The sequence below is a fragment of the Oceanobacillus alkalisoli genome (assembly GCF_022213125.1).
GTDB classification, from domain to species: Bacteria; Bacillota; Bacilli; order Bacillales; family Amphibacillaceae; genus Oceanobacillus; species Oceanobacillus alkalisoli.
Genome location: NZ_JAKNRA010000001.1, coordinates 1 through 230,686, shown reverse-complemented (window position 1 = coordinate 230,686; position 230,686 = coordinate 1). Strand labels below are relative to the sequence as shown.

The following is a 230,686-nucleotide window of genomic DNA, read 5'->3' as shown; positions in this document are numbered from 1 at the left end:
GCCGGTTGTCGGTATGTATACAGACAAACGTCCGATGCCTTATGCCCTGCCGATTGGTTTATTGTCGAGCATGTTCGGAATGCTTGGTCTTGCCTTTGCACCGAACCTTCCAACGATTTTAATCAGTGTTGTTTTAATCGGATTAGGTTCTGCAGTTTTCCACCCGGAAGGTTCACGTGTTGCCTATCTTGCAGCAGGGAATAAGCGGGGACTTGCACAATCGATTTATCAAGTGGGCGGAAACAGTGGACAAGCACTTGCGCCTATTATTACTGCCCTTGTTCTTGTGCCGATGGGGCAATTTGGTGCAATTTGGTTTGTACTTGTTGCGTTTATCGCCTCCATGTTTCTTGTCTACATTGCAAGATGGTATGCGGGACAAGTGGAAGTCATAAAGAAAGTGACAGAAAAAGAAAAGAAATCCGCCGCGGAGCCAAAACAAAAGCAAAAACTTCCAAAAGTTATCCGTAATGCTGTGTTATTACTCGTGTTTGTCGTATTCATCCGTTCCTTGTATCATAGTGCGATTTCAAACTACTATGCTTTTTATGCGATTCAAAATTATGGCGTGTCGATCGCAGAATCACAAACCTTCATTTTTGTTTTTCTCCTAACTGGAGCGATTGGTACGTTCGTCGGAGGTCCGCTTGCTGACCGTTTTGGAAAAAAGATTGTTATTATGGGATCTTTACTCGTTCCCGTACCCTTAACAATCTTACTTCCATATGTCGGACCGCTCGTAGCACTTATTTTAATTGGGGTAATTGGAACGCTTATTTTATCCAGCTTTTCAGTGGCTGTAGTATACGGTCAAGAAATGATACCCGGAAAAGTCGGTACAATGTCCGGTTTAATCGTAGGTCTTGCATTTGGTATGGGAGCAGTCGGTTCCGTGTTTTTCGGAAGTTTAATTGACTGGATCGGTTTAAATCCTACAATGATTATCGTATCTTTCTTACCATTACTCGGTTTACTGACGATCAAGCTGCCATCTGATGAAAAGTTAAGACAAATCAACCGAGATTTTGGGAATACAGGATATGTCTCTGAGTAATCTATTAAAAATGCGTTATGTACTTCTGCTATTTTTATTGTTTCTTGTCACGTTCTTTTTCTTATTTTTTCGCTATGGCGGAGAGGTGCTTGTAGTGGAGGATGATTTGGAAGAAGTTGATGAGGCCGTATCGGTCTTACTAATGGGAAGTGTAGGCGACAGGGCTCTAGGTGCAATTGAACTTTATGAAAATGGAAAAGTTGATCAAATAGTAATGGTTCGGTCTCATCTTGCTGGGCATGAATTGTTAGAAGAAAATAACATTTCTATCCCAGGGGATGCGGAATTAAGCAAGAAGGTTTTAACTGATTCTGGTGTCCCAGAAGATAAAATAACGATCATTCCAGGAGATGCAGAGAGTACAAAAGACGAAGCGCTCGCTATTAGAAAGTATTTGCAAAATCATCCGGAAATTGATCAGTTGATTCTTACGACATCCAAATTTCATTCCTATCGTTCCAAGCTGATTTTTAATAAGGCACTGAAAGACGAAAATATCACCATCTATGCTGCCCCAACACCATATGATCCATACGAAGCGACCGGGTGGTATAGAGACCGGGAAGATATTTGGCGCGTCGCAACAGAATACATGAAACTAGCACACTATTTCTTTATGGAACAATTTCAAATGAATTGAAGCGGGACACGGGGGCAGAGCTCCAGTCCCGCTTTTTTTATTCAGCAATATAATAGATTAATTATAATTACTTTACATCATTCAACAAGACTCGGTATAATCGGATAGTGCGTAAAATATCTAAAAATAATCTATTCAACAAAGTTTCTTAATATTAAATCTTGTTGAAAGGATGATGTAACTGGTTCATTCCAACTTGTTTATATTATCACAAAACAAGCGAATGGACATACTAGAAATAGCTAAACCATACATAAGAAAGGAGAAACAAACATGACAGATAAACAACAAAAAAATAAAGAATCTTATGTTGAGGTAATTGGAGATACCGTTTATGGAAAACATCTGATCGCAACGATTAGTCTTAGCATTGTCTTGAGCCTGATTGGCTTTTTTATCGGAAAACAACTATTTCCGCATATTGCACCAGAACAAATGGTGAAGTCCTATTCCTTGCTTTTAGGAATTGCGGGAAGTTTAATCGCGCTATTACTCAACACTTTATTATTTAAACCAAAGCGCACCCTGAATGAAACGCCGAATACAAGTGCTGAGCTAAGTGCTGTATATGCAAAACTGCAGATTGATATCGAGGAGGAACGGGAAGCGATTATGAATGATCCCGTGACAGCAGCTGAAATGAAAAATCAAGGAATTTATGACATGTTTATGGATGAAGAGAGGGAAGAGCGTTAATGAATGTTTTACTACTTGCGATCCTCCTGGCAATTGTTGCGGGAGTAATTTTTACTTTAATAGGTCTTATTTCAGGTTCTGACGAAACGGCTGTTATGGTGCCGGCAACGTTGATTGTCGTGTTACTTGGTGCACCGCCTGAAGCGGTTTTTGCCTTCTTTATGTCGGCGGTGCTCGCGAAGCACTTGACCCATGCGATTCCGACAGCCTTAATGGGGGTCCCGGGGGATACGACGGCGGCTCCAATGCTTGAGCATGCGAACTTTATGCGCCGGATAGGTTTACCGCATATTGCCCTTAGAAAAATGATTTCAGGCGGGATTATTGGGGCATTCATTGCCCTTCCAATCGCATTATTGTTCGCCGTTTTCTTAAGTCAGTTCGGAACATTTTTCCAAGATAATGCCGGGATTATATTTACGTTAGCCGCCGTATTGATCGGTTATGTTTCAAAAGGACGTTGGGTCAGTATTTTGCTCATTGTTCCTCTAGCATTAATTATCCAAGGCTTCAATTTAGTCAGCACGACGATATTGGGGAATGGCTTGTCCATCAGTTTCTTTCTAGGACTCGCGATTGGACCGATGTTAACGGATATTTTACTCGCAACTTCAAGCAGCGCAAGACCACTAATTGAACGGAAAGAAAAAAATGAATATAAGCTTGCGCCAGAAAAGAAATCTTGGTCAGGATATTTCCCCAACCCATTTAAAGTATTGACGAAAAAGCAAACGGCCGCAGTTGGAGGAGCATCATTTATATCATCTCTAACGTTTGCACTTAGTCCAGTAGGGATGACGTCGCTAATGGGAGAGATTGTCGGGTCAAGAATAAAAGGACAGTATAAAAAATCTACGACGAGTCTTGCTACAATGAACGCGGTAACGGAATCGACTTATGTTGCTGAAACGCTTATCCCGCTTATTGCGTTCGGTATTCCGCTGAGCCCGGTTGCAATCGGACCAGCTCAAGCGTTATTTAATGCACCACCAGTATACACGACAGAACCGGTACATAATCTGCATACGATGCTTACGCCGATGGATTTCTTTATTTACGGTTTAATCGGGTTGGTTGTTGCATCTTTGATCGCATATCCGTTTTCGATGAATTATGCGCGAAAAGCAACTGTATTCGTGCTGAAGCGAATTAACCAGGAAGCAATTATTGCGATGTTTATTGGAATCGTATGTTTGCTTGCATTTTATGAAGGCGGATTAGTTGGGATAGTTGTCACCTTTGCCATGGCAATGGTCGGCGGGATGCTAAATCGTTTCCTTGGAGTAGGAGTCGGTGTCCAGTTCATGGTATTCTACGGATCCAGTTGGATTATTTCTACATTACTAGGGTTGTAATATTGGGGGGCAGAAGGTTTGTCCCACATCACTGGGAAAAACCCTCTGACCCCAATGTCCCCCCCATTGAAGGAAATGATTGGCAAGTGTACAATGGAGTCATCTTAAGGCAGGGAGTTTTGGAGAGATGAAGGGACTTGCGCAGTGGGGTTTGAGCTTATCGATTGTTTTATATGGTGTGTTGCATTTTTATACGTATTTTCATCCGCATGCGTTTTTACTTCAATTATTATCCATCAGTGGGACTGGCATCGTAATTTGTGGTGCAATCCTACTTTCCGTTAAAAATCTAAAAATGCCGCTCGGTCTTTTGCTGTTTGGCATCTTCATTTTAATTTACTCTGACATACCTCTACTCGAAGGAATTCTCCATGGACTCCGCCAAATGCGTAATATGATTGGCTTATTAATCCTTGTCCCCCTGATCAGCTGGGTCCTACGCGAAGAACCCTATATGGAAGCAATCGTTTCCTATGGAAATAAACTGCTTAATACGAGCAGGAGATTTTACCTTGGGGCCATTTCGTTTACACAAGTGATCGCATATTTTCTTTTGTTTGGCTCCATCCAGATGGTTTATCACTTTATTGATGAAATTCTAGCGGATAAACGCGGAGAAGCTTGGGAAAATTTCAAAGGGACCGCATTATTACGAGGGTTTGCTTTATCAACCTTATGGGTTGTCAGCATCCCGAGTTTTGTTTTTGTCGTGGAAATTATGGATGCTTCTCTTTATCTATCGATTTTACAAGGATTTGGAATGGCGGTAGTCGGAGTTGGTATTGCGCTCGTATTCTCTCATTTTGAAGAAAAGAAATTTGGTGTTAATTTAACCGCAGGAGTCCGTAGTGAATTTGAAGAAGTATTGGGGGCAAATCCGCAAGACCGTTTAGTCCAGCGTGACTTTAAAGAGTTTATAATACTTTTTGTGTCTCTATTTGGCACGATTTTCATTTTACAGGGCTTTTGGGACATTGAACTGCTCGTCTTGATTCCGCTCGTTGTTATCGCGTGGATCATTTCTTATTTCTTATATAAAAGAAGACCCCATAAACTCCTGCAAAATTTAAAAACTCATATACGTAAAGATGTAGCAAGAGAGTCATACCAGCTTTGCATGATGCTCGGTGCCGGGATGATGATTTATGCGCTCAATCAGACTTCATTCGCTAGTATTGTCGTAGATGGAATCTATGGTTTGCAGACAGCACTGCCGTTTTTAAACATCCTTTATTTCCTGCCATTTATTATTATCATTCTTGGATTCTTTGGTCTTGGGCCGCTTACGGTGATGGTTCTTGTCGGCGGAATTTTAGGGAGCCTCCAATTACCTTATCCGCCAGAAATTATTGTGCTCGCCGTCACGTCTGGAAGTGCGATTTCCATTTTGCTCTCTCCGTTAATTATGCCTGTGATTACGCTAAGTGGTGCGAATGGTTTGAGTGGTTTCAAAAATGGAATCGTTTTTAATTGGAAATATGCACTTGTGCTTTATGTTGTCGTGCAGATTTATGTGCAACTAATGGTGGTATGGTAAAAGGCCGCGGGTGAGACGCGGCTTGCCATAATTTTACTCCATTGACAAAACAAATCCTCTCCAATATAATGATGAAAAATCTGATTATTTATGAAAATACATAATACTACGGAACCTTTCTAGAAATCTTCCATAAAAGTGGTGCCTCCATATGAAAAAAAGGATAAGATTACGGACAAAGATCCTCCTGTTGTCTTCTTTACTCGTCTGTTGCTCTGTTTTTGTAAGCGGAATCACGATGCTTTATAGTATTTCCGCTTCTTTTGAAGAGGAGATTGGAGAAAGGGCAATTGCAATTGCCCGAACAGTTGGTCAGCTCGATGAAATTCGTTCAACAGTCGGGAAGGAAGGTGGAGAAGAAACAATCCAACCGATTGCAGAACGGATCCGGTTATCTACAAATGTCGATTATATTGTCATTTTAGATATGAATAAAAAGCGCTACTCCCACCCCTCTGAATCTTTCATTGGCCAAGTATTTGAAGGCGGAGATGAGAGAGCGGCGTTTTCGGAGCTTGAATACATTTCAAAAGCAGAAGGAGATTTAGGCTTTGCCATTCGTGCGTTCGTTCCGATTATGGATGAAGAAGGAATAACGCAAGTAGGTGTTGCGGTTGTTGGAATTCTAGCACCGAATTTAAAAACATTATTAAAACAATATCATCGTAATCTTTTTTTCTCCCTCCTTGGTGGACTGTTGATTGGTTTAGTCGGTGCTTGGTTTTTAGCAAATAACGTTAAAAAACAAACTTATCGTTTGGAACCCTATGAAATTGCCCGGCTATTTGAAGAACGCTCAACCATTATGCAAACCCTCGATATCGGTATTATTGCAACCGATGACAGAGGGAAGATAAGCTTTATGAATCACTTGGCTGAGGAGTATACAGATGCAACGGATGATACCGCAACCTTGGAACAAGTCTTTAATAAAAATTGGTTGTCTTTTCAACGCGTAGAAGAAATGCATCTCACAAACAAACCGATCAATTTAGGAGGTACGATGTATCTTCTCTCGGTTTATCCAATCTTTGTAAAGGATGACCATGTCGGTTCATTACTGACCTTGCAAAATCGTTCGGTCGCCCATCAATTAGGTGAAGAATTGACTGGAGTAAAGGAGCTTGTTGGAGCACTGCGAGCCCAAAATCACGAGCATATGAACAAACTTCATAGTATCGGCGGTTTAATTCAATTAGGTAAGATTGATAAGGCGTTAAAACTGATTGTGCAAGAAACATCCGATGAAGAAAATCTTGTTTCTTTTATTCGGAATCATATTAAAGACTATGCCGTTTCTGGTCTAATATTAGGAAAGCGTTCCCGAGCGAAAGAACTTGGAGTTACATTCGATATCGAATTACAAAGTTTTCTGGAAGCTACCGTACAGGGGCTTAGTACCGGTGATATTATTACGATTGTTGGTAATTTGATTGATAATGCATTTGAGGCGTGTGACGCTAGAGATAAGAAAAAAGTAACTTGTCTCATTCAAGGGAATGAATCGTATTTTTATTTCTCTGTAACAGATACAGGAATCGGGATGACGGAAGATGAGTTGGGTTTTATATTCGATCAGGGGTATAGTTCAAAGGCAAAGGAGGGAAGGGGCATCGGACTCACTTTAGTTAAAGATATTGTAGACCTTAAGAAAGGTACCATCACCATTACTTCAGAAAAATATGAGGGCACGACAGCTGAAGTGGTGATCAAGGTATAGATTGGAGGGGTTTAATGATTAATGTAGTAATCGTTGAAGATGACCCGATGGTAATGGAGGTTAATAAAGGTTTCTTAGAAGAAATAGCTTCATTTTCATTAATTGGCAGTGCTGTGAAGGGGAAGGATGCAATAGAGCTAATTGAGAATCTGAGACCGGATCTCGTGTTGCTTGATGTTTATTTGCCAGATATAACTGGAATCGAAGTATTATATAATTTGCGAGAAAAACAGTTACCAGTCGATGTCATCATGATCACTGCTGCTAAGGATACGAATACCGTCCAAAAAATCTTTCGTTACGGGGCTATTGATTATTTAGTGAAGCCTTTTCATTTTGAACGCTTTCAGCAAGCCTTAACAAATTATGCGAAAATGTGGAAGAAGTTTTCGCATTATCAGGAAGTAACACAAGCGGATATTGATATGTGGTCGACACAAAAAGAAATCGAAAAAGATATATTACCAAAAGGATTAAGTGAGGTTACATTAAAACAAGTCATGTTAGCCGTTTCAGAACAAATTGAACCGGTAACAGCAGAGCAATTAGCAGTAAATCTCGGGATGGCACGTGTGACTGTTCGCCGTTACTTGGATTATCTCGAAAAGTCCAAGCAAATTAATATGCAAGTAGAATACGGGAAAGTAGGTCGACCAAGTAATTATTACTTTGCTTAAAGCGTTTGAAGCCCTTAAAGGGGCATTTTTTTATGTGCAAAACGATACTGAATCCAACTAGTTCCGACCAAAAAGACCAAAAAGAACAATATGTTTTTATTATTGCTCAGAATTTGTAAGCGCTTTATAATTTAAAACAACTTACTAATCGAAATATTGTAAAAAGGTGGAGGTGGAGATATATTAACCCAGTTGACTCATACTTCCCAATTCCTCCTCTTACTCGTTCTACTATTTATGCTTTCCGCCTGTGAAAAAAATGCCTATCCGGAAGATCATGAACAGTTGAGTGAGGAAGAACGGATTGTAATTCGTTTCTCTCATGTCGTTGGTGAAGATACGCCAAAAGGACTTGCTGCTAGAAAGTTTGCTGAACTTGTCAAGGAGCGGACAAATGGTTATGTCGAGATACAGGTTTTTCCAAATAGTTTCCTCTATAAGGACGGGGAAGAAATTTCTGCACTTCTGAATGGAGATGTCCAGATGATTGCCCCCTCAACATCGAAAGTAACTTCGCTTGTCCCGGAATGGCAAGTATTCGACTTGCCTTTTGCTTTTGAATCGTTTGAAGAAGTCCAGGAATATGTGAAGGGGCCGGCTGGCGAAGTTTTATTTAAGAAACTGGAGCAGGAAGGGATGTTTCCTTTGGCATTCTGGGATAACGGATTTAAACAGATGACGAATAATCATAGCCCATTGCATATGCCAGCAGACTTTTCGGGTTTGAATTTCCGAATTATGGCGAGTGACTTATTGTCTGAGCAATTTGAATTACTTGATGCAGATTCCCAAGTGGAAACATTTGACCAAGTATTTCCTGTATTGGACAAGGAGCAGCTCAATGCACAAGAAAATACATTTTCCAATATAGTCAACAAAAATATCCATTCCGTACAAGATTATATGACGATCAGTAATCATGGTTACTTAGGGTATCTTGTGCTGATTAATAATGAATTTTGGAAAAACCTGCCGGATGATATTCAAATAATTATGCTGGACACGCTTCGTGAAGTTACCGAATGGAATATGAAATTTGCTTCAGAAATCAATGAGGAAAATTATGAAGAATTACAAGCCTGCCGTTGTTTGGAAATTCATGAATTGACAGACACAGAAAAGAAACAATGGGAAGATGCTTTTATACCTTTATATGAAAGATTTGAAGAGAGGTATGGAGCTTCATATATAGAATATCTTCCAAAATATCAATAAAAAGAGGGAGGAAATTAGGATGTGGAAAAAGAATAAGTGGCTGTTTGTTTTAATATTCGGGATGTTTTTATTCATGCTTGCAGCTTGTGGAGATGAGGACAATGAAGCTTCCAGCGAGGAGGTAGATACCGAATCAGCTGGCGGTGATGATTATCCTTCTACGGTAACAATTGGGACAGCTTCCCAAGGAGGGACATATTATATTTGGGGTGGCGGTCTAGCGAATCTTTTAGAGGAACATCTGGATATTACGTCTAATGTTGAAGTGACTGGGGGGCCAGTACACAATATTCAACTATTGGATTCCGAAGATATTCAAGTTGGTATGGTAACAGAGGGCCCACTTTATGAAGGGGTGACTGGAGAGGGAGACTGGGCGGATAAAACGTACGAAGAAACCCGAGTTATATTCCCGATGTATCACACACCCTTCCATTGGTGGTCAACGGCAAATTCTGGGGTAACAAGCGTGACGGAACATGAAGGAGAGCGGGTCGGTGTTGGTCCATCTGGAGGGACACCCGGCACATATAATCCGTTAATCTATGAAGCACTCGGTATTGAAACAGGCGACCAAGTACAGGCTGGAGCTAGTGATATGGCTTCGCAAATGATGGATGGGCAGCTGGATCATATAGGATTTTCTGCTGGTATTCCAATTGCCTCTGTAACAGAAATTGAAGCACAGACAGACATTAATATTTATGGAATTGATGGGGAAGAACGTGAGACGGTAAAGGAAGCATTGCCATATTTTGTTGACTTTATCATTCCGGAAGACACCTATAATTCCCTTGATTCGGACCTTGAAACAATTGCCCAATATAACTTTGGTGTTGTCCATATGGATGCGAATGAAGAGTTCGTTTATGACTTTGTAAAAGCGTATCATGAAAATATTGAAGATATGATTACAACACATGCCTCCGCTGAAGAAGCAAGAGATCCTGAAGCAATCTTAATCAATGAAACTTATCCGATGCACCCAGGTGCAATCCGCTACTACGAAGAAGTCGGAATTGATTTGCCTGATGCGGTTTATCCTCCGGAGTGGGATGAGGAATAAAATGCAAGACTCCTAGTATCAACTGGGGGTCTCGCTATTTTAAATTAGAGGAGGAGGAAAATGGAGAAAAAAGAAAACAACGGAATCACAGCAAAGCTTGAAAATGATCCGAATATCATAGAAGATGGCAAAATTGATACGACCGTTGATGAAGAAGCACTTGAAACGTCTTCTAATATGCGGAATTTAACTGGCTGGACCCGTTATGTCTTCATGGTAATCGCAATCGCCGGAGCACTTTTCCATCTCTATATTTTAAATCTTAACCCAATCGATCCATGGGTTTTTCGCAGCACTCACTTAGTATTTGGGACAATCCTGGGAATCATGCTTTATCCGGGCTGGCGGACGAAATCGAATAAAATCCCGATTATTGACTGGATCTTAATCATCGCTTCGATTTACATCGGTTATTATATTTATGCGAATCTTGACCAGCTTGTATTCCGCTTTGGAGTTACACCAACAACCTTAGATTTCTACGTCGCATTAATCGGATTATTGCTCGTCATTGAATTTACACGAAGGACTAGCGGGTGGACATTACCAATTCTCGCGTTTGTATTTATTGCCTATGTTTTCATGGGACCCTATTTACCAGGGATTTTAAATCATAATGGATATTCGCTTGAACGATTCGTCACATATGTATATGGCTTGGATGGTGTGTTCGGAGTTACAACAGACGTATCATCTAAGTATATCATTCTGTTTATTATATTTGGCGCCTTTCTACAGATGTCTGGTGTCGGGCAATATTTTATGAACGTGGCATTTTCACTTGCAGGGAATATGCGCGGTGGACCAGCGAAAGTTGCTGTTATTTCCTCTGCATTAATGGGAATGATTAACGGAACTTCGGCAGGAAACGTTGTAGCGACAGGTTCTCTAACGATTCCATTGATGAAGAAGACAGGTTATCCATCGAGATTTGCTGCTGCAACGGAAGCGACTGCCTCTTCAGGTGGACAAATATTACCTCCGATTATGGGGGCTGGAGCGTTCTTGATGGCTGAAATAACAGGGATTAAGTACTCTGAAATTATTATCGCCGCAACGATACCGGCTGTTTTATATTTCATCTCTGTTTATTTTATGGTTGATTTTCAAGCATTGAAATCAAATTTGAAAGGAATACCGCGCAAACTGCTGCCAGATCGGAAACAAATATTAAAACAAGCATATTTATTTATCCCAGTTCTCCTTTTAATCGTATTGCTCGTGATGGGGAGATCGGTTATTATGGCAGGGACGATAGGAATTATTGCAAGTTTTGTAATAAGCTTGTTTAATAAGAAAACGCGTATGGGATTAAAAGATATTCTGCTCGCTTTAGAGCTTGGGATGAAAAACGCCTTGCAGCTGATTGCGATTGTTGCCTGTGCTGGGATCATTGTTGGCGTAATTGCTCTTACAGGTGTCGGTCAGCGGTTTAGTTCATTATTATTATCCATAGCGGATAATAATATGTTACTGGCATTAGTGTTTGCTATGGCGATTGCAATCATATTAGGGATGGGGATGCCAACTACAGCAGCTTATGCAGTTGCAGCTTCTGCAGTCGCTCCAGGATTAATCAATATGGGATTAGATCCCTTAATGGCACATTTATTTGTATTCTATTTTGCCGTTATATCTGCTATTACCCCTCCAGTTGCTTTAGCGGCATTTGCAGCTGCGGGAATAGCTGGGACAGATCCGATGAAAACGGGAGTCAAGGCCTTTCAGCTTGGTTTAGCTGCGTTTATCGTTCCATTTATGTTCTTCTTCAGTCCAGAATTAATCTTAGAAGGAGGATCAGCAGCTTCTACTGTTTTAGCTATATTTACTGCTGTTATCGGCGTGTACATTTTAGCATCGGCAGTTCAAGGGTGGTTCTTTAGAAAGACTGCAAGTTGGTATAGTCGCGTCATCCTATTAGCTGCATCTCTTTTATTTATGATTTCGGGGCTGTTTACAGACTTAATTGGATTAGCATTGATTATAGGAATAATTTTGATTCAAAAGTATATCAATAAGAATACGAATGCAAACAATCGTCAACAAGCCGCCGGATAGTTTCAATAAATTCAAAAACGAGTCAATCAGGTATTTAATCAGATTGACTCGTTTTTGAAAGGTAGCTATACTTCTAAATTTCTCCATTTCGTCACATTTTCACGCAAATACAGTCCCAAATCATACTTTCATGTGATATAATGAGCATGTGATTGAATGTGAAATAATGAACAATTGAAACGTTGATCATTTTATCTTTACTAAAAATAAGTAATGATAAACACCAATTCAGGAGGTTGATGAAAATGGCAACTGAAACTAAGGAAAAGCTTCAATTTACCGGTGGAAAGTGGGAAACTGAAATCGATGTGCGCGACTTTATTGTGAACAACTTTACCCCCTACGCAGAAGATGATAGTTTCTTAACAGGACCAACAAAGTCAACAGTTGAGTTATGGAATCATGTGATGGAATTAACAAGTAAAGAACGAAAAAATGGTGGAGTATACGATATGGATACGAAAGTTGTCTCCACGATAACGTCACATGGTCCTGGATATTTGGATCAATCAAAAGAAAAGATAATCGGTGTCCAAACCGATGCTCCGTTCAAGCGGTCTCTTCAGCCTTTTGGAGGAATCCGAATGGCGGTTGACGCAGCCAATGCTTATGGATTCGAGGTGGATAAGGAAGTACAGCATATCTTCACAGCGTATCGCAAAACCCATAATCAAGGAGTATTTGATGCCTACACTCCTGAAATCCGTGCAGCAAGAAGAGCTGGTATTATTACAGGACTTCCAGATGCATACGGACGCGGACGAATTATCGGCGACTACCGCCGGGTTGCATTGTACGGGGTCGATCGTTTAATCGAGGATAAGCAGGAGCAGCTTCGTACAGTTGGTGCAAACGGCATGATGAGTGAAGAAGTTATCAGAGACCGGGAAGAGATTAATGAGCAAATCCGTGCATTACATGAATTAAAACAGCTTGCTGAAAGCTATGGTTTTGACATTTCGGAGCCGGCAACTAATGCCGAAGAAGCTTTCCAATGGTTATATTTCGGTTATCTTGCAGCAATTAAAGAACAAAACGGTGCTGCTATGAGTTTAGGTAGGGTTTCTACATTCCTGGATATTTATATCAATCGTGATTTGGAAAATGGAATTCTGACAGAGGAAGAAGCACAAGAGTTAGTCGACCATTTCGTTATGAAACTGCGAATTGTTAAATTCTCAAGAACCCCGGATTATAATGAATTGTTCAGTGGGGATCCGACATGGGTGACGGAATCCATCGGCGGGATTGCCAATGATGGAAGACCACTCGTTACAAAAAGTTCTTTCCGTTTCTTGCATACGTTAGATAATCTTGGACCAGCACCAGAGCCGAACTTAACTGTCCTTTGGTCTGAGCAATTACCGGAAAACTTCAAGAAATATTGTGCGAAGATGTCAATCAAATCAAGTGCAATCCAATATGAGAACGACGATATTATGCGTCCAATTTATGGCGATGATTATGGAATTGCCTGCTGTGTATCTGCAATGGCAATCGGGAAACAAATGCAATTCTTCGGTGCCCGGGCTAACTTAGCGAAAGCACTCCTTTATGCGGTTAACGGCGGGAAGGATGAAGTATCCGAAGTGCAAGTTGCTCCGGCGTATGCTCCAATCGAAGCGGAGTATTTGGATTATGATGAAGTCATGGAAAAATATGATGATATGATGGAATGGCTTGCGAAGATTTATGTAAATACACTAAATATGATTCATTTCATGCATGATAAATACAGCTATGAACGGATTGAAATGGCATTACATGATAAAGAAGTTTTACGGACGATGGCTTGCGGGATTGCAGGTTTATCCGTTGCAGCCGACTCTTTAAGTGCAATTAAGCATGCAAAGGTGAAAACAATCCGTAATGAAGCAGGACTTGTTGTCGATTATGAAATTGAAGGAGATTTCCCGAAATACGGAAATAACGACGACCGTGTTGATGATATTGCGGTTTATCTTGTGAAAACATTTATGGAAAAAATCAAGCACTACAAAACATACCGGGATGCGGTGCCAACCCAATCCGTACTGACGATTACATCTAATGTCGTATACGGGAAGAAAACTGGTAATACACCAGATGGCAGAAAAGCAGGAGAAGCCTTTGCGCCGGGTGCGAACCCAATGCATGGCAGAGATAAGAATGGTGCACTAGCATCACTGCTTTCCGTTGCGAAGTTACCTTATGAAGATTCACTTGATGGCATTAGTAATACATTTTCTATCGTACCGAAATCATTAGGTAAAGATGAAGATGCACGTGTCATGAACCTTGTCGCAATGCTGGATGGGTATGCGAATAAGGGAGGCCACCACTTGAATGTGAACGTATTTGACAGAGAAACATTGCTCGATGCGATGGATCATCCAGAGCAATATCCGCAGCTCACCATCCGTGTATCCGGTTATGCGGTTAACTTTATTAAGCTGACAAGAGAACAGCAAATTGAAGTAATTAACCGAACATTTCATGAGAGCAGATAAAGTGAAACTTCAATCTGTGGGGGTTTTTCTTTATCCTTCACGGATTGTTAGTTGAACGAATCGGGGTGAAACCGTTCGTTATCTCACCTAAACTTTCTTGGATGACCTGAAGTTTTGAGGTGGGAGTTTTACGGACGGTTACACCGAGATAAAGGTAAAAAGTAGAGAAGCGAAATTAAAGGGAGGTAGTAATATGCAAGGAAGAATTCATTCAGTCGAAACGTTTGGAACGGTAGATGGGCCAGGACTGCGTTATATCATATTTACACAAGGCTGTCCGCTCCGTTGTCAGTTCTGTCACAATCCGGATACATGGAAAATGAGTGACGGAAAAATGATGACGGTCCAGGAATTAGTGGACGATATTCTCGACTATCTCCCTTTTTTCCAAGCTTCAGGAGGGGGAGTCACGGTAAGCGGCGGCGAACCCTTGTTACAATGCAAATTTTTGATTCATTTATTTAAGGAACTAAAGAAATATGGAATTCATACAACGATTGATACGTCTGGCGGCTTATTCAGTTCTTCTCCACATTATTTAGAAACATTGGATGAATTACTTGAGTTAACGGATCTTGTTTTACTCGATTTGAAACAAATCAATGCGGAAAAACATAAAACATTGACCGGTTTATCGAATGAACATATTTTAGCCTTTGCGAATCATTTGAAGGAAAAAGAAGTTCCTGTCTGGGTGAGGCATGTGCTTGTACCGGAACGAAGCGACTTTGATGAAGATTTACATGCACTAAGAAGCTTCATCGATACATTGCCGAATGTGGAAAAAATTGAAGTGTTGCCTTATCATAAGCTTGGAGTTTATAAGTATGAAGCACTTGGAACGGATTATCCGTTAGAGGGGATTGAGCCTCCGACGGAAGATCGCGTAAGAAATGCGGAAATGATACTAGGTTGTTAGTGAAATAGGTCATTTAAAGCTTAGGCTTTGATTGACCTATTTTTTGCTTTTTTCATTTTGACGTACGGTTCAAAACCATTTAAGATGGGGGTGTGCGGAAATATTCGGAAAAGTAGGATGAATAATGAAACGAAAAACACCTTGGGTTCAAGTAGGTAAAAAAATATTATTTACGAAGCGAGCGATTGCGTTTATAACTGCGACATTGCTGTTTCTTGCACTGCTTTATTTTATCCCTGCTCATGTAGATTGGAACGCTCGTGTTGCAATTTCTGTCATGGCTTATGGACTCGTACTTTGGGCGATGGAACCAATCCCTCTTGGCATGACCTCTGTTCTTACACTTGTATTGTTGCTCTTTTTAAATGGGACTACAATTGATACAGCTTTAAGCGGATTTGCATCTTCCGCGGTCTTTTTAATCATTTCGGGAATGATGATTGCAAAAGCGGTCAATGCGACACCGTTAATGGAACGGGTCACCTATGCGATTCTTGCAAAATGGGGGAAGTCAGCAAAAGGGATTTTTACCGGGATGTTTTTACTCATGCAGCTGCAGGCTTTCTTTATTCCGGCTACTGCGGTAAGAGCACAGCTCATAACGCCGGTGGTTATTTCCATATTGCAAGTAGTAGGTGCAGGTAGGGGAAGTAACTTCAGTAAGCTGATGCTGATCGGGACTGCTTTTGCGGGAAATATAAGTGGTACAGCGATTTTAACGGCTGCAATCGGAAATATCCTTACGATTGAAATTTTACAATCCTATCTTGGCACGTCTTTGTCTTATCTTAATTGGTTCATCTATGCTTTACCGATTTGGATGCTCTTGATTATTACCATTCCAATCATTGTCTGGTTCTGCTATCCACCAGAGGAATATTCATTTTGTGATTTGCAAAAGGAAATGAAAGAGAAGCAGAAAGATTTGGGGAGGTTTTCCAATAAGGAAATTAAATGTCTGCTCATCCTGACGCTTACCGTAATTCTATGGATGACCCAGCCAATTCATGGATATCATCCAACCATCCCTGCACTCTTTGCGGTTGTACTCCTGGCATTCCCAAGAATTGGCGTTGTCAAATGGAACAAAATAGTCGACGTGAACTTTGATTTGGTGCTGCTCATTGGTGCGACGTTATCTTTAGGGTTTGTATTGATTGAAACAGGGGCAATCGATTTACTGGCAGGATTATTTACTGCTGATATTGTACAGCAAGCTTTCAGCAATCCATGGATAGCCATTTGTTTAGTCGTTATTTTATCGCAAATTTACCATCTCGGGGTAACGAATGTTTCAACAGCTGTAGTTACACTCACTCCTGTTCTCATCGGTTTATCGGTGCAAGTAGGCATTGATCCAGTTGTCATATCTTTTGCCTCATCCGTTACGATGTTGTTCGGTTATATATTAGTTGTGGAAACCATGCCGAACGTTGTGATTCATGGCACAGGATTAATAAAACAGCGTGATTTTTATTTGCCGGGAATCATTGCAACCGTTGTAACGACGATTATTACACTGCTTGTCGCGTTTACGTGGTGGCGTTGGCTTGGATTCTGGCCATAATAATAAGATATGAAATTTAACCTTAAATAACTTCTTTTTTTAGTTGACATTGGATATTGGATACAATATACTTTTACTTAATGAATTATCTAAATATTTACAAATGATAATGAAAAACGGATGATTTCCTGAAGTAGAAGGGGGAAGCAAGCTTGGAGAAATTAAGTGGAAGACTAGCAACCTATATTATTTCTACAACGTATGAAGACCTGCCTGAAGAAGTTATCCAGTTTACAAAACGATGTATTCTCGATTATTTTGGATCCGCTTTCTCAGGCGTTGATACGAAGCCAGTGCAAATGATTGATGAAATGGTGAGGGAACTAGGCGGAGAGAACCAAGCAACATTAGTAACCGGCGGGAAATCATCGGTCACGAATGCTGCTTTCGTGAATGGTGCTGCGAGCCATGTTTCCGAGCTCGATGACGTGCATAAGGGGTCGATTCTTCACGCAGCGACAGTTGTTATTCCAGCGGCACTTGCAATCGGAGAATGGAAAAGGTTATCAGGAAAACAGTTGATTACAGCAGTCGTCGTCGGTTATGAAGTAGCATTTCGAATTGGAGAAGTCGTTAGTCCGTCTCACTATTATTACTGGCATAATACAGCGACTTGCGGAACATTTGGTGCTACCGCCGCTGCAACGAAATTATTGGATTTGGACGAAGATGCAATCGTACACGCTTTAGGCAGTGCTGGTACCCAAGCGGCTGGATTATGGGAGTTTATTGAAGACGGTGCGATGTCGAAACAACTTCATCCCGGGAAGGCAGCGATGAACGGTGTCATCAGTGCCTTGCTTGCTGAAAAAGGCTTTACTGGCGCAAATGAAATTCTGGAGGGAAGACGAGGATTCTTCGAGGCGATGAGTAAAGATTATAAGATTCCTAAACTTACAGACGGACTTGGTAAGACATTTAAAATAATGGAAAACTCCTTCAAAATCCATGCATCTTGTCGTCACACCCACCACGCGATGGATCTTGCGATTGAGTTGGTGAAGGAAAATGGATTTATTCATCCAGACACGATTGAAAAGATAACCGTGAAAACATATCAAGTAGCGATAAATATTACGGATAATCATCAACCGGATACGATTTATGCAGGGAAATTCAGCTTGCAGTTTTGTACAGCGCTTGCCTTGTTGAAAGGGCAAGGTGGGCTCGATCAATTTACGGAAGAAGCTCTTTGGGATGAAGAAATCCGTTCTTTAATGGAAAAAGTGGAGCTCCTTACAGAACCGGAAATTGATCAGGCATATCCTGATCAATGGGGCGCCATAATTGAAATAAAATTGACAACAGGAGAAGTTTGGACGAAAAAGACAGATTTCCCAAAAGGAGATCCGGAAAACCCGGTAACAACTGAGGATTTGCAGGAGAAATTTATGAAACTAGCAAAGAACGTGACCGAAGTGAATCCAGCAGATTTTGCCGAACAGGTTTTACAACTGGAAAAACTAAATCAGCTTCCAGAATTATTGGAAGCATTTGCTGGAACGAAGATAAAATAGAATCGGGGATGGACGTGTTGGTGAATTTAGAGAATGGGATGAAGCTAGACAGAATCACGACAAAGTTAGAGCAGTTATCGGAAACAGAATTAGATCATGCCGAGAAGTTTCTTGACGCTTTATTTACAAAGGAAGAAAAGCCTTTTAATCATTACTTAGGAAAGTTTTTAGAAATTAATCAAGAAGCTGATTTATTTACAATGAAGCTCGGCAAACAGACAGAGAACACGTACGGAGTAGCTCAAGGAGGGGCAGTTTTCAGCCTTGCGGATATCGCAATCGGCTTTTATCTGATCAAACAGTTACCTGAAGAGATTAACGTTTTTACATTGGAATTGAAAATGAATTTTATTAAAGCCGGAACAGGTGCTTATTTACGTGCGGTACCGTCGATTCTTCATCTCGGGAATACGACATCTGTTACCGAGTGTGAGATATTTAATGATAAGGAGGAGCTCGTTGCGAAAGCATTTGGAACATTTTATTTGAAGCGACCAACGATTTAAAAGAGGGAAGTGGGATTTTGCGGATTATTCAATATAACGATATCGTGGAACAGGTGAGCATACTGTGCCAAGAAGCAAATGTGGAGCTTGGCGAGGATGTAATGAATGCCTTCCAGCAAGCACTTCGAACAGAGAAATCGGAAACCGGGCGAGTTGTGATTGAGCAGCTTATGGAAAATGCCGAAGTTGCTGTAAAGGAATATATGCCGATGTGTCAAGATACAGGAACGGCCGTGTTTATTGTGGAAATGGGCCAGGAATGCCTTATTGCAGGCGGTACTTTAACAGATGCGATAAATGAAGGAGTTCGAGAAGGATATGAGGCGGGTCATTTACGTCATTCGATCGTGAAAGATCCGCTCGGCAGGAAGAATACAGGAGATAATACTCCGGCAATTGTCCATATTGAATATGTTGCAGGAGACTCACTCACACTACATATGACAGCTAAAGGCGGTGGTGCTGAGAATATGAGTGATTTGAAAATGCTGAAACCGTCTGACGGATTAGAAGGAATCAAGCAATATATTCTCGATGTCGTGAAAGTCGCTGGGCCAAACGCCTGTCCACCACTCGTCGTCGGTATCGGAATTGGCGGGAACTTTGAACGCTGCGCTTATTTAGCAAAGAAATCATTGTTCCGTCCGATTGGAGAAAGGCACAGGGAAGCAGAAGTGGCAGACTTGGAAGAGGACTTAATGGCTGAAATTAATCGTCTTGGAATCGGACCCCAAGGGATGGGTGGTTCGACCACGGCCCTTGATGTGAAGATTGAAGTGGAAGCTTGTCATATCGCCTCCCTTCCAGTAGCGGTCAATCTTAATTGTCATGCGAGCAGACATAAACAGGTAGTATTATAGAGAAAGCGGGGGGATTGTTTTTGGCAAAAAATATCACATTGCCACTGGAAAGAGAGACAATTAAAGATTTGCGGGCAGGCGACCGCGTCCATTTATCCGGAACAGTTTATACGGCAAGGGATGCAGCCCATAAGCGGATGTTTGAAACGATCGAACAAGGTGGCGATTTACCGATTGATATCCAGGGGCAGGTCATTTATTATGTCGGCCCAACCCCAGCAAAACCTGGACAAGTCATTGGTTCAGCGGGCCCGACGACAAGTGGTCGTATGGATAAATATACGCCGAAGCTTCTTGAGATGGGCTTAAAGGGAATGATCGGGAAGGGATATCGTAATGAAGAAGTAAAGCAGGCAATTATTGAACAGGAGGCTGTTTATTTTGCCGCGGTTGGTGGCTCAGCTGCACTTATTTCAAAGGCGATAAAAGAAGTTGAAGTGATTGCTTATGCAGATCTCGCGACGGAAGCAATTCGGAAAATGACGATTGAACATTTTCCTGCGATTGTCATTCATGATATTTATGGCGGGGATCAGTATGAAGCAGGTGTGAAACAATTCAAGGAATAGGTTAGTAGCTGATGTTACTTCATTGGCTGCTAGATTTTCCATATAAGTTCTTATCCAGTTAATGGATAGCGTTTACAACAAAGGGGTGAGAGAATGAACGCTCAAGAAAAAGGAACAGTGGCAATGATGACGACACCAGAAAAGCTTGAATTTCAGGAATATCCGATTCCAAAGCCAGGTCCTGGGGCGGTTGTTGTGAAGGTGCTTCGGTCGAATGTATGTGGTTCTGAATTGCATATATGGAAAGGACTTCATCCGACGAAAAGGCAAGGTGTACTGGGGCATGAAATGATTGGAGCATTACATGATGTTGGTGAAGGGGTGACAACTGATTTTGCAGGGAATCCAATCGAGAAAGGGGACCGAATCGTTTCAGCATACTATTTAACTTGCAGGAAATGTACACCATGTCTAGAAGGGCATTTTCATTTATGTGAACATGCATATGATTTTTGGAATTTGGAGCCGGAAGTTGCACCACATTTCCACGGGACATTTGCAACCCATTATTATATCCATCCAAACCAATATTTTTATAAGGTACCGGATAATGTTCCCGACATAGCTGCAGCAAGTGCCAATTGTGCTTTATCACAAGTATACTTTGGACTTGATAAAGTAAATGTGACGTATAACCAGACAATTGTCATTCAAGGAGCGGGGGGACTTGGGTTAAATGCAATGGCTGTTGCTAAAGAAAAAGGAGCTACGGTTATTGCGATGGATCATGTGGAAAGTCGGTTACAACAGGCAAAACAATTCGGAGCAGATCATGTATTGAATTTAAGTGAACATAAAACAATGGAAGAAAGACAGGAAAAGGTTTTAGCGCTGACAAACGGAAACGGGGCGCATGTCGGATTGGAAGTTGCCGGTGTTCCCGCAGCTTTTGCAGAAGGAATTCACTATATCCGGTCAGGCGGAAAATATATCACAATTGGTAACATTACACCTGGAAAAACCGTTGCATTCGATCCAGGATTACTGACGAGAAAGTCGATTCAAATCATTCCGGTTGTCCGCTATAACCCATGGTATCTGCATAAGTCATTGGAATTTCTCTCTAAAAATATTGAGAAATACCCATTCGAGAAAATGTTGGATGCGGAGTTCGAACTTAAGGATATTACGTCTGCACTGGATAAATCAGCTGCTAGGGAAGTGACACGAGCTTCTATCGTTATGGTGTGAACATCCTTTTCAAAAAGGGTTTGCAAATAAAAATGAATTAATGGAGGTTGAGAAGATGAGTAACACGAAATTGTATGTACTTGACACTGGCACGATGAAGATGGATAAGAATTATATGGTAGCAATGCATAACCCAGCAAGTGTGGATCAGCCGAACGTGCCAGCAGAATTTGTAGAATTTCCAGTTTATGCCGTATTGATTGACCATCCAGAAGGCAAAATTTTATTTGACACAGGCTGTAACCCGGAAGGTATGGGGGAAGAGGGCAGATGGCCAGAAGGTGTTCAAAAAATGTTCCCGTCCTTTCAGGATGAATCGTGTTATTTGATCAACCGTTTGGAACAACTCGGTGTCGGTCCAAAGGATATTAAATATGTTGTTGCTTCCCATCTTCATTTAGACCATGCCGGCTGTTTGGAAATGTTCACGGAAGCAACGATTATCGTTCATGATACCGAACTTGCGAATACGATGAAGCAGTATGCCATGACGAAAGATATGGGCGCCTATATTTGGGCTGATGTGAATAAATGGATAGAAAATGATCTTAACTGGAAAACGGTCATGCCTCATGAAGATGAGCTGGAACTGGCAGATGGCGTGAAAATCCTTAATTTTGGTCCAGGGCATGCATGGGGGTTAATCGGCCTGCATGTAGAATTACCGGGTACAGGAGGAATTATTTTAGCATCTGACGCTGTCTATTCAGCTGAGAACTATGGTCCACCTGCAAAGATTCCTGGCATCATTTATGACTCCATCGGATATTTAAATGCCGTTGAGAAAATCAAAAAGTATGCAGAGCGCACGAACTCCCAAGTATGGTTTGGACACGACTCAGCTCAGTTCAGGGAATTTATTAAATCGACGGAAGGATTCTATGAGTAAATTGATAAAGGAGAATAGCCTCATTATCTTAATGAATGAGGCTATATTGCTTTCATAGATTAAAATGAAGGAGTGAAACATACATGCTTCAAACAGAAACATTACATGCCGGCTCTTATATCGGAGGTGAAGAAATAAAATATAATCATCGTAATCTAAAAGTACTGAATCCGTATAATCAGGAAGTGATAGGGAAAATATCTCCTGCGTTAGTGGATGATGTGGAAAAAGCGATTTTAAATGCGGACAAAGTTTTCCATGAAACGATGAAGCACATGCCCGCTTACGAGCGGTCGGAAATCTTGCGGAAAACAGCAGATCTTCTTGAAAAAAGGGCTCAAAAATTTGCTGAAATGCTTTCGCTTGAAGCAGGGAAACCGATTCAGGAAAGCAGGGGAGAAGTGACACGGGCGGTACAAGTTCTCCGGTTTGCATCAGAGGGGGCAAAATCAATCTATGGTGAACAGATTTCTCTTGATAGCGCAATCGGCGGAGAGAACCAAATGGGGGTTACAAAAAGAATCCCTCTAGGTGTCATTGCGGCGATTACTCCATTTAACTTTCCTTTGAACCTTGTCTTGCATAAGGTAGCACCAGCAATTGCCACAGGAAATACAGTTGTTTTAAAGCCCGCGGAAAAAACGCCATTTTCATCAGTTCTGCTTTATCAATTATTAGAAGAGGCAGGCTTGCCAAAGGGGGCATTAAATATCCTGATGGGACCAGGGCAGGAGTTAGTCGAACCACTCGTCACGCATCCCAAAGTAAGAAAAGTAACATTCACTGGGAGCGGAAAAGTCGGCTGGATGATTAAGGAAATGGCACCAAGAAAGAGAGTGACCCTTGAACTCGGTTCGAATGCACCTAATATTATTTTTGCGGATGCGGATGTGGAACAGGCCACGCAAGCAATAGCGATGGGAGGATATACATTTGCTGGGCAGGCTTGTGTTTCCGCACAACGGGTCTATGTGGAAAGAAGTATCCATGATGCATTCGTGAAGAGGTTAGTTACAGAGCTTCAGAAATTGAAAACTGGTAATCCGCTTGATGAGGGAACATCCTTTGGTCCAATGATTACTGAAGATGCGGCAATTCGTGCCGAGTCCTGGATAAACGAGGCTGTGGGACAAGGAGCGAAGGTTGCTATAGGTGGGAAAAGAGATGGGGCAGTAGTGGAACCAACAGTCATTACGGATGTCGACCCGGATATGAAAGTAGTCTGTGCGGAAGTGTTTGCTCCAATCGTAAGTATTTTGCCTTTTGAAACAGAAGAGGAAGTGATTGCTTCTGCGAATGATTCGGAATTCGGTTTACATGCGGGAGTATTTACAAAAGATATTTATCGTGCCTTTCGGGTAGCGGATGCCATTGACACAGGTGGAGTTTGGATAAATGAAGTGTCCGTCCGCCGCTATGATCACATTCCTTACGGCGGTGTGAAAAATAGTGGGATCGGTAAGGAAGGAATCAAGTATGCGATTGATGATATGACGGCAATTAAATTTATAGGGATAAACTTAAAGAGTTAGAGAGGGGATATAAAAATGGAAGTTAAATCAGCCGTACTAAGAGAATCAGCGGCAACAACACCATATGCGGACAGTCAACCAATTAAAATTGAAACATTGAAATTAGGCGCACCGCAACTTGGTGAAGTGTTAGTCGAAATAAAAGCTGCAAGTCTCTGCCATTCCGACTTATCCGTGGTTGATGGAAGCAGGCCCCGACCATTGCCGATGGCGCTCGGCCATGAAGCTGCTGGAGTTGTGAAAGAGGTTGGTGAAGGGGTGACAGACTTGGAGCCTGGAGACCATGTGGTCTGTGTATTTGTCCCAAGTTGTGGTCACTGTGTACCTTGCATGGAAGGTCGACCTGCTCTATGCGAACCTGGTGCAAAGTCCAATGGGGATGGTACATTAATCGGAGGAGGAATCCGGCTTCATCACGGGGAAGAGACGGTTCATCATCATGTTGGTGTATCAGCTTTTTCTGAGCATATCGTTCTTTCACAGAACTCTCTTGTTAAAGTGAATAAAGATATTCCGTTTGAAAAATTAGCTTTATTCGGTTGTGCAGTTATTACAGGAGTCGGTGCGGTTATCAATACAGCCCATATTAAACTAGGGAGTACGGTCGGAGTTGTTGGCCTTGGCGGTATTGGATTAAGTGCTTTATTAGGTGCTGTTGCAGCTGGAGCGAGCCGTGTCGTTGCGATCGATATAAATGACAAAAAGTTAGAAAAAGCAAAAGAACTTGGAGCTACAGATGTTTTCAATTCGAAATCTAATCAAGTTATAGATGAAATTAAATCGGCAACCGGTGGCGGATTGGATTATGTTTTTGAAACGGCTGGGGCCGTTCCAGCTTTAGATGTTGCCTATGCAATTACAAGGAGAGGTGGCACAACAGTTACAACGGGTCTGCCGCATCCGGAGCATGAGTTTTCATTTCCATATGTCACCTTGACTGCGGAAGAGAAAACATTAAAAGGCTCTTATGTCGGCAGTTGTGTACCGAAGCGGGATATTCCTAATTTTATCGAGCTATTTAAACAGGGTCGCTTACCGGTCGATAAACTGCATGCAAAAACAATCGCGCTAGAAGAAATCAACGTAGGCTTTGATTTATTAGCCTCAGGAGACTATTCCAGAATAATTGTAAAGTTTTAATGAGAATATGGGACAGATGCTCTGACCGAGGCTGCTGAAAAACATATTTTGGAAATTATTTTTCCCACTTTGATAACCAAAATCGAGTGAAAACAGGTATTTATTCCCCACTTTCATAGGTTATTTTACATGAAATTTGGGAATCGGTTTCCATTCGCTTGAAATTAGTGTACTTTTTCAGCAGCCTCGCTCTGACCCTCTGTCCCAAAAATCTATTTCACATGTATTTCAATTTCGAGGGTGTTCATTTGGTCGATGAGTAGTTCTTCGTAGTCTTGTTGTAGCTGGTAGCTTTGTTCCTGTTCGGTTTGTTCAGGTTTTTCAGTTTGGATTGCTTGCAATAAGTCATTTACGACCCGGTCACGCAATAAAGAACTGCGCATATAGTCTTGAATGTTGCGGTTGAGTTTCGTTTCACCGTATTCTTGGATCATTGCCTGAACGGTATCAATTTCCGCTTTGGAATCTTTAAACTGGCTGACAGCTGCATCGAGTTTTTCCATCGGGACATCGTAATGTTTCTCTTCTGCAAGGAGGCGAATGGCATATATTTCTATCATGTTCTGTAATTGGACATTAATATTTTCCAGATAAGCTGCTTGTTCACCCCAGAACAAGTCCCGCTCCGCTGCTGTATCAGCGGCTAAACCCTCCCAGTCACGATACCGGTTCGCCTCTACTTCAATCTGTTCCATAAAGGTGTAGAATGCTAAATCCTCTGTATCAAAAGTTTTCCCTTCAATTGTAGCGACTGACTCGACCTCATTGGATTGAATATCGTTATCTGGTTGTTCTACTGCACTTGTCAATTCCTTGGCACAGGCGCCTAAAACGATGAGCATAAGCAGTCCAAGAACGAGCGGCCATTTTACTCTCATCATCCTTCACTCACATTAAACGTTATCGTTTCTTCATAAACTTTACCATCCAACTCTGTTTCGGTTTCCATAATCCATTCCCCACCCATCGGTAAATCAACATTCGCAGTATAACTGCCATCTCCATTATCGGTGAAGTTTGCTTCAATAACGCCATGGTCCATTTTTGCCATCTCCAAGCTTCCCGCGATGGTCATACCAGATACGGCCTCTCCATTATCCTCTACCATAATAATAATTTCTGTTTCCCCGTCTGTTACATAGTGAGGAGAATTATCGACTGAGAAATCAATGTCACTTCCACCACAAGCTGCAAGGAAGCATAATCCGGTTATGATGATCCATAATATTTTTTTCATTATGTTGCATCCTTTAAATGATGTTCCATAAATTCATCCATCGTGTACTTAGTAATCTTGCCATCATCCATATAAGCGACATGGGTACATACCTTTTTTATTTCTTCAAAATGATGGGATGCCATGAAGATTGTTTTGTTTTCCAGTCCTTTTATAATATTTAAAATCTTGTTCCGGCCAACTGGATCGAGTCCGCTCGTCGGTTCATCCAAAATGATGATGTCACTGTCAAAATAGAGAATAATTGCTAAGCCGAGACGTTGCAGCATCCCTTTTGAATACTCGCGGCTATATTTATCATGGTCACCCCATAAGGAGACAAGCTTCAATTTCTCTTCTATTCTTGCTTCATCAATCTTTTTACTGCTGACCGCTGCGAAAAATTCCATGTTCTCTTTTCCTGTCAGATTCGGATAAAGTTGAAATTTCTCAGGTAAATAGGAGACAAACTTTTTCCAATCTCCTTTTTTATTCGATTTCCCATGCAAGTAGCTGGAGCCTTCTTGATATGTTTGTAAACCGAGCATCGTGCGGATGAGGGTAGATTTTCCGGCACCATTTCTCCCGACAAGGGCACAGCGTTCATTCTTTTCAACGGTCAGATTTACTTTCTATAAAACTTCCTTATTAAAGCAACGTTGATTTAAGTTTTGAATCTTAATCATGGCGATCACCAATCCTTCTGCTAAATAGGGCGAACAAGAAAAATAATCCGGGCCAGATGAGTAAATTCATCAGTAATAACAACCATGGGCTCATCATGACGAAATCACGGACGAGGTGAGAAAGATTGATTAGACTGAACAATCCTAGCTCGACCTCCAGTAAGAATCGCAACGTATGCAGCGGGTCAAGAAAGTAAAACCAGGCAAACAATGTAACGTTATGATAGTCAACAGCTGGCAGGACATATAAAAATACAAGGCCCAAAAGGAAGATTAAGAAAAACCAAATTAAGATGTTGGCACTAACGAGTTGCATTTTTGACCGGGCAATAGAGCCAAGGAAAATCCCAATTTGATTAAAAATTAGAAGTAAAATACCTAGGACAAGAATGAATACGAGAAAACTATAAAACTCAAAACCAACGAATACCTTCATAAATATTGCCAGAATCAGATAAGCAATAAAGAAAGTTGAAATAATCACAAGCTGAATGGCAATCGTCTTATTCCAAAGAAAGCTGAAATAAGATTCTTTCTTTGTGAGTAAGATCATATTTGTTTTAAGTTCCTTTTCCTGATAAATCGAAAAGGATGCGAGAAACAAGGCAAATAGAGGGATTAAATAAATATTCATATCATAAATGGATAAAAGCAGCGCTTGAAAACCTAATTCACTTGGAAAAAAGCGGGCTTCTGATATGAGAAATAAAGATGTTAACATCATAATCCCGATTCCGAGGCATAATCCTTTCCCTCGTCGTTTATTTGATAGAAGGTCTTTAACCTCCTGTCATCTTTATTATGCCAAGAGATGCTTCACTCTAGAGTGATATAAATCACTTGAATATCTGATATTTCGTGGCAATTGACTTAGGTTATGACAGATTTGGAAAGTTCCATACAAATGATGAATTGAGACACTTGCAGGAAGCCTTATATGCCTCTGACCCCAATGTCCCGCTTGAAATTAGGCGTGATAATGTTCATAATTATGTGATATAGTGCTACTAAAGGGGTGGTGTTCATGGTAAATGTCCGAGAAGATAAATTTTGTCCGTGTGGAAGTGGAAAAGCATATAAAGTTTGCCACGGGGCAGCAAAATCTAATGTCATTCAAATGGATACGAGCCGTTATGAAAATGAATTGGAACGGCTAGAAGCCGATCTTTTAAGCTTTGCCTGGTTAGAATATGAAAATGAATTGTCTGATTTAGCTGCTTTTGAAGCGCGCAAATATAATATTGATGATGAAGAAGCTATTGAAGTCATTATGTATGGCCTTTTAGAATGGGCGATTCTTTATCAGCAATACTGGAATGGACATACTCTATTTGAAGAATTTTATCGGAGAGTGAGATATAGTATCAAATATGAGAATGTCAGGAAGATATTTGAAAGCTGGAAAGCAATCATCCCGTCCGTCTATGAAGTTATAGATGTTGCGGAGACATCTGTCACACTTAAAGACCGGAGAAGCAAGGAAATACATACGCTAATGAATACGGAACAAGACATTGATATCGATGAAGTATTTATCGGAATATTGTTCCCCTCCATCCATCACTATAGTTATATGCTCATTCTCACACCAGTCGTTAATTCGGAAATGTTATACGATCCTAAACATGAAATCTACCAAATGAATGATAAAGCCTTCATCGAAAATTATCCAGACATATTAGTGAAGTCGAGAATAGATGTACAATTGAATGAGGTTTTTAATATTGAGTGGGCAGACCCGCTTTATGGAGATGTTATTAAAATTGCGGCCGAGCGTATGAAGATGAATGGTGCAGTTTCCGATCACTTTTTTGATATGGCAATCGTAATTTGGAAATTATACACAGAAGCGGCACAACCGAAGATTAAAAAACCAGAGGGATTTGCTGCTGCAATTGAATTCATTGTATATAATGCGAATTATGACGAAGATTTGCCAAAAGCTGAACTTGCAAGAGAATATGGGGTAGCGGTATCAACCGTTACCAATAATATAAATAAAATGATGCCTGTCCTCGTAAAAGAACTGACCAAAATTCAAGACGAATTGAACGAAATTATCTAACACTGGAACATTGGGGTCAGAGCATTTGTCCCAAATAAGAATGGGACATTGGCTCTGACCCCAATGTCCCATTCATTTATCCCGGTGTTAGCGTTTGTAAAAACCGACTGATTGAAGTTTCATTTTATCTAGGCTTTCCTACGTTTTTCATTCTCAGAAATAATATATGCACAGGCTGCATCACCTGTAATATTGACTGCTGTACGCAGCATATCTAGTAAGCGGTCGATTCCGATGATAAGCGCGATGCCTTCAACCGGGAGCCCGATTTGGGAAAGGACCATCGCAAGCATAATAAGCCCAACACCAGGAACCCCAGCCGTACCAATACTTGCAAGTGTTGCAGTAAGAATTATCATAATCATTTCCGCAAACCCAAGATTAATCGCATACACTTGAGCAATGAAAACTGCAGCTGTTGCTTGCATAATAGCTGTTCCGTCCATATTGATTGTAGCGCCAAGCGGCTGAACAAAACTACTAATACTCTTACTTACTCCAAGATTTTCCTGAGCAGATTTCATAGAAATCGGTAATGTCGCATTGGAGCTTGATGTACTAAAAGCGACAGACATTGCCGGGAAAAAACCTTTATAGAACGTCCAAGGATTGGCTTTTCCGAGCACCCAAATGGCGAGACTATATACAATGGCACCATGAACAAATAAGCCCAAAATAACAGTCCCCATATAAGCCCCCATTGATCCGATTGCGTCAAGACCTCCGCCACCAATAGCTGAGGCTATGAGAGCAAATGCACCATACGGAGCAGCTTTCATGACAAGATTAACAAGAAACATAAGAATATCATTCGCCTGTACGAATAACCGTTGAATCCCTTGTGTTTTATCTTTGAGGAAGGCAAGAGCAATCCCAATGAAAATAGCAAATGCAATTATTTGCAGCATATCCCCAGCAGACATAGAGGATACTGGGTTTGTAGGAATAATATTAATGATTGTCTCCATTATAGGTGGAGCCTCAGCTGCTTCATATTCTGCCATATTAACATCAAAGACACCTTCTGTACCCGGCTTGATCATAAAGGAGAGAGCCAAACTGATGCATAAAGCAATCGCCGTCGTAATAAGAAAAAAGCTAATCGTCTGAATTCCGATTCTACCTAACTTTGCAGGCTCACTAAGACCAGCGGTACCAAGGACAATCGAAACAAATACAATTGGGATAACGAGCATCATAATCAGATTAATGAACAATTGACCAACAGGAGTTAACAAATACATATCAAGTGGGGAGAAAACGCTCTCAGGAATGAACGTTAAAATAATACCTGCAATCACACCGAGAACAAGGGCGATTAAAATCTTTTTCGTCAGACTCATTTATCCGCCTCCTATCTTCTGTTGGCATAGGTTATATTTAACCTCTTTATAGACTATGCTTGAAATACATTAAGTAGAACAGAAAAAACTGGTGAATCAGGGTTGATCCTGTTCACCAGTTTGCTTATACTTTGTTCTTATTTATTGTGTATCTCCGCTAGCAGATTAGGTATGGCAGGTTTTATAAAATCTTTAGGTTCCATTTTTTCTAATGAATTTCGCATTCTTGGTGAAGCATATATTGTAAGTAAATAATGTTTAAACGGGTTAATCAAGGAAATCCCCTGATTAACCCGTTTTTTCATCTTATACTTAACCCAACTTTCTCATCCCTAACAGCAGAACGCTTTCATTCAGCGTAAGTATCCGAAACCGAAACTCTCTACTGGAGGTCCGCAGTCCAGACACCTCTCGCACCTGCTGAGCGGCCGGCAAACCTCCTCGCGCTGAGCACTAAGGGGTCTCGCCAGGCCTATCCTCCAACAGGAGTCTCGAGGTGTCTGGACTGCTACCAGGAAAGGTCAAATTTAGATCACTGTTTATTATTCCAAAGATATAATTTTATCGTGAATTGGCACTGGAATAAATGCTATTAATAATAATCATCTCTACCAGTTCAGTTGCCTGGTGGACGGTGACTCCTGCGGGAACAGTACGAGCCTGGAGACCCCACAGGGCGGCAGCCCGAGGAGCTCTAGTAGTGCCCTAGGATGCGCATCCGTCCACCGGGAAACTGAACGACGATTAGAGAGTATTTCAGGAGATATGTGCAAATTATTTACGCTGAATGAAAGCGATGAGTAGTTCACTAAAAAGTAACATGTATCATAGTTGATAATACAAACTGTTCGATATTATCTACTATAAGGCTTATAATGAAAAATAAGAAAACGGAAAAGAACGGCAACTTGAAAACAGTACCCGATTAATTGGAAGGGAGAGATTTCATGGCGCATATTACCGATAAATTTGGCAGACCACTTCAAGATTTACGTATTTCCGTTACAGACCGCTGTAATTTCCGGTGTACATACTGTATGCCAAGGGAAATATTTGGACCGGATTATGCTTTTTTACCAAAGGATCATTTACTTAGTAATGATGAAATTACGAGGCTTGCAACTGCGTTTGTCGAGCTAGGAGTGAATAAAATCAGGCTGACCGGTGGTGAACCGCTCCTAAGAAGGGATCTCCCACAGCTGATTGAACAATTAAGTGGAATTGATGGACTCGAGGATATTGCGTTAACGACGAACGCTTCCCTGCTTCCGAATAAAGCGGAAGCAATTAAAGATGCAGGTTTGAAACGAATTAATGTAAGCCTGGATGCCCTTGATAATGAAACGTTCCAAACAATCAATGATAGTGGAGTAAGTACCGAACGAGTGCTTAAAGGAATCGATAAAGCGCTAGAAGTTGGTTTACATGTGAAAGTGAACATGGTTGTTAAAAAAGGCATGAATGAACAGGAAATTATTCCGATGGCGAAGTTTTTGAAAGAAAAAGGAGTTACGCTGCGATTTATTGAGTTCATGGATGTAGGTACGACGAATGGCTGGGATTTCAGTAAAGTTGTAACGAAAAAAGAAATTCTTAATAAGCTTACGCAGCATTTTGAAGTCGAACAAGTCAATCCGGATTACCTCGGGGAAGTGGCACAGCGTTATCGCTACAAAGGAACAAATAAAGAAGTCGGTTTTATTACTTCCGTATCCGAGTCATTCTGTTCAACTTGTACAAGGGCTCGGATTGCGGCGGATGGAAAACTTTATACATGTTTATTTGCTTCCAGTGGTTATGACTTGAAGGAGCTTGTCCGTTCCGAACCAGATAACGGAAAGATTAAAGAAACAATTGCGTCAATCTGGGGCAAACGAACAGATCGTTATTCGGATGAACGAACAGAACAAACGGCAAAAAACAAGAAAAAAATCGAGATGTCTTATATCGGTGGTTAAAATGGATTTCCAGAAAAGAAAGGAAATGTAGCGATGAATGAACGATATTCACGACAAGCTTTATTTAAACCGATTGGAGAATCCGGGCAAGAAAAAATCAATCAAAAACATGTTCTCATTATTGGTTGCGGGGCCCTAGGAACAGCGAATGCGGCTAATCTTGTCCGTTCCGGTATTGGTAAGCTGACAATCATCGACCGCGATTACGTGGAGCTAAGTAACCTCCAGCGCCAACAACTCTTTACGGAAAAAGATGCTGAAAATCAAATTCCAAAGGTGATGGCAGCCAAAGAAAAATTGGAAGCGATTAATCCGGAAGTGGAAATTGCTTCCCATATTCTCGATATAACTGGAGAGGAGATTGCGCCGCTTCTTCAAAATGTGGATCTTGTCATTGATGCGACCGATAACTTTGACATTCGTTTCATCATGAATGATTTAATCCATAAATATAAGCTTCCATGGATATTCGGCTCTGTCGTTGGCAGTACGGGAATGAGCTATACGATTTTACCTGGTGAGACTCCATGTCTAGCCTGTATTTTAAATACGACAACAATGACAGGTGCGACATGCGATTCAGTTGGAATCATCGCTCCGGCCGTGCAAATGGTTGTTGCCCACCAATCAGCTGAAGCATTAAAGCTGCTCGTAGAAGATGAAAAGGCTTTGAGAACTGGGCTTGTCATGTTTGATCTCTGGTCCAATCAGTATCAGACGATTAAGGTGGACCGGGCAAAAAAAGCGGATTGTCCTACGTGCGGCGCAACTCCGGCATACCCAGCGTTAAGTTATGATGAAAGAACAAAAACAGAAGTGCTCTGTGGAAGAAACACTGTACAAATCAGGGCGAAGCGTGACGTTATTTTACCGGTTCTTGCAAGCAAGCTTACAAGACTTGGACAAGTCAATGTGAATGAATTTCTGCTTTCGCTGCAATATGAAGATTTACGGGTTGTTATTTTCAAAGATGGCCGGACCTTCATTCATGGGACCGATTCCATTGAACAAGCAAGGAGAATTTATTATCAGCTTGTTGGTTAGGAGGTTGAGTTATGGTAGAAATACGGACACCTATTGAGGTGAATGATGCAATAGAGCGAGTCATGAAATACGCGGTAAAAGGGGAGAAGACTTTCATTCCATTAGAAGAAAGCCACGGTTTTTTTCTAGCAGAAGATTTGATTAGTGATCATGCTGTCCCTCCTTTTGACCGGACACGCTACGACGGATTTGCCATTCGGTCGGAAGCTACTGAAAATGGCGATAGTAGGTTAGAGGTAGTTGGCCAAATAGGTGCGGGAAGTGTATTTGAAGGGACTGTAAAGGAAAATGAAGCAGTTCGGATTATGACTGGAGCAGAGATTCCGGCAGGTTGTGATGCTGTCATTATGCTGGAACATGTTAAAGAAACGAGTCAAGGTGAAAAGAGATTTATCGAGTTTACCAGAAAACTAACTTCATTTGAAAATATTACAAAAACAGGCGAAGACACGCAAAAAGGCGAAGTGCTGGTACAGAAGGGAACATACATAAATCCAGGGATTATGGCATTGCTGGCAACCTTTGGTTACAGACAAGTTCCTATTGTGAAGCGACCAAGAGTTGGAATTATATCGACTGGCAGTGAGCTTTTACCTGTGGATGCAGCACTCGAACCAGGCAAAATAAGAGACAGTAACTCCTATATGTTAATCGGTCAAATTGAACGGGCAGGTGGTATTCCTGTTTCCCTTGGTCAATTCGCCGATGATTTGGATATTTGTTATGACCAAGTTGTTGCTGCTTTAGATGAAGTGGATATTTTACTCACAACAGGTGGTGTGTCTGTCGGTGATTATGATTATATCCCAGCTATTTTAGAGAGATTAAATGCAAATGTATTATTTAATAAAATTAAAATGCGCCCGGGTTCTGTTACAACAGTTGCAGAAGTAGACGGCAAACTATTTTTTGGTTTATCGGGCAATCCCTCATCTTGTTATGTTGGCTTTGAATTGTACACTAGACCTGCAATCCGCAACCATTTACATACGAAGAATCCTTATTTAAAAAAGCTGACTGCCCAGCTTGGTACTGACTTTACTGCACCTAATCCATTTCACCGATTCGTCCGGGGAAAACTTATCTATGAAAGCGGAAATGTTATTGCTGTTCCAGTTGGTCTTGATAAGCCGAACATTGTCACATCTTTAGCAGAAGCAAATGTACTTATCGTGCTTCCTGGAAATAAAGAGGGATATGAAGCCGGAGAGCAAGTAATGGCTGTTCTACTTGCGGATCAGTCTGGAATCGCTTGGAACGACTGGTTGCGAAAAGAGTAATGAGGAGGCACAGCATGACGGAAAAAATGTTTGAAATCGTGAAAGATCCGATTGATACCGACGATGTAATTCAGAAGGTAACACGCAGAGAAGCAGGAGCGATTACGACTTTTCTTGGAATCGCACGGGAATGGACACGGGGAAGAAAAACAATCTATCTTGAATATGATGCTTACATACCAATGGCCGAAAAGAAACTTGCTGAAATAGGAGATGAAGTAAAAGAAAAATGGCCCGAAACGGAAGTCGCAGTCACTCACCGAATGGGACGTCTCGATATATCAGAAACTGCTGTATGTATCGCCGTCTCCTCCCCGCATCGTAAGGCCGCTTATGAAGCGAATGAATATGTCATTGAGCGAATCAAGCAGATTGTCCCGATTTGGAAAAAAGAACATTGGGAAGACGGTGAGACATGGATTGGTAATCAATTGGGGACCCAAGTTTATCCAGATGGCTCACCTGAGGAGGAATAAATAAAGAGATTTCTAAATGTTTAATGAAAGTGTGGAAGGGAAATTCAATATCGGATGTTCAAATACGATGAAAAGGAGCGGACAAAACATGGCAGAAAGTATAAAAGTACTTAATCCAGCTACAGGTGAATTAGTGGAAGAGGTAACAGTGGATACAGAAGAAGAAATTCAAGCAAAACTGGAAAAAGTTGCAGATGGGTTCGCGAAATGGAAGAAAGTTAACGCACATGAGCGAGCACGTTTGCTTCGAAAATGGTCTGAAAAGGTACTGGAGCAGAAGGAAGAAATTGCTCGAGTGATGACGCTCGAAAGTGGGAAACCACTATCTGAGTCCCTCGGAGAAGTTGAATATGCTACAAGCTATATTGATTGGTTTGCAGAAGAAGCAAAACGGATTTACGGAAGAACTGTTCCAGCAAATACCGAGTCCAAACGGATTCTCGTTACCCGCCAGCCAATCGGAGTAGTCGCAGCAATTACACCATGGAACTTCCCGGCAGCCATGATGACAAGGAAAGCTGCACCGGCTCTTGCGGCAGGTTGTACATTCATCGTAAAACCGGCAAGTGAAACTCCACTTACGACGATGAAGTTGATTGACCTGGCATATGAAGCAGGAATTCCAAAAGATGTAGTTCAATATGTCAATGGTTCTGGAAGAACGGTTGGTGAGATTTTTACAAATAGTTCCTTGGTGAAGAAAATTACATTCACCGGTTCGACTCCAGTTGGAAAGCAATTGATCAAGCAAAGTGCGGATTCGGTAAAACACGTATCAATGGAACTCGGTGGACATGCTCCGCTCATCGTTACGAAAGATGCCGACCTTGATATCGCAGTACAGCAAACTATTCTCTCTAAGTTCCGTAATGCTGGACAAACTTGCATTTGTGCAAATCGGGTGCTCGTTGCAAAGGAGATTGCTGACGAATTCGCTGACAGGCTTGTAAAAGAAGTGGAGAAATTAAAAGTCGGAAATGGACTGGAAGAAGGTACGCAAATCGGCCCGGTCATCAACGGGGACGGCTTTAAAAAAGTTGTCGGCCAGATTGATGACGCTGTTCGAAAAGGTGCTGAAGTACTAGCAGGTAATAAATTCGATAAAGATGATGATAAAGGCTATTACTTCATCTATCCTACCGTTCTGAAACAAGTGACTGGTGAAATGGATATCATGCAGGAGGAAACTTTTGGCCCAGTGCTTCCGATTACGGTGTTTGATACGGTCGAAGAAGCGGTTGCTATTGCGAACGACACACCATTCGGTTTAGCGGCTTATTTCTTTACAAATGATTACCGGACAGGCACGTATTTGCATGAGCATCTCACCTTTGGTGTCATCGGTTGGAATGATGGTGCCCCGTCTGCTGCACATGCCCCGTTCGGTGGGTTGAAGGAAAGCGGAATCGGTAAAGAGGGTGGACTTGAAGGTATTGAACCATATTTAGAAACGAAATATTTATCCATCGGTGGATTGGAATAAATACCAAAAAAGGGTGAGCAACCCCACCCCTTTCTATTGTAAATCTTCCCTCCAATATGCACACAGACATTCGGGAATCCTGTTGCATATTCTGGAAGGGAAGGAGGGATAGCATGAGAGAAAGGTTAAACTGGTTGCTCGCAGCGATTGTTTCGGGATTTGCGTTAATCGGTTTAGGATATCTTATTCCAGAAGAATATTCCACACTGGGAACTGTCCTCTTCATTGCGGGGACAATTGCCGTTGTTATTTTTGCACCAACGATCATCATAAAAACGTTATCCGGGCTGTTAAAAGGACATGCAAACCGGTAAACTGGAATCAGGTTATTAAATCTAGTAAAGAGGACGTTCGGGGAATTCTCCTGAACGTCCTTTTTTGTAGTATAATAAATTGTATCAGTCTATAAATAAGGAGTGTTTACGTGAATAAAAAAGATATTGCCAGTTTCCGCAGGCAATTAAAGCCGGAAAATGATCTATTGAAAATAAATGAAGTGTTTAACGTATATATTATGAAAGAATCAAGTGAAATCTATCATCAGGAGAACACCCCGTTTGAAATGCTGGAGAGGGAACAACAGGAATTGTTCATGAATAATTTTAAAAAAGTGCTTGCCGGCCAATTAGATCGGAAACTGTTTGAATTGAAATTTGTTCATGAAGCAGAAAACAGCACCCAATTACTTCTTCATCAAGGGGTATTGACCGAACATAGTGAAACATGGAGAAACCGCATGGTGCAAATTGTTGAGAAAATGCTCGAAGTGAAGCAGTATGACGAAGATATTATCGTCACTTTCACGAAAGGTGAATATATGAAGACGGTAAAGCCGATTAGTGAAGAGACCGAAGAGAGTGAACGGGATAAAGTCTATTCTCATTTCTTTATTATGTGTACAATCAATACGACCCAAGATCCCAGGAAAGAATTGGCATTCGATTATGTGGAAAAAGAATTCAAATACAATATCGAAGTCGATCCGATTATTGATTTGAATGCCCCGATAGGCGGGTTCTTGTTCCCGACCTTTACCGATGGTGTATCTGATGTGAACCGTGTTCTTTATTCAACTGGGAAATCAAAAGAACTAGATTTCTCATTTATTGAAGATGTTCTGAATGCAGAAGAAATCATGACTGCTGAAGAAGATAAGATTGTATTTGAAGAAATTGTTAAAGATGTGGCTGGTGAACAGTTTACGACCGCTACCCTCGCAAATGTCTATGATGAGATCCAGCAGGTGATTGAAGAGACGGATCCGGATGATACACCGAAGCTCGATTACCGGGATATGGAAGCTGTTTTAAGTAGCAGCGGGATAAAGGATGTGCAGCCGGAAGCTGTGGAAGGAGCCTTTAAAAAAGTAATCAATGATGAGAAATTTGAACTGAAGGCAAACAATGTTGTTCCAAATTATAACTCCAAGTCGATTAAAATCAAAACGAAAGCTGCTGATTTAAAAGTTAGTCCAAGTGAATTGCGTTATATACGCCAAATGCGGCTCGACGGAAAACTTTGTCTCGTTATCGAACTGGAAGAAAACACGGTAATTGAAGGCTTTGAAATTATTGAAGAAGATTTGGGAGTACGGGATCCGGAAAAAGAACCGGATGAATCAACGGTATGATAGTTAAAATTAAAAAAGGTTGAGTTTCCTATTTCAGGAAACTCAACCTTTTTGTTAGCTAGAAAATACTGTAGATAACTAAAATTGCTAGGCTAGCCACGTCGGCTCTGCGCCCAGCAACTAGTAGATCTTTTGGTGGGGCGAGCAGTGACTTCACACTCCTCCAATCGATAAAGAAGACTTAGCCGTTCGGTCTTTGTGAGGCTTAGTCGCACTTATACCCTTGTGGTGAAAGTCAACATCGGCTCATAACGAAAGGAGGGCCGTTTAAATTCGGGCTAAAGCCCAACTCACGTCTACCCCTTAAGGGGCATGTTTCCTTTATCTCTCTTCCGGTAAAAAGGAGGTTCGATTAAGTTCGCCTCTTCCTGGGGCAACATCGAACTACCTCCCATCCTGGGAGGCACAGTTTGTACGTTGCTGAACGGGCGCTTCCGCCTTTGTTCTCATACTTCTTTATTCAACGCTTTATACAAAGCAAATATCATTAAAATCATAATGAAGGAGAAGGGCAGTGCCGCGATGATGATTGTATTTTGCAAGGCGCTGAGACCTCCTACATAAAGAAGAATGATTGCTACCGCAGATTGCGCAATTCCCCAGGTGACTTTAACGGTATTAGGCGGAGTAAGTGAGCCTTTCGTTGTCTGCATACCAAGGACAAATGTTGCCGAATCCGCTGATGTAATAAAGAACGATGCAATTAAAACAATCGCTATAATAGAAAGAAGCGTCGACATCGGAAGCTGGTCGAACATATTGAATAATACGAGTTCCGTTGCAAAGCCAGACAAGTCGAAACCACTATCTTGGATATTTCCAGCTGTTGTCCCGAATGCTGCGTACCAGATGGCGATAAACAAGGTCGGGACAATCATGACCCCTAAAATGAATTCCCTAATGGTACGCCCACGGGAGACTCTTGCGATAAACATACCGACAAATGGTGCCCAGGATACCCACCATGCCCAGTAAAATATGGTCCAGCCGTCAAGCCAAGCACGGTTGTCAGAAGCAAGGGGTGCGGTTGTAAAGCTCATCCCAATCAAGTTTTGCATATACAATCCAATTGTTTCCGTGAACATATTCATAATGAGAACAGTCGGTCCAATTGCGATAACAATTATTAAAAGAATAACAGCTAAAACAATATTCGTATTGGATAAATATTTAATCCCTCGGCTTAATCCAGACCAAGCGGATATCATGAATAGAGCTGTTACAACAATTACAATTAATAATTGTGAAATAAATCCTACTTCAATTCCAAATAAATGTGATAACCCGCCATTAATTTGTACTGCACCAAATCCAAGAGAAGTTGCGACACCAAATACGGTTGCAAATACAGACAGTACATCTACAAATGTCCCGAATGGGCCATCCATCTTATCGCCAAAGAGCGGCTTCAATGTTGAGGAGATCAAACCGGGCTGACCTTTTCTGAATTGGAAAAAGGCAAGCGACAAAGCAACGACGCCATACATTGCCCAAACATGAATTCCCCAGTGGAAGTAAGAATAAACAAGTGCATCTTTAAAAGCTGCACCTGATCCGACTTCTGCATTGGGAGCATCCACAATATAGTGAAATAGTGGCTCTGCGGACCCATAGAAGACAAGCCCGATTCCCATACCAGCGGAAAAAAGCATGCCAATCCACGTAACGGTGGAAAAGTCAGGCCTATCATGGTCTCGGCCAAGACGAATTTTGCCAAACCGGCTAAATGCAATTAATATTGCTACAATGACGAGGGCTGACATGAGCAACATATAATACCAACCGAATGTTGTAGAAACAAAAGCTTGAACCCGGCTAGTTAAATCTTCAAATTCTGTTGGGAACACAGCTCCCAAAATAACCATAATAACGACAATTGCCAGTGCTATGTAAAACACTTTTGAAACTTTCTTCATATTTCCTCCCTTAAGATATAAAATAAAATACATGCGTTCTATTATACCCATAATAAAATAAAATGAAACCCGAATCAGGTAATTCTTACATAAATGATGGAGCGTGCAGAGAAGAGAAACTTCGGCTGTCGAACATGGAATAGTAATTAACACTTGAATAGATAGTAAAAGTTTCGCTAAATGAAATGGATTTCTTTATAGAAAAGTAAAAAATAGGAGGATTTTAAATTTGTTGTCTGATTTCCGACATGATTCGACGAAATTCTTTGGGAAAATTGAATAACTTTTGCGGGAATCGATTTTTCTCGACAAAAAAACAGAGGAAAAACCAAAAATTGCTTTTTGACGAATTGTTTTTTATTTATTATCTTTGGGGTGAGAGATTGGTTGAGGGGTACTCCCACCCCCAATATAAATCATCATGGAGAGGATCTATTATTTACGAATGCTCCTTCCCCTACAAAAACGATAGACCTCCTCCATGAATACTCATGCTAGTCCCCTCTATATTGGCTTACTTTTCCCTCGACCATCCCAATTAGATTTTCGGCCTTATATTAACGATAATGATTCCGAGTGCAACGAGGGCAAGAGCAAATAGGATTGCCGGCGTAAGGCTTTCTCCAGGAACTAAAATCGTTGATAAAATAGAGCCTGACACAGGGACAATGAACTTATACATTGTAATTTCTCCTGCAGGGTTATATTTTAGTAAGGAGTACCAGAGCGCAAAAGCAACAGAAGAAAGCAAGGCGGAGTAAATAAATAATCCCCAGCCGAAAGGAGTGAAAACCATTGCGTTCTCCCCGAGCTGTGGAAAACCGATGAGTAATAATACGATTGCTCCTAGAGTGAACTGCCACCCTGTTATTGCAAATGGATGAATTCCTTTAGCGAGTTCTTTTGCCATAATCGTGGCAACAGCACTTGTTACACCAGATAAAATCATATAACCTTCGCCAGTAAACGTGAACTGGAATGAAAAGCCTTGTCCCCAGTTGGCGACGATAATGCCTCCAAATCCTGCTAGAAGTCCAATTGCTTTTTGGGTTGTCATCTTATCATTTACATAAAAGTAATGCGCCAATAGAACAGTGAAAAATGTTCCGCTTGAATTCAGGATTGCTCCTTGCATCCCGGTAACATTGGCCAGTCCGTTATAAAAGAAGAAATATTGCAGGGCAGTCTGGACAATGCCGAGAATAAGCAGAACCATTAGCTGCTTTTTTGTGACAAATAATTGTTTGTAGTTACTCACCATAAGAAAACCAAGTACAATAAGTCCTGCGAGTAAAAATCGCAGTCCGGCAAAAACAATTTTAGCAATAATGTCGTCTGACGCAATTTGAAATTCATCATAACTTATTTTAAGTACAGGGAATGCACTTCCCCATAATAATGAACAAAATACAGCAATGGCCGCGACCGACCATTTTTTCTTTAATAATACTTGCATTTATACAACCTCTAATCCAAAAAAATGAGGGCCAATTAGACTGTATCTAACTGACCCGTTTTTATCACGCATTAACGGTCTGTAATCTCCCCACTTCTAAAGATAAGGGAAACCCAACATGTGAAGATGGAGATAAACAGTCCGTAAATCCCTGATTCTGTTCAACTAACATTCCGTGAAGGAGGTAAGGAAACTCCCACGGAATGAAGTTTCACTTTATTAATCTTTAACTTTTACTGGAATAATTAATTCGTTTTGTCTGGATCCATCTTTTGCACTTTCTTCATAAAGTACAATCAATCCAGTATCATTGGCAACTTCGTCAAATGAAATTGTTATTTCAAACTCGCCCCATTCAGGAGCACCTTGACTTGCCGTTACAAATCCTTTGGCAAGGATGTTATGGCCGTCTTCAAATTCATAGGAAACGTTTGCCTCAAATACCCGTGCTTCTCCGCGGACAATAAATTCATTAGCAACAACACTGTCGGGTGCAGGCTCAAATACCTTAAAGGCATCATTTTCCGCAACGATATCCATTCCATCAGAAGCATTACCTGAATTTGCTTCCTCTTCCGTATCTTCTTCTGCTGCTTCCCTATTCTCTGTTGTATCCTCTTCCGTTCCCTCATCTTCTGCGACATCTTCCTGTTCAGGTTCATCTTGTTGTTCTGTATCCGAACCAACTTCATTTCCACCACAAGCACTCAGGAAAAGTACCCCAAAAAGAGTAATTGTAAAGAAAGTCAATCGCACCTTTTTCATTGCCTTTTCCCTCCAAAATTATGACTTATTGCTTCTTTATTATATATCATTTAAGGACAATCTTAAAGCGAGGCACTTAGCAGGAAGTTTGAATCAAGTGAGAAACGAATGCAAGGACTTGCCGTTTCAAGATTTAATATTTATAATGATTGTTATTATAAAAAAACAGAGGGGAGACGTGTGGATTGCCGATTAATATACCGAGAGAATTACCAGCGAGGGAAACATTAAAAGAAGAAAAGATTTTTGTAATGGAGGAAGACAGAGCCCGTACTCAGGATATACGTCCATTAAATATCTTAATTTTGAATTTAATGCCTGAAAAGGAAAAAACAGAACTGCAATTACTACGTTTATTAGGGAATACACCATTACAAGTGAATATTACATTCTTACGGACAGCAACGTATCAATCCAAAAATGTCAGCAATTATCATCTCGATACGTTTTATACGACATTTGATAAAATAAAATCGCGTAAGTTTGATGGCCTTATTATTACTGGTGCACCAATTGAACATCTGGAGTTTGAAGAGGTTAACTATTGGCGGGAGTTACAACAGATTATGGATTGGTCGGTGGAGAATGTAACGTCAAACCTCTACATATGTTGGGGAGCCCAAGCAGCACTTTACCATCATTATGGAATCGAAAAAGAAGCCTTGCCTGAGAAATACTTTGGTATTTTCAATCATGATGTTTCCTTACCAACTGAAAAGCTCGTCCAAGGTTTTAATGATAACTTTTTTGCACCACATTCGAGACATACGACCGTTAGCTTGGAAGCAATTGAAGAGCATCCCGAACTTTCCCTGTTATCGAAGACAGATGAAAATTCTCCATTCATCATTCTTTCAAAAGATCGGAAAAACATTATGATTACAGGTCATCTAGAGTATGATGCTACAACGCTTCGTGATGAATATGAGCGGGACATGAAAAAGGGCTTTGAGATGGAGGTGCCTGTAAACTACTTTCCAGATGATGACCCGGAGAAGCCTCCTTTAAATTTGTGGCGCTCCCATACACATTTACTGTTTTCGAATTGGCTGAACTACTATGTCTACCAAGAAACACCGTATCATTGGAATTGACAAAAGAGTTGCTTAGACAATAAAAAATCCGAACAAACCAAGTAAATCTTTGGTGCAGCTTGCTAGCTGGTTTGTTCGGATATTTCATCGCTTGAATTTACTGCCTTTTTTCTTTCCTCGCAATTGATCCATGAGGGAAGCGGATTTTTTAGCCGCTGCTTTTGTCTGTGTCAAATCAATACTGGCGATTTGATAGCTGCCGTTAGCTTTCTCTAAGTTGAATATCGTATGTTTGGCACTGCCCCGAGGTAAACCTTCTTTGTTAACGATCAATTCCTCTTTCGTTTCTTCAATAAGAATAACCGCCTGATTTCCTTCGAATCGATCTAAAATCCCTTTCATTGTACACATGCAATCCCTTCTGTTTGAATATCCGCCATTCGTGCAGAACCAATTCCAGCGATTTTTGTCAGGTCACTAATGGTCTGGAAAGGTCGCAGTTCAATTAAATCTACGGCCCGCTCTGGACCAATATGGATAATTTGCTGTAATTCTTCAACTGTCGCTTCATTAATATTAACACAACTAGAAGAAGAAACTTGTTCTGTTTCTTTGTTTTTATTTTGGGACATTTGCTCTGACCCCGTTGTCCCGCTGTCAGGCGCTGCAATATTTGTGTCGATTTGGATGTCTGTGCCATTTGTTGTGAGGAGGATTGTGCCATGAATGGCTGTACCGTATAGTTCGATGTTCCTTTCTTCTATGGCTGAGACGACTTCTGGGCTCGGGTGGCCATAGCTGTTATCGGCGCCTGCACTATAAACGACAATTTTTGGTGAAACTGCATCAATGAATGCTGGGTCATTCGATGTTTTCGAGCCATGGTGTCCAAGGTGGAGGACGTCGGCTGATACATTAAAGTTGCTTCGCATATAAGTTTCTTCACGCAGGCCGGCATCCCCGGTCAAAACGAATTTCACATTATCATATGTAAACAAGGCGGAAATGGATTCCTCGTTGGTTTTCCCTGAAATGTTATCCGGGTACAGGATTTCAATTTGCAATGGACCGATTGCAAATTCTTCACCTGCTCGGGGTTCATAATAGTCCGCATTACTGGCTAGAACTGCTTCAATTGCATCCTGAAACGTCTGGGAAGAACTTTCATTACCTGACATCCATACTTCTCCGACATCAAAGGTCTGCATGACTTGTTCAAGTTGTCCAATATGATCAGCATCCGGATGGCTCACGATAACAAGATCAATAAAATTTACATCATTTCCAGTTAAGTAATTCGTTACCTCACTGCCGCGCCAATCACCCGTATCAAATAAAACAGTATATTGTTCCTCACCTGAACGGTACCGGAATAAGGTAGCATCAGCTTGACCAACATCGATAAAATGAACGGATAGTTCTTCAAGTTTTTCCGTCTGATTTTTCTCAGGTGAAACCTCTTCGGTCGTATCCTTTGCTTCGTCCTGTTTAGCCGCAGTGGATACGGTCTTTTGGTTGCTCACTGTTGTTTCATTGGCATGATTCGCTGTGTCTGTTGGCATTTCCTCGCAAGCGGAAAAGATGAACAGTCCAAGGAATGCCAATATAAATGTTAAACGTTTCACATAACTTCCCCCTAAACTTCAAAACTTCCATCAATAGAGTAGCAAATAGAGTCTGGAAAATCCAGTGTGTAATAGATTCAATCATGATTTATAATGAAGGGAGATATGCTTTATGAGAGTTTGGCTTGCTATTTATTTTACTTTTTATGGATGTGGGCTTACTCCAGAAATTGGTGTTGTCGACCGGATGGAAGAAGATAAAGCTGTTATTTTATTAGAAAAAACCGGAGAAGAATTAATCATCGATAAAAAAAGCCGCCGTATGATGGTGCATGAAAATAACTGGCTGCTTCTTGTCCGCCTAAACAATACCCCTGTCATCTTGGCGGAGTTAGCCGGTCAAGCTGACCGGCAACAGAAAAAGAGTCATGCATTAATAGAGGAATTAAGAGAAAGGAGCCCATTATTCCACCATAGCTCCAATCGCACCAGCGTATGCTCCTTTATCCAAAAATATTGGCTCATACGCTAACATCTCACGAAAAATTGACAGTACATCCCGCAATGGTTTATTCCCTTGTATCGTACTGCCGATGAAAACTACTTTCCTTACATCTTTACTGTTCATCACGGTTGCGGCAAGAGAAATAATCACTTCACCAATTAGTTGTGTTAGGGCACGCAATTGGTCGGCTTGCGAGCTTTCATTTAGAAACTGTATTTTACCAAAGTTCGCTGCTGTCAGTTCCTGCGTGAGTGGTGCATGTTGTTCTCCGTATATATCTTTAACGAGTAGGTCAACATGGTAATGATTCCCTGATGCACTAAGTTCAACAAGCTCACGAAAGGTTTTCCCGCAGCCTGCAAGAAGTGATCCGATTCCTAACCATGTTCCGCCACCAACCCCGCTCCCAAGCACGCGTTCAAATTCTCCATTGTTGACGTGAAATATAGAAGTGCCTGTTCCAATATTAACGAGAATGTATTCTTCTGGTACGTTTGTTTCTTTGCTCAGCAAATAATCTGTCCCTCGGACAATGGACGGGAATTCAGCAGTTGTTACAGTTGGCTGCTGGAGTATTTTTGACAGTTCCTCCCATCTCCCGCCTGTACCATAAACATGTGTATCTGGAGCAAGCATATGGAGCCAATTCACGAAAGAGTTTTTATCCTGATACGGATATGTTTTCACATGCAGCTGACTTTGCTCGACATAAGCAAGTTTGATCAAAGAGCCACCAGCATCAATTCCTATTCGTTGCATCTTTTTCCTCCTAAAGTAATAATCTAAAAACGCTCATGAACATCTAATTGTCATTATCTAGGTGTAGTTATTTCTCGTCAAGTCAGGTAAAATAGATTTAAGTGAAACTTTATACTTGGCTTTGTCGTATTAGTGGTAGAGTGTTCATACAGGGCGTGTATTTTATTATAGGAGTGATGTAATGAAAGCATTTTTCGAATTTGTTTTACGACAGGCGGCGGCTTTCACTGCAACAGGGGTTATCTGGTTGATCAGTTTTTTCGCCTTTTCGCAAATTTTTCTCCTTTCCACGGCGTACGCACTTGTCTGTGGGGTCGTCACCTATTATGCTGTAAAACATTTACAGATTTCCCGCGACGCAAAACGGCATGGACTGACACGGAAGGAATATAAATTCATTTCCGGGAACTTGAAAGAAGCGAAAGCAAAAGTCATCCGGCTGCAACGTGCCTTGGTGCAAGTTCGTCCACTGGGCAATGCGAAGGAGAACTTTGAAATTCTTCGCACCGTAAAAAGGATTTACACAAATACAAAACGTGAACCGTGGAGGTTTTTCAAGGCGGAAGCGTTTTTCTATAAGCATCTCGATTCGTTAGTTGAAATCACGGAAAAATATGCTTACCTTTCTAAACAACAGGTGAAATCAAGGGAAATGAGTGAAACAATGCGGGATTCGAGACTCGCAATTATCGTTCTTGGTCAAACTGTAAATAAAGACCTTCGCATTATGCTGAATGATGATGTCGATACATTGCATTTTGAACTTGACGTAGCGAAGAAAACATTACAAAAACCGAAGAAAACGAATGGGAGGGTTATCTGATGGCTGAAGAGAAAAAGAATGAATTTGAATTGGACGAGCTGCTGGCTAATCCGTTCGGCAGTGAATCCGCAGATAAGGAAATCAGCGAAGTGGAGACAGAAACAGATGTAAAGGAAAAAAGGCTTGTCGATGTATTGCCGGAAGATAAGAAAAAACGTGCTTTACAACTTGCAGAACAAATTGATCCAGCGAACTTTCAAAGTGTATCCCTATACGGAACAGAAGCACAATCCAAGCTGATGGATTTTTCCCATGATATGTTGGATCATGTGAAAAATAGTGATATCGGGGAGATTGGTGGCATCTTATCCGACCTCATGAAGAAACTCGAACAAGTTGATCCGGATGATTTGCGGACAGATAATCGAGGATTTCTTGCCAAGATTTTCAATCGCGTATCAAGTTCTGTGAATCAAGTCCTATCCAATTATCAAAAGACCGGGGCACAAATTGACAGGATTAGTGTGAAGCTTGATCGGGGCAAAAATGAACTGACGAAGGATAATAAATTGCTGGAGCAACTCTTTGTAAAAAACAAAGAATACTTTGATGCCTTAAATATTTTTATCGCAGCCGGAGAAGTGAAGATTGATGAGCTCCGAACGAAAGAAATTCCCGCCCTTAAAGCAAAAGCGGAAGCAAGCCAAAATCAAATGATGGTTCAGGAAGTAAATGATTTGATTCAATTTACCGACCGCCTGGAAAAGCGCACCCATGATTTGAAGTTAAGCAGACAGATTACCATTCAGAGTGCCCCGCAGATTCGGCTCATTCAGAATACGAATCAAGCACTCGTTGAAAAAATTCAATCCTCAATACTAACGGCAATTCCACTTTGGAAAAACCAAATTGCAATTGCACTCACATTACTGCGCCAACGGAATGCAGTCGAAGCGCAAAAGCTTGTTTCCGAAACAACGAATGATCTCATGTTGAAGAACTCGGAACTGCTGCGCACGAATACGATTGAGACAGCGAAAGAAAATGAGCGTGGTCTCGTCGATATTGAAACACTTAAGAAAACACAGGAAGATTTAATTTCCACGATTGAAGAGACACTTACAATTCAAGCAGAAGGCAGAGAGAAGCGCCAACAGGCAGAAAAAGAAATGATTGTAATGGAAGAGGAAATGAAACAGAAATTATTAGAATTGAAATAAGGAGTAGGGTCAGTTTGAGAGTTGTATCAAATGACCCTATTTTTTTAGTGAAATCACTTGACAATAAAAATATGAAAATTTAGAATTAGAATAATACATGAAATGCAGATTGTGCACATTTCTATTTTTTTGCAGAATAATGAATGAACATTCACTCGAAAACTAGCAGTAGTAAAAGGGGGATTATATTCCATGACAAATGAAGTAACGAAAAAGTTGCTGCGGGGGGTTAAACTGCCGGTTATCATGGCGCCGATGTTTCTTATTTCCAATCCGAAAATGGTGCTGGAGGCATGTGCTGAGGGGATAATCGGTACATTTCCAGCTCTGAATACACGGACAACCGAGCAGTTGGATGATTGGATGCGAGAGATTACGGAAGGCTTACAGTTAAGAGGAAAAGAAGGCAAAGAATTAGCTCCATGGGGAATCAATTTTATTAGCCACCGTTCGAATAAACGATTTAAAGAAGATCTAACTTTGATTAAAAAGTATAAACCACCGCTTGTGATTACGTCACTTGGCGACCCGAGTCCTGTCGTAGCAATTGTGAAAGAATATGGCGGCATCGTTTTAAGTGATGTTATTGATATGAAATTTGCGAAGAAAACTTTAGAAAAAGGAAGTGACGGGCTTGTCCTCGTCGCAGCTGGAGCGGGCGGGCATGGTGGCAGATTGAATCCGATTGCGTTCATGCATGAAATCCGGGAATTTTTCGACGGACCAGTTGCATTATCAGGCACGTTATCAAAGGGAGAAGATATCCTCGTTGCAGAGACACTTGGAGCTGATTTTGCTTATTTCGGTACGAAGTTTATTCCTGCCAAGGAAAGCAGTGCAGCTGATGATTACCGTAAGATGATTATCGACTCCACGCTATCCGATATTACGTATACACCCGCCTTTAGTGGAATTCATGCCAATTACCTTACGAAAAGTATTGTAAATGCTGGTCTTGATCCAGAACAGCTTCCCGAAAAAGGAAAAATAGATATTTCTGAACTTGGTAACCCAGATGTTAAGGCATGGCGAGATATTTGGGGAGCAGGTCAAGGGGTGGGGCCGGTTAAAAAAGAACAGCCGGTAAAAGAGATCATAACCGAGTTGCAAGAAGAATATTTAAAAGCGAAAGAAAAAATTGCAAATGAATATCAACAAGCAGTCCAGCAATTGAAATAAGGGGGAGAAAAGATGAAGGTTGTAAAGGTGAAAAAGGAAAATCGTATTGCTTATATTACAATGAATCGGCCAGATAAACGGAATGCTTTATCCTATGAACTCGTAAATGATGTCATCGAAGCATTAATAGATGCGGAAGAAGACCGAGCAATTCGCGTTGTTATTCTATCTGGGGAAGGAAAAGGATTTTCAGCAGGTGGTGATTTAGAGACAATTCACGCTCTGAATGAATCCGCCTCCATAATGAAGTATATGAAACGGGCTCTTGAAATTGTTCAAACAATCCGCAAGATGGACACATACGTCGTCGCCGCTGTAAATGGTTTCGCTGCAGGTGCCGGGTTCAGTATTGCGATGGCAGCGGACTTTATTGTAGCGGAAAGTGAAGCGACATTCGTTAGCAGTTTTTCAAACATCGCGCTGATTCCTGATCTAGGATTAATGAAAGTTCTCACCGATAATGTTCCGCGACCCTTAGTGAAAGAGTGGATTTCTGCAGCCAAACCAGTGACTGCGGATGAACTAAAAGCTTGGGGACTTGTAAATCATGTTGCAAAAGAAAGTCTGATACAAGAAGCGAATGATTTTGCCCAATTCATTGTAGACGGACCGCCACTTGCAAATCGGTTTGTAAAACAATTCGTCAACCATGCTGACAAACTAAATTATGAAACGAGTGACTTACAAGAAACAGCGATTCAAACACTGCTCCTCCAATCAGAAGATAATAAAGAAGGGATTGCAGCATTTTTTGAAAAACAAAAACCAAACTTTATAGGAAACTAAGGTGGAAGGAATGGAGAGAATGTTAGAAGAATATGGTTTACAGCTTATTCGACTTGAGTTGCCTTTTCGTCTGAATCATGTGAACTGTTTTCTTGCAGAAGGGATAGATGGCTATACGGTCATTGATACCGGCCTGCATAATGAGAAGACAGTGAAACGCTGGGAAGAAGAGCTTGCTGGAAAAGAAGTAAAACATCTGATTATAACGCATTATCACCCAGATCATTACGGATATGCAGGAAGTTTTCAAGAAAGGTATGGTACGAGCGTTTCCATGTCCCAAATTGATGCGGAAAATGGGTTGTTCAGCTGGGAAAAGGAACTTCTCACCAAACTTGGAAAGTATTATAGATTATCAGGTATTCCAGAGCAGATTGCGAGGCAAATGATTGAGAACACGGAAGCGTTTGTCCCGCGGGTACAACCTTATCCGACCATCTCGCATTATTTGGAAGAAGGGGAAAAAATCGTTCTTGGAAAATATGAATATGAAGTTATTTTCACCCCGGGCCATTCGGAAGGACTCGTCACTTTTTATAATCAGGAAAAAAATACACTGCTAAGCACCGACCATATTCTACCAAAGATTACACCGAATATTTCTCACTGGTTCCATGGTGATCCAAATCCGCTTTCAAGTTATTTCGATTCATTGGACAAAATTGCTGCACTTGAGGTGGACTTCATTATCCCGTCACATGGCAAACCGTTTCATGAAGGGCATTTACGCGTATTGGAATTAAAAGCGCATCATTACGAAAGGCTTGAAGCTTTGCACGAAATTATTCAGGCAGGTCGAACGGTTTATGAAGCCTGTGAACAGCTTTTCAATAAACAATTAAATATCCATGAAACACGGTTCGCAATTGGAGAAACCCTTGCCCACCTGGAATATCTCCGTTTAAATGGAGGATGTCAAAGGGAACAGCAAGGAGAAGTATATGTATACCGTGCAGATTAATTGTTTTCTTAACTTGCCTTTCCTCACTGCATAGAAAATGAAGAGCTACTGTTTTTAGTCAACTGCAGTTATCAGCACCATTCATGCCCGCTCTGTGCTCAAGCAGTCGGAGTGCTCCAGTTTGTACGTTGCTGCGACTACTGGATGCGCTAGTACAAGCGTTGCGAAACGAATCGCGAACCTAGCCTGTAAGGGCGCTTCTGCCTTTGCTTTCCAATTTGTTAGAAGTAAGAAAATAATGATAAGATAGAAGATGGAAGAAACAATGAATGGGAGGATAACGATAACGATGATTAATAATTTACAAGATACGGTAACTTTAAACAATGGCGTAAAAATGCCTGGGTTTGGACTCGGCGTATTTAAAGTAGAAGACGGTGATACCGTAATCAATGCGGTAAAAGATGCACTTGCTGTAGGATATCGTCTGATCGATACAGCTGCTGTTTACGAAAATGAAGAGGGCGTTGGAAAAGCAATTAAAGATTCAGGAATTGCAAGAGACGAAATCTTTGTTACATCGAAAGTGTGGAACGATCAACAAGGATATGAATCTACATTGCAAGCTTTCGATGAATCATTGGAAAAGTTAGGACTTGATTATCTTGATCTCTACTTGATTCATTGGCCGGTATCCGGAAAATATAAAGACACATGGCGTGCATTGGAAAAACTTTACCGGGATAAAAAAGTACGTGCCATAGGAGTAAGCAATTTCCATGTGCATCACTTGGAAGAATTACGAAAAGATGCAGAAGTAAAACCGGTAGTGAATCAGATTGAATTCCATCCGCATTTGACGCAACGTGATGTCCTAGCGTACTGTAAAGAACATGATATTCAAATGCAAGCATGGTCTCCACTCAAAAAGGGGCGTATTTTCGATGAGCCATTACTTGTTCAGATTGCGGAAAAATACGGAAAAACAGTCCCGCAAGTACTTTTACGCTGGGACTTGGACCAGGCAGTTATGACCATTCCAAAATCCATTAATAAAAAGCGGATGATTGAAAACGCTGATATCTTTGATTTCAAGCTTACTGCTGAAGAAGTCGAACAAATTGCCGAGATGAACATTAACGAACGTACCGGCTCCAACCCAGATGATTTCTAAGGAATATACGAACACATGCGGAAAATGATTATTTTACTAGCTGCTGCTGCCTTTCTTTTAACCGGTTGTTTTAATCCGGCATCTGTTTCTGTTGTGGAAGATATGTATGAAGAGGCATTGTTGGAAGATGAGGCAGCGGTCGCAGCTTATTTTAATAAAGAATTTTTAAGGGAGTATCCGATTGAGGAACTCGCAGATGAACTGGCAACCCAAGTTCGTAACGTAGAAGGGATTAAACTATTAAATGCAATTGAACTTACTGGAAAGCGACTGAACCCGGAAATCGCGGCTGAACTGGACGATACATACGAAGAGCGTTGGCATTATATTGTCAATGATGCAGGTGAAGGAGATATCATGACGTGGATTGTTTTGAAAACTTCAACCCATTATGAAATTACGGACGGAAAAAAGGTTACGGCCGATTATTACAATAAGCATATAAAAAATGAATAGAGCGTTTTTGAACCATTAAAAAAGCGAAGACTGCTATATTCATCATATCAGCATGAGTATAGCAGTCTTCGTTTTTATTTATTTTCTCGCATTTCATAAGCTAATTTAAACAATTCCATTTGGCTGGAAATAGCACGTTCTTCCGGTTTTCTTTTTACATAATCATAAACCCCGTTGGCATGTTGTTCTCTTGCTTTTACATTATCCTTTAAAGTTAATTCAAGCACGTTCTTAATCCGTAACTTTATTCTTTCATCATAAATTGGAAATAACAACTCGATCCGCTTTTCCATATTTCTTGTCATCATATCTGCAGATGAAAGGAAAATACGCTCTTCCCCGTTACTGTGGAAATAAAATATCCGGCTATGCTCCAAATAACGGCCGACAATGCTTCGTACTGTAATATTTTCACTAACATTTTTAATGCCGGGTTTCAGACAACAAATCCCCCTGACGATCAAATTGATTTGTACACCTGCTTGACTTGCTTTATATAATTTTTCAATTAAAATTTTATCAGTCAATGAATTCATTTTTGCAATAATATGTCCGTTTCCTTTTTGCTTGTGAAATTCTATCTCTTCCGTAATATAGCGAATGAAATCATTCCGGATATCAAATGGTGCCATAGCCAAATGATGAAACTTCGGTCTCTCTGTATAACCGCTTAAATAATTGAAAAAATTTGTAGCGTCAATCCCTACTTTACGTTTCGTCGTAATGATGCCGATATCGGTGTAGACTTTCGCTGTCGAATCATTATAATTACCGGTTCCAAAGTGGACAAATCGTTCGATCTTGCCTTGGCGTTTACGGACGATAAGGGTAATTTTACTATGAGTTTTCAGGGAATGCATCCCATAAATAACGTGGCAACCAGCTTTTTCAAGTTCCTTTGCCCACTGAACGTTTTGTTCTTCGTCAAAACGAGCCTTTAATTCCACAAGGACGGTCACTTGTTTTCCATTTTCAGCTGCAAGTTTAAGGCTTTTGATAATTGGCGACTTGCGGCTTACCCGATAAAGGGTTTGTTTTATCGCTAAAACGTCTGGATCATCTGCAGCACCTTCTAATAACTCTACAATCGGATCGAATGATTCATATGGATGATGCAGAAAAATATCCCGTTTCAAGGCTGCTTCAAATACGGATTCATCTTCATGAATATCCTTCGGCTGTTGAGGCATAAGCGTTCGGTAAATAAGATGTTCATGGTCCATCTGAATCGTTTTGATGAAATCAACGAGAAAGGTTAAATCTAGCGGGCCATCAACAAGATACAAGTCATTCGGATGTATCTCCAAAATATTCAATAAAAAGTTTACGACGTTAGCGTTATATTTCTCCTTTCTCACTTCGAGACGAACGGCAGCTCCCCATTTCCGTTTCTTAATTTCTTTCTCAATCACTTTTAAAAGATCGCGGGCCCCTTCTTCATGAATGGTTAAGTCAGCATTCCGCGTAATCCGGAATTCCGTAATGAAACGGACTTCATACCCTTTGAATAATTTATACATGAAATGAGAGATGATTTCTTCTAGTGCGACATAGCTATGCCCTGAATGGATTCGGATGTATCGACTGAGCAATGCAGGAACTTGGACAATCGCATGTCTTTCTGTTTCTTGGTCATACGTATCTTGCAGTACAACGGCAAGATTCAGTGACTTGTTGGATATGATCGGAAAGGGACGATAGGCATCAATTGCGAGTGGGGTCAGTACTGGGAAAATCTGTTCATCAAAATAATGTTCCAGACAAGTGAGCTCTGTTACAGAAAGCTCTATAATGGAGAGCATGTTAATGGATTCTTTCTTTAATTGATTCTGGATCTCTTTGAAAATCTTGTATTGACTGCTAACGAGTGTTTTATTATATTCTCCAATTTGCTTCAGCTGTTCTTTCGGAGTAAGACCTGCTTTGTTTTCGGGTTTATTGAAGCCAGCCCTTACTTGGTCCTTCAGTCCAGCGACTCGGACCATAAAAAATTCATCTAAATTGGAAGAGAAGATAGCAATAAAACGTAATCTTTCAATAAGTGGATTATTCACATCAAAAGCTTCATCCAATACTCGCTTATTAAAAGACAACCAGCTTAGCTCTCGATTATTGAAATATGCAGGCTGATCAAGTGACTTGTTTTTATCTATCTTGAGCATAGCCATCCACCTTTACTTTAGCAGTAGTAACAAATATTTTATCCCGGTATTACCGTCTGTAAAACTTCCACTGATTGAAGTTTTACTTTATACTATTCCATTATACTAACTTTTCAGTACAGGTATTGTAAAATTTATATGAACATTTCGATCCAGGGCTTTTTCCAGATGTTTTTTCTGTTTTTCCGCTTGGTATTGTTCTGGCATAAAATCCTGATTGCAATATACATCGAGGTAAATGTCCCGCTTGGTTATTTTTAAATCAAAATCGGTGACGACTTGTCGTTTCGTCGCGTCCAGGCAGTACATAAATTTTAGCAGTGCTCCAAGTGTGTATAGTTTTTCCTGTTCTTTATCTGACAACCAATCGGTAAAAGACTGCATATATTGCTGGAAAGCAGTTTTATTTTTAAAAGATGCAAGCAAGGCTAATTTTAGACGTTCGATATGCAAAAGACCATCAATCGTTCGGTTGGCAAGAAGATAAAAGCTATGCTGCGAACTGGATTCCGAATCGATATAATTGCCAAGATTATAGACATAGCATCCGAGTTGTAAATATTTCCAATCGGAAGAAGTGAGTTCACCGACCTGCAGCTCCGCCAATCCTTCAAGAAGCTTCTTCGATAACATTGCAATATGCTGGATTTGCTCCCGGTTAAGATTATATTCATAAACAAGTTCAAGAATACTGTCCTTGAGCACATCCGGATATAAATTTTCATCTGCATTCGCAGCTAAATGCTCATAAAAGACCCCATCCCGGAGTCCTTTTCTACTTAAAATAAACCCTTTCGCTTTCATAAATTGATAAATGGTTAAAAACACGAAAGAAGCAGGGACAATCGTATCAGCCCGTTCCTTTGAAAGCCCTTCTATTTTTTCCAGGCCACTTTCATTGAAATTAGCTAAATACCGGCAGACTTTCTCAATTGCTTTATCTGTCATCAAATATTGGTGTAAGCCTGCGAGCGGATATTTAACGAGTTGCTGATGAACTTGAACAAGGTTTCTCGCGCTTCCTCCAATTGCAATCAATGGTACAGCTTTCCCTTTTATCCAGTTCAACGTTTTTAATTGGCTCCTTAAAAATTCCTGAAGTTCGTGGATTTCTTTACGGGTAGGCTTCGCACTGTTGAAAAATTGCTTCAACGTCAATGCACCGAAAGGGAAACTGTGAGCATGTACGATACGTCTGTCTTTAAAATAAGTAATTTCGGTACTGCCACCACCAATATCAATCGTTATTCCTTCATTAATTGTTGTGGAATTGACCACTGATAGGTAGCCGTAGTATGCCTCCTCTTTTTCTGAAAGGATGCGAAGTTTCCAGCCGGTTGCTTCATAGACCTGTTCACAGATTTCTGCTTGATTCTTGGCTTGCCTTACCGCGGCCGTTGCGACACAAATAAATTCCGTAAGCTCATAGTTATGAACTACTTCTCGAAAACTCGTTAAGGTACGAATAAGTTTTTCAATTCCTTTGTTGTTCATCACATTATCTTCTGTTAGATAATTTCTTAGTCTTGCCATCGCTTTTACATTCTCCACTTCATGAAGACGAAGGGAGTGATCTTGCGCGTAAATTACAAGGCGAATGGAGTTGGAGCCGATATCAATGATAGAATAATAGCTTTTTTTCACTGTCATCTAAACACCTTCTTTGTTAAAAATGTAAAACGTATATCCTACTTGGATAGGAATTTCTAAGATTGAACAAGAGCTGCTGATGCTTCATAAAGCTTCCGGAACCTCATCGGCTGTTGTTTCTTAATATACCCATAATTTTAGGCGATTCATACCTTTTTCGGCAAAACTATTGATTGACTTCCGGTTCCTTAAATTCCGGGGTAATGTTAACCCCCTGTCCGGCATAGGATATATAAATCGCTGCTATCATGGAGGGAGTAACTATGGAAATTCTAAATAAAGTTCGAGCGTACCGCGAAGAAGAAAGCCGTTTACGATGGGAAGGAACATTTGCTGAGTATCTTGAGATTGTCAAAGAAAGACCACATGTCGCTCAATCTGCTCACTCCCGTATATATAATATGATTAAAGATGAAGGATTCACCGAAGAAAATGGCAGGAAAACCTATCAATTTTTCGGGGATGATATATTCGGATTGGAAGAAGCGATTGAGCGGCTTGTCGAGGAGTATTTTCACCCGGCAGCCAAGCGTTTAGATGTAAGGAAACGAATTTTATTATTAATGGGACCGGTAAGTGGCGGAAAGTCGACGATTGTGACACTGTTGAAGCGTGGTTTGGAAGAATATACCCGAACAGATGCAGGTGCCGTTTATGCAATCAAAGGATGTCCAATGCATGAAGATCCGCTCCATTTAATTCCACCGCACTTGCGTAAAGAATTTCAAGAGGAATATGGTATTCGGATTGAGGGTAGTTTATCTCCATTAAATACGATGCGTCTTGAAAAAGAGTATGGTGGACGAATTGAGGATGTACGGGTGGAACGAATCTTTTTCTCAGAGGATAAGCGGACTGGAATTGGTACATTCAGTCCATCCGATCCGAAATCCCAAGATATTGCTGATTTAACAGGAAGTATTGATTTTTCTACTATTGCTGAGTATGGTTCAGAATCTGATCCGCGGGCATATCGTTTTGATGGTGAATTGAATAAGGCAAACCGTGGAATGATGGAGTTTCAGGAGATTTTGAAATCCGATGAGAAGTTCTTATGGCACTTATTATCGTTAACGCAGGAAGGGAATTTTAAGGCGGGAAGATTCGCCTTAATCTCGGCGGATGAAATGATCATAGCCCATTCGAATGAGACGGAATATCGCTCCTTTATTGCCAATAAAAAGAACGAAGCGCTTCATTCGAGAATTATTGTGATGCCCATTCCATATAATCTCCGGGTGAGTGAAGAAGAGAAGATTTATGAAAAAATGATCATGGAAAGTGATATAGCAGATGTTCATATCGCTCCGCATGCCTTAAGGGTTGCAGCAATTTTCTCTATATTGACTCGCTTGAAGGATTCAAAAAAGCAGGGAATCGACCTCGTGAAGAAAATGCGTCTTTATGATGGAGAAAATGTTGAAGGATTTAATCGAGTCGATATTGAAGAGCTCGGGCGTGAGCATCAAGATGAAGGTATGTCAGGAATTGACCCACGTTATGTGATTAATAGAATTTCTTCTGCTATCATCCGTAAAGAAGTTCCGTCCATTAATGCATTAGATGTACTGCGTTCTTTAAAAGATGGGCTTGATCAACATCCGGCGATATCAAGAGAAGACGCGGAGAAATATATGAATTATATTGCTGTTGCCCGCAAGGAATACGATGAGATTGCCAAAAATGAAGTTCAAAAAGCATTTGTCTATTCCTATGAGGAATCGGCAAAGTCTTTACTTGATAACTATCTCGATAATGTCGAGGCCTATTGTAACAAGAATAAGCTGCGTGATCCATTAACTGGGGAAGAGATGAATCCAGATGAAAAACTCATGCGCTCAATTGAGGAGCAAATTGGAATTTCTGAAAACGCGAAAAAAGCCTTCCGGGAAGAAATATTAATTCGTTTATCTGCTTATGCAAGGAAAGGAAAACGGTTTGATTATAATTCCCATGAACGGCTCCGAGAAGCAATTCAAAAGAAATTATTCGCCGATTTAAAAGACGTCGTAAAAATTACGACTACCTCCCAGACACCGGATGAGAATCAGCTGAAAAAAGTAAACGAGGTCATCGCCCGCTTAATTGATGAATACGGCTATAACTCTACCTCTGCCAACGAACTGCTTCGTTACGTTGGAAGCTTACTAAACCGTTAAGATTACACTTTCATTCAGCGTAAGTGTTTTGCACGTTCATTTAGTTCGGAGCATTAATCGTCGTCCAGTTGCCCCGTGGACGGATGCGCATCCTTAGGCACTGCTAGAGCTCCTCGGGCTCGCGCCCTGCGGGGTCTCCAGGCTCGTGCTTTTCCTGCAGGAGTCACCGTCCACCGGGCAACTGAACTGGGAGAGATGATTATTTTAAATATAAATTATTCCGCCACGATAAGGATTATACTTTCCCGGTACATTAAACAGTGATTCCAATATGGCATTTCCTCGTAGCAGTCCAGACACCTCGAGACTCCTGCGGGAGGATAGGCTTGGTGAGACCCCGCAGCAGGCTTGCCTGCGAGGAGGCTCACCAGCCGCTCAGCAGGTGCGAGAGGTGTCTGGACTGCGGACCTTCAGAAGTGATTTTTGGACACTTACGTTGAATGAAAACAATAGTTATTAGATTGGAAAGTTGGGTTATGAGGGAAACGAATGATCCTGAAGATGAATAGGATATAACAAGCAGTCTGCATTGCGAATGGAATATGAAGGAGGAGAAGGATGGGAGCAAAGCCAAACAAGCAGCAATTTATCGTTTCCAAGGAAAATTGGTCTCTCCATCGTAAAGGCAATCAGGATCAGCAACGCCATTTAGATAAGGTCCGAGAAGCGATCAAAAATAATCTCCCTGATTTAATAAGTCAGGAGAACATTATTCTTTCCGATGGCAAAAATGTCGTGAAAATTCCAATCCGTTCCCTTGATGAATATAAAATCCGTTATAACCATGATAAAACAAAACATGTCGGTCAAGGGGATGGCGACAGTCAAGTCGGTGATGTAATTGCCCGCTCAGGAAATGAAGAAGGAAAAGGCAGTGGAGAGAAGCCGGGAGACCAGCCAGGAGAGGATTTTTATGAAATGGAAGTATCTCTCGCTGATATTGAAGATGCATTATTAAAAGAGCTGGAACTGCCGAATTTAGCGGAAAAAGAAACCGGGGAAATGGTGACGGAGAACATTGAATTTAATGATATCCGTAAGAAAGGTCTTATGGGGAATATCGATAAGAAACGGACAATTTTATCTGCCCTGAAACGGAACGCGACAGAAGGTGAGGCAAGCATCACACCGATTCATCCCGATGACTTACGTTTTAAAACATGGAATGAAGAAGTGAAGCATGAATCAAAGGCAGTAGTCCTTGCGATGATGGATACGAGTGCATCTATGGGAACATTTGAAAAGTATATGGCACGCAGTTTCTTTTTCTGGATGAATCGCTTTTTAATAAAAAAATATCAGACAGTCGAATTTGAATTCATTGCTCATCATACGATGGCAAAGGTTGTTTCAAAGGATGAATTTTTCTCGAAGGGTGAGAGTGGGGGAACGATTTGTTCTTCCGCCTATATGAAAGCACTGGAGCTGATTGAGGAAAAATATCCACCGTCCCGCTATAATATTTATCCGATTCACTTTTCCGACGGGGAGAATATCACCTCAGATAATGTGAAATGCTTAAAATTGGTTGATGAGTTGCTTGATGTATCTCAAATGTTCGGATACGGGGAGGTAAATAGTTATAACCGTTATTCGACATTGATGAACACGTATCAGACGATCAAGCATCCGAACTTTCGCTATTACCAGCTCAGGGAGAAACAAGATGTGTATCCTGCACTAAAAAGCTTTTTCTCACGGATGGAAACGAGGGAGGGATCCCGTTGATAGAGAATAAGGAATTAGAGTATGCAATAAGTGAGATTACAGAAGTTGCAGAAGGCTTTGGTCTCGATTTTTACCCGATGCGCTATGAAGTTTGTCCGGCAGATATAATTTATACCTTTGGCGCTTACGGAATGCCTACTCGTTTCAATCACTGGAGCTTTGGTAAACAGTTTCATAAAATGAAGCTTCAATATGATCTTGGTTTAAGTAAAATTTATGAACTCGTCATTAATTCTGACCCTTGTTACGCTTTTTTACTTGATACGAACTCACTTGTGCAAAATAAAATGATTATTGCCCATGTACTCGCCCACTGTGACTTTTTTAAAAACAATGTCAGGTTCTCAAATACGCGCCGGGATATGGTGGAAAGTATGACGACGACGGCAGAGCGAATCGCAGCGTACGAGATGCGGTACGGGAAAAAAGAGGTTGAGGATTTTCTCGACCGGGTACTCGCCATCCAAGAGCATATCGATCCGTCCCTCATGCGTGGTGAACAGGATTACGAAGAGAAAGAAACAAAGCTAGAGCAAAAATCTACGCCCTATGATGATTTATGGGGTCTTGATGAAGTAGAAAAAGAAAAGCCTGTCGTCCGAAGAGAACGGAAGAAATTCCCGCCGAAACCTGAAAAAGATTTACTTTATTTTATCGAACAACATAGCCGGGAACTCGAGGAGTGGCAACGCGATATTTTAACAATGCTCCGGGATGAGATGCTTTATTTCTGGCCGCAGCTTGAAACGAAAATTATGAATGAAGGCTGGGCATCATACTGGCATCAGCGTATCATGCGTGAACTCGATTTAACGAGTGCCGAGACGATTGAATATGCTTCATTAAATGCTGGAGTCTTACAGCCATCCCGCACCTCGATTAATCCGTATTATTTAGGAATCAAGATGTTTGAGGAGATTGAGGAAAGATATAACGATCCGACAGAAAAGATGCTTGCCCGTGGCGTGAAACCAGGAAGCGGACGAGAAAAAATGTTTGAAGTTCGGGAAATCGAGTCAGACATTTCGTTTATCCGGAATTATTTAACGAAAGAAATGGTGGAGCGCGAAGATATGTATTTGTTTGAGAAAAAGGGAAGGGATTACCGGGTATCTACAAAGGAATACGAACAAGTCCGAGATCAGCTCGTTTCCATGCGCGTGAATGGTGGGTTCCCATATCTTACTGTCGTGGACGGTGACTATAACAGAAATGGAGAACTTTATCTCATGCATCATTATGAAGAAACAGAGCTTGACTTGCCATATCTTGAACATGTGCTGCCATATGTTTATGAACTCTGGGGCAGACCGGTCCATCTTGAGACGATTGTAGAAGACCGCGATATTCGATTCAGCTGCTATGGAGAAGAAGTTAAAAAGAAATTTTTATAAATTGTTCCTATTAGTCAAGCTGGATTGCAACCCAGTCTATTTCCGGCTTTGACTGTTCTGCTTTTGTGGTATAATAATCCCCAATAATTAAGTAGGGGGAGAAAGCGATGGAAGTTCAAGATATATTTAGTAATTTGCCTACATTGGAATCAGGGCGGCTTCGGTTAAGAAGAGTAAAACCAAACAGACTTGCAAGCGATGTACAGGTTACAATATGAAGGAACCCTACACAAGGCGCGGGTAATCAAGAGGAAGAATCAAGATATAAAAATGTATGCCATCATTCGTTAGCTATTAAGTAACGATAGCATAAGGCTGGGACGTCCTAATCTTTGAAACATACGTCCCAGCCATATTATAATTTCTTAATGTACCAAGCATTACAAGCGTTATGCTCGGATCCGGAAAGCGGTTTTTCAAGCTTGATAAATCCGAACTTTTCATATAGCCGATTGGCAGCGGTAAGGGATTCGAATGTCTCCAAATAGCACTGGGAATAATGTTTGCCAGCAAATTCCAGTGCTGTTTGTATCAGCTTTTTGGCAATACCTTGGCCCTTGATAGCTGGAGCAAGGTAGAGTTTTTGCAGCTCTCCTATACCGGCATGATTGCCAAAGGGGCCAATGCCAACACCGCCAACCGCTTCATCGTTTTCATCTGCAGCAACCCAATAGTTTGCAGCCGATTCTGCTTGATAAAATTGATAAAGCTCACCAAGATAGGGATCAAAATAAGCAGTCCCGGAAATATTTAACTTTTCAAACTCAAGTGATTGTTTAATGATTGCTTCGATTTTTTTATTGTCCTTTTCCTGGATAGTACGAATCCGCATCATTTAACTCCTTTGCTTTTTTCTTTAAAGAAATCATACAAGGAGCCAAGTGTTTTCGCGTCTAGTTCGATATCATTTTCATAGGCGTATTTTACAGCATAGCCTAGCGCTAACGTCATTCCGCCTGCGATGCTTCCGCCAGCGACAGAGCCGGCACCTGGTATGAATTTAACAACTTGCCGGAATAACGTTTTCCCGATATTCCCAGTTATCGTCGCTAAGATTAACTCCTTCGCTTTTGCTTTTGATAAAGGTTTTTCATAAAGGATAGCAAGTCTTACCATCAGTCCAACCTGGATACCGGTTAAAGGTACAAAGTCAGAGCCGGGAATCGGTGCTGCTCCGACAGCTGTAGCAGATCCGGACGCTGTAAGGATCCATTTATTTGCTGTTGAAGATTTTTCTTTGATCAGCCGTGCAAATTGGACTTCTTTATGCTTTTTTTGCAGGATATCCAGAATTTCATTACGCAATTTATCGATATTCTCTCCGGTCCTTGAGGATATAGGCACCACCTTGGACCCTGAGCTCGTATGTTTTTTAATATACCGGATGAGTCCAGGGATATCGTCTGCTGCATCAATTTTATTCAGAACGAACAGAATATCCTTATTCGCTTTTCGAATCGTTTCAAAGGAACGTAATTCACCTTCTGATAAAACGGTTCCTGCTGCGTTTAAGAAAAAGAGTACGACATCCGCTTCTTTATAAAATTTCAATGTTTCTTCCGAATGCTTTGCTTCAATATCATCTAAACCAGGGGTGTCGACAAAGATGATTTTATCGCGGTATACATAACGGTCGATATTGGTTGTTTCTCCTGGTTTTGCTCCGACTTCAGCAACTTCATCACCTATCAGCTGATTAATGGTTGATGACTTTCCGGTGTTGACGTCGCCGATCATCGCAAATAAAATTTCTTTTTCAAGTTCTGCATTGACCTTTTCTGTTTCCTCTTCAAAAGCTTGATTAAAATCTTTTTCATTATATTGCTCCAAGCGAATCACACTCCTTTTTCTTATTTTAGCAAATTATTTATATTTAAGATAGAAATCATCGATCCTTGTCGAATCTTTGTGCTCGGTTTAAACTTGAATTACTATTAACGAAGGGAGAGATTAAAGTTGTATGTTATCGATACCCATTGTGATGCTTTGTTAAAATTACAGATGGCAAAAAGACGTGTGGAATATGATGCGCCACTCCATTTTCGTAAATCAGCTGAATTGGGGACGAATTTGGAACGTTTAAAAACAGGCGGAGTCCGAGTGCAATTTTTCGCTATATTTATTCATCCTAGTATCCCGACGGATGAACAATGGCAACATGCTCTGGAACAAGTCGATCTTTTTCATTCGGAAATTATCGGAAAAAATCCGGAGATGAAACATATTAAGAGTTTTACCGAAATAAATCATTTAAAACAAGGAGAAATCGGTGCCGTTCTCACGCTCGAGGGTGCCGAGTGTATCGGGAATGATCTAATGAAACTTAAAACACTTTACCGACTTGGAGTATTATCAGTCGGATTGACATGGAATGATGCAAATCTTTGTGCTGATGGGGCAGGGGAAGTGCGCGGTGCTGGGCTGACAGCTTTCGGGAAAGAAGTTGTCGCGCTTAATAATGAAAACCGAATACTTACGGATGTTTCCCATTTATCTGATGCTGCTTTCTGGGATGTGCTTGAACATGCTCATTACCCGTTTGCCAGCCATTCCAATGCAAGGGCAATTTGCAACCACCAACGTAACCTTCCAGATGATGCAATACAAGCATTGATTGGAAAAGGCGGATTTATCCATACGGTTTTCAATCCGCCATTTATTCGGGAAAATAGTACAAAAGCAACCATTTCCGATTTTATTAAACATATTGATCATCTATGTGCTCTGGGTGCGGAAAAACATATTGGCTTCGGTTCAGATTTTGATGGAATAAGCACTTTTATCGACAATCTATCCCATGCTGGCGAATACCAAAACTTAATAAATGGACTCCTTAAATTCTACTCGGAGGAAACCGTAAAAGGATTTGCTTATAACAACTTCATGAATCAAATTAAAAAAATAGAAGCCGAGGGGTAATCCCCAGTGCTTCTATAGTTTTTGACCGTAATATTTATCAATTGAAAAGCCGCGACCGAGAATTTCAGAAGCGTTCAGAAAGATAACGAATGCATTTGGGGTTTCTTTTTGCAGGATTTTCTTTAATTCGACAGCTTCATGTTGTTCCGTTACACATAACAACATCGTTTTATCCTGATTCGAATAACCACCGACCGTACGGACTTTCGTTAATCCCCGGTCAATTTCCTCTTTAATGATCCGCTGAATTTTCTCTTCTTCCTCACTAATAATAAGAATGAGTTTCGTCGCAGAAGTCCGGAGCTGAACAAAGTCGATAGCCTTACTCGATATGAAAATGGTCATTAAGGCGAATAATGTCAGTTCTAAACTGAAAACGAATATGGAAGTGATAACAACAAATCCATCGACAAGCAGCTGGGCATAGCCGCTTGAAAGATTCGTGAACCGTTTCATAATTTGCGCTAAAGCAGCGGTCCCGCCAGTAGAACCATTCCCTTTATACACAATGCCAAGTCCGGCACCGAGAAGGATCCCGCCGTAAACTGCACCGAGTAATGGGTTCGTAATTGTGAGCGTAATATCCTGAGTTAAATAGATGATAAAAGGAACCCAAAATGTCCCAGCCAACGTTTTTAATCCAAAGTCACTTCCCATCGTAAGCCAGCCAATTAGGAAAATCGGAATGTTTATTGCGATTTGCGTAAAGGCAGGGCTAAGCTCATACATTTCAAAGAGCAAGGTAGCTACCCCAGAAATTCCACCTGCAGCAAGCTTTGCAGGAAGTAAAAACATATTGTAGGTTACTCCGACAATTGTTGCACCAAGAATAATATAGAAATACTGAGTAAGTTGATTTTGATTTTGCATCAAAGTGTTTCCTTTCTAATTATAATGACCGTTTCTACTTTATCATTCGTAGAGCAAAGCGTAAATAGTCAGAGGAGAGAAATAAAAAAATCTCCAGCATAAAGGCTGGAGATGAATGATTATTTATTGATTTACTTTTGCTTTTTCTGTTACAGGTACATTCCAGTTGAATGGGTCATCAAGTTTTCCGTATTGGATTCCGGTTATCGTATCATAAATTTTCTTAGAGATTTCACCGGTTTCGCCATCGTTGATACGATATTCTTTACCATTCCAGCTAAGCATGCCGATTGGTGAAATAACTGCTGCTGTCCCGGAGCCGAAAGCTTCTTCCAGCGTACCGTCCGCGTGAGCATCAGCAAGCTCCTGCATACTCACTCTGCGTTCAGATACCGGAATGTTCCAATGTTTCAGCAATTGAATAACAGAGTCACGAGTCACCCCTGGTAAAATACTGCCATTTAATGCAGGCGTAATTACTTCTCCATTGATTTTAAAGAATACGTTCATACTGCCGACTTCTTCAATATATTTTCTTTCGACCCCATCAAGCCAAAGTACTTGAGAATAGCCATCCTTCGCTACGTCTTCCTGGCCTTTTAGCCCTGCTGCGTAGTTTCCGCCTGTCTTCGCCTCACCTGTTCCACCTTTTACAGCACGGACAAATTTGCTTTCAACTGCGATTTTTACAGGATTGATACCTTCTTTGTAATAGGAACCTACTGGTGAAAGAATGATGATGAATTTATAATTTCGAGATGGTGCGACACCTAGAAACGGTTCCGTTGCAATGATAAACGGACGAATATAGAGGGAAGTACCATCTGCATCCGGCACCCAATCCTTATCGATTTCAACTAGTTTTATTAATGCTTTCAAGACAAACTCTTCGTCAATTTCTGGAATAACAAGTCGTTCATTGGATTTATTCATACGTTCAAAGTTTTTACTTGGACGGAATAGTTGAACCTCATCCGATTCCGTGCGAAATGCTTTTAATCCTTCAAAAACCGATTGGCCGTAATGGAATACCATGGCGGAAGGGTCAACCGTAAGCGGCTGATATGGTAGAATTTTAGCATTATGCCACCCGAGCTCATCGGAATAATCCATTACAAACATATGATCCGTAAAAGCCCTGCCAAATTCTAATTGATCAGTCATAGGTTTTTCCTTAGGTGCGGTGTTCTTCTCGACTTGTATTGACTGTACTTCCATATCTCTATCTCCTTATTCAACAAAGTTTCCCTTAATGATAAGCGATTTTTCAGATTTTAGCAAGAGAATTTTTTGACTCTTTATTTTTTTGAGTCATCGGCGGATCTCACGGATATTTTGTATCCTTTTGTTGGGGGTGATTGTTTTATGACAGTATCAGCATGTGCCAGTCCAACTGAATAAAGTTCCGTTTTATGCTAAAGTAAGGTTACCCAACTAGCGTACCCTAAAAAGCTAATCACTCTCATTCAGCGTAAGTATCCGAAACTGAAACTCTCTTTTGGAGGTCCGCAGTCCAGACACCTCTCGCACCTGCTGAGCGGCCGGCCAGCCTCCTCGCGCTATCGCGCTGCGGGGTCTCTCGCCAGGCCTATCCTCCCGCAGGAGTCTCGAGGTGTCTGGACTGCTTAGTGGAAAGGTCAAATTTTGAACGCTATTTGATATTCCTGGAATATAACCTGTATTGAGACGGATTAACTTCTATTTATCATAACAATCTTACCAGTTTAGTTGCCCGGTGGACGGTGACTCCTGCGGGAACAGCACGAGCCTGGAGACCCCTTAGTGCTCAGCCCGAGGAGCTCCGGCAGTGCCCAAGGATGCGCATCCGTCCACCGGGCAACTGAACGGCGATTAGAACTCCAGTCTAGAGAATGAGCAAATCACTCACGCTGAATGAAAGCGATTGGGAATTTTTAGGTGTGAAAGTTGGGTAAGGTTAGTTTACTTGAGTTGAAGGGAGAACGAATGGTGATTAAGACGATTGTATTTGATTTGGATGATACGTTGCTCTGGGATGAAAAAAGTGTGCAAGATGCGTTTGCAGCTACGTGTAAAGTAGCACAGGAAAAGTACGATTTAGATCCAGTAGAACTGGAGAAATGTGTGCGGGCAAATGCAAGAGAAATTTATGCATCGTATCCTACATATGAATTTACACAGATGATTGGCATTAATCCGTTTGAAGGATTATGGGGCGAGTTCCCGGATGAAGGCGGCATGTTCCCGGAACTACGTAAAATTGTTCCGGAATATCGGAAAGAAGCGTGGACAAGAGGTCTCAAAGATCTTGGTATTGATGATGTAGCATTTGGTGCCGAGCTCGGCGAAACGTTCCCGAAAGCAAGGAAAACAACGGCGAAGCTTTATGACGATACATTACAATTACTCGAGTGCCTGCAAGGGAAATATGAACTTGTTTTATTAACGAACGGTTCACCTGCCTTGCAGAATATCAAGCTTGATTTAACACCTGAGCTTGTACCGTATTTCGAACAAATTATTATTTCCGGTGCTTTTGGCAAAGGAAAGCCGGATGTAGCGATTTTTGAACATGTATTGGAACTTATCGAAAAAGATAAACAGGAAGTCATCATGGTTGGAGATAATTTGAACACAGATATACTTGGAGCAGTACAAACGGGAATCACTTCCGTCTGGATCAACCGTAAAGATGCTAAACCTGAGAAAGTCAAACCTCACTATGAAATCAACGAACTTATGGACCTTTTACCGCTGCTGGAGAAGATAAATAATTAAGTATTGCCCCTTTGGTTGTCCGATCCAAAGGGGTTTTTTAGGAAAATAATATTTTAAAGTATTTTCTGCGTTGACCGCTTAGTTAAACACCATACCACCATCCGTGAGAATATTTTGACCAGTAATATAATCAGAATCTGAAGAAGCGAGGAAAGAAACAAGGTTTGCTACATCTTCTGGAGTTTGAGAACGGCCAAGTGCAATTCCTTCCGTGAATTTCGCAAATGCTTCTCCCTTCTTCGTCCCCATATGTTCCATCATCTTTTCATCCAGCCGTTCCCACATACCCGTTCCTACGATACCAGGATAATAGGAGTTGACCGTAATTTTATGGGGGGCTAATTCTTTCGCTGTTTCCTCTAGTACAGATTCATTCACATCACTTAATACGACACGAAAACCATCACTTGCTAAACGTGATGCTAATTCTTTTCCAATTCCTTGTGCCGCTCCTGTGATTACTACTGCTTTTTTTTCACTCATATTCTGTTCCTTCTTGGTATTCGAATAATTATTTCCTGATTACGATTGGAATTCATTATGATTATATTCTTTGTAGTAATTCGGATAATATGTATTTGCAAACGTTATGTTATGACACATTCATCCGTAACCAAAAAATATTTATTAATTTGTCGAAAATGTTAATTTACCCGGTTTTTTCGAGCCTATTTTATAGCGAAAAACAAATTAATACATTGAACTATTTGAAAATTAATCTTATAATGATTCGAAAATGAAAGGTGGAGAAGGTATGTCAAAGGATCTAAGAATTAAGAGTCAGGCATTTGATGGGAAAATGCGTTCACCGAACCGGGCGATGCTTCGGGCGGTAGGTCTTACCGATGAAGACTTTAAAAAACCGATGGTCGGTGTTGCAGATACAGAAAGTGATGTCACACCATGTAACGTACATCTCGGAGCATTAGCTAAAGAAGCAAGAGAGGGTGTACGTGAGGCAGGAGCAGTTCCGTTCTTGTTCCATACGATTACTGTTTCTGACGGAATTTCGATGGGTACACAAGGCATGCGCTACTCGCTTCCGAGCCGGGAGATTATCGCTGACTCGATTGAAACAGTTGTCGGAGCGGAAAATATGGACGGACTTGTCGCGTTTGGAGGATGTGATAAGAACATTCCGGGCTGTATGATCGCAATAGCTAACGCGGAAATTCCATCTGTCTTCGTTTACGGAGGAACAATTGCACCGGGTAATCTGAACGGAAAAGATATCGACCTCGTATCTGTCTTCGAAGGTGTCGGGAAAAATAATAAAGGGGACATCAGTGACGAAGAGCTAAAACAAATCGAATGTGCTGCTTGTCCAGGTGCTGGGTCTTGTGGTGGAATGTACACTGCAAACACGATGGCATCAGCGGTTGAAGCGTTAGGTATGAGTTTACCAGGAAGCTCTTCCCACCCTGCAGTATCGAAAGAGAAGGGCGTTGACTCGAAGGAAGCAGGCCGTGCTGTATATAATCTGATTGAGAAACGGATTTTCCCGAAAGATATTATGACGAAAGAAGCATTTGAAAATGCTATTACCCTAGTTATGGCACTTGGTGGCTCAACGAACGCAATTCTACACTTACTTGCGATCGCTCATGCAATTGAAGTCGACCTTACGATTGATGACTTCGCACGTATCCAGAAAAAAGTCCCTCATATTGCCGACTTGAAGCCGAGCGGAAGATTCGTTTTCCAAGACTTATACAACGTTGGCGGGGTTCAGGCAGTCATGAAGATGCTACTGGAAAACGGCTACCTACATGGAGATTGCTTAACTGTAACTGGAAAAACATTAGCAGAAAACTTGAAAGATGTTCCGGATTTGACAGAAGGACAAGAGGTAATTACGCCGCTTGACAATCCGAAACGTAAAGATGGACCACTGGTCGTTCTGAAAGGAAATCTATCACCAGAAGGTTCGGTTGCGAAACTGTCGGGAGTTAAAGTAAAACAACATACTGGTCCAGCACGTGTCTTTAACACCGAGGAAGAAGCGACACAAGCTGTGATAGAAGATAGAATCAATGAAGGCGACGTGTTAATTATCCGTTATGTCGGACCAAAAGGCGGACCAGGAATGCCGGAGATGCTATCCCTTTCTAGTATTCTAGTAGGGAAAGGCCTTGGTGAAAAAGTTGCCCTCTTAACAGATGGGCGCTTCTCTGGTGGAACCCACGGGCTTGTAATTGGTCACATTGCACCAGAAGCACAAGTCGGAGGGCCGATTGCGCTAGTTGAAGAAGGCGATTCCGTCACGATCGATACAGTGAACATGGAGCTGACTTTTGAAGTGAGCGAAGAAGAACTTGAGACCCGTCGCAGCAAGTGGGTTGCACCACCACTTTACAAAAAAGGTGCCTTAGGGAAATACGCACATAATGTTACAAGCGCCTCAAAAGGTGCAGTCACTGATTACTTAAATAGATAACCAACCTGAAAATGATCCGGTAATCCCCGGGTCATTTTTTTTCGTGTTGCGGGACTAGGGTCAGAGCACTTGTCCCACTTGGGACAGTTGCTCTGACCCTAGTCCCGCTAAAAATAAAATTTATCAGAAAAAAATTAAATATTTTTTTAAAATGCAAAAGTTGATTGAATCAATAATGTAAGCGCAATCAATTTATTTGATTTATCTAAAGTGTCGAATAACTTTGTGAAAAGCGGTTGACCTTTTCTAAAAACCATTGTATGATAAACGGCAACATCACAAAGCACAACTGCTTCAGGAACGAAGCCAAATAAAAGTGATCTTAATTGTGCACGATGAAATGATAATCTAATACGAATAAAAATCGATGACGAGAATAAAAGAACATGGTCCTGGTACTCACAGAGATCTGGGGTTGCTGGAAGCCCAGAAGTACCAATTGTTCCGACATCATCTCCGAGTGCCCAGCTGAACGATCTTGATTTAAAGATCCATTAAGCTGTGCCAGGTGCAACCTATTGCACCTGTTATCCAATCAAGCTGATTCAGCTTGATGAGACAGTATCCGTAAGGGTGCTGTGAATATGGGTGGTACCGTGAAGAGTAGACGCTTTTCTCCCCAATATACATGCAGGTAGGCGTGTTGTGGGGCGAATAGCGTCTTTTTTGATACTAAAATAACTAATTCTTTAAAAAATGAGGGAGGTATACGAATGGCGGTTGAAGCAAGGCAGAAGACGGAAGCAGGGAAGGGGTTCGTAACGGGGGCTGATTTACTTATTGAAGCCCTAGTGGAAGCGAAGGTTGAAAAAGTTTTTGGGTATCCAGGCGGTGCCGTATTACCGATTTATGATGCAATGTTCCGTCACGAATTTCCCTTTGAACACATACTCTGCCGCCATGAACAAGGATCCATCCACGCAGCAGAAGGGTATGCAAGAGTTACCGGGAAGCCAGGGGTAGTTATTGCAACATCAGGACCGGGAGCAACTAACCTGATTACTGGAATAACTGATGCAATGATGGATTCCTTACCGCTTGTTATCATTACCGGGCAAGTCGGACAGGGAGTAATTGGAACGGATGCTTTCCAAGAAGCGGATGTATTAGGTCTTACAACTCCAATTACGAAATATAATTATCAGGTTCAGGATGCAAAAGAATTATCGAGAGTTGTTAATGAGGCCTTCTATATTGCAACAACGGGACGCCCAGGACCGGTACTTATCGATATTCCGAAAAACATATCAGCGGAACTGACTGTCCAAAGCGAGAGCAACACGATTGAATTACCGGGCTACCAGCCGAATGTTAAACCGAATGCGTTACAACTGCAAAAGTTAGCTAACCTGTTGGAACAAGCAGAACGACCAGTTCTCTTGGCAGGAGCAGGCGTATTACTTTCTGACGGGACAAAATATTTAAGAGAATTTGTCGAAAGATACGAAATTCCAGTTGTAAATACATTACTTGGTCTTGGCAATTTCCCTGGAACGCATGAGCTATTCCTCGGCATGGGTGGCATGCATGGCACATACACTGCAAACATGGCGATTTATGAGGCGGACGTTCTTATCAATATCGGAGCGAGGTTCGATGACCGCTTAACCGGAAAAGTCGCAAACTTCGCACCAGGAGCAAAAGTTGCACATATCGACATTGACCCAGCGGAAATTGGGAAAATCATCCGCACGGACGTACCGATTGTAGCTGACGCGAAAACAGCCTTACAAGCATTGCTCGCTATGGATATTAAAAAACCCGAAACAACAGAATGGATAGCAAAGCAAAAGGAAAACAAAGAGAACTATCCATATTGGTATAAGCGAAATGAGGAGAAAGTTTCTCCACAATGGCTGATTGAACAAATCTGCGAGAAATCGAAAGGGGAAGCAATTGTCGCAACGGATGTTGGACAGCACCAAATGTGGGCGGCGCAATTTTACGCTTTCAACAAGCCGCATAACTGGCTTACATCCGGTGGATTAGGGACGATGGGCTTCGGTTTACCAGCAGCAATCGGTGCACAATTCGGCAGACCAGATGATTTAGTTATTGCGATTGTCGGGGATGGTGGTGTCCAGATGACGATTCAGGAACTAGCAGTAATCCATGAACATAGTTTACCCGTTAAAGTATTTATCGTGAATAACGAGGCACTTGGAATGGTAAGACAATGGCAGGAAAAGTTCCATGGCGAACGTTACTCGAGCTCATTATTAACCAAAAATCCAGACTTTTTGAAAATAGCGGAAGGTTACGGTATCCGTAGCATGCTAGTTGAAAAAGAAAAAGATGTTCCAGGCGTATTGGAAGATGTCTTCGCTTATGACGGTCCGGTAGTTGTTGATTTCCGGATTGATTGGAAAGAAAAAGTATTTCCGATGGTCGCACCTGGAAAAGGGAATAACGAAATGGTGGGGGTGAAGCCGTGAAACGGATTATAAGCTGTACCGTGCAAAATCGCGGTGGTGTTTTAAACAGAATTACCGGAATGTTTTCAAAGCGACATTTTAATATCGAGAGCATTACCGTTGGCGAATCAGAAGCAGAAGGGATTGCAAAAATGACATTCGTCGTTAATGTGGAAGATGAGCATAAGCTTGAACAGCTGACCAAACAGCTCCACAAACAAATCGATGTCATTAAAGTATCCGATATAACAGAGAAATCGGTTGTCGCCCGCGAACTGGCTCTAATTAAAGTAACAGCGAATAGCCAAATCCGAGCTGAGATCCAGGGACTGATTGACCCATTCCGTGGGGTGGTTGTTGATATCAGTAAAGACACGATGACCGTTCAAGTCACTGGAAAGACAGATAAGATTGACGCGTTTATCACGCTATTAAAACCATTTGGTATTAAAGAGATTGCTAGAACAGGAGTAACAGCATTACTAAGAGGCCAACAAACGAAGAGCTATGTGGCTGAAGTAAGCTCACTTACAATATAAAAAAATAAATTCAAAAATGAGAGGGAGATTTTAAAATGGCAAAAGTGTTATACGAAAAGGATATCAATAATCAAGTATTAGAGGGGAAAAAAGTTGCGGTTGTAGGATACGGTTCCCAAGGTCATGCACATGCTCAAAACTTACGCGACAGCGGATATGAAGTAGTGATTGGTTTACGTCAAGGTAAATCCCAGGAGCAAGCAGAAGAAGATGGATTCAAAGTCTATCCGGTTGACGAAGCAGTAAAACAAGCAGATCTTGTTATGATCTTACTTCCAGATGAAACACAGCAAAAAGTATATGAAGCAAGTGTTAAAGAAAACTTAAAACCAGGCAGTGCTTTAGCATTTGCTCACGGATTCAACATCCATTATTCACAAATCGTTCCGCCACAAAATGTTGACGTGTTCCTAGTTGCTCCAAAAGGACCAGGTCACTTAGTTAGAAGAACATACGAAGAAGGTGCAGGAGTACCGGCGTTATACGGAGTGTATCAGGATGTAACTGGTAAAGCAAAAGATGTTGCACTAGCTTATGCCCAAGCAATCGGAGCAGCTCGTGCAGGTGTGCTTGAAACATCCTTCCAAGAAGAAACGGAAACAGACTTATTCGGAGAACAAGCAGTTCTTTGCGGCGGGGTAACAAGCTTAATCAAAGCTGGATTCGAAACACTTACAGAAGCTGGCTACCAACCAGAAGTTGCATACTTTGAGTGTCTCCATGAAATGAAGTTAATCGTTGACTTGCTCTATGAAGGCGGACTTGAAAACATGCGTTATTCCATCTCCGACACAGCACAGTGGGGTGACTTCGTATCAGGAGAGCGTGTAATCAATGATGAAACAAAAGATCGTATGAAAGATATCTTGAAGGATGTTCAAAATGGTGCATTCGCTAAAGGCTGGATTCTTGAAAACCAGGCAGGACGCCCGCAGTTCAATGCAATCAACCGTGCAGAAAATAACCATCCGATTGAAAAAGTTGGAAGGGAGTTACGTGACCTGATGCCGTTTGTTAAACAGCCAATTCAGGAAAAGCAAAAGGATGTGAAGGAATATGTCCAGAATTAAAATATTTGATACAACACTACGAGACGGCGAACAGTCACCAGGAGTAAATCTTAATAAATTAGAAAAATTAGAGATCGCCAAACAACTTGAACGTCTTGGAGTGGACCGGATAGAAGCAGGATTTCCTGCTTCTTCCAAAGGTGACTTCGAGGCAGTAAAAGAGATTGCTGACACAATGGAAACGACATCTGTTATTGCCTTAGCGAGAACCGTTAAATCAGATATTGATACAGCCTGGGAAGCTTTAAAAGCAGCAAAAAAGCCAGCCATCCATATATTCTTGGCAACTTCACCAATCCATATGGAATATAAATTACGTAAAACCCCAGAAGAAGTAATTGAAACCTCCGTTGAAATGGTCCGCTATGCAAAGGAGAGATTTCCAGAAGTTCAGTGGTCAGCGGAAGATGCATCCCGTTCAGATCTGCCCTTCTTAGCGGAAATCATTGAAAAAGTAATTGATGCAGGAGCGAATGTCATTAATCTCCCGGATACAGTAGGTTATGCGACACCGGAAGAATACGGGAAAATGTTCAAATACATGAAGGATAATGTACCAAACATTGATCAAGTAAGTCTTTCTTGCCACTGCCATGACGATCTTGGTATGGCAGTAGCGAACTCGATTGCAGCCGTTGAAAATGGTGCAACTCAGGTAGAAGGCGCGATTAATGGTATTGGCGAGCGGGCAGGGAACGCAGCACTTGAAGAAGTAGCTGTCGCACTCAAGGTTCGTTCGGACTTTTACCCATATGAAACAGGGCTAGTCCTAAATGAAATCAAACGGACGAGTGATCTGGTTGCAAAGTTAACCGCCATGCACGTTCAAGCGAATAAAGCGATTGTCGGACGTAATGCATTCAGTCACGAATCGGGAATCCACCAAGATGGTGTGCTAAAACATGTGGAAACATATGAAATCATCACACCGGCAATGGTCGGCGTTCAAGAAGCGAATACGTTATTCCTTGGAAAACATTCAGGCAGACATGCATTTAAAGAGAAGATTCAAGAATTCGGTGTTGAGCTATCGGATACGGAATTACAACTTGCTTTTGATAAATTCAAACTTTTAACCGACCATAATAAAGAAGTGACAGATGATGATATTTACACGATTATTATGGAAATAAAGACCGACTCCGAAGAAATGGATAAATATGAGATTGAAAGTTTCCAAGTGTACTATGGTACAGAGAACTCACCAACCGCAGTTGTACGATTGACATCACCAGATAAAGAACAATTTGAAGCGGCATTGACTGGAAACGGCAGTGTAGAAGCGCTTTACAAAACGATGGAAAGTTTAATCGGAGAAGAGTTGAAACTCATCGATTACCAGCTGAATTCAGTTGGTGGCGGACAAGACGCCTTAGCGGAAGCATATGTCCAATTGAGTGTGAATGGTGAAGTGATGAACGGCCGCAGCTCACACCAGGATGTATTAATGGCATCGGCGAGCGCCTATATTAATGCGGTGAATCGCTATATTTTAAAACATAGCCCAGGGAACCAGAAGCGAGCGGTTAGCCAATAAATGAAGAAAAAAGAGTATGTAAACTACAGGAAGGGGAACCAATCATGAAAAAACAAATTACTTTACTTCCAGGCGACGGTATCGGCCCAGAGATCATGGAGAGTGCGAAAGAAGTATTACAAGTCATTGCGGAAGAGTTTAATCATGATCTTTTGTTTCATGAACATGCCATTGGCGGCAATGCAGTTGACGCTTACGGCGAGCCCCTCCCGGAAGAGACGTTAAAAGCAGCTGAAGAAGGCGATGCAATCTTACTCGGCGCTGTAGGTGGCCCGAAGTGGGAAAATCATCCGGTGCATCAGCGACCTGAACAGGGACTGCTTAAAATCCGCAAAAGCTTGGGATTATTTGCGAATCTACGTCCGATTAAATTGATCCCTGCATTAATTCATGCTTCACCATTAAAAGAAGAAGTTGTAGCAGCAAGCGATATAGTCATTATTCGTGAGCTGACGGGGGGATTATATTTCGGAAAACCGAGTGAACGCCGGAATAACGGGAGTTCTGTAGTAGATACTCTAAGCTATGAACGCTACGAAATGGAGCGGATTATTGAAAAGGGCTTTGAAACAGCAATGTCCCGCAGAAAACATCTGACATCTGTCGATAAAGCAAATGTGCTCGAATCCAGCAGAATGTGGCGGGAAATTGTGGAAGAAAAGGCAAAAGATTATCCGGAAGTAACCGTTGAGCATGTCCTTGTCGATGCCGCGGCGATGAAGTTAATCACAAATCCAGCCTCATTTGATACGATTGTCACAGAAAACTTATTTGGTGATATTTTAAGTGATGAAGCGTCAGTTATTACTGGTTCACTAGGTATGTTGCCATCAGCAAGCGTCAGAGAAGATGGCCTAGGCTTATACGAACCGATTCATGGTTCTGCACCTGATATTGCTGGTAAAGGAATTGCTAATCCATTAGGTATGATTTTATCTGCAAGCTTTATGCTAAGAAATTCATTCGGACTTCAAACAGAAGCAAATGAAATTGAGCGAGCAGTAAATGAAGCATTAGAAGAAGGTTATCATACAGCGGATCTTGATGTTAAAGATGGAACGCTCGTTTCAACGAAAGAAATGACGGAAGTTGTGATTGATAATCTGACTGCACGAAGCATTTCGGATGATATTTGTTATATGTATGTATAAAGAGAAAACGTAAGAGGTGAGGAAGATGGGAAAGCCAAAAACAATTATTGAAAAAGTTTGGGAACAGCATGTCGTTCATCGAGAAGAAGGGAAGCCAGACCTTTTATATATTGATCAGCATTTAGTGCATGAGGTAACATCTCCTCAAGCTTTTGAAGGCCTGCGTCTTGCAAATCGCAAGGTGCGTAGACCCGATTTAACGTATGCAACGATGGATCATAACGTTCCAACCAAAAACCGGGATGTCATAAAAGATGAAATCTCCCGTAAGCAAATGGAAACTCTACGCAAGAACTGTGAAGACTTTGGCATTAAGCTTGCAGATATGTTCCACCCCGATCAAGGTATTGTGCATGTCATTGGTCCGCAGCTTGGTCTGACACAGCCAGGTAAAACAATTGTCTGTGGGGACAGCCATACGTCTACACATGGAGCTTTCGGAGCGCTTGCTTTTGGAATTGGTACGAGTGAAGTGGAACATGTCCTTGCGACTCAAACGATATGGCAAGATCGTCCGAAGACATTAAATGTAAAAGTTGAAGGAGATCTTGGACCAGGTGTTACTGCAAAAGACCTTATTCTAGCGATTATTGCCAAATACGGTGTTCGTTTCGGTACTGGTTATGTAATGGAATATACTGGTGAAGCCATCCGTAAACTAACGATGGAAGAACGCATGACGATTTGTAACATGTCGATTGAAGCTGGAGCAAGAGCAGGTTTAATCAGTCCGGATCAGACGACTGTTGAATTCTTAAGAGGAAGAGAGTATGTTCCAAAAGATGAAGCGTTTGATAGAGTAAGTGAAGAGTGGCTAGCTTTAGCAACGGACGAAGGAGCAGTTTACGATCATACCGTTACAATCAATGCAGCAGAAGTTGAACCACAGGTCACGTGGGGAACAAACCCGGGGATGGGTGTTCCGGTTAGTGGTGCAACACCGTTTGTCGCAGAATCAGATAATCCGGATGAAGTAGAACGTGCACTAGAATATATGGGACTTGAAGAAAATCAGCCAATTACTTCTATTGAAATCGACCATGTATTTATTGGTTCTTGTACGAATTCACGCCTAAGCGATTTGAAGAAAGCTGCAGCAATTGTAGAAGGAAAACAAGTGAAAGATACGATTAAAGCGATTGTTGTTCCAGGATCCTTCAGTGTTAAACTTGAAGCTGAAAAAGCAGGTATTGACAAAGTATTCAAAGAAGCAGGTTTTGAATGGCGCGACTCCGGGTGTAGTATGTGTCTAGGAATGAATGATGATGTCGTCCCTGCAGGCGGCCGTTGTGCATCCACTTCAAACCGTAACTTTGAAGGAAGACAAGGTAACGGGGCAAGAACACATCTTGTCAGTCCGGAAATGGCTGCAGCGGCTGCTATTGAAGGTCGCTTTGTTGATGTCCGTCATTTTGCAGGAGTAGCACAATAAGAAGGGAGACTTTACAATGGAAGCAATCGAACAGCATGAAGGTTTGGTTTACGCATTAAACCGTGCAAACATTGACACGGACCAAATCATCCCAAAGCAATTTTTAAAGCGGATTGAACGAACCGGATTTGGTCAATTTCTCTTTTATAACTGGCGCTTTCATGATGACGGGAGCTTAAGAGAAGATTTCAGTATGAACGATCCGAAATATGACGGTGCATCCATCTTGCTTGCGGGAGATAACTTTGGTTGTGGTTCTTCAAGGGAACATGCACCATGGGCACTGGAAGACTATGGTTTTAAAGTAATCATTGCACCAAGTTTTGCTGATATCTTTTATAATAACGCCCTTAAGAATGGAATTATTCTTGTGAAGCTGGATGAAGAGCAAATAAAAGAATGGCAGAATCGGTCGGAAGATGGACAGTTAAGCTTAAGTGTCGATCTACAGAATCAGACAATTACAGACGATTCGGGAAAAGTTGTCGAATTTGATATACCATCTTATCATAAAGAAAAATTGATTAATGGCTGGGATGATATTGCTTTAACCTTATTAATGGAAGAAAAAATTTTCGAATTTGAAAATAGTTGAAGAACTATAACGGATATAGTGAAATAGAGACATAGAAGTAGAAGAAAAAGAAGAAAATATGGTAACGTAGGGATAAGCAAACTATTTCTATTATATAATAGTGTGTGTGTGCAAAAAGGAGGATAAAAAGGACCGAGGTCGGCTAAATAAGCAACGTCCTGTTGCAACGCCGAAACTAGCACATTCTGTGCGAAATTCGAGGCGGCGAAGCTCCCGGCACCGGAATGTACGTTAGTAGGTACATGAAGAGCGGAAAAGCGAGCCAACGAGCTTCCACAGGAAGTGGTGAGTTCTACGTTGTCCACAGGACGTGGACGGTCTTAGTAGAACCTCCCTTTCACGAAGTGTCATTTTTACCGGACTTTTTGAACAACCTCTAATAGAAGGAAACTAATAATAAGGAGTGTGGCTTTCTTGGGGATTTAGCAGGAGATTTATTAACTGGCGAGAAAATTTATCAAGCATGGAAGCGGCTGGCACCGATTGTCCATCAAACACCATTACTCACCTCCCATACGATTGATGATATGGTGGGCAGGAAAGTATATTGCAAGATGGAAAATCAGCAAAAGACAGGAGCATTCAAGTTTCGCGGAGCAACATTCAAGCTCATGCAACTGACAAAAGAGGAGCTGAAAAGGGGTGTTATAACCGCTTCAGCTGGTAATCATGCACAAGGAGTTGCCTATGCAGCAAGAAAGCTCGGCGCAAGTGCGAAGATTTTCATGCCTGAAGGAACACCACTAGCGAAAGTACATGCGACAAGAAATTATGGAGCAGATGTTGTACTGACAGGTGAAAGTTTCCAGGAAGCTTATCAAGCATCAATGGAATATGAAAAGATAAGTGGAAGTGTATATGTCCATCCTTTTGATGATTACGATGTGATGACAGGACAAGGGACAATCGCGATGGAGTTGTTGCGCCAGGAAGATCGGATTGACACTGTCTTTGTACCAATTGGCGGAGGCGGTCTGATTGCTGGAATCGCGGTTGCATGTAAACACATCAATCGCAATATCCAAGTAATCGGTGTCCAAGCAAGTGGAGCAGATGCAATGTATCAAAGCTATCACGCAAAAGAAATGAAGCATCTAACAGATGTAAGTACACTTGCAGACGGGATAGCTGTAAAAGAACCTGGCAATTCAACATTTCCTATTATCAGGGATTATGTTGATGACGTCGTTACCGTTACCGATGAACAGATAGCTGCGAGTATTTTATTCATGTTGGAACGGAATAAAACACTGACAGAAGGAGCGGGAGCCACTGCACTGGCTGGACTATTCGCCTATCACAAAGAGATCCCAAGCAGGCACTCAGGTGTCATTGTAAGTGGGGGGAACTTTGATATTAAACGGATGACTGAAATCCAGGAATTAGCAGAAGGTTTTTTTCCAGTTGAAGTAAAGGAAAAGGAACAAATAGCTTATTAACATGCAAGTGAACGCTATAATAATAAATAAATCCGAGCAATTCAAGTATCATTTTAATGATGCAGCCAATTGTTCGGATTTATTTTTACTCCATTTCCGCAAGTAAACAATCGCTTGCTAAGAATAGTTTGAATGTGCCGCAGCTGTACTATTACGATAATCGAATAATATTGTTACAGATTTCTCATTCCACTAAAAATGAAATACATAAAAGAAAAGAAGCAATTGATTAGGCATTATTCATCATGGTACAAATGAAAATTTCCAAAGTTTTTAGTAAAGAAATAAATTTTTGCATATTTACATCGGTTGTGAAAAAAGTTGGTTTAGCAAGGATTTTATTCTCTTATTGGGGATTTTTGAAATAATATTGGATGTAAATCTATTTTGTAATATTGCTTTTTTCAAATAATTCCCTTATAATCACATTACTATAATTTTTCGTTAACCTTACGAAGGTTACAAGATTACTAACCTTGTGTAACAAAAAGTAAACATAATGAATATTTCTTGCTACAGCTGAATGATGATTCATCCTTGTGAAAAATATGTTGCAAAAATTGTTAAAAATGCTAAAATAATATGCAAGTAAATCAAAATTATCAGAACTTTACGATTTTAGTGTATTAAAGAAGCCCTTATAGAATATCCATCTATTTAGAAATTTGCTAACGTAAGAGGGGATAATATGAGTAGAAAACTGTTAGAGATAGAAAACCTTACCACTTCATTCAAAATCGGTCAAGCCTACTATGCTGCAGTGGATGATGTGTCATTAACGGTTAACAGGAACGAAGTATTAGGAATTGTTGGCGAATCAGGTTCAGGAAAGAGTGCTTTAGCATTTTCTGTAATGCGATTACATAATCGTGCGAAAATTGAAGGGAAAATACAGCTGGAAGATGTGGATTTAGTAAAAGCGACAACGAGTGAGTTGAATCAATTTCGTGGTGATAAGCTGTCCATGATTTTCCAAGACCCGCTAACTGCACTTAATCCATTAATGGAAATTGGGGCTCAAATTAGTGAGACGCTCATCCTCCATCGGCCAAAAATGTCCAAGCAAGAACGTTATGATCGTGTTATTGAGTTATTGGACTTAGTGGGGATCTCACGACCGGAACATGTTTACCAGCAATATCCTCACGAACTCTCAGGTGGTATGAGACAGCGTGTCATCATTGCCATTGCGATTGCGAACAAGCCGCAATTACTCATAGCGGATGAGCCGACAACGGCACTTGATGTGACCATTCAAGCACAAATACTCGATTTGATTCGAGAGCTGCGGGACGAAATGGATGCAGGAATTATCCTGATAACCCATGACCTTGGAGTTGTTGCAGAAATGGCAGACCGAATTGCTGTCATGTATGCAGGTCAAATTGTAGAAATCGCAGATGTACATACATTATTTGAAAATCCATTACATCCCTATACGAGATCACTACTCAATTCGGTACCAACTGAAGGACAAGACAGGCTCCATGTCATTCAAGGAATTGTACCAGGCTTACAACACTTACCTCGGACAGGTTGTCGCTTTGCGGCACGGATTCCCTGGATTGACGAATCCGTCCATGAAGAGAATCCGGTATTACACGAAGTGACACCAGGACATTTTGTCCGTTGCACCTGTCACAGTCATTTTTACTTCCCAGAAGAAGGTAAGGAGGAAATTACAAATGGCAATACTTGATGTTAATGGGCTAAAGGTATATTTCCCAATTAAAGGCGGAGTATTCAATCGAACGGTCGGTCACATCAAGGCCGTCGATGATGTATCCTTTTCGATTGAGCAAGGTAAAACATATGGACTTGTAGGTGAATCTGGTTCAGGTAAATCAACGACCGGAAGAGCGATTGTCGGGTTAGAGAACATCACTGCCGGAAAAATTCTTTTTGAAGGTGAAGATATCACTTCCCGGAAAAGTAAAACAAAAGATATGAGAAAAGATATTCAAATGATTTTCCAGGATCCTTATTCATCATTGAACCCACGCAAAAGGGTACTTGACATTATTGCAGAACCACTGCAAAACTATGAAAAGTTAACAAAAAATGAAGAAAAACAACGAGTGTATGAATTATTGGAATTAGTAGGTTTGAATCCAGAAAGTGTTTGGAAATTCCCGCACCAATTCTCTGGTGGACAAAGACAACGTATCGGAGTTGCCCGGGCAATTGCCTTAAAGCCGAAGCTAATTATCGCTGATGAACCTGTATCTGCACTTGATGTATCCGTACAAGCACAGGTATTGAACTTTATGCAGGATATTCAAAAAGAACTTGATTTAACGTATTTGTTTATTAGCCATGACCTTGGTGTAGTGGAGCATATGTGCGATGAAATTGCTATCATGTACAGAGGACGCTACGTTGAACAAGGAACACGTAAAGATATCTTTGAAAATCCGCAGCATATTTACACGAAGCGACTCATTGCAGCAATTCCGGATATCAATCCACGCAACAGGGATGCACAATACGCATTTCGTCAAGAAGTAAAGAGAGAATACGAAGACTCATTCGATGACTACTTCAATGCGGAAGGGTTAGCGTATAAGTTACAGAACATCTCTGACACCCATAGAGTCGCATTACCAGAGAGAGGTTGATCCGATATGTGGAAATTTATCGTTAGAAGACTATTAATCACGTTCCCGCAAATTGTATTACTGAGTATCTTAATCTTTCTAATGGCACAATCGATGCCTGGGGATGCATTGACTGGATTACTTGACCCGAATATAGATCAATCAACAATACAAGAGCAGCGTGAAAGAATGGGATTGAATGACCCATGGCATATTAAATATGCAGATTGGGTTGGTGGTTTAGTTCAAGGGGATTTAGGCCAGTCTTTCCGTTTTAAAATGGATGTGTCAGAACTCATTTCACAACGGATGGAAAATACGATTTTACTTTCTATTGTGACATTAATATTTACATATCTCATGGCTATACCTTTAGGAATCACAAGCGGGCGTTATAATGATACGTTACTGGATCAAGCAATAACGGGTTATACGTATGTTGGCTTTGCAACACCATTATTCATATTCGGACTTATCATGTTATTTATCTTCGGTTATCAATTAGGTTGGTTTCCAACAAGTGGTAGCGTTGCACCTGGCATGGTGCCAGGCACTCTCGATTATTGGATTAGCAAATTAAAACATGTCATGTTGCCCGCACTTTCTATGGCATTAATCCAAACGGTATCCACTGTCCAATACTTAAGAAGTGAAATCGTCGATACAAAGCAAAAAGATTTTATTATTACCGCAAGAGCGAAAGGGGCTTCTGAATCCCGGGTTTATAATCGGCATATTTTTAGAAATTCATTACTGCCGATTGCAGCATTCTTCGGCTGGGAGATTACGACGCTTATATCAGGAACCGTATTTATTGAACAGATATTCGGTTATCCTGGTATGGGTCTGCTGTTTTTAGAGTCCATTAATATGCGTGACTATAGTGTTGTAACTGCACTCGTTTTATTATTTGGTATCGCACAGATCTTAGGTGCTCTATTATCGGATATTATTTTAAGTCTTGTGGACCCCCGTATTCGCATAAAATAGAAGTCGATCAACTCTGAGGTGAAAATAAAATGGAAATAAAAAATGTTCAGATGGAGGCAACCAAGGCGGAGAATCCTACTGTTATCCGCATACTCTGGCGAGAGATATTTAAAGACAAACTAGCATTAATATCCTTAATATTTTTAGTATTAGTAACTACTTTAGTGTATGGGATTTCCTTTGTCCTTGATCAGAGTGAAATTGTAAAGGTCGATTTATTCGCGATACACGAAGCGCCGGGCGAAGAGTTTATCTTAGGTACCGACTATGGTGGGCGTGATGTGTTTGGACAGCTTATCATCGGTACCCGTAATTCGCTTACGATTGGATTTCTAGTTACATTAATGAGTGGGATTATCGGGATTGTCTTTGGTTTAGTTGCCGGCTATTTCGGCGGACATGTCGATAACGTGATGATGCGTATTTTGGATTTCTTCAATGTTCTTCCATTTTTGATGATTGTCATTGTGTTTGTTTCACTTGTTCCCAAGTATAATACGATTACATTCTCGCTGATTATGACGGTATTTTTATGGATGGGAATCGCTAGGTTGATCAGGTCAAAAGCGTTACAGGAAAAAGAACTTGATTATGTACAAGCATCAAGGACGCTAGGCTCATCTCATTTTAAGATCATATTTAAAGAAGTGATGCCGAACATTACTTCACTCATTGTCGTAACGATGACACTTAATTTAGCTGCCAATATTGGAATTGAATCTGGTTTATCCTTCTTAGGATTTGGTTTTCCTGAAAGTACTCCGAGCTTAGGTACATTACTAAGTTATGCAACAAACCCGCAAACGCTTGAATCGAGATGGTGGGTTTGGGTACCCGCTGCTGTATTGATTCTACTGCTCATGCTTGCGGTAAGAAACGTCGGGGAAGCATTAAGGCGTGCAGCCGATGCAAGACAGAGAAGAGGCTAGGTTTTTAAAATGATCTATACTCATTTGATTACTGACATCAATATTAATCCTTGTATTGATGTTTAGTATAAACTGTCCGCGCCAATGGGATGGACAGTAAAAAATAAAAGGAATTAAAGGGGAGGTTAAAAAGGATGAGGAAAGCAAGCATTAGCAAATGGCTAGTAGCTATGATGTTACTTTTACTCTTAGTACTGGCAGCTTGTAGCGGAGACTCTGATGAGGGATCAGGTGATACAGATACTGATTCTGAAACAGATACTACCGAAGAAGAAACAGAGGATGAAGAAGGAACAGAAGATGAAGGTGACGATGCTGCTGAAGGCAAAGATGACGTCTTCTCCATCGATGATTTTGTTAAAGAGAAAACGAATGAAGGGGAAGCAATCGAAGGCGGCGGTACATTGAACTTCGGTTTAGTATCAGACACTGTATTTGAGGGAACGCTTAACTTTAACTTCTATTCAGGCGCTCCTGATGCTGAAGTTATTGAGTGGTTTGATGAGCCGTTACTCACAGTCGATGAGAATTTCTACTATACAAACGATGGTGCTGCGACGTTTGAAACAAACGAAGCTGGTGATGTATTTACCTTCACGATTCGTGATGATGTTTACTGGCATGACGGGGAGCCTTTAACTGCTGAAGATTGGGCGTATGCCTTTGAAGTAATTGGTCACCCAGACTATGATGGAGTTCGTTTCGGTGAGATTGCGAGCGTGGTCGGCGCCAGAGAATATCGCGATGCAGAAGCAGAAGCGGAAACAACATATGCAGCTGAGGCCGGTACAATCGAAGGTCTAAATATTATCGATGACAAAACATTAGAAATTACATTTACTCACGCAACACCATCTTTACTGTCTAGTGGTATTTGGACCTATGCTTTACCGAAGCATATTTTTGAAGAGATTCCAGTAGCGGAGATGTCTGAATCGGATGCCGTTCGTGTGAATCCAATCGGAATCGGGCCATTTAAAGTTGAGACTGTTGTCCCAGGAGAGTCTGTAACGTATACAGCTAATGAGGACTACTGGCAAGGTACGCCGAATCTTGATGGTGTAACCTTACAGGTTGTCAGTACACAAGCGGTTGCAGAAGCACTTGAAACGGGGCAAATCGATGCTGTCGATGCCTTCCCAGCCGATCAATACGTTGACGTACATGAGCAGTTAACGAACGTGGAATTCTTAGGGCAAATCGATCTATCTTACACGTATATCGGCTTTAAATTAGGTTCATGGGATGCGGAGAATAAGCGTGTCCAAATGGATCCAGATTCGAAAGTGGCAGACGAAGAGTTGCGTCGCGCAATGTGGTATGCCGTAGATAATGAAGCAGTTGGTGATCGTTTCTACAACGGACTACGTTGGAATGCAACAACACTTATTCCACCGTCCCATCCACTATTCCATGATCCATCCATCGAATCGCCAACTTATGATCCAGATGAAGCGAATCGTATTCTAGATGAAGCTGGCTACGAAGATGTAGATGGTGATGGTTTACGTGAGACACCAGATGGGGAAGAGTTAGTGCTTAACTTTGCTTCTATGGAAGGTGGCGACGTTGCTGAGCCAATTGCAAATTATTACATGCAGGCTTGGGAAGCGGTAGGAATTAAAGTAGAATTACTTGATGGCCGTCTGCAAGAGTTCAACGCGTTCTATGACCGAGTTGGACAAAACGGTGAAGATGATCCTGAGATTGATATCTATCAAGGTGCTTGGGGAGTAGGGCATGATGTCGATCCAAGAGGTCTATACGGTCCAGAAGAATTATTTAATTTCTCGCGTTATGAAAGTGATGAAAACACGCGCCTATTGGAAGAAGGAGTTTCTGCTGAAGCGCTTGATGACGATTATCGTTATGATGTTTACAGTGAATGGCAAGAGCTGATGGTAGAAGAGATTCCAGTATTCCCGACAGTTTACCGTGCGGAATTAGTTCCGGTTAACAACCGTGTACTTAATTATAAGATTGAACCACATTTAAAAGTTTGGTCTAGGTATGAAATTGCTGTAACACAAGAAGAACCAATCTTACCGTAATAACAGGTGAGAGGTTATCAGTAACAATAAAATTGGTTCCGAGCAAGGATGATGCTCGGAACCATTTTTTAATGATTATTCGACAAGACCGAGTTGTTTTAAGCCATTAAATATTCCAGAATCGTCCACCGTAGTCGTCCGGTGTGTTGCGTATTGGAAGAGATCCGGATCGGCATTACCCATTGCAAAGCTTGCACCAACGGTTGAAAACATTTCTTTGTCATTCATCCCGTCTCCAAAAGCAATCGTTTCTTCCTTATCAATTCCTAAATAAGCGAGAACCTGCTGAATTGCTTTGCCTTTATTAACATTGGAGCGGATGACGTCATAGGCATGCTGCATACCAGGAACATTCACTTGGGAGAGGTGAATATTGTTATCTGATTGATATGCTTCGACTTCTGATTCTTCCAGCTTCATTAACGTCATTCCTAAGATATTGTCATATTTAGGGCCGACCAGTTCTACATTTATTTCCATTTCAAACGTTTTAATAAATCCTTGTGTAAAAGGGTCATCGATGGCTGTGAAATAGTTCTCGCCATTTGAATAGAGGACCATTTCATTCTTTTTCTCCTCGGCTGTTTTTCTAAAACGTTCTACAGTTTCTGCAGCGAATGGTTCGTTTACAATTTTTTCACCTTGAACGATTCCATAAGCTCCGTTATAGCCGATTAGATTCGTAATATTAAGCGCTTTTGTCAGTCCCTTAATTTCGTGCAGCGGGCGTCCAGTTGCAATGAAAGTGTGGATATTTTTTGCTTGTAATTGTTTGATTGCTTCTACAGTAGAAGAAGAGTAAGTGTGGTCCGGCATTAATATGGTGCCGTCAATATCTAGAAATACTGCTTTATATCTCATGTTATTCTCCTTTAGTCAACTCATTATCCTATCTTATTGTACCATATTTCATTATACTTCCATGCATCTTTACCAAAACGTAATATTTAATATGGAAATTCCACCATGCTAATGAATAGACTTTAAATTTCTTTGGATATAGGCTATAATAAGAACTATATCAATATATGGGGTGAAAGCATGGTACAAACAGTTATTATAGCAGGACTTATTCTTACAGTATTGAACCTTGTCGTTAACGCTGTAATACTGCGGGCGAATAAAAATTCACAGGCCTGCTATTATTTAAGTTTCTTCTTTATTATTGTAGGTTTGCTATTATTAGCAGTCGCTTCCGTACTTCCGAAAGCTGACCTGCTTGGTGCAGGATTTGGTGGATGGGGAATCGCATCCCTATTTGCAGCAGCAATTTCATTCATGATTACATCTATCTTGGATGCTTATCAAAATGTGGAAGCGTAATTTTAACTTGTAAAAACGAAAAACATAAAACATTTCTCTCTCAGAAATGTTTTATGTTTTTTCTTTTTGTTCAATTTTCGTATCTGTAAATTCAAAGCCCCCTTAGTGCTCAGCGCGAGGAGGCTTGCCGGCCGCTCAGCAGGTGCGAGAAGTGTCTGGACTGCGGACCTCCAGAAGCGAGTTTCGGATACTTACGCTGTATGAAAGTAATCAGTGGCTTGATAAAGGAACATTTAGTTGATTTAAGGGGGGAAAGGTTGAGTTTTCTATAAAAGAAAAGTCTTCCCGTCCCGCTGTTCAACTTTGCCCTCTTTCATTAGCTTGCCTAGCGCCCGTTTGAAAGCCGCCTTGCTCATCTTGAACGTTGACCGGATTGCTTCGGGGTCGCTTTTATCACTGAAAGGAATAACACCACCACTAGCTTCGAGATGCTGTAAGATATCTTCTGCATCAAGTGGGATGCTTTCCTTTTTCACTGGACGAAGTGAAATGTTTATTGTCCCATCTTCTTTTACATCAATAACCCGTCCTGTTATGAGTTCTCCTAACCGTGGTTCCGTTTTCCGTTCGGTATGATGGATAAAGCCACGATAATTATCTTCTGTGAAGACTTCGGATCCTTCTCTGCTTGAATAATACACTCTTCCAGATAGCTTTTTATTTAATAAATGCTCCGGTGCCACTTCATAATATTCAGCGATGACGCCTCCGGTTGCAGGAAGAGCGATCAGGCGATTTTTATAATCTAAGTCGAGTCGGACGAAAAGCTTGTCACCAATTTTCGGCCAAATGGAACGAAATTTAGGAAGATCGTCATTAGATACGAGAATTTCTTTCGCGATACCGATATGGACGAAAGCACCAAGCTTTGGCAGGACTTCGACAACTTCTGCCCAATCATAGTTGATCGTCGTGACAGTTGGCAGTGTCGTTGTTGCTGCGATGTTTCCTTTTTTATCACTGTAAAGAAATACCTCGACTTCTTCACCTTCCTTCAACTCCCTATCTGTTTCATTATGATGGAGTAATGCCTCCTGTTCATCCTTATCAAGGACATAGCCAGTTTCAATTTTTCTTAAGACGGTCATTGTTATATGATTACCTAATGGTAGATGCATCTGTCACACTTCTTTCTTTAAACTGTTGTTCCCATCGTACCATAGTAGAGAAAAAAGCAGAAGGGATTCATCCTTACTTATATTGTGGTAAAATGGAAAAAAGTGACTAAAAAAATTACTGGAGCGATGAATCTTGGCTTTATTTATTCAAGTTATTATCCCGATTATGCTCGTCTTTTTAGCGGGATTTATCCTGCAGCGGTTACGTCCGATGAGTGTGAGGTCCGTATCAGCAGTAACAATTTATATTTTATCCCCGGCACTTGTTTTTATAACTTTGTATGATACCGATTTTGACAGCGGCTATTTGGTAATCATTATTTATATGCTTGTCTTATTTGCGATCATGGTTATTTTAAATAAGATTCTAGGTAAGATATTCAAGTGGCCGGATAAGACAGAAAGTGCTGCTATTCTTGCAACAGGATTTATGAATTCGGGGAATTATGGTTTACCGGTCGTTCTGTTTAGTGTTGGAACAGTTGCACTTCCATATGCTGTATTCATTATGGTGATCCAAGGATTGATGAATAATTTCTTCGGGATCTATTATGCTTCCCGTGGCAGAGATGGGATGAAAACGGCTTTTCTTAATGTAATGAAAATGCCGACTACATATGCAGCGATACTTGGTGTTGCTTTTCAATATTTGGATGTACCGGTTTCGGAATCGATCCACTCGATGCTCTCAATGGTAGGAGAAGCATCGATACCAGTGATGATGATTGTTCTTGGTATGCAGCTTGGTTCCTTGACCTCTCTACGCTTGAACTGGCAAGTGATCATTTCGAGTGTAACCTTAAAAATGGTCGGCGCACCAATCATTGCTTATCTGTTCGTCGTGCTCTTTAACATCGATCCGCTTGTTGGAGTTGTTCTTATTATTATCTCCGCGATGCCAACAGCGGCAACGACGACAATGTATGCAATTGAGTTCGATAGTGAGCCGGAACTCGTCTCAAGCATGACCTTTATTGCTACGATTGTCAGTATCATCTCTGTTTCTGTCGTATTGAATCTATTGCAATTGTAAAAATAAAAGCGCGGTAGCTGGACGTGGCATCTGCTGCCAATTCCAGTTATCTAGCGTATTATAATTTAATTCAATCGTGGAATATGAAAAGCTAGGATTCGTTTAAATTGAAGAATCCTAGCTTTTTTGACTTCATGTTAGTAGATTGAATAACCCGATGCCAATTAAAAGAAGAGAGGGGAGCAGGGTGAAGAATTGGATGTCTTCGTATTTTGATAGAAGCATTCCGATCTTTAATCCGACAATGAGAAAGATTCCGCTCATCACTGCGATGAGTCCAGCGGTAAGAAATGCAGAATAGTGCATTAGACTTGCGGCAAATCCTGCTCCGAAAGCATCGAGTGAAAGAGCCATGCCGAGAAGGATTGCTTCCGGTTTCGAAATTGTGCCGGATCGGTCCAAGTCTGCGTGCTTCGGTGAACGGAACACTTTTTTTACATTTGTAAGCATTGAATTATTTTGAATTTCATCTTGTTTTACTTTATTCTTCCGGATTATATTGTATAAGGTAAATATACCTAAGGAGATCAGAATCATCGCTCCAGCATTTTCTGAAATGGTTGACGGAATGATAAATTTTAATCCCTCACCAATTGACATCGCGGCAAAAACGGTAACCCCTGAACACAGCATAATAATCGATATAGCAAGAATCGGGACGCGGGTTTTCTGAATGCCATAACTAATGCCAACCCCAAGTCCATCCAGACTTACTGCAATAATTAATAAAAATAAACCAGTATAATAAAGCATCGCATCCATTCCTTTTTCATATCTAAAGTATTGTATGAAAAAGGGGAGGGGATGTGCGGATAGGGGGTGATGACAGAATTCTAATAATTGACAAACCGTTGTCTTGTTTTCACTTATAATTGTGGTAAAATATAACTAGTTAAATAGGGGGAATCGATATGCGCGTTGTTTGTATTGATGATGAACAGCTAGCTTTACGTTACATCGAGCGCCAACTAGCAAAAATAGCAGAAGTTGAAGTGATTGGTTCATTCGTTAATCCGTTGGAAGGGAAGGAATTTATTTTACGGGAAAAACCAGATGTTGTTTTTCTTGATATTGATATGACACCAGTCAATGGAATGGAAATAGCTGAAAAAATCCTGGAAAAACTTCCAGATGTTATTCTTGTGTTTGTTACAGCTTATGAGGCCTACGCTGTGAACGCTTTTGAATTAAATGCAACCGATTATATTGTAAAACCACTAAAATTTGAACGGTTAGAGCTCACTGTCAATCGAATTAAAAATCAATTGCAGAATCAGCACAAAAGGATTATAACATACCCACAAAGTTTACGAATCAAAATGACTCCATCTCTTGCATTTGAAACGGAACCCGATGTATTTGAGCCTCTTCCGTGGCGTACAGCTAAAACCCAGGAATTATTTATTTTTTTATTACAAAATCATGATGTAGTTATCGAAAAGTCAGCAATTATTGAGTTACTTTGGGATGACTACGATTTAGAGAAAGCTTATTCTTTGCTCTATACGACAATCTATAATATTCGTAAACAGATTAAGCCTTACCAAAAGCATATTATGCTGCATAATCATTCGTATGGTTATTTGCTGGAATTGACCCAGGTAGAAATAGATTATGTGGAATGGTCTAAAGCAATCGGAGCATTACCCGATTTAACGGCTGACACGGTAGGGGATTATGAACGAGCAATGGAAATGTATGCCGGCACATATCTCGCAAATTATGACTATACATGGCTCGAAGCAGAACGCCAACGGTATGAACGAATCTGGTTACAGGCGTCAAACCAAATAGCAACGTTTTATTATCATAATGGAAAAGTCAATGACGCCATCCGCTGGTATAACTATATGATTGACCATAACCCAACTATTGAAGATGCGCATTTTGAATTAATGAAATTGCACGGGGAGAACGGCAATTTTGCGGCGATGATGCAACAGTACACTGCTTTACATAAAGTATGGCGCAACTATTATGATGCAAAACCAAGTGATTATATTATAGAATGGTATATGGAAATGATGAAATGAATAGTGAGGCTGAGTTCAATCGATTTCATTTACATTCATCGAAGAAAGTTCTATCATAAATAGAAGAAAGACTATAGCTATTAGGGAGGTAGAAAATAAATGGCTTTTGTTATTTTGGAAGCATGTCAGACGGAGAAGGCTGCGGAGTGTGTAAGCGTATGCCCGGTTGACTGTATTGAAGAAGGTCCCGATCAATTTTATATAGATCCTGACGTCTGCATTGATTGTGCAGCTTGTAAGGCAGTATGCCCAGTTGATGCGATTGAGGAAGAATACGATTTATCTCCAGATCAGGAAGTTTTCCTCCAGCGTGCAGAAGAGTTTTTTGCCAATCGTTAACGATAAAAGCCGTATGCAGCAGCGAATGCATACGGCTTTTACGTGTATATTAATTATTCCTCATCCCGATGTTGCTGCATTGCTGCTTGCTTTGTTTGGTGCACTGTACCTTTTGGATGCTCTGGCGGGGCATAGATAGAGTAAAGGAGCAGAGGACTTCTCCCCGTATTGATCACGTTATGCCATGTGCCAGCTGGGATTAGAATGGCATCATCCTCCCGAATCCGCCGTTCAAAAGTTAGCTGATTGCGTCGTGGTCCCATTTGTACAACCCCGCGTCCATCTTCTATTCTTAAAAACTGATCCGTGTGCGGATGGATTTCAAGTCCAATATCTTCACTAGGCATAATTCGCATCAGTGTAAGCTGGAGATGATGACCAGTCCAAATTGCCCGCCGGAAAGCCCGGTTCCGCTCAGTTGCATGTTCAATATTGAATACATACGGCTGACCTCCCCGATCACCCTGTCTTTCCATATCTTCTGAAGGAAGCGGATACTCATATCTGTCCTCATCTAATCCAGGATAAACTGGCTGTTCATAAGAGTAAGGATACGGATAGTAGCCTTGAGGGTAGTAGGGGTACGGATAGTGACCATAGTACATTTTCTATCATTTCCTTTCCATTTTACTTTTCCAGTTATCCTATGCAACGAACGCCTAATTTGTTTTTCTCAAAAACATTATTGAAAAGAACTGAATGAATTTCATCATTACCAAAGTCGGCTTTCCCATCACCGTATGTAGTTGGGAACGAACCAACTCAACTACATATGGTGATGGTGAAGCATTAAATACGTATTATGAAATTCATTAAACTCTCTAATTAAAAAAATAAACAGAAAATAGTCAGAATATGGTATAGTATTTGTAAAAGTTTAATAAAAGGGGAATGGGTCTTGAAGCAGATGATTCGATGGGGATTTTTCTTCCTTGGTATTATGATATTCAGTATGGGAATTACGTTAGCAATTAATGTACAACACTTGGGGATTCACCCGTGGGATGTTTTAAACGTTGCCTTTTTCAATCATATTGGTTTATCAATTGGTTCATGGGCCATCATTATTTCCGGATTGCTGATTCTGATTACACTTATAATGGATCGCCGTTATATTCGGTTAGGGACATTTTTCAATGCTTTTCTCGTTGGATTATTTGTAGACTTTTATATGTGGCTTGACTTTCTGCCGACAGCTACAAATAGTTGGATAGACATATTGGTTATTTTAGCTGGAATTGCAGTGATGGGTTTTGGCGGCGGGATGTATAATGCTGGCGGGGTCGGTGCTGGTCCGAGGGACGGATTTATGCTTTCGATTTCGGATAAAACTGGAATGTCGATTAGCCGAGTGCGAATTATCGTAGAGACGCTCGTGCTTGTACTTGGTCTGCTTGTCGGCGGCCCGGTATTCGTCTTTACTTTCCTATTCACCTTTATCCAAAGTCCGATATTTCAGCGGTCTTATCTTTTCTTTAAAAAATGGATAAAAAAAATCGAAGGAAAACTAGATGGAAGAAATCAAGTAGCGGTAAAAAAAGAATTAAGTTAGTTTCATGGTATGATAAAGGTAACACTAACTTGGAGGTGGAAGAATGTTTAAGCGAATTTTACTCGCAGTAGATGGATCTGAGCATTCGATTCGTGCGACGGAATATTCAATTGAGTTGGCGAATAAATTCGACGGTACAGTGGATGTCGTTTATGTGGTAGACGGGGATACGGTAAAGAAAGATGTGCTTCAAACATCGACTCCATTTGAAATGGAAAAGTATCGTAAGGAAAAAGTTAAACCGATCCGTTCCAGGTTAAATGAATCCAACGTCATATTTGGCACCCATTTTCTCCAAGGTGAGCCGGGTCAGACGATTGTAAATTTTGCCAATGACCGGGAATTTGATTGTGTCGTCATCGGGAGCAGGGGATTAAATGAACTGCAAACCTTATTCCTCGGAAGTGTTAGTCATAAAGTTGTAAAACGGGCAAATTGTCCCGTGCTCATTGTTAAATAAAAAAATGTGGGTCAATCTTTAAGGACCCACATTTTTCTATAAATGATAATCTTCCAAGTTTAGATCCGTTTCTTCTCTCACGGCAAGTTTTGCAAGTTGCTGTCCCATTAAAGGACCGGCAGTAAGTCCGGATGCTCCGAGGCCATTTGCATAAACAAGACCATCCAGCCCATCTAATGAACCAATTACTGGAAGTGATCCGTTTGTCATTGGTCTAAAACCGACCCGTGCTTCAATAATTGCACTATCCTTTAAATCTGGTGCAACTTCGAGCGCTTTAGATAGGACCTCATGCATTCCAGCTGCTGTTACGTTTGTATCATAGCCTGCTTTACTTTCAATCGTAGCTCCAACAACAAACCGGTGGTCCTCAAAGCTAAGCATGTATTGATTGCCCGGTGGCTTAATGACTGGAAGATTTTCAGTATCTAACTTATCATACCGCAGATGAAGAATCTGCGCTTTTTGCGGACGGACATTAAGTCCTGTAATATCAAACGGTTCGAGCAGTTCATTCATCCAGGCACCTGTCGTGGCAATTACTTGGTTGGAAGCGTATTTCTCACCATCTATCTGAACCCCGCGTACTTGGGTTCCTTCTACTAGAAGTTCTGCGCTTCCCTCAATAATTTTCGCCCCGTTTTTCTTCGCACTGCGAATTAATGCATCTCTTAATTTACGCCCATCGACCCGGGCAGCTCCACCGACAAAAACTGCCTGATAGCCCTCATTTAGAAGCGGGAATTTCGCCTGTGCAGTAGTTTCATCGAGTAATTCGATTTCTCCAATTTCAGGAGCGTCTTCCCGGCGTTTTAATACGCGTTCAAGTGTAGCGTGCAGCTTCTTTTCGTCGTTATGAAGGTTTAGCGCGCCGACTTGCTTATAACCAGTATCCGTTTCGCCAGCTGTTTCTAACTCTTTAATTAAATCTGGATACATTTTTGCAGCCATCTTGACGAGCCGGTACCAGGCTTTGTTTCTGCGCTGAGCGAGCCAAGGGCAAATGATACCTGCAGCAGCATCGGTTGCTTGACCGGTATCGTGCCGGTCAATCAGTGTAACGTCTACGCCTTTTTTGGAAAGGTGATAGGCGGCACTTGCTCCGGCAATTCCGCCACCGATTATAATTATATTCTCACTCATACTTCCGCATTCACAACTTGAAGCATAGCTTTCATTTTACCAAGATGCTCGGTTTCATGATGACCAAGCATGATAAGTAAATCGCCGAATGTTTCAACACTGCCGAACGGAACTTTAAATGTGACATTTGTTTTCCAGAACAGATCATCGAAATTATTTAATCGTTCTTGCTGGTCAAGTAAAAATTTCTTCAATTCGTCTAAAGATGGGGCTTCTTCTGTCCAGTCACTCGGTTTTGTACCAGGTCCAAATAAATCGGCATAGTTTTCCGGGATATGATCGGATTTTTTCGGGAAGCGGAATAACATTTTTTCATCGACGACGAGAACATGGCCAATATGCCAGCGCAATGTGTTATTGAACGGTTTAGCCTGAACGTCCGCCGTTTCCTCATTTATATGATCATCGATAAAGTTAATTAAAGCAGTTCTTGCTAAGTTGAATTGTTTTCTTGACATCTTACATCCTCCTCGTAAAATATGTTCTTCACGTTATACGTATTCTTTATTAGTTTAGCCTTTCACAAATAAAATGTAAAACATTGTGCTGGGAGTGGGGGAAATTGGATAAGCTTTCGTTTGCCTGTAATTGAAAGAGGTTGATTGGTATGATAGAATTTGAATAGATTTAGCAATCGAAATTACATAATGAATATGTTAATAAAGGAGAAGGCATTATGGTAAAATTAGTTTTTGGACATAAGAATCCAGATACCGATACAATTTGTTCGGCATTGGTATATGCAGATTTAAAAGGCAAACTTGGTGAAACTGTGGAAGCACGCAGATTAGGGGAAGTAAGTAAAGAAACACAATATGCACTTGATTATTTTAAAGTGGATGCACCAGCATTACTTGAAAAGCTTGAGGATGGAACAGAAGTCGTATTAGTCGACCATAACGAATTCCAGCAAAGTGCGGATAATATAGAAAATGCAAAGGTTGTGGAAGTAGTTGATCACCACCGCATTGCTAATTTTGAAACGAAAGAACCGCTTTATTTTCGGGCTGAACCTGTAGGGTGTACAGCAACAATACTTCATAAAATGTACAATGAAAACAATGTGGAACTTTCTAAAGAAATGGCAGGCTTGCTGCTGTCGGCAATTATTTCCGACTCGTTATTGTTGAAGTCCCCGACATGTACGGATGAAGATGTATCTGCTGCAAGAGTGTTAGCTGAAATTGCAGGAGTGAACTTGGAAACTTACGGTCTGAACATGCTGAAAGCTGGGGCAGACTTAAGTGATAAGTCGATTGTTGATTTACTAACAATGGATGCGAAAGAGTTCACAATGGGGGATGAGAAGGTTGAAATCGCTCAGATTAACACAGTTGATTTAAATGCAATTTATGAACAGCAAGAGGAAATTGAAACAGAAATTCAAAACATTATCGAGAAAAAAGATCTCGATTTATTCCTATTCGTTGTCACGGATATTTTAAATAATGATTCAGAGGTTCTCGCACTTGGAAGCGGACAGGCGAATGTTGCAACTGGCTTCAATGTTGAACTTGAAAATAACCGTGCCTTATTAAAAGGTGTCGTATCTCGTAAAAAGCAAATCGTCACTACACTAACTGACGAATACACGAAGTAATGGGACAGTGGGGTCAGAGATCTTGTCCCAGTTTAAAACAATAAAAAAAGCCTTCCCCGAAATTCGGGAGAGGCTTTTTTTAATACGTCTTATAATTTAACAACGTTTGCTGCTTGTGGTCCGCGGTTTCCTTCTTCAATATCGAAAGAAACAGATTGACCTTCTTCTAAAGTTTTGAAACCTTCGCCTTGAATAGCTGAGAAATGTACGAATACATCGTCTCCACCTTCAACTTCAATGAAACCGAAACCTTTGTCTGCGTTAAACCATTTTACTGAACCTGTGTTCATTAAAATACCTCCATGTGCGTGTTGCACGTTTATTACTATTTTTGTTCAAGTTGCCAATTCAAGACGATAACAACCAGTGTTATTTCTATCCTTATTATCACCGAACGCAAATAATTACTTCAAGTATAGCATCATCGTTTGCTGATTGCAAACTTTTTTAAAAAATATTTAAGACGGGGAAGTGGGACAAAAGCTCTGACCCCAGTGTCCCGCTCAGGAAGATTGGAGTTTTTTACTTTCTTGGAAGACTTGGCAGGCGTTTGCTGCTTTTTTGCCGCAGCGTGAGCAATTTGGGACGCTGATGATTTCTAATGCGTAGTCGACCGCCTTGCTCGCGTCATTAAAGATATGCTCTCGACCAATTTCTTCATATAATCCACTTATCTTTATAGCTTCAAGCACATCTGGGTTCACCTCTGCAAACAGAGTAGTTCCGCCAGTTTTCTTGAAGTCGCGGATAAGGGAGGTTAAGTTATTTCCGCCGGTTGCATCCATATAAGAAACATGCTTCATTTTCAAAATGAGTACTTCTGGCTTTTGGTTAATCGAACGGGTAATCATGGATTCAAATTTATCAGCTGCACCAAAGAATAATGGCCCTTCAATCGTGAAAAAGGCAAGCTGCGGACATTTTGCTGCCAATTTCTCATTTTCTAAAACTTGCTCGTCTTTTAAATGGCTTGGAATAACTTTTTCGACACCAAGTACTTCACTCATTCGTTTCACAAATGAAACCATAGCGAGCAGTAATCCGAATTGTACTGCAACAGTCAAATTAACGAATACCGTCAGCAGGAACGTAACGACTAAGACTAAAGAGTCGCTCGATTTCAAGCGTATAATATGGGAAAATGATTTATATTCACTCATGTTAAGTGCCACTCGCATCAGAATCGGTGCCATACTTGCAAGCGGAATATGTGAAGCAAATGGTGCAAAAACAAGAATCGTAACTAATACAAATACACCTTGGAATACGCCAGATAATGGACTGATGGCTCCACTATTAATATTCGTAGCCGTACGGGCTATCGCACCGGTTGCCGGTATACCTCCAAAAAGCGGTGTTACGACGTTGGCAAGCCCTTGCCCAACCAGCTCACGGTTGGAATTATGCCGTTTCCCTGTCATTCCATCAGCAACAACAGCAGACAGTAAGGATTCAATCCCGCCAAGCATTGCGATGACAAATGCTGGTTGCAGCAAAGTGATAATCTTATTCCATGTAATTTCCGGGATTTGCAGGCTGGGCAAACTTTGCGAAATGCCTCCAAAGGCTGTGCCAATCGTTGCCACTTTACCTGGAAAAAATACATAAGCAAGTAGTGCGGGAATAATCAGTGCTACTAATAGTACGGGGACGCGCGGGAAAAATCGTGGTATAAATACAAGAATGAGAACTCCTAGAACTGCAATTAAAATACTGTACCAATTTATTGTCGGCAGTTTTTCAAAAATCTGCAGCATCGTTTCATGGAAATATTCCTTCTTTTCCATGCCCTCTAGACCGAGGAAGTTTTCAATTTGTCCTGAAAAGATGATGACGGCAATACCAGCTGTAAACCCGATTGTGACCGAGCGGGGAATGAATTTTATCAGATTCCCTAACTTAAAAAACCCCATGACCATGAGGATGATTCCTGCCATAAATCCTGCAATCAACAGATCCTCATAACCGAATTCTAAAACAATCGCAAGCAGGATAGGGATGAAGGCTCCTGTTGGACCGGCAATCTGGTATCTCGAACCCCCGAACAATGCTACAAGAATTCCCGCAATGACTGTCGTATATAGGCCATATTCCGGTTTCACTCCTGACGCAATTGCAAATGCCATACCAAGGGGGATTGCAACGATACCAACTGTAATACCAGCAACCACATCCTGCTTAACATCATTGGCAGTTAAACCCTTGAATCGATTGTCTTTCCACAATTTCACTTCAGCTCCTATTTGATTCTACCATCTATAATATCATATAATCATAAAAGTACTGAAATAAGTGCATTTCTCAATCATTTATGTTGAAAAAATAAAAAATAGCTCAAAAGGAATGGAGAGGATTTGCGTGTGGAAAGAGTTTAAAGAATTTGCTTTTCAGGGGAATGTCATTGATCTGGCAGTAGCAGTTGTGATTGGAGCAGCGTTCAACGCCATCGTCACTTCTTTTGTTGATCATATTATTACACCAATTATTGGTATGTTAGCAGGTGGCATTGATTTCACCGGCTTGAAAATAACGCTTGGGGATGCAGAAATTATGTATGGAAGTTTTATTCAATCATTTGTTGACTTCTTGATTATTGCATTTTCAATTTTCATGGCTATCCGTGTATTGAATAAATTTAAACGGAGAGAGGAAGCAGAAAAAGAGGAAGAAGAAGTTGATCGACAGGAACAACTACTTACCGAAATCCGCGATTTATTAAAAGAAAAAAATGGACAAAATTAACAAAAAGCCAGGTGATGCCGGAATGCCTGGCTTTTATACAAGGTAATATAATGGAAGGAGAAAGAGCTGATGACAAATATAGCATTATCGTTTAGTGGCGGGAAAGATTCAATGTTTGCGCTACACCGTTTGCTAGAACAAGGGAACACGGTCGTTTGCCTTATTACGACTGTTTGGAGCAAAAGCGGGGAAACAGTTGCCCACGGAGAAAAGCTAGACCGGCTGGAAGATCAAGCAGTGCGCTTAAACATACCGATTGAATGGGTCGTTACCGATTTCGAAAATTACACAGCGGATTACAAACGTAAACTGGAAGAAATAAAAAAAGATTATCAAATTGAAGGAATAGGATATGGGGATATTTATTTGGAAGGACACCGGGAATGGGGAGAAAAGCTTGCTGAATCGGTTGACTTAAAAGCTTATTATCCGCTCTGGACCGAGCAGGAAGAAGCGCTTAAGTTGCTCATTGATTTTGTCGACGCTGGGTATAAAAGTAAAATTGTAAAACTGGATGAGAACAAGCTCCCAAGCGTTTGGCTTGGAAGAGAAATAGATAAACATTTCATCGAAGACATTGTAACATTTGATGTCTGTCCACTCGGTGAATCAGGTGAATATCATACCTATGTATATGATGGTCCGCTATTTCGAGGGGACAGATCCTATCCTTGAGCTTGAGAGCGGTATTGTGAAGGTGAAGAGATAAATAATGAATTATTAGCGTTTGACTAAAGCGGGTACCAAGCGTAAATCCCATATATTTTTCCTTTACTGGGTACTTGCTTATACATCCCCTTAGGTGTTGACATAGGTTAGTAGTGAATCTATAACAGAAAGGGGATTATTTTATGCGGCATCAACATGGACGCCATTGTGGTTGTCAGGCATGTAAAACAATTATCTATCCGACTAAGCATAACTGTGTTAACCAATTCTCTGAAAGTACGGTAAATCATGTGCACCCATCTCATACGACAGTTATGAATCATCATTTACAGAAAAATAAACATTTTTATCCACATTCTACTTCCGTACAAAACACTTGGAACAGTGTGAATGAATTCGGGGGAGCCTTTGAAACACCATCAGGACCAGGAGGGCAAGTAGCCGGCGCATATAGCCCGCCAGGTGGTCCGGGCGGTATGGGGCCAGGTGGAATGGGTATGGGCCCTGGAGCCGGACCAGGCCAAGTAATGGGCGCAACTCAACCGGGCTGCGGTATGCATCACGGGAATCATTGGAAAAAGCCAGGTAAATGGTGTTAAGATAGTAAAGAGGTTAGGCTGGAACGTAATGGTTCCAGCCTATTTTTAATCAATGCACCATAAGAGGTGAAAAAATGAAAGTATTACATGTAAGTGGCTATAAATCCCTTGAAATGGGAATTTTTAAAGAAAACGATCCGAAAGTTCATATTATTAAAGAAGCGATAAAGAAAAGGGTTATCGGATTTATGGAAGAAGGAGTGGAATGGGTGATTGTCTCTGGACAGATGGGAGTGGAACTCTGGACAGCTGAAGTCGTACTTGATTTAAAAGAAGAGGAGTATGATGTTAATCTGGCGGTTTTCCCTGCATTTGAAAATCAGGACAAGCGTTGGCCCGAGATGCTTCAGGAGAAATATCAGGAAATCATTATGACGGCAGACTTTTACAAGCCGTTATATGTCGGTGACTATAAAGGTCCTTATCAATTTCAGGCGCGAAACCAATGGTTTGCGGAGAAAAGTGATGTTAGTCTCTTGCTGATGGATGAAGAATTTCCGGGAAGCGTCCGCTATTTTTTTGATGCTGCAAAGAAAATGAGTGAGGATTATCCAATCTATTTCATCACTCCGATGGATCTTGATGAGATTGTGGAAGAAATTCAAATGACTGACCCGGAATTATGGGTCAAATTACAAAAGAATCAAGAATAAAAATAGATGGAACCGAGCTAGATAAATAAGTATAATAAAGATTGAGGGGGTAAGGTTGTGGAAATTGTTGCATCATTAATAAATTTATTTTTATTCATTGTACCTTTCCTTATTTTATACTTCGTTATTGCTGCGGCAGTAAAAAAAGGAATCGAGGCTTCATCTGTTGGACAAGCGATCCTTGAAGAACAGCAGGAACGGAAAGCGAAACGGAAATGAACATGAAACATGAAATAAATGATAAGGTGAAAAATATGTACCTAACCATCCGTAAAATGAAAAGAAAAGATATTCCAGCGATCCAAGAAGTTGCGAAAAGGAGCTGGAATTCAACTTATGCAGGAATCATTCCATCAGGGGTTCAGGATAGTTTCCTGAGTCAAGCTTACAGTATAAAAACATTAAAAAAACAGCGCCGCAGTTCGAACTTTTATGTTGCGTTAAGCAATCAAGAACTCATTGGCTTTGCTAATTATTCACAAGTGTATTCCGACAATAGTATCCACTTGCATGCGATCTATCTCCATCCAGAATATCAAGGAAGAGGAATCGGAAGCGCCCTTTTGCAAATCGGAATGAACCATTTATCCGCAACGAAGATTTCCCTTCATGTGGAACGCCAGAACAACAGAGCAATCCAATTCTATAAGCAAAAAGGTTTCCATAAAATTTCCGAATTCGACGACGAACTCGAAGGACACACAATACATACCATCCGAATGATTTTAAATATCCAAAATTAAAAGCACCGCCCATTGCTTTCATACAGCGTAAGTGTTTTGCGCATTCTCTAGACTGGAGTTTCTAATCGCCGTTCAGTTGTCCCGTAGACGGATGCGCATCCTTAGGCACTGCTAGAGCTCCTCGGGCTACCGCCCTGCGGGGTCTCCAGGCTTGTGCTGTTCCCGCAGGAGTCACCGTCCACCGGGCAACTGAACTGGTAAGATGGTTATTTTAAATAGAAATTATTCGACCACGATAAGGAGTATACTTTTCCAGAATATTAAACAGTGATTCAAATTCGGCCTTTCCTGGTAGCAGTCCAGACACCTCGAGACTCCTGCGGAAGGCCGGCTAAGAACGGTCACGTCCTGTGACCAATGCCGGCATTAGAACTTCCTGTTCGGAGGTAAGCCTGGCGAGACCCCGCAGCGCGATAGCGCGAGGAGGCTTGCCGCCCGCTTAGCAGGTGCGAGAGGTGTCTGGACTGCGGACCTCCAGTAGAAAGTTTCAGGGTTAGGCACACTCACGCTGTATGAAAGCAATGAGCTGGCAATGGAACTAGTTAGGCAAGGATGATTATAAAGGAGGAAGAAGCAAATGACCTATAAAACAGATATTGAAATTGCAGAATCTGTTGAAATGGAGCCGGTAACAAAGATTGCAGAACAAGCGGGGATTGACGCGAGTGACATTGAACTATACGGAAATTACAAAGCGAAAGTAAATTTCACTGCCCTTGAGAAAATGCGCAATGAATCTAATGGTAAACTCATCCTAGTTTCTGCAATCAATCCCACAGCAGCTGGGGAAGGGAAAACGACTACGGTAGTTGGACTCGGTGACGGGCTAAAGCGAATCGGGAAAAAAGCGATGATTGCCTTACGTGAGCCTTCGCTTGGTCCAGTGTTCGGCATAAAAGGAGGAGCAGCAGGCGGTGGATACGCTCAAGTCGTTCCAATGCAAGATATTAACCTTCATTTCACTGGTGACTTTCATGCAATCGGAGCCGCTAACAATCTTCTGGCTGCTTTGATCGATAACCACATCCATCAAGGAAATGAACTAAATATCGATACAAGAAAAATTACGTGGAAACGGGTTGTCGACATGAATGACAGGCAGCTCCGTCATATCGTAAATGGGCTTGACGGAGAAAAAAACGGTGTACCTCGAGAAGATGGCTTCGATATTACGGTCGCTTCTGAAATTATGGCTATCCTTTGCCTTTCTAATGATCTTAAGGAATTGAAGGAGAAGCTGAGAAATATTATTATTGGCTACACTTATGATGATGAGCCTGTGACAGCAGGCGAGCTTCATGCCCACGGAGCAATGGCGGCCTTATTAAAGGATGCTTTAAAACCGAACCTCGTACAAACACTGGAGAAAACACCAGCACTCATCCATGGTGGTCCGTTTGCAAATATTGCACATGGCTGTAATAGTATCATGGCGACAAAGCTTGCTTTAAAATATGCGGATTATACGGTAACAGAGGCTGGGTTTGGAGCAGATCTAGGAGCAGAGAAATTCATCGATATTAAAAGCAGGATGGCGAATATCGCACCAGATGCTGCGGTAATTGTTGCAACTGTTCGAGCTTTAAAGCTGCATGGTGGAATAGCTGCAATCGATCTGAATGAAGAAAATGTCCAAGCGGTTGAAGTAGGTTTACCAAATTTACTTAAGCATATTGAAAACATGCAAAACGTATTTGGCATTCCTTCCGTCGTTGCAATTAACAAATTTCCGACAGATACAGATGAAGAACTCAACATTATAAAGCGGAAATGTGAAGAGATTGGTGTGCAAGTCGTTCTTTCTGACGTCTGGGCACAGGGTGGAAAAGGTGCAGAAGACCTCGCACGTGAAGTTGTAAAGCTTTGTGAAACAGAGAGTACATTGCGCCATCCGTATAGTCTGGAAGACTCGATCACGACAAAAATTGAAAAACTTGTGCAAAAAGTATACGGCGGAGTTGGGATTGAACTGTCAGCAGAAGCCGAACGTGAAATCACGAGGCTTGTTAAGTTGGGATATGATAAGCTGCCGATTTGTATGGCAAAAACCCAGTACTCTTTATCAGATGATTCGGCATTACTCGGAGCACCCCAGGATTTCCATATTACAATCCAACAAGTGAAAGTATCCGCAGGGGCAGGATTTCTCGTTGTCTTGACGGGAAGGGTAATGACAATGCCAGGTTTGCCGAAGAATCCGGCCTCCGTAAATATTGATGTCACTCCTGAAGGAAAAATTGTCGGCTTGTTTTAAAAAAGAGAAGGAGGGACGGTATTGGATAAAGTAAATCTAAGAAATCTCGCAAAAGATAACTTAACAAATCTAGACATGGAGAAGAAAGCGGAAATTGAGAAGGAAATTATTCAAAATCTCATTAATTCTGAACTCTGGAAACAGGCAACCACAGTCGGTATTACGGTATCTGCCGGTTTTGAATGGGATACAGAAGCTTTAATTAAAGAAGGATGGAAAGAAAGAAAAACGGTCGTCGTTCCGAAGTGTGTCCCGGACGTAAGAAGGCTTGATTTTTATAAGCTTGATCACTTTGAACAACTGGAAGCAAGTTATTTCAATCTTCGTGAACCAAATCCTTCCGAAACAGTGAAAGTGGATAAGCAGGAAATTGATCTCCTTGTAGTACCCGGCCTTGTCTTTGACGAACGGGGATATCGAGTTGGGTTTGGCGGTGGCTATTATGACCGATTTCTCACAGATTATCCAAATCGAACAGTCTCTCTGCTTTATTCCGGACAATTAGTTGCAGAAGTACCAAAAGAGTCTTTTGATGTTCCGGTAGAATATTTGATTACGGAAAATGGTTTCGTGAAAAAATAACAATCTCACCAGCTCAAAAAAAAGCGGTGCGATTGTTATTATTTCACGCATTAACGGTCTGTAATACCCCTACCTCTAAACATGAGGGAAACCTAAAATGAGAAGGTGGGGGAGGCATGGAAACCTCGTCTGAATGAAGTTTTAGTTTATCTTCTGTATTCTTTTTCTACATTATCACCGAATTCGATTTCCAAATCCACTTTAGCAGCATCTTCTGGAATGTTGAATGCTTGAAGCACTTCGTTGATCACTTCTTCGTCTGGAGTGTTTTCATCGAATTCGAAGGAAGTGAAGATGCTATCAAGCTCATCCATTGCTTCATTGCCTCGTAAATTGATATTGTCCGGTTTGTTCACATAAGATGCTTCGATTTCATTATCATCATCGTCCACGTCATAATCGACATCAACTGCATCATCATTGTTTTCAATATCAACTTCTAAATCGAAACTCGTAAAGATGTAATCACTTGTAAAATCGGCGTTATCACTATCTCCATTTGCTTCGTTGTTATTATCTGTTTGATTGTCTTCATTCGTGTTATCATCTGCTGCACCATTATCAGGATTTTCTGTCGTTGTGTCATCTTGCGGTGGGTTTGTTACTTCATCATTATCTCCACAGGCTGCAAGAATGGTGGATAATAGTAGAATGGTAAGTAATGAAAAAAGTTTTTTCATTGATGTCAGTCTCCTTTTCATTGTGATATATATTAACTTATCCAAAAATGAAGCCCCCTAAACTTATTGCCCGAATTTCACTATCCGAAACGGTTGAGTATCCTCTTGTAATATTTTACAAAAGCCAAAAATTCCATTCATTCAGCGTAAGTGTTTTGCACGTTCTCATGGTTTGCTTTCTAATCGCCGTTCAGTTGCCCGGTGGACGGATGCGCATCCTTAGGCACTGCTAGAGCTCCTCGGGCTGAGCACTAAGGGGTCTCCAGACTCGTGCTGTTCCCGGAGGAGTCACCGTCCACCGGGCAACTGAACTGGTTGGGATAATTATTATTAATATATTCCAGTGCCATGTCACGATAAAATTATATCTTTGGAATAATAAGTAGCGTTCTAAATTAGGTTTTTCCTGGTAGCAGTCCAGACACCTCGAGACTCCTGCGGGAGGCCGGCTAAGAACGGTCACGTCCTGTGACCAACGCCGGCATTAGAACTACCTGTTCGGAGGTAAGCTTGCCTGCGGAAGCTCACCAGCCGCTCAGCAGGTGCGAGAGGTGTCTGGACTGCGGTCCTCCAGTAGAAAGTTTCGGACACTTACGCTGAATAAAAGGAATAAATGGTAACGAAGATAAGGATTGTAATGGTCATTAAAATTGTTTCCCGGCAAAACCAGTGATAAAATATAAAGTTACGTATACTTGTCAAGAGAATGAGGAAAGAAGGAATAAATATATGGGAGATAATTTATCAAAAGGTCAAGATATACAAAACTTTAATCGGGTACCATTGGTTATTGTTCTTATTTCTGGTGCGTTTGTTGCAATATTGAACCAGACTTTACTCGGAACTGCACTACCTAAAATAATGATCGATCTCGAATTAACGGAAAATACCGTGCAGTGGTTGCAATCGGTTTTCATGCTTGTTAATGGAATCATGATACCAATCACTGCTTTTCTTATTGGGCGATTTACGACCCGTACCCTATTTTTAACAGCAATGAGCCTATTTTCTTTAGGAACATTTACAGCTGCAATTTCAGGAAGTTTTGAATTACTTTTGTTGGGAAGGATTTTCCAAGCAGCGGGTGCAGGTATTATGATGCCGCTTATGCAGACGATTCTCATGCTTATTTTTCCAATTGAAAAACGGGGAACTGCAATGGGGATGTTCGGTCTCGTCATCGCATTTGCACCGGCGATTGGACCAACTCTTTCGGGTTATATTGTCGAGGTAGCCTCCTGGCGTTGGTTGTTCTGGATGATTCTGCCGATTGCGATTATTGACATCATTCTCGCTTATTTTGTGTTAAAGAATGTAACGAAGCAGACAAAACCAAGATTGGATGTTCTTTCAATCATACTTTCGACATTCGGTTTTGGAGGAATTCTTTATGCTTTCAGTATGGCCGGAAGTGCTGGATGGGGAAGTGCAGAAGTTCTACTCGGGTTTGGCGTAGGTATTATCACGCTAGTTTGGTTTATTACCCGTCAGTTTAAACTCGATGAACCAATCTTGGAGTTCCGAGTTATGAAATATAAAATGTTTACCATTACAACGATAATCGGGATGATTACGTTCATTGCGGTAATTGGTGCAGCAATTGTCTTACCATTATATATGCAGACAATGCTTGGCTTTTCCGCATTTGAATCTGGGCTTGCCCTCCTCGCAGGTGCGATCATTCAAGGATTGTTAAACCCAATCACAGGCCGGATGTTTGACAGATTTGGTGCAAGATGGCTGGCGGTTTCAGGGATGCTTATCTTAACGGTTTCAACGTTTATGTTTGCCGTCCTGACACCGGAAACGTCATTTACGTATATTGCCGTAACCCATGCTTTACGAATGGTCAGTATATCCATGGTCATGATGCCGGTGACGACAGCGGGATTAAACGTTCTTCCGATGGATTTGATTTCTCATGGAACAGCGGTTAACAATACGCTTCGCCAAGTATCAGGTTCGATCGGAACGGCCCTTCCGATAACGATTATGACGACCTTTACGATACCAGAAGAGGGCATTGAAGGAATGATTCATGGAGTGAATATATCGTTTGTTTTCGCGGGAATCATATCTTTAATCGGGTTCATTATGTCCTTTTATATTAAAGATCGCAAAGTATAAGAAAAGGCTGAGACGAAATTTAAAAATCGTCTCAGTCTTTTTAATTATTGCATGGCATAACTATAAAATAAAACTAGTCACATCCGTTCTGCGCTTTTGTTATTCTCCGTCTCTAGTTACAACATCAACTTTTCCTGTATGGGGGTCAATCACGAGGCCGTGTACTTTAATTCCTTCGGGTAGTAATGGGTGATTGCGGATGATTTCCGTACTTTGCGTGACCGAGTTTTCCACTTCCGTAAATCCGTGAAACTCTTCATCCAAATCGATACCACTATATTCTAATGTATTAAGGCGTTCTTCGCTAATGCCGCGATCAAGCATTCTTTGCTTCAACGCGTCAACATCGACATTTGACATACCGCAATCGTGGTGACCGATGACGATTACTTCATCAGCTTTCAAATTATAAACTGCAACTAAAATGCTTTTTACAATACTATCGAAAGGTTTACGGATAATAGCTCCGGCGTTTTTAACAATTTTCGCATCTCCGTTTTCAAGATTAAGTGCTCGGTGTAAGAGTTCTAATAATCTTGATTCCATACACGTGAAGATGACCATTTTTTTATTCGGGTATACGTCAGTCCGATACGCTTCATAGCTTTTATCTTCTACAAACTTTTGATTAAAATCTAGTAAATCTTGTAAACTCATCTACCATTCTCCTCCACACTAAAATTCCTTTTTTAAAATATACCATATATTAATAAAAAAGGAACTATAAATGAAGGAATGGAGGAAAAGAGATCAATTATTCGTTGATAAATCCATTTGTCGATTCAAGCTCCCCCTTGATTTGCTTAGCATTTACACTGGTTCCGGCAAGCCACTTTTTAAAATCAAAAATAAGTGGCAAGCGGTCACTGCCAAAGGCAATCCAAGCTTGCATATGCTCCGGTAAATATGCTGCTGTATGAATGGTTCCCGCCCAGGCTCCATAATTTTTTGAGAAAACTCCCTTGTCTGTATCATTTAATATACGGAATGCATCGTACACGTTACCAATTTCCGCTTGTTGAGTAGCCATTGCCTCGTAACGGCGTAAGGAATCATCCATCCGGTATCGATTCTCTTTTGTTAATTTCTCGAAGTGATTCGTACAGACTGTTCCAATTCTCGTGACAACTTCGCTTGAAGAGGCTTCAACAACAAGTGTTTTTCCAGTTGCGTCAACGAGGGAGTAGCTGAAGGAGTGGCGATGGGGAATTTCCTTTAGCATTTCAATTGCTTCATCGACGGTTGCGCAAACTTCAAGAACGAGTCTCGCAATCATGTTACAAATAAATCCATCATCTGAGCGAAGTCTATTAATAAAGTTGTAACCGATGGCAAGCCCTTTTTCATTCAGGCCATCCGTCCGTCCAGTAATCTGCATGGAGGGGCCGATCGTTGCATATCCGCCATCAGTTGGTGCATAAAGTACATAACGACCCTCATAAGTGATGGGGTCATTGTCATAGTTTCGAATCATGAACTGGTTTCCCGTTAGAATCGAGCAACCGCTCTTTCCGTATTCGAAATAATAACCTCCAAATTCGCGGAGTGCTTCTTTCGTGCTTATTTCAAGAGCATCAGCAAGACCGAGCAATTCTTCCCAGATGCCGGGATTAAAGTGTTGGATAATGGGTCTAATTTTTTCTTCATCAACAATATAATGGTGTTTTGCTCGTTTTTTCAATTGCCTTCTTCGAGCGGTAAGGATTGGGGAGTTAACTAATTCACTGCCTTGAAATCGACCAAAGTCATAATGGCTCCCGCGGAACTGAATGACATTACTACTAACTTGTTTCATTATTTACCCCCTTTCATCTGCAATTATTCAATCTAAATGAAGCATACTAGAAGCGGTGCAAATAAGAAAATGAATTGCATTTCTAAGGTTCCTGTTCATGCGATTATTGTAGAAATATGCAATTATCTGTTAAAATAAAGAAATAGAAGGGGAGGAAAGTCTATGGTCCGCAAAATTCTTGTTGCTTATGATACGTCAGCATTAAGCGGAAAAGCAATTGATGAAGCAAAAATTCAAGCAAAATTAGTTGAAAATTCCCAGCTCTATATTGTAACGGTAGTGACACCAGGGATTACGACTAATAATACGGCTGCGAGCGGTAACTTATCGATGAATGATGCGGAAATGATTTACCCGAAGCTCGAGAAAATCAAAAAGGCATTAGAAGCTTCCGGATACACAGTACACATTGAAATCATTACCGACTTTTCCCAACGAAATCCTGGTGTTGCGATTTGTGATTATGTGGAGGAACATGCAATTGATATGGTTATTGTCGGGCACCGGGGACTTAGTAATTTAAAGAAACTCTTCCTCGGGAGTGTGAGCGGCACGATTGTGCAACGAGCAGCGAGCCAAGTTTTAGTTATTAAATAGGCAGGAGGAATAATGATGGCTATTCAATATGAAATCATCGAAACAATCGCAGTCCTTTCCGAATCACCAAAAGGCTTGACGAAAGAACTCAATCTCGTCAGCTGGAATGGAAGGGATCCAAAATACGATTTAAGGGACTGGGCACCAGAACATGAAAAAATGGGCAAAGGCGTTACCCTGACAAAAGAAGAGGTGCTTAAACTAAAAGAAAGTTTGGGAAACTTTAATTAAATATTAACTTAACTTTCACAGTTCGAAACAGACCATACCTTTCATACAGCGTAAGTGTTAACCTCCGAAACTCTCCACTGGAGGTCCGCAGTCCAGACACCTCCCGCACCTGTTGGGCGGCCGGCAAGCCTCCTCGCGCTACGGGGTCTCGCCAGGCTTACCTCCGAACAGGAAGTTCTAATGCCGGTGTTGATCACAGGACGTGACCGTTTTTAGCCGGCCTCCCGCAGGAATCTCGAAGTGTCTGGACTGCTACCAGGAAAGACCGAATATAGACCACTGTTTAATATTCCAGGAGTTTAATCCCCATTGTCTAGAAGCAATTTCTATTTAGAGAATCATCTAACCAGTTCAGTTGCCCGGGGGACGGTGACTCCTGCGGGAAAAGCACGTGTCCGAAGACCCCGCAGGAAGTGTCCTTCTTCCGAGGAGGCTGAGGCCGTGCCTAAGGATGCGCATCCGTCCCCCGGGCAACTGAACGGCGATTGGAGCTCTGAATGAGTGAACGGGTCAAATCACTTACGCTATATGAAAACGAGCATTCAATCGGGTTTGAAAACTTTTGATTAAATAGATTTCTATGTACTTACTTTAAAAGTGGCCGATTGATATGGGGGGAGAAATGACGTTGTTGTTTTTGTAATTTCGACAGCTTTGTTAACGAAAGCCCTTGTGTTTTACTGGGAAGTGATGAATCGGTTATACTTATGTGAAAGACTTCACTTCTTAGTAAAAGGAGGAATAGGATATGCATAGTTGGAAAGAACTTGCACAAGAACATAAAGGCAAGCTAATACTGATGGTTATATTTTCACTGCTCAGCGGATCCAGTATTATCGCACAAGCCTATTTGCTTGTGTATATCGTGAATGAAGCATTTCTACAAGGAACAGCTTTTGCTGACCTTTTACCATATCTTGCATTATTGCTCGCAGCATTACTCGGGCGGACATTATTTAACTATGGCAATGGAAAAATCGGAGTACGTCTCGCTGCATTGGTGAAAAGTGGACTGAGAAGTCAGCTGCTTCGTAAATATTCCAAAACGAATATGCAAACCGCAATGTATGGAAGATCCGGTGAAAAGGTAAGTGTCATAATGGATACGGTAGATGAGATAGATGACTACTACAGCAGTTACATTCCGCAGGTTATCCAGTCCCTCATCATCCCAATTATGTTGCTTATTACTATTTTCACCGAGCATTTCACTACTGGAATTATCATTGTGATCACGGCACCATTTATCCCAATCTTTATGGTAATCATTGGATTTAGTACGAAAGATAAGTCGGAAGAACAACTCGATAAAATGGCAGCATTTTCAGGGAAGTTTCTTGACACATTGCAAGGATTGACGACACTTAAATTGTATGGCCGCTCAAAAAAACAAAAAGCGGAAATAGAAGAAAGCAGTTTAAACTTCCGAGATGCGACAATGGTCGTTCTAAAAACAGCTTTCGCAAACTCGTTCGCACTTGAATTTATTTCCATGCTCAGTATGGGACTGATTGCGCTGGAAGTTGCAATCCGCTTGATTATCTTTCAAAACATTACCTTTTTCACCGGTTTTCTAATGCTGATCCTTGCACCGGAATTTTATAATAAACTAAAAGAACTTGGAAATGCATTCCATACAGGCCGGGGGAGCAGTGGTGCGTTTAATAAATTGCAGAAAGAACTCGACTTGCCAGATCTTCCAGTAGAATGGGGAAGTTATCCGCTTGAAGCAAGAAAGCCACCTGCCATAGCACTGCATGATGCCAGCTTCTATTATGAAGAAGAAGGGTTTAGGCTAGATCATATTTCGGTAGACATTTCCCCTTATGAACAGGTCGCGATAATTGGCAAAACCGGTTCAGGGAAATCAACCTTATTACATGTAATTGCTGGTCTCGTTGCGAATACAGGTGGAGAAATTCTCGTGAATGGAAGAGTTCGCTCTGAGTATGATGAATCCTCCTGGTTTAATGAACTAAGTTATATTTCTCAGCACCCCTATTTATTCTCAGGAACGGTTGCAGAGAATATTGCCATTGGCGGCAGAACGGGAGCGACTAGAGAAGAAATAGAAGCTGCAGGAGAAAAAGCGGGAATTGCCGAACTGATAGCTTCTCTTGAAAAAGGGTATGACACTCCTATAGGTGAAGCTGGACGCGGACTTTCTGGCGGAGAGAAACAGCGGGTCGCTCTAGCACGTGCTTTCTTAAAACAGCCTTCCATCATTCTTTTTGATGAACCGACTGTTGGGCTCGACCTACGAACCGAGCGGATATTGCAGCAGTCAATCAAAGAGTTGGCAAAGCATGCAACAATTATTACAGTAGCTCATCGACTGCACACGATTAAGCATGCGGATAAAATTATCTTACTTGATTCGGGAAGGGTAGTGACAGTAGGTACTCATGAAGCTTTGTTAAAAACAAATTCAGATTACCGTTCCATGGTTTCAGCTGAGCAAGGAGGTGAGCAGAGATGAAGGATTTAACAACCGTGATTCGCTTACTTTTTAAAGAAAAGAAAGACATTATCCTTTCCATTATTTGTGGGTTTATTGGAGGGATTACCGCTGTTGGTTTATTTTCGGCGAGTGGATATTTGATTTCGCAAGCAGCTTTAGCCCCGCCAATCTATACATTAATGGTGCTTGTTGGTACGGTAAAGCTATTTGGAATTATCTCTGCAATCGGTCGTTACGGGGAACGTTATTATTCCCACCGAGGGACGTTTACGATGCTCAGTAACTTACGGGTGTCATTTTATGAAAGGTTAGAGCCGCTCGCTCCGCAGATCTTTCAAAAGTTCCGGAGCGGGGACTTGCTCGCGCGAATTGTAGGAGATGTTGAGACGCTGCAGAACTTCTTCTTGCGGGTTTTCTATCCGCCAATTGTGTTATTTCTCGTATTCTTATGTACGATATCTTTCACGGCATATTTTTCAATTGCGCATGCCATCGTTATTTTTGTAGGTTTTCTACTGACAACAGTACTTGTGCCAGCATTTTTCGCAGTAAGACAACGCCGGGTAGATGAAGGTTTACGAGAAAAGCGTGGGAAATTATCAACAGAAGTGACAGAACTCTTCTACGGTTTCCGTGATTTAAAGATTTATCAGCGGATGGATGAAAAGGAAGAAACGCTCAACCAAATGGCTGAAAGCTATGTACGTGAACAGGAAAAAGCGAGAATCCATCACCTTTATAGCGAATCATTAAATACGTTCGTATCGCTCGCAGTTTCAGTCGCTGTACTGGGAATAGGTGCCTACTTGATTACGGAAGGAACATTGAATGGAATTTTCCTGGCGATGTTGTTAATGATTTCTCTTACTGTATTTGAAGATACGACATCGATGGCGATTTTCCCAAGTCATTTGGAAGATAGCAGAAGAGCTGCATCAAGACTATCAGCAGTTGTGGGAAATGAGCCGACTGAAGTGCAGGAAAAGGAAGATTTGCGCTTGGATTCTTCACCTGAAATCAAGTTTCAGAGTGTGTCATTTACGTATTCAGAAGAAGAAAGAAAGACTCTGACTCAAATTGATTTACATTTTCCGGCAGGTTCCAGGACAGCAATTGTTGGACCGAGCGGATCTGGAAAATCAACCCTGCTTCGTTTAGTATTAAACTTTGGCACTTCGGTTCAGGGGGATATTCTTATAAACGGCGAAGAAATAAGAAAGCTGAATGAGGAAAGTATTTGGAAGTATGCAAATGTTGTTCTGCAAGAAAACCATTTCTTCTATGGAACAATTAGAGATAATTTAAAAATCGCGACTGATCACGCAACAGATGGTTGTTTTGTTGAAATACTAGCAAAAGTGGAATTAAGTCATTTCAATCTGGATGATGAAGTCCTTGAAAAAGGTGCAAATCTTTCAGGTGGTGAAAAGCAGCGACTGGCGATTGCCCGTGCTATGCTTAAAAACTCATATCTCTGGTTACTCGACGAACCTACGTCATCAATGGATTCCGTCACAAGTACTCGCATCTACCGGGAACTATTCGAGTTAGCTAAAGATGACACTCTTATCCTTGTCAGCCACCGATTGAACGGGTTGGAAAAAATGGATCAGATCATCGTCATGGAAGAAGGACAAATCGTTGAAGTCGGCAGCTACGAACAATTAATGAAACAAAAAGGGTATTTTTACGAACTAAAACAAATCGAACAGAGTGTTTTTCATGGGTAAGATCAAAGGCGTAAGCGCCCTTACAGGCTAGGTTCGCGATTCGTTTCGCAACGCCTGTACTAGCACATCCAGTAGTCGCAGCAACGTACAAACTGTACCTCCCAGGACGGGAGGTAGTTCGATGTTTCCCCAGGAAGGGGCGAACTTAATCGAATCTCCTTTTTACCGGAAGGGAGATAAAGGAAACTCAGGCGACGAGAGTGAGTTGATGTTGACTTTCAGCACAAGGGTATAAGTGCGACTAAGCCTCTGGCTAAAGCTATTTTATTTGGTCATCGATAGCGTTTTAATATTTGAATGATAATAAAAAACGTGATTGCCCCGAGGAGCAATCACGTTTTTTATTTTTTATCGTCTCTAAATGCATCATCTTTTTCAGCTACGACAAAAGCAAGTATGATGGCTATGATAATCGCTAATCCCGGAGCAACAAACATTAAAAAATCATTAAACATTTCGTTCACTCCTTCTTACCTTGGATATATTCTTCATCAAACAGGAACAGTTTTAATAATAGATAGATGGACGGGATCAATAAGGCGAGCCCGAGCACGAATACAACAACAAGTGAAATAGCCATCGCTTGGTTCGTAAAACCTTCATGAATTGTCAAGTGTGGATAGAGCAAGTATGGATAATGGGCAATACCATATGCAAAGAATGCAAAGGCAAATTGTCCGACCAACAGCCACAATGCAGCTGTATAGTTTCTCCTCTTCCAAATAATCCACGTTGTCAAAGCCCATAACACAAAGGAAACAGCAAACATCCACCATAGATTCATCAAGTTTTCGAATAACATATAATTATGGTAGCGGAGTTCAATAATAATTCCTGAAGCAGCTACGATCAGCGGGATAGCCCAAATTAAGGCGTATTTCCGCATTAAGTCTCTTGCGTCAGCATCTTGCGCTTTATCTGCATACCACGTCAGGAATACTGCGGAAATGTATAATACAGCAACAATGGCAAGGACGACGATGGACCATGATAATGGACTTGTGAATAACCCGAAATAGTCAAGCTTTGGCGTTCCATCTTCAATGGAGACAAATCCACCTTGAGCAATCGCAAGCACAACCGATAGAGCCGGAGGAATGAGAAGCCCCGCAATACCGTACATCGTGGCATACCCTTTATGACCCGCTCGGTAAGACTCAAAGGCATAGTAAGAACCTCTGATTGCCATTAAGACTAAAGCAATGCTCCCTGGAATAAGCAAAACTGTTCCAAAGTAAGTTGCCGTTTTTGGGAAAAATCCAACAATCCCAATATAGAAAAATACAAAGAACACGTTTGTTACGGACCATACGGGTGATAGGTAACGCTGAATAACCTTTGAAAGGATTTTCTCTTTACCAGTCAAAATACTATACGCGTTGAAAAATCCAGCACCAAAGTCAATCGAAGCGAGGATGACATATCCGAATAAGAAGGTCCACAGTACGGAAATCCCTAATATTTCTAAACTCATGACTGCTCACCACCTTGTGTAGATTGAACTTTCGCTAATTCTTTTTCTATCGGATTATTTGCGAACATTTTACGCAGAATAACAACCGTTCCAATTCCTAAGATGAGGTAAAGAATAGCAAAAAGGACAAACATTAAACCAACATAATCACTTGTGGTAGCAGCCTCGCTGACTGTCATGATTCCACGCATGATCCACGGTTGACGACCGAATTCTGCGAGCCACCAACCAGATTCAATAGCTAACATGGATAGCGGACCGCCTAAAACGATGAGCCAGCGGAACCAGTTGGATTCAATAAATGTATATTTCATTCGTGTTCCAAGCCAATAAATGAAGGATAGCGCAATCATCACCATACCGATCGTAATCATAATGTCGAAGTAATAATGCACTTCAAGTGGTGGTTGTTCCTCTGCTGGAAATTCGTTCAGACCAATTACCTCAGATGAAGGATTTCCGAAAGCGAGAATACTTAACACATATGGAAGTTTAATTGCATATTTCGGTTCTTGATTTTCATCCAGTATTCCGTATAGAAGGAGCGGCGCACCTTCTTCCGTTTCAAAGTGCCATTCAGCGGCCGCAAGCTTTTCAGGTTGGTATTCTGCCAGATATTTACCAGAGAAGTCACCAACTATTGCTACGGTAACGGCGAAAATTAATCCAATTTTCATCGTCATATGCAATGCTTTTTTGTGATACGTATGTTTTGAGCCTTTCAGCAGTTTAAATGCTGCAATGGTTGCTAATAGAAAGGCTGCCGTCATATAAGATGCAGCAAGCACATGAGCAATCTTTGTAGGTGATGCCAGGTTAAACATGGCAAGAACCGGGTTTGCGTTAACAAGTGTTCCATTTACAATATCAAATCCTTGCGGCGCATTCATAAAGCCGTTCACTGTTGTAATGAAAAAAGCTGACATCCCAGCACCGATTACAACTGGTATCAATAGGAAAAAATGAGTCTTCTTATTTTTAAATCGGTTTCCGGTATATAAATAAATACCAAGGAAAATAGCCTCGAAGAAAAATGCGAAAACTTCCATAAATAAGGGTAAAGCAATGATGTTACCAGCTAATTCCATAAAGTTCGGCCATAACAGGGCAAGTTGGAGACTGATAATGGTTCCGGTGACTACTCCTACAGCAACGGTGATAATATAACCTCTTGCCCAGCGTCTAGCCATTAAAATGTAGTGATCATCATTCTTTTTAATTCCCAACCACTGTGCAATCATAATAAACAGTGGTACCCCTACACCTATAGTCGCATAAATAATATGAAACGATAGTGTGAGTAGAGTGAGCATCCTACTTGCGAAAACAGGATCATGAAACATATGTTTTTCCTCCATTTCTCTGTCGGTTCGTGTAATGTTGAACATAAGGAAAAACAGTTTTTACTAAAGCAATAGTAAAAACTATTTTCGTCTTTCTATTGTAGCTTATAAACGACATGAAAGACCGATCTACTTATGACAATTTTTCAAAAAACCCGTTACTTTATTGTGTCCAGTGTCCAGTTCCAGCGTGCAGGACCGATCAAACTTCATACTCCTTCACTCGATAAAGAAGACTTGCCGATCGGTCTTTGTGAGGCTTAGTCGTCCTTATATCCTTGCGGTGAAAGTCAACATCAGCTTCTGCTGGTCGCTGTGTTTCCTTTATTTCAAAGAGAGAGTGGAAGTTCGATTAAGTTCGCTCACGTATGGGGCGACATCGAACTACCTTCCATCCTGGGAGGCACAGTTTGTGCGTCCCTAACCGCACGCCTTCACCTTTATTGTGTACAAAAGCAACAGTAATTATTATCATAAGTTTATTTCGCTGAAATCGGCAATCTAAAGGTGAATTTCTCTTCCGATGTTAGTTCTCCATTTGTATAAGTTCTTTCTTTGAAGACGACATTATGATTTTTGTCAATCACTACAACAGTTGCCGAGCGGGTACCATAATCCGGTGTTTTAATAAAAGAGGCAGATAATTTCCGCTCAAGTTCAAATTCTATTCCCGTATTTGGCAATTTTGAATCAGGAGCTTCTTCTGTATTTTCAAGAATGTGGAACAAGTTATCCGTGTTTACTCGATTGTTATGGTCAAGATAAGTTTCTAATTTATCCTTTCCTTGAACAACTTTCGGCCATGGCGTGTTTAATGTTGCGTTACTCAAACTATGTGTTCCAGCTGGAACTTCCATAATGATATCATCTACGTTATTATAATGAAAAAGTCCAAACGCATCACCGACAAGAATATTAAATCCGGCATAAGCAGTTCGTTCGTTACGAATCCTTTCAAGAAAGTAAATAGGAGAGTCCGTAGAGGATAAAAAGTCACGGACAATGTGTCCGCGCGATTTCTTATCTTCTGACTCAAGAGTCAGGTCCCGAATGTTCGTTAATGCAGCGAATCGGCCCTCTTTCGTAATTCCTAGCCATGTACCCTGCTGAAGCATATCCCTTCCTGCAAGAAGAAATGGGGCGTCTGGCCAATAATGGGCTCTTTCTGTTGGTCTTCGGTAAAATTCATCCCGGTTTGCCGCGACAATTAATTTATAATTAGGATGTTTTCCTAAATGAAAATGGATTAAACACATCACGAATCACCTCTTATCAATTCATTATACGCTTGGTGAGTATTGTCTACCAATATTAAGCATAGAAAAAGTCATTCCTCTGACAAAGAAGTGGAGTGCTAATAACAAGCCAAATGATTAAATAATTGTTAATAAAGATTTTTTCACAGAGAAAGAAGGCAACAATTATGTGGAAACTTGATCGCAAAAGTAAATAGCCATTATATTTACAAATGGTAGAGAAACTAGAAAACAAAATTTCATACGGTGAATTTCCGCCTGGTAGCAAGTTACCTTCAGAACGGAAATTGTCTGAACAGTTGGGGGCGAACCGGAGTACGGTTATCTTAGCTTATGATGAGTTGCTGAAGCTCTTCATAGCGTGATTGACTGAGAAAAAGATGAGAGATTATATGCAATTTGGATGGGGCAGGATATTTTGAAATGGATGGTTACAAATATGGAAATAGTAATTATAATAGATAAAGCTAATCTATATGGATTAAACTTGGGTCTTTAATAAAAATATGTTACTAAAAAAAGGAACAGAGGGAAGGTGTAGTATTTTCCATTCATTTATGATGTAATAGAAGCAGGAAATTCCTTATGAAATTCAATGATCTGATGGATTTTCAACTGAAAAGAGGAGGACTTCTTGTGGAATTAAAGATGAAATGGGAAGGGAAACGGGCTTTTACTGGGGTAACCCCTTCTGGGCATCAACTGATTACAGATGGATTACCAGAGTTTGGCGGGGAAGGTCGTGGACCTGCTCCTATGGAAATGCTACTTGGAACGGTGATTGGTTGCACTGGAATTGATATTATTGCGATTTTGGAAAAAATGAGGCTTGTCCCAACAGACTTCCATGTCGAAGCCAAAGGGGACAGAGCACAAAGTCATCCGCGCCGTTATAGGGATATTTATTTGCATTACACCGTAATTGGCGAAATTCCAGAGGATAAATTGTACCGGGCAATCGAATTATCGCTAAATAAATATTGTGCTGTTTCTTATTCGTTAAATGCGGAATTAAAAGCAAGCTATTCATTGAATGGGGGAGACCAGGTCATAATGGACCTTGATTAAGGAGGGAGAAGCGATGTTTGAATTTAATGCTTTTACAATTGGATTAATTACAATCGTCTGTGTTATTGCAACCATTCTTACGTACCGTGTTTTGAAAGAAGAAGAAAAAAAGCAAAAAGCATATAAAGAAAGTGGTCAGACGATAGAAGACGAAATGCAGCGATCCTTGGAATATGAAAAATCTTCCTGGACCAGTAATGTGCCAATCATGTCTTGGATATATGTCATTGCTACGGTTCTCTCGATTATCGCCTTCGTTATTTATATGGCTTAAATGGGACAGTAAAGTTGCTGTCCCATTTTTGGTCTGTCATAATTCAAGTATTAAAAGTCCAGGAGAATGGGCATGTATCGGAATTCAGAGCGATTTTTGACTGCTTTTGATCGGAATCATTACAGAACTTACGAACGAGAAGGCTCACTCCTTTAAGGGGAGGATGATAGTGAGTTCGGAGTGGGGCACTCCCTTGTGGGGTGTCGTAAGCCGAACTTTTTAGTTTCTCGTTCTTTTTATTGTCGAATTAGCATACAAATATCGCGAATCCATGTTCGGTATAGTGTAATTATGAACATGAACGATTTTCGTAGAGCCAAGACAACCGAAAGTAGAAAAAAATGTTAGAAAGGAGTATACCCAATGGCAAGAAGAGACGCGACTCCAAGCTATGTGCTAGAACTAGAAATGAAAACAACTGTTTATGATCGAAAGGTTTTAGACAAGAAAATGCGTATCGGGAAAAATATCTATAATGCTTGCCTTGGGGAAGCTCAAAAACGTTTGCGCGCCGTTCTTGCGGATAAGACCTATCGAATGACCGTAAAAACAAAACAAGCCATCAGCCAAGTACCACTCCGCTAAAGCGAAGTAGACAAATGAACGGACAGCGGAAGAAAAAGAAATCATGCGTGAATATAAACGACTGACCGATGAAATCCATGCGATGGAACAAAGCTACGGATATTCAGAATATCAACTTCATGCCTTTGTCGCACCCATGCAAGCGAAATTTGCCAAGAACATCGGCTCGTTTGAAGCACAAAAAGCGACGAGAGCTTTCCAAGCAATCCGAAAAGTCCAATACCGCCAGGCGAAAAAGGTAAACTTTAAACGCTGGTCGGATGATTTCTCCATTGAAAACAAATCAAATATAACTGGGTTGCGCTACGAAGATGGTTCTATCATCTGGGGGAAACAGACACGAGTTTCCAAGGTAAATCCTGTTTCTCAGCCAAAGAAAGGTTCCATTAGGGTACCGCTTATAATCAAGCGCAACGACTATTATGCACAGGTTGCATTAAATAATCGAACCAAATATGTACGTGTAATCACTAGGGAAATTCGCGGGGAGGTTCGCTATTTTGCTCAACTTGTACAAGAAGGTTTTCCGCCAGATAAGTCATGGAAGAAAAACCGTATCGTTTCTGGTGACGAAACAAAACGTGTCGGACTGGATGTCGGGACAAGTACGCTCGCTATTTCTAGTGAGAAAAACGTGGAGCTGCATGAATTAGCGCCCGAATGTGTGGCAGATAACAAGAAGCTTCGCAAGATTGAACGAGCAATGGACAGAAGCAAACGAGCAACCAATCCAAACAACTACAACAAAGACGGCACCCTCAAGCGTGGCGTGAAGCTAGCCTGGCACTTCTCGAAACGCTATCTTCGACTAAAGACGAGACGCAAAGATCTGCATTGAAAGTTTGCGGTGAAACGAAAACAGTCGCATGAAACCCTCGCTAACCATGTTCTCTCATTAGGTTCAGATATTCGTGTAGAAACGATCAGCATGCAAGGGCTTCAAAAACGAGCCAAGAAAACTACACGGAACAAGAAGAATGGAAGAATCAACAAGAAAAAGCGCTACGGTAGGGTCATAGCCAACCGAGCGCCTGCTATGTTGATGGGGGTAATTGACCGAAAACTAAATTATCAAGGAAGAGAAATCAAGAAAATTAATACGGTCGAAGTCAAAGCAAGCCAGTTCCATCATGGAACCGGCACCTATCACAAGCAAGATCTAAGCGAACGTTGGAATGAGATTATTCTAGGTGAACGTATCCAACGTGATCTGTATAGTGCTTTCCTCATTGGGAACACCATCGATACTTTAGATGCCATAGACATCGATTTGTGTAACCGTGGATGGCATAACTTCGTCGCTCTTCATCATCAAGAAGTCGCAAGATTAAAGCAACACGGCAACAAGCAAATGCGTTGGTATATCGCTTAAAACAGACTAGTCGGAATGACAACGTCGCCGACTCTAATAATTGAGTGGGTGTCGCAAGTGTACGAACGGTCTTAATTGGCCAGTCGGAGTAGCACCGAACGAGACGTTCTAGCCCCACGAACTTCTTTGGAAAAGCGCAACAGGGTAAGGATGGCAACCTCGAACCGAAAGATTGATAAGGTCGCCCTAAGAAGTGTGCTGTTGGTGGCGAGTCTCCACTAACCCAAAGAACCCCATGGTTTTAGCCATGGGAGTTGTCAGAAACCTTGATATTATTGGATTTAGACATCTAAATTAGGAAAAGTAAGCTTTTACCATTGCATTTTTTCAATAGAAGGTATAGAATATGATTACAAGCTGCAATGTTCGTATGGAATTAAGTTTTAACCTCTAAATGTTGAATAGGGAGTTTTATATCGAGGTTGGAATGTCGTGCCGTCACCGAACGGAAGACAGGAAGGCTTCTGCAAACACCCACTTGAATAAAGTGGTGGTTTAAAACTTTTTATTTCAGAAATACGGCAATTGTGGCTGTACCTACATATTATAAAAGGCTGATTTCCTTATGGAGGTCAGCCTTTTCATTGTAAAAAATGCTCATTCCTAACCATGGACAGAACAGATTTCACCACCTATAATCGAATTATAGAAATAGAGAGCCGTTTTACAGATGTTGGGAGTGGGATTATGGGTGGTTTTTTAACTTTTTACATCATTTTTATTGTGCTTGCACTCAGTACAGGAATCGTCTTTTGGGTACGAAACCAGTACCGCATACCAGCGGTATTATCCCTTATATTTGCATTGCTTGCACCTCTTCTTGCGCTGCTTGTGGTTGCGCAGCGGGAAACGGAAACCGGTGCATATACGTATTTGATGGAACAGGTAGGGGCTGGAAATATGTGGGCTTGGGCTACGCTTGTTACTCATATTCATCTTATTAGCTGGCTCTTATTTCTAACCGTTCGTCTAGTTATCTACCTTGTCCAATCACCAGATGTTAAATTGAAATATAAAAAAATACAGGAACAGATTCAAAAATTAAAACGGAAAAAAGAGGAAGGGACATGACACTTTATTCGTAAATTCGTCATGTCTTTCATTTTCTTGCATTGTTTCTGTCTTTTGCATATAATAACAGTAATTCGAAAAAGCAAACAATAGCGAAGAAGAGGGAAAAGTAGGATAGTCAATTTTTGAATAGAGAGCTTCGGCTGGTGAAAAGAAGCAAAATTGATGTCACGAACAATGGCCTCCGAGCTGCAGGCTGAACGTAATCTAGTAGGCTGTGCCGAGTTGGCAACTCGTTACCAAAACTAAAGTATATACATTGTACTTCATGAGGCTAGCTGTGTGAACATCTAGCGAAATAAGGTGGTACCACGAACATAAACCCACGTCCTTATCAATTGTGATATTGACATGGGTTTTTTTATATCTGAAATAAAAGATGATAAAGGGGCGATTCTTTTGAAAAGACATATCGTATTACAAACAGACTTCGGATTGCATGACGGGGCAGTGAGCGCAATGAACGGGGTTGCTTTTTCTGTTGATCCAACGCTCAGAATATCCAACCTGACGCATGAAATCCCGCAATATAATATTTGGGAAGCATCGTATCGTTTATACCAGACGGTTGCATACTGGCCAGAAGAGACCGTGTTCATTTCCGTTGTCGACCCCGGGGTAGGAACGGAACGCCTAAGCATTGTTGCAAAAACGGCCGACGGGCATTATATCGTGACACCGAATAATGGAACTCTAACTCACCTTGCAAAAAGTACAGGTATAGTTGCGGCTCGGGTTATTGATGAAAACGTCAATCGTCTGCCTCGTTCTGGTGAATCCTATACATTCCATGGTCGTGATGTATATGCCTTTACCGGAGCAAGACTCGCGGCCGGTGTCATTCGTTTTGAAGAAGTCGGCCCGGAACTTTCACTTAATGATGTGGTGCAGCTCGAAATTCCCCAAGTGACATACTTAGACGGTGTCATTCACGGAAATATTGACATACTCGATAGCAGGTTTGGGAATCTATGGACAAATATTAACCGTGAATTTTTTAAACAAGCAGGCATCGATTACGGTGATGCAGTTGAAGTGACGATTGAACATAACAGAACGAAAGTATATAAAAATTTAATTACCTTTGATCGGTCATTCGCAGACAGACGCCTTGGTGAACCATTGTTATTTGTGAATTCTATTGATAATCTAGGAGTAGCGATTAATCAGGGTTCCTTTGCAGATGCCTACCATATTCGTTCTGGGGTGAATTGGACGATTACGATTGAAAAATAAACATATTTCCTTAAATGGTGTGAGACGATGAAGATATTTTGGATTCGAATCATGAGCTTTAGCTTATTATGGCTGTATGAAATCAGCTTTAACAGTACATTTCAGGCAGTTTCAATTTTTGCCTTTGCTGTTACGCTCGGGATTTATTTTTTGCTAACGATTCCTCGTTTTCTTATCTGGAAATATACTGCTCAGTTCATTATTCTTACGGTTCATGGATACTTTTTCACCGAGGAAGGGATAGTAACTGCATTGTTGCTCTTATACATTGTGTTGGATGCAGCTTTTCGTCTGGAAAAAAAGAACCTGATCATCCTCTTTATTCAAGCAAGTATGCTTCTATTCTTACTAGTTTTGCCAGATGACTTGACGATGGAGCGAATCGTGCTTTATATCTTCATTGGTATTCTAAGCTTTACTGTCAACCAGATGAATGTGGAAAGGGGAGAGCAACGGGAAATTTATGAGGAATTGCTCGGTGAGTACCGGACAATGAAACGTCTCCATCTTACAGCAGAGAATAATGCGAGGTTAGAGGAAAGAACGAGGATTGCAAGGGATCTTCATGACTCGGTCGGGCACCGCTTGACTGCATTGATCATGAGTCTTGAAATGTTATCGATTCAGCAAAAAGATCCTACATATGATGAATTGAAACAGATGGCGAAAGAAAGTCTGGAAGATACCCGTTTAGCAGTGAAAGCATTACAAACGGAGGAAAGCGAAGGGATCGCGACGGTTATCCACTTGATTCGCAAGCTGGAGGCAGAAAGTCATTTACTTGTTCAATTCACGCTGAATCAAGGTGTGTTATCCATTCCGATTACAAATGAAATGAGTGTCGTGCTCTACCGAGTTATTCAGGAGGCCCTGACAAACATTATGCGCCATAGTGATAAGAAAAATGCTCATATCGCGTTGAGCAGAACTGCAACCGGTGATATATTATTTGAAATCTCCAATCCGATCCAAGAGAGAAAACGTTTTACGATTGGGTTTGGCCTGAAAAATATGCAAGAACGGGTGGAAGAGATAAATGGGAGCCTTAAGGTGTATCAAACGGATGACCATTTTATCGTATCTGGTAAGCTAGCGAAAGGAGAGAGCAAATGAAGTGGCGGGTATTATTAGTGGAGGACCAAAGAATTGTCCGGCAGGGGTTAAAGATGATTTTAGAGCAGGACGAGCGAATAAACGTTACCGAAGAGGCAACCAATGGAAAAGAAGCGATTGATATTGTCCGCAAGAATGCAATCGATCTTGTTATGATGGATATCCGGATGCCGGTGATGAATGGGATTGAGGCAACCCGAATCATCCGCAATGAATTCCCCGACATAAAGATTCTTATGCTCACGACGTTTAATGATGAAGCGTATGCTTACGAGGCACTAAAAGAAGGTGCAAGTGCATTTCTATTAAAAACGGCAGCTCCGGAGAAATTGATTGAAGCTGTTTACAGTGCGATGAAAGGCGGATTGACCCTGCATGATGAAGTAGCGGCAAAAGTATTGCCCAGGTTGCTTGAACGGACAGAAAAGCCAGAGATTGAAGTCGAACTTACAGAAAGGGAACTGCTCATTACAAAGCTTGTTGGCGAAGGTAAGACAAATAAGGAAATAGCAGCTGAACTTTATTTATCCGTCGGTACAGTGAAAAATTATATTACGACGATTCTGCAAAAGATAGGTTTACGTGATCGTACACAGCTTGCTATCTATGCGGTGAAGCATGATATTTCATAACGAGTTGTCATGAGTTTGTTAGAAGTTCATGCGTAAGGTTTTAGAAAAGTACGCTATACTAAATGCATAAATTCACAAGGGAAGGTGAATCTATGCTGGAGATTATACTGGATGAATTTCATTACTCCACCCTTTGGAATGGCGGAATACTTATTTATATCGGCTTTATTTTTATTATTTATTTTTTACTTCTGCCTCAGGATAAAAAGTATCCGATTTGGAAGCAGGTCACATTCGTACTTGGTATGCTAGCTGTATTTGCAGCACTCGGCAGCCCGATTAACGTAATTGCAAGGATTAAGTTCAGCTATCATATTTTACAGCTCGTATTATTATTGCTTGTTGCACCGCCCTTAATTATTATCGGGTTTAAAACGGAGATATTTGAACGAGCACGGAGAATTAAAATACTGGATAAAGTTTTCGAATTTTTAACGAAACCAGTTGTTGGATTCCTAATCTTCTTCATTCTTTTTTATAGCTATCATATTGCAAGTGTATTTAATTTCGCGCGGTTGGATTTATATATTAATTATTTTTTTATGCTTGCGTTGCTGATTGCAGGAATTCTCTTATGGATGCCGATCATATCATCCAAATTTTTAAACGCGAAGAAAAAACGCACCTTTACGATCCTCACGATTCTTTTCTTTGTGCCGTATAGTCTGATATTGCTTCTAAACAAAGAGAGCCTCTATCTTGTTTATACAGATGTTGAGCTGTTCATGCAATCCCTTGCTGTCTGTATGCCCAATATAAGGGAAGTGCCGCCAGAGTTTGCTGCGGCTCTTCTACCATTCAACCCAACGGAAGAGCAGATGCAAGGCGGAATCATGCTCTTAATCAGTCAGCTCGTTCTGTTTGGTATTGCCTTGTTCGTGGCACCAAAATATAGTGAAGAAAACTAACGGTAAAACATCACTTTCGATGGTAGAAAGTGATGTTTTTTGTTTTTCCATTATGATAATTCAACTTTCACACCTAAAATAGGAAAGCAAACCATTCTTATCAAGTGCCCGTCGCTTTCATTCAGCGTAAGTGATTTGCTCATTCTCTAGACTAGAGTTCTAATCACCGTTCAGTTGCCCGGTGGACGGATGCGCATCCTTAGGCACTGCTAGAGCTCCCTCGGGCTGAGCACTAAGGGGTCTCCAGGCTCGTGCTGTTCCCGCAGGAGTCACCGTCCCCCGGGTAACTGAACTGGTAGGGATGATTATTATTAATAGCATTTATTCCAGTGCCATGTCACGATAAAATTATATCTTTGAAATACTAAATAGCGTTCCAAATTAGGTTTTTCATGGTAGCAGTCCAGACACCTCGAGACTCCTGCGGGAGGATAGGCCTGGCGAGACCCCGCAGCGCGATAGCGCGAGGAGGCTTGCCGGCCGCTCAGCAGGTGCGGGAGGTGTCTGGACTGCGGTTCTCCAGTAGAAAGTTTCCGGGTTAGGCACACTTACGCTGAATGAAAGCGATCCACTATTTCAGACTGCGAAAGTTGAGTTATAAATTAAAAAAAGTGACGGAGGTCATGGTGATAAAGTGACTCCGGGTAGTTTCAATTCTACTCTATTCATCTTACACTGATAACAGGAGGTGCATCTATGCTTGAACTGATTGATATAACGAAGAAGTATAAACAGACGAAAGCTGTTAAAAACATGAATATGTATATCGAAAAGGGAGAAATTGTCGGGTTGCTAGGTCCAAATGGAGCTGGAAAATCAACCGCAATCTCTATTCTTTCCTCGCTGCTTGAACCGACGAGCGGGGATGTTAAATTTAGGAATAAAAGCATGATTAAAAACCCGAAAAGCTTACGGCAAATCATCGGAATTGTTCCACAGGAAATTGCGCTCTATGAAGATTTGTCAGCAGAAGAAAATATGAAGTTCTTTGGAAGGATTTACCGGTTAAAAGGGGAAAAATTGAAGAATAAAATTAGTGAAGTTCTTGAACAAATCGGTCTTGCTGACCGGCGAAAAGATGTAGTCAAAACTTTTTCCGGAGGGATGAAAAGACGTCTAAACATCGGGGTTGCGATGCTGCATGATCCAGAGATTCTCATCATGGACGAACCGACTGTCGGTATTGATCCGCAATCCCGGAACTATATTTTGCAAACGGTGAAAAGATTAAACAAGGAACGACAGATGACAGTACTTTACACGAGTCACTATATGGAGGAAGTCGAATATTTATGTGATCGGATTTACATTATGGATAAGGGTAATCTGATTGCTTCTGGGACGAAAGATGAGATTAAGCAAATTCTTGCTTCGGAAAATACGATTTACCTAAAAGCAGATTATTGGAATGAATCATTTATCACGAAACTACAGGAAAAACCGCAAATTCATCAAATGAAAGTGGAGGGCAATGAGATTGTGCTCGTTGTTTCGAAGGATGTAGCCATATTCTCGAAATTAGCCCATCTTGCCGAAGAAACAAGCGTCCAGTTACGGGCTGTTGATGTAAAACAGGTGACGCTCGAAGATGTATTTCTGCATTTAACGGGCAGAGCCTTAAGGGACTAGGAGGTAGGGACATGATTTTCCAAATGATAAAAAAACAATATCTCCAGTTCCTGCGTAATCCAGTAGAAATCGTATTATTGATTGGTATGCCGATTATCCTAATTACAATTCTAGGAAATGCTTTAGGAAATCTCATCGATGGCGGAGAGATTGATCTTACGTTTAAACTTGCAATTATCGAGCATGAAGATGAAGAAATTCAAGTAGAAAATTTTTTAACGGAACTAGAAAATGGTGACTTACCAGATGAAATCATCGCAGCGTTTGCCGCGGTAACAGATTCTCTCGCTCCGGTCGAAATGTTTAAAGAAGTGCTTCGGAGTGAGGAACTGAATGATATGATCATCGTGGAAGAAGCTCACGCTCGGGAAATGGATGCGATAAAGGCAGATGATTCCTATGCGGCGATTCTCGAGTTTCCAGAAAACTTTTCAGCTGATTTATTAGAGAACATTTTGCTGGATGAGAAAATGAATCCGGAAGCAATCATTCATTACAAAGCAGGTTCGGAAATTGCCGGTAATATCGTTGAACAAATTGTAGCGATGTACCAAGAAGAATTTACGCTTGGAACATTTCTTGGCAATAACGGAATCGACCCACAACAATTACAACAAAATGGAGCCGAAATCACGCAAGAAGTTTCTTCTGTCAGTCCCCATGAACCCTTGTCGGCGAAAGCATATTATACGATTGGAATGATTGTCATGAATGTATTATTTATGGCAACAACGATTGCACAATATGCGTTTCGAGAGAGACAATCACATATTTTTAACCGGATGATTATTGCTGATTTCTCTAGATGGGTTTATTTTATTGGGATTTTGCTTACTGCTTTGATTTTTGCATGGATTCAAGCGATACTTGTATTCATTTTCGCTTATTTCGCATTTGATGTTACTTGGCCCGATTTGACAGCTTTTCTTGTCATCACATTTTTCTTTACACTCGCAGTTGGCGGATTGGCTGTACTCTTAACGGCAATCAGTTTTCGGAGTAATTCAGAACAGATTATTAGCTTTTTCTCCGGTGTTGTCGTCACGATATTTGCCTTTCTTGGTGGTAGTTTCTTTCCGTCCGGTACCGGATCTTTCTTGGGAAAACTGGGCGATTACACACCGAACGGAGCGGCGATGTCTGCTTATCTTAGCATTCTCCGCGGAGAATCGATCACTGACAATGCAGACCATCTTATATTTATTGCATGCTTTGCTATTGGAGCGATTATCATTGGAGTCATCAGCTATCCGAAAAGGGGGGCTGCATCATGAGGGGGATTCTCCTAGCAAAATTTACTACGTTTATTCGTAATCCATGGGTTTTCCTATTATTTACCGTCATGTCGATTGGTTTTACATTAATTATTGGATATACAGGCGGAAATGGAGAGAAAATTACAGTCCCTGTCGCTGGTGCAGAAGAAGTGCGGACGGGCAGCATTGGCAAGGCACTTGAGGGAAATGAAGTTTACCATTTCAAATGGCAGGAAGAAGCGGATATGAAAGAAATTGTCCGTCTCGGTGAAGCTGAAGCAGGAATTATCATGGAGGAAGCCGGTTATGAAATGTTCATCCGAGTGGAAACACCGAATGTCCAGTTGATAGAACAGACGATTGCTGATATCTATATGGAAAAAATTCGGGAAAGTCAAGTTCTGGAATTATTCCAAGGTGAGACAGCGGCTGAAGAGAAAGCATTTTTAACTGCTTATCATGAAGCGATGGATCAACCTTTATTCGAGATTACGAATGATAATTTCCGAAATGCAGACTCCTATCAATTTGACCAGGGACTGCATGCGATATTTGGTTTTACTTTATTTTTTGTCATTTATACGATTGGCTATAATGTGCTGCCGATTCTTACTGAGAAAAAAGAAGGTATTTGGGATCGGATGATTTTGTCCCCATTGAAAAAATGGGAAATCTATCTCGCCAATTTAGTGTACAGCTTCTTTGAGGGATATCTGCAAATTATCATTATTTTTTCCGTGTTTCATTATTTTGTTGGGGTTGATTTTTACGGGGAGCTCGCAGGAATCTTGCTCATCATGCTCGCTTACACATTTACAATCGTCTCGCTTGGTATATTCGTCACAGCACTTGTGAAAAACATTCAGCAGTTCAATGCAGTTTTGCCAATTATATCCGTTAGTATGGCAATGATTGCCGGCGCATTCTGGCCACTTGAAGTTGTTCAATCAGACATATTACTTGCTCTGTCAAAAATTAATCCACTCACATATGGGATGGAAGCACTAAACAATCTTGTGTTATATAATCTTCCATTTGAAGAGATTCTTATGCCGGTCAGCATACTCATTTTAATGGGAGTTATATTCATGGGAGTTGGCATTCATTTAATGGAAAAAAGACATATTTAGATATGTTTTTGAACACTTTCAAAACAATCAACGATAAATGGAAGGTATTTGCCATGGAGGTGTGGCGGATACCTTCTTTTTCTTATATAATTGACTAATAGAAAGTGAGAGGAGCAAGAGTTTGAAGAGAAAGAAGCGTTGGTTGAAAATTGTCGGAATTTTACTTGTCATTCTAGTGATATTGGATGTTGGAGCTGGGGTGTTCTTTTATAAATTGGCGATTGAACGGGGAACAAAGGAATTCTTGAGTGGAAACGCAGATCTGGAAGTTTCAGCTGAGGCGATGGATGTATTTACGAAAGGGGATTGGCGCTCTTGGGCCGATACCCAGGATTTTGAATATTGGCAAATGGAATCCTTTGATAATCTTACACTTCAAGGTTATTTTTTAGAAGCGGAAGAACCGACTAATAAGACGGTTGTCTTCGCTCATGGTTATCTTGGGCGTGCTCGGGACATGGCTTTGTTTGGTCAATATTATTATGAAGAACTTGGGTTTAATATGTTTACCGCAGACAGCCGAGGGCATGGCTTAAGTGAAGGGGATTATTATGGTTTCGGTTGGCATGACAGGCTTGATTATGTCGCTTGGGTTGACCGAATCATTGCTGAGCTCGGTGAAGATACTGAAATTATACTTCACGGTGTATCAATGGGGGCGGCAACGGTTTTAATGACGCTTGGAGAAGATCTGCCAGATAATGTGAAGCTTGCCGTAGCGGACAGTCCGTATTCAAGTGTCTACGATTTATTTGATTATCAGCTGGATCGTATGTTTAATCTACCGAGCTTCCCGATCCTTCCGACAATGGGGATGGTAACGGATTTACAAGCAGGTTATTCATTGAAAGAAGCATCTGCTCTAGAGCAGGTTGAAAAGGCGCAAGTGCCAATACTTTACATTCACGGTGGAAGCGACACCTTCGTTCCAACCGAAATGACAAAAGCACTTGCTGAACATACAAAAACAGATACGGAGATGCTGATCGTACCCGGAGCAAACCACGGCGAATCCATCGTCCTCGATCGCGAGGGATACCTGGGCGCCATGAACGGCTTTTTTGATAAACATCTTTATTAATAGATAAGTTTACCTATAAGACTGGAATATAACTATTCTATCCTAATTAGAATAGCTATGTTCCAGTTTTTTATAGTGCTGATTACTACCTTCATACAGCGTAAGTGTTTTGCACGTTCTCATGGTTTGCTCTCTAATCGCCGTTCAGTTGCCCGGTGGACGGATGCGCATCCTTAGGCACTGCTAGAGCTCCTCGGGCTGAGCACTAAGGGGTCTCCAGGCTCGTGCTGTTCCCGCAGGAGTTACCTTCCACCGGGCAACTGAACTGGTAGGTATAATTATTATTAATATCATTTATTCTAGTGCCATGTGACGATAAAATTATATCTTTGGAATAATAAATAGCGTTCCAAATTAGGTTTTTCCTAGGAGCAGGCCAGACACCTCGAGACTCCTGCGGGAGGATAGGCTTGGTGAGACCCCTTAATGCTCAACCTGAGGAGGCTCACCAGCCGCCCAGCAGGTGCGAGAGGTGTCTGGACTGCGGACCTCCAGTAGAAAGTTTCCGCGAGTTTGGCACACTTACGCTTTATGAAATCGGTAGTCCTATTCATGAATTTCATAATACGTATTTAATGCTTTCCCATCACCATAGGTAGTTGAGTTGGTTCGTTCCCAACTACATATGGTGATGGAAAAGCCGACTTTGGTAATTATGAAATTCATTCTTATTATAAAATATTTATTTATTTTTATAATTACCGTTGCATATTTATACACAACTATGTATAATGATGAATAATTAATTTTTAGAAAGCGAGTTGTTCAAATTGAAGAAAGCGGCAATCATAGGTGGAACGGGATACGGGGCGATTGAATTAATCAGGTTACTGCATAACCACCCCAAACTAGAAGTGACAAAGGTAATTAGCCATTCCCAAAGTGGTGAAGTCCTTTCATCAATTTACCCGCATTTGAAAAATCTTCCCGAGATTAAAATGGTAGATTTGGATACTACGAGTTTAGAAGCTGAAGTAGATGTTGTCTTTATCGCGACCCCAGCGGGCGTGGCGAAAACAATCGTACCGGAATTACAAGAGCTCGATGTGCAAATTGTCGATTTATCCGGAGATTTGCGATTAGACTCCCGTGATGCTTACGAGGAATGGTACGGGAAGGAAGCAGCACCCCAGGATACAATCGAGCAAGCTGTTTACGGCTTAACAGAAATTTATAAAGAAGAAGTTCAATCAGCGAAAATCATTTCGAATCCGGGCTGTTTTCCGACATCTGCATTACTCGGAACAATTCCAGCACTTGAAAAAGGGATCATTAGCCCAAAAGGAATTGTAATTGATGGGAAAACGGGTGTATCCGGAGCAGGACGGACACCAACCGGTACGACGCACTTTCCAGAAACGAATGATAATGTATTACCATATAAAATTGGCAGACATCAGCATATACCTGAAGTCGAACAATATTTGTCCAAAACAATCGATGAGCAGGTAACAACGATTCTTACAACCCATCTCATCCCAATGACACGGGGATTGATTTGTACGATCTATGCAAATCTAAATCAAGATATAACGACGCAAGAAGTAATCGAACTCTATGAAAACTATTATAAAGAAGCTAAATTCATCCGTATCTTAGAAGAGGGACAGTTCCCGGCAACAAAAGCGGTGCAGGGAAGTAACTTCTGTGATATCGGAATATGGGTGGACAAAAGAAGTAATCAATTAATCATTGCTGCGGCGATTGATAATCTTGTGAAAGGTGCAGCCGGCCAGGCGATTCAAAATACGAATCTCATGAATGGTTGGGAAGAAGACCTTGGACTCGCAGCCGTTCCAATGTATCCATAGGAGGGTTATAAATGACATTAGTAAAGGAAAAACAACTAAAAATATTGGAAAAAGGCAAGGTAACTACACCTAAAGGTTTTCAGGCAGGAGGCGTCCATACTGGCCTCCGTAAGACAAAGCTTGATTTCGGCTGGATTCATTCCGAAGTACCGGCAACCGCTGCGGGCGTTTACACATTAAATGCCTTCAAGGCTGCACCGCTGCAAGTGACGAAGAACAGCTTGGATAAAACAGGGAAAATCCAGACCCTTGTTGTAAACTCAGCGAATGCGAATGCGGTCACAGGACCACAAGGAGAGAAGAACGCATTAGAAACTCAAAAGTTAGTTGCCGAGAAAAAAGGAGTCGAGGTAGATCATGTCGCTGTTGCTTCGACAGGAATAATCGGTGTACAACTTCCTATGGAAAAGCTATACAAAGGGATCCATTGGATGGATGAAGCGGAGAACCAAGGAGCGGAACGGTTTGAGTCCGCAATTTTAACGACAGATACGGTAACGAAATATGCAGCAGTCGAAGTTGAAATTGACGGGAAGCCGGTCACAATTTCAGGCGCGGCAAAAGGCTCTGGAATGATTGCCCCAAATATGGCAACGATGCTTTCCTTTATTACGACAGATGCTGCCGTAGAGCAGTCAAGCCTTGAGGCGGGTTTACGCCAGGTGACAGATAAATCCTTTAATATGATTACCGTTGACGGGGACTGCAGTACGAATGATATGGTCCTTGTCCTTGCAAATGGATTACAGGAAAATCAAACATTAAATGAATCCCATCCGGACTGGGATGTGTTTCTTAACGGATTGCAGTATGTGAGTCAAGATCTGGCGAAGCAAATTGCAAAAGACGGGGAGGGGGCAACGAAGCTTATCGAGGTGCAAGTCAAAGGTGCCGGAACAGACAAAGCGGCAGGAGAAGTTGCTAAAGCAATTATTTCTTCCAATTTAGTAAAAGCTGCTGTTTACGGTTCAGATCCGAACTGGGGCCGGATTGTTTGTGCGGTAGGTTATAGTGAACAGCCGATTGCAGTCGATAAGGTTTCCATTGCACTTGGCGATTTACAAGTCGTAGATAATGGTTTACCAATTGACTTTGATGAAGAAGCGGGCACCGAATATTTGCAGCAAGAAACGGTAACCATTCATGTGGATTTACAAAATGGAACGGGAGAAGCAACTGCATGGGGTTGTGACTTGACCTATGATTATGTGAAAATCAATGCATCCTATCGTACGTGAGGTGAGAAAGTGGAGATTATTGTTTTAAAAGTTGGCGGCAGTATTTTGGAAAAACTCCCAACCGCTTTTTTTGATACAGTTATTCAATTAAAGAAAAGCGGGAAAATCCATCCGGTTATCGTGCATGGCGGGGGACCGGAAATTAATCAGGCACTGACAAAAATGAATGTGAAAAGTGAATTCGTCAATGGCTTACGGGTGACGACGAAAGAAGTGCTCGAAGTGGTAGAAAATATTTTAAATGGCAGTGTGAATAAACAAATCGTCACAAAACTCCAACAAAGCGGTGGCACGGGCATTGGGCTAAGTGGAGTGGACGCTGCACTATTAAAAGTGACACCACAGGATTCTTCAGGAAAACTCGGCTATGTCGGGGAAGTGAAAGAAGTAAATGCCGATTGGCTCAAACTTATTATTGAAAATGGTGGAATTCCTGTTGTTTCTCCAATCGGCATCCATGAATCGGGGCAACATTATAATATTAATGGGGATACGGCAGCAGCGGCAGTAGCAGAAAGTTTACGGGCAAAGCTCGCCCTAATCAGTGATATCCCAGGTGTATTAGAAGAAATCGAAGGAGAAAAAGTACTCTTGCCAAAATTGACGAAAAAGGAAATTGAAGCAAAAATTTCATCAGGAATTATATATGGCGGCATGATTCCGAAAGTATATTCCGCTTTAAAGGCACTTAGCGGCGGTGTGAAAGAATCGGTGATTTTAAACGGACTCACACCTGAAGATTTACAGTCCTATATAGCCGGGAAGCGTGTCGGAACGAAAATTGTCATCGGGGAGGTCCAGCATGTCTAACACATTAAGTAAAGCGACAAAGTTTGCAGTCATGAATACGTATGGGCGCTTTCCATTAACGGTTGTAAAAGGGAAGGGAAGTTATGTCTGGAGCGATTTGGGTGAGAAGTATTTGGACTATACTTCCGGTATTGCAACGTGTAACCTCGGTCATGTTCCAGATCAAGTGCAAGCAGCGTTACAGGAACAACTGAATACATTATGGCATGTATCGAATCTATACCACATACCGATTCAAGAAAAGCTCGCAACAACCTTAACGGAGAACAGTATTTTTGATGTCGCATTTTTCTCAAACAGTGGCGCAGAAGCGAATGAAGCGGCGATTAAATTAGCAAAGAAATATGCTAAAGATCAGGGGAAGGAGGAACGGACGGAAATCGTAACCTTTAAACAATCCTTCCACGGAAGAACAGGGACGACACTTGCAGCGACCGGTCAGGATAAAATTCATGAGGGCTTCACACCGATTGCACCAGGTTTCCGATACTTGACCTATAATGATGCGGAAGCACTTGAGAAAATCGATAATGGTAGAACAACTGCCGTTCTCCTTGAACTTGTCCAAGGGGAAGGTGGCGTGAATCCTGTTGATCAGACTTGGGTGAGCGAACTTGCTCAGATCTGTAAAGAAAACGGTATTCTTCTCATGCTGGATGAAATTCAGACGGGAATGGGAAGAACGGGCACACTCTTCGCTTATGAGCAATTTGGAATTGAACCGGATGTCATGACGCTTGCGAAAGGGCTTGGTTCCGGTTTTCCAATCGGAGCAGTGCTTGCAAAGGATAAAGTTGCTGCGTCGTTTACACCAGGAACCCATGGCAGTACCTTTGGTGGAAATCCACTTGCAGCAACGGCAGGTTATGCGACGGTTAAGACGATGCTTGCTGAGAACATACCGGAGCATGTGCAGGAAGTAAGTGCGTATTTCTTCAGTAAGTTAAATGAATTGAAAGAAATATATCCGGAAATTAAAGTCGTTAAAGGAAAAGGGTTACTTATTGGCTTGGAAATGGAAAAAGCAGCGGGAACATACATTAATGCGCTTAGAGAGAAAAACGTACTCGCATTGTCCGCAGGTGAGTATGTTTTACGGATATTACCGCCGCTTACAACAACGACAGAAGAGATTGATGAATTTCTCAAGCAATTTGCAGAAGTTATGATGGAAAGTGAACATAGTAATTAAATAACACGACGAAAAGAGGATAGGATGCAAAGGCATCTATCCTCTTTTTACATATATTAAGCATTAACGTTCTGTAATACCATCATCCTTAAATATGAAGAAAACCCAACATGTGAGGTGAGGGATAAACAGAACGTAAATCCCTGATTCGTTCAAATGACAAGCAGGAGGGGATGAAGAAAAATCCCTACTGATTGAAGTTTCATTTTATTGCTCCTGCATCGGCCGGTTCACTGGCTCAATATCAGCATCAACGGCATATGCTTGTTGAAGCTGTTTCGTAATTGTTCCGGGAGAACCATCATGGATTTTGTGACCATCCACTTCTATAATCGGTGTGATTTCATTCGTACTGCTTGATAAGAAAACTTCATCAGCATCTTTAATGTCTCCAACATGGTAAGCTTCTTCAATAAAAGAAATTCCCAACTCATCAGCGAAGCGCTCTACTGCCAAACGGACGCAGCCATGAAGGATGCCATTCGTTGCTGGGTGGGTATAAATCTTTCCATTTTTTACAAAATAGACGTTGGAGGCACTGCATTCGGTAACAGTGCCGTCTTTATGAAGAATCGCTTCAAAACAGCCTTGTTCTTTTGCTTCCTGTTTTGCCATTAAATTTGGCAATAAATTCAAGCTTTTAATATGGCAATAACTCCAGCGGATATCTGGTATTGTAATAACGGGTACACCATGCTTCATCAATTCCACATTTCTTCTTGCGGGTTCAAGATAAGCATAGACATTCGGTGTAATATTATCTGGGAAAACATGATCTCTCGGGGCTGATCCGCGAGTGACCTGTAAATATACTTTTCCATCTATTTTCATTTCATTTTTTTCCAGCAGTTCTTCAAGTGTTTCCATAAAATCTTTCCTGTCGTAAGGAAAACTCAATTTTATTTCGGATAGGGAACGGTATAACCGGTCAATATGTTCATCTAGAAGATAATACTTCCCTTGATAAATCCGAATTACTTCATATACTCCATCTCCAAATTGCAAACCCCTTTCTTCAAAGGGATAATTCAATTTATCTTTATGCATAAAAGACCCTTGTGCAAAAACGATTGGATAGACAGCCATCAGAAAACTCACCCTTCTGTGTTACAAATTTAATCCTAGTCTATCGGTTTTACCTTTCAATGTAAATGGTTTCAGCTAAATAAAACGGGATTGTTTGAAACGTGATTCTATAGTTAATCTATGCAAGTTGAATAAAAAGGTTAACAGAGAATAAAATTTCCCTTGATTTATTTTTACATCGTTGCTATAATATTAATTGTCGTTAAAAAACGAATCTTGTCTGCGGGTGTAGTTTAGTGGTAAAACCTCAGCCTTCCAAGCTGATGTCGAGGGTTCAATTCCCTTCACCCGCTCCATACATAATGTGATCAACGCAGTGTCTCGTAAATTTAATGGTTTCGAGGCGCTGCGTTTTTTTATAATGCAATATATCCCAATACACTTTCGCTAAGATATAGTTCACTATTTATATAGTTCATTCTTGCTTAACAAAAAAGCAAGACTAGAAATTCTGAATAGAGTATTTCCGGGAAGCGGTCCCGATACCTCGCGACTGCGGACTTCCAGTAGGGCGTTTCTTATACGATTTGTATTGATTATCCAAGTGTTGAAATGAGCATTATTTCAATGATAAAATGAAGAGAACTATTTTAAGATAAAGGAGGTGTTCGTGATGAGGATTGATGAGCTGAAGCAGGAGATTATCGAGTACAGCAAGGATATCGGGATTGATAAGATTGGATTTGCTTCTGCCGATGTGTTCGGCGAACTCCGCGAAAGGTTACGCCGGCAGCAAGAACTGAATTACCAATCCGGATTTGAAAAAGGTACGCTAGAAGAACGGACGGAACCCACACGCCTGCTTCCGGAAGCCCAGTCGATCATCTCCATCGCACTTGCTTATCCGAGCCGAATTAAAAATCAAATCCGCGGAACTAGAGAAGAGAGACGGGGAATCTTTGCACGAGCATCTTGGGGTGTGGATTACCATGTTGTTCTTCGTGACCGCTTGGAAAAGCTTGTCGAGTTTATTCAGGAGAAAGTCCCGGAAGCAGAAACGAAGGTGATGGTCGATACTGGAGAGCTTTCTGACCGGGCAGTTGCAGAACGTGCGGGCATCGGTTTCAGTGGAAAGAACACATCGATTATTACGAAAGAATTTGGTTCCTTCGTTTATCTCGGTGAAGTAATTACAAACCTGCCATTCATCCCGGACGCTCCCGTTACAGATAGCTGCGGAGATTGTACAATTTGTATGGATGCTTGTCCGACAGGAGCGCTTATTGAGGGAGGACAGCTGAATGCCCAGCGTTGTATTGCTTTCCTCACGCAAACGAAGGACTTTTTACCAGAACCGTTCCGAAATAAAATCGGAAACCGGATTTACGGTTGTGATACATGTCAGCAAGTCTGTCCATGGAATAAAGGAGTTGATTTCCATATTCATCCCGAATTTGAACCAGACCCGGAGATTGCGAAGCCAAAGTTAAAACCAATGCTACGAATCTCTAATCGAAAATTCCGGGAAACGTTTGGTCATCTATCTGGCGCGTGGCGCGGCAAAAAGCCGCTCCAGCGCAATGCACTGCTTGCCCTTGCTCATTATAAAGATAAAACAGCTGTCGAAGAAATAACAAGCGTGATGAAGGAAGACCCTCGACCAGTAATCCGTGGGACAGCAGCATGGTCTCTTGGTAAAATTGCAACACCTGAAGCGCATGAGGCGATCAAGGAAGCAATGCAGACGGAAGAAGATGAACAAGTGCTTTATGAAATGGAAAAAGGTCTCGAATTTGAATTGCGCGTATAGCCAGTGAAAGAAATAGGTACAAGCACGCCCCCATATACTTTTATGGGGGCGATTTTTATGGATTCTCTAAAGGGATATTGGCTTGCAGTCTTTACGAATGAATCAGAACAGCCGGAATGGTGGAGGCGGAAACTTGCTTTATGGGAAAGGGAAAAGGCGAGTATCGTTAAAGTTAGTGGGAGAGGTGAACGGTTTCGGGAATTTCGGTTCGATGATAAAACCTCACAGGAATATTTGCTCCATCTAAGTTTTTTAATTAAGCAAGCGGAGCATTATCATTTGGAAGAACAGCAGCTATTTTACCGGGTGGAATTGAAAAATGGAAAAATAATAAAGCATGAGGAAGTCCCAAGGCGGCAGCGGGCAAAAGATAATCCGAATTTAATATTGGAAGATTCAGGCGGGACGAGACAGGATTTTGTCTATGATAGAAGAGAAGCAGTGCGCTATGCCGAACGTTGGTGGAATAGCTATAATCCTGATTTCCGAGAGTTTGAAGTTGATTGCACGAACTATGTTTCCCAGTGCATGCTTGCCGGGGGAGCACCTATGCGCGGTGCCCCGGTGCGGGAGCGCGGATGGTGGTATACAGGCGATAATTGGAGCTTCAGCTGGGCAGTTGCCCATTCGCTGCGTTGGTATTTAAGCGGCTCGACATCGGGACTTAAGGGCAAGGAAGTGGCAAGCCCAGAAGAATTGCTGCCAGGGGATGTGATCTGTTATGACTTTGAGGGAGACGGGCGCTGGGATCATAATACGATTGTGGTAAATAAAGATGCAAATGGGATGCCGCTTGTAAATGCTCATACAAATAACAGCCGGAATCGCTACTGGACCTATGAGGACTCCGCAGCTTGGACACCGAATATCCAGTATAAATTTTTCCGGATTGGGGAGTAGCGTGCTATAATAAAAAAGTTGATTAACTTTAAGAAATTAAGGAGATAGAAAAGTGAGTTTACATGTCGTATTATACCAACCAGAGATCCCTGCCAATACAGGAAATATAGGTAGAACGTGTCTTGCAACCGATACGAAACTGCATCTTGTGCATCCGCTCGGATTTTCGACAGATGATAAAATGCTGCGCCGGGCTGGGCTCGACTACTGGCAGCATTTGGATGTTGCTGAGCATCAATCATTTGAAGAGCTATACGAGGCATATCCGGAGGGTGAGTTTTATTATATCGAGAACTTTGGTACGAAGCATTATACGGACTATGACTTCAGCAATACATCAAAGGAAATTTTCTTTGTATTCGGCAGAGAATCGACAGGCATACCGAAAGAATTGATCGCAGGCAAAGAAGATCGCTGTCTACGGATTCACATGAATGATAAAGTGCGTTCCCTTAATTTGTCCAACACAGCGGCAATCATTATTTACGAAGCACTAAGGCAGCAACAATTCCAAGGATTAGTCTAAGCAATTGTCTAATAGGAAAAAACCGCCATCTAAATGAAAGATGACGGTTTTTGTTTGTCCAGCTCCAGTGCCCAACGACTAGCGGATTTCTTGGACTCCGTACGTCGCTGATCGGGCACTTCTGCTTTTAAGTTACTGATTATTTCTAGGTACGCCTGGTTTCGCTTCGTAACCAGATGTGAAACAGGAAACGAGGAATGTAATGATAACTCCTAAGATTAATGCTAATTTCATTGAAACGTCCTCCTTCAATTGTATGACCCTGACACTATAAGCAGTATATAAATTTATTATAACGGATTCAACTTGAATTGTGAACTCCCAACCTAAATTGTCAGAAATCCTCCGTTTTTAAGCACGGTCAGAAATGTAAGGGCTATCATCGATTCTCTTCTGTTTTTTCAAGGGTGAATCGTTGTAAGTCACATTATTTTCATGTATATTTATAGATGGGATGAATCTTCCGTCCTTACAAAAATATTAACCGTTTACAAGGACGGGCAATATTACATCAATGGGGGTATCAAAAGTGATACAAAATGGGGAATCTGCACAACAATTTTGGCGACAGATTTACGGACCAAACAGGGGGTATATCGAAGAACAATACGAATTGTATAAAGAAGACAGTGAGGCGGTGGAAGCTTCACTACAAGAAATTTTTAATACATATGGAGCACCTTCATGGCTGTACAACGGGGATACTCGTACTGCAACACAAGCAGGAACCGAGGCAGTAAATGACGTAGATATGAAAAAAATCACCTCAGCTTTGAAATATGTTGAGGCTATTCGTCGTTACGGGCATACTGAAGCTGATATTTATCCTGTTGGTGGCTATAAAGGTGGAGATGACAAATATTTAGATGCAAGCACGTATGATTTAACCGATGAAGACTTAAAAGAAATCCCAGCTAAATGGTTATGGGATAAAGCATCAGCCGGTGTGGATAATGGTTTGGAAGTAGTGGAACGTTTAAAAAAATATTATACAGGAACCATTACCTTTGAGTATGAACATGTTAACAACCATGAGGAAAGAGAATGGTTTATTAATTTAATAGAATCAGGAAATGCAAGAGTTGAACCGACAGATGAGGAAAGAAAACGATTATTGAAACGTCTCGTTGATGTGGAAGGATTTGAAAACTTCCTCTCTAGAACATTTGTAGGGCAAAAGCGTTTCTCCATTGAAGGATTAGAAGTAATGGTGCCGATGATTGATGAAGTTGTCAATCACGCAACACAGGAAAGTATTGAAAATATCATGATGGGAATGGCCCACCGTGGCAGGCTCGCTGTTCTTGCGAAAGTTCTCGGTAAACCATATGATAAAATATTCTCGGAATTCAACTATTCATCTGATAAAGAATTAATGCCTTCAGAAGGCTCCAAGTCCATCAGTTATGGTTGGACGGACGATGTGAAGTATCACTACGGAGCAACGAAAGCATATCCGAGTGATAAAGAAGTAAAAACGAAAATTACATTAGCACATAATCCTTCCCACTTGGAATTTGTTAACCCGGTAGTCGAAGGATTCGCTCGTGCGGCTCAAGATGATCGTTCAGACAGAGGATACCCGAAACGAGACCCGAATAAAGCGGTTGCAGTTTTGATTCACGGGGATGCAGCTTTCATCGGAGAGGGCGTTGTTGCAGAGACGCTCAACTTATCCAATCTTCCTGGTTATAACACGGGAGGAAGCCTGCATCTTATTGCGAACAACCTTGTCGGTTATACAACAGACCGAGAAGATGGGCGCTCGACGCGTTATGCAAGTGACTTGGCGAAAGGATTTGAAGTGCCGGTTATCCGGGTGAATGCGGATGATCCGATATCTTGTATTTCTGCGATTAAAATTGCCTGGGAGTACCGTCAGAAGTTTAAGAAAGACTTTGTGATTGATCTCGTCGGTTATCGCCGTCACGGTCATAATGAAATGGATGAACCGCGTACAACGCAACCGAAACTATATAAAGAAATTGATAATCACCCGCCAGTCGCAAAAATCTTTGCCGGGCGCTTAGAGGAAAGAGGAACGATTCGTAAGGGTGAATATGAGAATTTACAAGAAGAAATCTACAATGAATTATATGGAATCTACAGCAAAATGAGTGAAACCGAAATCGGTACACCGGAACCACCAACAATGCCAGAATACTTGTTAAATGGATTGGATAACCATAATACAAAGGTGGATGAGGTCGTATTAAAAGAAATAAACGAAGAATTGCTAGAACGTCCAGAAGGTTTTACAGGCTTTAGAAAAACAGAGCGTGTTTTAAGTCGCCGTGCAAAAATGCTTGAGGATGGAAATGTACTTGATTGGGGCGCAGGAGAAGCATTAGCATATGCTTCGATCGTGCGTGATGGTATTCCGATTCGTATTACGGGTCAAGATACAGAACGTGGTACATTTGCACACCGTCATATCGTTTTACATGATGTTAATACGAATGAAAAATATAGTCCGCTGCATGGTTTGAAAGATGCGAAGGCTTCGTTTGATGTACGGAATAGTCCTTTATCAGAAGCTGCAGTTCTTGCGTTCGAATACGGTTATAGTGTTTATTCACCAGATACACTCGTAATCTGGGAAGCGCAGTTCGGAGACTTTGCGAACGTTGGACAAGTGATCTTTGACCAATTTATTTCTTCCGCACGGGCAAAATGGGGAGAAAAATCCAATATGGTCTTGCTCCTGCCACACGGTTATGAAGGTCAAGGACCAGAACACTCTAGTGCGCGATTGGAACGATTCTTACAATCTGCAGCAGAGAATAACTGGATTATTGCAAACGTCACTTCATCTGCACAGCTTTTCCATATTTTACGGAGACAAGCCGCACTAAGAGGCCGTGTGGAGGCTAGACCATTAGTAATGATGACGCCGAAGAGCAGTATGATTCGGAATCCTAGAATGGGAGCAGAGGCGAAAGAGTTTTCGAATGGGAAGTTTATGCCATTACGCCAGCAGCCAAACTTTGAACCGAATCGCGAAAAGGCAACACGTCTTCTAATCGGTAGTGGTAAAGTAATGGTCGATATTGAAGAAGAAATGTCCGAGTCAAAAGAGAATTATGACTGGCTGCAAATCTTGCGAGTCGAACAGCTTTATCCATTCCCGCAGAAAGATTTGAAAGCTGAATTGGATAAATTACCAAACGTGAAAGAAATTGTATGGGTACAAGAGGAACCAAGAAACATGGGGGCATGGGATTTCGTCGATGATTATTTACGAGATCTATTGAAAGATGATCAAACATTACGTGTAATTAGCCGACCTAGAAGAGCTGCACCAGCAGGAGGAGTACCAAGCTTCCATAAAGCAGCACAAAGCAAAATTATTAAACAGGCATTAACACAAAACTAAGGAGGAGTTACTGGTGCAAGATATCAAGATACCAGAATTAGCTGAATCAATCACAGATGGTACAATCGCAGAATGGCTAGTTAAAGAGGGGGACAAAGTAGAAAAGGGCGACCCGCTCATTGAACTTGAAACGGATAAAGTAAACGTTGAAGTTAACTCGGAATTTGCTGGAGTAATTACAGAAATACTTACACCGGAAGGCGAAGATGTAACAGTAGGAGATATTGTTGCAAAACTTGATGAAAATGGGGAAGCTGGAGCAACGAGTTCATCAGAACAGAAGCAGGAAGAAACTTCTGCCAAAGAAGAGGCCCCTGTCGCTAAAGAAGAAACGAAAGCATCAGAAACAGAGCAAACAGAAGAAACAAATGCAAATGGTGTAATTGCTTCGCCGGCAGCGAGAAAACGTGCGCGTGAATTAAATATTGATTTAAGCACAATCGCACCTGTTGATCCATTGGGACGTGTACGTCCAGAAGATGTTGAGCGGGCAGCACAACAACAGATTGAAGCAGCTGATAAAGCGAAGAAACAAGCAGACGCGGCACCAAAACAAGAAAAAACAGAATTTAGCAAGCCTGTTGAACGCGTGAAAATGACGCGTCGTCGTCAAACAATTGCAAAGAACCTTGTAAATGTCCAGCAAGAAGCAGCGATGCTTACAACGTTTAATGAGATCGACATGTCAGCAATTATGAAATTGCGTGCAGAGCGTAAGGATAAATTCCTTGAGAAAAACGGAGTAAAACTTGGATTTATGTCCTTCTTCACGAAAGCTGTTGTCGGTGCGCTTAAAGAATTCCCATTACTGAATGCGGAAATTCAAGGCAACGAATTAGTTCTTAAGAAATTCTACGATATTGGAATTGCAGTATCGACGGAAGAAGGGCTCGTCGTTCCAGTTGTGCGTGACGCAGATCGTCTGGATTTTGCAGGAGTAGAGCGAGAAATTATGAATCTTGGTACAAAAGCAAGAGAGAATAAACTAGCTTTATCCGACCTGCAAGGAGGAACATTCTCGATTACAAATGGCGGTATTTTCGGGTCAATGTTATCCACCCCGATTTTGAACGCACCACAAGTAGGGATTCTCGGTATGCATAACATTGTAAAACGTGCGGTTGTTATGCCGGATGATACGATTGAAGTTCGCCCGATGATGTACTTGGCACTTTCTTATGATCATCGTATCGTAGATGGTAAAGAAGCGGTGCAATTCCTCGTACGTATTAAACAAATGCTTGAAGATCCATACGATCTCTTGCTTGAAGGTTAATAGATTAATTGAAATGTTAAAGCGAATCTTTCAGGGACTACTCCCGAAAGATTCGCTTTTTTTCATTCCTCTTCCTTTTTTATCTCATTTCAGATAAACTAATTGAAGGAAATGGCATTTTATGAAGAGAGGGAGAGCGTTAGATGAAGAATGATAAACGCATTCTTTTCACCGGTGGAGGAACTGCCGGTCATGTAATTGTGAACTTAGCCCTGATTCCAGTTTATCAGCAAGCTGGTTGGGAGATTGATTATATCGGTTCCTATGAAGGAATCGAACGAGATTTAATTGAACCATTGGGCGGTGTCACGTACCATCCGATTTCAACTGGAAAGTTAAGACGTTATATGTCAATTGAGAATTTTAAAGATCCTTTTAAAGTATTGAAAGGGACCATGCAGGCTTATCGTATTATCGGTAATAGAAAACCTTCCGTCATTTTCTCCAAAGGTGGTTTCGTTTCTGTTCCAGTCGTGATTGCAGCTAAACTGCGAGGCGTTCCTGCTGTCATTCACGAGTCGGATTATACGCCCGGACTTGCCAATAAATTATCGATTCCGTTTGCGAAGAAAGTGCTTGCTACCTTTGAAGAAACACTTGAATTTCTTCCAGAACAAAAACGAGAATATGTAGGTGCGGTCATTAGGGAAGAACTCTTCACTGGAGAAAGAGATAAAGGACTGAAATTCACCGGGTTGAAAGGAGAAAAACCCGTTCTGCTCATCATGGGTGGAAGTGGTGGTTCGGAAATGATAAATGAAGCAGTGCGAACCAATATACAGAAACTGTTGCAGCAATTTGAAATTATTCACATTTGTGGTCAGGGGAAAGTTGATACTTCTCTTAACTCCCTAGGCTATGCACAATTTGAATATGTCCATGGAGAATTGAAAGATATCTTTGCTGCAACTGATTTTGTTCTTTCCCGTGCTGGGTCGAATGCAATATTTGAATTTTTAGCATTGCGTATCCCAATGTTGCTCGTTCCATTATCACTTGAAGCAAGCAGAGGAGACCAAATTGTCAATGCAAGGTCATTTAAGGAAAAAGGGTTTGCTCGTGTACTTCAAGAAGCAGAAGTAACAGCAGACAAACTAACAGAAGAATTACTTCAACTTGTGAAAACAGCACCAGTAATTCAAGATAAAATGAAACAATTTGAACCAGGAGCAACCCGTGAACGTGTGATTGAGATTATTAAAGAAGTGGAGAAAAAATAGAAAAATGGGTAACTGGAATAGTCATCTACTTTTCAGTTGCCCATTTTAAATAAACTTGAAATTCGACAAATTTATCACTGAAATGATAAATTTCATGGGTAATTAGTATGGTGAGTTCGTCATACGCAAGTAGTATTTTTAGCAAAATTCCAAAACGGACTTGTGTTATTGAAATTGTTGGCGTATGATGAAGGGGAAAACTAAATAAGGGGTGAGAAGATGATGAGAGAAATTGTTCGAAATTGCCGATTATGTCAAGAATCGATGGATAATAGTCCTTTTATGTTGTGCCAGACATGTCTTAAGGAAAGCGAACAAGTTTGGAATTTCATCAAGAAGAACCCTTATGTCTCTATAAAAGATATAGCTGTAGCTACAGAAGTGAGTTTTGTGAAAGTAGAACGAATGATTAATTATGGAAAGGAACGACAGCAACGTGTAATAAAAAGACAATAAACGATTGTCGATTCACTTATATGAAAATGTTATTAGAATAACTCAGGGAGTCTTGAGATATTCTTTTTTTGTGTCAAAAACTTTGTTGCAGTAAAGCGTTATTATAGCAAATTAAAAATAGATTGACTATTAAAAATCAAGATACTATACTTATTACGGAATCATAAATATTACTTTCTATTCCATTAACCCGATACACACGAATCATCAACCACCCGTGTGTTTTTTATTATGTTCGCTTTCATTCAGCCGCTCAGCAGGTGCGAGAGGTGTCTGGACTGCGGACCTCCAGAAATGAGTTTCGGACACTTACGCTGAATGAAAGTGAGCTGCAGTTTTATTAGAAGTGAAGAAGGTGGAAGGATGTTTGCAGTTTTTAAGAAATTGGATTGGTTCTTTAAATATTATTGGAAGCGTTATAGTTTTGCCGTTATTGCTTTATGTACGGCAAGCGCAATCGGTTTAGTACCGCCGAAGCTAATTGGATTTACGATTGATCAGATTCACTATAATACATTAACAATGGAGTTGCTTCAGTCCATTATCCTTCTCCTTATCATTTTGTTAGTTGCCCATTACACGATTTCTTTTTTATGGGATTATACATTATTTGGTGGGGCAGTGATTCTTGAAAAATGGATGCGGACGAAATTAATGACGCATTTTTTGAAAATGACTCCAACCTTTTTTGGAAAATATCGGACGGGTGACTTGATGGCGCGGTCGACAAATGATCTAAAAGCAATCAGTCAAACGGCCGGATTTGGTGTGTTGACTTTAGTTGATTCTAGTATTTTTATGTTAATGATTATTGCTATGATGGGGTTTACAATCAGCTGGAAACTGACGTTGGCAGCATTGTTGCCATTACCGGTAATGGCAATTGTCATGAATAAATATGGTGCTGCGATTCACGCGAGATTTATGAAAGCCCAAGACGCATTTGGGGAGATGAATAATGACGTACTTGAATCGATCCGCGGGGTACGTGTCATCCGGGCATTTGTCCAAGAAGTTCAAGAGCTGCAACGGTTCGATAAGATGACAGAAGATGTCTATCTCAAGAATATGGAAGTGACAAAAATCGACGCTTTATTCGAGCCGACGATGAAAATTCTTGTTGGGCTATCTTACACGATTGGTTTAGGGTATGGTGCATTTCTTGTCTTTGAAAACCAATTGACACTAGGAGATTTAGTAACATTTAACGTTTATCTGGGAATGCTTATTTGGCCGATGTTTGCAGTCGGGGAGCTGATAAATATTTTACAGCGAGGTAATGCATCTCTTGACCGTGTAAATGCTACATTGGATTATAAGGCAGACGTTACAAATCCGGAAACAGCTCAGAAAATCAATAGCGTCTCCAGCATTAACTTTAAACAAGTTTGTTTTTCCTATCCAGGTACGAACTATCATCAACTGTATGATATTGACTTACATGTACCGAAAGGAGCGACAATTGGTGTCGTTGGGAAAACTGGAGCAGGCAAAACTAGTCTCTTCAAACTAATGCTTCGGCAGTATCCCGGGATGCAAGGGGAAATTGTAATATCTGGAATTCCAATTGGGGAATTAAATTTAGCAGAACTGCGCAGTTGGATTGGTTATGTTCCACAGGATCAAATGATGTTTTCCAAAACAATCCGGGAAAATATTCGATTTGGTCATTCAGAAGCTACCGATGAACCGATTTATCGGGCTTTAGATCTTGCCTGCTTCTTAGATGACCTGAAACAGCTTCCAAATGGACTCGATACGGAAGTTGGTGAGAGCGGTGTAACCTTGTCTGGTGGTCAAAAACAACGGGTTGCCCTCGCTAGAGCCTTCGTTAAAGATCCGGAAATACTCATACTTGATGATTCCTTGTCAGCAGTTGACGGAAAGACGGAAGCAATGATAATCAAACATTTACGTAACGAGAGAAAAAGTAAAACGACATTCATTGCTGCGCACCGCTTATCAGCTGTTACACATGCTGACCATATTATCGTTCTTGAACGAGGAAAAATTGTGGAAGAAGGAACACATGAAGAACTGCTAAAAAGTAATGGCTGGTATAAGCAGCAGTATGAACAGCAACAGCTGGAGGAAACGGAGGTGGGTGAATAGTGAAAAAGTCTACAACAGAAAGACGGCTTTTCGGTTATGCACTGCATTATAAGAAAGGTATCTTGCTTGGTCTAGTCTTTCTTGTAATTGCGGTTGGTCTAGAACTTGCAGGACCACTGATTGCAAAAACAGTAATCGATGACCATATTCTAGGAGTGGAAGGATATTGGCAGGCAGTAACAGAGGATAATGACCGTTATACGATCGAGCATGATGACAAGTTTTATAAACGGGTGGATCGTTTGGCTCCAGCCGATGATCTCGTTGGTGATCCGCTTACGTTAATGCAAATCGGGATCTCTTATTTTCTTATCGAAGACGAAGTCCCCTTACAGGGAACAAGAAATGTTTCGGATGACATGATCAATATTCAGCTAGGTGAGGAAACCATGCAATATGATGCAACAAGACTGGACTTAAGTGAATCATACGCTTTCTTTTATCCGGAACAGCGTCCAATCATTTTCTTACTCGTTCTTTACATGGTGCTGCTGCTCATTGCGGGGGTGTTTAAGTTTTTTGAAACTTTTTTACTGCAACAGGCATCCAATCAAATTATTAAAAAAATGCGGATGGATTTATTTAGTCATATCCAACGAATCCCTATCCATTATTTTGTCGACCGGCCAGCTGGAACTATTGTTGCACGGATAACGAATGATACAGAGGCAATCCGAGATTTATATGAGAGGGTCTTGTCGATTATCGTTTCCAGTTTCGTTTATATGACGGGGATTTTTGTTGCTTTATTCATTTTGGATGCAAAATTAGCGTTGATGTGTCTCCTTATTCTTCCGCTCATTTATCTCTGGATGAAAGGATATCAATACTTCGGAACGAAATATAATAAAGTTATTCGCAAGACAATCAGCGATATGAATGGAAAGATTAATGAAGCAATCCAGGGAATGACGATTATTCAAGCATTTAATCAGGAGAAACAGACCCATGAAGAATTCGAACAATTAAATGAAAGACATTATACGTACCAGAAGAAATTAGTCCGCTTAAGTGCCCTCACATCATATAATTTAGTGACGGTTTTTCGTAATCTCACCTTTGTTGGATTTATCTGGTATTTTGGTTCCGGTTCTCTTGATATAACAAGTGTAATATCCATTGGAATGTTATATGCATTCGTTGATTATATTACGAGGCTTTTTGAACCGATGACAGATATTGTAAATCAGCTCCCATTGATCGAACAGGCAAGGGTAGCTGGCCAAAGGGTATTTGAACTAATGGATTACGAAGGAGAAGCCCTTGAGACAAAAGGAATTCAAAGATACAGGGGGCATGTGAGGTTTAATCATGTAACCTTTTCCTATAACGGAGTTGATAATGTATTAAGAGATATTTCTTTTGAAGTGAGGCCTGGCGAGACAGCAGCCTTTGTTGGCCATACCGGTTCAGGAAAAAGTACGATTATGAACTTGCTCTTCCGTTTTTATGATACGAACCAAGGTACTATATCAATTGATGGGTACCCTGTAACAGATTGGTCCCGTCAGCAAGTGAGGAGTCATATGGGAATCGTACTCCAAGATCCTTTCTTATTCACTGGTACAATTTTAACAAATGTCACGATGAATGACCCGCGTATTTCAAATGAGCAGGCAAAGCAAGCATTAGAAGCCGTTGGGGCCGCAAACTTTATAGAAAGGCTACCTGGCAAATATGACGAAATCGTAACAGAGGGAGGGGGGACTTTTTCATTAGGTGAACGGCAGCTCATCTCCTTTGCCCGTGCGCTCGTATTTAATCCCGCGATATTAATATTGGATGAAGCAACTGCAAATATGGATACAGAAACAGAAAGTATTATCCAGCACGCATTAAACGTTCTGCAAGAAGACCGGACGACACTTATCATCGCCCACCGGTTATCAACGATCCAAGAGGCAGATATGATTTTCGTCCTTGACCATGGCACTGTGAAAGAGCGGGGGAACCATGATAAACTAATTAAAGAGCAAGGACTTTACTATCAAATGTATCAGATGCAGCAAGGCAGAACACGAGCGATTGTGTCATAGGCGGGGTGCATAATGGAAAAGAAGGATCAAGAAGAGAGAGAGATAGATATTATTGATACTGATTTATATGAAGAAATTGCTGAGGAAGAATTATTGGAGCTGGTGGAAGAAGAACGACAAAAGGCACTGCAGCGTGCGAAGGAACGAAGAGAAGCCCCAGCGAAAAGTATTTTTCCAAAATGGGTCTTCTGGGTGATAGCGGTAGCGATGCTGTTTAATGTCATTGCATTACTTCCGCAAACATTCTCTATCCCAGCGATTGATTTCTTGCGCACATCGATGAAATTATCTCAGCAGGAAGATATTCAAGCATATAAAGAAGCTGTTGTTGTAATTGAAACGACAGATGGGAAAGGGACTGGTTTTTCCATTAATGATAATGGGACAATTATTACGAATCATCACGTTATTGAAGGGGAGACATTCGTTACGGTAGCTTTCCCAGAGCACGGCCTTCTTCATGGGGAGGTTATTGCAAGTTATCCAGACGTTGATTTAGCCATAGTGGAAACGAACGGAGAAGATCTCCCGCATCTCACGCTCGCAGAAACAACAACTTTTTCAGAAAATGAAAAGATTAACTTCATCGGCAATCCCCTTCGTTTTAATGGGATAGCTAATGAAGGAACCATTATCGGCTATACACAGTTATCCAGTTGGGATCAGCCTGTTTTAATGATACAGGCCCCGGTTTATCGGGGGAATAGCGGCAGTCCGATTATTACGGAAGAAGGAGAAGTAATTGGTGTTATTTTCGCAACGCTGAATCATGATATCCATGGAAGGGTCGGTTTATTCATACCAATCGATTATTATTATGACTATGTGAATTAGTTTAATCACTTCATCAACGGGTAAGAAACAAGTAGAAGAAAAACCGTGATGGAGGCGAAGATTATGTATCATTTTACATCTGTGTTACAGACGTATAACATTGATGCAACGGATGGGGAAATGGGTAAAATTAAAGATATATATATCGATGATAACGATTGGAAAATACGCTACGCCATTGTAGATACGAGGAAATGGTTGCCTGAACGGAAAGTGTTGCTCCTGCCAAGTATTTTTATCGGTGTGAATCCGGAGAATGAATCAATGGAAGTGGAGTATGATAAAAGTACGATTAAAAACAGTCCGCCAGTACCAGAAGGAACGGATTTAACGAGAGATAAGGAAAATCAGCTTTTTAAATACTTCGGCTGGACGCGTTACTGGTCAGATGATGTGATCTTAAGTGGTGAAAAACGACCGCTTGGCAGAGTGGGAAGTAATGAAGAAGAATGGTATGAGAGAATGGAAGATCCGCTTTACGATGCGGACGAAGGGGAATTAAGAAGACATCACCGGGATAATAATTTGCGCAGCCATGAAGAAATCATGAATTCCCGTGCCCATGGGAAAAATGGCAAACTTGGTAAAGTCGTTGATTTTATTTATGATGATGATTGGAAAGTGAAATATATTGTCCTTACGAGCAATAATGTCATGACGAATGATTATTATCCTTATCCGATTGAACGCATCACTTCTGTGGATTGGTTTGAAGGCGATGTCTATCTTGATGAAACGGTCGAACAATTTGCTAACAAGACGAACTACCCAAGTAATGAAGATATATTAAAAGCACTCCAATGAAAAAGAAGCACAGGCTTAAAAAAGGCCTGTGCTTCTATTATTTCAAAGGAGACGTCTTGCTCCAGCGCCCAGCGACTAGCGGATTTCCTTCACCTCCGTACGATAAGTCAACATCAGCTCCCTTTGGTCGCTGTGTTTCCTATATCTCCTCCGGCTCAGTCCAATCCGTATGTCGCGAAACGGGCGCCTCCGCATTTGAAGAAGTAACACATTTTTAATCGGGCTGTAAACCGCTTGAGATAGAAAAACGGTAAGATAAGTAATACATAAGTCATAAAGTTTGTTGAAAAAAAGAGAAAATAAACTGGTGGGAGATACATGATAAATATATTTTTATATAAAAAAGAAATAAAATTAAAACAAATACATACTACACCCGAAAAAACAATCAAAGAAACGAAATTTATAATACCAGGAGGTGCTGGCGATGGAATTATCTAACGAGACTGGCCAGGTACCCCTGGAAGACATCGTGATTCAAGTACAACAAGGAGATAAAGAAATGCATGATTATCTTCTGAAGTCGTATCAGCCGTTCATGGTAAAAGTTGTATCACAAGTATGCAAACGTTACATAGACCCATCTCGGGATGATGAATTCAGTATTGGTTTATCCGCTTTTAATGAAGCGATATTCTTATATTCACCAACAAAAGGGTCGTCTTTCCTTTCCTTTGCTAAATTAATTGTTTCACGCAAGGTAATCGACTACATCCGGTATAATGCAAGACGCCAGCATGTCATCTCCTTTGATCAAACGTATGATGAAGAAACGATGGAGAATCCAGCTGAAATCTCTGCTGTTATCGAACAATATCAGGATGAGCAACTGGCGATTATTCGTCGGGAAGAGACACTGGAATATCATCAGAGACTGAAGGAATACAACTTATCTCTTCTTGAATTGACTGAAATTGCACCGAAACATCGAAATACGAGAGAAACATCTGTACAAATTGCTCGTATGCTCATAGAAGATGAAGAACTAAGAGATTATGTAAAAACAAAGAAAAAACTTCCGATTAAAAAATTGGAAAGTCGCGTATCTGTAAGTAAGAAAACATTAGAACGAAACAGGAAATATATCTTAGCGATGTTTATCGTCTTTGATGAAAACTTCTTATATCTAAAGGAGTACGTAAAGGAGGGGTAGCAGTGAGGAAAGGAATCATCATGGAGAAGCATCGGAATTTTGTCATTGTCCTTACTGCTGATGGCTCCTTTGAAAAAGCTGTTCCCTTTAACGATAAAGCTTCCATTGGCGAGGAAGTTTATTTTGACAAGTACATACCAAAAACACGTTCCCGTAAAATAAAGATTTGGCGGATGAGGTTTATTTCTTTATGCCTTATATTCACACTAGGCATATTCACCATGCTATATTTTACAGAAGAAGAGGAAACTTATGCTTACGTGAATATCGATATTAATCCGAGTATCGAATTGAAAGTAGCTAAGAATATGGAGATTATTGACATTACCCCTCTAAATCAGGATGCAGAACATATCGTGTCGCAATTGAATAAATCGGAAGAAAGGGATCTACAAGAAGTGTTAACGGAAATACTCCTTAGCTGTGATCAATTGGAAAGAAAAGAGATTCTTATTGGAGTCAGCTATACAACGGATGAAAAAATGGGAATTACAAATAATATCAAGGAATATTTTCAAACAATAGATACAGACTGGCAATTCATTGCCTTCCGTTTACCAGGTGAAGTAAGGGAGCTTGCGGTAAAAAATGAAATATCAATGAATGAAGAATTCGCAACACTTATACAGTCCAATCAAAAAGAGCTGCTTGATACGATTGATATTGACGAAGATAAAATGGATAAAATTCATTCATTTTATTATACAGATGCAGTCCCTGAAGAATCCTTACAAATAGAAAAATTAAATAAGAACGAAAAATATTAAAAAAGTCCAAACACTTTAGGATAAGTATTTGGACTAAAGTATTTTTCATATCTCCAAATAAATTGTAGCTTCTTCATTATTTCGCATTGCGTGATCGAGATAATAAAGCAATTGATCGTGTGAACGCATAATTTTCTCCTCATCTAAAGAGTAATGGAAGGCATTTAAAAACTGTTCAATTTTTTTTGATAAGAAGTCATCATCTGTACGAACCATCAAAACTAATAACTCATCCCATTGTCCCCATAGTGTATAATACAATGCTTTATCATAATCAGGAATCATCTTTCTCCTCCTAACTCTCAGCAGTTAGTTGTATTGTTCCCAGTTCCATTTTTACCTCCCACCTACAAATATGGTCTCTGTTCCAAAAAAAGGATTACCGAAAATCAGCATAAACTCATTCGTACGTAACATACTAAGGACAAATAGTGAAGGAGGTTATTTACGAATGAAGTGGAAATTATTGAGTATATTTGCTGTGCTTGTGCTAGCTCTAATGGCATGCCAAGGCACGGACAATGCAGATCGGGGTACGGATAATCCGAATATTGATCCAACAACTAATCGGAATACCGGTGATGGAATTACTAATAATGACAGGGATTATATGATGGAACGTGATGCAGACAGGAATCAGGACAGAGTGAGAGATGGTAACTGGGATAACGGTGATGATAATCGAATGAATGGCGATCGCGATGGTGATTCTCGTTATGAAGTCGCTGAAGAAGCTGCAGATAAAATTACCAATGCCATTGATGAAATTGATAATGTATACGTCCTGACCATGCAACGCAATGCATATGTCGCAGCGAATTTAGACATCGAGCATGATAATCGCACAGAAAATCGCAATCAGAATAACCGCTATGGTGATAATGATGAATTATCAGATGAGGTAAAGGATAAGATTGGAGATATCGTTCGTTCTGTTGACGGAGATATTGAGAATGTTTATGTCTCAACAAATCCCGATTTTCTTGATTTAGCCACGAACTACGCTGATGATATGGACAGAGGTCGTCCAATCGGTGGATTCTTCGATCAAATCAGTACGATGGTTGACAGACTTTTCCCTGAAAATACGGAACGATAAACCAAACAAGAAGCATGCTGACCACTCAATCAGCATGCTTCTTTTGCTTTCATATAGCGTAAGAATTTTGCGCATTCTCTTGGCTAGATTTCTAATCGCCGTTCAGTTGCCCGGTGGACGGATAGCACATCCTTAGGCACTGCTAGAGCTCCTCGGGCTGAGCACTAAGGGGTCTCCAGGGTCGTGCTGTTCCCGCAGGAGTCACCGTCCACCGGGCAACTGAACTGGTATAGATGATTATTTTAAATACAAATTATCCCGTTACGATAAGGATTATACCTTTCTAGTACATTAAACAGTGATCCCAATATGGCCTTTCCTGGTAGCAGTCCAGACACCTCGAGACTCCTGCGGGAGGCCGGCGTTGGTCACGTCCAGTGACCAACGCCGGCATTAGAACTTCCTGTTCGGAGGTAAACCTGGCGAGACCCCGCAGCGCGTTAGCGCGAGGAGGCTTTCCGGCCGCTCAGCAGGTGCGAGAGGTGTCTGGACTGCGGACCTCCAGTAGAAGTTTCAGGGTCAGCCACACTTACGCTGTATGAAAGTAATTCTAAGGTTAGGTGAATTGCTTTTAGATACTGCGTTTTTAGTGTATCATTTAAAATAAAAGATTATGTAGGGAGAGATAAGAATGACAAAGGAAATGAATGTGGAAAGTTTTAATCTTGACCATACGAAGGTAAAGGCACCATATATTCGACTAGCAGGTGTAACGGAAGGCCAAAAAGGCGACAAAGTATATAAATACGATATCCGGTTTAAACAACCGAATAAAGAACATATGGAGATGCCGGGCCTTCATTCCCTGGAACATCTTATGGCGGAAAATATCCGAAACCATGAGCCGAACGTGCTTGACTTAAGCCCGATGGGATGTCAAACCGGTTTTTATTTATCCATCATTAATGACACAACAGAAGAAATAGTAATGGATGTTATGGAGAAAACATTGAAAGATGTCTTAGCAGCCGACGAAGTACCAGCATGCAATGAAGTCCAATGCGGCTGGGCAGCAAGCCACAGTCTAGAAGGCGCAAAAGATATCGCTGAAAAAATGCTGGAAAAACGAAACGAATGGCACGAAGTATTTTAAGGTAGGACAGGGGAGGAGAGAAATCCCTCTCTCCAGTCTTAAAAGGAGGAACATGAAATGAGTGAAAAAGTCATTCAATATTTAAAAGAAAATAGGGAAGCTTTACTCAAGAAGCTGAATGAATTTTTATCAATCCCAAGTGTAAGCACAGACTCTACATACAAACAAGATGTGGAAAAAGCAGCAGATTTCCTTACTGATTACTTAGAAGAGTTATCCTTTGAAAAGATTACAAAACAGCAAACTCCTGGACATCCCTTAGTCTATGCCGAATATAACGGAGCAGGACCAGATGCGCCGACTGTTTTATTTTATGGACACTATGATGTCCAGCCGGCAGATCCGCTTGAACAGTGGGAAAGCGATCCATTTAAACCGGAAATTCGTGACGGCCGTCTTTATGCCCGTGGGTCAAGCGATGATAAAGGACAAGTATTCATGCATCTTGCGGTTTTTGAAGCTTATTTAAAAACGAAAGCGGCAATACCGGTAAACATTAAAGTCTGTATTGAAGGAGAAGAGGAGATCGGCAGTGAGAATCTTTATGAAGTCCTTCAAGAACAAAAGGAAAAATTTCAAGCTGATTTTGCCGTTATCTCAGATTCCGGAATGGTTGCAAAAAATCAACCAACAATTCTTTATGGTTTAAAAGGGTTCACAGGGATTGAAATCACAGTAACAGGGCCAGATCATGATTTGCATTCCGGGATGTACGGAGGAGCGGTGCGGAACCCAATCATGGCACTTAGTCATATACTAGCATCAATGAAGGATGAAAATGAAGTAATTACAGTAAATGGTTTTTATGATGATGTCGAACCAATGACGCAAGAAGAGCGGGAACTAATTAAAAAAGCCCCTGGTGAAGACTTTGTAGTATCAACAGGAATCCCTGAAACGGTTTCTGAAAAAGGGTATACACCTGAGGAGCATACAATGGGGCGTCCGACATTTGAAGTGAATGGAATGTATGGTGGTTATCAAGGTGAGGGAACAAAGACAATCATACCTTCGTCTGCTACCGCTAAAATTACGTGCCGTCTTGTTCCAGGGCAAGATCCTGAGAAGATTCAAAAATTACTAGAGGACCACGTGTATAAACATGCTCCAAGTGGGGTAACGGTAGAAGTGAAGAAAGAGAAACTCTCATCGAAAGCATATAAAGTTGCACCAGATCACCCGCTTATTCAAAAAGCTGCTGAAAGTTACACGGCAGCGTTCGGGAAAGAAACCGTGTACGTCCGTATGGGCGGCTCGATTCCAGTTGTAGAATGGATAGATGCGATCTATGATATGCCGATTGTTCTACTTGGGTTTGGAACACCGGAGGATCGTCTGCATTCACCGAATGAAAGCTTCCCGCTCGACAGTTTTGATAAAGGGATGGAAACCCTTGTTTATTATTGGGAGAAAGTGAAAGATAACGAATGATTTGTCTTGATAAGGGGGAATGAAGTTTGGCGAAACTTGCTGTAATAACAGGGGTCTCAAGAGGACTCGGGGCATCGCTTGCAAAGTTTTTATTGGAATCGGGAATGGATGTTATTGGTATCTCCCGAACGGAAAATAAACATTTAACGACGGCTGCTAAGGAAAATAATCAGTTTTATCGGCATGTGGCTAGTGATTTAGCCGATATTCCACAGCTGGAAGAAGCAGTGGAAATCATCCACGAAGAAATCAAAGAGAAAAATGCCGAAAAAGAAATTGAAACGATTTTTCTATTGAATAATGCTGGAGTTGTTCATCCGATTGATCAGTCGCAGCATATAAAGACTGAAGCACTCGTTTCTCATGTAACAATCAACTCGATTGCTCCAATGGTACTTACCAATCAATTTTTGAAAAAGCATGAGGAACATCAAATTCCACTCGTTATTGCTAATGTAAGTTCCGGAGCCGCAGAGAGTCCAATTTACGGTTGGAGTGCTTACTGTTCCACAAAGGCAAGTCTGAATATGTATACGAAAACCGTCGCCCTCGAGCAAGAAGAACTAAAGACGGATAATCGAATCATTGCATTCAGTCCAGGAGTCATGGATACAGATATGCAAACAGAAATCCGTTCATCAACAAAAGATCAGTTCGTCGAAATAGATAAGTTTAAAGATTATAAAGTGAACAATTCATTAAGGCAGACCGATCTTGTCGCCGGTGTCCTTATTGACATTATTACAGATGAAGATGTGAAAAACGGAAAGATTTATTATATTAGTGACTATATCTGAAGCAAGAGTCTGAAAAAGTTTTAGTCATCCGCCCTCCCATATTTTATAGGCATGCATACATTATTGTAGTCTAGAATATAGGGAGGGAATGCTATGAGCAAACAAGGAAGACCAGAAATAGGTGGAAAATTCGCTTCAGGAGGGTTCGCACTGCTTGTCGTACTATTTATCCTGCTAATCATCATTGGAACAGCATACAGTGGACCTAGCTACGGTGGTGGAGGATATTATTGCTGCTAAAGAGCAATCAAACGAAATTTCGTAAATGAAATAAAACAAGCCGCATCTTATCTGTTACTCGGATGAATGCGGCTTTTGTATGGAATTAGCAGGTTATTGCCCAAAGGTTGCGTCTTAACTGAAAGATCATTAAAATTATGGTAGACTGGAGAATGGAAATTAACTTTGTTCATTCGAACTTTAAAATAAAGCAACAGTTCATGAAGATAGGTAAATTGGAAAGGTAGGCTAAAAATGATAACTAGAAAAAGTGCTCGTGAAATCGACCAGATGCAAGCGGCAGCAGATTTGCTTGTACAATGTCACAAGGAAATAGCGAAAATGATTAAACCGGGAATTACTACAATGGAGATAGATGCTTTTGCGGAGGAGTTTATGAGAAGACATGGAGCAACTCCAGAGCAAAAGGGATATAATAGTTATCCATATGCAACTTGTGCGTCCCTTAATGATGAAATCTGCCATGGCTTCCCGCGGGAAGAGCAATTACAGGATGGCGACATCGTAACGATTGATATGGTTGTCAACTTAAACGGTGGGCTTGCAGATTCGGCTTGGACATATGCAGTCGGGAACGTGGATGAAGCGGGACTTCGTTTAATGGATGTAACGAAGAAATCCCTCTACAAAGGAATTGAACAAGCTCAAGTTGGAAATCGGATCGGTGATATCGGACATGCTATCCAGACGTATGCAGAAGGTGAAGGTTTCTCCGTTGTCCGCGACTTTACAGGACACGGTATCGGGCCGACAATCCATGAAGACCCGAACGTTCCTCATTTCGGATTACCGAATAAAGGTTTACGTCTGAAAGAAGGAATGGTCATTACAATTGAACCAATGATTAACGAAGGTGCTTGGGAAAGTAAAATGGATTCCAATAATTGGACCGCTCGCACTGTTGACAAAAGTCGTTCTGCCCAATACGAACATCAAATCGTCATTACAAAAGATGGTCCGCTTATTTTAACGGATCAAGATAAAGCGTAATGAAGCATATGAAAAGAGACTGGCCTTAATGGAAATGAGGCAGTCTCTTTTTCATTAATAGTGTTCTCTTCTGCAAACTTTGCGTCTATTGATTCTTGACGCCTTTTTTTTCATAAAATGGTTCCAGATGGATGTGAGCATGGGTGACACCGTGCTTTCTTGCTAAATACTTCTCAATTCTTTCCGTAATTTTATGGCTATGTTCAACGGTTAGATGAGCATCTACAAGAATTGTCAATTCAAGCAGTGCTTGACTGCCATGAATTCTTCCTTTTACGTCCACAACTCTCTCTACTTCCGAGACATTTGTAATCGTCTTTTTAATCATTTCTAATTCTTCTTCATCAAATGCATCTGTTAATGTTAGTGTTGCATCTTTAAATATGTCAAAAGCCGTTTTACAAATGATTAGTCCTACAAGTGTTCCAGTGAGCGGATCTAACCAGTAGATACCGAACTGTGCGCCGATAATCCCAATAAACGCTCCGATACTAACAAGGGCATCTGACCGATTATCCTGGGCGACAGCAAATAATGCCTGACTGTGCAATCGTCTTGATAAACGCAAGTTATAAAAGAAAACGATGAGCATGACAGCCGCTGAACCTAATGCCGTCCAAGCAGTTAGCATGCTTGGCTCTTCCATTTCAAAGGTTATAAATTTCCTTGCAATGTCATAAATTACTTGAATCCCAATAAACATCATAATAAATGCTGCAAAGAGAGAAGCGACCGTCTCTGCACGATAATGTCCATAACGGTGGTTATCATCAGGCGGTTTTTGGGAAATACGTAAACCAACAAGGACCGCAACCGAAGCAATGACGTCTGTCGTATTATTTAATCCGTCTGCTCGTAAGGCAAGCGAGTTACCGAAGTTGGCAATCCATAATTTAATAATGGCGAGCGTAAGATATGTGATGATGCTTATCCAAGCACCTTTTTCGGCAAGTTTTAAGTTATCTGCATGATTCATGAAGTTGTCCTCCAATTTGTCTCGTTTCAATAGTTTACCAAACGGGATTCGTGTGGGTCTAGAGAAAAAGAAACGGATCAAGCTATCACTATTGGTTGGTGGGAAGGAAGTTTCACTTAGTAAACAAAACAAATCTGTTGCTTTTATTCGGAAAATTTAGGATAATAAAAGAAAGGGTAAAGGGGGCAATTCCAATGAAAAAAGAAAAAGTATATCTGCAATTTTTCAGATACAGTGGAAAGCCAGTCCAAGCTAAAAAAGAAATTCCTTATGAGATCCGTTTGCAAGCCAGATTAAATTTGGATGCAATATGCTTTAATTACAATCGTGCCAAATTGGAAGACGCAATAAACAAGGCACTCGAAACGGACGATATAAAAACATTTAAAAACTTAAGTGAAGAATATAAACAATATATTTGGGAGTAATACCGTAAGCGTTTGAGGACCTACAAACTAAAAGGAGCGTGAAGTTTGGCAGTCCCTGCGCTCTGAAGCTAGCTGCAAGCAAAAAGTTTACAATCATTGACTTTACGTTAAATGGTTGTAAATTTTTTGCTGAATGAAGCCTGATTCGTAAAATCTTTGCTATGCTTGTGGCTAAAGGGGGGCTATTAGGTGGAAAATAAAAAGAAATTACAAAGAAGCTGGATGATGTACGATTTTGGTAACTCTGCATTTGCAACAACCATTATGGCAGCAGTGCTTCCTGTCTATTATTCTAATGTAGCTGCAAGCGGGCTTGAAGAAGGACTTGCAACAAGCTATTGGGGCTATTCCCAGTCTATTTCTGTTCTATTTGTAGCTGTTCTCGCACCGATATTAGGGGCGATTAGTGATTTTTCTGCAGCGAAAAAGAAATTTCTGCAATTTTTTGCTTTTATGGGGATTATCGCTAGTATCCTACTAGCATTCGTAGGAGAAGGCGATTATATACTTGCATCTATCTTATTTATTGTCGGTTCAATTGGATTTTCCGGTGGTAACATATTCTATGATGGATTCCTTCCTGAAGTCGCAGAGAAAGAGGAAATGGATCGGGTATCTTCTGGGGGCTTTGCTTATGGATATATCGGAGGGGGCGTTCTCCTTACGATAAATATTTTAATGATATTGAATCCGCATTGGTTTGGTTTAAAAGATACGGTGATTGCAACCCAGTTATCTTTCGCTTCGGTCGGTATTTGGTGGTTATTATTTTCTATTCCATTATTCAAGAATATTAAAGAAGAGAAAAAGGTTATCGTAGAAAAAGATAAATCGTATATTGCCATTGGATTTTCCCGGGTAGGGGATACGTTCAAGCAAATTAAACAGTATAAGCAAGTCTTAATTTTTTTGCTTGCCTTTTGGTTATATAATGATGGAATTTCTACGATTATGCGAATGGCGACAATTTATGGCGCTGAAATTGGCATTGCAGGGAACGATTTGATTGTCGCTTTATTAATTACGCAATTTGTCGGTATTCCCTTTACTTTTTTCTTCGGTTGGCTCGCCTCAAAGATTACGGCTAAGCGTGCTTTATATATTACGCTTGTTACGTACATGGTGATTACTGTCCTTGGCTACTTTATGACTTCAGCATTTCACTTCTATGCGTTAGCAATCGCTGTTGGAATGGTGCAAGGCGGTGCACAGTCCCTTAGTAGATCCATCTTTGGCCGGATGATCCCGCAAAATAAACATGCAGAATTCTTTGGTTTTTACGGGATCTCCTCCAAATTCGCTGCTATTTTCGGACCGTTCTTGTTTGCTTTTATCGGGCAAATTACAGGCAATAGCCGCTATGGCATTCTCTCGCTCATATTCTTCTTTATCGCAGGGATTATATTATTGCGATTTGTCGATGTCGATAAAGGCATTCAAGAGGCCCAGCAGCAAACAGGACTGGAAGGCAAAGTTGAAGTAAAACCTAAATGACATACCCTAATCAAAACTTGCACTTTCATACAGCGTAAGTAATTTGCGCATTCTCTTGAAATACTCTCTAATCACCGTTCAGTTGCCCGGTGGCCGGATGCGCATCCTTAGGCACTGCCGGAGCTCCTCGGGCTACCCGCCCTGCGGGGTCTCCAGGCTCGTGCTGTTCCCGCAGGAGTCACCGTCCACCGGGCAACTGAACTGGTAGAGATGATTATTATTAATAGCATTTATTCCAGTGCCATTTTACGATAAAATTATATCTTTGGAATAATAAACCGTGATCTCAATAGGGCCTTTCCTAGGAGCAGTCCAGACACCTCGAGACTCCTGCGGGAGGATAGGCCTGGCGAGACCCCACAGCGCGTTAGCGCGAAGAGGCTTGCCGGCCGCTCAGCAGGTGCGAGAGGTGTCTGGACTGCGGACCTCCAGTAGAAAGTTTCAGGGTAAGGCACACTTACGCTGTATGAAAGTGATATGTGATTCTTCCAAAGTTATACAAATCAAACAGACTGGGACTCAAGGGTCCCAGTCTGTTTTGGTTCTACACAATTGGTTCGCTATATTTATTTTCCAACCCGAGTTCAAGGGGTTTCCCCGTATCATATGAAATATTTCCAATTAAACCTTTTAGTTTTTCCATGGAATAGGAAGCACCCTTTTCCCAGTAGTTTAATACTTCCGTTATAATATCGATACCCTCCACACGGCTTTCATTATACAGTTCAATAAAACTTTTATTAGATGGTTCATTCGTTGCAGGGTGGAACCATGTCGTATGGTTTAAATTTAAATAATCGACATCATCATGAATTGGTTGGTGGGAATATGCGGAGATTAAATTTCCAAGTATTTTATTTTTAATGCCAGATGGGTCTGACAGAATTTTTAGAGCAAGCAGCATGTCTCGGTATGCTTTTTGAATATAGGTATCGTCAGTCCTACTTAAATTTGGGTAATGTTCATTGATGAGTGTTGCCAACAGCCTCGTAATCCGTGCATCAAAATTTCTTCCAATGTCAATTTCTTTATAGACAGGATTTTTCCATGTTTTTAAATTATGGTATTTATCCATCATCAATGTATCAATTTGAATTTCTAGACGTTGGTGGTCATTACCTTCGTAACCTGCCCGGTAATGGATATAAGGGTGCGTATTGCGGTCAAGTACATGATGGGTGACAAAGCCGATAACAAAAGCTTTTACCTCATTGCTATTATTTTTCGCGGCTTCAATCATATCGAGGAGGAATATTCCACACTGACTCGTATGCAAGGATGCGCCGACTTGATGAACCGGTTCATTCTTCACCCACGGCCAAAAGTTATAATAGAAAAAAGGATCTGGTCCTTGAGCGCCTAACCTCATATAATTCTCAATCTGCTGTGAGAATGGGTGTACATTTCCAACTGTATCCACAACCTCTTCACAAAAGAGAATATGCGTCCATATATTTGGCATCGTGATTTCCTCCTTTTTAAAAATAATCATTTTCTTTTAATGAATTTCATAATACGTATTTAATGCTTCACCATCACCATATGTAGTTGAGTTGGTTCGTTCCCAACTACATATGGTGATGGAATAGCCGACTTTGGTAATTATGAAATTCATTCTCTTTGTATATTATATAGGAAAATCTCGTTTTTTTACGCTTGTGGTAGTACAATTTTGTGTCAAATAGGATGAAAGCGTGAACGATTAGTAAAGAAGTGTAGTTTCCTGAAGAAATTTGATACAATATAGGTGGTATCATCATAATACAGGGAGGAACTCGAATTGGATTATCGTTTGGAGAAAGATACAATAGGGGAAATTAAAGTTCCGGCAGATAAATTCTGGGGAGCGCAAACACAAAGAAGTAAACAGAACTTTCCAATTGGTACAGAAAAGATGCCAAAAGAAATTATTCAAGCTTTTGCTGTATTGAAAAAGAGTGCAGCTAAAGTAAATAGTGCGCTCGGACTGCTCGATGCAAAGAAAGCGGATGCGATTGAGCATGCTGCAGATGAAGTGCTTGCAGGCCGGGTTGATGAACACTTTCCATTAGTCGTTTGGCAAACTGGAAGCGGTACCCAATCGAATATGAACGTAAATGAGGTGCTTAGTTATGTCGGTAATAAATGGCTAGAAGAAGAGGGAAGCGAATTACGACTTCACCCAAATGATGACGTTAACAAATCCCAAAGCTCCAATGATACATACCCAACAGCGATGCATATCGCCTTTGTTTTAAAGCTTGAGGATCATGTATTACCGGCTGTCGATGTACTGAAGAAGACATTAAAAGAAAAAGCAGATGCATTTACTGATATTGTAAAAATTGGGCGAACGCATTTACAGGATGCAACACCACTGACACTCGGGCAGGAAATTAGTGGTTGGCATCGAATGCTTGAAAAAGTAGAAAGTATGATTAAGAACAGTATCCCAGAATTAAAAGAATTGGCACTAGGTGGAACAGCAGTAGGTACTGGACTGAATGCGCATCCGGAATTTGCCGAACGGGTTGCAAAACAAATAAGCGACTACACAGGGAAAGATTTCGTAACTGCTAAAAATAAATTCCATTCTTTAACAAGCTATGATGAAACCGTATTTGCTCATGGTGCTTTAAAAGCGCTTGCAGCGGATATGATGAAAATTGCAAATGATGTGCGCTGGCTCGCAAGCGGTCCGCGTTCGGGTCTTGGTGAAATTACGATTCCATCAAATGAACCGGGAAGCTCAATTATGCCAGGTAAAGTGAATCCGACCCAAAGTGAAGCAGTAACAATGGTCGCTGCTCAAGTAATGGGGAATGATGCAGCGGTAGGTTTTGCTGCAAGCCAAGGAAACTTTGAACTTAATGTTTATAAACCGGTAATCGCTTATAACTTCTTACAATCGGCGGGGTTGCTCTCGGACAGTATTGTATCATTCAATGATCGTTGTGCTATTGGCATTGAGCCAAATCATGAAGTGATTAATAAGCATTTAAATGAGTCGTTGATGCTCGTTACGGCATTAAACCCGCACATTGGCTATGAAAACGCAGCGAAAATAGCAAAGACTGCTTTTGAAGAGAATGCAACATTGAAAGAAACAGCAGTTAAATTAGGATTATTGACGGAAGAAGAATTCGATAAATATGTTGTTCCGGAAGAAATGACTTATCCGAAATAACCTTATGCTTATCAAACGACCCTGCTTCACGGGATGAAGCAGGGTCGTTTTTTTGGTTTACAGCGAACTGGAATCATAGCTACATTTTACCAGTGAATTTTTGTCATAAGATTAGTTGTTTTAGCTGACAATAGGATTACAGAAGGAGGTGAAAGTCCGATGGCTAACAACAACTCAAACCAATTAGTAGTTCCTGGTGTACAACAAGCACTTGATCAAATGAAATATGAAATTGCTCAAGAGTTTGGTGTTAATCTAGGAGCAGACACAACTTCTCGTGCTAACGGTTCCGTTGGTGGAGAAATTACAAAACGTCTTGTTCGTACTGCACAGCAACAGCTTAATGGTGGCGGACAATAACAAAAGTAAGTAAATAGTGGGCAGGGAGCGATTGCCTGCCCACATCTATTTTATAATACTTTACATATCCAACATCGCACACTGAAATAACGAAGTCATCCTTTGAAAACCGTTGACTATGAGGGCTTGGTAAGGTTAAATTGCCTTGATTTTTTAGGTGAAAAAATTTAGATTGCATAATAAAAATTTAATTAGTTTAATGAATTTCATAATTACGTATTTAATGCTTCACCATCACCATATGTAGTTGGGTTGATTCGTTCCCAACTACATATGGTGATGGAAAAGCCGACTTTGGTAATTATGAAATTCATTCAGTTCATAGTATACATTCCCTTTTTCATTTGATATAGTAGGGCTTAACTTACTATATGGGAGGCAAGATGATGTCTAATATTTATGATTATGCCTATAGCTTAGAAAAAGCAATACGAGAAAGTACTGAATTTCAAAGTTTAAAATCAGCATATGAAGCTGTAATGAATGATCCAGAATCCAAGCAAATGTTTGAAAGTTTCCGGGATACCCAGTTGAACTTACAAGAGAAGCAAATGCAAGGCTTGGATATTACCGAAGAAGAAGTGGAAAAAGCCCGTAATGTAGTAGAGCTTGTTCAAGATAACCCAACAATTGCTAAATTAATGGAAGAAGAACAGCGTTTAAATGTTATTATCGGCGATATCAGCTCGATTATTACCAAACCATTAGAAGAAGTTTATGGATTTAACCAAGACGAGCATTAAAAATTTGTATGGAGGAAAACTCACAGACTGATATCTGTGAGTTTTTTTGATGTGGAAAATTATACTAGCATTGATCTTGGGATGCTGCTTTGTACGTCGTGAACCGGGTGCATGCGCATTGGTTTTCTTTAACGATGGAAAAGAATGAGTTTTGCTTCCGGGCTGACGCAGCGGTGAGTATGTTCGGAATAACCATGTTCCGCAAGTTTTTCTTCACCGATTCTCTTTGCTCGTTCGTCATTCTCAGCTATAAATGACTCATCGAGTAATTTTTCCCCGTCTGGGTTGAACACGGTCAAAAAGTATTCTCTCATATGTTATGCTCCTCTCTGTTTCTTGCTTTCATTATAATTCATTACTCGAAATTATGCGAAAATAATTACGTTCATAAAATAAACGAAACCATTATCTAAAGAAAGCCGTAGTATAGCAGAGAAAGGGGATAAGAGAATGACTTTAATTATCGATCATGTTACGAAACGATTTGGTGAATTTACTGCAGTCAACCAATTAAATTTAACAATACCGAAAGAAGAAGTGTTTGGATTTCTCGGTGGAAATGGTGCCGGCAAAACAACGACGTTCCGGATGTTACTCGGATTATTGGATAAAACGGAAGGAGAAATAACGTGGAACGGGGAAACGATTGATTATAATACAAGCAATTTGATTGGTTATTTACCAGAAGAACGCGGACTTTATCCAAAGTTAACCGTGAAAAATCAAATTACATACTTAGCAAAACTTCGTGGTATGGAGAAAAAAGAAATATTGCCAGAACTTGAAAAATGGCTCGATCGTTTTAAAGTACCCGAATATATGAATAAGAAAATTGAAGAACTTTCGAAAGGAAACCAACAGAAGATTCAATTCATTTCAGCGGTTATCCACCAACCGGAATTGCTTGTTTTAGATGAGCCGTTTTCCGGGCTGGACCCCATTAACGTAGAGATGCTGAAAGAGGCTGTACTTGATTTAAAAGATCAGGGAACAACAATTGTATTTTCGTCGCATCAGATGTCCCATGTAGAAGAGCTATGTCAATATCTTTGTATTTTACAAAAAGGGAGGCCGGTCGTGCAAGGGGCGTTGCGTGAGATTAAACGGTCATTTGGTAAGAAAAATTTACGGATTAATGCCGATTTCTCACTTGAATTTTTAGCGGAATTTCCAGGAGTTGTGAAATATCGTCGAGTAAATGATGGATGTGACTTACAGATTTTAAATGAAGATGTATCCCAAGATATATTTCGGGAATTGCAGGGCAAAGGATTCATTCGTAAATTCGAGTTGGAAGAACCTTCTCTAAATGACATCTTTATTGAAAAGGTAGGTGCATCTTATGAATAAGTTTTGGATTATTTTTAGCCATACGTATCTGGAAAAAGTGAAATCAAAAACCTTTCTTATTACGACAGCTCTCCTATTATTAACTGTTGCCGCTGCAGCTAACTTCCAGACGATTGCTGGGTTCTTTTCCGGTGAGGATGAAGAGAGGGATAAAATTGCAATCATTGATAACTCGGACCTTTTATTTGGATCATATAAACAAAGCGTAGAGTCTGCGAATGATTCATTGGAGCTGATTCCATTCACAGATTTGGAGGAAGCTGGAAAAACAGCAGTTCAAGAAGAGAAATACGCTGCTCTCGTTGTTATGGATATGGATGCTGATGCTTTACCGGAAGCGACGTACTTTGCGAATAATATTACGGATTCCTCGACTCAAGCGGATCTCGAGGAGCAGCTTCAATATATGAAAGTTGCGATGTCGATTGAGCAAGCTGGATTTGATGAACAGGCGGTGCAGGAGATTTATGCGCCGGTGAACTTTGAAACGGTTGCCCTTGATGAGGATGCGAAAACATTGGAAGAAATGTTCCAGGCGCAGGGAATTATCTATGTCATGCTTTTCTTCATGTATATGGTAGTTATATTATACGGACAAATGATTGCTCAAGATGTTGCGAATGAGAAATCGTCACGGGTGATGGAGATTTTAATTTCAAGTGCGTCACCAGTAACCCATATGTTTGCCAAAATATTCGGAGTAGCGTTAGTCGGCTTAACGCAGATCCTGTTACTGGTCGGTGTTGGCTACGCACTCATTAGCAGCAGGAAGGAAGAATTAGTCGGAAGTTTCCTTGATACGGTTGGTTTAGTTGATATTCCGGTTGACTTAGTTATCTATGCCATTATTTTCTTTCTGCTTGGTTACACTTTATATGCAACTTTGGCGGCGATGCTCGGTTCACTTGTAAGCCGCTCAGAAGATGTAGGGCAATTGATCATGCCGATGATTATTTTGATTGTTATTGCTTTTCTCGTTGCTATGTACGGGTTAGGTGCACCAGAATCAAGGATTGTAACCATTTCTTCTTTTATTCCATTCTTTACGCCAATGGTCATGATTTTACGAATTGGGATGCTTAACTTGCCACTCTGGGAAATCGGATTATCGATTGCGATTTTAATTGTTTCAATTATCATCCTTGGCTTGATTGGAGCAAGAGTATACAAAGGCGGCGTACTTATGTACGGAAGAACAGGCTCTCTCAAAGATTTCACAAAAGCAATCCGCCTATCAAAAAAAGAAAAATAATTCCAAACTGGGACATGGGGTCAGAGCCTTTGTCCATGTCCCACTAACAGAACGTGCATTCTTATTCCGGCTCTGTTAAAATGGATGTATGATGAGGGACGGAGGCGGAGTAATGGATCGTGAAGTGACGTTTATCCATGCGGCTGATTTGCATCTTGATAGTCCATTTAAAGGTTTAATGGATATGCCAGCCGATTTATTTGAAGAAATAAAGTGGAGCACCTTCCAAGCGCTCGAGGAGCTTGTTCGGGCTGCGATTGACAAAGAGATAGATTTTGTTCTCATTACCGGTGACCTTTTTGATAATGAAAAGCAAAGTCTGAAAGCGCAAATCCGGTTGAAAAAAGCTTTTGAACAACTGAAAGATCAAGGAATTGCTGTATTTTTAAGTTATGGCAACCATGACTTTTTAAAAGGAAATATCCACCAAGTGACCTATCCGGATAATGTACATATTTTTCCGGATGAACAGGTGCGTGACCTAGATTTTTATAAAAACGGAGAGCTATTGGCTAAAATTTATGGCTTCAGTTATGAAAATCGCGCAGTTATTGAAAATAAGACAAGTGAATATATCATAGAAGACACCAAAGTACCATTCCATATCGCAATGCTGCACGGAAGCATTAAGGGAAATGAAGAACATGATACTTATGCACCTTTTCGGCTTTCCGAACTAACGGAGAAGGATTTCAAGTATTGGGCGCTTGGTCATATTCATAAGCGCGCTGTATTGCAAAAAAATCCATATATTGTCTATCCAGGAAATATCCAAGGAAGGCATCGGAAAGAAACAGGAGAGAAGGGATGTTACCTCGTCCGTTTAACGGAGATGGAAACGACGCTTGATTTTATCCCATTAAATAGAATAGAATTTTATCCCTTGAAGATTGATGTATCGGAATGTGTTGCAGCTTATCAGCTTGAAGCGATTATCATGGACAGCTTAAAAAGTCTCAAGGTAACGAGGCCACAACTTCTAGACCTTACGCTTCAAGCGAACGATACATCGCTCAGAAACTGGCAAGCGAACGGACAATTAGAAGATGTACTGGATATAATAAATGAATCCATCTCGCAAGAACAGCTTTGGCGTTATATATTCCATGTACAATTGGATATAAAAGAAAGACTTGAACCGAGTGAGACGAGCTTTGGAGAACATTTTATCGATGAGCTCAAGCGAAGTTTTGCGGAAAATTCCGGAATAGATTACGTAGAACAACTTTATCAGCACCGCCAAGCTCGAAAGTATTTGGATCTACCTTCTCAAGAAGAAGTATCTGGTTGGAAACAAGAAGCCGAGGCAAGGCTGTTTGATCAATTACTGGGAGGAGGAAGGCGATGAGATTCATTCGTGCTAAGCTATTCGGTTTTGGAAAGTGGGTCGATAAGGAATTTGATTTTAATGCAAGTCCACTCTTTATTTACGGTGAAAATGAGTCGGGCAAATCAACACTTCATCAATTTATTCTCTTCATGCTATTTGGAATGCAGCCGAAAGAGCGGAAATTTTATCAACCGAAGACGAGCAGCAAGCTAGGTGGTCATTTGGTAATGGAAGTTCCAGAAGTCGGTGTCTTTACGATTGAACGCTTTGGTGATTTGCATAATGGGAAAGCAGTGTGCCACGCTGCCTCAGGCGAGACTTATGACGAGGCTTGGTTAACAGAACGGTTGAAAGGGATGAACCTGTCCACCTATGAAGCGATATTTTCCTTTTCGGCACTTGACTTGAACGCAATTAAGCAAATGCAGGAAGAAAATCTTGGTGACGTATTACTTAGTATCGGACTGACCGGCTCCAGTAATATTTATCAGATTGAAAAGCAATTGGATAGTCGTCTCGGTGAGTTGTTTAAGCCATACGGGAAAAATCCGGAAATCAACAAGCAACTGCAAGTTGTCCAGCAGCTAGGGGAGAACCTAGCTGCTGTTCAAAAGGAAGAATCTACCTATCGTAGAAAAGTTCTCGAATCTCATGAATTAGAGGAAACGTTAGATAAACTTAAGCAGCGGCAAGTTAATCTGACAAATGAAATGCGATCGGTCACAAAGAAACGTACGGCGTTACCTGTTCTTAAAGAATATCAGCAATTAAAAAGGAAACAAGCGCAATATGAAGCAACCTTCGAATTTCCTGCAAATGGTATCGAGCGACTTGAAAAATTGCACGATGCAATGCGACCACTTGAAAGTGAGCTTGCTGTACTGGAAAGTAATGAAGAAAATTACCGTTATAATGCTTCCCAACTAGAAGAAAAGCGCTTGCCGGAATCAACGCTTGAATTATTAAGGGAAAAACAGCGGAATAAAAGCGTGTACACTGAACTTAAAAATACAAAAGAAAACTTGCAAGAGAAAGAAGCAGAAATCACGAAAGAAATTACGAACGGGCTTACCGACTTACAATTAAAGCTTGCTGATACCGAACTTCAAGAGTTAACCTTGCCCTTCTATATTGAAGAAACATGGAAACAGATCAAAGAAGATAAGGAAAAGCTGGAACAGGAAAGCGTCAGTCTTGAAACGGAGAAAAATGGATTATTGGAAGAAGAAAACTATTTGCAAGCTAAATTGCGTGAGATAAAGTCCAAGTTTTTACCGGAAAGAGAAGTAGCCGAGCTGCGGCGAAGACTAGAAGAAGGTAAAGAACAGGAACAACTGGAACGTTTGTATGAAGCAAATATGAAACAGCAACAATTTTATACGAAAGAGAAGAGGCAAAAAAGCAAACGGGTGAAACAATTTTTCCTCATTGGAATCATCTTTTCTATTCTTTCGACATTTCTTGCGTTTAGCATGGACATGTCCTATCTTTATGGTGTTGCTCTGCTTCTAATTCTGTTTGCGGCGGGACAATATCTATTTCATAAACAACATATCAAAGCGATGGAAAAACTTATTCAATCCCCACCAGTACTTAAGCAGAGAGAAAAATTGTCAGACGAGGAAATGTACCGCTTGGAAAAACAGCTTGAAGCAGAAGATGAAAAACGGCGGGAATGGAAAGCTTTACAAGCAGATATTCAACAACAACAAATTAGTATCCTGAAATGGGAAGAAAAAGAGCGTATTTATTTAGAAAAAAAGAGACGCCTCCATGACCAAACGGGGGAACAACTTGTGTTATATCCATTTCTTGAACCGATTAATAGCAGTTATTGGCCGGATTATTTTAATCGGATCAAAGAATTACTCCGTCAACACGAAGAAAGGGAGCGCTTGATAAAAGAAGTGAAGGAAAAACGTATGGATGAGGAGCAAATGGAACAAGAAACGGTTAAATTTCTTCATAACTTCGGTAAAACTTCGATTCAATCACTAGCTGATGGGTTTCTATTCATTGAGCAAACAATAGAAAAAGAAACAGAACTAGAACATCGACTCAGGCAAATTGGTGAATTAATCGAGCATGTCCAGGAACAGAAACAGGATATGCTCAAGCGAATCGCCTTGCATCAACAGAAAATAACGAAACTTTTACAAAAGGGTCAAGCAGCAACCGAAGAAGAATTTTACGACCGAGCAAATTATCTTACGGAAAAAAAGGAGCTTGAAGCAGCTCTGGAAGCGAATGAGCACAAGTTGGACACAATCTTCCCTTCACGTTCTTGGGAGAGAATCGTCGAAGAAGAGCTCGATCCATTTAGTTTGGAAGAGCGTGAACAAGAGTTAGAACTCCAAGTTTCAACAGTGGATGCCGAAATCGACCATACTCAACAAAAGCTTACCGAAATAAATCTGGATTTAAAGCGACTTGAAGGCTCGGATGCTTATTCTTCCAAGTTGCATCAATTTGAAATGGAGAAGGAAAAATTACGTCAGCTTGCGAAAGAATGGTCGATTATCAATATGCAGAAAGAAATTTTAACGGAGACGAAGCAACGTTATCAGGAAAAGTATCTAGCGAGAGTAGTGGAAGAAACAGCTGCTATTTTACATACCATCACAGATGGACGCTATACGAACGTTTTTGCACCAAGAGGGAAAGAGACCTTTCAAGTTATGTCAGCGGAGGGAATACGTTTTAATGTAAATGAACTCTCTCAAGGAACAATGAACCAGCTATATGTTGCCTTGCGTTTTGCTGTTAGTAAGATAATGACAGAGAAACATCAGCTGCCTTTTATTTTAGATGATGCATTCGTTCATTTTGACGAATTGCGTGTCAAAAGAATACTTGATGTCCTAAACGAAATTGCGCAGGGGCAACAGGTCATCATGTTTACTTGTAAATCCGACGTGCGTATGGCTTGTGAAAAAGAGAAACTTCCAATTATGTACGTCTAAACTTATGTTTGTGGAGGGACGAAGATGAATGAGCAACAAGACTATTTCTACGGGGTGATTCCGGTTGAAGTACAAATGACGCCGGAAAGGAAAGAGCAGATACTTGAGCAATATCCGGCTCCTGCTTTACCTGATGAGGGGGCGACATTTGAAATCGACCAGGAAGAAAAAGGGAACAGCGTTTCTTTACGGCTCCTTTTAAATGAAGTGAAAGTACAGACGACGAAGACAAACAACCAATTTTTAAAAATGACATTCAGCAATAATGCAGGGAATATCAATGCAAAGATGTGGGATAATCAAGGTGCTGTTGAGAAAAATCTACCGCTGCTCGAAGCGCATTCTATATTTGATGTGGACGCGGTCGTTGATGAGTTCCGCGGTTTTAAATCACTTACGGTTAAACGGCTTGAGCCTTGTGAGGGTGAAATTGACCCATTTTCCTATTTGCCTTATACGAAACAAAGTATAGAAGATTACACGATTGAGATTTTCTCCTATATCGATGAGCTGTCTAGTCCGTATCGCGAATTTTCCTTAGCTGTCATCGATCAGTTCTGGCAGGAATTTTCCATTAGTCCTGCTGCAAAAGGGTTTCACCATAATTATCTAGGTGGCCTGTTGAAGCATACGGTTGGTCTCATGCGCTTTGCACGTTATATTCTGAAACAGGAAGAAAATTCGTTTCAGGCAGTGATGAAATTAATTCAAATCGTGGAAAAAGCTTATAAACAAGAGCTATGGGCAAACTATGAGGCTACGGATAAATGGGTGCGACCGGTTTGGCAAGATGCAATTGATCATCTCTATCAAATGCTAGCTGGGATGATGGAACATAAAGAAGAAGTTCCAAATTATAATGCACTGCTTACTAGTATTCTTTTACATGATATCGGGAAAATGCTGGAATATGATTTCGCCGGTAAAAAATATGATGCATTCAGCTTCCTTTATCCTACAGCTGACAAAAGCAGTTTACAAAGTAGAAAACAGACAGGAATTACAATGGATGAACTCGGTTTGATGGTTGGTCATATTCCATATGGTACACTCATCCTTACGAAAATGGTGGAACAAACAGGAACGCCTTTTACAATAGAAGACATCCACCTCCTGTCCCATTGCATTCTCTGTCACCATGGTTTGCCGGAATGGGGAGCAAGTGTCAAACCGCAGACAATAGAGGGCTATCTGATTCATATCGTAGACTACTTGGATAGTAGATATGAGAATACCGAAACAGTGAAATAGTAATCCCTTTTCTTGTTTTAAGAGGAATGTTTCCCCTCTGTTATTCATATTGTTAGATAGAGACATTTGGACAAGGAGGGGGAAAGATGATAATTGGCGGCGTTCCTTTATGGGTATTTATTGTCATCTTATTGATATTCTTCAGTGGATATATGGCTTTTCGCACGATGCAAGCAGATAGGAAAACCGATCAGGAATTTATCGAAAGAGAAGGCGAGATATACATGGAGCGTATGAGAGAGGAAAAAGAGAGAAAAGCACTTCGGGAACAGGAATGAAGAAAAAGCTACTTTCCAAAATGGAAGTAGCTTTTTCTTTGTTTTACCCCTCTGCGCCTTCAGACTCTTCAGGTTCTTCGGGCTCTACAGGCTCAAACATATCTTCAAATTCACTAATTTTCACGTTAACATCTGCTTCTTGAAGCAGACTGTCGATTTTCGTAGCTGCTTGGGACATGTCCATTTTCGCAATCTGCAGTTCTCGACGAATATCTTCTTTAACATCCTCGAGTTCTTCAACATCTTCCACGTCACGAATATCATTTACTTTAATAATATGGAATCCATATTCTGATTGAACAGGCTCACTAATTTCGTCAACTTCCATGTTAAAAACAGCGTCTTCAAATTCAGGAACCATGCTGCCAGCAGAGAAATAGCCAAGATTACCTTCATCTTGAGCGGATCCATCCGTTGAGTACTCCGCGGCCAACTCCCCAAAGTCCTCACCATCGTCAAGCTTTTCTTTCACTTCATTCGCTGTTTCTTCGTCTGCTACAAGGATATGCTGGGCATCAATTTCAATTTTTGAGCGGTCATAGTGCTGTTCAATTTCTTCATCCGTAACTTCAATATCCTCTGCTAAGGCTTGTTCTTGCAGGAGACTCAGATAAAGGACGTCAGCATAATCTTCTTCACTCTGGAAGCCGCTCTGCTGCAGAACCATATCAAAGTTCTCGCCAAATTGCTCTTTGGCGGTTTCAATTTCTTCTTCAATCATCTCATCTGAAACTTCGTATTTATCCTCTAAGACCTTAACGGTAACTAATTCTCTTAATACTTCTTCCCCGTATCGATCTTTCAATTCCTCATAAAAATCTTCTTTCGTTATGTCCCCTGCACTTGTTTCCACTACTGCTTCCGAATCATCCCCACTGCAGGCTGATAAAGTAAGGACTCCAGCAGTCACTAGTGCAACTATGGCAAATTTCTTCATATTGAACACTCCTAATCATTATGTCTTTGCAATTTAATGAATTTCATAATACGTATTTAATGCATCACCATCACCATATGTAGTTGAGTTGGTTCGTTCCCAACTACATATGGTGATGGGAAAGCCGACTTTGGTAATTATGAAATTCATTCAATTAATCACATGTTTAAATATATCATATATTATGATGAAAGAAATAGTAAAACAGCGAATACCTCATAAATACCTTTAAACTGCCACATTTAGAATCCGAAGATAAGAACATACGAGCATGGTGACCATAATCATGTTGATTACTTTATATACCCGCTTTGATTTCAATTCGTTCAATTCCATCTTTCGGCAGAAGTTATACGTCATTGTATTGAAAATTAACAAAACGATAAAAGCAAAAAAGAGATAAAAAATAAACAATCAAAGCCCCCCTGTATCTTTCCAAAATCTATATCCTCTACTGTACCAAATAATCGAATAGCTGAACAGTCTCAAGCGAAGTCGTAAGTAAAGAATGAATGTATTCATTCTTCTATCCAGAGAAATTGTATGATATGATTTACATACTCAGCTAATTTAAGATAGGTGTGTAGCGTCAGGAGGTGGAGTGGAAATGAAGGATGACAGCGGGACGATAACTTCTTTTCAAATTCAATTACTTTCACGAATTATTGATATGAATGAATATCCTTTTATAAAATTGGTGATTGAACATAATATAAGCGAAGAAGAGTATGATGAATTATTTTCCCTTCTGAAGCTCCAGCAGGCTGTGTATGAGGAACAGAAAGAAGAAGGTTTATTAGATTTCAGTTCGCTCCTCATGGAATTTGCCGGGTTATTAAATGAAAAACTGGACCCAACAACGACGATTCACGCCCTCCGCCGAGAAAGATATTTTCCGGAACTAATGGATGAATACATAAAAATCTTAAAAGAATCATAAAAAAACAGGACGCCGTTTATAGCTCGCGCGACCTGTTTTTATCATGCATGAACGGTCTGTAACACCCTCACCTTTACATGAGGGAAGCCCAACATGTAAGGGAGGGGGGTAAACAGTCCGTAAACCCTTGATTCTGTTCAACTAACATTCAGTGAGGGAGGTAAGGCTCCCCTCCCTGAATGAAGTTTCGCTTTATTAAATACTTTTCACTTTATCTTCAAGGTCTTTTAAGCTTGCTTCGATTTGTTCGAGATAATGGTAAATTCCCTCTTGGTGAGGTTCGACGGTTTCTTTCCACTCTTCCACCGATTTTTTCATTTCATCTGTTAATTCTTTTACAATTACAACTCCTTCTTTAGAAGTTTCACGAAGTTGACTTTTTAAATTATTGATCAGATTCAACATATCAATGAACTGATCTTTCAGGCGGTTCCTGACATCACGACCTGATTCAGGAGTACTGAGTAATGCTGCTGAGGCGCCAATTGCGCCACCAACAAGGATTCCAAGAACTATTGATTTACTTGACATAACAGATCTGCTCCCTTCTGCTTATACTGCTATTTTTCACTATTCCCAGATAAACGAAACATGGAAATAAGTTTTCTACTTCCATTATAACAGATTTAATACCAGGTGCTAATTCTTTCTATAAAAAAATCCTCTAATCGAAATTAGAGGATGTCTGCTTATGATACAGATACAGGATTGGTCCGTCTGAAGATACCTTGCACAATCGGATAAACAACTACCATAATTACGGTATTCACTGCCATTGCAGGAAGAACAACAAACAGGAAGAGGGAAATTAATCCGCCTTCTGGAATACCTGCGATTAAAGAAATGACTGTAACGAAAATTGAACCACTGATCAATGTTCCAATTCCTGCAAGTGCAGGTGCTGTAATGTTCTCGTTTAACCGACCCTTTAATGCAAGGAAAATCGCAAGAACGATAAATGCAGTGATTGGTTTATCGATGACGTTCGCAATTTGACCGCCAGGTGCTCCGGTTGTTAGTGCTGACATGATCCCTGTTGCTAAAGAAAGCACAAGGACGTATTTCGGTTTCGGGAATAAGAAAATCCCGAGAAACATCATGGACAGCAGCATATCCGGCTTCACTCCGAAAAACAGCGGTGGAATAATTGCGTGTAATACCGCTCCGATACCTACAAGCAACGACAATATAACTAAAATTTTAACTTTCATTCTAAATCTCTCCTATTCTCTTCTCATCTAAAGTTTCCAACTGTACACTCGTTGTCAGTTGCGAAACATTACCCCTATTATACCAGAATTACGCGGAAATGGACAGAGGAAGTTTTTATACAATTCCGTTATTATTTTATCCCGGTGTAGCCGTCCGTAAAACTCCCACTTCAAACCTCCAGGTCATGTCGGAAAAGTTTAGGTGGAGATAACGAGCGGTTTTCACCCCGATTCTTTCAACTAACACTCAGTGGGGAAAGAGAGCTCTCACTGAATAGTTTCACTTTATGTTCCCGCTTATTTCGCCCGCGATTTGTTGTAAGTCCTCGCTTGTATATTGATCATCATGAACCGTCCATCCTAGATCATATCCATCGCCTTCACCATAACGGGGAATGAGATGGAGATGTAAATGGAATACCGATTGTTCTGCAGCAGCTTCGTTGTTATTTAGCACGTTCATTCCTTTTGGCTTATATGCTTCTTTAATCGCATTAGCAATTTTAGGAATGCGCTCAAATAACTCTCTTGCTACCTCTGGTGTGGTTTCATAAATGTTTTTCGTGTGTGTCTTGGGAATAACCAATGTATGTCCCTTCGTTACTTGGCTAATATCTAAAAACGCATAGACATGCTCATCCTCATATACCTTTGCAGAAGGGATTTCACCTTCAATAATTTTACAGAAAATACAATCCGCATGACTCATAAAACCTTCACTCCTTCTATGTATTCGTATATCCATTGTACCTGCTAAGGCGTGAAAATTCAAAAATTAAAAGCAGCTTTTATGTCAAAAAAATAAACAGGACTGGTCCAAGGGGGAGAACCAGCCTGCTTTAAGAAGACAGCGAGATACAACATGCAGCAGCTTACTAGTGGGGAAGGTAAACGAAACTGGAGTGAAAATAGCTCGTTCACACAAATCATTTCTTAAAAATTAACAGGATTAATTTTTAAGGAAAGAGTAAGGATTTTAAAAGCGTTTCTGCAAGTCATCGTTATTTGTGCGTAACACAGAACCAGGCATTTTTAACACCTCACTTGTGATACATTCAAATTACTTTCTGTATCTTGCTGTCTTCGGTTTTTATTTTGTTCCGTTTCCTGATTCTTATTCATCCAAACGAAAAAACCTCATCTTTTTTCACAGCCACAAGCAGAGATTGCTCTCATACAGCGTAAGTAATTTGCTCATTCTCTTGAAATGCTCTCTAATCACCGTTCAGTTGCCCGGTGGACGGATGAGCATCCTTAGGCACTGCTAGAGCTTCTCGGGCTGAGCACTAAGGGGTCTCCAGGCTCGTGCTGTTCCCGCAGGAGTCACCGTCCACCGGGAAACTGAACTGGTGGGAATTATTAATATTAATAGCATTATTCCAGTGCCATGCCGTGATAAAATTATATCTTTGAAATAATAAACTGTGATCTCAATATGACCTTTCCTGGTAGCAGTCCAGACACCTCGAGACTCCTGCGGGAGGCCGGCTAAAAACGGTCACGTCCTGTGACCAACACCGGCATTAGAACTTCCTGTTCGGAGGTAGGCCTGGCGAGACCCCGCAGCGCGTTAGCGCGAGGAGGCTTGCCGGCCGCTCAGCAGGTGCGAGAGGTGTCTGGACTGCGGACCCTCCAGTAGAAAGTTTCAGGGTCAGGCACACTTACGCTGTATGAAAGTGTGAGATAAATGGAGGAGGGGCGCGGTATATTTTGGCAAGCGATTGTAAAGATGATAAAATTAATTGAAAGTATGAAGGAGGTTGACTCACGTGGATTCTTTATTACATATTGAAAATGTACATGGCGGATATACTCATAAAAACGTTTTACACGGGATTTCCTTTGACGTGTATCCAAATGAAATCGTTGGATTAATCGGGCTCAATGGAGCGGGAAAAAGTACAGCCATTAAACATATAATCGGTCTTATGCAACCGAAAAAAGGAAAGATTGTTGTAAATGGAAAAACGTTTCAGGAAAATTCGACAACTTACCGTGGCCAAATGGCATACATCCCAGAGATGCCGATTCTTTATGATGAATTAACGTTATATGAGCATTTGCGACTTACAGCGATGACTTACGATATACCGGAAGATGTATTTGAAAAAAGATTGGATCCGTTGCTGAAGGAGTTCCGCATGGAAAAAAAACTAAACTGGTTCCCCGTTCATTTTTCAAAAGGGATGCGGCAAAAAGTAATGATCATGTGTGCTTTTTTAATTGAGCCACCCCTATATATTGTGGATGAGCCGTTTGTCGGTCTAGACCCGCTTGGGATCTCCTCCTATTTACAGTTAATGGAAGATATGAAAGAAAAAGGTTCCGGCGTGTTGATGTCGACACATATTCTTGCTACGGCCGAAAGATATTGCGATCGTTTCATCATTATCCATGAAGGCGAAATCAGGGCATATGGCACGTTGGAGGATTTGCGTCAAAGTTTCGGAATGCCCGGAGCAACATTGGATGATTTATATTTACGTTTAACGAAGGAAGAGGATAGCGATGTTTGATTCTCATGCCTTTTATAAAAAACGGCTAGCTTCTCATATGAAAGAATTAGGGCGTTATACGCGTTATATTTTTAATGGGCATATTGCCTTTGCATTATTCTTCTTCATTGCTGCGGTTGCTTATTATTATCAAGCGTGGCTTGCTCAGCTCCCGGAGAATTTCCCGACTGCTGCTATCATCGGTATAGCATTTGGGCTTGTTGTAAGTTACAGTCCGGTCCGAACCTTACTGCAGGATCCGGACCTTGTTTTCTTGCTTCCCGCAGAAGAGAAGATGAAGCCGTATTTCCGAAATTCAATTATCTATAGCTTCGTCATTCAACTCTACTTACTCCTGCTTGTTGCAGCGGCATTAGGCCCGTTGTATACGGCAAGTTATCCAGGAAGGGAAGGGAATGCTTACTTACTTACCATCGTTGTTCTGCTTATTTTTAAAGTGGCTAACCTCCTTGCGAACTGGTGGATGTACCGGACTAGGGACAGCAATCACCGCCGCTTGGAATTATTGGTGCGCACCGTGATGAATATTCTTGTCTTTTATTTCCTGATTGCAGGTGAAATGCTTGGTGCCTGTATCGTGACCATTCTTTTTGCAGCACTTTTCCTTTACAATTATTTCTTAGCGGCAAGACAAGCGGGATTAGTTTGGGACTTATTGCTGGAAAAGGATCAGAACCGTATGCAGGCGTTTTACCGGATTGCGAACATGTTCAGTGATGTTCCGCATATTAAATCAAGTGTAAGGAAGCGGCAATGGCTCGTATCGCTCGTCACAAAAAACATTCCTTTTGAAAAACGGCATACCTTTGATTATTTGTATCGGATTACATTTGTGCGAAGCGGGGATTATGTTGGAATGTACGTCCGGTTAATTATTATTGGCGGATTGTTCATTTACCTTATCCCAAATATTTGGGTGAAGCTGTTATTCGTTATACTGTTTCTTTATATGAGCAGCTTCCAGATGATGACCCTCTATCAGCATCACAGGACGATTATGTGGCTTGATATTTATCCGGTTGAAAAAACGGACAGGCAGCGCTCACTTGTGAAATTGATTTTTCAGCTTACGATCTTCCAAACGATTCTTTTCGCTTGTATTTTTATACTGATGCAGGAATACACGGGTTTTCTCTTCGCAATTGTTGCAGGAATAGTTTTCACCTACGTATTCGTTAACGGCTATGTCAGAAGAAAGTTAACTTAGATTGGGGATTGCTGATGAGAGCTAGAAAGAATATTTTGCTGCTTATCTTTATTGTTTTAATAATTATTACAGGCATTTGGGTGTTACAACTTCTAGAAGGGAATATGCCTTATGTTGACCAAGCTACAAGAAGATTTGCAGATTTGCTTGGACAATCCTTTCTTTTGGAGCCGTTTCAGTTCATAACACACCTCGGCTCCAGCTTCTTTTTGTATCCATTTGTCGCTGTTGTTACGATTTTTTTATTTATTTGGTTCAAGCACTGGCTGCCAGCGGTCTTCTTCGGTGGCGGGATTTATCTAAGCCACAAGATAAACCATGGAATCAAGCTCTTGATTACGAGAGAGCGACCGAGTATTTCCGTAAGCCTGAATGCGGAAGGGTATAGTTTCCCGTCCGGACATTCGATGATATCTCTTGTTTGCTACGGGTTACTTGCCTATTTCATTACTCGAAAATTAAAATCAAAAAGGTTAATTTCAATGGTGCAAATCGGTTTTGCGGTTCTGATATTTCTCATTGGAATCAGCAGATACATTATTAATGTTCATTATTTAACTGATGTATTAGCCGGTTTCTTTTTTGGATACTTGCTGCTTATCGGTTTGATTTTCCTATACGAAAAGTTGATGAAAAAAATTTCTTCTTCTAAAAACGGAGAGATAAGCAATTAGGTCAGTTCACAGATAAAAAGGCGGCAGAACGTAGACTTTGCCATCTATTTCTATGTGGATCCGTTGCATTAACTTTACGAAATAGTCATAAACTTCAATGCTTAGAAATTGTATTTTCATTTTTTCATTCGTATAATGAAAAAGGAAAAGAAACAGAGAGGACCCAAATTATGCAAACATTGTCGAAAAAAGCAGAGAACCTTTTGCTGATCATTTGGGTACAAGCTTTTGTAGCTACTACTGGGAGTCTATTCTACTCGGAAGTGATGGGATATATTCCTTGTGAGCTATGCTGGTATCAGCGGATTTTAATGTACCCGTTAGTTATCATTTATGGACTGGCACTCTGGAAGAAAGATGTGAAAATGACATTGGCAGGATTGATATTAAGCGGGATCGGGATGTTTGTCTCCACATATCATTATTTACTGCAAAAAGTTCCAGCTCTTCATGAAGTTGGTGGATCATGTAGTGGTGCTGTACCATGTAATGCAATTTACGTAAATTATTTAGGTTTTATTACGATTCCATTCATGGCTGGTGTAGCTTTCATTGTGATCTTTGTATTACATCTGCTTTTGGTTAAAGAAATGAGGAGGAATTAATTCGAATGGGTAAGAAAATTACGATTATTGTTTCGGTGATTGTAGTATTATTTATAGCGCTCTTCTTTGCGCTGAATTATAAAAATAACAAAGCGCTTGAAGGGGAGAATCCATATGGAACGAATGACCTTGATCAAGCAACGATTGACCAATTGGATGATCCATTATACGGCAATCAAATTTTGCCGGATGATTTGATGGAACAGGTGGAAAGCGGGGAGCCGACAACGGTCTATTTCTACAGTCCAACTTGTGTATATTGTCAGCAGACAACGCCTTATCTTGTTCCGTTGACGGAGGAGATGGATGTCGATATGAAGAAATTGAATTTGCTTGAATTTGGTAATGAAGCAGCGCCATTTGCCATCCGTTCTACACCAACACTTGTGTACTATGAGAACGGTGAAGAAGTTGCACGTCTCGAAGGTCAATATCCGGAAGAGCAATATGAACAATTCTTTAATGAATATGTTCATGCTACGGAATAAACAAAAAGGTTACGAGCTTAATGTTGGTAACCTTTTTTATATGGAACAGCCTATCACTTTCATTCAGCGTAAGTGTGTCAAGCTCCGAAATTTTCTACTGGAGGTCCGCAGTCCAGACACCTCTCGCACCTGCTGAGCGGCTGGTGAGCCTCCTCGCAGGCAAGCCTGCTGCGGGGTCTCACCAGGCTTACCTCCGAACAGGAAGTTCTAATGCCGGCATTGGTCACAGGACGTGACCGTTCTTAGCTGGCCTCCCGCAGGAGTCTCGAGGTGTCTGGCCTACTCCAGGAAAAACCTAATTTGGAACGCTATTTATTATTCCAAAGATATAATTTTTTCGTGACATGGCCCTGCAATAAATGGTATTAATAATAATCATCTCAACCAGTTCAGTTGCCCGATGGACGGTGACTCCTGCGGGAATAGCACGAGCCTGGAGACCCCTTAGTGCTCAGCCCGAGGAGCTCTAGCAGTGCCTAAGGATGCGCATCCGTTCACCGGGCAACTGAACGGCGATTCAAGCTCCGAACTAAATGAACGTGCAAAACACTTTCGCTGCATGAAAGCAGTCTTTATTTAGGTTGCAAAGTAGTGCAGGTTATTCTTCTTCCGCATACATATCATACGTCGCGATATAAGCATTTTTAAAAAAGTAAGAAGCTGATTTCCCGGTGTCAAATTGATGGGCCTCTTGGAATGTATCGGATGATTTCCAGTCTTCAAAGTCTTTTTTCGAAGCCCATTGGGTAAGTATGACATATGTGCTCCCTTGATAAGGACGCAATACGCGGAATGCTTGAAAACCTGGCATCGCTTCCACAGCCTGTTTGCGCCTTTTGAACCGATCTTCAAATAATGCATTGCTCTCTTCATCGACCGGTACATTATTCATCACGACATAACCAGTCTCGCGAATTTCCCCCGCTTTTTCCAGAATTTCATATTTCCGGCCCGCTTGAAAAATCTCTTCTCTAGGATGCTCATAGTAGAGAAGTCCACCCGCATTATTTTTCATGAGTTTCAGCTCTAGTTCTTCATGTTTTTTTTCGATTTTCAACAAAAAGTCAATTGTCCCGTTTGTCATATAAGCATTCAAAACAATTCCCCTTTCCATATCTAGTCTATATCTTTATTCTACCCTAAAACCCGTTTCTGTACGCAAAAGATTGCATGAACGGCCTGTAATACTACCACCTCTAAAACAGGAGGGAATCCCAATAGGTAAGGTTGGGGAATAGGCAGTCCGTAAATCTCTGATTCTGTTCAAGGAATATTCAGTGGGGGAGGAGCCCGACTGAATGAAGTTTCACTTTATGCATGTAGAATATTGTCGTATAATGCAGAGATAGAGGTGGAATAATGGATAAACCGAATCAAATGAAGTTGAACCTGAAACTGAAATGGATTGTCATTAGCTTTATTTCCATTATAAGTTTAGTTTTGGCTGGTTATGCTATCATTATCTATTTCGGCAGTCAAATTGTCGATGATAATGCTCTTATCCTTGCAGAGACGACAACAATTGAAACGATTGATGGTGAGGTGATTGCAGAACTTTACCAAGAAAACAGGGATTATATTTTGCTTGATGATATACCTGAACATGTGCAAGAGGCCTATATAGCAATTGAAGACAGAAGGTTTTATGAACACTCCGGCATTGACATAAAATCAATCATGCGTGCAGTGTACCGGGATATTATTGCCATGAGCAAGGTAGAGGGTGCGAGCACGATTACACAGCAGCTCGTAAAAAATCTCTTTTTATATAATGATAAAACATGGACTCGTAAAGCAAAAGAAGCGTCTGCTGCGATTTACTTGGAAAGGAATCTGTCAAAAGAAGAAATTCTAGAGCTCTATCTGAATGAAATTTACTTCGGTCATGGTGTATACGGGATTGAGAAGGCTGCAAACTATTACTTTTCAAAACATGCGAGCGAACTATCGATCGGAGAAGGCGCATTGCTTGCTGGATTAGCGAAGGCTCCAAATGGGTATTCACCGATTGACCACCCGGAAAAAGCGCTCGAACGAAGAAATGTTGTACTTGGCACAATGAAAAATGCCGGTATGATCTCTGCAGAAACGAAACAAATGGAACAAGGAAAAACACTTGGTTTACAACTCGAAGAATCAGCTAGCACGCCATGGGTTGATAGTTATGTCGACTTGGTCATTAAGGAAGCCCAGGAAAAGAGTCAGCTTCCGGTTGATGAACTAAGAAGGGGAGGGTATCGGATTGTTGTTGGTTTAGATGAAACAATCCAACAGAAGGCTTACGAAATGTTCGAGAAGGATGATTATTTCCCTGGAAATACTTCTGACGCAGAAGGAGCCTTTGTCATGATGGAACAAACTTCAGGTAAAATAATTGCTGCAATCGGTGGTAGAGATTATACTTTCGGTGACTTGAACCGGGTTACGGTTAATCGGCAACCGGGTTCAACGTTCAAGCCACTAGCCGTCTACGGGCCAGCGCTAATGCAAGAAGATACCTTTACACCGTATTCGCTTCTTCCAGATGAACAGGCTGTGAATGGAGATTATTCTGTTGCCAATGTCGATGATATGTATCAAAAGGCAGTCAGTATATATGACAGCCTCGTCGCATCAAAGAACGTTCCAGCCGTCTGGTTACTTAATCAAATCGGTATTCCTTATGCGAAAAGCTATTTAGAAAAAATGGACATGCTGATTGAGGATCAGGACTTAGCAATTGCACTTGGCGGGCTTCATGAAGGAGTTACACCACTTAATCTTATCGAAGCATACCGGACATTTGCCCAGGATGGAAAATTCATGAAGGCTTATACAATTGAAGGAATTTATGATCATAACGAATCGCTTATTTATGAAAATAATTTAGAAGAAAGAGAAGTATTTACGCCGCAAGTTGCCTGGAATATGACAGAAATGCTTATGAAGGCAGTGGATGCACTACCAGAGGAAGCTGGAACGTATTCGAAGGCGCTTGCCGGGAAGACCGGAACAACCCAACATCCCCAAGTAGAAAATGAAGTGAAGGATGCTTGGTTTGTCGGATTTACTCCAGAATTTGTGCTGGCAGCTTGGACTGGTTATGATAAATCAGATGCAGATCATTATTTAACAGGTGGAAGTGTTTACCCGACCAGGCTCATTCAAGATATATTGACAGAAATCGACAAACTACATCCTTTAGCTGAAACGTTTGAAAAGCCGGATACAGTGGAAGCACTTGCTGAACCAGTACAAATTGCTCCGGTAACGAATGTTCAAGCAGCTTACGAATGGGGTGGATTTTCTCTCGTGAGGGGAAAAATCAGTTGGGATCCATTGCATGATGACCGAGCTGTCTACCGGGTTTATGAAGAAAGAGATGGAATTGATAGACGGGTTGGGGAAGTACAGGGTGAGAGTGAGTATGTGATTGACCATGCATTGTTTAAGCATAAAAAATATTATGTAGTCACTTATGACCCGTTCACAAAGCTTGAAAGCAGGAAATCAGAAACAGTTATTTTGAACTAAGGTTTTAGACAAATTAATGACATTCATGTTTTATACTATACATGCTTATTAATAATCGTTATAGTTTAAGATGGCGAAAGTGATAATGATAAAAGGATGAAATAAATGACGAAAAAGATGAATGACACAATTTTACAAGCATATCGCGGAAAAGAAACAAGTTACACACCTGCCTGGTTTATGCGGCAGGCAGGGAGATCTCAGCCAGAATATCGGGAAATCAAGAAAAAATATTCTCTATTTGAAATCACACACCAGCCTGAGTTGAGTGCTTATGTCACGAGACTGCCAGTAGAAAATTATAATGTGGATGCAGCAATTCTTTATAAAGATATTATGACACCACTGCCAGCATTGGGGGTTGATGTAGAAATCAAAGCAGGTATTGGTCCGGTCATCGATAATCCGATTCGCACATTTCAAGATGTGGAGGCACTAGGAACGATCAATCCAAGTGCGGATATTCCTTATATTCTTGATACGATTCGCATTTTGACAGAGGAACAGCTAAACGTTCCGCTGATTGGCTTTAGTGGTGCACCCTTCACATTGGCAAGCTACATGATTGAAGGTGGACCATCGAAAAATTATCACGAAACCAAAAAACTCATGTACCGCGAACCGGAAACATGGTTCCTGTTGATGGACAAATTGGCAGACATGATTATTACATACGTTGAAGCCCAAGTGGAAGCAGGGGCTCGAGCAATCCAGCTTTTTGATTCTTGGGTAGGATCATTGAATGCCCCGGATTACCGTGTGTTCATTAAACCGATAATGACGAGAATCTGCAGTGAATTACGGAAGCTCGACGTTCCACTTATTATTTTCGGAGTAGGTGCTCGTCATCTCTTGCTTGAATGGAACGATCTTCCGGTAGACGTAATCGGCCTGGACTGGAGAACATCGATTACGGAAGCAAGGAATATGGGTGTAACGAAAGTGTTGCAAGGTAATCTTGATCCCGTCATGCTTTTAACCGAATGGGAAAATATTGAGAAACGCACGAAGAAAATCTTAGATGAAGGCCTAGAGCAAGGCAAGCATGTCTTTAATCTCGGACATGGTGTAACGCCGGAAATTAAGCCGGAAACATTGAAAAAACTGACAAAGTTAGTTCATGAATACAGCAAGCGTTCTTAAAAATAAATGACGCAATGAATATTAAAGATGAGGTGTTTTAAAAATGGCAAAAAAAATAAAAGGCTTATTAGTAATGGCATATGGAACCCCGACAAAAGAAGAAGATATTGAACCTTATTACACACATATCAGACATGGCAGAAAACCAGAGCCGGAAGCACTTCAGGATTTGAAGGAGCGCTATGAAGCAATTGGCGGCGTATCCCCGCTTGCGAAAATTACAGAAGATCAAGCGAATGGCCTATGTGCCAAGTTAAATGAAGTACAAGATGAAGTGGAATATAAAGTATATATCGGGCTGAAACATATTACACCATTTATTGAAGAAGCTATAGAGCATATGGCAGAAGATGGAATTAAGGAAGCTGTTTCCATCGTCTTGGCCCCACATTATTCTACATTCAGCATTAAATCATATAACGAGCGGGCAAAAGAAGAGGCAGATAAACATGGCATAACGCTTGCTTCTGTTGTCGATTGGTATAATGAACCAGGTTATATCAAGTTCTGGGCAGACGGTATTAAAGCTATTTATGATGAGCTGCCGAAAGAGGAACAAGAAAAAACGGTGCTGATCGTTTCAGCTCATAGCTTACCAGAGAAAATCATCCAATCTGGTGACCCATATCCGGAACAGCTGGCAGAAACCGCGAAGCTTATTTCTGAAGCTACCGGAATTAAAAATTATGAAGTAGGCTGGCAGAGTGAAGGGAACACTCCTGATCCATGGCTCGGGCCGGACGTCCAAGATTTAACCCGTGATTTATACAATGAAAAAGGCTACCGTTCCTTTATTTATGCTCCAGTTGGATTTGTTGCCGATCATTTGGAAGTTTTATATGACAATGACTACGAATGTAAAGTCGTTTGTGATGAAGTAGGTGCGAACTACTATCGTCCGGAAATGCCGAACGTTGCACCGTTATTCATCGAAACATTGGCAGATGTGGTGTTGAAAACAGAAAAGCGTGACGCGCATGCGTAATATTGTAATTATCGGCGGCGGTATAACAGGTTTATCCGCCGCCTTTTACTTACAGCAAGAAAGTAAGCGTAAGCACGAACCGATCAACCTCAACTTGATTGAAGCAAGTGAGCGGCTTGGCGGAAAGATAAAGACGATGAAGCGCGATGGGTTTACAATCGAACAAGGTCCTGACTCCTTGCTCTCTAGAAAACCAGCCATCGTCCGATTGACAAGGGATCTTGGATTAGAAGATGAAATGATTTTTAACGAGACAGGCTCGTCTTTCATTCTCGTTGATGGGAAGCTTCACCAAATGCCAGCTGGTACGTTTATGGGAGTTCCGAAAGAAGAGCAAGCAATTATGGATACGGGAATCTTTACCGAAGCAGGAAAGAAGCGAGCGCTGGAAGAGCAAGAGATTCCAAAGGGCGGGCCAGCGGAGGATCAGTCCCTCGGTTTATTTATGCGAAGAAGATTTGGTGATGAAGCGGTGAACCGTTTAATTGCCCCGATGCTTGCTGGGATTCACTCCGGGGATATTGATGCGATGAGCTTGATGGCAATCTATCCGCTATTTTACGAACTGGAACAGAAGTACGGAAGTGTCATGAAGGGATTACAGCAACATATGTCTAATCGACCTGTCATGAAGGAAAAACGTTCATCCGGAATATTTTTCTCCTTTAAAGACGGATTGGAAACATTAATTCACCAGTTGCATGATAAATTAGCTGAAGATACCGTCAGCACAGGAGTGGCGGCTGAACAGATTGTAAAGACAGACTCCGGCTATGAAATTCACTTAGAATCAGGCGAGAAGCTTGCTGCTGATGCTGTTATCCTTGCAACAGAGCATTCGGCGGTTCCAAAGCTCTTCAACGAACATCATTTTTTACAGGATCTGAAGCAGATTCCTGCTGTCTCAACGGCAAATGTAGTGATGGCGTTTAATGCGGATGCGATTGAAAATGATCTTGACGGGACCGGGTTTCAAGTCGCTCGTGAAGGCGATATTGAAATTACAGCTTGTACGTGGACGAATAAGAAATGGCCTTCCACAACACCGGAAAATAAAGTATTGCTCCGTGTTTATGTCGGACGTCCAGAAAGACAAGCATTCATGAAGTTAAGCGATGAGGCGTTAACGGAACTAGTGTTGGATGAATTGAAGAAAGTAATGACGATAAATGCGGATCCTGAGTTTACAGTCGTTACACGCTGGAAGGATGCGCGTCCGCAATATCAAATCGGTCACCGTGAACTCATTCAACGTATTCGTGATGAACTTTCGACCGAGCTACCCGGTATCCAAATCATCGGTAGCTCTTACGACGGCGCTGGTATTCCTGATTGTGTAGCAAATGGAAAAAAGGCCGCACTCGAAGCTTTGCGATTTTTGAAAAATAATTGATGATAAAAAACATCGGTCAGATTCGGCTCGGTGTTTTTTTGTCCGTTGTATTTTTCTGAAAAATTGAACTATAATAAAATTAAATATCCTTTCTATCTTGAAGGCGGTGAGGCATATCGTAAATTTTATGGACACGATAAAGAAGTGAATGATCAATACGAATTGAAAATCAAGACAAAATTCATTAGCCATTCCTGCATTATTACGTCACAAGAAACGCTAGATCGTCTGCGTGCTCTTTTCTATGATAAAGGAATTGAACAGGAAGTTATGGAGGTTGCGAACGGAGAAAATTCCGTAGAAAAAAATTACAGCCACTAAAAATCGCCTGGAATCAACAATAAGATTTCAGGCGATTTTTCTATTTATTCATCTTCATAGCTTGCAATTAATTCATCAACCAATGAACCGACATAATCGATCGCCACTTTAATCGCGTCAGGCTTGGACATATCAACTCCCGCGAGTTTAATCAAATCAAGCGGCTTCTTCGTGCCGCCAGCCTTTAATACATCCAACCAGCGATTTACAGCAGGGCGCCCTTCATCTTTAATCATCTGAGCAACAGCTGTTGATACAGTGAGTCCAGCGGAATACGTATATGGATAGAGCCCCATATAGTAATGCTGCTGTCTCATCCATGTTAATCCGACCCGATCATCAATTGTAATACTATCTCCCCAGAAGTTCTTGATAACAGCGAGTTTCTGCTCTGTTAAGACATCAGCCGTGAGTGGCACACCATTTTCTGCTAAATCATAGACCCGGCGCTGTAATTCGCCTTCAAGTAAATGGGTGACGAAATTATGGTGATATGTACCAAGTAATTGGGTAATGACCCAGCGCTTCATCCGGACATCTTCTGTTGCTTGCATAAGGTGTTCGGCCAGCAGTAATTCATTTAAGGTGGATGGGGCTTCAATGAAATAAGTAGACGGACGTGTATTCATTAGAGATTGATTTTGTCCAGCCAAATAAAAGTGCCCGGCATGACCCATCTCATGTGCTAATACAAATGCACCACGCATCGTATCGGTCCAGGTGATCAAAATATAAGGATGCACCCCATATGGACTGGAACAGAATGCTCCGTTTGCTTTCCCGATATTATCAGCCCGGTCAATCCAGCCTTTGTGAATCGACTTCTTCATTATTTCATGATACTCCGGTCCCATTATGGAAAGGGCGTCAAGAATAATATCCGTAGCTTCTTCATACGTTGTTTGCGGATTGAATTCCGGATCAAGTGGTGCTTTTAAATCACAATAATGCAATTCTTCGAGACCAAGCTTCTCCTGCTTTAATTTGGCGTAACGCTGCATATGTGGCGCTAATTCTTTTCCGATGATATCAAGCTGATTATGGTACATCTCTTTGGTGACTTGCTGAGGAGCAAGCAGCATGTCGGTTACAGACGGGTATCTCCGGAGCTTTGCCATCGTCACTTGCTTTGTAACCTCCGTTGCATAAACCGCGGCAAATGTATTTTTATAGTTATCTAATGTTTTCGTAAGGGACTTGTAGGCATTCCTTCGTGTTGTTATATCGGCTGAGAATTCATAACGGTCTTCGAATAGAGATTCAGACATTGGTAGCTCGACACCTTCTGCGTTCGTGATCGGCTCAAATTGCATGTCCGCGGTTTTAGCCCGTTGATAAATTCCGTGCGGGGCTCCATGGACTTCACTAAGAGCTGCTAATGTTTCCTCCACTTCAGGTGTGAGCGTGTGGGGTTTATCTTCTAATGTGTCATACAAAATTTTTTCATATACTTTTAATTTCGGTTCCTCTGCTAGAAACTGCTGAACCTTATCACTCGTTAATTCCAGTAATTCCGAGTAGAAGAAGGAAAGCTTTGCATGAGTCTTTGCCAATACACTGCCCGTAAGTGCCGCGTCCCGCTGATTGTCTGGATCGGATCCATCCGCATTCACTTTTAAATTAGAATAGGTCGCTACACGGACTACTTTCTCCCGGTAGCTTTCAAGTGCTGCTAGTGCTCGGTGCAGAGTAGTGGCCGTTTCTGTTACTTTTCCTTTGAAGGCTGTCACTTGTTCTGCTTCTTTTTCTAAGCTTTCGATCCCAAGCTTCCAGCTTTCAGAGGTTGGGAATAGGTCCGTCAGCTTCCATGTCTGTTCTGCCGGTACTTCTTGACGTTTGGCACGTGTATTCGTCTGAATGGTCATTTTCAATTCCTCCTCTTGGTCATTTACTTCGATACTCTAAATAATTATAATACAAAGAAAAATGGAAAGATAGGATTTTTCAGAAAGAAAAAAGGGCAGCTGTTCTTATGAACAACTGCCAAAAAGGAGAAATATGGTGTTATACTACAGTTGGAAACTAAATTAAAGTGAAGCGGTTCTTGTCATACAAATGAAGAGCGTGATTATCTTGCAGGATGATCACAGTCATCACAAACATTGCCATAGCAGTCTGCTTTTTCGAAAATATCATGACCGCATTTCGTACATTTTTTCTTTGGTAAACTTTTGAAAAACTCAACTAAACCTAGCATGTGGGTTCCTCCTCGTTTGTTTGTCAATTAATTACCTGTTGAATGTATTGTAATATAACAGAGCGTTATTTGTCAATACTGTTTTAATACATTTTTTTAAAATACGTTTGTAATTATTATATAATATGCAGCGGAAACGTTGTTATACTACACGTTTGCCCGATTAATAATTTTTGTATTTATTGCTTTAGATTTTTGTTTCCATTAAAATAATTGTATAGATGTTCTAGAGGAGGCTAGGCAATGAAATTTATTGATAACAAAGGAATTACCGATCCGATGATCAACCTCGCTATCGAAGAATACATTTTGGAAAACTTTGGAGAAACAGATACATACCTGCTCTTTTATGTGAACGGACCTTCCATCATTATTGGAAGAAACCAAAACACGATTGAAGAAATTAACACAGACTATGTAGAAGAGAATGATATTAAAGTTGTTCGCCGACTATCCGGTGGTGGAGCGGTGTACCATGATGAAGAGAATCTGAACTTCAGTTTTATTACAAAAGATGATGGGGAGAGTTTCCAGAACTTCCAGAAGTTCACCCAGCCGATTGTAGATGCCCTAAATGAACGAGGGGTACCAGCTGAGTTACAGGGGAGAAATGATGTTGCAGTTGAAGGAAGAAAAATTTCCGGGAATGCAATGTTTTCTACAAGAGGAAGAATGTTCAGTCATGGTACACTCATGTTGAATTCGAAAATCGAAGAACTGACGCATGCATTGAAGGTCAATAAGATTAAAATAGAATCAAAGGGAATCAAATCGATTCGAAGTCGTGTAGCAAACATTAATGAGTTCTTGGAAGACAAGCTGACGATTGAAGAATTTAAGGAAATGATTTTGAAGCATGTATTTAACGTCGATGATGTTAAAGATGTTCCACAGTATGTGCTTACAGATGAAGACTGGGAAAAAATCCATAAAATCTCCCGAGACCGTTATCAGAAATGGGAGTGGAATTATGGTAAGTCACCTGCATTCAACATTCAGGAAGCGCATAAGTTTCCGGCTGGACTTGTTGACGTTCGCTTAAATGTGAAAAAAGGAATCATCGAGGATTGTACGATTTTCGGTGACTTCTTTGGAATTGGTGACATCAAAGATTTGGAAAATAAATTAATCGGTCTCCGCCATGACCGCAAAACAATTGAAGCAGCACTTGAAGACTTCCCGGTTTCGCATTATCTCGGGAAAATTTCCAAAGAAGATTTCATTAATTTAATCTATTAACCACTCAACTTTCGTATCTCGAAAAATCAAAGCAGTTCAACCTGTTATATTCAATGAATTACTGATTGCTTTCATTCAGCGTAAGCGCGACTTTCTTCTGGTGTCCACAGTCCAGACACCTCCCGCACCTACTGAGCGGCCGACAAGCCTCCTCGCGCTGAGCACTAAGGGGTCTCGCCAGGCTTACCTCCGAACAGGAAGTTCTAATGCTGGCATTGGTCACAGGACGTGACCGTTCTTAGCCAGCCTCCCGCAGGAGTCTCGAGGTGTCTGGACTGCTACCAGGAAAAACTTAATTTGGAACGCTATTTATTATTCTATAAATGCAATCTTCACACTGATGTAGTGAAGGAATAATTTCTATTTATCATAAACATCTTCACCAGTTCAGTTGCCCGGCGGACGGTGACTCCTGCGGGAATAGCACGAGTCTGAAGACCCGCAGGGCGGTAGCCCGAGGAGGCTTCAGCTGTGCCCAAGGATGCGCATCCGTCCGCCGGGCAACTGAACGGCGATTAGAGATCTAGCCAAGAGAACGTGCAAAACACTTACGCTGAATGAAAGTGATTGATTTGAGTAAAAAAGACCCAGCAAGTATGAAGTGTCGGGTCTTTTTCTGATTAAAAACGAATTATTTAACGACGGAGCTATTGTTTTATTGATTTTTTTCAAAAAATTTGGTTTTTTACCTTTCTTTTTCACTAGGTCTTTGTTATTATGTGTTCAAGCCACTTTCTTTTCTCTCGTGGAAAGGAAGTTTACAATGGAACAAAAGATTTTTACCTCAGCTCATGAAATCAGCCCGGTGACCATGGCTATTATTGCAAGCCGTGATAAAGATGGCAGGCTCATCAGTTACATTCTAGATGAAACAGCAGAGTATGTCAGCCATCTATCCCCAAGTAAACTCATTGATAACGCTTGTATGTTTTTCGGGAGCAGTTTGAAAGGCAGACAGGAGGGAAGCCGTGTCATTAGCGGTTTGACCCATAAAGTACCTATCTCCATTGATCCCGCAAGCGGAATGTACTTCCTGCCTACATACTCTCCGACGAGTCCAAAGTGTTCTTGGCTTTCTCATTCCCATATTGGTGATGTGATACAGTTGGATGAGGGAAACGCTGAAGTGCTTTTTATTAATGGGAAAACAATCACCCTTGACGTGTCTTACGGTTCGTTAACCAATCAAGTGCGCCGAACTGCCCAGTTCCGTTACAAACTGAATAACCGATTACATCATATAGGAAAAGGGATGATAGCTGAAAATCCGAATCCGTTTGATGTGATTAATACTTTTAAGAATGAACGTGATTAGCGTGCTCTTCAAGCGCTAAAATAAGATGCTCTTCAATGATCAACTCCACCTTTTTGCGGATGGAAGGGTTAAAGTAATTCCGTTTTTCCTCCCTACCTTGGCAAAGATACAAAAAGGAGGAGAAGGAATCATTTTTGTTTAGGGTAATGACTTCTATGTTTTGTTTCTTCATCTTGATTCTCAATCCTCTTCGCTCCTCTAATGCTAAAGACTCCATTTTCTTGAATAACTCCAAATAAGGTGTTTTGATTTTAAAAGCTCCTTCACCAACATGCCGGATGTCTTGTCTGATTACAACAATTGCCATCGACAGAAACAGGAAACGGGAAGCAATCGCATATTCTTCTTCCGTAATAAATCGCATGAACCATTCTCCTTTATAGGAACATGTGTTTGCCTTAGTTTATTATACGCTAAACTTGAAAAAAATACTATAATAAAAGAGAAAAAGAAAGTGGCAAAATTTAGCGATATATAACTAGGATATTTTTGAAAGATAATTTAAACTATAAGTTAGGTGTTCATTTATGCTGAGGAGAATGGGCTTACATGTACTTAATAACAACAACCATTACGTTTCAAAACTGGAGAACGAAATTACAAAATGAAGAAATTGATGATTTTATTCAACAACTACTTAATCAATATGAAGGCTTAGGCCCGTTGCCGGGAATTTTATTGCCTTTTATTGAGGCGCTCTTGCCTTTCTTACCGTTAATGGTATTTGTATTGGCGAATGCTGCTGCATATGGTTTGTTGAAAGGCTTTTTCTATTCCTGGATTGGCGCCTGTGCTGGTGCGATTCTTGTTTTCTTGCTGATGCGAAAATTATCGAATGCTAAATGGGTGGAACGGAAGATTAAACAAAACAAACAAGTCTCCCGGGTAACAGGTTGGGTAGAGCGACATGGGTTCGGTCCCTTGTTTCTTTTACTCTGTTTTCCTTTTTCTCCATCCGCTATTATTAATATCGTCGCAGGATTTTCAAGAATTAGTGCACAACAATTTATTCTGGCGGTCATACTCGGGAAAACGGTGATGATTTTCTCTATCGCCTATGTCGGGTCAAGTATTATGGAATTTGCCAAAAATCCGATGAAAACAATCGTCGTACTCATCGGAATCGGGTTATTCTGGTTCATCGGCAAATACCTAGAGGGCCGGCTCCAGCGCAAAGTAATGGAGAAAAACTATCCAAAACGAACAAACTAAAAATATAGGAGCAGGCTTATATCTCTGGTAAACTAGAGATATAAGCTTTTTGCTTTCTACCCGGGTCCGCAGTCCCGATACATTCACGTATTCCGCAGGCGGCTCACCAGCCGCTCGTGGTAAGTGAGAGGTATTTGGACTGCGGACTCTGAAGAGGATAATCGAATAAACATATTTAAAAATAGATTTTGATTAACAGAGGAGGATATTCATGGGAATCCGTTTTATTACGGGACGTTCTGGAACAGATAAAAGCCAAATCGTCATTCAAGAAATCAAAGAAAAACTGCTGGAAAGTCCACATGGTAAACCGATATTTTATCTCGTTCCCGATCAAATGACCTTCCAACAAGAACGCGCCCTATTTACTGCAGAAGGAATTGATGGAAGCATTCGCGCACAAGTAGCAAGCTTCTCACGCCTTGCCTGGCGCATCTTGCAGGAAGTCGGCGGTGGAACAAGGCAATTCATCAGTTCAATCGGTATTCAAATGATGCTCCGCAAAATAATTGAAGAAAAAGAAGGAGAATGGCATACCTTCAAAAAAGCATTAGAAAAACAAGGTTTCCTGCAAGAACTTGAACGGATGATTACCGAATTCAAACGATATCAGGTTACTCCTGAAATCCTACAGCAAGAGATTGCTGGAATAGAAAAATATGTACATAAGGAGCCGAATGAAGTAAGTCTGGAAATGAAGCTGCGGGATCTGTTATATATTTATGAACATTTAATGGAGCGTCTTGCCCCTCACTATATAGACAGCGAAGATCAACTCCAGCTGCTTGCGGAAAAAGTTGGTGCATCTCGTCTGCTTGAGGATGCGGAAATTTATTTAGATGGGTTTCATCAGTTTACGCCGAATGAGCTTACAGTAGTAGAAGCATTGTTGAAGAAATGTAAGACGGTCACGGTCGTGCTGACATTAGATGATACGAAAGAAGAGCCGGCAGAGCTTGATTTGTTTTACCAAACGAAAGAAACCTATCATCAGCTCGTTCAACTTGCAGAGGCGAATGATATCCCGTTCGAGGAGCAACTGGAATTTTATCCGGAGAACGGCAGGTTCAAGGAGCGGCCTTATTTCCTCCATATGGAAAAATATTTTGACACACGACCTGCTCCCGCTTATGAAGGCGAAGTCCCGATTCAAATTGCTGAAGCAGTACATCCACGGGCAGAAGTGGAAGGAGCGGCTCAAGAAATACTCCGGCTCGTTCGGGAAAAAGATTATCGATTCCGTGATTTCGCCATCTTTATGAGGGAAGCAAATGTCTATCATGATCTGATTGATACAATTTTTGCAGATCATGGTATACCAGTCTTTCTTGATGAAAAGAAATCGATGTTGAATCACCCGTTTATTGAATTTATCCGTTCCATCTTTGATGTTATCGAAGGGAATTGGCGTTATGATGCCGTATTTCGTGTACTTAAAACAGGGTTTGTTCCACCTGCTGATAAGCGCTATCCGCTAACGGCTGATGCGATTGATGAATTGGAGAATTATGTGTTGGAGTATGGGATCCGAACGAGAGAACGCTGGTTCGCTGAGGAGGAATGGGTATTCCAACGATTCCGCGGGTTTGATGAGGCGGGTCAAACAGATAAGGAACTGGAAAAGCAGAAGCGGATTAATCGTTATCGCCGTCAAATTGTCTACTCCTTACAAGTCTTTGATGAAGCGATACGAGAAGCGGAAACCGTCCGTAAGAAATGTGAAGTTCTATTCGAATTGTTTGAACAGGTGCGGGCACCTGAACGACTGGAAGAAATGCGGGAGATGGATGACGCGGCAGGTGAAATTGAAAAAGCGCGGGAACAGGAACAAGTATGGGATGGTGTCTTACAGATCCTTGATGAGCTTGTTGAAATGGCTGGGGATGAAACATTAAGCCTTGATGTCTTCCGCAGTACATTGGAAGCGGGTTTAGAAACCCTTGAATTTGCCCATGTTCCGCCTAGCATGGATCATGTGATTGTCGGAACAATTGACCGCTCCCGGATTGGCCGTGTCCAGGTTGCTTTCTTACTCGGGGTAAATGATGGCGTTTGGCCAATGAAGCCAGCTGGAGAGGGTCTTATCAATGAAAGGGAAAGAGAACTGCTTGAACAAAATGGAGTTCGTCTAGCGGAAAGTAGTGTACGCCAGCTGCTTGATGATCAGTTTTTTATGTATCTTGCATTTACAGTTGCAAAAGACCGCTTGCATATTAGTTATACGTTAAGCGATGAAGAAGGAAAAGGGAAAATGCCGTCCCAGCTTATAACGCGAATGGAGGATCTTTTCCCGGCAACGAAAGAAAGATTCTTACTTCAAGATCCGGATGATCTTGCCCGTGCTGAACGATTTATTACGAATCCGGTCAAGACAAGGGCAGCTTTAACAGCACAGCTCGCACGTTACCGTCGGGGCTATCCAGTGGAAGCTGTCTGGTGGCATGTACTGAATTGGTATATGGAGCACGAGCCGAAGTATGAGACGACTTATATGATCTTGCAAAGTCTCTACTACCAGAACTTGCCGACTGATTTGGCGGAAGATACGATAAAAGAACTTTATCCGAAGCAAGTTAAAGCGAGTGTCAGTCGACTCGAGACGTATTATCGCTGTTCTTATCAGCATTTTGCAAGATATAGTTTGAATTTGGAAGAAAGAAAAAGGTATAAGCTTGATGCGCCAAATATCGGCCAATTATTCCATGAAGCGCTCAAGGTCATTACCGAATGGATTCGACTGGAAGGCAGGGATTACAAGGAACTGACGAAGGAAGATTCTAGCTCATATGCGAATCGGGCAGTTGGTAAGCTTGCTCCGATTTTACAACATCAAATTCTGTATAGCTCAAACCGTTATAAATATATTCAGCAGAAATTACAAGAAACAATTGCCAGAGCAACGTTTATATTGAGTGAACAAGCACGGAAAAGTAATTTTTCACCTGTAGGTTTAGAAGTCGCTTTTGGTGAGGGTGCACCATTAAAGCCAATGGTCATGCAGCTGCCAAATGGGTATGAACTTATCCTGCGCGGCCGGATTGACCGGGTCGATCAGGCGAAAATAGATGACGGGTTTTATCTGCGGATTATCGATTACAAATCGAGTGATCACGGGCTGAATTTAGTTGATGTCTACTATGGACTTGCCCTGCAAATGCTCGCATACCTTGATGTCGTTCTGTCTCAATCGGAAGAATGGCTCGGAATGAAGGCGACTCCTGCTGGTGTTCTTTATTTCCATGTTCATAATCCGATGATTAGTAATCAACCAGATATGGAAGCAAGTAAATTAGAGAAAGAGCTGTTTAAGCAGTTTAAAATGAAAGGTCTTTTGCTTCAGGATGAGTCGACTGTCCGAAGTATGGATACAGCACTGGAGACGGGACATAGCGACATGCTGCCAGTTGCCCTCACAAAAACGGGGAACTTTTATAAAGCATCTAAAGTGGCAACAGAAGATACATTTAACGATCTGCAGCACTATATCCACGGTCTGATTGAGCAGGCGGGGATTGAAATTACGACTGGTAAAGTGAAGCTCAATCCGTATCAAGATCAGCAGATGATCGCATGCAGATTCTGTCCATTTCTTTCCGTCTGTCAATTTGATACAGGACTAGAAGAGAACGAGTTCCGCAAGTTGAAGCAGATGTCAGAAAATGAAGTGCTTGAGAAAATAGCAGGGGAGGAGGAACATTAATGGTACAGTGGACAAAAGAACAAGAAAAAGCAATTTATACAGCAGGAACGAACATCCTCGTTGCAGCTGCAGCAGGATCTGGGAAAACGGCAGTACTTGTTGAACGGATTATCCAAAAACTGCTCGATAAAGAAGAACCTGTCGATATCGACTCCTTATTAGTTGTAACCTTTACAAATGCAGCCGCCCAGGAAATGCGTAACCGAGTAGGGGGCGCGCTTGAGAAGGCGCTTGAAGCGGAACCAAATTCCGTGCATTTAAAGAAACAGTTGTCTCTTCTCCAGCGTGCATCAATCTCCACCCTCCATTCGTTTTGTCTTGATGTCATCCGGCAGTATGCTTATTTACTTGATATTGATCCGAGCTTTCGAATTGGTGACGATATGGAGATGGATTTAATTAAACAAGATGTGCTTGATGATTTATTTGAGGATTGGTATGGCGATGAGACGGGAGAAGTTGATGAATTCTTTGCAGTAGTCGATCGCTTCTCAAGTGACCGGAGTGATGTCGATGTCGAAGAACTAATTTTAAAGTTATATACTTTTGCTGTTCAAAATCCGTGGCCGGAAGCATGGCTCGATGATTTAGCGGAAAGCTATCATATCCCAGAAGATTGGGAAGAAGATGATCTAAACTTCCTTCCAATCCTTCGATATGAAATGAAAAATACATTCACAGGTATTCGGGAACAAATGGAGCGAGCGATGGCGATTGCGAGAGAGAGTGATGGCCCCGATGCTTACATTGATACCATCAATTCCGATATTGAAGGTCTACATGGGGCGGAAGAGCGGATGGATTCCTGGGGCGAACTTGTCGAATGGATAGGCAATTATAAATTTGCCCGCCTCTCTTCAAAGAAAATGGATTGCAATGAGGAGAAGAAAGAAGCTGTCAAAGCTTTACGAGATCAATATAAGAAAAGCTTCAGCGACATACAGAAGAAATGGCTAAGCAGGCCTCTTGAGCGCCATATAGCCGAAATGCAGGAAATGTATCCGGTCATTAAGAAATTAACCGAGCTCGTTAAAGCATTTAAGACAGCATTTACGAAGGCGAAGCGGGAAAAGGCACTCGTTGATTTTTCCGATTTGGAACATTATTGTCTGGAACTGTTACTAGACGGGGCTGCAGATGCTGAAACACTCGTCCCGTCTCGTGTTGCTCTTGAGTTTCAAGCTAAATTTACGGAAGTGCTTGTGGATGAATACCAGGATACAAACCATGTGCAAGAAACAATTATCCAGATGGTGAGTAAACGAGAAGAACCGGGTAATACCTTCATGGTTGGGGACGTAAAACAGAGTGTCTACCGTTTCCGTCATGCGGAACCAGGTCTTTTCCTTGAAAAATATAAACGGTACCGAGAAGAAGAGGCTGCAGGGAAGCGAATTGATCTTGCGAGAAACTTCCGCAGCAGGGAAGAGGTACTGGACGCATCGAATTATATTTTCCGGCAAATTATCGATGAAGCCTTAGGTGAAATTGAATACGGTGCGGCAGCTGAATTGATTTACGGGAATAAAAGCTATGATGATGTGCCGAGCGCCCGTCCTGAGGCGGAGCTTATTTTAATCGATGGAGATAAAGAAGTGGCGCCTCTCGAAGGTGAAACAGAAGAATCAGAGAATTTTCGTGATCTTGAAAAGGCGCAGATTGAAGGCAGGGCTTATGCCGAGCTGATTAAAAAATGGATTGGTCGGGACGGGGAAGCTTTTCCGGTTGTTGATAAAGAAACTGGAGTTCAGCGTCCTGCTCAGTACCGGGATATTGTTATATTACTTCGTGGGATGAAACAAGCTCCGGTTATTGTTGAGGAATTGAAGCAACATGGTATCCCTGTATATGCCGATATTTCGGAAGGATATTTCGAAGCAATTGAAATAAAGATAATGATCAGTTTGCTGAAGGTGATTGATAACCCGCACCAGGATATTCCGCTTGCTTCGGTACTCCGCTCACCAATTGTCGGATTGAATGAAGATGAATTGACGCAAATCAGAATGGCGAATCGGCAAGGGTCTTATTACGAAGCGCTGGGAGCTTACGTGAAAACAAATCAACATCCAGTGACGAGAACGGTGTCAGGATTCCTGCAACAGCTGCAGGAATTCCGGCGTGCTGCGCGAGACGGAGCCTTATCGGAATTAATTTGGGATGTTTATCGCGAAACTGGTTATTATGACTTCGTTGGAGGCATGCCTGGTGGTAGACAGCGTCAGGCAAATTTGCGGGCGTTGTATGACCGGGCGCGCGGATACGAATCAACCAGTTTCCGTGGTCTATTCCGTTTCCTTCGTTTCATTGAACGGATGGAGGAGGAAGGGAAAGACTTAGGAGCAGCCCGGGCGCTAAGTGAGCAAGAAGATGTTGTGCGGATTATGACGATTCATAAGAGTAAGGGACTTGAGTTTCCAATCGTCATTGTAGGCATGATGGATAAACAATTTAATTTGCGTGATTTAAATGAGAAATATTTATTGGACAAAACATACGGATTTGCAACGAAATTCATTGATCCAGTAAAACGGCTGACGTATACAACACTTTTCTATGAAGCAGTGAAAATGAAAAAATTAAGAGAACAGCTTGCAGAAGAAATGCGTGTTCTTTATGTTGCGCTCACACGGGCGAAAGAAAAGCTTGTCATGACTGGTTATGTAAGGGATCTGCAGAAACGCTTGGATAACTGGGATAAGATGCTCGACCATCAGGACTGGGTGCTGCCGGAATATTATCGTCTCGAGAAGAAATCTTATCTCGATTGGGTTGGTCCAGCACTTATTCGCCATGATCAAAATGAGATATTAAGAACGAGAGAACTGCCGGAAGAACTAACGAAGGAAATTCGTGAAGATCGTTCGAAATGGGAAATAACGATTATCCATGCACGTGACTTAACGAACTTGGGAACTTCTGAAAGTGAAGAAAAAGAGCAGTTGAAGCATCATATTGAAGAGTGGAAACCGGTTTCCGTCGCGCGTGACGGACTTCAGGAGTATGTCGATGAACGGCTGCATTATAATTATCCGGATAAGGAAGCAACAATGACAAGGGCGAAGCAGACGGTGACGGAAATTAAGCGTCAACGGGAGCTGTTCAATGAATATGGCTCAGATCAGTTGATATCCGATTATAGACCGCCAATCATGAAGCGGCCGAATTTCCTGCAGAAGGAGCAGACATTAAGTGCAGCGGAAAAAGGGACGGCAATGCATACGGTCATGCAGCATTTGCCATTGACGAGAGCCCTTACCACTTCAGAAATAACCGAAGAAGTGGAGCGGCTCGTGGAAAAAGAAATCCTTACGCGAGCAGAGGCAGATATAATTGATATTGCAGCAATTGAATACTTTTACGAAACACCTTTAGCGACATATATGATGGAGATGTCTGAGTTGTATCGTGAAGTTCCGTTCAGCCTCATGTTAAAAGCAGAAGAGATTTATCCGGAATTTGACCCGGATAAAAATGAAGAAGTACTCATTCAAGGGGTAATTGATTGTCTCATTCCAAAAGATGACGGTTGGATCATTCTCGATTATAAGACAGATACGATTTCAGAACCTATTACACCTGTCTTGGAGGAAAAGCTAAAGAAAAGATACGAAGTCCAGCTTTCTCTCTATCGGGCCGCAGTTGAACGAATCTGGAACCAGCCTGTAAAAGAAACATATTTATACTTTTTTGAAAAACAACTATTCATTCAAGTCTCAGAAGGGTAAACTATAAGTAGAATTGGGACAGGGTGGTACGTGACTATGCGGCTTGCACCGACAAAGGAACAGAATCGGATTGAACATATTGATATAATGAGGGGCTTTGCTATTTTTGGTATTTTCATGGTGAATATCGGCGCTTTTTCCGCCCCTTATTTTATGCATGGTGGCTGGGAAGCCGTTTGGGATACACCACTTGAGCGATTCATTCAAGCGTTTATCGATATTTTCTTCCAAGGCAGCTTTTACACGCTATTTTCGATATTATTCGGCTTCAGTTGGCAGTTAATGAAAGCACGACTGCAAGTGAAAGGAATGGCTACTACACCATTTTTATTTCAGCGACAGCTCGGTTTAATCGGTTTTGGACTCATTCATGCCTTTCTCATTTGGCACGGAGATATTTTACTATCTTACGGATTGATTGGACTTTTCCTTCTTTTATTTATCGAGGTAAAGGAGCGTACGTTACTAGTTTGGGCTGCTGTTCTTTTATTTGGTAGTGTTGCTTTTATTACACCAGGATTATATGCAGTGCGTGATCTTTTAAACAACTCGGATAGTGCAGCAATTAATCAAGCGATAGATAATTATTCGAGTAACGAGCTTTTGCTTATTTGGAAACAAAACTTTCAAGACTGGGCGCTGGCTAATTCGAGTGTTGGCTTCATTTTTCTTATCATGACGCTTCTGCCTTTGTTTTTGCTAGGCATGTATTTAGCGAGAAAGCGAGTATTCCATGAACCGGAAATCGATCAGCCCATACTGAAGTGGCTTTTAATCATTTCCTTCTTATTGAGCCTAATTTTGAAAGCTGGCCCATATCTTATAGGAAACCCTTTATGGTTTACGTATGTGCAGGATAATCTTGGAGGAACGGCATCTGCATTATTTTATATGACAATGATTACACTGCTTGCTCAAACAGCATTAGGAGGGAAACTGATTCGGCCGCTCCGTTATGTCGGGAGAACAGCTTTGAGTAATTATATATTCCAATCGCTCATTAGTTTCATCTTATTTTATGGCATTGGTTTTGGCTTGTATGGTTCTGTAGCACCCTCCGTTTCAGTATTCATTGTCGTCGTTATCTTTTCCTTGCAGGTGCTAGCAAGCAAATGGTGGTTGTCCCGTTACCGATTCGGACCATTAGAATGGGTATGGCGCAGTTTGAATTATAAAGAAATCCAGAGATTACGAAAGTAGAAGGGGAAGAAGCCAATTCAGCAAAATGGGAACACGGTTCACATCAGCCTGTGGAGAAGAAAGCAATAACGAATAGAGAAGAATTTGAATAAAAGTGTCCATTTTGTTAACAAATTGTAAGAGAGATCAATCTACCTTGCTTCTAAAATGAATTCTCTCGCAGAACATGGTATGATGAGGATTGACGAAAACTGAACAAATAGATTGTAGGAGGTAATGATACGATGCTTCATATGCATGTCACGTCTTGGATACTCGGACTGATTTTATTACTAGTTGCTTTATTCCTTTACAAACAAGGGAATGCAAAAGGCGGCAAAATCGTTCATATGATTTTACGCTTATTCTATCTCATCATTATTTTCACTGGTGGGTATTTATTATTCGATGTTTATCTGGCAAACTTTTCAATGCCAATGGGGGTAGAGGCAATCACAAAAGGCCTTGCTGGAATCTGGCTCATTGCAGCGATGGAAATGGTACTTGTTAAAACAAACAAAGGCAAACCAGTTACTGGCTGGTGGGTACAGCTTGTCATCGCACTGATCCTAGTTCTTATCCTAGGATACATCCGTTTACCATTATCATTCTAATTGTATAAAATGAGTTCGTGGCTGGGACTTCGTCTTGAAGTCCCGGCCCTATTTATTATTGAAGTTTTTTTAACAATTATTGAATAGCGATTGACTAAAATTTATTTTCCTTAATAATAGAACAAGATAGAAGTAATTGAAATGGTGGGGGATAAGATAATGAAAAGAAAACTAGTCATCAGTATAGCAATCCTATTTTCGTTATTCATATACGTGTTGCCGGTTGCAGCGGAAGAAAGACAAATAGAAGATGAAATCATGTATGAAATCATGGTAGATCGTTATAGCAATGGGGACTTTAACAATGATGCTGAAGTCGATGTCGATGATCCCACTGCTTATCAGGGCGGTGACTTTAGAGGAATAATCGACCAATTAGACAATCTCGCACAAATCGGGATGACGACGATTGTCCTGTCACCTATTATGGCGAATATGGAAGACGGCTTTCACGGATATTGGGTAGAAGATTTTACCGAAATCGATCCGCAATTCGGTACGTTTGAGGAATTGGACGAGCTACTGGATGAAGCTCATGAGCGGGATATAAAGATTGTGCTCGAACTTGTTACGAATTATTTACCAGAGGATCATTCCATAGCACTTGATCCTGAACGTGCGGATTGGATTTTACCGGAAGAGGTGACTGGACCGGATTGGACGGAGCGTGTTGTGCAACTCAATCAAAACAACCCGGATGTACAGGATTATTTAATCGATGCAGCTTCGTTCTGGCTTGATGAAACGGAAATCGATGGTCTGAGCCTGCATGCGGTCGATCAGTCGTCAATTGACTTTCTAAACCGACTGACAACAGAATTGAAAGAAAGTCATCCAGATAAATATTTACTCGGAGATGTACTTGACGAAGAAGCTGATATCGCAGAGATTATGGCAAGTACTTCACTGGATGCGATTGATAACTATCAGGTAGGAAAAATGATTTCTGATATTTTCAGTTTGCCGGACCAATCTCCAGTAGAAATCTATGAAGTATTGGAAGAGATGGACGATTTTCAGAGCATCCTTCTCATTGATGATAAGTATTCGAAACGATTCTCTCAGAAATTCTCCGAAAACGGCAGAAATACCGTAACAGCCTGGAAGCTTGCATTAACATATATGTACACAACACCAGGAACACCACTGATTTTACAAGGTACAGAAGTAGGCATGTATGGAGAGACGGCGGAAGATTCGCAGCGGATCGTCCCGCTTAACAGGGGCGATCAGGATTTGACAGAGTTCCATGAACGAATTTCGTCCTTAAGAACTGAATTCCCTTCATTAAGGCGCGGCGACTTTGAATTGGTTGACGAAAGTGATTCCTATGCAGTGTTTAAACGGACTTATGAAGGAGAAACGATGTATATCGGCATCAACAATGGCAGTAAATCAAGCTATATTGATGTTACGGATGTCGGACCAGATATGTTATTCCGTGGTTATATAGAAGATAATCTTGCCCGCCAGAATCCAGAAGATAATTATCGAATTGGAATTCCAAGAGAATCTGTAGAGGTCTATCAATTAATGGATGATGTAGGTTTAAACTGGACGCTCATTATCATGGTTGCGACGATCTTGTTTGGTTTTGTTTTCGTTGTTATCTATTTATCGAAGAAACAGAAAGAACGAGAAAGAGCAGAAGCAAATCAAGGGCTTCGAAAGTGATAAGAAGGAAGAAACGCTTGGAGAACTTTCCGAGCGTTTCAGTGTTTTTCCATTATTTCCTCTTCCCCTCGAACAGGTCGCTGCTGACAGTAAAGCTCATGAGGATAACTCCGATTCCCAATAGAATTGCAGCGATAAGCAATCCTTCCCCGTAGAAAGGAAGCGTAAAAAATCCTGTCCATTGGACGAAGGCTTGTAGGAATAAATAAAGTTCATTCACCATAAATCCAGCAAAGAAGATGCCAAAACCGGTGGAATACAACCGATTCGCCTGAATAATTCCTTGCATTTGGTATTGTAAAAGAATAAAGATACTAATGAAACCAAGCAAGGTAAGATGCAGATAACCGATAATGACACTTCTCGTTGAATTGACGAGTTCTGCTAGTCCAGAGTGAACCAGGCCAAGTTTCAGCGTACTTTTCATGAACAGTAAACCAAAGGTAGCAAGTAGTTATATATTCGGTTGATTGGAAAAGAATAAGGCGAGGGTTCCTGGACCGGAATGGGCACCAATAACAGCACCGACCATTTCAATTACAATGTTTTCTTTTGGTACATCGAATTTTTCTTGAATGAGGGAAGCTAGCTGTTCCGCCCTTTCTAGATCGTCTCCATGGCTAATTCCAATTGTCTGGTTACGGAAATCTTTCCCGCGTTCTTCCATTAATTCAATCATGCGTCCTAAGACTTTTTTCGAACCACGGAGCTTCTCAAGGGGAATCAGTTTCCCATCTTCCACATTTAAAATTGGCTTTATTTTTAATAAGCTGCCGACGAAGGCAGAAGTCTTACTGACACGCCCGCCACGATATAAGTATTCCAAATCATCAACAGTGAAAATATGTTCCATATGATTTGCTTGATGTTCGGCAGCTTCGATGATTTCTGCAAAAGCAGCACCATCTTTAGCCATTTTTGCTATATGAAGGACAACAAGCCCGTAACCAAGTGAAGCACATTTGGAGTCGATAACATGAATGGGTGCATCTGGGTATTCTGTTTTTATCTGATCTTCCATAATTTTTGCACTTTGGTATGTTCCGGATAATTCAGAGGAAAATGATACATAAACAAGCGGCTCATTCTTCTCTGCTGAGGCAGTGAACACTTTTTTGAAAGCCTCTGGAGCAGGCTGGGAAGTCTTCGGGGCTTTGCCGTTCCGCATCTTATCATAGATGGTTTTCGGATCGATTTCTTTTACATCAGCATAATCCTTGTTATCTAAATGAACATTTAAAGGTACCATTTCAATGCCATATTCGATATAATAGTCTTTTGATAAATCACAAGCAGAATCAGCTATAATTTTTACATTCATTTTATCACTTCCAATCTACAATTTGCTTGCCTTCTTCTAGTTTAAAGCGAGAAGGTCATTTAGTCAAAAAGTATTTGAAAAGTTATGAATTTGTTCTGGTGTAACCGTCCGTAAAACTCCCAACTCAAAATTTTAGGGTCTCCAAGAAAGTTTAGGTGGGAGATAACGAGCGGTTTCACCTAGGGTTCGTTCGTTCAACTAACAATCAGTGGGGGATGAAGAAAAACCTTCACTGATTGAAGTTTCACTTTATCAAGCGATTGTTCAAACTATTAAAGCAGGAGGAACGCTCATGTTTATGATGGAAGCTAAACGAATTATCACCGTAATTATTGGTGCATTTCTATTAGCAGTATCACTTAACTTTTTCCTAATCACGGCCAATGTCTATGCAAGTGGCTTTGCTGGTGCAGCTCAGCTGTTGTCAAGCGTCTTTCAGGATTTCCTTGGTATGAATATTGGAACAGGGATATTCCTCTTACTCTTGAATATACCGGTATTCATCTTAGGCTGGTTTAAAGTTGGAAAAGGATTTACAATTTATAGTGGGATATCCGTCGTCTTTTCGACAATATTTCTGGAGTTCATGCCGATTATTGCACTATCAAATGATATTATGCTGAATGCAGTGTTTGGTGGCGTAATTGCAGGAGCTGGTATTGGAATTTCCTTAAAGATCGGTGCTTCGACCGGAGGAATGGATATTATTGCAATGTTGTTATCACGTATGAATGATAAACCGGTTGGCACGTATTTAATGGCACTAAACGGAATTATCATTCTGCTTGCCGGTGTCCTTTATTCCGCGGAAAATGCTTTGTACACGCTGATTGCGCTTTATGCGACGACAAAGATAATCGACATGATTCATACTCGCCACGTGAAATTGACAGCGATGATTATTACGCAAAAGCCGGAAGAAATGCAGCAGGCAATCCATAATCGGTTTATCAGAGGGATTACATTTCTCCCTGCTCAAGGTGCTTATTCAAAAATAGAGAAGAAGATGGTTTATCTTGTTTTGAACCGATATGAATTATATGATGTTGAAAAAATCATTAAAGAAGTCGACCCGGAAGCATTTACGAATGTTGTAGAAACGACCGCAGTCTATGGATATTTCAGAAAGGATTAGGTAGTATGAAGAAAATTTTATTTGCAGCTGTATTCCTATTGATCCTTGTTGGATGTGGGAATGATAGTGAATCAAACGAGGAAGCAAATACACCGGATAACACAGAGGAAACACATACAGTTGTTTTTCGGAATTTGGACTTGCAGACAGAAGCTAATACTTATATTTTAGCTGGAGAGGTACGAGCTGAGGATGGGCAATTCTATTATCAGCTGGAACAAGGTGAAGAGGAATTGCACCCTGAAACGGTTTACGAATTAGAGGGGGAACCAGGAGTTTGGGAAGATATTGAAATTAGCGGGGAAATCCCGGCATCTGCTTTTGATAGCGAAGAAGCGCCGATTTTGACCCTATACAGTAAATCACCAGAAGGACAAGCACTCCACCCGAATTTTATTCCGATTGATATTGCGGAATAAAAAATAAAGGGAACTTCATAAGTTGAGAAGTTCCCTTTATCTATGTATTAATAGCCGTGTTTTTCTATCATTTCAATGACGTGCGGGGATAGTTGTTCCCATTCTACATCAAAATGCTTATTGACCGTAATAAAGTTTTGATACCCAAAAACATTATCTACACCTTCAATGGTCATTAATTCATTTAGAATATCATATTCACTCGTATCTCCAGGCATCAGCGAATAACTTTTAGTACCTTCAAAAATCATTTTATCCGATGTGAATTTCATCGCGTTTGGGTTTGGAGTACCCTCCATACGAATTGCCATCTCACTCACTCCTCTTTTGTTCATACTTACCCATATAGTAGCAGATATAGAGGAAATTATAAAGCAGAATAGATTAGCGGGTAATGCGATTCACCGCTGATCCACCCGCTAATCATATTATATTTTAAATTACAGCTGCTGGTTATTCGTTAATTGCTGTTCCAGTTGTTCCAATTCTTTTTGTTCTTGTGGAGTTGCTTCCTCATATGCGGCCTGAATCGCATGCTGTACTGCTTCCTTGTCTGCTTCCGTCACATCCTGCCCCATATTCATCATATCCATTATACGTTGTCTAGCTTGCTGGAATCGTGATTGCTCCATTTAAAACCCTCCTCTTGTATGTTGATCTGCTTCTGCTTTTTTGCGTACTTTATCTGTGAAATTTACCTGATATGCTTGTTGTTTCCGTTTATCTTTTTTACCGGGCTGCCAATCCTTTGAATTTCTCAGCTTTCATAACTCCTTTCTATTTTCACTTTTGGCAAATTAAAAAGGGGGGAACGTTTTTCACGCTCTCCTCCCTTAGTATGAACCTTTCTATTTTCACTATACACACGCAAGCTTTAACTAGGTGTGTTCACTTTTAATTTTAAATACTCTTCCAAAAATGAACCGATGCCATCTTCTTCATTGGTTGCAGTGACATGCTTTGCGATTGACTTCAGTTCATCGATGGCATTCCCCATCGCCACCCCGACACCAGCATAATCGATCATTTCCAGATCATTGTCTTCGTCCCCGAATGCGATAATCCGGTCTTCTGGTATATCAAAGTAATGAGCGATCTTATGAAGTCCGACTGCTTTATTCATTCCTTTTTTAATGATTTCAATGACGTTCCACGGGGCACCCCATTTACGGTGCTCGATCACTTCCGCGTGGTAGTTGTCGAGATGGCTCCTCAATTGCTGTACCTGTTCCTCTTCCGGATAAACGAGGATGGAGGTTGGATCTTCCTCAAGCTTTTGCTTTAAGTTACCAATCACAAATGGGGCTTCGTCCTCAATTTCATCAAAGAAACCGATCAGTTTGCTGTCGAAGGAGTCGATATACACATCATCCAGCACTTCAGCTAAAATATTGTTAACACGTAAATCATAGCAAGCATCAATGATCTTATGTGCTGTTCGGATCGGCATCGGCGTATGTAACGCATCCCAGTTCCTGTTTTGAGGATGGTGGATAAGGGCCCCGTTAAAGTTGACCATTGGCGTATCCAAGCCAAGTTCATGATAATAATTAATACTTGCCCGATGTGGCCTTCCAGTCGAGATAACTAATATATGTCCTTCTTCTTTCGCCCTAAAAAGCACTTGCTTTGTCCGTTCACTAATTATCTTATCGTCTGTTAATAATGTCCCGTCTAAATCGAGTGCAATCATATGTTTTTTCATAAGTTTTCATTCACCTCATCTTGTAACCTAGTCTATAAGAGATAAGTCCCCAAGTAAAGTAAATTTAACTTAACAACAATAATTTTCAGGTTTTAGACTGGCAGACTGATTGGAATATCGGTAACATAGGGGTGAGGTGAAAAGCAATGATTGGAATAGTGAAAGAAAAAGTAGGAAATATACCGAGTTTAATCGTAGCAGAAAGCGAAGATAAGGATAAAGCATTACCGACTGTGATTTTTTTCCATGGCTTTACAAGCGCAAAAGAGCACAATCTTCCGATAGCTTTTTTGCTTGCTGAAAAAGGTTACCGTGTCATACTTCCCGATAGTGAATTTCATGGGGAAAGGGAGTTGGAAACATCTGAACGGAAACGGCAAATCTCATTCTGGGATATTGTTCTCAGAAATGTACACGAACTTGGAGAAATTAAAGAAGCACTCGATGCGGATAGTTTAATTCTGGACGATAGAATCGGTGTAGCAGGAACAAGTATGGGAGGAATAACGACTTCAGCGGCATTAACCCAATATGATTGGATCAAGTCAGCAGTTATCTTGATGGGCTCCCCGCGCATCACGACATTTGCGAAAACACTTGTAGAAAGCTTTAAAAAAGGGGGAGACCTTCCAGTGACGGATGAACAGATTGAAGTCTTGTACGATCAACTGGAAACGTGTGATTTATCACTTCAACCGGAAAAGCTAAACGGACGGCCACTTTTGTTCTGGCACGGCGGGCAGGATGCTGTCGTTCCATTTGATCATTCGTTTACGTTTTATGATGAAGTGAAAGAGCAGTATGAGAACGTAGAGCATATCAAGTTTATCAAAGAGGCAAATGCCGGACATAAAGTAAGCAGGCATGCTATCCTTGAGTTGGTAAAATGGTTCCATACGTATTTGTAACAATATATACAGATTCAAATACTTAATATTTTACTGAAATTATGGTTTAATAAAGGGAAGAAGGGAAAAAAGGAGGTTCGTAAAATGGATGAAGCGACAAAAGAGTATCTGATGGGCGCACTGGAAAACGTGATTGACCCCGAATTAGGTATAGATATCGTTAATCTCGGTTTAGTATATGACGTTGATCTTGATGAAGAAGGCTTATGTACGGTTACGATGACACTCACAACGATGGGCTGTCCGCTTGCTGGACACATCGAGCAAGACATCAAATTTGCTTTAGCCGATCTGCCGGAAGTAAAAGAAACAAAAACAAATATCGTTTGGGATCCGCCATGGGGCAAAGACAAAATGTCCCGCTACGCAAAAATAGCGCTAGGCATCCCGGATTGATATCAAAAGCGAAAGCGCCTGGTTAGCGACGTATGGGCTGAGCCGTAGGAGATAAAGGAAACACAGCGACCAAAGGGAGCTGATGTTGACTTTCACCGCAAGGGTATAAGAGCGACCAGGCCTTATGTCTTAGCCAATCGGCAAATCTTCTTTATCGTACGGAGGTGAAGGAAGTCTACTAGTCGCTGGGCGCTGGAGCTGGACGTGGCTATACAGCAAACATTTAATAAACATATAATTTCTAAGAAGTTCTCTAATCTTCGAACAAATAGAAAGCAGCTACCATGACGGAGCTGCTTTTTATAATGCTATTTTATGTGTGAAGAGTCCAATATATACTGCGATGGGATAACTTTTATTTTAGATAACTATCTATACCAGTTCAGTTGCCCGGCGGACGGTGACTCCTACGGGAAAAGCACGTGTCCGAAGACCCCGCAGGAAGTGCCCTTCTTCCGAGGAGGCTGAGGCCGTGCCCGTGGAAAGCATCCGTCCGCCGGGCAACTGAACGGTGACTAGAGTTCTGATAAAATAAATGAGCAAATCACTTACGCTGAATGAAAGTAATTATTAGACTGTACTTTGCAGTTACGAAGTGAAACACAGGTTATAAGAAAAAGATTACGAGCAGTCCAACGACGACACAGTAATAAGAGAAATATTTTAGGTTACCATGCGCCATAACGTTCATAAACCATTTCAATGCAAAATAAGTCGCAACAAACGAAGTAATAAAGGCGATCACATTCGGAATAAGCAATGCTTGGAATTCCGGGCTTGCAACAAGCGTCGGAACTTCTAGAATGGTTGTCCCTAAACTGACCGGAATATAAAGTAAGAATGCAAAACGCAGTGCCGTATCTTGTCTCATCCCAACAAGCATGGCTGAGACAATACTTGCACCTGAACGACTGATTCCAGGTGTGACAGCGATAGCTTGAGCTAGTCCGACGATAACAGCATCTTTCGTCGTCAGATCGCCTTCCAGTCTTCTTCCGCGTAAGTTACGGATGAACCAGATCGCCACTGCTGTGATTAATAAAGTAACCCCGACAACATTTGTTCCACTTAACACATTTCCAAGATAATCGCCAAACAATACACCAACAATCCCAACTGGAATTGTTGCAATCACGAGATAAACAACAAACATAAAGTCGCTTCTTGCCGATTTATCCTTTTTGAATAAGAAAAGGATTGTATTTTTAATCAGGCGAATGATATCTTCTTTGTAAATTAGTAAAACAGCAAGTAAAGAAGCGAAGTTTACGAAAATTTCAAAGGAAAGTCCTCTCGCCTCAATTCCAAATAACTCTCTGAAGATAATTAAATGCCCGCTTGACGAAATCGGGATTGGTTCGGTAACACCTTGAACAAGTCCAAGAATAAAATACTGAATAATTGTAATTAAATCTTGCATGAAATCCATTATATTCTCCCCTTTAATTCATCGAATCCATCCTCAAGCAGACAAGTTCCTTTTTTTAGCTAGGTGAATAGTCTAGTGGATGAGGAGGGTTGATTAACGTGACGATGAAAAATGATTCTAAAAAAATGTATGAACAATGTAAAAAACATATGCATTCTTATGTGCTTATTGAAACGATAGAAGGGGCGCGTATCGATGGAATCATTACCGGTTTAGATGATGAATATGTATATATGGCAGTCCCCATCGATGCACAAACCCAAATGACAAATGTTTCCCGAGACGTGGAGCATGATTACCGGCAATTTGGACCGTATGGCTGGTATGGCCCAGGATTTGGATATGGTCCCCCAAGACGATTCCGGAGAGTAGTTCTCCCGCTCGCAGCCCTTGCAGCGCTCAGTTTGCTCGCATGGTATTAAGACAAATAACAAACCCTTGCCACTTTCCTTGGCGGCAAGGGTTTGTTATTTGTTAATTTTTCTTTACTTTCAATATGACGTCGCCCATCAGGAATGTGACAATCATAAAGATAACTGCTAGAATGACGGCTTCAGAAATTACGAATGGTTCACCAGCCATACTCGTAAGCACGTATGTAACTGCCGCACTAATAAGCAGTGACCAAATAATCGTGAAGATGTATCGCATGTTCAGCACCCCACATTTCAAAATCATATGTAAAAAATTAAATGCTACATAAATAATATCCTCATATAGTTTAACAAAGAACGAAAAAAAATAAAAGCTTTAATTTTGACATATACTAATGAAAAGGAAAAATGCCGGTATATATCTTTTAAAAGGGGGATTTTAGCACAATGGAAGTTCTTGTTCATCCTGTTTCTCATTGGATCGGCTACCATATTGCTGAACGGCTTTTGCATGAAGGATACGAGGTAAAAGGGATAAAAGAGGAAGGTGACAATAATCATCTTATAGATTTCTTCCAGCGAAACAGTAATTTCGAATTAATGACAACGAGCAATCAAAGAAAATACCAGCTTGCAATTTTTGTGGAAGATATTCCTGAAATGGATGAAAATCGGTTTGAACGAATGCTCCAAATTAATGGTGAGCGTTCATCTGTTAAGAACGCAACCTACATTGATGCGCCCTATTTATTTGGTGAATGGATGCCTATGACAGAAGAAGGAATATATGTTGGAGAAAATTATATCGGTTTTTCCTCACCAGCATTTCTTGAAAAAGGAGTTTATATTACAGATTTTCTCAGCCAATTGCTCCAGTGGCTAAAAGATATGCCGGCATATCAGGAAATTCGGGTGGAATCTGTAAGAAATCAAAGTTTAAAAGGGAAAAAACTTGAAAAAATCTTCTCAGTAGAAGAAAATATTCCTATAAAGGAAAATATAAATCAAGTACTTGCACATTTTCGTAAGTTTCAGGCTCTTTATCCCGCTGTGAATAAAAAGACCTGAAATTAATCAATATAATGAATTTCATAATACGTATTTAATGCTTCACCATCACCATATGTAGTTGAGTTGGTTCGTTCCCAACTACATATGGTGATGGAAAAGCCGACTTTGGTAATTATGAAATTCATTCAATAGATGAACAGGAGGGGCAGTATGAAAAAGCAATTGACTTTTATCGTTCTATTCATGATTATAATACTGCCTGGCTGTAGTTATTTTTCAGATCACAATAATTTGCTGAATGCAGGCATGTTGTTCGAATCGGAAATTGAAGGCAATGCCTGGAATGAAAAAGGCTATGATGGCTTGCTTGCAATTGAGAAGGAATTTAATACGAATGTCTTCTACAAGGAAAATGTTCAAAAGGAAAATGATATTATCCAGGCAGTTGATGAATTTGTAAATGAAGGCGTCAACCTGATTATCGGACACGGAAATAGTTACGGACATCACTTTGTCGATTTGACGAAGACGTATCCTGAGGTTCATTTCATCTATATGAATGGGGATTTGTATAACCCTAAGGTGACAAGCTTGAACTTTGATTCCAATGCGATGGGTTTCTTTGGTGGCATGGTTGCCGGGGAGATGTCAAAGAGCGATGAAATTGGTGTAATCGCGGTCTTTAGTTGGCAACCAGAACTGGAAGGCTTTTATGAAGGTGTAAAATATCAGAATCCGGATGCTGAGATTCATATTGATTTTGTGAATGATTGGGATGACCTGGAGCAAGCAATGATCATCTATGATGAGTTTCTGAAGGCAGGAACCGATGTAGTTGTCCCTGTCGGCAATGCGTATAGCCAGGCGGTGATTCAAGCAGCTGCAGCTGACGATGTATACACACTTGGATACGTAGCCGACCAGCAGAAAATAGCGCCGGAACATGTGTTGACAAGTATGATTCAGGATATTGAAGCAGTTTATGTGAATGCAGCGGAAGATTTTAATGATGAGGTGTTAATGGGCGGTATCCGTTCCTATGATTTTCATGATGATTTCATTACATTAGGAACATTCAACGAGAAGATAGACGGCAATTTTGAGAGAGAAATTACAGAAGCAATAGAAGAATATAAAGAAACTAATTTACTTCCTTTTGAGAAATAAGGATGATGTTTAAACCTTCCTCTTGTCAGGAGGGTTTTTTTGTTTTAAAATTAGTACCAAGTCATAATGTTTACTCGTATAGATTGCTTCTAGCTGAAGTGATGTGAAATAGATAGTTGATAATAGTTAAACCTCGTATAAAGTATGAAGGAGATGTTAAAATGAACGTAGGTATCTTGGGAACTGGCCATTATGTACCAACAAAGGTCATGACGAATAAAGACATGGAAAAAATTGTAGACACAACAGATGAATGGATCCGCACTCGTACTGGAATTGAGGAAAGAAGATTTGCAGAAGATGGGATTGATACATCCGATATGTCTTACTATGCTGCAAAAGAGGCGCTTAAAGAGGCGAATATTTCTCCAGAAGAAATTGATTTGATCCTTGTTGCAACGGTGACACCGGATACACCATTTCCATCGGTAGCTTGTACGATTCAAGACCGGCTCGGTGCAACAAATGCCGCCGCGTTGGATATCGGGGCTGCTTGTGCCGGGTTCGTCTATGGACTTGTCACAGCCACTCAGTTTGTCAAAGCAGGAGCATATAAACATGTGCTCGTTGTCGGGGCGGATAAGCTTTCAAAAATCATTGACTGGGAAGATCGCTCAACTTGTGTTCTTTTAGGTGATGGTGCAGGTGCGGTTGTCGTCGGTGAAGTTGGAGAAGGGAAAGGAGTCCTCTCCTTTGAATTAGGTTCGAAAGGTTCTGGCGGGAAAGATTTATTGCAAAATAAAGAAGGATTTATGGAAATGAACGGCCGGGAAGTATTTAAATTCGCTGTCCGGCAAATGCCAGAGTCAACGGTAAATGTGGTAGAAAAAATCGCTCTTGCGAAAGAAGATGTCGATTATCTCGTTCCACATCAGGCGAATATACGGATCATGGACGCTGCAAGAGAACGTCTCGGTATTTCTTCAGATAAAATGGCGAAAACAATCACGAAATATGGAAATAATTCTTCCGCGTCCATTCCTATGGCATTATCAGAATCCGTAAAGAATGGTAATATTAAAGATAATGATTTAATCGTATTAGTCGGATTTGGCGGTGGATTGGCGTGGGGAGCTGCGGCAATTCGCTGGGGAGTCTGACCAGATTAGAAAGGAGCAGAACGATGGGTGAAAGAAGAGTAGTAGTAACCGGCCTCGGTGCCGTGACACCAGTCGGTAATGATGTAGCAACAATGTGGGAAAGTATTATTAACGGGAAATCCGGAATTGATATCGCAACACGAATTGATGTAGATGAGTATCCAGCTAAAGTTGCAGCAGAAGTGAAGGATTTTGCACCGGAAGAATTTATGGAGAAAAAAGAGATCCGTCGTATGGACCCATTCACGCAATATGCGGTGGCAGCTGCAAAAATGGCTGTAGAGGATGCAAAGCTTGTTATTGACGATAGTAATGCTCACCGGGTAGGTGTCTGGATTGGTTCGGGTATTGGTGGAATGAAAACATGGGAAGATCAGCATCTGAAGTTGATTGAAAAAGGGCCGCGCCGGGTTAGTCCATTCTTTGTCCCAATGATGATTCCAGATATGGCAGCAGGCCAAGTGTCCATCCAATTAGGTGCAAAAGGAATTAACTCTTGTACGGTAACTGCTTGTGCTTCTGGTGCGAGTTCAATTGGAGATGCGTATCATGCGGTCAAGCGTGGTGACGTTGACTATATTATCGCAGGTGGAACGGAAGCACCGATTTCCAATATGGCATTTGCCGGATTTTCTTCTGCGAAAGCTTTATCAACGAATCCGGATCCGAAAACTGCGAGCCGTCCATTTGATAAAAACCGTGATGGTTTTGTCATGGGAGAAGGTGCTGGAATTTTAATTCTAGAAACATTGGAATCCGCCCTTGAGCGTGGTGCAACCATTTACGGAGAAATTATCGGTTACGGTGCAACAGGAGATGCTTACCATATCACTGCACCTGCAGAAAATGGAGAAGGAGCAGCCCGTGCAATGCAAATGGCGATGGATGCTGCTGGAATTTCACCGAATGACGTCGATTATATTAATGCACATGGAACGAGTACAGACTTAAACGATAAATACGAAACGACTGCAATCAAGGCAGTATTTGGTGACCATGCATACAAGCTTACTGTCTCTTCGACAAAATCAATGACAGGACACCTGCTTGGAGCTGCAGGTGGGGTTGAGTCTGTTATTTCATTAAAAGCAATTCAGGAAGGTATTGTACCACCAACAACCAACTATGAAACACCAGATGAAGAGTGTGATCTCGATTATGTGCCTAATGAAGCGAGAAAGCAAGATGTAAACATCGTTGTAAGTAACTCGCTCGGTTTTGGCGGGCATAATGTGTCACTTGTATTTAAAAAATACGAAGCCTAATAGATAGAGAAGCTGATCCTTTAGCGGTCGGCTTCTTTTTGTTTTGTGTATTATAAAATAAAGATGCTGTTTTTAACTCAAGTTACTGGTACTAGCCACACGTCGGCTCTATGCCCGGCGACTAGCAGATCTTTTGATGGGACGAGCAAGCATGAAAAACACAGGACAAGCATACGATGTAAAAAGAAACGGGACAATTGAACGGTCTATGTGGGTGGTGTTTTCATGTTTTATATATTTTGGTTTTTAATCGGTTTTGGATTAACGGTCACTGGGGGAGTGACAATAATTAGTTATATGAATTTACTTCCTGCTGGTGTATCCTGGCTCGAGTTTTTTAATTTTATAATGTTTCGGATTGAATGTTATTTTTTCCCCCTTGGCATCGTCATCATGCTCTTTGTTCTGTATCGTTACCCGAATAAATTCTGAACCGTTACAAGCGGAAGAGAATAAATTCATTCTTTATTGGTCATAATGATTCTAGATTAATTTTCCAAAGAGGTGAGGGTGAAATGCTATATTTACATGATGTTTGGGTAAATTGGTTTGAAAGTGAAGAGAATGGTTATCAAGTTGCCCGTTACCATGAGTGGAGGAAGGAAGATAAGATCGAATTATTGGACCAGACACCTTTGTTATACATAAAGCGTGATTTATTTGAGTATATTGAAAATGATTTGCAAGAGATTCCTGAGAGCTTATTAGATACAATTTATAAGCGTTCTTACAATCGGAAAGGTCAGAACCGAAAAGCGATTGATTATGCTTGTGTCCTTACAAATGGAGTGGAGATACTTGCGTTTGATACAATCGGTTATACGATACCTGTCCGAAAAAGCCGGCTTATACCAAGGCAGGAACAGCTCGTCTACGATATGATCAAATCTGCGAAACCCCAGAATTATGGCTTTAAAAAGAGAAATTACAAAAAAGAATATCATATTTTATCCATGCCGCCTGAACAAGTATTTGGTTTAACGAGGCGGGAAAGAGAGATTAAGCATATTCTCATGATAGCCCTGGATCAATTGAAAAATTCCGGTAATCAAGAGGAACTGCGATACTGGTTGACCGAATGGGACCCGAAACTTTATCCGACAGTGAAGTTTTTGAATGCAGATGCAGTGTGGGAGCGGCTCTACTCCGGTATTAAGGAAGGATTCAATAAAAATCATGAAGAGTTCTGTGAAAAAATCGTCCGCGGCCAGCCATTTTTAGAAAAACTGTGGGACTTGGAAAAAGAACATGCCCAAGACACATCCAAGTCATAATAAAAATACCGATTCATCGCTTAAGTGAATCGGTATTTTTATTTTATTTTTTCACGCGTCCTAAGCCCATTGCTTTTTTCGCTTTGGCGACGGTTTTATTGGCAATTACGGATGCACTATCTGCTCCGCCATCTAGAATGGTGTCAAGTTCTGGAGAGTCAACTAATTCCTTGTATCTTTCTTGGATTGGCTCGAGCAAACTGACTACAGCATCTGCAACACCCTGTTTGAAGTCTCCATAACCTTTCCCTTCGTATTTCTTCTCTAACGTTTCAATTGATTCACCTGTACAACTCGAATAGATTGTTAACAGATTGGAAACACCAGGTTTATTCTCTTTATCATATTTTACAATTCCTTCTGAGTCTGTCACCGCACTCTTAATTTTCTTGACAATTTGTTTCGGCTCGTCAAGCATGGAAATGAATCCCTTTTGATTTTCATCGGATTTACTCATTTTCTTTGTCGGTTCCTGCAGCGACATGATACGTGCACCGACTTCCGGTATACGAATCTCCGGTATCGTGAAGATATCATTAAAACGATTATTAAATCGCTGTGCAAGGTCCCGCGTCAATTCCATATGCTGTTTCTGATCATCTCCAACAGGTACAAGATTTGCCTGATAGAGCAGAATATCTGCAGCCATTAGCGCAGGGTAGGTAAGCAGTGCGGAGGATACCGCTTCTTTACCAGTTGATTTATCTTTATACTGGGTCATTCTTTCGAGCTCACCGACATAACTGATCGATTGCAGCATCCAGCCGAGCTGTGTGTGCGCTGGGACTTCAGACTGGATAAAAAGTGTTGCTTTCTCGGGATCAAGTCCAGAAGCCAAATACAGCGCTGCAAGCGAGCGAATGTTTTTCCTTAATTCCAAACGGTCTTGCGGAACGGTAATGGCATGCTCATCCACAATACAGAAGTAACATTGATATTCTTCTTGAAGCTCCACGAACTGGCGAATTGCGCCTAAATAATTCCCAAGTGTCAACGTTCCACTCGGCTGAATTCCTGAAAAAATCGTTTGCATACGAAACACTCCTTTAATTTGTCCATAAAAAAAGCCCATTCGAATCCCTTTGGAAGGGACGAATGAACCGCGGTGCCACCCTTATTATCCTGCTATTTGCAGGATCGCTTTAAAATTACTCAAAAGCTCCGAAGCCCAATTCCAATCTGCCTTGGTGCTTGTTTCCACCAACCACAAGCTCTCTATTAACCAGCAGGCAATTGTACTATATCTTCTTCAACGCTCGAATATTTATTCTCAATTCATTATATAGATTTTGGGGAGAAAATGCAAGGGAGAGGTAGAGGAGAAAGGTGTTGGTGGGTGTTTTTCAAGATCCTATTGGACAGATCAGCTTAGCGTGTTGCTGAATTTGTCTGATAGGGAGGCTCTATTGGACACAATCCCGAGCAAGTTGCTGAATTTGTCTGATAGGGAGGCTCTATTGGACACAATCCCGAGCAAGTTGCTGAATTTGTCTGATAGGGAGGCTCTATTGGACATAATCCCGAGCAGGTTGCTGAATTTGTCTCATAGGAAGGCTCTATTGGACATAATCCCGAGCAGGTTGCTGAATTTGTCTCATAGGAAGGCTCTATTGGACACAATCCTGAGCAAGTTGCTGAATTTGTCTGATAGGGAGGCTCTATTGGACACAATCCCATGCATACAACTTAATTTGTCTTATAGAAGCTTTCTATGAGACAATATATAACAGCGTACGATTAAAATTGTCTCATAGAGAACTTTTGTACAGCAGATTATTCAATTTGTTTTCAATCAATCGGAAATAAATCGTCTATTCCGTAAATTCTACTCATAATATGTCCATCTATGTTCCCCGACCTTTTTAAAATGGGTATTCAACATCCGACTTATCGTTTTCTTTGATTTAATTCCTTTGCACCAATCGTAAACAAGGTTCGTCGTTATTTTTTTATCTGGAAATAAAATTTGAAGCTCTCGTATAGCATTTAAAATAGCATTCGTAATCGTTTCCTTATGGTGACAATGCTTACATATATACAAGCTTTTCTCGATAACAATTGAAAAGGAGTAGCATTCTGAACAAACAATTCCCTTTTGGAGTTGTTCGAATTCAAAGTGAGGTAACTGACTAAAAGGTGTGTCGACTTGATGTAACTCCATTAATTTATTAGCGATTTTCATATCTCTGTCTGTTACTTTATAATTCTTGGCTTTTAAATTATTAACATACCATTCGATTTGGGTAGGGAAAATAATTGGTTTATCAAGAGGTGCTCCGTAAAGGGTGAAATTGGGGTTGATGAAAACAACTGAGGCATGAGTTGGGGGATTGAAACCGTTCTTCAACAGTAATTGACGAAATAAGGATTCGCATCTACTTAACTGATGGAGCGGGTTAACAACTTCAAAGTTGGGTTTCTTGAAAAATTTATCCGATTGGTAATAATAATCGCCCTCATGATTTTTTACTTCATATAAATAAGTCTTCCCTTGCGCAATAATTAAAGAATCAATTTGAAAGGTAGTATTGTTCACTTGAAGCAATAAATCATTTAAAATCAGACAATCAGATTGCAGCAGTTCCTCCATATAACGATCAAAAAGCTTTTCACCCTCATATCCTTTTTCCAAGTTCAAATAGAGTTGCTTTTCTTGACTTGTTAAATTCTTTCGTTTTGATAATAACTCAAGGGTCGTTAATTCTTGCGACTTGGTCCGGGGTTGATATAGCATGATCCGCATCCTTTCTTTTAAATTATAAAATAATTAATAAAAACTACCATCTTTATTCCAATCATTATAGCACATTTACCTTTATAGAATCATGAAGAGGGCGGATATGTACTTTAAAATATAAAAGGTGTTTGATTACTGACAATTTTGTTGGCAAGGAATGCTTAAGCTGAAGCACTTCATAAAATCAGCGACGGCTACAAGAACTTTATCATTAAAGTATCAATGACAGTAGAGGGACTGGGGGCCACTCATTATTTATTTAACAGAGCTGTCAAAACGGGCGTAACGCTAATATTCATCGTGTCAACATTAAATAAAACCGATGTTAAAAATGCTTTTATAGCGCAGTAAAAGGATAAGGTACTATGAATCACAGGGACAATTAATGAAAAATGATTGTCCACCTTTTATTGCTAACAAATAACTCTTTCATAAAAGCAACCAAAGAAACTGCTGGTACTTTCATTTAGCGTAAGTATTTTGCTCATTCACTAGCATTGGAGTACTAACCACAGCACAGTTGCCCGGAGGACGTGCATCATACGATGGAATTCTTCTATCAGACAGTTTTAGAGTATCAGCCAATCTTATGTCTAATAGAGTGGTTCTATGGGACATCCTTACCGTTTATATCCGGATTTTGTCTAATATAGTAGTTCTCTGAGACAGTTTTGGAGCTCCTTCGTCAGATATTGTCTAGTACAGCCGTTCTCTGAGACAGTTTTGGAGCTCCCTCGTCAGATATTGTCTAGTACAGCCGTTCTCTGAGACAGTTTCGCAGCACCCTCGTCGGATATTGTCTAGTACAGCCGTTCTCTGAGACAGTTTTGGAGCTCCCTCGTCAGATATTGTCTAGTACAGCCGTTCTCTGAGACAGTTTTAGAGCTCCCTCGTCGGATATTGTCTAGTACAACAGTTCTCTGAGACAGTTTCGCAGCACCCCCGCCAGATATTGTCTAATAGAGCAGCACTATGAGACAGTTGCACTTTTTCAGACGACTTATTGTCTTATAACAAATTTCAATGAGGCAATTTTAATGTTTTAAATTCGATTATGAGGAATGGAGTAACGCTGCCAAGTTATAATCGCCATGATAACCCAGTCATCATGAATGAATAATCATTCAATATATGGTAAGTTGAAATAAATAAAAAAATAAAGGGGCGGTTTATTTGATCATCCGAACAGACATAAATGAAGGTTCTGCCAGTGGCGTCGGGTTTATCGAAGGAATGGTAGCTCTTGGAAAAATAAAATTAAATGTTTATAGTTTCGCAATAGATGGTATTTTAATTGATACGGGGTCACCAAGATTGCTGCATGATTTTCAGCCGTTTTTTAAAAGGTCGAATGCTGAGAAAGTGCTTCTAACTCATTCCCATGAAGACCATGTCGGAGGTGCTGCTTATTTGCAGAAAAAGTATAATCTTCCTGTGTTTATGGATGAATTAGGTGCGAGAAAGTGTGCGAAAAAAGCAGATTATCCTTTATACCGGAAAATTTTCTGGGGGAGAAGGGAACCATTTCTCGCAGAACCAATTGGGAGAACATTCGCCTCACGGACTGCAACTTGGGAGGTAATCGGTACATCGGGTCATACAAAAGACCATCTTTCCTTCTTGAACAAAGAAACTGGGCAGTTATTCTCAGGGGATTTATTTGTTACTCCATCGACAAAATTGATACTAGCAGATGAGAATGTGCCGGTGATTATTGATTCAATTAAACGTGTACTAAAGCTAAACTTTGAGGAAATCTTTTGTTGTCACGCAGGATATGTCAAGCAGGGACAAAAGATGCTTAGTAAAAAGTTGCAGTATTTAGAGGAATTAGAAGAAAAAATTTTGGAGATGAATAAGCGAGGCTGCCATGAGAAAGAAATCCAAAAAGAATTATTTAAGAAAAAATATCCGATTACATACTTATCACGTGGGGAGTGGGATTCCATTCACATTATTCGTTCTGTTTTGAAGGATTCATCCAAAGCGGCTCTATCACAATAAGGAGAGGAGCGGGTATGACAAGACTCGACAACTTTTTCAATTTAAGTGTTTTTTACCATTCAATTATACAAGTTTTTCCTATATACTAGGGTGAGAGATTAGCAGATTAGGAGATTGATAGGTAATGGGGAACGTACAGAATTGGCTTAAACTATTAACAGGAATTATCCTGATAGGGATTATTTTACCAAATGAGGTGTATGCGGAGACAGAAGAATCCGTATCGATCAGCAAGCATGCCGAGAGAGCGACGAGTATTGAACTATATGATGTTGAAAAGCGGATGAAGCGATTTGCTTTTGACTCTGCATATCACTTTGAATATCCGGATGCAGTGCGAGGCATTTATGTGACAGGTAACTCGGCTGGCGGCAGCAAATTTGAGGACCTTCTTAATCTGGTCGAAACGACTGATTTAAATGCGATGGTTATTGATATTAAAGAAGACCATGGCAACTTAACATTTAAACCTGACGAAGATTCTCCTTATGCAGATATTGCACAGAATTATATTTCTGATCCAGAAGAAATGATGAAGGTTTTGGAAGAAAAGGGAATCTATCCGATTGCAAGAATTGTCGTATTTAAAGATTCCGTCCTTGCTAAAGAGCGTCCGGAGCTTTCATTTACGGAAAATGGCGAAGTATGGGTCAATAATCGCGGTGAAGCCTTTGTAAATCCATTTGAAAAAGAAGTTTGGGAATATAATGTGGAGATTGCAAAACTCGCTGTGGAACTCGGATTCCAAGAAATTCAATTTGACTATGTCCGTTTCCCGGAAGGCTTTGAAAATAAGGATGAAAGCTTATCGTATACGTACGGGGATTATGCGGATCTTGATATGAACAATATTAAGAAGCGTGTTGAAGCCGTTACTGACTTTGTAGCTTATGCGAGGGAAGAATTATCTACATACGGAGTGGACGTGTCCGTTGATATATTCGGTTATGCAGCGACACTGGAGGAAACTCCTGGAATTGGACAAAATTTCTCTAGGATCTCAGATAATGTCGATGTCATTTCATCTATGATTTATCCGAGTCATTGGACAAGTTATTTCGGAATTGAAAAGCCGGATACAGAACCGTATCGACTTGTGACCGAGTATGCTAAAACGGAAAATGAAGTACTTGGTGCACTTGACAATCCACCGGTATCCAGACCATGGCTTCAAGACTTCGAAGCACCTTGGCTGTACAGCGGACCAACAAAACAATATGGGAAAGCCGAAGTAGAGGCACAGATCAAGGCGCTCTATGAAAACGGCATTAACGAATTTCTGCTTTGGAATGCGAGCAACGTCTATACTGAAAATGTTGACTACTTAATAGGAAAAGAATAGAAATCTGGGACACGGCAATGAGAGGAGGCCACTGAAAAAGTCTCCTTAGAACAGCTAACAAAAATGATTTGTTAGCTGTTCTATTTTATAATCAAAGTAATAACGATGAAAGTAGCGGGTGATTACATGTTACAAAAGCAAGAGAGTCTTT

Annotated in this window: 215 protein-coding genes, 1 tRNA gene, 1 other RNA gene, 1 pseudogene and 2 other annotated features (1 of these 220 cut by a window edge); of the genes and pseudogenes, 161 read left to right on the top strand and 57 right to left on the bottom strand. The window is 41.0% G+C overall.

Annotation, left to right across the window (positions count from 1 at the left end; all coding sequences use genetic code 11):
- From L3V42_RS01075 to L3V42_RS00975, 21 genes are all read left to right on the top strand, one after another.
- Positions 1 to 1,054, top strand: the 3' portion of a protein-coding gene (locus L3V42_RS01075) for an MFS transporter (protein ID WP_235764121.1). The gene continues 164 nt to the left of window position 1, outside the view; 1,054 of the gene's 1,218 nt are visible here — the last part of the coding sequence; its start codon lies beyond the left edge, outside the window; it ends in the stop codon at positions 1,052 to 1,054.
- The gene (locus tag L3V42_RS01070) at positions 1,041 to 1,694 is read left to right on the top strand and encodes a YdcF family protein (protein WP_235764120.1); all 654 of its coding nucleotides are present in this window, start codon (positions 1,041 to 1,043) and stop codon (positions 1,692 to 1,694) included. Before L3V42_RS01075 ends, L3V42_RS01070 begins: the two co-directional genes overlap by 14 nt.
- Positions 1,695 to 1,967: 273 nt before the next feature.
- Positions 1,968 to 2,390: a hypothetical protein gene (locus tag L3V42_RS01065; protein ID WP_235763473.1), complete on the top strand. Its 423-nt coding sequence runs from the start codon at positions 1,968 to 1,970 to the stop codon at positions 2,388 to 2,390.
- Positions 2,390 to 3,745, top strand: a complete 1,356-nt coding sequence (locus tag L3V42_RS01060) for a tripartite tricarboxylate transporter permease (protein ID WP_238471033.1) — start codon at positions 2,390 to 2,392, stop codon at positions 3,743 to 3,745. Before L3V42_RS01065 ends, L3V42_RS01060 begins: the two co-directional genes overlap by 1 nt.
- Before the next feature lie 127 nt (positions 3,746 to 3,872).
- Positions 3,873 to 5,282, top strand: coding sequence for a hypothetical protein (locus L3V42_RS01055; RefSeq protein ID WP_238471032.1), 1,410 nt, complete (start codon positions 3,873 to 3,875; stop codon positions 5,280 to 5,282).
- A gap of 151 nt (positions 5,283 to 5,433) precedes the next feature.
- Positions 5,434 to 7,002 (top strand): ATP-binding protein, encoded by a 1,569-nt coding sequence (locus L3V42_RS01050; RefSeq protein ID WP_238471031.1) that lies wholly within the window; start codon positions 5,434 to 5,436, stop codon positions 7,000 to 7,002.
- A 14-nt stretch (positions 7,003 to 7,016) separates the two neighbouring features.
- Complete coding sequence (locus tag L3V42_RS01045; protein WP_238471030.1) at positions 7,017 to 7,679, top strand: response regulator; 663 nt, start codon at positions 7,017 to 7,019, stop codon at positions 7,677 to 7,679.
- A gap of 237 nt (positions 7,680 to 7,916) precedes the next feature.
- Positions 7,917 to 8,894, top strand: a complete 978-nt coding sequence (locus L3V42_RS01040) for a DctP family TRAP transporter solute-binding subunit (RefSeq protein WP_439651877.1) — start codon at positions 7,917 to 7,919, stop codon at positions 8,892 to 8,894.
- Between the two features lie 19 nt (positions 8,895 to 8,913).
- Complete coding sequence (locus L3V42_RS01035) at positions 8,914 to 9,960, top strand: TAXI family TRAP transporter solute-binding subunit (RefSeq protein WP_235763479.1); 1,047 nt, start codon at positions 8,914 to 8,916, stop codon at positions 9,958 to 9,960.
- Positions 9,961 to 10,020: 60 nt separating this feature from the next.
- Positions 10,021 to 12,018: a TRAP transporter permease gene (locus tag L3V42_RS01030; protein WP_238471028.1), complete on the top strand. Its 1,998-nt coding sequence runs from the start codon at positions 10,021 to 10,023 to the stop codon at positions 12,016 to 12,018.
- Positions 12,019 to 12,263: 245 nt separating this feature from the next.
- Positions 12,264 to 14,507, top strand: coding sequence for a formate C-acetyltransferase (gene pflB, locus L3V42_RS01025; protein ID WP_439651875.1), 2,244 nt, complete (start codon positions 12,264 to 12,266; stop codon positions 14,505 to 14,507).
- A 193-nt stretch (positions 14,508 to 14,700) separates the two neighbouring features.
- On the top strand, positions 14,701 to 15,426 hold the full coding sequence (gene pflA, locus L3V42_RS01020) for a pyruvate formate-lyase-activating protein (RefSeq protein ID WP_235763482.1): 726 nt from the start codon (positions 14,701 to 14,703) through the stop codon (positions 15,424 to 15,426).
- A 124-nt stretch (positions 15,427 to 15,550) separates the two neighbouring features.
- Positions 15,551 to 16,993 (top strand): SLC13 family permease, encoded by a 1,443-nt coding sequence (locus L3V42_RS01015; protein WP_238471026.1) that lies wholly within the window; start codon positions 15,551 to 15,553, stop codon positions 16,991 to 16,993.
- Between the two features lie 152 nt (positions 16,994 to 17,145).
- Complete coding sequence (locus tag L3V42_RS01010) at positions 17,146 to 18,510, top strand: MmgE/PrpD family protein (RefSeq protein ID WP_238471025.1); 1,365 nt, start codon at positions 17,146 to 17,148, stop codon at positions 18,508 to 18,510.
- A 20-nt stretch (positions 18,511 to 18,530) separates the two neighbouring features.
- Entirely contained in the window at positions 18,531 to 19,016 is a 486-nt protein-coding gene (locus tag L3V42_RS01005; RefSeq protein ID WP_238471024.1) for a PaaI family thioesterase, read from the top strand.
- A gap of 17 nt (positions 19,017 to 19,033) precedes the next feature.
- Positions 19,034 to 19,876: a fumarate hydratase gene (locus L3V42_RS01000; RefSeq protein WP_238471023.1), complete on the top strand. Its 843-nt coding sequence runs from the start codon at positions 19,034 to 19,036 to the stop codon at positions 19,874 to 19,876.
- A gap of 20 nt (positions 19,877 to 19,896) precedes the next feature.
- Positions 19,897 to 20,445, top strand: a complete 549-nt coding sequence (locus L3V42_RS00995) for a Fe-S-containing hydro-lyase (RefSeq protein ID WP_238471022.1) — start codon at positions 19,897 to 19,899, stop codon at positions 20,443 to 20,445.
- 93 nt (positions 20,446 to 20,538) lie between these two features.
- Entirely contained in the window at positions 20,539 to 21,636 is a 1,098-nt protein-coding gene (locus L3V42_RS00990; RefSeq protein WP_238471021.1) for a zinc-binding dehydrogenase, read from the top strand.
- A gap of 55 nt (positions 21,637 to 21,691) precedes the next feature.
- On the top strand, positions 21,692 to 22,525 hold the full coding sequence (ahlS, locus tag L3V42_RS00985) for an AhlS family quorum-quenching N-acyl homoserine lactonase (protein ID WP_235763489.1): 834 nt from the start codon (positions 21,692 to 21,694) through the stop codon (positions 22,523 to 22,525).
- An 83-nt stretch (positions 22,526 to 22,608) separates the two neighbouring features.
- Positions 22,609 to 24,057, top strand: coding sequence for an aldehyde dehydrogenase family protein (locus L3V42_RS00980; RefSeq protein ID WP_235763490.1), 1,449 nt, complete (start codon positions 22,609 to 22,611; stop codon positions 24,055 to 24,057).
- Between the two features lie 15 nt (positions 24,058 to 24,072).
- Positions 24,073 to 25,197: a zinc-dependent alcohol dehydrogenase family protein gene (locus tag L3V42_RS00975; protein WP_235763491.1), complete on the top strand. Its 1,125-nt coding sequence runs from the start codon at positions 24,073 to 24,075 to the stop codon at positions 25,195 to 25,197.
- A gap of 212 nt (positions 25,198 to 25,409) precedes the next feature.
- Here the strand turns inward: L3V42_RS00975 and L3V42_RS00970 are convergent, their stop codons facing one another.
- The 4 genes from L3V42_RS00970 to L3V42_RS00955 are packed head-to-tail and all read right to left on the bottom strand — an operon-like array spanning position 25,410 to position 27,823.
- Positions 25,410 to 26,075: a hypothetical protein gene (locus L3V42_RS00970; protein ID WP_238471020.1), complete on the bottom strand. Its 666-nt coding sequence runs from the start codon at positions 26,073 to 26,075 to the stop codon at positions 25,410 to 25,412.
- Positions 26,075 to 26,434, bottom strand: a complete 360-nt coding sequence (locus L3V42_RS00965; protein WP_238471019.1) for a FixH family protein — start codon at positions 26,432 to 26,434, stop codon at positions 26,075 to 26,077. The genes L3V42_RS00970 and L3V42_RS00965 overlap by 1 nt, the downstream gene beginning before the upstream one ends.
- On the bottom strand, positions 26,434 to 27,036 hold the full coding sequence (locus L3V42_RS00960; protein ID WP_238471437.1) for an ABC transporter ATP-binding protein: 603 nt from the start codon (positions 27,034 to 27,036) through the stop codon (positions 26,434 to 26,436). The genes L3V42_RS00965 and L3V42_RS00960 overlap by 1 nt, the downstream gene beginning before the upstream one ends.
- Before the next feature lie 55 nt (positions 27,037 to 27,091).
- The gene (locus L3V42_RS00955; RefSeq protein ID WP_238471018.1) at positions 27,092 to 27,823 is read right to left on the bottom strand and encodes an ABC transporter permease subunit; all 732 of its coding nucleotides are present in this window, start codon (positions 27,821 to 27,823) and stop codon (positions 27,092 to 27,094) included.
- A 300-nt stretch (positions 27,824 to 28,123) separates the two neighbouring features.
- Here L3V42_RS00955 and L3V42_RS00950 point away from each other — a divergent pair, with 300 nt between their 5' ends.
- Positions 28,124 to 29,164: an SEC-C domain-containing protein gene (locus L3V42_RS00950; RefSeq protein WP_235763497.1), complete on the top strand. Its 1,041-nt coding sequence runs from the start codon at positions 28,124 to 28,126 to the stop codon at positions 29,162 to 29,164.
- 128 nt (positions 29,165 to 29,292) lie between these two features.
- Here L3V42_RS00950 and L3V42_RS00945 read toward each other — a convergent pair whose 3' ends face one another.
- Complete coding sequence (locus L3V42_RS00945; protein WP_238471017.1) at positions 29,293 to 30,507, bottom strand: dicarboxylate/amino acid:cation symporter; 1,215 nt, start codon at positions 30,505 to 30,507, stop codon at positions 29,293 to 29,295.
- Between the two features lie 947 nt (positions 30,508 to 31,454).
- Between L3V42_RS00945 and moaA the strand changes: the two genes are divergently transcribed.
- The 7 genes from moaA (at position 31,455) to L3V42_RS00910 (ending at position 38,378) form a co-directional block, all read left to right on the top strand.
- Positions 31,455 to 32,465 carry a GTP 3',8-cyclase MoaA gene (gene moaA / locus L3V42_RS00940; protein WP_238471016.1) on the top strand — a complete coding sequence of 337 codons (1,011 nt, stop codon included), beginning with the start codon at positions 31,455 to 31,457 and terminating at the stop codon, positions 32,463 to 32,465.
- Between the two features lie 33 nt (positions 32,466 to 32,498).
- A complete protein-coding gene (locus L3V42_RS00935) occupies positions 32,499 to 33,509 on the top strand; it encodes a MoeB/ThiF family adenylyltransferase (protein ID WP_238471015.1) in 1,011 nt (336 codons plus the stop codon).
- 11 nt (positions 33,510 to 33,520) lie between these two features.
- Entirely contained in the window at positions 33,521 to 34,789 is a 1,269-nt protein-coding gene (locus L3V42_RS00930) for a molybdopterin molybdotransferase MoeA (RefSeq protein ID WP_235763501.1), read from the top strand.
- 14 nt (positions 34,790 to 34,803) lie between these two features.
- Positions 34,804 to 35,265 carry a molybdenum cofactor biosynthesis protein MoaE gene (locus L3V42_RS00925; protein WP_238471014.1) on the top strand — a complete coding sequence of 154 codons (462 nt, stop codon included), beginning with the start codon at positions 34,804 to 34,806 and terminating at the stop codon, positions 35,263 to 35,265.
- 88 nt (positions 35,266 to 35,353) lie between these two features.
- Positions 35,354 to 36,748: an NAD-dependent succinate-semialdehyde dehydrogenase gene (locus L3V42_RS00920; protein ID WP_238471013.1), complete on the top strand. Its 1,395-nt coding sequence runs from the start codon at positions 35,354 to 35,356 to the stop codon at positions 36,746 to 36,748.
- A 113-nt stretch (positions 36,749 to 36,861) separates the two neighbouring features.
- Entirely contained in the window at positions 36,862 to 37,062 is a 201-nt protein-coding gene (locus L3V42_RS00915) for a hypothetical protein (RefSeq protein ID WP_235763504.1), read from the top strand.
- A gap of 110 nt (positions 37,063 to 37,172) precedes the next feature.
- Positions 37,173 to 38,378, top strand: a complete 1,206-nt coding sequence (locus tag L3V42_RS00910; RefSeq protein WP_238471012.1) for a DUF4317 domain-containing protein — start codon at positions 37,173 to 37,175, stop codon at positions 38,376 to 38,378.
- Positions 38,379 to 38,824: 446 nt separating this feature from the next.
- Here L3V42_RS00910 and L3V42_RS00905 read toward each other — a convergent pair whose 3' ends face one another.
- From L3V42_RS00905 to L3V42_RS00895, 3 genes are all read right to left on the bottom strand, one after another.
- Positions 38,825 to 40,294, bottom strand: coding sequence for a glycine betaine uptake BCCT transporter (locus L3V42_RS00905; protein WP_235763506.1), 1,470 nt, complete (start codon positions 40,292 to 40,294; stop codon positions 38,825 to 38,827).
- Positions 40,295 to 40,832: 538 nt separating this feature from the next.
- Positions 40,833 to 41,750, bottom strand: coding sequence for a DMT family transporter (locus tag L3V42_RS00900; protein WP_238471011.1), 918 nt, complete (start codon positions 41,748 to 41,750; stop codon positions 40,833 to 40,835).
- A gap of 219 nt (positions 41,751 to 41,969) precedes the next feature.
- On the bottom strand, positions 41,970 to 42,515 hold the full coding sequence (locus tag L3V42_RS00895) for a Gmad2 immunoglobulin-like domain-containing protein (protein WP_238471010.1): 546 nt from the start codon (positions 42,513 to 42,515) through the stop codon (positions 41,970 to 41,972).
- A 185-nt stretch (positions 42,516 to 42,700) separates the two neighbouring features.
- On the opposite strand from L3V42_RS00895, the gene metA reads away from it, so the two are divergent.
- A complete protein-coding gene (gene metA / locus L3V42_RS00890) occupies positions 42,701 to 43,609 on the top strand; it encodes a homoserine O-acetyltransferase MetA (protein ID WP_235763509.1) in 909 nt (302 codons plus the stop codon).
- Between the two features lie 84 nt (positions 43,610 to 43,693).
- Here the strand turns inward: metA and L3V42_RS00885 are convergent, their stop codons facing one another.
- Together L3V42_RS00885 and L3V42_RS00880 are read right to left on the bottom strand one after the other, a co-directional pair.
- Positions 43,694 to 43,960: a DUF3006 domain-containing protein gene (locus L3V42_RS00885; protein ID WP_235763510.1), complete on the bottom strand. Its 267-nt coding sequence runs from the start codon at positions 43,958 to 43,960 to the stop codon at positions 43,694 to 43,696.
- On the bottom strand, positions 43,948 to 45,174 hold the full coding sequence (locus L3V42_RS00880; RefSeq protein ID WP_235763511.1) for an MBL fold metallo-hydrolase: 1,227 nt from the start codon (positions 45,172 to 45,174) through the stop codon (positions 43,948 to 43,950). The genes L3V42_RS00885 and L3V42_RS00880 overlap by 13 nt, the downstream gene beginning before the upstream one ends.
- A 112-nt stretch (positions 45,175 to 45,286) precedes the next feature.
- Between L3V42_RS00880 and L3V42_RS00875 the strand changes: the two genes are divergently transcribed.
- Complete coding sequence (locus L3V42_RS00875) at positions 45,287 to 45,646, top strand: hypothetical protein (protein WP_238471009.1); 360 nt, start codon at positions 45,287 to 45,289, stop codon at positions 45,644 to 45,646.
- Here L3V42_RS00875 and coaW read toward each other — a convergent pair.
- Positions 45,578 to 46,378, bottom strand: coding sequence for a type II pantothenate kinase (gene coaW / locus L3V42_RS00870; RefSeq protein WP_238471008.1), 801 nt, complete (start codon positions 46,376 to 46,378; stop codon positions 45,578 to 45,580). The two genes, L3V42_RS00875 and coaW, sit on opposite strands and share 69 nt — an antisense overlap.
- Positions 46,379 to 46,559: 181 nt before the next feature.
- On the opposite strand from coaW, the gene L3V42_RS00865 reads away from it, so the two are divergent.
- The 7 genes from L3V42_RS00865 (at position 46,560) to L3V42_RS00835 (ending at position 52,857) form a co-directional block, all read left to right on the top strand.
- Complete coding sequence (locus L3V42_RS00865) at positions 46,560 to 47,201, top strand: 5-bromo-4-chloroindolyl phosphate hydrolysis family protein (RefSeq protein ID WP_235763514.1); 642 nt, start codon at positions 46,560 to 46,562, stop codon at positions 47,199 to 47,201.
- Positions 47,201 to 48,361: a toxic anion resistance protein gene (locus L3V42_RS00860; protein WP_235763515.1), complete on the top strand. Its 1,161-nt coding sequence runs from the start codon at positions 47,201 to 47,203 to the stop codon at positions 48,359 to 48,361. Before L3V42_RS00865 ends, L3V42_RS00860 begins: the two co-directional genes overlap by 1 nt.
- A gap of 192 nt (positions 48,362 to 48,553) precedes the next feature.
- Positions 48,554 to 49,540: an NAD(P)H-dependent flavin oxidoreductase gene (locus L3V42_RS00855; protein WP_235763516.1), complete on the top strand. Its 987-nt coding sequence runs from the start codon at positions 48,554 to 48,556 to the stop codon at positions 49,538 to 49,540.
- Between the two features lie 12 nt (positions 49,541 to 49,552).
- Complete coding sequence (locus L3V42_RS00850; RefSeq protein ID WP_238471007.1) at positions 49,553 to 50,326, top strand: enoyl-CoA hydratase/isomerase family protein; 774 nt, start codon at positions 49,553 to 49,555, stop codon at positions 50,324 to 50,326.
- A gap of 10 nt (positions 50,327 to 50,336) precedes the next feature.
- The gene (locus L3V42_RS00845; protein WP_310739844.1) at positions 50,337 to 51,287 is read left to right on the top strand and encodes an MBL fold metallo-hydrolase; all 951 of its coding nucleotides are present in this window, start codon (positions 50,337 to 50,339) and stop codon (positions 51,285 to 51,287) included.
- 289 nt (positions 51,288 to 51,576) lie between these two features.
- On the top strand, positions 51,577 to 52,401 hold the full coding sequence (locus L3V42_RS00840; RefSeq protein ID WP_238471006.1) for an aldo/keto reductase: 825 nt from the start codon (positions 51,577 to 51,579) through the stop codon (positions 52,399 to 52,401).
- Positions 52,402 to 52,416: 15 nt separating this feature from the next.
- A complete protein-coding gene (locus L3V42_RS00835; protein WP_238471005.1) occupies positions 52,417 to 52,857 on the top strand; it encodes a hypothetical protein in 441 nt (146 codons plus the stop codon).
- 74 nt (positions 52,858 to 52,931) lie between these two features.
- Here the strand turns inward: L3V42_RS00835 and L3V42_RS00830 are convergent, their stop codons facing one another.
- Positions 52,932 to 55,019: an RNA degradosome polyphosphate kinase gene (locus L3V42_RS00830; protein WP_238471004.1), complete on the bottom strand. Its 2,088-nt coding sequence runs from the start codon at positions 55,017 to 55,019 to the stop codon at positions 52,932 to 52,934.
- 105 nt (positions 55,020 to 55,124) lie between these two features.
- Complete coding sequence (gene ppx / locus L3V42_RS00825; protein ID WP_235763521.1) at positions 55,125 to 56,669, bottom strand: exopolyphosphatase; 1,545 nt, start codon at positions 56,667 to 56,669, stop codon at positions 55,125 to 55,127.
- Positions 56,670 to 56,932: 263 nt separating this feature from the next.
- Here ppx and L3V42_RS00820 point away from each other — a divergent pair, with 263 nt between their 5' ends.
- From L3V42_RS00820 to L3V42_RS00810, 3 genes are all read left to right on the top strand, one after another.
- Positions 56,933 to 58,828 (top strand): PrkA family serine protein kinase, encoded by a 1,896-nt coding sequence (locus L3V42_RS00820; RefSeq protein WP_235763522.1) that lies wholly within the window; start codon positions 56,933 to 56,935, stop codon positions 58,826 to 58,828.
- A 558-nt stretch (positions 58,829 to 59,386) separates the two neighbouring features.
- Complete coding sequence (yhbH, locus tag L3V42_RS00815) at positions 59,387 to 60,556, top strand: sporulation protein YhbH (protein WP_238471003.1); 1,170 nt, start codon at positions 59,387 to 59,389, stop codon at positions 60,554 to 60,556.
- Positions 60,553 to 61,950, top strand: coding sequence for a SpoVR family protein (locus L3V42_RS00810; protein ID WP_255771087.1), 1,398 nt, complete (start codon positions 60,553 to 60,555; stop codon positions 61,948 to 61,950). Before yhbH ends, L3V42_RS00810 begins: the two co-directional genes overlap by 4 nt.
- A gap of 355 nt (positions 61,951 to 62,305) precedes the next feature.
- Here the strand turns inward: L3V42_RS00810 and L3V42_RS00805 are convergent, their stop codons facing one another.
- Both L3V42_RS00805 and L3V42_RS00800 read right to left on the bottom strand, forming a co-directional pair.
- The gene (locus L3V42_RS00805; RefSeq protein WP_238471002.1) at positions 62,306 to 62,782 is read right to left on the bottom strand and encodes a GNAT family N-acetyltransferase; all 477 of its coding nucleotides are present in this window, start codon (positions 62,780 to 62,782) and stop codon (positions 62,306 to 62,308) included.
- Positions 62,782 to 63,780 carry a YcjF family protein gene (locus tag L3V42_RS00800; RefSeq protein WP_238471001.1) on the bottom strand — a complete coding sequence of 333 codons (999 nt, stop codon included), beginning with the start codon at positions 63,778 to 63,780 and terminating at the stop codon, positions 62,782 to 62,784. Before L3V42_RS00800 ends, L3V42_RS00805 begins: the two co-directional genes overlap by 1 nt.
- A gap of 126 nt (positions 63,781 to 63,906) precedes the next feature.
- Here L3V42_RS00800 and L3V42_RS00795 point away from each other — a divergent pair, with 126 nt between their 5' ends.
- Complete coding sequence (locus L3V42_RS00795) at positions 63,907 to 64,869, top strand: dipeptidase (protein ID WP_238471000.1); 963 nt, start codon at positions 63,907 to 63,909, stop codon at positions 64,867 to 64,869.
- Between the two features lie 12 nt (positions 64,870 to 64,881).
- Here L3V42_RS00795 and L3V42_RS00790 read toward each other — a convergent pair whose 3' ends face one another.
- On the bottom strand, positions 64,882 to 65,739 hold the full coding sequence (locus tag L3V42_RS00790) for a YitT family protein (RefSeq protein WP_238470999.1): 858 nt from the start codon (positions 65,737 to 65,739) through the stop codon (positions 64,882 to 64,884).
- Positions 65,740 to 65,862: 123 nt separating this feature from the next.
- On the bottom strand, positions 65,863 to 66,957 hold the full coding sequence (locus tag L3V42_RS00785; RefSeq protein ID WP_235763528.1) for a branched-chain amino acid aminotransferase: 1,095 nt from the start codon (positions 66,955 to 66,957) through the stop codon (positions 65,863 to 65,865).
- 750 nt (positions 66,958 to 67,707) lie between these two features.
- Between L3V42_RS00785 and L3V42_RS00780 the strand changes: the two genes are divergently transcribed.
- Positions 67,708 to 68,496, top strand: coding sequence for an HAD family hydrolase (locus tag L3V42_RS00780; RefSeq protein WP_238471436.1), 789 nt, complete (start codon positions 67,708 to 67,710; stop codon positions 68,494 to 68,496).
- Between the two features lie 78 nt (positions 68,497 to 68,574).
- Here the strand turns inward: L3V42_RS00780 and L3V42_RS00775 are convergent, their stop codons facing one another.
- Positions 68,575 to 68,979 carry an SDR family oxidoreductase gene (locus L3V42_RS00775; RefSeq protein WP_235763529.1) on the bottom strand — a complete coding sequence of 135 codons (405 nt, stop codon included), beginning with the start codon at positions 68,977 to 68,979 and terminating at the stop codon, positions 68,575 to 68,577.
- Between the two features lie 271 nt (positions 68,980 to 69,250).
- Here L3V42_RS00775 and ilvD point away from each other — a divergent pair, with 271 nt between their 5' ends.
- The 14 genes from ilvD to L3V42_RS00705 all read left to right on the top strand — a co-directional run bounded on the left by ilvD (position 69,251) and on the right by L3V42_RS00705 (position 87,677).
- On the top strand, positions 69,251 to 70,933 hold the full coding sequence (gene ilvD / locus L3V42_RS00770; protein WP_235763530.1) for a dihydroxy-acid dehydratase: 1,683 nt from the start codon (positions 69,251 to 69,253) through the stop codon (positions 70,931 to 70,933).
- A 713-nt stretch (positions 70,934 to 71,646) separates the two neighbouring features.
- Positions 71,647 to 73,368, top strand: a complete 1,722-nt coding sequence (ilvB, locus tag L3V42_RS00765) for a biosynthetic-type acetolactate synthase large subunit (protein WP_235763531.1) — start codon at positions 71,647 to 71,649, stop codon at positions 73,366 to 73,368.
- Positions 73,365 to 73,886 (top strand): acetolactate synthase small subunit, encoded by a 522-nt coding sequence (ilvN, locus tag L3V42_RS00760; protein ID WP_235763532.1) that lies wholly within the window; start codon positions 73,365 to 73,367, stop codon positions 73,884 to 73,886. Before ilvB ends, ilvN begins: the two co-directional genes overlap by 4 nt.
- A 35-nt stretch (positions 73,887 to 73,921) precedes the next feature.
- Positions 73,922 to 74,956 carry a ketol-acid reductoisomerase gene (gene ilvC / locus L3V42_RS00755; protein ID WP_235763533.1) on the top strand — a complete coding sequence of 345 codons (1,035 nt, stop codon included), beginning with the start codon at positions 73,922 to 73,924 and terminating at the stop codon, positions 74,954 to 74,956.
- Positions 74,943 to 76,493: a 2-isopropylmalate synthase gene (locus tag L3V42_RS00750; RefSeq protein WP_238470998.1), complete on the top strand. Its 1,551-nt coding sequence runs from the start codon at positions 74,943 to 74,945 to the stop codon at positions 76,491 to 76,493. Before ilvC ends, L3V42_RS00750 begins: the two co-directional genes overlap by 14 nt.
- A gap of 44 nt (positions 76,494 to 76,537) precedes the next feature.
- On the top strand, positions 76,538 to 77,644 hold the full coding sequence (gene leuB / locus L3V42_RS00745; RefSeq protein ID WP_235763535.1) for a 3-isopropylmalate dehydrogenase: 1,107 nt from the start codon (positions 76,538 to 76,540) through the stop codon (positions 77,642 to 77,644).
- 25 nt (positions 77,645 to 77,669) lie between these two features.
- Entirely contained in the window at positions 77,670 to 79,076 is a 1,407-nt protein-coding gene (leuC, locus tag L3V42_RS00740; protein ID WP_235763536.1) for a 3-isopropylmalate dehydratase large subunit, read from the top strand.
- Between the two features lie 16 nt (positions 79,077 to 79,092).
- Entirely contained in the window at positions 79,093 to 79,671 is a 579-nt protein-coding gene (gene leuD / locus L3V42_RS00735; RefSeq protein WP_235763537.1) for a 3-isopropylmalate dehydratase small subunit, read from the top strand.
- Positions 79,672 to 80,144: 473 nt separating this feature from the next.
- Positions 80,145 to 81,110 carry a threonine ammonia-lyase gene (gene ilvA / locus L3V42_RS00730; protein ID WP_255771097.1) on the top strand — a complete coding sequence of 322 codons (966 nt, stop codon included), beginning with the start codon at positions 80,145 to 80,147 and terminating at the stop codon, positions 81,108 to 81,110.
- A 688-nt stretch (positions 81,111 to 81,798) separates the two neighbouring features.
- Positions 81,799 to 82,809, top strand: coding sequence for an ABC transporter ATP-binding protein (locus tag L3V42_RS00725; RefSeq protein WP_238470997.1), 1,011 nt, complete (start codon positions 81,799 to 81,801; stop codon positions 82,807 to 82,809).
- Positions 82,796 to 83,728: an ABC transporter ATP-binding protein gene (locus tag L3V42_RS00720; RefSeq protein WP_238470996.1), complete on the top strand. Its 933-nt coding sequence runs from the start codon at positions 82,796 to 82,798 to the stop codon at positions 83,726 to 83,728. Before L3V42_RS00725 ends, L3V42_RS00720 begins: the two co-directional genes overlap by 14 nt.
- 6 nt (positions 83,729 to 83,734) lie before the next feature.
- Positions 83,735 to 84,697, top strand: a complete 963-nt coding sequence (opp4B, locus tag L3V42_RS00715; RefSeq protein WP_235763541.1) for an oligopeptide ABC transporter permease — start codon at positions 83,735 to 83,737, stop codon at positions 84,695 to 84,697.
- A 29-nt stretch (positions 84,698 to 84,726) separates the two neighbouring features.
- Positions 84,727 to 85,626: an ABC transporter permease gene (locus tag L3V42_RS00710; protein WP_235763542.1), complete on the top strand. Its 900-nt coding sequence runs from the start codon at positions 84,727 to 84,729 to the stop codon at positions 85,624 to 85,626.
- A gap of 134 nt (positions 85,627 to 85,760) precedes the next feature.
- A complete protein-coding gene (locus tag L3V42_RS00705; RefSeq protein ID WP_235763543.1) occupies positions 85,761 to 87,677 on the top strand; it encodes an oligopeptide ABC transporter substrate-binding protein in 1,917 nt (638 codons plus the stop codon).
- Between the two features lie 75 nt (positions 87,678 to 87,752).
- Here the strand turns inward: L3V42_RS00705 and L3V42_RS00700 are convergent, their stop codons facing one another.
- Positions 87,753 to 88,538, bottom strand: a complete 786-nt coding sequence (locus L3V42_RS00700) for an HAD family hydrolase (protein ID WP_235763544.1) — start codon at positions 88,536 to 88,538, stop codon at positions 87,753 to 87,755.
- 180 nt (positions 88,539 to 88,718) lie between these two features.
- On the opposite strand from L3V42_RS00700, the gene L3V42_RS00695 reads away from it, so the two are divergent.
- A complete protein-coding gene (locus tag L3V42_RS00695) occupies positions 88,719 to 89,000 on the top strand; it encodes a hypothetical protein (RefSeq protein WP_235763545.1) in 282 nt (93 codons plus the stop codon).
- Positions 89,001 to 89,266: 266 nt separating this feature from the next.
- On the opposite strand, the gene L3V42_RS00690 is transcribed toward L3V42_RS00695, so the two are convergent.
- Complete coding sequence (locus L3V42_RS00690) at positions 89,267 to 90,118, bottom strand: CvfB family protein (protein WP_235763546.1); 852 nt, start codon at positions 90,116 to 90,118, stop codon at positions 89,267 to 89,269.
- Between the two features lie 133 nt (positions 90,119 to 90,251).
- Between L3V42_RS00690 and L3V42_RS00685 the strand changes: the two genes are divergently transcribed.
- Positions 90,252 to 91,151, top strand: coding sequence for an AEC family transporter (locus L3V42_RS00685; protein WP_238470995.1), 900 nt, complete (start codon positions 90,252 to 90,254; stop codon positions 91,149 to 91,151).
- 132 nt (positions 91,152 to 91,283) lie between these two features.
- Here the strand turns inward: L3V42_RS00685 and ytaF are convergent, their stop codons facing one another.
- A complete protein-coding gene (ytaF, locus tag L3V42_RS00680) occupies positions 91,284 to 91,904 on the bottom strand; it encodes a sporulation membrane protein YtaF (RefSeq protein ID WP_238470994.1) in 621 nt (206 codons plus the stop codon).
- Positions 91,905 to 92,062: 158 nt separating this feature from the next.
- Between ytaF and L3V42_RS00675 the strand changes: the two genes are divergently transcribed.
- Both L3V42_RS00675 and L3V42_RS00670 read left to right on the top strand, forming a co-directional pair.
- Positions 92,063 to 93,184, top strand: coding sequence for a response regulator (locus tag L3V42_RS00675; protein ID WP_238470993.1), 1,122 nt, complete (start codon positions 92,063 to 92,065; stop codon positions 93,182 to 93,184).
- A 99-nt stretch (positions 93,185 to 93,283) separates the two neighbouring features.
- Positions 93,284 to 93,523, top strand: coding sequence for a ferredoxin family protein (locus tag L3V42_RS00670; RefSeq protein WP_235763550.1), 240 nt, complete (start codon positions 93,284 to 93,286; stop codon positions 93,521 to 93,523).
- 53 nt (positions 93,524 to 93,576) lie between these two features.
- Here the strand turns inward: L3V42_RS00670 and L3V42_RS00665 are convergent, their stop codons facing one another.
- Complete coding sequence (locus L3V42_RS00665; RefSeq protein WP_235763551.1) at positions 93,577 to 94,128, bottom strand: cupin domain-containing protein; 552 nt, start codon at positions 94,126 to 94,128, stop codon at positions 93,577 to 93,579.
- Positions 94,129 to 94,421: 293 nt separating this feature from the next.
- Here L3V42_RS00665 and L3V42_RS00660 point away from each other — a divergent pair, with 293 nt between their 5' ends.
- Positions 94,422 to 95,075, top strand: a complete 654-nt coding sequence (locus tag L3V42_RS00660; protein WP_438822769.1) for a YczE/YyaS/YitT family protein — start codon at positions 94,422 to 94,424, stop codon at positions 95,073 to 95,075.
- Positions 95,076 to 95,118: 43 nt separating this feature from the next.
- Entirely contained in the window at positions 95,119 to 95,535 is a 417-nt protein-coding gene (locus L3V42_RS00655; RefSeq protein WP_235763552.1) for a universal stress protein, read from the top strand.
- 36 nt (positions 95,536 to 95,571) lie between these two features.
- Here the strand turns inward: L3V42_RS00655 and L3V42_RS00650 are convergent, their stop codons facing one another.
- Complete coding sequence (locus L3V42_RS00650) at positions 95,572 to 96,678, bottom strand: NAD(P)/FAD-dependent oxidoreductase (RefSeq protein ID WP_238470992.1); 1,107 nt, start codon at positions 96,676 to 96,678, stop codon at positions 95,572 to 95,574.
- Entirely contained in the window at positions 96,675 to 97,136 is a 462-nt protein-coding gene (locus tag L3V42_RS00645) for a DinB family protein (protein WP_235763554.1), read from the bottom strand. Before L3V42_RS00645 ends, L3V42_RS00650 begins: the two co-directional genes overlap by 4 nt.
- Before the next feature lie 218 nt (positions 97,137 to 97,354).
- Between L3V42_RS00645 and L3V42_RS00640 the strand changes: the two genes are divergently transcribed.
- Positions 97,355 to 98,278, top strand: coding sequence for a manganese-dependent inorganic pyrophosphatase (locus L3V42_RS00640; RefSeq protein WP_235763555.1), 924 nt, complete (start codon positions 97,355 to 97,357; stop codon positions 98,276 to 98,278).
- Positions 98,279 to 98,367: 89 nt separating this feature from the next.
- On the opposite strand, the gene L3V42_RS00635 is transcribed toward L3V42_RS00640, so the two are convergent.
- Both L3V42_RS00635 and L3V42_RS00630 read right to left on the bottom strand, forming a co-directional pair.
- Positions 98,368 to 98,568, bottom strand: a complete 201-nt coding sequence (locus L3V42_RS00635; RefSeq protein ID WP_156854769.1) for a cold-shock protein — start codon at positions 98,566 to 98,568, stop codon at positions 98,368 to 98,370.
- A gap of 213 nt (positions 98,569 to 98,781) precedes the next feature.
- Positions 98,782 to 100,509, bottom strand: coding sequence for a SulP family inorganic anion transporter (locus L3V42_RS00630; protein WP_438822738.1), 1,728 nt, complete (start codon positions 100,507 to 100,509; stop codon positions 98,782 to 98,784).
- 127 nt (positions 100,510 to 100,636) lie between these two features.
- Here L3V42_RS00630 and mscL point away from each other — a divergent pair, with 127 nt between their 5' ends.
- The 8 genes from mscL to L3V42_RS00590 all read left to right on the top strand — a co-directional run bounded on the left by mscL (position 100,637) and on the right by L3V42_RS00590 (position 106,520).
- Positions 100,637 to 101,020, top strand: coding sequence for a large conductance mechanosensitive channel protein MscL (gene mscL, locus L3V42_RS00625; protein ID WP_235761099.1), 384 nt, complete (start codon positions 100,637 to 100,639; stop codon positions 101,018 to 101,020).
- A gap of 69 nt (positions 101,021 to 101,089) precedes the next feature.
- Positions 101,090 to 101,695, top strand: a complete 606-nt coding sequence (locus tag L3V42_RS00620; protein ID WP_235761100.1) for a Dph6-related ATP pyrophosphatase — start codon at positions 101,090 to 101,092, stop codon at positions 101,693 to 101,695.
- A 176-nt stretch (positions 101,696 to 101,871) separates the two neighbouring features.
- Positions 101,872 to 102,288 carry a spore coat protein gene (locus tag L3V42_RS00615; protein WP_235761101.1) on the top strand — a complete coding sequence of 139 codons (417 nt, stop codon included), beginning with the start codon at positions 101,872 to 101,874 and terminating at the stop codon, positions 102,286 to 102,288.
- A 74-nt stretch (positions 102,289 to 102,362) separates the two neighbouring features.
- Positions 102,363 to 102,941, top strand: a complete 579-nt coding sequence (locus tag L3V42_RS00610) for an SLOG family protein (RefSeq protein WP_235761102.1) — start codon at positions 102,363 to 102,365, stop codon at positions 102,939 to 102,941.
- A 57-nt stretch (positions 102,942 to 102,998) separates the two neighbouring features.
- Positions 102,999 to 103,160, top strand: coding sequence for a hypothetical protein (locus tag L3V42_RS00605; RefSeq protein ID WP_235761103.1), 162 nt, complete (start codon positions 102,999 to 103,001; stop codon positions 103,158 to 103,160).
- On the top strand, positions 103,157 to 103,684 hold the full coding sequence (locus L3V42_RS00600) for a GNAT family N-acetyltransferase (protein WP_235761104.1): 528 nt from the start codon (positions 103,157 to 103,159) through the stop codon (positions 103,682 to 103,684). Before L3V42_RS00605 ends, L3V42_RS00600 begins: the two co-directional genes overlap by 4 nt.
- Before the next feature lie 577 nt (positions 103,685 to 104,261).
- Positions 104,262 to 105,938 carry a formate--tetrahydrofolate ligase gene (locus L3V42_RS00595; protein ID WP_235761105.1) on the top strand — a complete coding sequence of 559 codons (1,677 nt, stop codon included), beginning with the start codon at positions 104,262 to 104,264 and terminating at the stop codon, positions 105,936 to 105,938.
- A 21-nt stretch (positions 105,939 to 105,959) separates the two neighbouring features.
- Positions 105,960 to 106,520, top strand: coding sequence for a 5-formyltetrahydrofolate cyclo-ligase (locus L3V42_RS00590; protein WP_238470991.1), 561 nt, complete (start codon positions 105,960 to 105,962; stop codon positions 106,518 to 106,520).
- A 146-nt stretch (positions 106,521 to 106,666) separates the two neighbouring features.
- Here L3V42_RS00590 and L3V42_RS00585 read toward each other — a convergent pair whose 3' ends face one another.
- Positions 106,667 to 107,200, bottom strand: coding sequence for a YusW family protein (locus tag L3V42_RS00585; protein ID WP_235761107.1), 534 nt, complete (start codon positions 107,198 to 107,200; stop codon positions 106,667 to 106,669).
- A 729-nt stretch (positions 107,201 to 107,929) separates the two neighbouring features.
- On the opposite strand from L3V42_RS00585, the gene L3V42_RS00580 reads away from it, so the two are divergent.
- The gene (locus L3V42_RS00580; protein WP_235761108.1) at positions 107,930 to 109,327 is read left to right on the top strand and encodes an MDR family MFS transporter; all 1,398 of its coding nucleotides are present in this window, start codon (positions 107,930 to 107,932) and stop codon (positions 109,325 to 109,327) included.
- 99 nt (positions 109,328 to 109,426) lie between these two features.
- Here L3V42_RS00580 and L3V42_RS00575 read toward each other — a convergent pair whose 3' ends face one another.
- Positions 109,427 to 109,984, bottom strand: coding sequence for a beta-class carbonic anhydrase (locus tag L3V42_RS00575; RefSeq protein WP_235761109.1), 558 nt, complete (start codon positions 109,982 to 109,984; stop codon positions 109,427 to 109,429).
- A gap of 97 nt (positions 109,985 to 110,081) precedes the next feature.
- The gene (locus tag L3V42_RS00570; protein ID WP_235761110.1) at positions 110,082 to 111,122 is read right to left on the bottom strand and encodes a C45 family autoproteolytic acyltransferase/hydrolase; all 1,041 of its coding nucleotides are present in this window, start codon (positions 111,120 to 111,122) and stop codon (positions 110,082 to 110,084) included.
- Positions 111,123 to 111,284: 162 nt separating this feature from the next.
- Here L3V42_RS00570 and L3V42_RS00565 point away from each other — a divergent pair, with 162 nt between their 5' ends.
- The 4 genes from L3V42_RS00565 (at position 111,285) to cydC (ending at position 116,141) form a co-directional block, all read left to right on the top strand.
- Entirely contained in the window at positions 111,285 to 111,719 is a 435-nt protein-coding gene (locus L3V42_RS00565; protein WP_235761111.1) for a universal stress protein, read from the top strand.
- A gap of 12 nt (positions 111,720 to 111,731) precedes the next feature.
- Complete coding sequence (locus L3V42_RS00560; protein ID WP_238470990.1) at positions 111,732 to 111,950, top strand: YdbC family protein; 219 nt, start codon at positions 111,732 to 111,734, stop codon at positions 111,948 to 111,950.
- Positions 111,951 to 112,698: 748 nt separating this feature from the next.
- Positions 112,699 to 114,429: a thiol reductant ABC exporter subunit CydD gene (gene cydD, locus L3V42_RS00555; RefSeq protein ID WP_235761113.1), complete on the top strand. Its 1,731-nt coding sequence runs from the start codon at positions 112,699 to 112,701 to the stop codon at positions 114,427 to 114,429.
- Positions 114,426 to 116,141: a thiol reductant ABC exporter subunit CydC gene (gene cydC / locus L3V42_RS00550; protein WP_235761114.1), complete on the top strand. Its 1,716-nt coding sequence runs from the start codon at positions 114,426 to 114,428 to the stop codon at positions 116,139 to 116,141. The genes cydD and cydC overlap by 4 nt, the downstream gene beginning before the upstream one ends.
- 341 nt (positions 116,142 to 116,482) lie before the next feature.
- On the opposite strand, the gene cydS is transcribed toward cydC, so the two are convergent.
- The 4 genes from cydS to L3V42_RS00535 all read right to left on the bottom strand — a co-directional run bounded on the left by cydS (position 116,483) and on the right by L3V42_RS00535 (position 120,214).
- Positions 116,483 to 116,596: a cytochrome bd oxidase small subunit CydS family protein gene (gene cydS, locus L3V42_RS18635; RefSeq protein WP_438822739.1), complete on the bottom strand. Its 114-nt coding sequence runs from the start codon at positions 116,594 to 116,596 to the stop codon at positions 116,483 to 116,485.
- A 5-nt stretch (positions 116,597 to 116,601) separates the two neighbouring features.
- Positions 116,602 to 117,615, bottom strand: a complete 1,014-nt coding sequence (locus L3V42_RS00545) for a cytochrome d ubiquinol oxidase subunit II (protein ID WP_235761115.1) — start codon at positions 117,613 to 117,615, stop codon at positions 116,602 to 116,604.
- The gene (locus L3V42_RS00540; RefSeq protein WP_238470989.1) at positions 117,612 to 118,958 is read right to left on the bottom strand and encodes a cytochrome ubiquinol oxidase subunit I; all 1,347 of its coding nucleotides are present in this window, start codon (positions 118,956 to 118,958) and stop codon (positions 117,612 to 117,614) included. The genes L3V42_RS00545 and L3V42_RS00540 overlap by 4 nt, the downstream gene beginning before the upstream one ends.
- A 479-nt stretch (positions 118,959 to 119,437) precedes the next feature.
- On the bottom strand, positions 119,438 to 120,214 hold the full coding sequence (locus L3V42_RS00535) for an NRDE family protein (protein WP_238471435.1): 777 nt from the start codon (positions 120,212 to 120,214) through the stop codon (positions 119,438 to 119,440).
- Between the two features lie 212 nt (positions 120,215 to 120,426).
- On the opposite strand from L3V42_RS00535, the pseudogene L3V42_RS00530 reads away from it, so the two are divergent.
- The 20 genes and pseudogenes from L3V42_RS00530 to argD all read left to right on the top strand — a co-directional run.
- Positions 120,427 to 120,573: pseudogene (locus tag L3V42_RS00530) on the top strand (GntR family transcriptional regulator); the annotation flags it as partial.
- 226 nt (positions 120,574 to 120,799) lie between these two features.
- Positions 120,800 to 121,282, top strand: coding sequence for an OsmC family protein (locus tag L3V42_RS00525; protein ID WP_235761117.1), 483 nt, complete (start codon positions 120,800 to 120,802; stop codon positions 121,280 to 121,282).
- Between the two features lie 13 nt (positions 121,283 to 121,295).
- Positions 121,296 to 121,556 carry a hypothetical protein gene (locus L3V42_RS00520; protein ID WP_235761118.1) on the top strand — a complete coding sequence of 87 codons (261 nt, stop codon included), beginning with the start codon at positions 121,296 to 121,298 and terminating at the stop codon, positions 121,554 to 121,556.
- Between the two features lie 363 nt (positions 121,557 to 121,919).
- Positions 121,920 to 122,141, top strand: coding sequence for a hypothetical protein (locus L3V42_RS00515; RefSeq protein WP_235761119.1), 222 nt, complete (start codon positions 121,920 to 121,922; stop codon positions 122,139 to 122,141).
- A 43-nt stretch (positions 122,142 to 122,184) separates the two neighbouring features.
- Entirely contained in the window at positions 122,185 to 122,979 is a 795-nt protein-coding gene (locus L3V42_RS00510; RefSeq protein ID WP_238470988.1) for a hypothetical protein, read from the top strand.
- A 9-nt stretch (positions 122,980 to 122,988) separates the two neighbouring features.
- The gene (locus L3V42_RS00505) at positions 122,989 to 123,513 is read left to right on the top strand and encodes a hypothetical protein (protein ID WP_238470987.1); all 525 of its coding nucleotides are present in this window, start codon (positions 122,989 to 122,991) and stop codon (positions 123,511 to 123,513) included.
- A gap of 351 nt (positions 123,514 to 123,864) precedes the next feature.
- A non-coding RNA gene (gene ssrS, locus L3V42_RS00500) (6S RNA) lies at positions 123,865 to 124,051 on the top strand.
- A 149-nt stretch (positions 124,052 to 124,200) separates the two neighbouring features.
- Positions 124,201 to 124,584 (top strand): hypothetical protein, encoded by a 384-nt coding sequence (locus tag L3V42_RS00495; protein WP_235761122.1) that lies wholly within the window; start codon positions 124,201 to 124,203, stop codon positions 124,582 to 124,584.
- Positions 124,585 to 124,670: 86 nt separating this feature from the next.
- Positions 124,671 to 124,920, top strand: a binding site (T-box leader).
- Between the two features lie 63 nt (positions 124,921 to 124,983).
- Complete coding sequence (locus L3V42_RS00490; RefSeq protein WP_235761123.1) at positions 124,984 to 125,820, top strand: SAM hydrolase/SAM-dependent halogenase family protein; 837 nt, start codon at positions 124,984 to 124,986, stop codon at positions 125,818 to 125,820.
- Between the two features lie 27 nt (positions 125,821 to 125,847).
- Positions 125,848 to 126,933, top strand: a complete 1,086-nt coding sequence (locus L3V42_RS00485) for a sensor histidine kinase (protein ID WP_235761124.1) — start codon at positions 125,848 to 125,850, stop codon at positions 126,931 to 126,933.
- Complete coding sequence (locus L3V42_RS00480) at positions 126,930 to 127,565, top strand: response regulator transcription factor (protein ID WP_235761125.1); 636 nt, start codon at positions 126,930 to 126,932, stop codon at positions 127,563 to 127,565. Before L3V42_RS00485 ends, L3V42_RS00480 begins: the two co-directional genes overlap by 4 nt.
- Positions 127,566 to 127,657: 92 nt before the next feature.
- Positions 127,658 to 128,473 (top strand): cytochrome c oxidase assembly protein, encoded by an 816-nt coding sequence (locus L3V42_RS00475; protein WP_238470986.1) that lies wholly within the window; start codon positions 127,658 to 127,660, stop codon positions 128,471 to 128,473.
- Between the two features lie 696 nt (positions 128,474 to 129,169).
- Positions 129,170 to 130,102 carry an ABC transporter ATP-binding protein gene (locus L3V42_RS00470; RefSeq protein WP_235761127.1) on the top strand — a complete coding sequence of 311 codons (933 nt, stop codon included), beginning with the start codon at positions 129,170 to 129,172 and terminating at the stop codon, positions 130,100 to 130,102.
- Positions 130,103 to 130,113: 11 nt separating this feature from the next.
- Complete coding sequence (locus L3V42_RS00465) at positions 130,114 to 131,376, top strand: ABC transporter permease (RefSeq protein ID WP_238470985.1); 1,263 nt, start codon at positions 130,114 to 130,116, stop codon at positions 131,374 to 131,376.
- The gene (locus tag L3V42_RS00460; protein WP_238470984.1) at positions 131,373 to 132,488 is read left to right on the top strand and encodes an ABC transporter permease; all 1,116 of its coding nucleotides are present in this window, start codon (positions 131,373 to 131,375) and stop codon (positions 132,486 to 132,488) included. The genes L3V42_RS00465 and L3V42_RS00460 overlap by 4 nt, the downstream gene beginning before the upstream one ends.
- 121 nt (positions 132,489 to 132,609) lie before the next feature.
- On the top strand, positions 132,610 to 133,569 hold the full coding sequence (locus L3V42_RS00455) for an alpha/beta hydrolase (RefSeq protein ID WP_235761130.1): 960 nt from the start codon (positions 132,610 to 132,612) through the stop codon (positions 133,567 to 133,569).
- Between the two features lie 770 nt (positions 133,570 to 134,339).
- Positions 134,340 to 135,380: an N-acetyl-gamma-glutamyl-phosphate reductase gene (gene argC, locus L3V42_RS00450; protein WP_235761131.1), complete on the top strand. Its 1,041-nt coding sequence runs from the start codon at positions 134,340 to 134,342 to the stop codon at positions 135,378 to 135,380.
- 11 nt (positions 135,381 to 135,391) lie between these two features.
- On the top strand, positions 135,392 to 136,618 hold the full coding sequence (gene argJ / locus L3V42_RS00445; RefSeq protein ID WP_238470983.1) for a bifunctional glutamate N-acetyltransferase/amino-acid acetyltransferase ArgJ: 1,227 nt from the start codon (positions 135,392 to 135,394) through the stop codon (positions 136,616 to 136,618).
- Between the two features lie 9 nt (positions 136,619 to 136,627).
- Complete coding sequence (argB, locus tag L3V42_RS00440; RefSeq protein WP_235761133.1) at positions 136,628 to 137,428, top strand: acetylglutamate kinase; 801 nt, start codon at positions 136,628 to 136,630, stop codon at positions 137,426 to 137,428.
- On the top strand, positions 137,421 to 138,620 hold the full coding sequence (argD, locus tag L3V42_RS00435; protein ID WP_238470982.1) for an acetylornithine transaminase: 1,200 nt from the start codon (positions 137,421 to 137,423) through the stop codon (positions 138,618 to 138,620). The genes argB and argD overlap by 8 nt, the downstream gene beginning before the upstream one ends.
- A gap of 207 nt (positions 138,621 to 138,827) precedes the next feature.
- Here the strand turns inward: argD and dat are convergent, their stop codons facing one another.
- Positions 138,828 to 139,706: a D-amino-acid transaminase gene (gene dat, locus L3V42_RS00430; protein WP_235761135.1), complete on the bottom strand. Its 879-nt coding sequence runs from the start codon at positions 139,704 to 139,706 to the stop codon at positions 138,828 to 138,830.
- 222 nt (positions 139,707 to 139,928) lie between these two features.
- Here dat and L3V42_RS00425 point away from each other — a divergent pair.
- The 15 genes from L3V42_RS00425 (at position 139,929) to L3V42_RS00360 (ending at position 156,916) form a co-directional block, all read left to right on the top strand.
- Positions 139,929 to 140,002 (top strand) — tRNA-Gly (locus L3V42_RS00425).
- A gap of 317 nt (positions 140,003 to 140,319) precedes the next feature.
- On the top strand, positions 140,320 to 141,456 hold the full coding sequence (queG, locus tag L3V42_RS00420) for a tRNA epoxyqueuosine(34) reductase QueG (protein ID WP_235761136.1): 1,137 nt from the start codon (positions 140,320 to 140,322) through the stop codon (positions 141,454 to 141,456).
- A 57-nt stretch (positions 141,457 to 141,513) separates the two neighbouring features.
- Positions 141,514 to 142,356: an amidase domain-containing protein gene (locus L3V42_RS00415; protein WP_238470981.1), complete on the top strand. Its 843-nt coding sequence runs from the start codon at positions 141,514 to 141,516 to the stop codon at positions 142,354 to 142,356.
- Positions 142,357 to 142,408: 52 nt separating this feature from the next.
- Positions 142,409 to 142,882 carry a tRNA (uridine(34)/cytosine(34)/5-carboxymethylaminomethyluridine(34)-2'-O)-methyltransferase TrmL gene (trmL, locus tag L3V42_RS00410; RefSeq protein ID WP_235761138.1) on the top strand — a complete coding sequence of 158 codons (474 nt, stop codon included), beginning with the start codon at positions 142,409 to 142,411 and terminating at the stop codon, positions 142,880 to 142,882.
- Between the two features lie 529 nt (positions 142,883 to 143,411).
- Positions 143,412 to 146,258 carry a 2-oxoglutarate dehydrogenase E1 component gene (locus tag L3V42_RS00405; RefSeq protein ID WP_238470980.1) on the top strand — a complete coding sequence of 949 codons (2,847 nt, stop codon included), beginning with the start codon at positions 143,412 to 143,414 and terminating at the stop codon, positions 146,256 to 146,258.
- A gap of 13 nt (positions 146,259 to 146,271) precedes the next feature.
- Positions 146,272 to 147,534: a 2-oxoglutarate dehydrogenase complex dihydrolipoyllysine-residue succinyltransferase gene (odhB, locus tag L3V42_RS00400; protein WP_238470979.1), complete on the top strand. Its 1,263-nt coding sequence runs from the start codon at positions 146,272 to 146,274 to the stop codon at positions 147,532 to 147,534.
- Positions 147,535 to 147,677: 143 nt separating this feature from the next.
- The gene (murG, locus tag L3V42_RS00395) at positions 147,678 to 148,754 is read left to right on the top strand and encodes an undecaprenyldiphospho-muramoylpentapeptide beta-N-acetylglucosaminyltransferase (RefSeq protein ID WP_238470978.1); all 1,077 of its coding nucleotides are present in this window, start codon (positions 147,678 to 147,680) and stop codon (positions 148,752 to 148,754) included.
- Between the two features lie 219 nt (positions 148,755 to 148,973).
- Positions 148,974 to 149,210, top strand: coding sequence for a hypothetical protein (locus L3V42_RS00390; RefSeq protein ID WP_238470977.1), 237 nt, complete (start codon positions 148,974 to 148,976; stop codon positions 149,208 to 149,210).
- Positions 149,211 to 149,573: 363 nt separating this feature from the next.
- Entirely contained in the window at positions 149,574 to 151,322 is a 1,749-nt protein-coding gene (locus tag L3V42_RS00385) for an ABC transporter ATP-binding protein (RefSeq protein ID WP_238470976.1), read from the top strand.
- Positions 151,322 to 153,358, top strand: coding sequence for an ABC transporter ATP-binding protein (locus tag L3V42_RS00380; protein ID WP_235761144.1), 2,037 nt, complete (start codon positions 151,322 to 151,324; stop codon positions 153,356 to 153,358). The genes L3V42_RS00385 and L3V42_RS00380 overlap by 1 nt, the downstream gene beginning before the upstream one ends.
- 12 nt (positions 153,359 to 153,370) lie before the next feature.
- Positions 153,371 to 154,192 carry a S1C family serine protease gene (locus tag L3V42_RS00375; RefSeq protein ID WP_235761145.1) on the top strand — a complete coding sequence of 274 codons (822 nt, stop codon included), beginning with the start codon at positions 153,371 to 153,373 and terminating at the stop codon, positions 154,190 to 154,192.
- A gap of 63 nt (positions 154,193 to 154,255) precedes the next feature.
- Entirely contained in the window at positions 154,256 to 154,996 is a 741-nt protein-coding gene (locus L3V42_RS00370; protein WP_238470975.1) for a PRC-barrel domain-containing protein, read from the top strand.
- 318 nt (positions 154,997 to 155,314) lie between these two features.
- Positions 155,315 to 155,437 (top strand): hypothetical protein, encoded by a 123-nt coding sequence (locus tag L3V42_RS18215; protein ID WP_255770361.1) that lies wholly within the window; start codon positions 155,315 to 155,317, stop codon positions 155,435 to 155,437.
- Entirely contained in the window at positions 155,424 to 156,149 is a 726-nt protein-coding gene (sigI, locus tag L3V42_RS00365) for an RNA polymerase sigma-I factor (RefSeq protein WP_235761147.1), read from the top strand. Before L3V42_RS18215 ends, sigI begins: the two co-directional genes overlap by 14 nt.
- 2 nt (positions 156,150 to 156,151) lie before the next feature.
- A complete protein-coding gene (locus L3V42_RS00360; RefSeq protein WP_235761148.1) occupies positions 156,152 to 156,916 on the top strand; it encodes an anti-sigma factor domain-containing protein in 765 nt (254 codons plus the stop codon).
- Between the two features lie 45 nt (positions 156,917 to 156,961).
- Here L3V42_RS00360 and L3V42_RS00355 read toward each other — a convergent pair whose 3' ends face one another.
- Positions 156,962 to 157,201, bottom strand: coding sequence for a YhdB family protein (locus L3V42_RS00355; RefSeq protein WP_238470974.1), 240 nt, complete (start codon positions 157,199 to 157,201; stop codon positions 156,962 to 156,964).
- A 166-nt stretch (positions 157,202 to 157,367) separates the two neighbouring features.
- On the opposite strand from L3V42_RS00355, the gene L3V42_RS00350 reads away from it, so the two are divergent.
- The 6 genes from L3V42_RS00350 (at position 157,368) to map (ending at position 162,566) form a co-directional block, all read left to right on the top strand.
- A complete protein-coding gene (locus L3V42_RS00350) occupies positions 157,368 to 158,015 on the top strand; it encodes a YhcN/YlaJ family sporulation lipoprotein (protein WP_238470973.1) in 648 nt (215 codons plus the stop codon).
- A 631-nt stretch (positions 158,016 to 158,646) separates the two neighbouring features.
- A complete protein-coding gene (locus L3V42_RS00345) occupies positions 158,647 to 159,108 on the top strand; it encodes an S-ribosylhomocysteine lyase (RefSeq protein ID WP_235761151.1) in 462 nt (153 codons plus the stop codon).
- Positions 159,109 to 159,165: 57 nt separating this feature from the next.
- Positions 159,166 to 160,539 carry a dipeptidase gene (locus L3V42_RS00340; protein WP_235761152.1) on the top strand — a complete coding sequence of 458 codons (1,374 nt, stop codon included), beginning with the start codon at positions 159,166 to 159,168 and terminating at the stop codon, positions 160,537 to 160,539.
- A gap of 26 nt (positions 160,540 to 160,565) precedes the next feature.
- Complete coding sequence (locus L3V42_RS00335) at positions 160,566 to 161,336, top strand: (S)-benzoin forming benzil reductase (RefSeq protein ID WP_238470972.1); 771 nt, start codon at positions 160,566 to 160,568, stop codon at positions 161,334 to 161,336.
- A gap of 93 nt (positions 161,337 to 161,429) precedes the next feature.
- Entirely contained in the window at positions 161,430 to 161,576 is a 147-nt protein-coding gene (locus L3V42_RS00330; RefSeq protein ID WP_235761154.1) for a YjcZ family sporulation protein, read from the top strand.
- A 234-nt stretch (positions 161,577 to 161,810) separates the two neighbouring features.
- Complete coding sequence (gene map, locus L3V42_RS00325; RefSeq protein WP_238470971.1) at positions 161,811 to 162,566, top strand: type I methionyl aminopeptidase; 756 nt, start codon at positions 161,811 to 161,813, stop codon at positions 162,564 to 162,566.
- An 85-nt stretch (positions 162,567 to 162,651) separates the two neighbouring features.
- Here map and L3V42_RS00320 read toward each other — a convergent pair whose 3' ends face one another.
- Positions 162,652 to 163,542, bottom strand: coding sequence for a cation diffusion facilitator family transporter (locus L3V42_RS00320; protein ID WP_238470970.1), 891 nt, complete (start codon positions 163,540 to 163,542; stop codon positions 162,652 to 162,654).
- 194 nt (positions 163,543 to 163,736) lie between these two features.
- On the opposite strand from L3V42_RS00320, the gene L3V42_RS00315 reads away from it, so the two are divergent.
- Both L3V42_RS00315 and L3V42_RS00310 read left to right on the top strand, forming a co-directional pair.
- Entirely contained in the window at positions 163,737 to 163,970 is a 234-nt protein-coding gene (locus tag L3V42_RS00315; protein ID WP_235761157.1) for an IDEAL domain-containing protein, read from the top strand.
- 222 nt (positions 163,971 to 164,192) lie between these two features.
- Entirely contained in the window at positions 164,193 to 165,464 is a 1,272-nt protein-coding gene (locus tag L3V42_RS00310; RefSeq protein ID WP_255770483.1) for an MFS transporter, read from the top strand.
- A gap of 544 nt (positions 165,465 to 166,008) precedes the next feature.
- Here L3V42_RS00310 and L3V42_RS00305 read toward each other — a convergent pair.
- On the bottom strand, positions 166,009 to 166,926 hold the full coding sequence (locus tag L3V42_RS00305; protein ID WP_235761159.1) for a zinc dependent phospholipase C family protein: 918 nt from the start codon (positions 166,924 to 166,926) through the stop codon (positions 166,009 to 166,011).
- A 318-nt stretch (positions 166,927 to 167,244) separates the two neighbouring features.
- Between L3V42_RS00305 and fumC the strand changes: the two genes are divergently transcribed.
- The 3 genes from fumC (at position 167,245) to L3V42_RS00290 (ending at position 169,733) form a co-directional block, all read left to right on the top strand.
- Positions 167,245 to 168,630 (top strand): class II fumarate hydratase, encoded by a 1,386-nt coding sequence (gene fumC, locus L3V42_RS00300; RefSeq protein ID WP_235761160.1) that lies wholly within the window; start codon positions 167,245 to 167,247, stop codon positions 168,628 to 168,630.
- Between the two features lie 159 nt (positions 168,631 to 168,789).
- Positions 168,790 to 168,990, top strand: coding sequence for an alpha/beta-type small acid-soluble spore protein (locus tag L3V42_RS00295; RefSeq protein WP_238470969.1), 201 nt, complete (start codon positions 168,790 to 168,792; stop codon positions 168,988 to 168,990).
- 386 nt (positions 168,991 to 169,376) lie between these two features.
- On the top strand, positions 169,377 to 169,733 hold the full coding sequence (locus L3V42_RS00290) for a YlbF/YmcA family competence regulator (RefSeq protein WP_235761162.1): 357 nt from the start codon (positions 169,377 to 169,379) through the stop codon (positions 169,731 to 169,733).
- Between the two features lie 128 nt (positions 169,734 to 169,861).
- Here L3V42_RS00290 and L3V42_RS00285 read toward each other — a convergent pair whose 3' ends face one another.
- Positions 169,862 to 170,047 (bottom strand): YhzD family protein, encoded by a 186-nt coding sequence (locus tag L3V42_RS00285; RefSeq protein ID WP_235761163.1) that lies wholly within the window; start codon positions 170,045 to 170,047, stop codon positions 169,862 to 169,864.
- Between the two features lie 136 nt (positions 170,048 to 170,183).
- Between L3V42_RS00285 and L3V42_RS00280 the strand changes: the two genes are divergently transcribed.
- The 6 genes from L3V42_RS00280 (at position 170,184) to L3V42_RS00255 (ending at position 178,157) form a co-directional block, all read left to right on the top strand.
- Positions 170,184 to 171,083, top strand: coding sequence for an ABC transporter ATP-binding protein (locus L3V42_RS00280; protein ID WP_235761164.1), 900 nt, complete (start codon positions 170,184 to 170,186; stop codon positions 171,081 to 171,083).
- Positions 171,076 to 172,335 (top strand): ABC transporter permease, encoded by a 1,260-nt coding sequence (locus L3V42_RS00275; protein WP_238470968.1) that lies wholly within the window; start codon positions 171,076 to 171,078, stop codon positions 172,333 to 172,335. The genes L3V42_RS00280 and L3V42_RS00275 overlap by 8 nt, the downstream gene beginning before the upstream one ends.
- A gap of 112 nt (positions 172,336 to 172,447) precedes the next feature.
- Positions 172,448 to 173,683, top strand: a complete 1,236-nt coding sequence (locus tag L3V42_RS00270; RefSeq protein WP_235761166.1) for a metallophosphoesterase family protein — start codon at positions 172,448 to 172,450, stop codon at positions 173,681 to 173,683.
- On the top strand, positions 173,680 to 176,628 hold the full coding sequence (locus L3V42_RS00265) for an ATP-binding protein (RefSeq protein ID WP_235761167.1): 2,949 nt from the start codon (positions 173,680 to 173,682) through the stop codon (positions 176,626 to 176,628). Before L3V42_RS00270 ends, L3V42_RS00265 begins: the two co-directional genes overlap by 4 nt.
- A 24-nt stretch (positions 176,629 to 176,652) precedes the next feature.
- On the top strand, positions 176,653 to 177,879 hold the full coding sequence (locus tag L3V42_RS00260; RefSeq protein WP_235761168.1) for an HD domain-containing protein: 1,227 nt from the start codon (positions 176,653 to 176,655) through the stop codon (positions 177,877 to 177,879).
- Positions 177,880 to 177,965: 86 nt separating this feature from the next.
- Positions 177,966 to 178,157, top strand: coding sequence for a sporulation YhaL family protein (locus tag L3V42_RS00255; RefSeq protein ID WP_255770370.1), 192 nt, complete (start codon positions 177,966 to 177,968; stop codon positions 178,155 to 178,157).
- 43 nt (positions 178,158 to 178,200) lie between these two features.
- Here L3V42_RS00255 and L3V42_RS00250 read toward each other — a convergent pair whose 3' ends face one another.
- On the bottom strand, positions 178,201 to 179,094 hold the full coding sequence (locus L3V42_RS00250; protein WP_235761169.1) for a peptidylprolyl isomerase: 894 nt from the start codon (positions 179,092 to 179,094) through the stop codon (positions 178,201 to 178,203).
- A gap of 228 nt (positions 179,095 to 179,322) precedes the next feature.
- On the bottom strand, positions 179,323 to 179,508 hold the full coding sequence (locus L3V42_RS00245) for a hypothetical protein (RefSeq protein ID WP_235761170.1): 186 nt from the start codon (positions 179,506 to 179,508) through the stop codon (positions 179,323 to 179,325).
- Between the two features lie 193 nt (positions 179,509 to 179,701).
- On the opposite strand from L3V42_RS00245, the gene L3V42_RS00240 reads away from it, so the two are divergent.
- Positions 179,702 to 180,034 (top strand): DUF1878 family protein, encoded by a 333-nt coding sequence (locus tag L3V42_RS00240; RefSeq protein WP_235761171.1) that lies wholly within the window; start codon positions 179,702 to 179,704, stop codon positions 180,032 to 180,034.
- Positions 180,035 to 180,229: 195 nt separating this feature from the next.
- On the opposite strand, the gene L3V42_RS00235 is transcribed toward L3V42_RS00240, so the two are convergent.
- From L3V42_RS00235 to L3V42_RS00225, 3 genes are all read right to left on the bottom strand, one after another.
- Complete coding sequence (locus L3V42_RS00235; RefSeq protein ID WP_235761172.1) at positions 180,230 to 180,565, bottom strand: YtxH domain-containing protein; 336 nt, start codon at positions 180,563 to 180,565, stop codon at positions 180,230 to 180,232.
- A gap of 158 nt (positions 180,566 to 180,723) precedes the next feature.
- Positions 180,724 to 181,245 (bottom strand): tryptophan transporter, encoded by a 522-nt coding sequence (locus tag L3V42_RS00230; RefSeq protein ID WP_235761173.1) that lies wholly within the window; start codon positions 181,243 to 181,245, stop codon positions 180,724 to 180,726.
- 280 nt (positions 181,246 to 181,525) lie between these two features.
- Complete coding sequence (locus tag L3V42_RS00225; protein ID WP_235761174.1) at positions 181,526 to 181,954, bottom strand: HIT family protein; 429 nt, start codon at positions 181,952 to 181,954, stop codon at positions 181,526 to 181,528.
- Positions 181,955 to 183,014: 1,060 nt separating this feature from the next.
- On the opposite strand from L3V42_RS00225, the gene L3V42_RS00220 reads away from it, so the two are divergent.
- From L3V42_RS00220 to L3V42_RS00200, 5 genes are all read left to right on the top strand, one after another.
- On the top strand, positions 183,015 to 183,761 hold the full coding sequence (locus L3V42_RS00220; protein WP_235761175.1) for an ABC transporter ATP-binding protein: 747 nt from the start codon (positions 183,015 to 183,017) through the stop codon (positions 183,759 to 183,761).
- A complete protein-coding gene (locus L3V42_RS00215) occupies positions 183,754 to 184,968 on the top strand; it encodes an ABC transporter permease (protein ID WP_238470967.1) in 1,215 nt (404 codons plus the stop codon). The genes L3V42_RS00220 and L3V42_RS00215 overlap by 8 nt, the downstream gene beginning before the upstream one ends.
- Positions 184,969 to 184,982: 14 nt before the next feature.
- A complete protein-coding gene (locus tag L3V42_RS00210; protein WP_235761177.1) occupies positions 184,983 to 185,642 on the top strand; it encodes a phosphatase PAP2 family protein in 660 nt (219 codons plus the stop codon).
- A gap of 170 nt (positions 185,643 to 185,812) precedes the next feature.
- Positions 185,813 to 186,247 carry a disulfide oxidoreductase gene (locus L3V42_RS00205; protein WP_235761178.1) on the top strand — a complete coding sequence of 145 codons (435 nt, stop codon included), beginning with the start codon at positions 185,813 to 185,815 and terminating at the stop codon, positions 186,245 to 186,247.
- Between the two features lie 5 nt (positions 186,248 to 186,252).
- A complete protein-coding gene (locus L3V42_RS00200; protein ID WP_235761179.1) occupies positions 186,253 to 186,735 on the top strand; it encodes a thioredoxin family protein in 483 nt (160 codons plus the stop codon).
- Positions 186,736 to 187,333: 598 nt separating this feature from the next.
- Here L3V42_RS00200 and L3V42_RS00195 read toward each other — a convergent pair.
- A complete protein-coding gene (locus tag L3V42_RS00195) occupies positions 187,334 to 187,831 on the bottom strand; it encodes an antibiotic biosynthesis monooxygenase family protein (RefSeq protein WP_235761180.1) in 498 nt (165 codons plus the stop codon).
- A 263-nt stretch (positions 187,832 to 188,094) separates the two neighbouring features.
- On the opposite strand from L3V42_RS00195, the gene L3V42_RS00190 reads away from it, so the two are divergent.
- The 5 genes from L3V42_RS00190 to L3V42_RS00170 all read left to right on the top strand — a co-directional run bounded on the left by L3V42_RS00190 (position 188,095) and on the right by L3V42_RS00170 (position 194,090).
- The gene (locus L3V42_RS00190; protein WP_238470966.1) at positions 188,095 to 190,248 is read left to right on the top strand and encodes a transglycosylase domain-containing protein; all 2,154 of its coding nucleotides are present in this window, start codon (positions 188,095 to 188,097) and stop codon (positions 190,246 to 190,248) included.
- A 105-nt stretch (positions 190,249 to 190,353) separates the two neighbouring features.
- Positions 190,354 to 191,391, top strand: a complete 1,038-nt coding sequence (gene hemE / locus L3V42_RS00185; RefSeq protein WP_235761182.1) for a uroporphyrinogen decarboxylase — start codon at positions 190,354 to 190,356, stop codon at positions 191,389 to 191,391.
- Positions 191,392 to 191,434: 43 nt separating this feature from the next.
- On the top strand, positions 191,435 to 192,376 hold the full coding sequence (hemH, locus tag L3V42_RS00180; protein WP_238470965.1) for a ferrochelatase: 942 nt from the start codon (positions 191,435 to 191,437) through the stop codon (positions 192,374 to 192,376).
- Entirely contained in the window at positions 192,369 to 193,769 is a 1,401-nt protein-coding gene (hemY, locus tag L3V42_RS00175; protein ID WP_235761184.1) for a protoporphyrinogen oxidase, read from the top strand. Before hemH ends, hemY begins: the two co-directional genes overlap by 8 nt.
- Before the next feature lie 45 nt (positions 193,770 to 193,814).
- On the top strand, positions 193,815 to 194,090 hold the full coding sequence (locus L3V42_RS00170; protein ID WP_238470964.1) for a hypothetical protein: 276 nt from the start codon (positions 193,815 to 193,817) through the stop codon (positions 194,088 to 194,090).
- A 44-nt stretch (positions 194,091 to 194,134) separates the two neighbouring features.
- On the opposite strand, the gene pepF is transcribed toward L3V42_RS00170, so the two are convergent.
- Entirely contained in the window at positions 194,135 to 195,955 is a 1,821-nt protein-coding gene (pepF, locus tag L3V42_RS00165) for an oligoendopeptidase F (protein ID WP_238470963.1), read from the bottom strand.
- Between the two features lie 203 nt (positions 195,956 to 196,158).
- A complete protein-coding gene (gene yhfH, locus L3V42_RS00160; protein ID WP_235761187.1) occupies positions 196,159 to 196,287 on the bottom strand; it encodes a protein YhfH in 129 nt (42 codons plus the stop codon).
- Positions 196,288 to 196,530: 243 nt separating this feature from the next.
- Between yhfH and lplA the strand changes: the two genes are divergently transcribed.
- Both lplA and L3V42_RS00150 read left to right on the top strand, forming a co-directional pair.
- Positions 196,531 to 197,526 (top strand): lipoate--protein ligase, encoded by a 996-nt coding sequence (lplA, locus tag L3V42_RS00155; protein WP_238470962.1) that lies wholly within the window; start codon positions 196,531 to 196,533, stop codon positions 197,524 to 197,526.
- Between the two features lie 763 nt (positions 197,527 to 198,289).
- Positions 198,290 to 198,841 (top strand): competence protein ComK, encoded by a 552-nt coding sequence (locus L3V42_RS00150; RefSeq protein ID WP_235761189.1) that lies wholly within the window; start codon positions 198,290 to 198,292, stop codon positions 198,839 to 198,841.
- On the opposite strand, the gene L3V42_RS00145 is transcribed toward L3V42_RS00150, so the two are convergent.
- Entirely contained in the window at positions 198,822 to 199,205 is a 384-nt protein-coding gene (locus tag L3V42_RS00145) for a YhjD family protein (RefSeq protein ID WP_235761190.1), read from the bottom strand. The two genes, L3V42_RS00150 and L3V42_RS00145, sit on opposite strands and share 20 nt — an antisense overlap.
- A 185-nt stretch (positions 199,206 to 199,390) precedes the next feature.
- Here L3V42_RS00145 and L3V42_RS00140 point away from each other — a divergent pair, with 185 nt between their 5' ends.
- The 6 genes from L3V42_RS00140 to L3V42_RS00115 all read left to right on the top strand — a co-directional run bounded on the left by L3V42_RS00140 (position 199,391) and on the right by L3V42_RS00115 (position 210,948).
- On the top strand, positions 199,391 to 200,053 hold the full coding sequence (locus L3V42_RS00140; protein WP_235761191.1) for a TVP38/TMEM64 family protein: 663 nt from the start codon (positions 199,391 to 199,393) through the stop codon (positions 200,051 to 200,053).
- A 211-nt stretch (positions 200,054 to 200,264) separates the two neighbouring features.
- Complete coding sequence (gene addB, locus L3V42_RS00135; RefSeq protein ID WP_238470961.1) at positions 200,265 to 203,753, top strand: helicase-exonuclease AddAB subunit AddB; 3,489 nt, start codon at positions 200,265 to 200,267, stop codon at positions 203,751 to 203,753.
- Positions 203,753 to 207,481, top strand: coding sequence for a helicase-exonuclease AddAB subunit AddA (addA, locus tag L3V42_RS00130; RefSeq protein WP_235761193.1), 3,729 nt, complete (start codon positions 203,753 to 203,755; stop codon positions 207,479 to 207,481). Before addB ends, addA begins: the two co-directional genes overlap by 1 nt.
- Positions 207,482 to 207,517: 36 nt before the next feature.
- Positions 207,518 to 208,681: a DUF418 domain-containing protein gene (locus L3V42_RS00125; RefSeq protein ID WP_238470960.1), complete on the top strand. Its 1,164-nt coding sequence runs from the start codon at positions 207,518 to 207,520 to the stop codon at positions 208,679 to 208,681.
- 224 nt (positions 208,682 to 208,905) lie between these two features.
- Entirely contained in the window at positions 208,906 to 209,274 is a 369-nt protein-coding gene (locus tag L3V42_RS00120; protein WP_235761195.1) for a YisL family protein, read from the top strand.
- A gap of 159 nt (positions 209,275 to 209,433) precedes the next feature.
- Positions 209,434 to 210,948, top strand: coding sequence for an alpha-amylase family glycosyl hydrolase (locus L3V42_RS00115; RefSeq protein WP_235761196.1), 1,515 nt, complete (start codon positions 209,434 to 209,436; stop codon positions 210,946 to 210,948).
- Positions 210,949 to 211,000: 52 nt separating this feature from the next.
- Here L3V42_RS00115 and L3V42_RS00110 read toward each other — a convergent pair whose 3' ends face one another.
- Together L3V42_RS00110 and L3V42_RS00105 are read right to left on the bottom strand one after the other, a co-directional pair.
- On the bottom strand, positions 211,001 to 211,375 hold the full coding sequence (locus tag L3V42_RS00110; protein ID WP_235761197.1) for a hypothetical protein: 375 nt from the start codon (positions 211,373 to 211,375) through the stop codon (positions 211,001 to 211,003).
- Positions 211,376 to 211,402: 27 nt separating this feature from the next.
- Positions 211,403 to 212,269, bottom strand: coding sequence for a DegV family protein (locus L3V42_RS00105; RefSeq protein ID WP_235761198.1), 867 nt, complete (start codon positions 212,267 to 212,269; stop codon positions 211,403 to 211,405).
- A gap of 292 nt (positions 212,270 to 212,561) precedes the next feature.
- On the opposite strand from L3V42_RS00105, the gene L3V42_RS00100 reads away from it, so the two are divergent.
- Both L3V42_RS00100 and L3V42_RS00095 read left to right on the top strand, forming a co-directional pair.
- Positions 212,562 to 213,404, top strand: coding sequence for a YitT family protein (locus tag L3V42_RS00100; RefSeq protein WP_238470959.1), 843 nt, complete (start codon positions 212,562 to 212,564; stop codon positions 213,402 to 213,404).
- 5 nt (positions 213,405 to 213,409) lie between these two features.
- Complete coding sequence (locus L3V42_RS00095; RefSeq protein WP_238470958.1) at positions 213,410 to 213,823, top strand: membrane lipoprotein lipid attachment site-containing protein; 414 nt, start codon at positions 213,410 to 213,412, stop codon at positions 213,821 to 213,823.
- 47 nt (positions 213,824 to 213,870) lie between these two features.
- Here the strand turns inward: L3V42_RS00095 and L3V42_RS00090 are convergent, their stop codons facing one another.
- The 3 genes from L3V42_RS00090 to L3V42_RS00080 all read right to left on the bottom strand — a co-directional run bounded on the left by L3V42_RS00090 (position 213,871) and on the right by L3V42_RS00080 (position 215,528).
- Entirely contained in the window at positions 213,871 to 214,134 is a 264-nt protein-coding gene (locus L3V42_RS00090; RefSeq protein WP_235761201.1) for a NifU N-terminal domain-containing protein, read from the bottom strand.
- A 129-nt stretch (positions 214,135 to 214,263) separates the two neighbouring features.
- Entirely contained in the window at positions 214,264 to 214,455 is a 192-nt protein-coding gene (locus L3V42_RS00085) for a DUF3813 family protein (protein ID WP_235761202.1), read from the bottom strand.
- Between the two features lie 242 nt (positions 214,456 to 214,697).
- Entirely contained in the window at positions 214,698 to 215,528 is an 831-nt protein-coding gene (locus tag L3V42_RS00080) for a Cof-type HAD-IIB family hydrolase (protein ID WP_235761203.1), read from the bottom strand.
- 146 nt (positions 215,529 to 215,674) lie between these two features.
- Here L3V42_RS00080 and L3V42_RS00075 point away from each other — a divergent pair, with 146 nt between their 5' ends.
- Together L3V42_RS00075 and L3V42_RS00070 are read left to right on the top strand one after the other, a co-directional pair.
- Positions 215,675 to 216,436 (top strand): alpha/beta fold hydrolase, encoded by a 762-nt coding sequence (locus tag L3V42_RS00075; protein WP_238470957.1) that lies wholly within the window; start codon positions 215,675 to 215,677, stop codon positions 216,434 to 216,436.
- An 84-nt stretch (positions 216,437 to 216,520) separates the two neighbouring features.
- Positions 216,521 to 216,832 (top strand): metal-sulfur cluster assembly factor, encoded by a 312-nt coding sequence (locus L3V42_RS00070; RefSeq protein WP_235761205.1) that lies wholly within the window; start codon positions 216,521 to 216,523, stop codon positions 216,830 to 216,832.
- Positions 216,833 to 217,439: 607 nt separating this feature from the next.
- Here L3V42_RS00070 and L3V42_RS00065 read toward each other — a convergent pair.
- Positions 217,440 to 218,252 (bottom strand): undecaprenyl-diphosphate phosphatase, encoded by an 813-nt coding sequence (locus tag L3V42_RS00065; RefSeq protein WP_438822743.1) that lies wholly within the window; start codon positions 218,250 to 218,252, stop codon positions 217,440 to 217,442.
- Between the two features lie 113 nt (positions 218,253 to 218,365).
- Between L3V42_RS00065 and L3V42_RS00060 the strand changes: the two genes are divergently transcribed.
- Positions 218,366 to 218,683, top strand: a complete 318-nt coding sequence (locus L3V42_RS00060; protein WP_235761431.1) for a hypothetical protein — start codon at positions 218,366 to 218,368, stop codon at positions 218,681 to 218,683.
- 52 nt (positions 218,684 to 218,735) lie between these two features.
- On the opposite strand, the gene L3V42_RS00055 is transcribed toward L3V42_RS00060, so the two are convergent.
- The gene (locus tag L3V42_RS00055; RefSeq protein WP_235761207.1) at positions 218,736 to 218,912 is read right to left on the bottom strand and encodes a DUF2929 family protein; all 177 of its coding nucleotides are present in this window, start codon (positions 218,910 to 218,912) and stop codon (positions 218,736 to 218,738) included.
- 170 nt (positions 218,913 to 219,082) lie between these two features.
- Between L3V42_RS00055 and L3V42_RS00050 the strand changes: the two genes are divergently transcribed.
- Positions 219,083 to 219,703 carry a hypothetical protein gene (locus L3V42_RS00050; protein ID WP_238470956.1) on the top strand — a complete coding sequence of 207 codons (621 nt, stop codon included), beginning with the start codon at positions 219,083 to 219,085 and terminating at the stop codon, positions 219,701 to 219,703.
- Positions 219,704 to 219,705: 2 nt separating this feature from the next.
- Here the strand turns inward: L3V42_RS00050 and L3V42_RS18210 are convergent, their stop codons facing one another.
- Positions 219,706 to 219,831: a hypothetical protein gene (locus L3V42_RS18210; protein WP_255770386.1), complete on the bottom strand. Its 126-nt coding sequence runs from the start codon at positions 219,829 to 219,831 to the stop codon at positions 219,706 to 219,708.
- Between the two features lie 25 nt (positions 219,832 to 219,856).
- On the opposite strand from L3V42_RS18210, the gene L3V42_RS00045 reads away from it, so the two are divergent.
- The 5 genes from L3V42_RS00045 to L3V42_RS00025 all read left to right on the top strand — a co-directional run bounded on the left by L3V42_RS00045 (position 219,857) and on the right by L3V42_RS00025 (position 224,452).
- Complete coding sequence (locus L3V42_RS00045) at positions 219,857 to 220,813, top strand: BMP family ABC transporter substrate-binding protein (RefSeq protein WP_238470955.1); 957 nt, start codon at positions 219,857 to 219,859, stop codon at positions 220,811 to 220,813.
- A gap of 161 nt (positions 220,814 to 220,974) precedes the next feature.
- Complete coding sequence (locus L3V42_RS00040; RefSeq protein ID WP_238470954.1) at positions 220,975 to 221,913, top strand: beta-ketoacyl-ACP synthase III; 939 nt, start codon at positions 220,975 to 220,977, stop codon at positions 221,911 to 221,913.
- Between the two features lie 23 nt (positions 221,914 to 221,936).
- Positions 221,937 to 223,178 (top strand): beta-ketoacyl-ACP synthase II, encoded by a 1,242-nt coding sequence (gene fabF / locus L3V42_RS00035; RefSeq protein WP_235761211.1) that lies wholly within the window; start codon positions 221,937 to 221,939, stop codon positions 223,176 to 223,178.
- A 225-nt stretch (positions 223,179 to 223,403) separates the two neighbouring features.
- On the top strand, positions 223,404 to 223,610 hold the full coding sequence (locus L3V42_RS00030; protein ID WP_238470953.1) for a YuzI family membrane protein: 207 nt from the start codon (positions 223,404 to 223,406) through the stop codon (positions 223,608 to 223,610).
- 83 nt (positions 223,611 to 223,693) lie between these two features.
- Complete coding sequence (locus L3V42_RS00025; protein ID WP_238470952.1) at positions 223,694 to 224,452, top strand: DUF3603 family protein; 759 nt, start codon at positions 223,694 to 223,696, stop codon at positions 224,450 to 224,452.
- A 43-nt stretch (positions 224,453 to 224,495) separates the two neighbouring features.
- On the opposite strand, the gene trpS is transcribed toward L3V42_RS00025, so the two are convergent.
- Positions 224,496 to 225,485 (bottom strand): tryptophan--tRNA ligase, encoded by a 990-nt coding sequence (gene trpS, locus L3V42_RS00020; protein WP_235761214.1) that lies wholly within the window; start codon positions 225,483 to 225,485, stop codon positions 224,496 to 224,498.
- Positions 225,486 to 225,536: 51 nt separating this feature from the next.
- Positions 225,537 to 225,714 (bottom strand) — a binding site (T-box leader).
- A gap of 563 nt (positions 225,715 to 226,277) precedes the next feature.
- Positions 226,278 to 227,186, bottom strand: coding sequence for a nuclease-related domain-containing protein (locus tag L3V42_RS00015; RefSeq protein WP_238470951.1), 909 nt, complete (start codon positions 227,184 to 227,186; stop codon positions 226,278 to 226,280).
- 1,176 nt (positions 227,187 to 228,362) lie between these two features.
- Between L3V42_RS00015 and L3V42_RS00010 the strand changes: the two genes are divergently transcribed.
- Together L3V42_RS00010 and L3V42_RS00005 are read left to right on the top strand one after the other, a co-directional pair.
- Positions 228,363 to 229,193, top strand: coding sequence for an MBL fold metallo-hydrolase (locus tag L3V42_RS00010; RefSeq protein ID WP_238470950.1), 831 nt, complete (start codon positions 228,363 to 228,365; stop codon positions 229,191 to 229,193).
- 124 nt (positions 229,194 to 229,317) lie between these two features.
- Entirely contained in the window at positions 229,318 to 230,535 is a 1,218-nt protein-coding gene (locus L3V42_RS00005) for a putative glycoside hydrolase (protein ID WP_235761217.1), read from the top strand.
- The last annotated feature ends 151 nt before the right edge of the window (positions 230,536 to 230,686 follow it).

What these genes read in the sequence shown, in the direction of transcription:
- L3V42_RS01070 (WP_235764120.1), top strand. Translation starts at nt 1,041, where the DNA reads ATGTCTCTGAGTAATCTATTAAAAATGCGTTATGTACTTCTGCTATTT.
- L3V42_RS01065 (WP_235763473.1), top strand. Translation starts at nt 1,968, where the DNA reads ATGACAGATAAACAACAAAAAAATAAAGAATCTTATGTTGAGGTAATT.
- L3V42_RS01060 (WP_238471033.1), top strand. Translation starts at nt 2,390, where the DNA reads ATGAATGTTTTACTACTTGCGATCCTCCTGGCAATTGTTGCGGGAGTA.
- L3V42_RS01055 (WP_238471032.1), top strand. Translation starts at nt 3,873, where the DNA reads ATGAAGGGACTTGCGCAGTGGGGTTTGAGCTTATCGATTGTTTTATAT.
- L3V42_RS01050 (WP_238471031.1), top strand. Translation starts at nt 5,434, where the DNA reads ATGAAAAAAAGGATAAGATTACGGACAAAGATCCTCCTGTTGTCTTCT.
- L3V42_RS01045 (WP_238471030.1), top strand. Translation starts at nt 7,017, where the DNA reads ATGATTAATGTAGTAATCGTTGAAGATGACCCGATGGTAATGGAGGTT.
- L3V42_RS01040 (WP_439651877.1), top strand. Translation starts at nt 7,917, where the DNA reads ATGCTTTCCGCCTGTGAAAAAAATGCCTATCCGGAAGATCATGAACAG.
- L3V42_RS01035 (WP_235763479.1), top strand. Translation starts at nt 8,914, where the DNA reads ATGTGGAAAAAGAATAAGTGGCTGTTTGTTTTAATATTCGGGATGTTT.
- L3V42_RS01030 (WP_238471028.1), top strand. Translation starts at nt 10,021, where the DNA reads ATGGAGAAAAAAGAAAACAACGGAATCACAGCAAAGCTTGAAAATGAT.
- pflB (WP_439651875.1), top strand. Translation starts at nt 12,264, where the DNA reads ATGGCAACTGAAACTAAGGAAAAGCTTCAATTTACCGGTGGAAAGTGG.
- pflA (WP_235763482.1), top strand. Translation starts at nt 14,701, where the DNA reads ATGCAAGGAAGAATTCATTCAGTCGAAACGTTTGGAACGGTAGATGGG.
- L3V42_RS01015 (WP_238471026.1), top strand. Translation starts at nt 15,551, where the DNA reads ATGAAACGAAAAACACCTTGGGTTCAAGTAGGTAAAAAAATATTATTT.
- L3V42_RS00990 (WP_238471021.1), top strand. Translation starts at nt 20,539, where the DNA reads ATGAACGCTCAAGAAAAAGGAACAGTGGCAATGATGACGACACCAGAA.
- ahlS (WP_235763489.1), top strand. Translation starts at nt 21,692, where the DNA reads ATGAGTAACACGAAATTGTATGTACTTGACACTGGCACGATGAAGATG.
- L3V42_RS00980 (WP_235763490.1), top strand. Translation starts at nt 22,609, where the DNA reads ATGCTTCAAACAGAAACATTACATGCCGGCTCTTATATCGGAGGTGAA.
- L3V42_RS00975 (WP_235763491.1), top strand. Translation starts at nt 24,073, where the DNA reads ATGGAAGTTAAATCAGCCGTACTAAGAGAATCAGCGGCAACAACACCA.
- L3V42_RS00970 (WP_238471020.1), bottom strand. Translation starts at nt 26,075, where the DNA reads ATGAGAGTAAAATGGCCGCTCGTTCTTGGACTGCTTATGCTCATCGTT.
- L3V42_RS00965 (WP_238471019.1), bottom strand. Translation starts at nt 26,434, where the DNA reads ATGAAAAAAATATTATGGATCATCATAACCGGATTATGCTTCCTTGCA.
- L3V42_RS00955 (WP_238471018.1), bottom strand. Translation starts at nt 27,823, where the DNA reads ATGATGTTAACATCTTTATTTCTCATATCAGAAGCCCGCTTTTTTCCA.
- L3V42_RS00950 (WP_235763497.1), top strand. Translation starts at nt 28,124, where the DNA reads ATGGTAAATGTCCGAGAAGATAAATTTTGTCCGTGTGGAAGTGGAAAA.
- L3V42_RS00945 (WP_238471017.1), bottom strand. Translation starts at nt 30,507, where the DNA reads ATGAGTCTGACGAAAAAGATTTTAATCGCCCTTGTTCTCGGTGTGATT.
- moaA (WP_238471016.1), top strand. Translation starts at nt 31,455, where the DNA reads ATGGCGCATATTACCGATAAATTTGGCAGACCACTTCAAGATTTACGT.
- L3V42_RS00935 (WP_238471015.1), top strand. Translation starts at nt 32,499, where the DNA reads ATGAATGAACGATATTCACGACAAGCTTTATTTAAACCGATTGGAGAA.
- L3V42_RS00930 (WP_235763501.1), top strand. Translation starts at nt 33,521, where the DNA reads ATGGTAGAAATACGGACACCTATTGAGGTGAATGATGCAATAGAGCGA.
- L3V42_RS00925 (WP_238471014.1), top strand. Translation starts at nt 34,804, where the DNA reads ATGACGGAAAAAATGTTTGAAATCGTGAAAGATCCGATTGATACCGAC.
- L3V42_RS00920 (WP_238471013.1), top strand. Translation starts at nt 35,354, where the DNA reads ATGGCAGAAAGTATAAAAGTACTTAATCCAGCTACAGGTGAATTAGTG.
- L3V42_RS00915 (WP_235763504.1), top strand. Translation starts at nt 36,862, where the DNA reads ATGAGAGAAAGGTTAAACTGGTTGCTCGCAGCGATTGTTTCGGGATTT.
- L3V42_RS00905 (WP_235763506.1), bottom strand. Translation starts at nt 40,294, where the DNA reads ATGAAGAAAGTTTCAAAAGTGTTTTACATAGCACTGGCAATTGTCGTT.
- L3V42_RS00900 (WP_238471011.1), bottom strand. Translation starts at nt 41,750, where the DNA reads ATGCAAGTATTATTAAAGAAAAAATGGTCGGTCGCGGCCATTGCTGTA.
- L3V42_RS00895 (WP_238471010.1), bottom strand. Translation starts at nt 42,515, where the DNA reads ATGAAAAAGGTGCGATTGACTTTCTTTACAATTACTCTTTTTGGGGTA.
- L3V42_RS00885 (WP_235763510.1), bottom strand. Translation starts at nt 43,960, where the DNA reads ATGTGTACAATGAAAGGGATTTTAGATCGATTCGAAGGAAATCAGGCG.
- L3V42_RS00875 (WP_238471009.1), top strand. Translation starts at nt 45,287, where the DNA reads ATGAGAGTTTGGCTTGCTATTTATTTTACTTTTTATGGATGTGGGCTT.
- coaW (WP_238471008.1), bottom strand. Translation starts at nt 46,378, where the DNA reads ATGCAACGAATAGGAATTGATGCTGGTGGCTCTTTGATCAAACTTGCT.
- L3V42_RS00865 (WP_235763514.1), top strand. Translation starts at nt 46,560, where the DNA reads ATGAAAGCATTTTTCGAATTTGTTTTACGACAGGCGGCGGCTTTCACT.
- L3V42_RS00860 (WP_235763515.1), top strand. Translation starts at nt 47,201, where the DNA reads ATGGCTGAAGAGAAAAAGAATGAATTTGAATTGGACGAGCTGCTGGCT.
- L3V42_RS00855 (WP_235763516.1), top strand. Translation starts at nt 48,554, where the DNA reads ATGACAAATGAAGTAACGAAAAAGTTGCTGCGGGGGGTTAAACTGCCG.
- L3V42_RS00850 (WP_238471007.1), top strand. Translation starts at nt 49,553, where the DNA reads ATGAAGGTTGTAAAGGTGAAAAAGGAAAATCGTATTGCTTATATTACA.
- L3V42_RS00845 (WP_310739844.1), top strand. Translation starts at nt 50,337, where the DNA reads ATGGAGAGAATGTTAGAAGAATATGGTTTACAGCTTATTCGACTTGAG.
- L3V42_RS00840 (WP_238471006.1), top strand. Translation starts at nt 51,577, where the DNA reads ATGATTAATAATTTACAAGATACGGTAACTTTAAACAATGGCGTAAAA.
- L3V42_RS00835 (WP_238471005.1), top strand. Translation starts at nt 52,417, where the DNA reads ATGCGGAAAATGATTATTTTACTAGCTGCTGCTGCCTTTCTTTTAACC.
- L3V42_RS00830 (WP_238471004.1), bottom strand. Translation starts at nt 55,019, where the DNA reads ATGCTCAAGATAGATAAAAACAAGTCACTTGATCAGCCTGCATATTTC.
- ppx (WP_235763521.1), bottom strand. Translation starts at nt 56,669, where the DNA reads ATGACAGTGAAAAAAAGCTATTATTCTATCATTGATATCGGCTCCAAC.
- L3V42_RS00820 (WP_235763522.1), top strand. Translation starts at nt 56,933, where the DNA reads ATGGAAATTCTAAATAAAGTTCGAGCGTACCGCGAAGAAGAAAGCCGT.
- yhbH (WP_238471003.1), top strand. Translation starts at nt 59,387, where the DNA reads ATGGGAGCAAAGCCAAACAAGCAGCAATTTATCGTTTCCAAGGAAAAT.
- L3V42_RS00805 (WP_238471002.1), bottom strand. Translation starts at nt 62,782, where the DNA reads ATGCGGATTCGTACTATCCAGGAAAAGGACAATAAAAAAATCGAAGCA.
- L3V42_RS00790 (WP_238470999.1), bottom strand. Translation starts at nt 65,739, where the DNA reads ATGCAAAATCAAAATCAACTTACTCAGTATTTCTATATTATTCTTGGT.
- L3V42_RS00785 (WP_235763528.1), bottom strand. Translation starts at nt 66,957, where the DNA reads ATGGAAGTACAGTCAATACAAGTCGAGAAGAACACCGCACCTAAGGAA.
- L3V42_RS00775 (WP_235763529.1), bottom strand. Translation starts at nt 68,979, where the DNA reads ATGAGTGAAAAAAAAGCAGTAGTAATCACAGGAGCGGCACAAGGAATT.
- ilvD (WP_235763530.1), top strand. Translation starts at nt 69,251, where the DNA reads ATGTCAAAGGATCTAAGAATTAAGAGTCAGGCATTTGATGGGAAAATG.
- ilvB (WP_235763531.1), top strand. Translation starts at nt 71,647, where the DNA reads ATGGCGGTTGAAGCAAGGCAGAAGACGGAAGCAGGGAAGGGGTTCGTA.
- ilvC (WP_235763533.1), top strand. Translation starts at nt 73,922, where the DNA reads ATGGCAAAAGTGTTATACGAAAAGGATATCAATAATCAAGTATTAGAG.
- L3V42_RS00750 (WP_238470998.1), top strand. Translation starts at nt 74,943, where the DNA reads ATGTCCAGAATTAAAATATTTGATACAACACTACGAGACGGCGAACAG.
- leuB (WP_235763535.1), top strand. Translation starts at nt 76,538, where the DNA reads ATGAAAAAACAAATTACTTTACTTCCAGGCGACGGTATCGGCCCAGAG.
- leuC (WP_235763536.1), top strand. Translation starts at nt 77,670, where the DNA reads ATGGGAAAGCCAAAAACAATTATTGAAAAAGTTTGGGAACAGCATGTC.
- leuD (WP_235763537.1), top strand. Translation starts at nt 79,093, where the DNA reads ATGGAAGCAATCGAACAGCATGAAGGTTTGGTTTACGCATTAAACCGT.
- L3V42_RS00725 (WP_238470997.1), top strand. Translation starts at nt 81,799, where the DNA reads ATGAGTAGAAAACTGTTAGAGATAGAAAACCTTACCACTTCATTCAAA.
- L3V42_RS00720 (WP_238470996.1), top strand. Translation starts at nt 82,796, where the DNA reads ATGGCAATACTTGATGTTAATGGGCTAAAGGTATATTTCCCAATTAAA.
- opp4B (WP_235763541.1), top strand. Translation starts at nt 83,735, where the DNA reads ATGTGGAAATTTATCGTTAGAAGACTATTAATCACGTTCCCGCAAATT.
- L3V42_RS00710 (WP_235763542.1), top strand. Translation starts at nt 84,727, where the DNA reads ATGGAAATAAAAAATGTTCAGATGGAGGCAACCAAGGCGGAGAATCCT.
- L3V42_RS00705 (WP_235763543.1), top strand. Translation starts at nt 85,761, where the DNA reads ATGAGGAAAGCAAGCATTAGCAAATGGCTAGTAGCTATGATGTTACTT.
- L3V42_RS00700 (WP_235763544.1), bottom strand. Translation starts at nt 88,538, where the DNA reads ATGAGATATAAAGCAGTATTTCTAGATATTGACGGCACCATATTAATG.
- L3V42_RS00695 (WP_235763545.1), top strand. Translation starts at nt 88,719, where the DNA reads ATGGTACAAACAGTTATTATAGCAGGACTTATTCTTACAGTATTGAAC.
- L3V42_RS00690 (WP_235763546.1), bottom strand. Translation starts at nt 90,118, where the DNA reads ATGCATCTACCATTAGGTAATCATATAACAATGACCGTCTTAAGAAAA.
- ytaF (WP_238470994.1), bottom strand. Translation starts at nt 91,904, where the DNA reads ATGCTTTATTATACTGGTTTATTTTTATTAATTATTGCAGTAAGTCTG.
- L3V42_RS00675 (WP_238470993.1), top strand. Translation starts at nt 92,063, where the DNA reads ATGCGCGTTGTTTGTATTGATGATGAACAGCTAGCTTTACGTTACATC.
- L3V42_RS00670 (WP_235763550.1), top strand. Translation starts at nt 93,284, where the DNA reads ATGGCTTTTGTTATTTTGGAAGCATGTCAGACGGAGAAGGCTGCGGAG.
- L3V42_RS00665 (WP_235763551.1), bottom strand. Translation starts at nt 94,128, where the DNA reads ATGTACTATGGTCACTATCCGTACCCCTACTACCCTCAAGGCTACTAT.
- L3V42_RS00655 (WP_235763552.1), top strand. Translation starts at nt 95,119, where the DNA reads ATGTTTAAGCGAATTTTACTCGCAGTAGATGGATCTGAGCATTCGATT.
- L3V42_RS00650 (WP_238470992.1), bottom strand. Translation starts at nt 96,678, where the DNA reads ATGAGTGAGAATATAATTATAATCGGTGGCGGAATTGCCGGAGCAAGT.
- L3V42_RS00645 (WP_235763554.1), bottom strand. Translation starts at nt 97,136, where the DNA reads ATGTCAAGAAAACAATTCAACTTAGCAAGAACTGCTTTAATTAACTTT.
- L3V42_RS00640 (WP_235763555.1), top strand. Translation starts at nt 97,355, where the DNA reads ATGGTAAAATTAGTTTTTGGACATAAGAATCCAGATACCGATACAATT.
- L3V42_RS00635 (WP_156854769.1), bottom strand. Translation starts at nt 98,568, where the DNA reads ATGAACACAGGTTCAGTAAAATGGTTTAACGCAGACAAAGGTTTCGGT.
- L3V42_RS00620 (WP_235761100.1), top strand. Translation starts at nt 101,090, where the DNA reads ATGACAAATATAGCATTATCGTTTAGTGGCGGGAAAGATTCAATGTTT.
- L3V42_RS00615 (WP_235761101.1), top strand. Translation starts at nt 101,872, where the DNA reads ATGCGGCATCAACATGGACGCCATTGTGGTTGTCAGGCATGTAAAACA.
- L3V42_RS00610 (WP_235761102.1), top strand. Translation starts at nt 102,363, where the DNA reads ATGAAAGTATTACATGTAAGTGGCTATAAATCCCTTGAAATGGGAATT.
- L3V42_RS00600 (WP_235761104.1), top strand. Translation starts at nt 103,157, where the DNA reads ATGAACATGAAACATGAAATAAATGATAAGGTGAAAAATATGTACCTA.
- L3V42_RS00595 (WP_235761105.1), top strand. Translation starts at nt 104,262, where the DNA reads ATGACCTATAAAACAGATATTGAAATTGCAGAATCTGTTGAAATGGAG.
- L3V42_RS00585 (WP_235761107.1), bottom strand. Translation starts at nt 107,200, where the DNA reads ATGAAAAAACTTTTTTCATTACTTACCATTCTACTATTATCCACCATT.
- L3V42_RS00580 (WP_235761108.1), top strand. Translation starts at nt 107,930, where the DNA reads ATGGGAGATAATTTATCAAAAGGTCAAGATATACAAAACTTTAATCGG.
- L3V42_RS00575 (WP_235761109.1), bottom strand. Translation starts at nt 109,984, where the DNA reads ATGAGTTTACAAGATTTACTAGATTTTAATCAAAAGTTTGTAGAAGAT.
- L3V42_RS00570 (WP_235761110.1), bottom strand. Translation starts at nt 111,122, where the DNA reads ATGAAACAAGTTAGTAGTAATGTCATTCAGTTCCGCGGGAGCCATTAT.
- L3V42_RS00565 (WP_235761111.1), top strand. Translation starts at nt 111,285, where the DNA reads ATGGTCCGCAAAATTCTTGTTGCTTATGATACGTCAGCATTAAGCGGA.
- L3V42_RS00560 (WP_238470990.1), top strand. Translation starts at nt 111,732, where the DNA reads ATGATGGCTATTCAATATGAAATCATCGAAACAATCGCAGTCCTTTCC.
- cydD (WP_235761113.1), top strand. Translation starts at nt 112,699, where the DNA reads ATGCATAGTTGGAAAGAACTTGCACAAGAACATAAAGGCAAGCTAATA.
- cydC (WP_235761114.1), top strand. Translation starts at nt 114,426, where the DNA reads ATGAAGGATTTAACAACCGTGATTCGCTTACTTTTTAAAGAAAAGAAA.
- cydS (WP_438822739.1), bottom strand. Translation starts at nt 116,596, where the DNA reads ATGTTTAATGATTTTTTAATGTTTGTTGCTCCGGGATTAGCGATTATC.
- L3V42_RS00545 (WP_235761115.1), bottom strand. Translation starts at nt 117,615, where the DNA reads ATGAGTTTAGAAATATTAGGGATTTCCGTACTGTGGACCTTCTTATTC.
- L3V42_RS00540 (WP_238470989.1), bottom strand. Translation starts at nt 118,958, where the DNA reads ATGTTTCATGATCCTGTTTTCGCAAGTAGGATGCTCACTCTACTCACA.
- L3V42_RS00535 (WP_238471435.1), bottom strand. Translation starts at nt 120,214, where the DNA reads ATGTGTTTAATCCATTTTCATTTAGGAAAACATCCTAATTATAAATTA.
- L3V42_RS00525 (WP_235761117.1), top strand. Translation starts at nt 120,800, where the DNA reads ATGAAATTCAATGATCTGATGGATTTTCAACTGAAAAGAGGAGGACTT.
- L3V42_RS00520 (WP_235761118.1), top strand. Translation starts at nt 121,296, where the DNA reads ATGTTTGAATTTAATGCTTTTACAATTGGATTAATTACAATCGTCTGT.
- L3V42_RS00515 (WP_235761119.1), top strand. Translation starts at nt 121,920, where the DNA reads ATGGCAAGAAGAGACGCGACTCCAAGCTATGTGCTAGAACTAGAAATG.
- L3V42_RS00510 (WP_238470988.1), top strand. Translation starts at nt 122,185, where the DNA reads ATGCGTGAATATAAACGACTGACCGATGAAATCCATGCGATGGAACAA.
- L3V42_RS00495 (WP_235761122.1), top strand. Translation starts at nt 124,201, where the DNA reads ATGGGTGGTTTTTTAACTTTTTACATCATTTTTATTGTGCTTGCACTC.
- L3V42_RS00485 (WP_235761124.1), top strand. Translation starts at nt 125,848, where the DNA reads ATGAAGATATTTTGGATTCGAATCATGAGCTTTAGCTTATTATGGCTG.
- L3V42_RS00480 (WP_235761125.1), top strand. Translation starts at nt 126,930, where the DNA reads ATGAAGTGGCGGGTATTATTAGTGGAGGACCAAAGAATTGTCCGGCAG.
- L3V42_RS00475 (WP_238470986.1), top strand. Translation starts at nt 127,658, where the DNA reads ATGCTGGAGATTATACTGGATGAATTTCATTACTCCACCCTTTGGAAT.
- L3V42_RS00470 (WP_235761127.1), top strand. Translation starts at nt 129,170, where the DNA reads ATGCTTGAACTGATTGATATAACGAAGAAGTATAAACAGACGAAAGCT.
- L3V42_RS00465 (WP_238470985.1), top strand. Translation starts at nt 130,114, where the DNA reads ATGATTTTCCAAATGATAAAAAAACAATATCTCCAGTTCCTGCGTAAT.
- L3V42_RS00460 (WP_238470984.1), top strand. Translation starts at nt 131,373, where the DNA reads ATGAGGGGGATTCTCCTAGCAAAATTTACTACGTTTATTCGTAATCCA.
- argJ (WP_238470983.1), top strand. Translation starts at nt 135,392, where the DNA reads ATGACATTAGTAAAGGAAAAACAACTAAAAATATTGGAAAAAGGCAAG.
- argD (WP_238470982.1), top strand. Translation starts at nt 137,421, where the DNA reads ATGTCTAACACATTAAGTAAAGCGACAAAGTTTGCAGTCATGAATACG.
- dat (WP_235761135.1), bottom strand. Translation starts at nt 139,706, where the DNA reads ATGGCTGTCTATCCAATCGTTTTTGCACAAGGGTCTTTTATGCATAAA.
- queG (WP_235761136.1), top strand. Translation starts at nt 140,320, where the DNA reads ATGAGGATTGATGAGCTGAAGCAGGAGATTATCGAGTACAGCAAGGAT.
- L3V42_RS00415 (WP_238470981.1), top strand. Translation starts at nt 141,514, where the DNA reads ATGGATTCTCTAAAGGGATATTGGCTTGCAGTCTTTACGAATGAATCA.
- murG (WP_238470978.1), top strand. Translation starts at nt 147,678, where the DNA reads ATGAAGAATGATAAACGCATTCTTTTCACCGGTGGAGGAACTGCCGGT.
- L3V42_RS00390 (WP_238470977.1), top strand. Translation starts at nt 148,974, where the DNA reads ATGATGAGAGAAATTGTTCGAAATTGCCGATTATGTCAAGAATCGATG.
- L3V42_RS00385 (WP_238470976.1), top strand. Translation starts at nt 149,574, where the DNA reads ATGTTTGCAGTTTTTAAGAAATTGGATTGGTTCTTTAAATATTATTGG.
- L3V42_RS00375 (WP_235761145.1), top strand. Translation starts at nt 153,371, where the DNA reads ATGGAAAAGAAGGATCAAGAAGAGAGAGAGATAGATATTATTGATACT.
- L3V42_RS00370 (WP_238470975.1), top strand. Translation starts at nt 154,256, where the DNA reads ATGTATCATTTTACATCTGTGTTACAGACGTATAACATTGATGCAACG.
- L3V42_RS18215 (WP_255770361.1), top strand. Translation starts at nt 155,315, where the DNA reads ATGATAAATATATTTTTATATAAAAAAGAAATAAAATTAAAACAAATA.
- sigI (WP_235761147.1), top strand. Translation starts at nt 155,424, where the DNA reads ATGGAATTATCTAACGAGACTGGCCAGGTACCCCTGGAAGACATCGTG.
- L3V42_RS00355 (WP_238470974.1), bottom strand. Translation starts at nt 157,201, where the DNA reads ATGATTCCTGATTATGATAAAGCATTGTATTATACACTATGGGGACAA.
- L3V42_RS00350 (WP_238470973.1), top strand. Translation starts at nt 157,368, where the DNA reads ATGAAGTGGAAATTATTGAGTATATTTGCTGTGCTTGTGCTAGCTCTA.
- L3V42_RS00345 (WP_235761151.1), top strand. Translation starts at nt 158,647, where the DNA reads ATGACAAAGGAAATGAATGTGGAAAGTTTTAATCTTGACCATACGAAG.
- L3V42_RS00340 (WP_235761152.1), top strand. Translation starts at nt 159,166, where the DNA reads ATGAGTGAAAAAGTCATTCAATATTTAAAAGAAAATAGGGAAGCTTTA.
- L3V42_RS00330 (WP_235761154.1), top strand. Translation starts at nt 161,430, where the DNA reads ATGAGCAAACAAGGAAGACCAGAAATAGGTGGAAAATTCGCTTCAGGA.
- map (WP_238470971.1), top strand. Translation starts at nt 161,811, where the DNA reads ATGATAACTAGAAAAAGTGCTCGTGAAATCGACCAGATGCAAGCGGCA.
- L3V42_RS00320 (WP_238470970.1), bottom strand. Translation starts at nt 163,542, where the DNA reads ATGAATCATGCAGATAACTTAAAACTTGCCGAAAAAGGTGCTTGGATA.
- L3V42_RS00315 (WP_235761157.1), top strand. Translation starts at nt 163,737, where the DNA reads ATGAAAAAAGAAAAAGTATATCTGCAATTTTTCAGATACAGTGGAAAG.
- L3V42_RS00310 (WP_255770483.1), top strand. Translation starts at nt 164,193, where the DNA reads ATGATGTACGATTTTGGTAACTCTGCATTTGCAACAACCATTATGGCA.
- L3V42_RS00305 (WP_235761159.1), bottom strand. Translation starts at nt 166,926, where the DNA reads ATGCCAAATATATGGACGCATATTCTCTTTTGTGAAGAGGTTGTGGAT.
- L3V42_RS00295 (WP_238470969.1), top strand. Translation starts at nt 168,790, where the DNA reads ATGGCTAACAACAACTCAAACCAATTAGTAGTTCCTGGTGTACAACAA.
- L3V42_RS00290 (WP_235761162.1), top strand. Translation starts at nt 169,377, where the DNA reads ATGTCTAATATTTATGATTATGCCTATAGCTTAGAAAAAGCAATACGA.
- L3V42_RS00285 (WP_235761163.1), bottom strand. Translation starts at nt 170,047, where the DNA reads ATGAGAGAATACTTTTTGACCGTGTTCAACCCAGACGGGGAAAAATTA.
- L3V42_RS00280 (WP_235761164.1), top strand. Translation starts at nt 170,184, where the DNA reads ATGACTTTAATTATCGATCATGTTACGAAACGATTTGGTGAATTTACT.
- L3V42_RS00275 (WP_238470968.1), top strand. Translation starts at nt 171,076, where the DNA reads ATGAATAAGTTTTGGATTATTTTTAGCCATACGTATCTGGAAAAAGTG.
- L3V42_RS00270 (WP_235761166.1), top strand. Translation starts at nt 172,448, where the DNA reads ATGGATCGTGAAGTGACGTTTATCCATGCGGCTGATTTGCATCTTGAT.
- L3V42_RS00265 (WP_235761167.1), top strand. Translation starts at nt 173,680, where the DNA reads ATGAGATTCATTCGTGCTAAGCTATTCGGTTTTGGAAAGTGGGTCGAT.
- L3V42_RS00260 (WP_235761168.1), top strand. Translation starts at nt 176,653, where the DNA reads ATGAATGAGCAACAAGACTATTTCTACGGGGTGATTCCGGTTGAAGTA.
- L3V42_RS00255 (WP_255770370.1), top strand. Translation starts at nt 177,966, where the DNA reads ATGATAATTGGCGGCGTTCCTTTATGGGTATTTATTGTCATCTTATTG.
- L3V42_RS00250 (WP_235761169.1), bottom strand. Translation starts at nt 179,094, where the DNA reads ATGAAGAAATTTGCCATAGTTGCACTAGTGACTGCTGGAGTCCTTACT.
- L3V42_RS00240 (WP_235761171.1), top strand. Translation starts at nt 179,702, where the DNA reads ATGAAGGATGACAGCGGGACGATAACTTCTTTTCAAATTCAATTACTT.
- L3V42_RS00235 (WP_235761172.1), bottom strand. Translation starts at nt 180,565, where the DNA reads ATGTCAAGTAAATCAATAGTTCTTGGAATCCTTGTTGGTGGCGCAATT.
- L3V42_RS00230 (WP_235761173.1), bottom strand. Translation starts at nt 181,245, where the DNA reads ATGAAAGTTAAAATTTTAGTTATATTGTCGTTGCTTGTAGGTATCGGA.
- L3V42_RS00225 (WP_235761174.1), bottom strand. Translation starts at nt 181,954, where the DNA reads ATGAGTCATGCGGATTGTATTTTCTGTAAAATTATTGAAGGTGAAATC.
- L3V42_RS00215 (WP_238470967.1), top strand. Translation starts at nt 183,754, where the DNA reads ATGTTTGATTCTCATGCCTTTTATAAAAAACGGCTAGCTTCTCATATG.
- L3V42_RS00210 (WP_235761177.1), top strand. Translation starts at nt 184,983, where the DNA reads ATGAGAGCTAGAAAGAATATTTTGCTGCTTATCTTTATTGTTTTAATA.
- L3V42_RS00205 (WP_235761178.1), top strand. Translation starts at nt 185,813, where the DNA reads ATGCAAACATTGTCGAAAAAAGCAGAGAACCTTTTGCTGATCATTTGG.
- L3V42_RS00200 (WP_235761179.1), top strand. Translation starts at nt 186,253, where the DNA reads ATGGGTAAGAAAATTACGATTATTGTTTCGGTGATTGTAGTATTATTT.
- L3V42_RS00190 (WP_238470966.1), top strand. Translation starts at nt 188,095, where the DNA reads ATGGATAAACCGAATCAAATGAAGTTGAACCTGAAACTGAAATGGATT.
- hemE (WP_235761182.1), top strand. Translation starts at nt 190,354, where the DNA reads ATGACGAAAAAGATGAATGACACAATTTTACAAGCATATCGCGGAAAA.
- hemH (WP_238470965.1), top strand. Translation starts at nt 191,435, where the DNA reads ATGGCAAAAAAAATAAAAGGCTTATTAGTAATGGCATATGGAACCCCG.
- hemY (WP_235761184.1), top strand. Translation starts at nt 192,369, where the DNA reads ATGCGTAATATTGTAATTATCGGCGGCGGTATAACAGGTTTATCCGCC.
- pepF (WP_238470963.1), bottom strand. Translation starts at nt 195,955, where the DNA reads ATGACCATTCAGACGAATACACGTGCCAAACGTCAAGAAGTACCGGCA.
- yhfH (WP_235761187.1), bottom strand. Translation starts at nt 196,287, where the DNA reads ATGCTAGGTTTAGTTGAGTTTTTCAAAAGTTTACCAAAGAAAAAATGT.
- lplA (WP_238470962.1), top strand. Translation starts at nt 196,531, where the DNA reads ATGAAATTTATTGATAACAAAGGAATTACCGATCCGATGATCAACCTC.
- L3V42_RS00150 (WP_235761189.1), top strand. Translation starts at nt 198,290, where the DNA reads ATGGAACAAAAGATTTTTACCTCAGCTCATGAAATCAGCCCGGTGACC.
- L3V42_RS00145 (WP_235761190.1), bottom strand. Translation starts at nt 199,205, where the DNA reads ATGCGATTTATTACGGAAGAAGAATATGCGATTGCTTCCCGTTTCCTG.
- L3V42_RS00140 (WP_235761191.1), top strand. Translation starts at nt 199,391, where the DNA reads ATGTACTTAATAACAACAACCATTACGTTTCAAAACTGGAGAACGAAA.
- addB (WP_238470961.1), top strand. Translation starts at nt 200,265, where the DNA reads ATGGGAATCCGTTTTATTACGGGACGTTCTGGAACAGATAAAAGCCAA.
- addA (WP_235761193.1), top strand. Translation starts at nt 203,753, where the DNA reads ATGGTACAGTGGACAAAAGAACAAGAAAAAGCAATTTATACAGCAGGA.
- L3V42_RS00125 (WP_238470960.1), top strand. Translation starts at nt 207,518, where the DNA reads ATGCGGCTTGCACCGACAAAGGAACAGAATCGGATTGAACATATTGAT.
- L3V42_RS00120 (WP_235761195.1), top strand. Translation starts at nt 208,906, where the DNA reads ATGCTTCATATGCATGTCACGTCTTGGATACTCGGACTGATTTTATTA.
- L3V42_RS00115 (WP_235761196.1), top strand. Translation starts at nt 209,434, where the DNA reads ATGAAAAGAAAACTAGTCATCAGTATAGCAATCCTATTTTCGTTATTC.
- L3V42_RS00110 (WP_235761197.1), bottom strand. Translation starts at nt 211,375, where the DNA reads ATGAAAAGTACGCTGAAACTTGGCCTGGTTCACTCTGGACTAGCAGAA.
- L3V42_RS00105 (WP_235761198.1), bottom strand. Translation starts at nt 212,269, where the DNA reads ATGAATGTAAAAATTATAGCTGATTCTGCTTGTGATTTATCAAAAGAC.
- L3V42_RS00100 (WP_238470959.1), top strand. Translation starts at nt 212,562, where the DNA reads ATGTTTATGATGGAAGCTAAACGAATTATCACCGTAATTATTGGTGCA.
- L3V42_RS00095 (WP_238470958.1), top strand. Translation starts at nt 213,410, where the DNA reads ATGAAGAAAATTTTATTTGCAGCTGTATTCCTATTGATCCTTGTTGGA.
- L3V42_RS00090 (WP_235761201.1), bottom strand. Translation starts at nt 214,134, where the DNA reads ATGGCAATTCGTATGGAGGGTACTCCAAACCCAAACGCGATGAAATTC.
- L3V42_RS00085 (WP_235761202.1), bottom strand. Translation starts at nt 214,455, where the DNA reads ATGGAGCAATCACGATTCCAGCAAGCTAGACAACGTATAATGGATATG.
- L3V42_RS00080 (WP_235761203.1), bottom strand. Translation starts at nt 215,528, where the DNA reads ATGAAAAAACATATGATTGCACTCGATTTAGACGGGACATTATTAACA.
- L3V42_RS00075 (WP_238470957.1), top strand. Translation starts at nt 215,675, where the DNA reads ATGATTGGAATAGTGAAAGAAAAAGTAGGAAATATACCGAGTTTAATC.
- L3V42_RS00070 (WP_235761205.1), top strand. Translation starts at nt 216,521, where the DNA reads ATGGATGAAGCGACAAAAGAGTATCTGATGGGCGCACTGGAAAACGTG.
- L3V42_RS00065 (WP_438822743.1), bottom strand. Translation starts at nt 218,252, where the DNA reads ATGCAAGATTTAATTACAATTATTCAGTATTTTATTCTTGGACTTGTT.
- L3V42_RS00060 (WP_235761431.1), top strand. Translation starts at nt 218,366, where the DNA reads ATGAAAAATGATTCTAAAAAAATGTATGAACAATGTAAAAAACATATG.
- L3V42_RS00055 (WP_235761207.1), bottom strand. Translation starts at nt 218,912, where the DNA reads ATGCGATACATCTTCACGATTATTTGGTCACTGCTTATTAGTGCGGCA.
- L3V42_RS00050 (WP_238470956.1), top strand. Translation starts at nt 219,083, where the DNA reads ATGGAAGTTCTTGTTCATCCTGTTTCTCATTGGATCGGCTACCATATT.
- L3V42_RS18210 (WP_255770386.1), bottom strand. Translation starts at nt 219,831, where the DNA reads ATGAATTTCATAATTACCAAAGTCGGCTTTTCCATCACCATATGTAGT.
- L3V42_RS00045 (WP_238470955.1), top strand. Translation starts at nt 219,857, where the DNA reads ATGAAAAAGCAATTGACTTTTATCGTTCTATTCATGATTATAATACTG.
- L3V42_RS00040 (WP_238470954.1), top strand. Translation starts at nt 220,975, where the DNA reads ATGAACGTAGGTATCTTGGGAACTGGCCATTATGTACCAACAAAGGTC.
- fabF (WP_235761211.1), top strand. Translation starts at nt 221,937, where the DNA reads ATGGGTGAAAGAAGAGTAGTAGTAACCGGCCTCGGTGCCGTGACACCA.
- L3V42_RS00030 (WP_238470953.1), top strand. Translation starts at nt 223,404, where the DNA reads ATGTTTTATATATTTTGGTTTTTAATCGGTTTTGGATTAACGGTCACT.
- L3V42_RS00025 (WP_238470952.1), top strand. Translation starts at nt 223,694, where the DNA reads ATGCTATATTTACATGATGTTTGGGTAAATTGGTTTGAAAGTGAAGAG.
- trpS (WP_235761214.1), bottom strand. Translation starts at nt 225,485, where the DNA reads ATGCAAACGATTTTTTCAGGAATTCAGCCGAGTGGAACGTTGACACTT.
- L3V42_RS00015 (WP_238470951.1), bottom strand. Translation starts at nt 227,186, where the DNA reads ATGCTATATCAACCCCGGACCAAGTCGCAAGAATTAACGACCCTTGAG.
- L3V42_RS00005 (WP_235761217.1), top strand. Translation starts at nt 229,318, where the DNA reads ATGGGGAACGTACAGAATTGGCTTAAACTATTAACAGGAATTATCCTG.